Annotated in this window: 160 protein-coding genes (1 of these 160 running past the window's edge); 94 read left to right on the plus strand and 66 right to left on the minus strand. The window is 50.1% G+C overall.

Going from position 1 to position 230686, the window contains the following annotated elements:
* The first annotated feature begins 3 nt into the window (after positions 1-3).
* The 3 genes from DESTI_RS08940 to DESTI_RS08950 all read left to right on the plus strand — a co-directional run bounded on the left by DESTI_RS08940 (position 4) and on the right by DESTI_RS08950 (position 4630).
* On the plus strand, positions 4-1347 hold the full coding sequence (locus tag DESTI_RS08940) for an amidohydrolase family protein (protein WP_014809641.1): 1344 nt from the start codon (positions 4-6) through the stop codon (positions 1345-1347).
* Between the two features lie 588 nt (positions 1348-1935).
* Positions 1936-3156, plus strand: coding sequence for an SGNH/GDSL hydrolase family protein (locus tag DESTI_RS08945; protein ID WP_014809643.1), 1221 nt, complete (start codon positions 1936-1938; stop codon positions 3154-3156).
* Between the two features lie 16 nt (positions 3157-3172).
* A complete protein-coding gene (locus DESTI_RS08950; protein ID WP_014809644.1) occupies positions 3173-4630 on the plus strand; it encodes an MBOAT family O-acyltransferase in 1458 nt (485 codons plus the stop codon).
* A gap of 496 nt (positions 4631-5126) precedes the next feature.
* Here DESTI_RS08950 and DESTI_RS08955 read toward each other — a convergent pair whose 3' ends face one another.
* The 17 genes from DESTI_RS08955 to DESTI_RS09045 form a co-directional block, all read right to left on the minus strand.
* A complete protein-coding gene (locus DESTI_RS08955; protein WP_014809645.1) occupies positions 5127-8552 on the minus strand; it encodes an FG-GAP-like repeat-containing protein in 3426 nt (1141 codons plus the stop codon).
* Between the two features lie 917 nt (positions 8553-9469).
* Positions 9470-10615 (minus strand): DVU_1551 family NTP transferase, encoded by a 1146-nt coding sequence (locus DESTI_RS08960; RefSeq protein ID WP_014809646.1) that lies wholly within the window; start codon positions 10613-10615, stop codon positions 9470-9472.
* Complete coding sequence (locus DESTI_RS08965) at positions 10599-11663, minus strand: DVU_1553 family AMP-dependent CoA ligase (protein WP_014809647.1); 1065 nt, start codon at positions 11661-11663, stop codon at positions 10599-10601. Before DESTI_RS08965 ends, DESTI_RS08960 begins: the two co-directional genes overlap by 17 nt.
* A gap of 3 nt (positions 11664-11666) precedes the next feature.
* Complete coding sequence (gene trsS, locus DESTI_RS08970; RefSeq protein ID WP_014809648.1) at positions 11667-13034, minus strand: radical SAM (seleno)protein TrsS; 1368 nt, start codon at positions 13032-13034, stop codon at positions 11667-11669.
* On the minus strand, positions 13034-13456 hold the full coding sequence (locus DESTI_RS08975) for a DVU_1555 family C-GCAxxG-C-C protein (protein WP_237671469.1): 423 nt from the start codon (positions 13454-13456) through the stop codon (positions 13034-13036). Before DESTI_RS08975 ends, trsS begins: the two co-directional genes overlap by 1 nt.
* 344 nt (positions 13457-13800) lie before the next feature.
* Positions 13801-14532 (minus strand): DVU_1556 family methyltransferase, encoded by a 732-nt coding sequence (trsM, locus tag DESTI_RS08980; RefSeq protein WP_041286943.1) that lies wholly within the window; start codon positions 14530-14532, stop codon positions 13801-13803.
* A 5-nt stretch (positions 14533-14537) separates the two neighbouring features.
* Positions 14538-14750: a DVU_1557 family redox protein gene (locus DESTI_RS08985; RefSeq protein ID WP_014809651.1), complete on the minus strand. Its 213-nt coding sequence runs from the start codon at positions 14748-14750 to the stop codon at positions 14538-14540.
* Complete coding sequence (locus tag DESTI_RS08990; protein ID WP_014809652.1) at positions 14747-17068, minus strand: pyridine nucleotide-disulfide oxidoreductase/dicluster-binding protein; 2322 nt, start codon at positions 17066-17068, stop codon at positions 14747-14749. The genes DESTI_RS08985 and DESTI_RS08990 overlap by 4 nt, the downstream gene beginning before the upstream one ends.
* A 295-nt stretch (positions 17069-17363) precedes the next feature.
* Entirely contained in the window at positions 17364-20078 is a 2715-nt protein-coding gene (locus DESTI_RS08995) for a molybdopterin-dependent aldehyde oxidoreductase (RefSeq protein WP_014809653.1), read from the minus strand.
* 424 nt (positions 20079-20502) lie between these two features.
* Positions 20503-21192: an alpha/beta hydrolase family protein gene (locus DESTI_RS09000; protein ID WP_014809654.1), complete on the minus strand. Its 690-nt coding sequence runs from the start codon at positions 21190-21192 to the stop codon at positions 20503-20505.
* A 177-nt stretch (positions 21193-21369) separates the two neighbouring features.
* Positions 21370-22077 carry a DUF72 domain-containing protein gene (locus DESTI_RS09005; RefSeq protein WP_014809655.1) on the minus strand — a complete coding sequence of 236 codons (708 nt, stop codon included), beginning with the start codon at positions 22075-22077 and terminating at the stop codon, positions 21370-21372.
* 735 nt (positions 22078-22812) lie between these two features.
* On the minus strand, positions 22813-24846 hold the full coding sequence (locus DESTI_RS09010; RefSeq protein ID WP_014809656.1) for a formate dehydrogenase H subunit alpha, selenocysteine-containing: 2034 nt from the start codon (positions 24844-24846) through the stop codon (positions 22813-22815).
* A 331-nt stretch (positions 24847-25177) separates the two neighbouring features.
* The gene (locus DESTI_RS09020; protein WP_157212131.1) at positions 25178-25537 is read right to left on the minus strand and encodes a winged helix-turn-helix domain-containing protein; all 360 of its coding nucleotides are present in this window, start codon (positions 25535-25537) and stop codon (positions 25178-25180) included.
* A 148-nt stretch (positions 25538-25685) separates the two neighbouring features.
* Positions 25686-26333 carry a 4Fe-4S dicluster domain-containing protein gene (locus DESTI_RS09025; RefSeq protein ID WP_014809658.1) on the minus strand — a complete coding sequence of 216 codons (648 nt, stop codon included), beginning with the start codon at positions 26331-26333 and terminating at the stop codon, positions 25686-25688.
* A gap of 13 nt (positions 26334-26346) precedes the next feature.
* On the minus strand, positions 26347-29406 hold the full coding sequence (gene fdnG, locus DESTI_RS09030) for a formate dehydrogenase-N subunit alpha (RefSeq protein WP_014809659.1): 3060 nt from the start codon (positions 29404-29406) through the stop codon (positions 26347-26349).
* A gap of 502 nt (positions 29407-29908) precedes the next feature.
* The gene (locus tag DESTI_RS09040; RefSeq protein ID WP_014809660.1) at positions 29909-30391 is read right to left on the minus strand and encodes a response regulator; all 483 of its coding nucleotides are present in this window, start codon (positions 30389-30391) and stop codon (positions 29909-29911) included.
* A complete protein-coding gene (locus DESTI_RS09045) occupies positions 30391-31176 on the minus strand; it encodes a FadR/GntR family transcriptional regulator (RefSeq protein ID WP_014809661.1) in 786 nt (261 codons plus the stop codon). Before DESTI_RS09045 ends, DESTI_RS09040 begins: the two co-directional genes overlap by 1 nt.
* A 147-nt stretch (positions 31177-31323) precedes the next feature.
* On the opposite strand from DESTI_RS09045, the gene DESTI_RS09050 reads away from it, so the two are divergent.
* The 8 genes from DESTI_RS09050 (at position 31324) to DESTI_RS09085 (ending at position 41058) form a co-directional block, all read left to right on the plus strand.
* Positions 31324-32826: a class I adenylate-forming enzyme family protein gene (locus DESTI_RS09050; RefSeq protein WP_014809662.1), complete on the plus strand. Its 1503-nt coding sequence runs from the start codon at positions 31324-31326 to the stop codon at positions 32824-32826.
* 46 nt (positions 32827-32872) lie between these two features.
* Complete coding sequence (locus DESTI_RS09055; RefSeq protein WP_014809663.1) at positions 32873-33895, plus strand: TRAP transporter substrate-binding protein; 1023 nt, start codon at positions 32873-32875, stop codon at positions 33893-33895.
* A gap of 66 nt (positions 33896-33961) precedes the next feature.
* A complete protein-coding gene (locus tag DESTI_RS09060) occupies positions 33962-34447 on the plus strand; it encodes a TRAP transporter small permease (protein ID WP_014809664.1) in 486 nt (161 codons plus the stop codon).
* The gene (locus DESTI_RS09065; RefSeq protein WP_014809665.1) at positions 34440-35744 is read left to right on the plus strand and encodes a TRAP transporter large permease; all 1305 of its coding nucleotides are present in this window, start codon (positions 34440-34442) and stop codon (positions 35742-35744) included. Before DESTI_RS09060 ends, DESTI_RS09065 begins: the two co-directional genes overlap by 8 nt.
* Positions 35745-36090: 346 nt before the next feature.
* The gene (locus DESTI_RS09070) at positions 36091-37263 is read left to right on the plus strand and encodes an acyl-CoA dehydrogenase family protein (protein WP_014809666.1); all 1173 of its coding nucleotides are present in this window, start codon (positions 36091-36093) and stop codon (positions 37261-37263) included.
* 130 nt (positions 37264-37393) lie between these two features.
* A complete protein-coding gene (locus tag DESTI_RS09075; RefSeq protein ID WP_014809667.1) occupies positions 37394-37891 on the plus strand; it encodes a (2Fe-2S)-binding protein in 498 nt (165 codons plus the stop codon).
* The gene (locus DESTI_RS09080; RefSeq protein WP_014809668.1) at positions 37888-38763 is read left to right on the plus strand and encodes an FAD binding domain-containing protein; all 876 of its coding nucleotides are present in this window, start codon (positions 37888-37890) and stop codon (positions 38761-38763) included. The genes DESTI_RS09075 and DESTI_RS09080 overlap by 4 nt, the downstream gene beginning before the upstream one ends.
* Positions 38764-38784: 21 nt before the next feature.
* Complete coding sequence (locus DESTI_RS09085; RefSeq protein WP_014809669.1) at positions 38785-41058, plus strand: xanthine dehydrogenase family protein molybdopterin-binding subunit; 2274 nt, start codon at positions 38785-38787, stop codon at positions 41056-41058.
* A gap of 234 nt (positions 41059-41292) precedes the next feature.
* On the opposite strand, the gene DESTI_RS09090 is transcribed toward DESTI_RS09085, so the two are convergent.
* Positions 41293-41943, minus strand: coding sequence for a SagB/ThcOx family dehydrogenase (locus DESTI_RS09090; RefSeq protein WP_014809670.1), 651 nt, complete (start codon positions 41941-41943; stop codon positions 41293-41295).
* A gap of 389 nt (positions 41944-42332) precedes the next feature.
* On the opposite strand from DESTI_RS09090, the gene tnpA reads away from it, so the two are divergent.
* Together tnpA and DESTI_RS30685 are read left to right on the plus strand one after the other, a co-directional pair.
* Positions 42333-42791, plus strand: coding sequence for an IS200/IS605 family transposase (gene tnpA, locus DESTI_RS09095; protein ID WP_014809671.1), 459 nt, complete (start codon positions 42333-42335; stop codon positions 42789-42791).
* 330 nt (positions 42792-43121) lie between these two features.
* The gene (locus tag DESTI_RS30685) at positions 43122-43304 is read left to right on the plus strand and encodes a hypothetical protein (RefSeq protein ID WP_014809672.1); all 183 of its coding nucleotides are present in this window, start codon (positions 43122-43124) and stop codon (positions 43302-43304) included.
* Positions 43305-43323: 19 nt separating this feature from the next.
* Here the strand turns inward: DESTI_RS30685 and DESTI_RS09100 are convergent, their stop codons facing one another.
* Positions 43324-44997, minus strand: coding sequence for a glycosyltransferase family 39 protein (locus tag DESTI_RS09100; RefSeq protein ID WP_083846686.1), 1674 nt, complete (start codon positions 44995-44997; stop codon positions 43324-43326).
* 292 nt (positions 44998-45289) lie between these two features.
* On the opposite strand from DESTI_RS09100, the gene DESTI_RS09105 reads away from it, so the two are divergent.
* The 3 genes from DESTI_RS09105 to DESTI_RS30690 are packed head-to-tail and all read left to right on the plus strand — an operon-like array spanning position 45290 to position 50070.
* Positions 45290-45964: a hypothetical protein gene (locus DESTI_RS09105; RefSeq protein ID WP_014809674.1), complete on the plus strand. Its 675-nt coding sequence runs from the start codon at positions 45290-45292 to the stop codon at positions 45962-45964.
* Positions 45961-48030 carry a hypothetical protein gene (locus DESTI_RS09110; protein ID WP_014809675.1) on the plus strand — a complete coding sequence of 690 codons (2070 nt, stop codon included), beginning with the start codon at positions 45961-45963 and terminating at the stop codon, positions 48028-48030. The genes DESTI_RS09105 and DESTI_RS09110 overlap by 4 nt, the downstream gene beginning before the upstream one ends.
* Before the next feature lie 9 nt (positions 48031-48039).
* Positions 48040-50070 (plus strand): type IV secretion system DNA-binding domain-containing protein, encoded by a 2031-nt coding sequence (locus DESTI_RS30690; protein ID WP_014809676.1) that lies wholly within the window; start codon positions 48040-48042, stop codon positions 50068-50070.
* A gap of 268 nt (positions 50071-50338) precedes the next feature.
* On the opposite strand, the gene DESTI_RS28645 is transcribed toward DESTI_RS30690, so the two are convergent.
* The 4 genes from DESTI_RS28645 to DESTI_RS09140 all read right to left on the minus strand — a co-directional run bounded on the left by DESTI_RS28645 (position 50339) and on the right by DESTI_RS09140 (position 58001).
* The gene (locus DESTI_RS28645) at positions 50339-54409 is read right to left on the minus strand and encodes a PAS domain S-box protein (protein ID WP_014809677.1); all 4071 of its coding nucleotides are present in this window, start codon (positions 54407-54409) and stop codon (positions 50339-50341) included.
* Between the two features lie 682 nt (positions 54410-55091).
* Positions 55092-56339, minus strand: a complete 1248-nt coding sequence (locus DESTI_RS09130) for an aspartate aminotransferase family protein (RefSeq protein ID WP_014809678.1) — start codon at positions 56337-56339, stop codon at positions 55092-55094.
* A 20-nt stretch (positions 56340-56359) separates the two neighbouring features.
* Positions 56360-57502 (minus strand): saccharopine dehydrogenase family protein, encoded by a 1143-nt coding sequence (locus tag DESTI_RS09135; RefSeq protein ID WP_014809679.1) that lies wholly within the window; start codon positions 57500-57502, stop codon positions 56360-56362.
* A 73-nt stretch (positions 57503-57575) separates the two neighbouring features.
* On the minus strand, positions 57576-58001 hold the full coding sequence (locus DESTI_RS09140; protein ID WP_014809680.1) for a VOC family protein: 426 nt from the start codon (positions 57999-58001) through the stop codon (positions 57576-57578).
* Positions 58002-58680: 679 nt separating this feature from the next.
* Between DESTI_RS09140 and DESTI_RS09145 the strand changes: the two genes are divergently transcribed.
* From DESTI_RS09145 to yqeB, 21 genes are all read left to right on the plus strand, one after another.
* Positions 58681-59868 carry a CaiB/BaiF CoA transferase family protein gene (locus tag DESTI_RS09145; protein WP_014809681.1) on the plus strand — a complete coding sequence of 396 codons (1188 nt, stop codon included), beginning with the start codon at positions 58681-58683 and terminating at the stop codon, positions 59866-59868.
* A 50-nt stretch (positions 59869-59918) separates the two neighbouring features.
* Complete coding sequence (locus DESTI_RS09150) at positions 59919-60710, plus strand: electron transfer flavoprotein subunit beta/FixA family protein (protein WP_014809682.1); 792 nt, start codon at positions 59919-59921, stop codon at positions 60708-60710.
* A 111-nt stretch (positions 60711-60821) separates the two neighbouring features.
* Positions 60822-62021 carry an electron transfer flavoprotein subunit alpha gene (locus DESTI_RS09155; RefSeq protein WP_014809683.1) on the plus strand — a complete coding sequence of 400 codons (1200 nt, stop codon included), beginning with the start codon at positions 60822-60824 and terminating at the stop codon, positions 62019-62021.
* A gap of 211 nt (positions 62022-62232) precedes the next feature.
* Entirely contained in the window at positions 62233-63366 is a 1134-nt protein-coding gene (locus tag DESTI_RS09160; protein ID WP_014809684.1) for an acyl-CoA dehydrogenase family protein, read from the plus strand.
* 278 nt (positions 63367-63644) lie between these two features.
* Positions 63645-64355, plus strand: a complete 711-nt coding sequence (locus tag DESTI_RS09165; RefSeq protein WP_014809685.1) for a GntR family transcriptional regulator — start codon at positions 63645-63647, stop codon at positions 64353-64355.
* A gap of 202 nt (positions 64356-64557) precedes the next feature.
* On the plus strand, positions 64558-64953 hold the full coding sequence (locus DESTI_RS09170; protein ID WP_014809686.1) for a cobalamin B12-binding domain-containing protein: 396 nt from the start codon (positions 64558-64560) through the stop codon (positions 64951-64953).
* Positions 64954-64964: 11 nt separating this feature from the next.
* The gene (locus DESTI_RS09175; protein WP_014809687.1) at positions 64965-66593 is read left to right on the plus strand and encodes an acyl-CoA mutase large subunit family protein; all 1629 of its coding nucleotides are present in this window, start codon (positions 64965-64967) and stop codon (positions 66591-66593) included.
* 108 nt (positions 66594-66701) lie between these two features.
* A complete protein-coding gene (locus DESTI_RS09180; RefSeq protein ID WP_014809688.1) occupies positions 66702-68786 on the plus strand; it encodes a hydantoinase/oxoprolinase family protein in 2085 nt (694 codons plus the stop codon).
* 184 nt (positions 68787-68970) lie between these two features.
* Positions 68971-70722, plus strand: a complete 1752-nt coding sequence (locus tag DESTI_RS09185) for a hydantoinase B/oxoprolinase family protein (protein WP_014809689.1) — start codon at positions 68971-68973, stop codon at positions 70720-70722.
* Positions 70723-70955: 233 nt separating this feature from the next.
* Positions 70956-72251 carry a phenylacetate--CoA ligase gene (locus DESTI_RS09190; RefSeq protein ID WP_014809690.1) on the plus strand — a complete coding sequence of 432 codons (1296 nt, stop codon included), beginning with the start codon at positions 70956-70958 and terminating at the stop codon, positions 72249-72251.
* A gap of 65 nt (positions 72252-72316) precedes the next feature.
* Positions 72317-73201 carry an FAD binding domain-containing protein gene (locus DESTI_RS09195; RefSeq protein ID WP_014809691.1) on the plus strand — a complete coding sequence of 295 codons (885 nt, stop codon included), beginning with the start codon at positions 72317-72319 and terminating at the stop codon, positions 73199-73201.
* A 362-nt stretch (positions 73202-73563) separates the two neighbouring features.
* On the plus strand, positions 73564-74082 hold the full coding sequence (locus tag DESTI_RS09205) for a (2Fe-2S)-binding protein (protein ID WP_014809693.1): 519 nt from the start codon (positions 73564-73566) through the stop codon (positions 74080-74082).
* A 114-nt stretch (positions 74083-74196) separates the two neighbouring features.
* A complete protein-coding gene (locus DESTI_RS09210) occupies positions 74197-76524 on the plus strand; it encodes a xanthine dehydrogenase family protein molybdopterin-binding subunit (RefSeq protein WP_211213760.1) in 2328 nt (775 codons plus the stop codon).
* A 30-nt stretch (positions 76525-76554) separates the two neighbouring features.
* Positions 76555-77583, plus strand: a complete 1029-nt coding sequence (locus DESTI_RS09215; RefSeq protein ID WP_014809695.1) for an FAD binding domain-containing protein — start codon at positions 76555-76557, stop codon at positions 77581-77583.
* Complete coding sequence (locus DESTI_RS09220; RefSeq protein ID WP_014809696.1) at positions 77580-78059, plus strand: (2Fe-2S)-binding protein; 480 nt, start codon at positions 77580-77582, stop codon at positions 78057-78059. The genes DESTI_RS09215 and DESTI_RS09220 overlap by 4 nt, the downstream gene beginning before the upstream one ends.
* A gap of 5 nt (positions 78060-78064) precedes the next feature.
* Positions 78065-80368: a xanthine dehydrogenase family protein molybdopterin-binding subunit gene (locus DESTI_RS09225; RefSeq protein WP_014809697.1), complete on the plus strand. Its 2304-nt coding sequence runs from the start codon at positions 78065-78067 to the stop codon at positions 80366-80368.
* A 116-nt stretch (positions 80369-80484) separates the two neighbouring features.
* The gene (locus DESTI_RS09230) at positions 80485-81522 is read left to right on the plus strand and encodes a TRAP transporter substrate-binding protein (RefSeq protein WP_014809698.1); all 1038 of its coding nucleotides are present in this window, start codon (positions 80485-80487) and stop codon (positions 81520-81522) included.
* 193 nt (positions 81523-81715) lie between these two features.
* Complete coding sequence (locus DESTI_RS09235) at positions 81716-82207, plus strand: TRAP transporter small permease (protein WP_014809699.1); 492 nt, start codon at positions 81716-81718, stop codon at positions 82205-82207.
* The gene (locus tag DESTI_RS09240; protein ID WP_014809700.1) at positions 82204-83499 is read left to right on the plus strand and encodes a TRAP transporter large permease; all 1296 of its coding nucleotides are present in this window, start codon (positions 82204-82206) and stop codon (positions 83497-83499) included. The genes DESTI_RS09235 and DESTI_RS09240 overlap by 4 nt, the downstream gene beginning before the upstream one ends.
* A 19-nt stretch (positions 83500-83518) precedes the next feature.
* The gene (locus DESTI_RS09245; RefSeq protein ID WP_014809701.1) at positions 83519-84004 is read left to right on the plus strand and encodes a response regulator; all 486 of its coding nucleotides are present in this window, start codon (positions 83519-83521) and stop codon (positions 84002-84004) included.
* A 515-nt stretch (positions 84005-84519) separates the two neighbouring features.
* Positions 84520-85347, plus strand: coding sequence for a selenium-dependent molybdenum cofactor biosynthesis protein YqeB (yqeB, locus tag DESTI_RS09250; RefSeq protein ID WP_014809702.1), 828 nt, complete (start codon positions 84520-84522; stop codon positions 85345-85347).
* Between the two features lie 350 nt (positions 85348-85697).
* Here the strand turns inward: yqeB and DESTI_RS09255 are convergent, their stop codons facing one another.
* Complete coding sequence (locus tag DESTI_RS09255; RefSeq protein WP_014809703.1) at positions 85698-90530, minus strand: tandem-95 repeat protein; 4833 nt, start codon at positions 90528-90530, stop codon at positions 85698-85700.
* Positions 90531-91226: 696 nt separating this feature from the next.
* On the opposite strand from DESTI_RS09255, the gene DESTI_RS09260 reads away from it, so the two are divergent.
* Entirely contained in the window at positions 91227-92666 is a 1440-nt protein-coding gene (locus DESTI_RS09260; RefSeq protein WP_014808019.1) for an IS1182 family transposase, read from the plus strand.
* Between the two features lie 591 nt (positions 92667-93257).
* On the opposite strand, the gene modC is transcribed toward DESTI_RS09260, so the two are convergent.
* From modC to DESTI_RS09280, 4 genes are all read right to left on the minus strand, one after another.
* The gene (gene modC, locus DESTI_RS09265; protein WP_014809704.1) at positions 93258-94358 is read right to left on the minus strand and encodes a molybdenum ABC transporter ATP-binding protein; all 1101 of its coding nucleotides are present in this window, start codon (positions 94356-94358) and stop codon (positions 93258-93260) included.
* A gap of 3 nt (positions 94359-94361) precedes the next feature.
* Positions 94362-95063 (minus strand): molybdate ABC transporter permease subunit, encoded by a 702-nt coding sequence (gene modB / locus DESTI_RS09270; RefSeq protein ID WP_014809705.1) that lies wholly within the window; start codon positions 95061-95063, stop codon positions 94362-94364.
* Positions 95060-95842, minus strand: coding sequence for a molybdate ABC transporter substrate-binding protein (gene modA, locus DESTI_RS09275; RefSeq protein ID WP_014809706.1), 783 nt, complete (start codon positions 95840-95842; stop codon positions 95060-95062). The genes modB and modA (DESTI_RS09275) overlap by 4 nt, the downstream gene beginning before the upstream one ends.
* Positions 95843-96125: 283 nt before the next feature.
* Positions 96126-96665, minus strand: a complete 540-nt coding sequence (locus tag DESTI_RS09280; protein ID WP_014809707.1) for a PadR family transcriptional regulator — start codon at positions 96663-96665, stop codon at positions 96126-96128.
* 602 nt (positions 96666-97267) lie between these two features.
* Between DESTI_RS09280 and DESTI_RS09285 the strand changes: the two genes are divergently transcribed.
* From DESTI_RS09285 to DESTI_RS09300, 4 genes are all read left to right on the plus strand, one after another.
* On the plus strand, positions 97268-98926 hold the full coding sequence (locus DESTI_RS09285; RefSeq protein ID WP_014809708.1) for a hypothetical protein: 1659 nt from the start codon (positions 97268-97270) through the stop codon (positions 98924-98926).
* A 143-nt stretch (positions 98927-99069) separates the two neighbouring features.
* The gene (locus tag DESTI_RS09290; protein WP_014809709.1) at positions 99070-99792 is read left to right on the plus strand and encodes a Rossmann-like domain-containing protein; all 723 of its coding nucleotides are present in this window, start codon (positions 99070-99072) and stop codon (positions 99790-99792) included.
* A 42-nt stretch (positions 99793-99834) separates the two neighbouring features.
* Positions 99835-100560 (plus strand): molybdate ABC transporter substrate-binding protein, encoded by a 726-nt coding sequence (gene modA, locus DESTI_RS09295; protein ID WP_014809710.1) that lies wholly within the window; start codon positions 99835-99837, stop codon positions 100558-100560.
* Between the two features lie 268 nt (positions 100561-100828).
* Positions 100829-101518 carry a molybdate ABC transporter permease subunit gene (locus DESTI_RS09300; RefSeq protein ID WP_014809711.1) on the plus strand — a complete coding sequence of 230 codons (690 nt, stop codon included), beginning with the start codon at positions 100829-100831 and terminating at the stop codon, positions 101516-101518.
* Here DESTI_RS09300 and DESTI_RS09305 read toward each other — a convergent pair.
* From DESTI_RS09305 to phoU, 5 genes are all read right to left on the minus strand, one after another.
* Positions 101515-102294 (minus strand): ABC transporter ATP-binding protein, encoded by a 780-nt coding sequence (locus DESTI_RS09305; protein ID WP_435051214.1) that lies wholly within the window; start codon positions 102292-102294, stop codon positions 101515-101517. The two genes, DESTI_RS09300 and DESTI_RS09305, sit on opposite strands and share 4 nt — an antisense overlap.
* 159 nt (positions 102295-102453) lie before the next feature.
* Positions 102454-102732: a hypothetical protein gene (locus DESTI_RS09310; protein WP_014809714.1), complete on the minus strand. Its 279-nt coding sequence runs from the start codon at positions 102730-102732 to the stop codon at positions 102454-102456.
* Positions 102733-103483: 751 nt separating this feature from the next.
* Positions 103484-103879: a response regulator gene (locus tag DESTI_RS09315; RefSeq protein ID WP_014809715.1), complete on the minus strand. Its 396-nt coding sequence runs from the start codon at positions 103877-103879 to the stop codon at positions 103484-103486.
* A gap of 241 nt (positions 103880-104120) precedes the next feature.
* Positions 104121-104387 carry a hypothetical protein gene (locus tag DESTI_RS09320; RefSeq protein ID WP_014809716.1) on the minus strand — a complete coding sequence of 89 codons (267 nt, stop codon included), beginning with the start codon at positions 104385-104387 and terminating at the stop codon, positions 104121-104123.
* Positions 104388-104876: 489 nt separating this feature from the next.
* Positions 104877-105539, minus strand: a complete 663-nt coding sequence (phoU, locus tag DESTI_RS09325; RefSeq protein ID WP_014809717.1) for a phosphate signaling complex protein PhoU — start codon at positions 105537-105539, stop codon at positions 104877-104879.
* A gap of 555 nt (positions 105540-106094) precedes the next feature.
* Between phoU and DESTI_RS09330 the strand changes: the two genes are divergently transcribed.
* The 7 genes from DESTI_RS09330 to DESTI_RS09355 all read left to right on the plus strand — a co-directional run bounded on the left by DESTI_RS09330 (position 106095) and on the right by DESTI_RS09355 (position 115706).
* Entirely contained in the window at positions 106095-107438 is a 1344-nt protein-coding gene (locus DESTI_RS09330; RefSeq protein ID WP_014809718.1) for a sigma-54-dependent transcriptional regulator, read from the plus strand.
* Between the two features lie 176 nt (positions 107439-107614).
* Positions 107615-109444, plus strand: coding sequence for a HAMP domain-containing sensor histidine kinase (locus DESTI_RS09335; protein ID WP_014809719.1), 1830 nt, complete (start codon positions 107615-107617; stop codon positions 109442-109444).
* Between the two features lie 87 nt (positions 109445-109531).
* The gene (gene kdpF / locus DESTI_RS31725) at positions 109532-109615 is read left to right on the plus strand and encodes a K(+)-transporting ATPase subunit F (RefSeq protein WP_083846690.1); all 84 of its coding nucleotides are present in this window, start codon (positions 109532-109534) and stop codon (positions 109613-109615) included.
* A 13-nt stretch (positions 109616-109628) separates the two neighbouring features.
* Positions 109629-111416: a potassium-transporting ATPase subunit KdpA gene (kdpA, locus tag DESTI_RS09340; protein WP_014809720.1), complete on the plus strand. Its 1788-nt coding sequence runs from the start codon at positions 109629-109631 to the stop codon at positions 111414-111416.
* Positions 111417-111428: 12 nt separating this feature from the next.
* Positions 111429-113453, plus strand: a complete 2025-nt coding sequence (gene kdpB, locus DESTI_RS09345; RefSeq protein ID WP_014809721.1) for a potassium-transporting ATPase subunit KdpB — start codon at positions 111429-111431, stop codon at positions 113451-113453.
* A gap of 16 nt (positions 113454-113469) precedes the next feature.
* Positions 113470-114054: a K(+)-transporting ATPase subunit C gene (gene kdpC, locus DESTI_RS09350; RefSeq protein ID WP_014809722.1), complete on the plus strand. Its 585-nt coding sequence runs from the start codon at positions 113470-113472 to the stop codon at positions 114052-114054.
* Positions 114051-115706 (plus strand): PTS sugar transporter subunit IIA, encoded by a 1656-nt coding sequence (locus tag DESTI_RS09355; RefSeq protein ID WP_014809723.1) that lies wholly within the window; start codon positions 114051-114053, stop codon positions 115704-115706. The genes kdpC and DESTI_RS09355 overlap by 4 nt, the downstream gene beginning before the upstream one ends.
* Positions 115707-115789: 83 nt before the next feature.
* Here DESTI_RS09355 and DESTI_RS09360 read toward each other — a convergent pair whose 3' ends face one another.
* Both DESTI_RS09360 and DESTI_RS09365 read right to left on the minus strand, forming a co-directional pair.
* Positions 115790-116332 (minus strand): HPP family protein, encoded by a 543-nt coding sequence (locus DESTI_RS09360; RefSeq protein WP_041286956.1) that lies wholly within the window; start codon positions 116330-116332, stop codon positions 115790-115792.
* 4 nt (positions 116333-116336) lie between these two features.
* Positions 116337-116933 carry a CBS domain-containing protein gene (locus tag DESTI_RS09365; RefSeq protein WP_014809725.1) on the minus strand — a complete coding sequence of 199 codons (597 nt, stop codon included), beginning with the start codon at positions 116931-116933 and terminating at the stop codon, positions 116337-116339.
* Between the two features lie 440 nt (positions 116934-117373).
* Between DESTI_RS09365 and DESTI_RS09370 the strand changes: the two genes are divergently transcribed.
* Both DESTI_RS09370 and DESTI_RS28650 read left to right on the plus strand, forming a co-directional pair.
* Positions 117374-118516 carry an aldo/keto reductase gene (locus DESTI_RS09370; RefSeq protein WP_014809726.1) on the plus strand — a complete coding sequence of 381 codons (1143 nt, stop codon included), beginning with the start codon at positions 117374-117376 and terminating at the stop codon, positions 118514-118516.
* 29 nt (positions 118517-118545) lie between these two features.
* A complete protein-coding gene (locus tag DESTI_RS28650) occupies positions 118546-119472 on the plus strand; it encodes a DUF6599 family protein (RefSeq protein WP_014809727.1) in 927 nt (308 codons plus the stop codon).
* 4 nt (positions 119473-119476) lie between these two features.
* On the opposite strand, the gene DESTI_RS09380 is transcribed toward DESTI_RS28650, so the two are convergent.
* Both DESTI_RS09380 and DESTI_RS09385 read right to left on the minus strand, forming a co-directional pair.
* Entirely contained in the window at positions 119477-120451 is a 975-nt protein-coding gene (locus DESTI_RS09380) for an STAS-like domain-containing protein (RefSeq protein ID WP_211213762.1), read from the minus strand.
* 589 nt (positions 120452-121040) lie between these two features.
* On the minus strand, positions 121041-121235 hold the full coding sequence (locus DESTI_RS09385) for a hypothetical protein (RefSeq protein WP_014809730.1): 195 nt from the start codon (positions 121233-121235) through the stop codon (positions 121041-121043).
* Positions 121236-121630: 395 nt separating this feature from the next.
* Between DESTI_RS09385 and DESTI_RS09390 the strand changes: the two genes are divergently transcribed.
* From DESTI_RS09390 to DESTI_RS09400, 3 genes are all read left to right on the plus strand, one after another.
* A complete protein-coding gene (locus DESTI_RS09390; RefSeq protein WP_014809731.1) occupies positions 121631-122383 on the plus strand; it encodes a Bax inhibitor-1/YccA family protein in 753 nt (250 codons plus the stop codon).
* Between the two features lie 86 nt (positions 122384-122469).
* Positions 122470-123051 carry a hypothetical protein gene (locus DESTI_RS09395; protein WP_014809732.1) on the plus strand — a complete coding sequence of 194 codons (582 nt, stop codon included), beginning with the start codon at positions 122470-122472 and terminating at the stop codon, positions 123049-123051.
* A 310-nt stretch (positions 123052-123361) separates the two neighbouring features.
* Positions 123362-125179, plus strand: coding sequence for an ATP-binding protein (locus DESTI_RS09400; protein ID WP_014809733.1), 1818 nt, complete (start codon positions 123362-123364; stop codon positions 125177-125179).
* A gap of 273 nt (positions 125180-125452) precedes the next feature.
* Here DESTI_RS09400 and DESTI_RS09405 read toward each other — a convergent pair whose 3' ends face one another.
* Both DESTI_RS09405 and DESTI_RS09415 read right to left on the minus strand, forming a co-directional pair.
* Positions 125453-126445, minus strand: coding sequence for a GNAT family N-acetyltransferase (locus DESTI_RS09405; RefSeq protein ID WP_041286084.1), 993 nt, complete (start codon positions 126443-126445; stop codon positions 125453-125455).
* Positions 126446-126609: 164 nt separating this feature from the next.
* A complete protein-coding gene (locus DESTI_RS09415) occupies positions 126610-127401 on the minus strand; it encodes a tetratricopeptide repeat protein (protein WP_157212133.1) in 792 nt (263 codons plus the stop codon).
* 845 nt (positions 127402-128246) lie between these two features.
* On the opposite strand from DESTI_RS09415, the gene DESTI_RS09420 reads away from it, so the two are divergent.
* Together DESTI_RS09420 and DESTI_RS09425 are read left to right on the plus strand one after the other, a co-directional pair.
* The gene (locus DESTI_RS09420) at positions 128247-129080 is read left to right on the plus strand and encodes an ABC transporter ATP-binding protein (RefSeq protein WP_014809736.1); all 834 of its coding nucleotides are present in this window, start codon (positions 128247-128249) and stop codon (positions 129078-129080) included.
* Positions 129077-129823 (plus strand): ABC transporter permease, encoded by a 747-nt coding sequence (locus DESTI_RS09425; RefSeq protein WP_014809737.1) that lies wholly within the window; start codon positions 129077-129079, stop codon positions 129821-129823. The genes DESTI_RS09420 and DESTI_RS09425 overlap by 4 nt, the downstream gene beginning before the upstream one ends.
* Positions 129824-130209: 386 nt before the next feature.
* Here DESTI_RS09425 and DESTI_RS09430 read toward each other — a convergent pair whose 3' ends face one another.
* Positions 130210-130509 carry a hypothetical protein gene (locus DESTI_RS09430; RefSeq protein WP_014809738.1) on the minus strand — a complete coding sequence of 100 codons (300 nt, stop codon included), beginning with the start codon at positions 130507-130509 and terminating at the stop codon, positions 130210-130212.
* 858 nt (positions 130510-131367) lie between these two features.
* Between DESTI_RS09430 and DESTI_RS09440 the strand changes: the two genes are divergently transcribed.
* The 14 genes from DESTI_RS09440 (at position 131368) to DESTI_RS09515 (ending at position 149459) form a co-directional block, all read left to right on the plus strand.
* A complete protein-coding gene (locus DESTI_RS09440) occupies positions 131368-132897 on the plus strand; it encodes an amino acid permease (RefSeq protein WP_014809739.1) in 1530 nt (509 codons plus the stop codon).
* A gap of 395 nt (positions 132898-133292) precedes the next feature.
* Complete coding sequence (locus DESTI_RS09450) at positions 133293-135017, plus strand: L-aspartate oxidase (protein ID WP_014809740.1); 1725 nt, start codon at positions 133293-133295, stop codon at positions 135015-135017.
* Positions 135018-135102: 85 nt separating this feature from the next.
* Positions 135103-135453, plus strand: coding sequence for a succinate dehydrogenase/fumarate reductase transmembrane subunit (locus DESTI_RS09455; protein WP_014809741.1), 351 nt, complete (start codon positions 135103-135105; stop codon positions 135451-135453).
* A 225-nt stretch (positions 135454-135678) separates the two neighbouring features.
* Positions 135679-136938 (plus strand): succinate dehydrogenase iron-sulfur subunit, encoded by a 1260-nt coding sequence (gene sdhB, locus DESTI_RS09460; RefSeq protein ID WP_014809743.1) that lies wholly within the window; start codon positions 135679-135681, stop codon positions 136936-136938.
* A gap of 1 nt (position 136939) precedes the next feature.
* The gene (locus tag DESTI_RS09465; protein ID WP_014809744.1) at positions 136940-138427 is read left to right on the plus strand and encodes a cytochrome b N-terminal domain-containing protein; all 1488 of its coding nucleotides are present in this window, start codon (positions 136940-136942) and stop codon (positions 138425-138427) included.
* Positions 138424-139305 (plus strand): fumarate hydratase, encoded by an 882-nt coding sequence (locus DESTI_RS09470; RefSeq protein WP_014809745.1) that lies wholly within the window; start codon positions 138424-138426, stop codon positions 139303-139305. Before DESTI_RS09465 ends, DESTI_RS09470 begins: the two co-directional genes overlap by 4 nt.
* Before the next feature lie 21 nt (positions 139306-139326).
* A complete protein-coding gene (locus DESTI_RS09475; protein WP_014809746.1) occupies positions 139327-139914 on the plus strand; it encodes a FumA C-terminus/TtdB family hydratase beta subunit in 588 nt (195 codons plus the stop codon).
* A gap of 204 nt (positions 139915-140118) precedes the next feature.
* Positions 140119-141411: a cation:dicarboxylate symporter family transporter gene (locus DESTI_RS09480; RefSeq protein WP_014809747.1), complete on the plus strand. Its 1293-nt coding sequence runs from the start codon at positions 140119-140121 to the stop codon at positions 141409-141411.
* Positions 141401-141610 (plus strand): hypothetical protein, encoded by a 210-nt coding sequence (locus DESTI_RS09485; protein ID WP_014809748.1) that lies wholly within the window; start codon positions 141401-141403, stop codon positions 141608-141610. Before DESTI_RS09480 ends, DESTI_RS09485 begins: the two co-directional genes overlap by 11 nt.
* A gap of 275 nt (positions 141611-141885) precedes the next feature.
* Positions 141886-142656, plus strand: a complete 771-nt coding sequence (locus DESTI_RS28655) for a sulfite exporter TauE/SafE family protein (RefSeq protein ID WP_014809749.1) — start codon at positions 141886-141888, stop codon at positions 142654-142656.
* A 789-nt stretch (positions 142657-143445) separates the two neighbouring features.
* Positions 143446-145074 (plus strand): sigma-54-dependent Fis family transcriptional regulator, encoded by a 1629-nt coding sequence (locus tag DESTI_RS09495; protein WP_014809751.1) that lies wholly within the window; start codon positions 143446-143448, stop codon positions 145072-145074.
* 1276 nt (positions 145075-146350) lie between these two features.
* Complete coding sequence (locus tag DESTI_RS09505; protein ID WP_014809753.1) at positions 146351-146629, plus strand: UxaA family hydrolase; 279 nt, start codon at positions 146351-146353, stop codon at positions 146627-146629.
* 2 nt (positions 146630-146631) lie between these two features.
* Positions 146632-147795 carry a UxaA family hydrolase gene (locus DESTI_RS09510; RefSeq protein WP_014809754.1) on the plus strand — a complete coding sequence of 388 codons (1164 nt, stop codon included), beginning with the start codon at positions 146632-146634 and terminating at the stop codon, positions 147793-147795.
* Between the two features lie 431 nt (positions 147796-148226).
* On the plus strand, positions 148227-149459 hold the full coding sequence (locus DESTI_RS09515; RefSeq protein WP_014809756.1) for an MFS transporter: 1233 nt from the start codon (positions 148227-148229) through the stop codon (positions 149457-149459).
* Between the two features lie 419 nt (positions 149460-149878).
* Here DESTI_RS09515 and DESTI_RS09520 read toward each other — a convergent pair whose 3' ends face one another.
* Positions 149879-151141 carry an ankyrin repeat domain-containing protein gene (locus tag DESTI_RS09520; protein ID WP_014809757.1) on the minus strand — a complete coding sequence of 421 codons (1263 nt, stop codon included), beginning with the start codon at positions 151139-151141 and terminating at the stop codon, positions 149879-149881.
* 577 nt (positions 151142-151718) lie between these two features.
* Between DESTI_RS09520 and tnpC (DESTI_RS09525) the strand changes: the two genes are divergently transcribed.
* From tnpC (DESTI_RS09525) to DESTI_RS09535, 3 genes are all read left to right on the plus strand, one after another.
* Positions 151719-153095: an IS66 family transposase gene (tnpC, locus tag DESTI_RS09525; RefSeq protein WP_014809758.1), complete on the plus strand. Its 1377-nt coding sequence runs from the start codon at positions 151719-151721 to the stop codon at positions 153093-153095.
* A 296-nt stretch (positions 153096-153391) separates the two neighbouring features.
* Positions 153392-154843 (plus strand): DNA-3-methyladenine glycosylase 2, encoded by a 1452-nt coding sequence (locus DESTI_RS09530; RefSeq protein ID WP_014809759.1) that lies wholly within the window; start codon positions 153392-153394, stop codon positions 154841-154843.
* Positions 154844-154856: 13 nt separating this feature from the next.
* Positions 154857-155345: a methylated-DNA--[protein]-cysteine S-methyltransferase gene (locus tag DESTI_RS09535; RefSeq protein ID WP_014809760.1), complete on the plus strand. Its 489-nt coding sequence runs from the start codon at positions 154857-154859 to the stop codon at positions 155343-155345.
* A gap of 383 nt (positions 155346-155728) precedes the next feature.
* Here DESTI_RS09535 and DESTI_RS28660 read toward each other — a convergent pair whose 3' ends face one another.
* The 4 genes from DESTI_RS28660 to DESTI_RS28670 form a co-directional block, all read right to left on the minus strand.
* The gene (locus tag DESTI_RS28660; protein WP_014809761.1) at positions 155729-159046 is read right to left on the minus strand and encodes a PAS domain S-box protein; all 3318 of its coding nucleotides are present in this window, start codon (positions 159044-159046) and stop codon (positions 155729-155731) included.
* A 67-nt stretch (positions 159047-159113) separates the two neighbouring features.
* On the minus strand, positions 159114-159539 hold the full coding sequence (locus DESTI_RS09545; RefSeq protein WP_014809762.1) for a response regulator: 426 nt from the start codon (positions 159537-159539) through the stop codon (positions 159114-159116).
* Positions 159536-161896, minus strand: coding sequence for an ATP-binding protein (locus DESTI_RS28665; protein WP_052316022.1), 2361 nt, complete (start codon positions 161894-161896; stop codon positions 159536-159538). The genes DESTI_RS09545 and DESTI_RS28665 overlap by 4 nt, the downstream gene beginning before the upstream one ends.
* 456 nt (positions 161897-162352) lie before the next feature.
* A complete protein-coding gene (locus DESTI_RS28670) occupies positions 162353-163609 on the minus strand; it encodes a TetR/AcrR family transcriptional regulator (protein ID WP_014809764.1) in 1257 nt (418 codons plus the stop codon).
* A 215-nt stretch (positions 163610-163824) separates the two neighbouring features.
* Here DESTI_RS28670 and DESTI_RS09560 point away from each other — a divergent pair, with 215 nt between their 5' ends.
* The 9 genes from DESTI_RS09560 to DESTI_RS09605 all read left to right on the plus strand — a co-directional run bounded on the left by DESTI_RS09560 (position 163825) and on the right by DESTI_RS09605 (position 174932).
* Complete coding sequence (locus DESTI_RS09560; protein WP_041286089.1) at positions 163825-164010, plus strand: hypothetical protein; 186 nt, start codon at positions 163825-163827, stop codon at positions 164008-164010.
* A gap of 12 nt (positions 164011-164022) precedes the next feature.
* Positions 164023-166023: an aldehyde ferredoxin oxidoreductase family protein gene (locus tag DESTI_RS09565; RefSeq protein ID WP_014809765.1), complete on the plus strand. Its 2001-nt coding sequence runs from the start codon at positions 164023-164025 to the stop codon at positions 166021-166023.
* A 19-nt stretch (positions 166024-166042) separates the two neighbouring features.
* Positions 166043-166591 carry a 4Fe-4S dicluster domain-containing protein gene (locus DESTI_RS09570; RefSeq protein WP_014809766.1) on the plus strand — a complete coding sequence of 183 codons (549 nt, stop codon included), beginning with the start codon at positions 166043-166045 and terminating at the stop codon, positions 166589-166591.
* A gap of 57 nt (positions 166592-166648) precedes the next feature.
* Positions 166649-167800 carry a (Fe-S)-binding protein gene (locus DESTI_RS09575; RefSeq protein WP_014809767.1) on the plus strand — a complete coding sequence of 384 codons (1152 nt, stop codon included), beginning with the start codon at positions 166649-166651 and terminating at the stop codon, positions 167798-167800.
* Positions 167801-167897: 97 nt separating this feature from the next.
* Positions 167898-171023, plus strand: coding sequence for an FAD-dependent oxidoreductase (locus DESTI_RS09585; RefSeq protein WP_014809768.1), 3126 nt, complete (start codon positions 167898-167900; stop codon positions 171021-171023).
* 49 nt (positions 171024-171072) lie between these two features.
* On the plus strand, positions 171073-171840 hold the full coding sequence (locus DESTI_RS09590; RefSeq protein WP_014809769.1) for a hydrogenase iron-sulfur subunit: 768 nt from the start codon (positions 171073-171075) through the stop codon (positions 171838-171840).
* Positions 171841-171888: 48 nt separating this feature from the next.
* Entirely contained in the window at positions 171889-172341 is a 453-nt protein-coding gene (locus tag DESTI_RS09595; RefSeq protein ID WP_014809770.1) for a complex I 24 kDa subunit family protein, read from the plus strand.
* 9 nt (positions 172342-172350) lie between these two features.
* Positions 172351-174279 (plus strand): NADH-ubiquinone oxidoreductase-F iron-sulfur binding region domain-containing protein, encoded by a 1929-nt coding sequence (locus DESTI_RS09600; protein WP_014809771.1) that lies wholly within the window; start codon positions 172351-172353, stop codon positions 174277-174279.
* A complete protein-coding gene (locus DESTI_RS09605; RefSeq protein WP_014809772.1) occupies positions 174276-174932 on the plus strand; it encodes a 2Fe-2S iron-sulfur cluster-binding protein in 657 nt (218 codons plus the stop codon). The genes DESTI_RS09600 and DESTI_RS09605 overlap by 4 nt, the downstream gene beginning before the upstream one ends.
* Positions 174933-175307: 375 nt before the next feature.
* On the opposite strand, the gene DESTI_RS09610 is transcribed toward DESTI_RS09605, so the two are convergent.
* The 8 genes from DESTI_RS09610 to DESTI_RS09645 all read right to left on the minus strand — a co-directional run bounded on the left by DESTI_RS09610 (position 175308) and on the right by DESTI_RS09645 (position 183623).
* Positions 175308-175664, minus strand: coding sequence for a DUF4870 domain-containing protein (locus tag DESTI_RS09610; protein WP_014809773.1), 357 nt, complete (start codon positions 175662-175664; stop codon positions 175308-175310).
* A 100-nt stretch (positions 175665-175764) separates the two neighbouring features.
* Positions 175765-176463 (minus strand): M15 family metallopeptidase, encoded by a 699-nt coding sequence (locus DESTI_RS09615; RefSeq protein WP_014809774.1) that lies wholly within the window; start codon positions 176461-176463, stop codon positions 175765-175767.
* 108 nt (positions 176464-176571) lie between these two features.
* A complete protein-coding gene (gene cyoE / locus DESTI_RS09620) occupies positions 176572-177471 on the minus strand; it encodes a heme o synthase (RefSeq protein ID WP_041286093.1) in 900 nt (299 codons plus the stop codon).
* 2 nt (positions 177472-177473) lie between these two features.
* The gene (gene cyoD / locus DESTI_RS09625) at positions 177474-177800 is read right to left on the minus strand and encodes a cytochrome o ubiquinol oxidase subunit IV (protein ID WP_014809776.1); all 327 of its coding nucleotides are present in this window, start codon (positions 177798-177800) and stop codon (positions 177474-177476) included.
* Positions 177801-178418 carry a cytochrome o ubiquinol oxidase subunit III gene (cyoC, locus tag DESTI_RS09630; RefSeq protein ID WP_014809777.1) on the minus strand — a complete coding sequence of 206 codons (618 nt, stop codon included), beginning with the start codon at positions 178416-178418 and terminating at the stop codon, positions 177801-177803.
* A gap of 48 nt (positions 178419-178466) precedes the next feature.
* A complete protein-coding gene (gene cyoB / locus DESTI_RS09635; RefSeq protein WP_014809778.1) occupies positions 178467-180446 on the minus strand; it encodes a cytochrome o ubiquinol oxidase subunit I in 1980 nt (659 codons plus the stop codon).
* Position 180447: 1 nt separating this feature from the next.
* A complete protein-coding gene (cyoA, locus tag DESTI_RS09640) occupies positions 180448-181371 on the minus strand; it encodes a ubiquinol oxidase subunit II (protein WP_014809779.1) in 924 nt (307 codons plus the stop codon).
* Positions 181372-181733: 362 nt separating this feature from the next.
* The gene (locus tag DESTI_RS09645) at positions 181734-183623 is read right to left on the minus strand and encodes an Nramp family divalent metal transporter (protein WP_014809780.1); all 1890 of its coding nucleotides are present in this window, start codon (positions 183621-183623) and stop codon (positions 181734-181736) included.
* Between the two features lie 316 nt (positions 183624-183939).
* Between DESTI_RS09645 and DESTI_RS09650 the strand changes: the two genes are divergently transcribed.
* The 6 genes from DESTI_RS09650 to DESTI_RS09675 all read left to right on the plus strand — a co-directional run bounded on the left by DESTI_RS09650 (position 183940) and on the right by DESTI_RS09675 (position 190951).
* Positions 183940-184191 carry a hypothetical protein gene (locus DESTI_RS09650; protein ID WP_014809781.1) on the plus strand — a complete coding sequence of 84 codons (252 nt, stop codon included), beginning with the start codon at positions 183940-183942 and terminating at the stop codon, positions 184189-184191.
* A 149-nt stretch (positions 184192-184340) separates the two neighbouring features.
* Positions 184341-184619, plus strand: coding sequence for an SHOCT domain-containing protein (locus tag DESTI_RS09655; protein WP_014809782.1), 279 nt, complete (start codon positions 184341-184343; stop codon positions 184617-184619).
* Positions 184620-184764: 145 nt separating this feature from the next.
* Positions 184765-185127 carry a SpoIIAA family protein gene (locus DESTI_RS09660; RefSeq protein ID WP_014809783.1) on the plus strand — a complete coding sequence of 121 codons (363 nt, stop codon included), beginning with the start codon at positions 184765-184767 and terminating at the stop codon, positions 185125-185127.
* An 87-nt stretch (positions 185128-185214) separates the two neighbouring features.
* A complete protein-coding gene (locus DESTI_RS09665; protein WP_041286094.1) occupies positions 185215-187686 on the plus strand; it encodes a plasma-membrane proton-efflux P-type ATPase in 2472 nt (823 codons plus the stop codon).
* 475 nt (positions 187687-188161) lie between these two features.
* Entirely contained in the window at positions 188162-189967 is a 1806-nt protein-coding gene (locus tag DESTI_RS09670; RefSeq protein WP_014809785.1) for an ABC transporter ATP-binding protein/permease, read from the plus strand.
* 144 nt (positions 189968-190111) lie between these two features.
* Entirely contained in the window at positions 190112-190951 is an 840-nt protein-coding gene (locus tag DESTI_RS09675) for a sulfite exporter TauE/SafE family protein (RefSeq protein WP_014809786.1), read from the plus strand.
* A 61-nt stretch (positions 190952-191012) separates the two neighbouring features.
* Here the strand turns inward: DESTI_RS09675 and DESTI_RS09680 are convergent, their stop codons facing one another.
* The 9 genes from DESTI_RS09680 to DESTI_RS09720 all read right to left on the minus strand — a co-directional run bounded on the left by DESTI_RS09680 (position 191013) and on the right by DESTI_RS09720 (position 214786).
* A complete protein-coding gene (locus DESTI_RS09680; RefSeq protein WP_014809787.1) occupies positions 191013-191615 on the minus strand; it encodes a DedA family protein in 603 nt (200 codons plus the stop codon).
* A gap of 108 nt (positions 191616-191723) precedes the next feature.
* Positions 191724-193151: a DegQ family serine endoprotease gene (locus tag DESTI_RS09685; protein WP_014809788.1), complete on the minus strand. Its 1428-nt coding sequence runs from the start codon at positions 193149-193151 to the stop codon at positions 191724-191726.
* A 481-nt stretch (positions 193152-193632) separates the two neighbouring features.
* Positions 193633-194193: a YdhW C-terminal domain-containing protein gene (locus tag DESTI_RS28675; RefSeq protein WP_014809789.1), complete on the minus strand. Its 561-nt coding sequence runs from the start codon at positions 194191-194193 to the stop codon at positions 193633-193635.
* A 9-nt stretch (positions 194194-194202) separates the two neighbouring features.
* Positions 194203-196308, minus strand: coding sequence for an aldehyde ferredoxin oxidoreductase (locus DESTI_RS09695; protein ID WP_014809790.1), 2106 nt, complete (start codon positions 196306-196308; stop codon positions 194203-194205).
* 19 nt (positions 196309-196327) lie between these two features.
* Positions 196328-197059 (minus strand): 4Fe-4S dicluster domain-containing protein, encoded by a 732-nt coding sequence (locus tag DESTI_RS09700; RefSeq protein WP_014809791.1) that lies wholly within the window; start codon positions 197057-197059, stop codon positions 196328-196330.
* A gap of 451 nt (positions 197060-197510) precedes the next feature.
* On the minus strand, positions 197511-197705 hold the full coding sequence (locus tag DESTI_RS09705; RefSeq protein ID WP_014809792.1) for a hypothetical protein: 195 nt from the start codon (positions 197703-197705) through the stop codon (positions 197511-197513).
* A gap of 268 nt (positions 197706-197973) precedes the next feature.
* Complete coding sequence (locus DESTI_RS30700; protein WP_014809793.1) at positions 197974-210960, minus strand: VCBS domain-containing protein; 12987 nt, start codon at positions 210958-210960, stop codon at positions 197974-197976.
* 508 nt (positions 210961-211468) lie between these two features.
* Positions 211469-212845: an IS66 family transposase gene (gene tnpC, locus DESTI_RS09715; protein ID WP_014809758.1), complete on the minus strand. Its 1377-nt coding sequence runs from the start codon at positions 212843-212845 to the stop codon at positions 211469-211471.
* An 834-nt stretch (positions 212846-213679) separates the two neighbouring features.
* Positions 213680-214786: an alkene reductase gene (locus DESTI_RS09720; protein WP_014809794.1), complete on the minus strand. Its 1107-nt coding sequence runs from the start codon at positions 214784-214786 to the stop codon at positions 213680-213682.
* A gap of 1222 nt (positions 214787-216008) precedes the next feature.
* On the opposite strand from DESTI_RS09720, the gene DESTI_RS09730 reads away from it, so the two are divergent.
* Complete coding sequence (locus tag DESTI_RS09730; RefSeq protein ID WP_014809795.1) at positions 216009-216479, plus strand: Hsp20/alpha crystallin family protein; 471 nt, start codon at positions 216009-216011, stop codon at positions 216477-216479.
* A 236-nt stretch (positions 216480-216715) separates the two neighbouring features.
* On the opposite strand, the gene DESTI_RS09735 is transcribed toward DESTI_RS09730, so the two are convergent.
* Complete coding sequence (locus DESTI_RS09735; protein ID WP_014809796.1) at positions 216716-217174, minus strand: cyclic nucleotide-binding domain-containing protein; 459 nt, start codon at positions 217172-217174, stop codon at positions 216716-216718.
* Positions 217175-217380: 206 nt separating this feature from the next.
* Positions 217381-217866: a universal stress protein gene (locus tag DESTI_RS09740; protein ID WP_014809797.1), complete on the minus strand. Its 486-nt coding sequence runs from the start codon at positions 217864-217866 to the stop codon at positions 217381-217383.
* Between the two features lie 679 nt (positions 217867-218545).
* Between DESTI_RS09740 and DESTI_RS28680 the strand changes: the two genes are divergently transcribed.
* The 5 genes from DESTI_RS28680 to DESTI_RS09765 all read left to right on the plus strand — a co-directional run bounded on the left by DESTI_RS28680 (position 218546) and on the right by DESTI_RS09765 (position 229397).
* A complete protein-coding gene (locus DESTI_RS28680; protein ID WP_083846695.1) occupies positions 218546-222112 on the plus strand; it encodes a PAS domain S-box protein in 3567 nt (1188 codons plus the stop codon).
* A gap of 185 nt (positions 222113-222297) precedes the next feature.
* On the plus strand, positions 222298-225741 hold the full coding sequence (locus DESTI_RS29920) for a PAS domain S-box protein (protein WP_014809799.1): 3444 nt from the start codon (positions 222298-222300) through the stop codon (positions 225739-225741).
* 787 nt (positions 225742-226528) lie between these two features.
* Positions 226529-227824, plus strand: coding sequence for an IS110 family RNA-guided transposase (locus DESTI_RS09755; RefSeq protein ID WP_014809800.1), 1296 nt, complete (start codon positions 226529-226531; stop codon positions 227822-227824).
* A gap of 355 nt (positions 227825-228179) precedes the next feature.
* Positions 228180-228917 carry a CBS and ACT domain-containing protein gene (locus DESTI_RS09760; RefSeq protein ID WP_014809801.1) on the plus strand — a complete coding sequence of 246 codons (738 nt, stop codon included), beginning with the start codon at positions 228180-228182 and terminating at the stop codon, positions 228915-228917.
* 42 nt (positions 228918-228959) lie between these two features.
* A complete protein-coding gene (locus DESTI_RS09765) occupies positions 228960-229397 on the plus strand; it encodes a universal stress protein (RefSeq protein WP_014809802.1) in 438 nt (145 codons plus the stop codon).
* A 479-nt stretch (positions 229398-229876) separates the two neighbouring features.
* Here DESTI_RS09765 and DESTI_RS09770 read toward each other — a convergent pair whose 3' ends face one another.
* On the minus strand, positions 229877-230395 hold the full coding sequence (locus tag DESTI_RS09770; protein WP_014809803.1) for an endonuclease V: 519 nt from the start codon (positions 230393-230395) through the stop codon (positions 229877-229879).
* Positions 230392-230686, minus strand: partial view of a nucleoside-triphosphatase gene (locus tag DESTI_RS09775; protein WP_083846696.1) — the 3' portion only. The gene runs 71 nt beyond the window's last position; only the last 295 of its 366 coding nucleotides appear in the window; its start codon lies off the right edge, out of view; it ends in the stop codon at positions 230392-230394. The genes DESTI_RS09770 and DESTI_RS09775 overlap by 4 nt, the downstream gene beginning before the upstream one ends.

A 230686-nucleotide genomic window follows, 5' to 3' on the forward strand; every position in this document is an offset into this window, starting at 1 on the left:
TGAATGAGAAGCAAAATTGATGAACTAGATATTTTCCCTATTCCTCTAAAGACAATACCTGCAGACGAATCAGCGAGCCCTCGTCAAAGCTTTTTTCAGATGCAGGTGGAATGCCTTGCCGGCGAATTCGCAGACAAATACGCAAAGATGCTTGGATTGAGCAGACGTGAATTCCTGTCCGGAGCTTGCGGAAGCGCTGTTGTCTTCATGGCCATGAATTCCGTTTTCGGAGATTGCTTCTCGGTGGACGTTGCGGAAGCAGCGGATCCAGCCAAAGCTCAGGACCGACAGAAGGCTTTGACCGGCCAGTTCATCTTCGATATCCAAACACATTTTGTCAGTCCCGAGTTCGACTCAACATGGATGCTGCAACTTAGAGAAAGAGGGAAGAAATGGAATCCGGAGCTACAAGGCGAAAAAGTGGATATGGAGAAAATACGATTTGAAAACTTCTACAGAGAGATCTTCGAAGGCAGCGATACGAAAATGGCTGTCCTGAGTAGCGCTCCGGATGACGATCCCAAGAAATGGTTTCTTCACAATGATGAAATGGCTAAAGCAAGGGAACGGGTGAATCAGCGAGCAGGGCGCAAAGTGTTCCTCACTCACGCGCTTGTTACCCCGGGACATCCCAACTGGTTGGAGGAAATAGATCGCGCCGTTTCAGAATATAAGCCGGATGCCTGGAAGGGCTACACCGTAGGATCTCCGTTCAAGGAATCCAAATATCCCTGGCGACTCGATGATGAAAAGCTCATGTATCCGGCGTACGAGAAAATGGTCAAATCCGGGATAACAAATTTATGTATCCACAAAGGGCTTCTCCCAGGCGGGTACGAATCAAAGATGTCAAAAACCTGGCAATACGCTAAAGTCGATGATCTGAGCAAAGCTGCCAAAGATTGGCCGCAACTGAATTTCCTCATTTATCATTCAGCCCTTAAGTCCGGCGAGGAACCGTCGCAGCAGGATATCCAGGAATTTGAAAAGACAGGCTACATTCCGTGGATAACGGAACTCGCTGCAATGCCGGAAAAGACCGGTGTTACCAACGTATATGCGGAGCTTGGTTCTGTTTTCGCTATTACCGCGGTCAGCGCACCGAAATATTGCGCGGGCATTTTGGGAACTCTGATCAAAGGACTTGGGGCAGATCATGTGCTCTGGGGGACAGACTCCGTCTGGTATGGATCGCCCCAATGGCAGATTGAGGCTTTTCGACGCCTGGAAATACCCGAAGATCTTCAGCAGAAATTCGGCTTTACACCATTGGGACCGGCTGATGGGAAAACGAAGACCATGATTTTCGGTGAAACCTCGGCCAAACTGTACAAGGTCAAAGTGTAAAGAAGAGACTCTCGACACTCGTTTCAAAGATTGGACGCACGCAGACACCGCCTATCTTCAGTAGAACATGTGGAAAGAAAAGCCAGACTTACAGGACTCGGGAGGAACACAGATATAGATTAGGATGTGACAATCAACTTTCAGATCTCAATTAACCGCATCTATTATCCGGCTTTACCATAGCTAGCCTTGAGTAGATCTGTGTCTGGAAATCGCTGAAGAGAGAAAAGCCGCGTCTAAGCCGACGATACGAGAAAAGACGTTGTGCTTTCGCAATATTTCTTGTAACAGACTCATCGGAGGTCATGCGATGGCCGAAAACCGGTCATTGAGGTGGACAATGGGAGAAGATGGGTCTATCGATTTCCCCATCAAGTCCCAGGCTCCAGAAGGAGCGCGTCCGCCTGTGGACGATCGTGTTTGTCTGGAGGGTACTTGCTGAATTCTCAAGACTGGCGATAGGTGGGAGATCTTCTTGCCGAGTCTCTCAACCCGTCCATGTCTTGCTGGCGTCCTAGGCGATTACACAGTCTGTCGTCCTGTCGGTGAACCTTCCTCTGATTCTCTCGATGAGGAACCAAAAGAGTAATGCCTCCCTTCTTTGAACGTCTCAGAGCAGGAGCGTTGTCGTATGCCTTGTTTTCACGTGACAAGACTTCTGCAAAGATGATTAGGAAAGACAGCGGTTACGTTCATTCTCTGTACTTGGCCATCCCGCTCGCAGTCGGGTTCACTCTGGGCGCTATGCTGCTGCTATGGATTTCCGGTCAAACCAAGATCAAGTTTGAGGAATTCGCTCTGCCTGTGGGAACTTCCTCATATTTTGCAGAGTATGATGGACACAAGATTCATGGCACGGGAATTTGTGATGCAGATGATTGCATTGAAGGTTGGCGGAAGCGAGGATCTCGTGAAGCAGCACTGTGGATGGGCAATTCACAAATTCACGCAGTAAATCAGTTAAAACCCGGCCAAGAAAACGCTTCACCTTTGTTGTTTCGAGCCTTGAACAAGAAAGGACTGGATTTTCTGACGTTCAGCTTTCCAAATTCGAATTTTCAAGAGTACTATGTTTTTTTCGAATATCTGAGGCCGAGGCTCAATCTGAAAGTATTGATCCTTCCCGTAGTCTTTATCAGCTTTCGTGAGACAGGGATTCGTGATGACATAGCGAAAGCGCTTAATGACCCGGATGTAAAGAATTCTTTAAAACGCACAAAGATAGGCGAGCGCATTTTGAAAGAATGCGGCTCCAAAGAATCCTCTAAAGAATCCCCGGAAGATGGAGAGTTGGCAGCTCTGCGCGGTACGATCCAGGAGCATTCAGAAAAATTCCTGAATTCATGGCTCAAGAACAATATGTCGCTCTGGGAAGCGAGACCTCAGGTGAGAGGCTGGTTGACAATATCCCTCTACCGTCTGCGTAACACTGTTCTCGGGATCGATCCGCAGACTAAACGCAAGATGATAGGGGGGCGATATGAGGATAATATGGCTGCTCTGAAAGCTGTTGTGGATCACGCAATCACCGAGAAGATTAAGGTTGTGCTCTACACGGCTCCAATACGTCGCGATGTTGAATTGCCATATATACTCGAAGAATACCAAGCCTGTAAGAATCAGGTGAAGGAATTGGCTCAGGAAAGCGGGGCGATATATGCTGACCTGGAATCTATAGTACCTGGTGAATTTTGGGGCCAAAAGGAATCCACTGCATTGAACAGCAAATTGGAACTGGATTTCTTTCATTTCCAGGCAGCCGGACATTCCATTCTGGCAGAAGCACTGACCAAGCTGATACGACAGTGAATGCGACAGGTGCGCAATGATCTTTAATTCCGTCACGTACGTCGTCTTTCTCGTTACAGTAGTCTTACTCTACTGGGTGCTGCCGCAAAAGCCCCGACGTTGGTTGTTGTTGCTGTCGGGATTGACGTTCTATGGATTCTGGCGTTTGGAATATATCCCCGTAATGCTGTTTCAAACAGTGACGGATTATACGTTGGCACGTATGATTTATGGGACGGCTGACCCGCGAAGGAGGAAGCTGCTACTCGTTATCACCTTGATAACCAATCTTGGATTGTTGGCGTATTTCAAATATAGTATGTTTGCTTTAGATAATGCTGTCAATTTATTGAACTTGTTTGGATTAGACTTGCATATCAAACCTTGGAATATTCTCCTTCCGTTAGGTATAAGTTTTTACACATTTCATTCACTCAGTTACACCATCGATGTGTACAGAGGGTTCATAAAACCCGAGCGTGATTTTGTGATTATGGCGACGTTTGTCAGCTTTTTCCCTCAACTTGTCGCAGGACCCATCCTTCGAGCGAGGGAAGTCATACCACAGTTGGAGCATCGACCGCGATTCCAACTGGATTCAGTGTTAATCGGTATTCGCAGAATACTCTTTGGGCTTTTTCTTAAGGTGGTACTGGCTGACAACATTGCTCCTTTGGTGGATTCGGGGTTTGCTCAGGCATCCGGCACTCTGAGTGCACTGGACGTCTGGACTCTGGCTTTCTTGTTCGGTTTCCAGATATATTTCGATTTCTCAGCCTATTCTCATATTGCTATCGGGTCCGCCCTATTGATGGGAATCCGGTTTCCGGAAAACTTCAACTTTCCCTATATGGCACGATCTCCTCGGGATTTTTGGCGACGATGGCACATATCTCTTTCAAGTTGGGTACGAGACTACGTTTATCTGCCTCTGACCGGTTCGAAACTGCAGGACACCTCGAAAGGCGGCTTGGCTCTGGCGGCTGACGCAGAGAACACAAGGAGTAAGACCCTCGCTCTTTTCCTGACCTGGGCAATCATGGGGCTCTGGCATGGAGCTAATTGGACATTTATGATCTGGGGTCTGTACCACGCTTCACTGATTTTTCTGTATCGTTTGTTACATAATTCTGTTGGAATGCTTGACAGTTGGAGATCCAAGATTGCCGGGTGGATGGTCACATTGCCGCTGGTCATGTTGGGCTGGATTTTCTTCAGAGCTGAAACCCTCGATCAGGCCTTCGGCATGATATCTAAGGTCTTCAATCCTCTGGGATATTTAAGTCTTGGGCTGCGGGAATCTACGTATCTCATTGCCGCTGCACTTCTGGTAGCGATAATTGCTGCATACTTCGTCGATTCCTTGCCGGCACCTCGGCGTACGGGCGAGCGAATAGCGTGGGTCGCAGGCGAGAGTATTGCCATTACGGTGGCTGTAGTTCTCGTTTTTGTATACCTCAGGCCGATCAGCCAATTCATCTATTTCCAGTTTTGATGCCGATTCGCTTTCTTTTCATAATCCGGGGGGGGGTGGAGGTGTCCCTCGCTTCGGAGGACGTAGAGCCGTCTAATACGGACTTGCAATCAAGATAGTTCTTACAGAGGCGGAAGCACGGACCTGCAGGGCAGGTCCGTGGCACCCAAGACACAACCTTGGCCTTTTGCTGAATGTCGGCACAAGACGCGAAAACTTTTGAGAACCGTTATATACCGATTCTCGAAAGTAATCACGGATTGTGAAGAGCAGTTCCCAGCAATTGGTAGCGCCGGCCTCCGTGCCGGCGAACAATTCACCAAACAAAGCAATAAGTTATCGCCGGCAGGGACGCCGGCGCTACTGATTCTTCCCATTGCAGGCATTGGATTCCGTCAAGACTTTCGATAACAGCTATAATCACTCCGGTCAGGACCATGGAACAGAAAGGAAGCCGCACAGAGTGCGGCATTCCTTTCTCGTGAGTTGACCTGTTTTTCATCGCAGGGCAGCGAGCTTAGTACCCCAAATAAGTGTAATTATCATAGTCGTAGTTGCCTTCGACTATATCCAGGTAACCGTCACCATTCAAGTTAGCGACTACTAGCGAATGGGTGTTTATCGTTGCACTACTGAGAGGGGTTCCGGTAGTCCCAGAAAAATCTCCGCTACCATTGCCCAGATAATAGTAGTTTATCTGACCGCCGTTTCCTTCAACGATGTCGAGAAAACCGTCTCCATTCAAATCTCCCACGGCTATGGACCATGTGTCGTTTGTTCCGCTACCGATCGCTGTGCCGGTCACTGCAGAAAAATCGCCAGTACCGGTGCCGAGATAAACAAAGTTTTGTTGACCGTAATTTCCTTGAATGACATCAAGGAAAGTGTCCCCGTTCACGTCGGCAAGCGCCAAGGAGTTGGTATTGTATATCCCACTGCCAATCGCTGAACCGGTCACTGCGGAGAAATCGCCACTTCCGGTACCAAGATATACATAATTCGGTTGACCGTCATTTCCTTCAAGAATGTCAAGGAATGTGTCGTTGTTCACGTCCGCAACGATCATGGAGCTCGTGTTATATATCCCATTGCCGATCGCAACTCCGGTGACCGCTGAAAAGTCACCACTACCAGTACCGAGATATACGTAGCTTTGTTGACCGTAATTTCCTTGAATGACATCAAGGTAAGTGTCTCCATTCAGGTCTGCAACAGTTATGGATTGGGTATTGTACGTGCCGCTACCGATGGCTGTACCGGTCACTGCGGAGAAGTCGCCACTACCATTGCCGAGATATACGTAGCTTTGTTGACCGTAATTTCCTTGAATGATATCAAGGTAAGTATCGCCATTCACGTCTGCAACAGTTATGGATCGGGTATTGTAAGTGCCGATTCCAATCTGGAAACTGACACACGTGGAAAAATTCCCGGTTCCGTCACCCAGATACACGTAACTAGCTTGACCGTAGTTGCCCTCAATAAAGTCTAGCTTGCCATCACCGTTAATATCTGCAACCACGAGAGACATGGTATTTCCATTACCGTCCCAGGAATGCGAGGAAAAACCATCGAATACTGGAGTGACATCGACGGTCATGTGATACGTAGCGGTGCTGAAGTCGGTACCATCAGACACTCTGAACTCGAAAGTAGCGTATCCCGTGCCGTTTGCGTTAGCTGCGGGAATGAATGAGAGTTTGCCGTCATTGATATCGGTGATACTAATCAGGTCATTCAGATTTACATCAACCCCATTCAACTGCAACTGCCCTGCGAGAGGCAACGAAGTAATCTGAACTGCCTGCAACTGATCCCCTATGTCGATATCACTGAATCCGAATTCGCCGGCTATAAACGTGTGCGGAGTGTCCTCATCCGTCGTGATGGTGTTATCTGCGCCGCTAGGAGCATCATTCACCGGTGTGACGTCAATTGTCATGGTGTAATTGGTGCTGTATTCAGTCCCGTCAAAGACCTTGAACTCGAAAGTAGCGTATCCCGTACCGTTTGCGTTAACTGCGGGAATGAATGAGAGTTTGCCGTCATTGATATCGGTGATACTAATCAGGTCATTCAGATTTACATCAACCCCATTCAACTGCAACTGCCCTGCCAGAGGCAACGAAGTAATCTGAACTGCCTGCAACTGGTCCCCTGCGTCGACGTCACTGAATCCGAATTCGCCGGCTACAAACGCGTGCGTAGTGTCTTCATCGGTCGTAATGGTGTTATCTGCGCCGGTAGGGGCATCATTGACCGGTGTGACGTTAACTGTCATGGTGTAATTAGTGCTATATTCAGTCCCGTCGAAGACCCTGAACTCGAAAGTAGCGTATCCCGTGCCGTTTGCGTCAGGTGCGGGAATGAATGAGAGCTTGCCGTCATTGATATCGGTGATGCTAATCACGTGATCCAGATTTACATCAACTCCATTCAACTGCAACTGGCCTGCCAGAGGCAACGAAGCAATCTGAACTGCCTGCAACTGGTCCCCTGCGTCGACATCACTGAATCCGAATTCGTCGGCTATAAAGGTGTGCGCAGTGTCCTCTTCGGTCGTGACGGTGTTATCTGTGCCGGTAGGAACATCATTCACCGGAGTCACCGTGAACGTGAATGTTTGAGATGTTGTATTCTGACCGTCACTGGCAATAACCTGGACATCAACCGAACCGTTTGCATTCGGTGCACTTGAGAAACTCACAATTCCGGAACTTGAGATCGACAAGTCTGCAAGGGTGAGCCCGCCGTAATACGTTAGAGATCCGAGACTGTATTCCAGAATGCTATCGATGTCGTGGAAGTATGAGCTGACGTTGTAATCAAAGATCCCGAAGTCCTCAGCAGTAGAGGCACCAGGGATGGGATCCGAAGTCGGCGCCTGGTTCCCTGATGTGACGGTTATCGCTACCGATTCAGAGATCGTCTGATTACCGCCGGAACCGGAATTTCCTAGATCGTCCACAACAATGGACAAGGAGTCAGAACCGCCGAAGTTGCTGTCCGGCCGGTAAACGATATCATGCAGCGCGGTATTGAGCTGGCTCCAGGTTCCCTGAAAAACCATTTGGGTATCTTGCGTGCCGTCTCCTGACACCCAGGAAATTTGGGTTGTATCGGCAAGCGTCAGCGTGCCGTGAGTCACGGAGAGCGTTACCTGAAGGGGATTGTTTCCTGAATCCACGTCGAATACGTAGATTGCGGGAATTGTGAGATCCGTATCTTCATTCACGGTCTGAGCCCCAGGCACTGACGCTACAGGAGCATCGTTCACATATGAAGACGTGTGTTGTTGAATATAATGGAAATCGTTGCCCCAGATGTACTCGCTGGAATGCCAGTCGTTAAACACCTGTATCCCGGAGCCGTCCGTGTACCATGAGAAAGCGGTCTCCCATACGCCATCATTGACAGTATCATACCAATACCATGCTCCGCCGCTATGGTCTTGGTAGAAGTAATTGAGGTCGTCAGTGTAATAGTGGCTCCCGTTACAATCGTTAAGAACCCACATCCACTCTGAATTGACCTGGTCTGCGAACCATGTAAATGCCGGTTCCCATTCCTGATCGTTCATGTCGTCAAACCACAACCAGTCACCTGTAGCAGTATCCTCAGCGAAGAACTGATGGTCGCCGTGATACCACCAGGTGTAACCGTCGGCAGTTGTCACCCACCAGCCGGTGTTTTCATTCCAGAACCAGCCACTGGATTCCTCCCACCACCAGCCGCTGCCATTATCTTCCTGCCACCAGCCATTGTCGACGTACACCCAGCCGAGACTGTCAACCTGACCGCCATCGGCTGCATGGTCTTGAACATCCTGTACGTCAGTCACCGCTCCATCCAGAACAATTCGTTCCTCCAATTGCTCAAGAACGAGCGAGCGGCCGCTTTCCTCTGTCGATCTCCAGTTTTGTAGCTTTGGCATAATTCTCATCAAATGTCCCTCCATGTAGTAATTCGTAAAAGTATTTCCTGAGGAGGTTAATTTACCTCCGGCTTCCCCCGTACATCACTAATACCAATGCGCTTCATGCAAGTAACATCGAGAAGCTTGTTCATTGCCCCTGGCAAATCTCCTCCGCTACGAACGGCGCAGTCTGACTTCGCTTCGGAGACCTGCCAAGGCCGGCTTCATCCAATGTCACTTCTTGGGACGCGCATTGGTATTAGTAGTCTGGCCCCCCCTATCGACAAAACATCCCCCCTTGGTAATTCACAAGAGAATCCCTCGTAACGCTTATGAGCGCTCGGATTTCCTCACTATTGTTCATCTCTACAGCTTAGATGGAATACTCATAGACGAGCTTCTCCATACAATAGAGTAAAAGCTGCACTCTGAGATTGCCTACTGGCATCCCAGATTTCTTTAAACAAACCGATTACTTCTTGAAGTTGGATAATGTATTCATGAACGCCTCTCGGTATCAATTATAGAGAATTGGTATCCCTAAAAAGTGAAATTAGTCGAATGTTCACCACACTAGCAACTTATATAAGCCAAGTAATACGCCGATAAATCGCCTCCAATATCAATTGGACAAACAGCACTTCCGGATAACGGTCATTACAATCCCATCTCCTTAGTAATGAGCATACAAAAAAAGCTATTTCGTTGCAAGAGACAAAATAAAATTTTAGTAATTTTTCATGGTGAGGCAGATATTTCTTGTAAAAGGCCCGTGGCAGAGCCAATACGGCCGGGGACGATGCGATGTCGGCAGCAGGTGAGAGGTGCATTGATATCAATTTGCATTCAAAATCCCCTCATTCCCCCCTTTGATAAAGGGGGGTAGAGGGGATTTTCGTCCAACTTTGAAAGCAAATTGCTGTAACCTGAACGCGAATGACTCCTCATCTAATGAGCTCATTAACCAGAGACGGAGCCGAGGACAGCAGGTTTTCTATGGGAGTTCCCAGAGTTTTTTCGATGCGCCCTTTTATATTCAAGATGTTCAACAATCGTCGGTCCTGGGCAGCCGCCAGATGTGATTTCTCCCAGAGCTTGTCTTTGAATCGTTCTTCCACAGCAACAATTCGGTCGTCCTGAACGATTTTGTCTGCAAGGCAAACGATTTCCTGCGGAGAGATTGGCTCCTCTGGAGTTGGACGAACATCCATATGCAGACTCACAACCCAGCCCAGTGTATCGTACCCGAGTTCTCTCAGGATTTTCGCCGCTTCTTCTGCATGGTTGGGGCGATCTTTCGCAATGTCGTGTAACAATGCGGCGGCTTCAATCAACTTCATGTTCAGGCTGCAATTTCTTTCATTCAGGGCACGAGCCAAAAGGACCGCCACTTGGGCGACTTTCATCGAGTGTGCCAGAGTGTGCGAGTCCACTCGAATTTTCCTGGTGAGCAACACCTTGCACTCGGAATTGGAAGGGAAATCATACTCCGTCAATTTCGCAAGAGCGGCCTTATAGTGTTCCGGTGAATCCATATCAATGAGAATGTGCTCGTCAGCTACTTCCACATCAACGGTCCGAGGGTGTTGTTCTGCAAGGAAAGCTCGTAATCCGCCTTCGCCTCCCCATACGAGGAGAGCGGACCGGAATTTCGTCGAAATGAGAGGAGGATGCCCTCGTCTCCCCATGAAGGTGGGATGCCAGACGTCTCCTTCCTCTGTTCTGAAGGCCTGCAACAGGTCCAGCACCGTGGTCTTCCGAATGAGTGGAATGTCCACAGGAAGCATGAAGAATGCTTTCCTGGAGGACTCAAGATCGTGGGCTCCCGCTTGCACTGAGGAGAACATTCCTTCTTGGAAACGGTTGTTCACAATCCAACGAACACCCAGACGTTCCAGGTGCGGTATCAGATCATCCGCCCTGTGTCCGACTACCACTCTGATGTCGCAGATTCCCGCGTCCCGGAACAGCTTCACGCACCGTTCCACCACTGTAGTCGGCCCCAAAGGGAGCAGTGGTTTGAAACGCTTCATTCGTGAAGAGAGTCCGGCTGCAAGCACAAGCGCTGCTATATCATCGGGCTGTGTCATGAGTTCCGTTCCGACTCAATTTATAATCGGGGCAGGCATGCATTCTTTCCATTCTCGGCAGGACAGTCCCGCATGGGCAGGGTTCCTTGAGAAATCTGCCGAAGTGACCCGTTCGGTAACGAACCAGCGGCATACCTCTTCGCGTCAATGTGGTAAACGTGATTTCGCCCAATTCGCCCTGCGGAACTGTCCGCGCTGAATTCGGATCGATAATTTCAAAATACAGATCTGCTTCCCGAACATGGTATCCGCTGCACGCCCGGCATTCGACTCCTCCGCCGAATCCCATTTCAGTTGTACCATAGTGGCAGAATACGGGACAATCCCAGGTCCTTTGCAGCTCTTCAATAATGGCATCCGGGACATAGGGGGATCTCAGGCATGCGTCGGGTGCGACCAAAAGCCCCTTCATTTGCGCAGAAGGAATGTCCTTTGCAGCATGATGTTTCGCAATGGATAATACCTGACCGGGAAGGCCGACAAGGAACTCGATTTCGGACTGCAAAATTGCATGAACCGCTTTTAATGGATCTTCAACCAGACCGTGTACAATACCTTTCACACCCATGCGACTCAATCCCCTTGCAAGGAGATTGCCTACGGAATCAGGCCTCGGCCCCGGCAAGAGAATGAGTACCTTCTGTCCCGTTTCAACCAGGGCGGACATCCCGTGATGAAAGAAATCAACCGTGAGCTCAAGATCTTGTCGAGTAAAATGCAGACGCCTCGGCTGCTCGGCTGCATCGGGAACCATGAGCGTTACGACTCGCTCGATTTCGCTTTGCGATACACACGGGAATTGCGGACCTTTGTCCCGAATGTCCTGAGGAGTAGTGAAGGGGAACTGCTCCAGATCGTCCAGAGTCCGAAGATCCGTCGCAGAAAAGCCCCGAAGTAATCCACGGTAAAACGGGCTCTTCTCGGCAACGTACTCAATTGTCTCTCGCAGACGTTCAAGCTGGTATTCACGCATATCGCTTTCAGTGAAGTTGCCTGTGCTCAATCCCATCCTATAGGCGATCCAATTTTCCAGGGGCGTTTTCTGCATTTCTCACCGTTCCCTTTCAAACAGGGGACGTCCGGATGAACTGGTGAGGTTGTGGGCGCAGAAAGGAATGATCCTGCCATCTCGGGCAACCACATGAATGCAACAATCTCTCAGTCGCTCCAGATCGATGTTCCAAACGTCTTGAAACGCCATTCCTGAGATGCACAGCTTATGGGTGAGGGCTCGTTCCAGCAGAACGTCCCATTCGCCCATGGAAAACACATCATCCTGGACGCTTGATGCGGTTGCAGTCCCACTCTGAGCCCAGTTTTGAGCTACAAAACGACGTGCTTTTGCCGCACCTTCTGCAGCATTTTCGGAACTACATGTGCATGGAATCTCATGACTTGTCAAAGCTTGCACGCGGTTATCAGGCATGAGGACAAACGTACCGTGAAACGAACACAGTGCATTTTCACATCCAGGTGGCTTGAAATGGTGAGTCTTCAGGCGTCCGTCGGTCTGGATCTCGAGATTCCGGATGATCTCGGGTATGGTGATACGGTCATTATCGGATGGAATCGCCGGATATCTCCCGAAATAGCTCACTGGTTGAAAATGCACACCCCGGACAACGTCAAGATTCTTAAACGCAAATTCGACAATAGCGCCCAATTCCTGATCGTTCACGCCTGGAACTACTGTCGGAACGAGCACCACACCGATTCCCTCCTGACGGCACGATTCGATTGCAGCTAATTTAGATGCGAGAAAAGCTCCACCTCTTAATGTGACGTAAGTGGCTTCGAAAACCCCGTCGAACTGCAGGAATGCAGATGCAAGACCGGCATTTCTAAGTCGCTTGACATAAGCGGGATCGGTTCCGAACCTGAGCCCATTGGTGTTCACCTGAATAAAACCGAATCCCATGGACTGACCAAGCGCGATAATGTCTGGAAGATCGTCACGGAGAGTCGGTTCTCCACCGGAAATCTGGACATTGCAGGGGTGCCCGGTTGCGAGCAGTGCTTCGTACCAACGTTTGATCGTTGCCATATCCGGATCTGAAGCCTGAGATGTGCCCGCTTTCGCGAAACAAAAGGCGCAGCGCATATTGCATCGGTATGTCACCTCCAATAATGCCGTGCACGTCTGCTGGCGATGGTCGGGACAGAGGCCGCAATCGAAGGGGCAGCCTTCGCGAACGCTGGTACCTGGTCGCTCAGGGTAGGTTGGAATCTTCGGTCGTACCCAGCTCTGGTAGGATGGATCGCCGCGCCAGAGGATTACTTGAAATTCTCCGTGATCGGGACATGTCTTTCTCAAATAGACGTCACTTCCATCCACAACTCGGATTGCGGGTATCCGTGCCAGGCATTCGGGGCAGAGGCTTTCCGTCCGGAATGGATGAGGGGCATCCTGAAGGGACATTACCGACCCTCGGAAAGGTCGAAGTCATTCTCAAGCAGGAGCGACTTCACCTTTTCGTACGTTCGAGTGACAAGTTGGGGACAACGCGAAGTCTGGTTCCTCGGATCGTCTGCGAGGATCTCTCGACAATGAATCCCGCCGTAACATTCGGAGAATTCCTGGGTAAACCATGCAAATAATTCGTTGATCATATCGTTGAGTCTCGGGTCTGCTTCATCATCCGGGTTACCTCTTCCCGCGTACAGGGCCAACAAGCAGGCGCCGCCTGTCAAAGCGCCACAGATGTCGCCGCAGAAACCCATTCCGCCAGCGAGCCCTTCCATCGACCGTATAAGGTCAGGATTTGTCTTACCCTGAGCGTCCAATCCGAGCGAAAGCAGAATCTGGCTGCAATGAAAACCCTGTCCTGCCAACTCCAACATGCGAAAGATCTCGTCCATTATTGTGAACCGTGTACAAAAGTTTTCTTTTTGTGCTCATTTGAGAATACATTATCCAATGGAGTCCCCGTTATAGCAGATGACATAATTTCTGACCTTTTGAACACATTGTGCTTTAAATGAACAGTAGGGGCCGGCGTCCTGCCGGCCGGAACCGCTTGATTTGTATTTGAAAAATGTGCCGGCACAGAGGCACGGCACCTACCAAGTGCCGAGAAGTGCTTTTCGCAATTGGACACAGTTTTATACACTTGCTATAACTCGTGGTTCCGTGAATCGTTGCCGCCTCCGCGGCGGTCAATTGGGAATCATAAGCGAACTCAGAATCATGTTGTCTTCTGAGCAATGAGCAGGAAATAGCCTGGTTTTGCTTCTGATATTGTTCGATTCATCTCGTTAAGATCGACCGACTTCAAGCCCATTCTTGACCAAAATTCGTCCATGGAACCATAAGAAAAGACCAGGTGGACAACAAATCGTGTGAGCAGATCGGAATGGTCTTCCCAGAGATCGATTCTGAAATCACGACATGACAATCTCTCCAGAAGATTCGTGCGAGAAACAGCGCCTTTGAGGCAGCATTCCACTGGCATGCAGGATAACTGACCACTGCTTTCCGCATTCCTCGCATACACGTCGGTAATAATCAATTTGCCGCCAATCTTGAGGAGCCGCTGAAATTCGTCCAGTGCCCGTTCCGGGTCATTCATCGTCGAGAGACTACACTCGGCAAAAATGCCGTCTGCGAATGCGTCAGGGAAGGGGAGCCTTTCAGCGATGCTCCGAACGAACAGCAAATCATGGTTCTCAAAACAGGCTTGATGCAAAAGATGGGAAGATGCGTCTACTCCAATTGCCGAGAAACGATGGACGCCGGTCAGATGCCTCAGGGTGACTCCGGTCCCGCAGCCCACGTCGACGATTCTTGACCCCTGCGGGAACCCGCATAGAGCCACAGCTCGTTCCGTGAGTGCAAGGCCGCCCGGCCTGATTCCTTCGGCGGCACATTCGGTTTCAGCCAAGCGTTCGTATACTCTGCAGGAGTTTAGGGAACTCATCTGTATCACTTGTCTTCAAGCAGCTTCTCGACTTCTGCCATCTTGCCCAGGGCCAATTGCTCCGGAACGAACACCAAACCGCAGCGAGGGCATTTGGGCAAGTTCACGGGATACTTGCTTCCCCGGTATGCCACTTCAACTTTTGCCATTTCGAGAGGTATGCTGCATCTGGCGCATATCCACTCTGCAGCTTCCTGAGGATCTGCATACTCGCTCACGGTTTCAATTCCTCCATAATCTCCATGCGGTGGCTGTACGCATTATGGACGACGAAGCCGTCCTCTGCCGGCGAATACTCGACCCAATAGGTGACGGTGGTCGGCGTATGATGAGCGAGAAAATGGCCCGAATGACTGTTCACAAGCTTGAATCCCGTCCTTTCGGCCCATTCGATTATTTCCTGAATGTCTTCCGTCAGGATCATGCGACGTTCCATGAGGTCTCGAACCTGCTCGGAAATCTGCAATTTTACCGGTTGACGACCTTCGGCCACATCTTCACCCCAAAGATCCTTCAATAAGGAATGTTTCAGTCTTGCACGATTCTCACGTCGTTGCGAATAATCAGGTCCCTTTTGCGCTGCATGCTCGAAATCTCCGGGGCCAAAAATGAAATCCAGCAAGTGCCAGGCAGGTTTGCCCTCAAAGCTGAATTGATCCCTGCACATTGCGCAGTATGCCAAGTATTGGAGAGGGCTTTCCGAAATTCTGCGTCTCACCGTTTTTTCCGCCAGCTCCCGGTTCGCAAAATACATAAGACCTCCAAAACCACAGCATTCGGTTGTGTTGCGGCTGAGAGGGAGTTCGTGAATTTCGTACCCGAGGCGACGAAGGATATTTCTGACGCTGTCCTGTATACTGTCATGGTGTCTGGAAGTGCAGGGGTCGTGGACAGCTACGGCAAAAGTTTCCATGCGAGGGACATCAGGTAAACCGAGCGTATCTATCGTTTCCCAGAGAGACTGCACCTTCACATGGGGAAGGTGGGCTTTAAATACGGAATAACAGGTGGAGCATGCCACGATCAATTCGGGTTTGCCCATTTCCAGCCATTGAGCCTCAAATCCGGAAACAACGCGAGCAAACTCCTCCTTACGGCCCGCCCAATCCGCGGGAGCTCCGCAGCATCGCAACATGAGCCCGACTCCGCCCGTTAGCCGTTCAGCAAGGTAAGAATAGGTTCGCTTTACATTGATGGGACTGGAAGCGCAAAGCTGGCAACCCGGAAAGAACAGGAATCTGCTGGAATCCATCCCGGGTTGATGACGATGGAGAGCAAACTTGTCGCTGTTGCTGAACTCCATGTCCCTCAGCGCGAATTCATGAGCGGAGGGAGGCATTTTCCCCTGTTCCACCATGGTTTCCCGGGCAGCTATGCATATTTCTCCCATGTGGAGGTCTTCCGGACAAACCTCTTTGCACAAACCACAATTGCTGCACGAATTAATGAGCTTGTTTCCGTGCCGTTGGCCCATAACGATGGAGAGATTGTTGTAGATCTGTCTGATGTACTTTTTGGGGTAACCTTTGAAGCTCGCCAGAAATTCACACACTTTGACGCATTCCATGCATTCGCATTGGAGACAGCGTTTTGCCTCTTGCACCGCCTCCTCTGCGGAGTATCCTTCGGGAGCATTCGACAGAGGCACTTCGGGAAGAGCTTCAATTCCCTCCAAACTGGTGTACAGCCGTGTCTCGTACGAGCCTTCGTTTTCACGGGAAGCGGTAAGAGAGACTTTTTGCAGGAACCGGTCAATGGAAATCGCCGTGCGCCTGCCATCGGAAATGGAACGAATAGGTGAGCGCTCTTTAGCGCCTCTGACCAGGGTTCCCCCCGCAAATACTCCCGGCTCATTCGTTTCAAAGGTCTCTTGCGTAACAGGAACGAGAGCATCTGCAGTAACGTTCAGTTCGCCTTCGTTCCGGCTCCCGAATCCAGAGCCCAAATAGACCGCATCAAATTCCTTTTGAAGATCCGAAAGGGGTATGTCTTGACCGACACTGGTTTTCAAACGGATTTCGACCGAAAGATCTGCCAGTATATCGAAGTCCCTGAGGATAGCCTCGCGCGGAAGCTCTGTTTCAGGGTAGTCCCACAAGCTTCCTCCCAGCCTGTCGGTGGCTTCGAAAAGAACGATCTGATATCCCTTCTTCGCCAGATCGAGAGAGGCAGTCAGGCCACTCAATCCACCGCCGACGACTGCAACCCGTTTGTCCTTTCGAGGCAGAGGTGTCACTCTGGCTTTTGTCACAGGAGCCTGAGCGAAAGCTGCACGTTCCAGCGCACGAATCGAAATGGTCGATCCGGCATCTCCTCGTTTGCACGAATCCTGACACGGATGGTCGCAAACACGACTGATGATTCCAGGAAAGGGGACTGATTTGGTGAAGATTTTGAGCGCAGCAGCAAAATCTCCCTTGGCGATGGCAGCGTTCATGGCACGAACGTCTACGTGCACCGGGCATGCAGCGCTACACCAGGGGGCACATTCTTGGATACAGCGGCTTTCGAGTTCCCTTAATTCTTGTTGATCCATAGCGTTTCATATCAAGCGAAAAGATTTCGTAAATTATACCACGCACTTCAAAGCGAGCAAAATGGAGGAAACATCGTTCATATTTAATGCGCATTCAAAGCAGCAAGATTCGGGGAAACCCTTCTTGTAAGAAGTGTTTCCCCGAGCCCCTTCCCAAGAATTTCTAGCATTTGTCTAAGTCACAGTTTTTCCGAAGGAAAAACTGTGACTTAGACAAATGTTAAAAGTTTTTTGGAAGGGTTTGGGGAACCTTTTCTACAGAAAAGGTTCCCCAATTTTACTGCCTTGAGTGCGGTTACTTGAGGCCGGCCAGCACCTTTTCGGGTAGTGCGGGCAAGCTTCTGATTCTCACGCCTGTAGCATTGTAGATCGCATTTGCCACCGCGGCGTGCGGGGAGGTGAGGGGCAGTTCGCCCACGCCCGCTGCTCCGAATGGTCCATGCTCCCTCGGGGATTCCACGTAAATAATGTCTATATTGTCGGGTATGTCCTTTGCGAAAGGAAGACCGCAATTGATCAGACTCGTATGTTTCTTCAAGTCCTCGAAGTCTTCCGACAGAGCCAACCCGATACCCTGAGCGATTCCACCGTAGATCTGGCCGTCTACGACCAGCCTGTTGTTGATTTTGCCGATATCCGCCACGATAGTGAACTTCTCCACCTGTGTTTTGCCGGTCTTGGTGTCAACGGCCACTTCAGCCATAAACACGCCGTACATATAGACTGCGAAGGGACTTCCCTGGGCGTTTTCATCGCACGGGGTGCACATGGAAGCGGTCCATTTCCCTGAATACTTCAGGGGGATGTTTTCGGCCACCATTTCGTCGTACGTGCGGTATGATCCGTCTGATTTCCGCATCGCGTTGATGAGCATCTCGCAGCCGTTCTTGATGGCATTGCCTGTCATAACCTGCTGGCGGCTTCCACCGGAAGGTCCGCTATTCGGAGTGATTGCCGTATCGTTCATGACCAGTTGGATCTTGTCGGGAGTGATAGCCAGCGGACGAAGAGCTTCATGGCACGTTCCCAGTGCACCCATGTCGGCTCCTTGACCGTGATCCTCCCACGCGCTGATCAACTTTACTCCGTTGGGGATAAGCTCAACGGTCACCTCGGACGAATCCGGCCCGTCGAGACCGCAACCGTACACGCCGATTGATATTCCGACGCCTTTTTTCTTCTCGGGCGTGGATTCCATTTTCGCCTTTTTCAGGGCTTCCTGATACAGAGGTCGGAGCTTGTCGATCATCTCGGGGAAACTGTAAACTTCCGGCGCTTGTCCGGTCGGTGACGTATCTCCGGGACGATACACGTTCAGGTACCTCAATTCCAATGGGTCTTTGCCCATTTTTTCGGCAAGCTCGTCCATTAGACATTCAGAAGCCAAGAAGCTCTGAGGGGAACCATAGGCACGAAAAGCAGAGCCCCACGCATGGTTGGTGCATACGGTTTGACCGAGACCCCTGATATTGGGGATTCCATAGCCGGCGCCTATGAACTGGGCACCACGAAGGGTGAGCAGATCGCCGAACTCCGAATAGGGACCGTGGTCAACGATCCAATCGCCTTCCATGGCAACGATCTTGCCGTCTTTGTCTGCACCGTATTTGAGCTTAATGAAGAATGGAGAGCGCTTTCCGGTGTACGTTATGTGCTGATAATAATCGTATTTCAGAGCCACCGGCTTTCCTGTCGCAATTGCAGCGACGCCCACAAGTGCCTCCATGGTCGGGCTGAATTTGTATCCGAACGTGCCGCCGGCAGGATTCTGAACAAGCCGAAGTTTCTCGGGCTCCGTTCCCAGTCCTGCGCATATCATGGCATGGTGGAGATGGATACCGATGCTCTTGGAATGGATCGTGAGGCGGCTTTCTTCATCAAAATAGGCAAAACCCACATCCGGCTCCATTGTCAGATGGGGTTGCCTCTGGAGATAATACTCTCCTTCCACCACATATGCAGCGGATTCCATAAGCGGCTTTGTATCCTGACCTTTAGCCCGTTTCTGCTCGTAATAGATGTTCGGTGTTCCTGGGTGAATTTCAATCGCATCATCAGCCATTGCTGCAGGTGCGCTCATGTATGCGGGAAGTTCCTCGAGCAATACATTGACCTTCTCCGCTGCAGCTTTCGCATTGGCTTCAGTGTCGGCGCACACGATGGCTATCGCGTCTCCGAATTGAAAAACTTTCTCATCGCACAGAATCGGCCGATCCCATCCATCCCCTTTGTTTGTAGGGAAGGTGATAAGGCCGGTGATTCGGTTCTTTCCCTTGACATCCTTGTGTGTGACAATTTTGGCCACACCGGGCATTTTCTCTGCCTCGGCGGTATCGATTGAGAGAATCTTCGCATGGGACACTTTAGCTTGAACCAGCGCGAGATGCAGGGTTCCCGGAGGCATCTTGCAGATGAGGTCTGCCCCATAATCCGTGGTACCTGTGACTTTGGCAACAGCGGAGGGGCGCGGGTAATTGGTTCCCCAGATTCTTCCATCCGCGGGTAGCTGAAAAGCCAATTCCGCTGCAGTTATCTCTCCGCGAAGAACTTTCGCTGCATCCATTACGGCGTCAACCAGCGGCTTGTATCCTGTGCATCGGCATGCATTTCTATTTTTCTGGAACCAATCCCTCACCTGTTCCCTTGTAGGATTCAGGTTTTCGTCCAGGAGCGCTTTGGCGGACACTATGAAACCGGGCGAGCAGAATCCGCATTGGGCCCCGCCGTGAACAGTCCAGGACAACTGCAGAGCGTGGAGATTGTCGGGCGTCCCGATACCCTCGATGGTGAGGATATTGGCACCCTCCTGTACTCTTTTCATCTTAGTCATGCAGGACTTTATCAGTTTGCCGTCCATAATGACGGAACACGAGCCACACTGGCCGGTTCCGCATCCTATTTTCGTGCCTGTCAGACCCAATTGGCCTCGTACGACGTCAGCCAACGAAGCCTCAGGGTCTGCAACTACTATTTTGTTTACGCCATTAAGAGTGACATTCCTTTTGATCATTTCTGCCTCCTTTTAGAACCGACAGTCTTTCAAAAAAACTCGCAGGCCGATCCAGCAACTGAAGACGTTTCAAATTGTGGAACGGGAACTCGCACTTCCCATATGGGTGCGAAGCTCCGGTGTCCTCGAATAAATAAATCCCCGACACATTGGCATCTCCTGGATTCCAAAAGATTTTTCGCCATTGTGGTGCCTTCCCTCGGAAACGTACTAAATGAATGCAGTAGTTGCGTTTGTACGAGTCGTATGACTCGTCGTGATATGCCTGGATGAAAGAAGAAACGTACGAGGACACTTAAAGCGTAGCTTTGTACCTCAAGGCTGTCAAGATTTTTTTATGTCGGTCAAGACATATATGTCAATTGTGACGTAATTCGTCCGTGTCAGTTATTAAGACAGTGAATGCTTCGTCGTTTAAAACCGATTATCTGGTGTGCTCCAGTTGGACTGACCAATCGGAAACAACTTTTCCTAGTTCTTCCAAAACATCTTTGTCAGTTCGGCCTGATCTCTTGGGAACGTGAAATCCATGATCTGCACCATCAATGACATGGAGTACCGTTTTGCCTTGTGCCTGCAATCGATCGCAAACAGGACGCAAAAGACTGAGGTCGGCCAGACTGTCGCGCGTCCCCTGGAGAAACAACATAGGTACGCCGACCTTGAATAGATGTTCGCTGCGATGGTTTGACGGCTTTCCCGGAGCATGCAGTGGGAACCCCAGGAAGACAATGCCCTTAACACCGGGCAATGTTGCCTCGGATGCGGCAATTGACGTCATGCGACCGCCGAGCGATTTGCCTCCGGCCAATAAGGGCAAGTTGTCCGAGTGCTCCTGAGCGGCTGAAACCGCAGAACGAACAGTTTCCACGAGAACCGACTGGGGGTTGGGGGCTGTCTTTCTCTGTTCCATGTAAGGAAAATTATACCTGAGACTGGCAATACCGTGGTTCGCCAGACTTAGGGCTATGTCAGTCATGAATTCACTACGGACCCCGGCTCCGGCTCCATGTCCCAGCACCAGAAGCCAGCGTACGTCTTCGGGCCGCATGAGGAGAGCGCTGACTTCGCCTAAATCCCTACCTGCCGCGAAACGAATCTCGTGCTCGATCATCCTGACCACCCATCCGCCGGGAACGCCCGGCACGTTCGCGAATGCGTTTCTTGCGCATCAGACCTTCTAATGCTTTCCCCCAAAATTATCTTTATATTAAACGAATCACGAATCTGTGGCTACCGGTTGATAGTCGCTGCGGAGCGGGCCTCGGTTTAGATGAAATGAGCAAGAAGATCATCTACTGCGTGCCGCAATCTCCAGAAACTGTTTCGCCAATAGTGGAGCAGTCGGTTCATCTTCATGCTTGAAGAAAACATACGCTGTCTGCCAATTCTGGGACTTGATTTTGCGTGCCCACTGGAGAAGCTCTTCTTCCGAATAATTCGCCTTACGCAAACGAAGATAGCCCCAATTAGCGGTAACCACGAATCGGCTGATTTCTTCATTTTCCACATCCGAACAGCAAACTGCATAACCTTTTTTGCGCAACAATTCGTAGAGTTCGTCATCAAACCAGGATGGGTGCCGGAATTCGAATGCAATTCTGGGGCTTGACGGCAGCAGACCTGTAAAATCTGAAAGCAGTTGGATATTCTTCCTCAAGTAGGGCGGCAATTGAAATAAAACCGCCCCAAGCTTTTCGCCAAGCGTGGCAGAGACTTTGAACAGATAATCGACCTCATCGTTTTTCTGTTTGAGTGGACTGCTGTGAGTTATCTTTCGAGGGGCCTTCAGAACAAAACGAAAGTCGGGAGGAACCTGTTGAGCCCATGCTTCCAACGTAGTTGTCCCGGGCATGCGGTAGAATGTATTATTGATCTCCACCCCAGGTAAATTCTCCCCGTAAAATCGTAGCATATCTTTGTCAGGGTGATTTTTCGGATAAAAGGATCCCTTCCATTCCTTATAACTATAACCGCTGGTACCGACATATAATTGCATCGGATGCTCCCGTCCCCGTGTTGTTCAACGGGACAGAACCGCGGCGCCTATACTATTAGATCCGGTCACAAACTAGAGTATTTCAATTGTGCAGGCATAATAGGCGCAGCAGTTTCTCCAAGAAATCGTTACACTTCTGACAAATTATCTCTGTCCGAGTTCTTCAATATCCCACCTCCATGTAACAATTTAAATTAATATTAGTACTGAAGTGATGAAAGGTCCATCTGATTCATCTCATGGGAAAAGTCCACGATGGGCGAAGGTTTCTGCCGTGAGAGAGCATTTTTCGCTGTCATCGTGGTTTATGGTGTTTGCCAAATGTTTTGTCCGATTCAAATCCCCCCAAGCCCCCATAGGCGTTAAAATAAGAGCATCTTGCCCATCTTGATGGGTCTGGCCCCAGGCCTGACCGAAGATGCGTTTACGAATTCACAGGCATAAACCATCAAATAAAACAGATAATTGTCATTGCGAGGAGCGCAGCGACGTGGCAATCGCCTGGGAATATGGCGCTTAATTCCAGGCGATTGCTTCGCTTCGCTCGCAATGACAGTCATTCAGACACCTTGGCAAAAAAGATGCGGTTCGTTTTGGTCATCAATCCTACGCCGGATCCTTATTTTAACGCCTATGCCCCAAGCCCCCCTTTACGAAAGGGGGGGAGGGGGATTTCTCGACCAACATCTGCACCGAGTTTCAGTCATTTATTTGGGCAATGATTATAAGCCGGTCCTAGGCTTTCTCAATCCTCACGGCGCACACCTTGTAATCGGGAGTCTTGGATACCGGATCCAATGACGTCCCCAGAAGCTCGTTCGGATTGGCTTTTGCAAAATGGAAATCCATAAAAATTGCGCCTTCGGGCACAATGTCCCCAGGTCGCACCGGCGTGAATATCTCTCCTCTGCGGGAAGTCACCCGAATCACATCGCCGTCTCGTAATCCGAGGCGCTCGGCATCGAGATGGTTGATCTGAGCAAATGGCTCAGGAAACTCCTTGTGTAGCGAAGAGCATCTGCCTGTCATGGTTCGTGTATGATAATGCGCATACCTCCGTCCTGTCGTGAGCAGGTACGGGTATTCGGCATCAGGTAGTTCTTCCGGAGGTCGGAAATCGATCACGTGAAACTGGCCTCGCCCTCGGGTAAATTTTCCCTGATGAAGGAACTGAGTTCCCGGGTGGTCCGGGGAAGGACAGGGCCACTGGATACCTCCTTTGTCCAGTCGCTCATGGCTCATTCCTGCGAAGGAAGGAGCCAGGCTCGCCAGCTCATCGAAGATTTGCGAAGGCGATTCATAATCCATGGAAAGACCAAGCCGCTTGCCTAATTCGCAGATGATCTTCCAGTCAGCCATGGAACCTTCCGGGTTTTCTACAGCTTTGCGTACCCGCTGAAATTTACGTTCCGTATTACTGAAAGTGCCTTCCTTTTCGGCCCAGCAGGCTCCGGGAAAGACAACATGGGCCAATTGGGCCGTCTCGGTAAGGAAGATGTCCTGAACGATCAAGAATTCCGCTGACTTCAGTGCATGAGTCACGTGATGAGTGTTCGGGTCGCTCAATACCGAATTTTCCCCCAATATGTACAAGCATTTGAGCGAGCCATCAATCAGGCGGTCCATCATGTCCGGAATCGTGTATCCGACCCGATTAGACAGCTTTGCCTGCCAAGCCTGCTCGAATTTTTGCCTTACCGCATCATCCGTGACTACTTGATACCCGTGGTACACATTGGGAAGTCCGCCCATATCACAGGCGCCTTGAACGTTATTCTGGCCCCGCATGGGATTCACGCCGGTGGACACCCTACCGATCTGGCCGGTCAACATCGCGAGATTGGCCAGGGTTTTGACATTATCGACTCCGTGGGAGTGTTCCGTGATTCCCAGGGTATAGCAAATAGAAGACCGCTCCGCCGTGGCGTACATTTCGGCTATACGCATGATATCTTCAGGAGGAACTCCGCAGATTTCAGATGCCTTTTCAGGGGTATATTTTTTCAGATGCTCCTGAAGCTCGGCAAAGCCTTCGGTTCGTTCCTCGACGAAAGATGGGTTGTGCCAATTGTTGGCAAGAATGGCATGCATTACACCATTGAATAAGGCTACATCCGTGCCAAAATTCAGGCGAACATGCATATCCGCCTGGAGCGACATCTGAATTTTGCGCGGATCCACAACGATGAGCTTGGCGCCTTTCAGCTTGGCTCGGTACATGCGATGCGATATCAACGGGTGAGCTTCCGTGGTATTTGAACCCACGACCAGGAGACAGTCCGTGTCTTCGATCTCAGGGATCGAGTTCGTCATTGCTCCACTTCCGAAAGCGGCGGCAAGACCTGCCACCGTGGGAGCGTGTCAGAGACGTGCGCAATGATCGATGTTGTTCGTACCGAATCCAGCCCTGCAGAATTTTTGCAGCACGTAATTGTCTTCATTGGTGCAACGGGCTGAAGCGAAAAAACCTATACTATCGCCACCGTAAGTTTCTTTGATCTCTTTGAGGCGTGATACCGTGAAATCAAAAGCCTCTTCCCACGAGGCCTCTTCCAGCTTCCCATTCTTCCGAATCAATGGCGTTGTCAGCCTGTCCGGGCTGTGGACAAACTGATGCGCATTCCATCCCTTGATGCAAAGCTTGCCCTGATTCATAGGAGCCGTCTTGACAGGTGTGGTCCCGATGAGGCGGCCGTCCATGACCTCCAGAAGCATCTGACAGCCGCAGCCACAATAAGGACACGTGGTTTGTACAAATCGATAATCCATTCTCACATTCTCCAACTCTGACGCTTTAGTGCAGGGTCTTCATTCACTTATGTCTCGTTTGACATAAGTTATCGCAAACGTCTCCCTTCCAGTCAACGAAAAGAAACATCGTTCCGTTATTTTGCCGAACTCAAATTGTAGAACCAAGGCGCAATAACATTCTCTCCTTGGGCAAATCTTACGAAAAACTTATACCGATTCGCTTTTGTTTTTATAATCTGGCAGGCTTGAGGTATCCTTCGCTCCGGACGACGCAAGGCCGTCTAATCACTCCGCTCAGAACACCTCAGCCTTCGCCATCTTATATGCATGATTGCGAAATGGTATTACATCATGCGGGACGCTTCCGCTTCACGTTCCGCCGCCGTGAATACTCGTTCTTGGGAAAAAGTTTCCTGAATTTCGCATTTGCGTAACGATTACACACGCGATGAAGTTCAGCATATCTTCTCAGCAATTTCTCTCCTTCAGAAGTCAGCGTGGTTCCTTTGTTGCTCGTCTCGACGAGTTTGATGCCGGATTGAGTCTCGGCATCTTTCACTCTCGCCCAGACTCGCCTGAATGGCTGGCCCACTTTGAGAGCGGCTTTGCTGATGGAACCTGTTTCACTTATGGCTTTCAGGATTTTGAATCGACCTTCGCCGATCACGGTCTCGCCGATGGTGTTCTCGATCCAAACTTTCGATTTCACCTTGAGATTCATGGTACAATGATCCATGTATTATTTTTTCAACGTGAAAGAGGAAAGGGAAATCCATAGGTGCAATTCTGGATACGAAGCGGCCGTTCATTCCATCAATTCGGACTGAACGGCCGTCTTTCGTAAAAGGCAGCTCGGGTTATTTACCCGCTGCGTACTGGTAGTACTTCTTCGGATCCTCTTTCACAACGTAGATGACCCGAACATCATCTACGTTCAGGGCCTGAGCTTGAGGAAAATCCTTCTTGAGCTCCTGAACCCTCTTTTTTGCCATGTCCACGATCTTGTCGCGTTCTCCGAAAACCATAGTTCCTGTAGGACACGATTTGACGCAGGCCGGTATCTGATTGTTCGAGATCCGGTCAAAGCACATCGTGCACTTGAAGAGCTGCTTGTTTTTGGGATCTTGCCGAGGAATGTTGTAGGGACATCCCTCCAAGGTGGCTTTAAAATCCAGATCTTTGGTATTGGGCGTGAAGATAACAGCCCCTGTTTTTTCGTCCTGAACTATTTCATCTTTTTCCACCGCTGCCATACAGCCCGGAGACAGGCAATGTCGGCACTGGTCCGTAAAGAAATGCCAGTACACTTTGCCATTCCCGTTTACGCCGTCGGCAAACCTCACGACTTTCCAGGTCTCGGCAGAAAGGTCTTTGGGGTTCTGATAGCTACCCCAGTTCGTGGTCTTTGTAGCAGGCAATTGATTCCATTGCTTGCAGGCTACCTGACAGCCTCGGCACGCAGTGCATTTGGAGGTGTCAACGAGTATCGAATATCCATTTGACATAGTTTACACCTCCTCATACTTTCTTCACATTGACCATGAACGCCTTATATTCAGGGCACATGGTGTTGGCATCTCCCACTGCTGGTGTCAGGAGATTGGTCGCATAGTTCTTGTCGGTTTTTGGCATAAGCCACCCGAAACAGTAGGGCATTGCCACCTGATGGATGGTCTTACCGGCGATTTTGAAAGGCCTGATGCGTGGGGTCACCATGGCAACACATTCCACTTCACCTCTGATTGAAGCCACCTTCACTCGATCACCGTTCTTGATTCCGATTTCGCCAGCCAGTTGAGGGCTTATTTCCACGTACAGCTCGGGCTGCATCTCCAGGAGCCAGGGTTGCCATCGAGTAAAGGAACCCGAGCACCAGTGCTCAGTGATACCATTGGTGCTGCACACGTAGGGGAAGTTGGGATCGGCCGAAGCAACCTTATCCATGTCGCTCTTGAAGATCTTGATTGCAGGATTGCTCACCTGCGCAGACATGGGGTTTTTCCCCAGCGGGTTCTCGTACGGTTCATAGTGCTCTGGAAAAGGACCGTCCGCCATACCGGGCCCGAACAAAGAAGAGACTCCATCCGGCTTCATGATGAAGGGGAGTTTGCCCTTTTCTTTGTCGCTCATGGGAGGCCATGGGCCATCAGGAACGTCGCCAACCCATTTGCCGCCTTCCCATTTCACCACGACCCTCTTGGGATTCCACGGTTGGCCGCTGGGGTCGCAGGATGCGCGGTTATAAAGGATTCTGCGGTTCACGGGCCAGCACCATGCCCAATTGGGATAGAGGCCCAGGCCGGTGGGATCTTCCGTTCCTCTGCGGGCCATCATGTTTCCCGCATTGGTGTAGCTTGCGCAATAGAGCCAATTTCCGCATGAAGTGCTGCCGTCGGCCTGCAGTAACCCGAAGGTGGGAACAAGATCGCCCTTCTTGAAGTTGAGGTCTTTCCCCGTGGGATCTTTGAGCGTCACATCCTTCACGAAATAGCCGTTGGTCTCCTTGGCTGTCTTGTGGGGATCGAACCTGCCCTTGTCGTCTCCATAGTCCCAATGCAAGTTCAAAATCGGCTCAGGACACTTGCCCCCTTCCTTCTTGTAAAGCTCTTTCAGTTTCCGGACCAGGCGATATACCATTTCGCCGTCGGGCATTGCTTCGCCCGCAGGCTCAACAGCCTTGTAGCGCCACTGGGCAACTCGTCCGCTGTTGCTGAGGCTCCCCTCTCTCTCTACCGAACAGGCAGCGGGCAAGAGAAACACCTCGGTTTTGATCTTCTTGGGATCCAATCCCGGGCCGTGCCAGAAGGATGCAGTCTCATTGTTGAAGATGTTGGCATGGACGAGCCAGTCGAGGTTGCTCAGGGCTTTTACCACTTTATTGACATTGGGATGGCTCCCTGCAGGGTTTTGGCTCCATATGAACATGCCATTGATCTTACCCGAGTACATCACGTCGCACATGTCAAGCCACGAATACGTCTTGCCGTCGTCTGCTTTGGGCAGCCAGGCATAGCCGAAGTCGTTTTCCTTGGTGGCCTTGTCGCCGAAGAACGTTTTGAGCAAGCTCACCGTGTACTTGGGGGTATTTTGCCACCAGTTCGCGGATTGGGGCTCACCCGTCTTGGGCGTGTACGCTTTCAGATATGCTTCCAGGGTTTGCTGAGACCCTCTGGGAACCTTCAGGTATCCCGGAAGGATATGGAACAACAGACATCCGTCCGTTGACCCCTGAACGTTCGGTTGCCCGCGAAGGGCGTTGATGCCTCCACCCGCTATTCCAATGTTGCCCAGGAGCAACTGGACGATGGCGCTTGTGCGGATGATCTGCGCCCCAATCGTGTGGTGGGTCCAACCCAAAGCGTACAGGACGCTGCCGGCTTTGTCTCGAGTCCCTGTGGAAGAATACATCTCGTATACTTTCAGCAAATCTTCCACGGGAGTACCCGTAATCTCGGATACCTTTTCAGGCGTGTATCTGGAATAGTGCTTTTTAAGAAGTTGAAACACGCACCGCGGATTCTGCAAAGTCGGGTCTTTTTCGGCGACCCCTTTGTCGTCCCGTTTAAGGGCCCAGTTAGAAGCGTCGTATTTCCCGGTCTCTTTGTTGTATCCGGAAAATAGACCATCGTTGAAATCGAACTTGTCCCCAACAATGTGCGATGCGTTCGTGTAGTTTTCGACGTACTCTTTGAAATACTTATTTTTTTCCAGAATGTAGTTGATCATGCCGCCGAGGAAGGCTATGTCGGTTCCGGAACGTAAGGCGGCATAATAGTCGGAAATGGCCGATGTTCTCGTGTACCGGGGATCAACGGATATTACTTTGGCACCGTGCTCTTTGGCCTTCATCACCCATCTCATGCTGATGGGGTGGTTTTCGGCAGCATTGCTGCCCATGATGAGGAGGCAATCACTGTTTTCCAGATCCACCCAGTGATTGGTCATTGCGCCGCGCCCGAACGACTCTCCCAGAGCCGCAACAGTCGGACTGTGTCAGACTCGGGCCTGGTGGTCGATGTAAACCAGGCCCAGTGCCCTGACCATTAAATTGAGAACCGCAACTTCTTCGTTGTCGATGTTCGAGCTGCCCAGGTGCGCTATGTTCTCCACGCGATTCACTACCTGGCCTTTGTCGTTCTTTTCTATGAAACCCGCGTCACGAGTCTTCTTCGCACGCTTGGCGATTTCGGCGATTGCCCAGTCCCAGCTTTTCTCTTGCCATTTGTCGCTGTACGGGGCGCGATAGAGCACCTTGGTAAGGCGGTTGGGATTGGCAGCAGTTGTTTGATACACCGATGCGCCTTTTGCGCAGAGTGAGCCCCCGTTAACGGGATGATCGGGATCACCCTCGATGTTGATGATCTTTCCGGCTTTCGTGTCAGTGCTTACGATCAGACCGCACCCCACAGAGCAGTACGGACAGATCGATGTGGTGCGTTTTGCTGTCTTCATCTTGTCGATCTTGAGCTCTTTCGCATATGCGTTCGTCGCTCCAAGATCGAGCCCCAAAGATGAGAGCGCCGCACCGGCTCCCAACGCGCCGGATATAACAAGGAACTCCCGGCGAGTCACATCCATCATTGGCCTCCTTCCGTCTAATGTCTGTTGCGTCAAATCTCCCGAATCTTCAAAAGCGTAACTTGAAGATCGGAAGCCGTTTCCTCCTCTTCGAATGAAGGTGCACCCTCGCATCGTTTCCCGAATGTGCGTAAACCAGAATACATCTCAACCGGAGAGCAGAAGTGTTGTGTCGGAAATGACATAACTAGCCTATGTCATGAATGACATAGCAGTGCAAATTTGTCAACATATCATTTTTGCTAGAGTTTTATGTTGCTGAAATATAGAATGTTTGTTTGAGAGCAGTGGAGATTTAGCTATGACTGATTTTGCATAGGCTTTATGCAGACTCGCTTTCTTTTTCATAATCTGAGAGGCTGAAGGTATCCTTCGCTCCGGACGACGCAAAGCCGTCTAATCATTCCGCTCAGGACACCCCAGCCTTCGCTATGTTATATGCGAGGGGATGCGTTCACAGGCGACGAGTAAAAAATCTCTGTGCCTGAAGAAAGCCTTACGATCAATACATGTATGGTGGATTTCTGGGCTTACCGATATTCTCCCAGGTAAGTCCGAGTCTATCACGAAAGAAGGGACCCAAGCGCTCGAACAAACGCCTCCAATGGCTCTTTCCCTGAAGGAGCCCCTCAAAAATATCGGTAACATGCTCCGGCAGGTTGGCCAGCTCGTCTTTTGGCAAGAAGGAGATAGCGCCGAGACTCATCGCTTTGTTCACACTCTCGGCAGTAATGGAGTGAGCTGTAAGCATTGCCGCGGGCAATTGTTTTTCCGTGCAGTGTTCCAGTAAATCGAATCCCTTTACCCCCATGATGTCAAGGAGGGCCAAATCAAAGGTTTTCTCGAAGAGTAACTCTTTGGCCTCGTCATAGCCTCCTGCTGTCGTGACTTCACATGTCTCAAGCTGTTCCCGAACCATTTCAAGCACATCGGGCTCGTCGTCCACAGCAAGAATTCTTTTGCCTCTCAATATCTCACTGGTCATTATTTCACTTTCTCGTTCAGTATTGAGGAACTGGATTCTCCGGGAATCTTCACAGTGAAACCGGGCATCATGTTTTGCCGAAATCTTTTTTCCATTTCAATCATTATTTCGCCGAACTCAATTGCATGGAGCCTCATGGCCTCTGCTGCTTCATCCGGTTTTCCTGCGAGCACGGCTTCGACGATTGGCCTGTGCATACCAGCCGGATGCAGTGATTCCGAACTTTGATGCACTGTTGCGACAACCTGGCGAGTAACCCTCATGAGAGACTTCACAAGGGCTTCGATAAAACGGTTACCGCAGATCTCCACCAGAATGGTATGTACCGTGGTTTTGGTCTCTAAATCGTCAAACAGGGTTCTTACAGGCTTTTCCTCGTCTTCCAGAGCAGCGATCAGCATCTTGGAATATTCCGGAGTAATCTTCATCGCTGCAACACGGGCCACTTCCGGTTCTATGATCTGTCGTGCCTGGCATAATTCGGGCATGGAGATTTTGTCCACAAGGAATAAATCGAGAAATGCATCTGCAAGACGTTCGAAGGAAAGCTCGGTAACGTAAGCGCCGCCGGAAGCCCCCTGTCGAGTGGCGAGGAAACCGGCATTCTCTAAATTCCTTATAGCCTCTCGCACGGTAACCCGGCTGACTTGGAACTGCTCCATCAACTCATGCTCTGAAGGCAGTTTGTCACCTGCTTTGAAATCACCGAGAAGAATGGATTGCTTTATCTGTTCGGTAACTTCATCGGAGACTCTCGTCTGTCTGATAGGTTTAAATTTCGGCATAGTTCTCCTCTGTGAACAGATGTACCAAAAAAAAAGGATTTTTCCAAGATTAATCATCATCATGGTGAATTATTGTTGACGTTATTTATTCACAAATGATAAACATCAGACAATTCGTCCTCGATACGCGTTCCCTCCGAGGTACACATGAACATTGCCAAGCATTTGGATCGAGCCGCTTTCTTCTTCCCGCATCGACCGGCGGTAAGTTACGGCCAATTCGAGATTACTTACCGTGACTTGGATCGCATGGCGAATCGCATAGCAGGGGGGCTTACGGGGTTAGGCATGATGCCTGGGGATCTCGTCGGCCTATGCGCTCCCAATTCGGTGGAATGGATTGCGTTCTATTTTGGCGTGCTCAAGGCAGGGGGGATCGCAGTAACGTTCTCCAGTTCCTTACAGAATGAAGAACTGCAGCTTTTGCTCGATCACAGCAGACCGCGTTTCTTCGTGACCGTCGATGCGAAGCTGGATCAAATCGGGAATTTGCAGGACCGGGCCGGCATCGAAAAGATTATTTCCGAAACCGGAGAGACTTCCCTTCGCAGCATTATTGAAAGCGGTAAGGACTCGTTCAGGACTGTTGAGAGAAAGAGAGACGACACTGCCGCAATTCTCTATACCGGCGGCACTACCGGTACACCCAAAGGGGTGATGTTAACGCACGAAAACATCACAGTGTCGAGTCATAACGTAGCATTTTCCGAGCACTCGTCGGAAATCGATCGATCCCTTTGTTTCCTGCCCCTGAACCATGTTTTCGGCCAGATACACATAATGAATGCCACCATTTTCAGTTGCGGGTGTTTGGAGCTTTTTCCCGGGTACGACCTGGAGCAGGTCCTGGCTAAGACCGCTTCAGGAAAAGTCACGAAGCTGTACGCGGTTCCGACAATTTATACTCGCTTACTGACACTCGAGGGATTGAAGGAAAAGTTGGGGAATGTCCGATACTGTTTTTCGGCAGCAGCCAGCATGGCCGCGGAAATCGTGCGGCAGTGGAAGGATCGAACCGACCTGACCATCTTTGAAGGTTACGGCATGACGGAATCTGCGTCAGCCGTTACGTATAATCATTACTACAGGCACGTTATAGGATCGGTGGGAACCACGGTCCCGGGCATAGAGGTGCAAATCCGGGATCAGGAGGGGAATCAGGTCCCGGAAGGACAGGAAGGTGAGATCTGTATTCGCGGGCGCAACATCATGAAAGGATACCTGAACAACCCTACTGACACCAAAAACGCTTTCTGGGAGGAGGGGTGGTTCCGTTCAGGAGACATCGGGCTACTTGACGAAAACGACTACCTGTTCATCGTGGATCGCCTCAAAGACATGATCATTACAGGGGGAGAAAACGTGTACCCCCGCGAGGTAGAAGAAATCATCTATTCCCGATCCGATGTTCAGGAATGCGCCGTAGTAGGGCTCCCCGATCGTGAGTGGGGAGAACGGGTTACCGCTTTTATTGTTCCCAGACCGGGAAACGAAGTCTCTTCAGAGGACCTGAAAACATACCTGAAGCAGCATCTCTCTGCATTTAAGATTCCGAAGAGATATGTCGTGTTGGAAGAAATGCCCAAGAGCCCGGCAGGGAAGATCCTGAAACGGGAACTCAGGAAACAATTCTCGGGCGAAGACCGATAACAATGTGTGGATTTCAAGGGGAACATCCCAAGTAAAGGAGAGTAGAATGAGAAAGATTGTGGCTGTCCATGGTATCTCTATTTTGCTGGTTGTCCTTTTCATCGCCTTGGCAGGATCCGTTCAAGCGGACGAAAAGGTGATAAAGCTCAAGTACTCCAACTTTTTTCCCCCATCCCACAAAAACAGCATTCTTTCGGAACAATGGGGCAAAGAAATCGAAAAAAGGACTAACGGAAGAATCAAAGTCACTTACTTTGCCGGGAACACGCTGACCCCTCCCACTCAGACCTACGACAGTGTGGTCAAGGGAATAGCCGACGTCGGGCAGAGCCTTGTGGGGTACGCTCCCGGCAGATTTCCGCTGACCGAAGTGCTCGCGTTACCTCTGGGATATTCAAGCGGCATCCAGGCGACGAACTTGTGCAACGAATTCTACAAGAAATTCAAGCCAAAAGAGTTCGAGGATTCCCAGGTCATGTACCTTCATGGACACGGCCCCGGTCTTTTCAACACCAAGAAAGTGATATCGGGCATTGATGACGTCAAAGGGCTGAGAATCAAAGCCAACGCAGAAAATGCGGCAATCGTCTCGGCTATGAATGGGGCTCCGGTAAGTCTTCCTATCACTGAAACATACGACGGTCTGCAGAAGGGTTTAATAGATGGAGTTCTGCTGCCCATAGAACCTATCAAAGGATGGAAATTCTTTGAAATGATCAAAACCACGGTGGAAAATTACGCTATGGCGTACACTGCACCGATTTTCGTGGTGATGAACAAAGATAAGTGGAATTCACTTCCCAAGGATATTCAAGAAATTATTACACAGGTAAATCTTGAATGGGTTGAGAAACAAGGGAAACAGTGGACGGAACTGGATGCAGAATCAAAAGAGTTCTGCAGCAAAAAGGGGATTAAATTCGTAAAAGCAAGTCCTGAAGACGAGGCCAAAACTGCCGAAAAGATGAAACCCATTCTCGCCGAATACGTCAAGGCGACTATGGCCAAGGGGTTACCAGGAGACGAGTCGCTGCAGTTCTGTGTGGAATACATCAAGTCGCATCCATAATTCCACCCGGTGAGTGTCTGTCAACCTCCTTGCGGCAGACACTCTTCCCTGAAAGGAACGACGATCGTGAAGAGGTTCAAAGCTGCAGTTCTGAAAGCCGATTTCTCGCTCTTTTCCATTTCGGGAATCGCTCTCGTATGTATGATGGGCATAACCCTGGTAGATGTGACAATGAGGTCCATTGGCAGGCCGATTGTGGGTAGTGTGGAGCTCATTTCCTTTCTGGGTGCCATAGCTATCGGGTTTGCGGTACCTTACACCACCTGGACAAAGGGACATATTCTCGTGGACTTCGTACTTGAGAAGCTTTCACCCAAGTCCCGTAGGATACTTCTGGCACTCACAAGATCTGCCGGTATCATGCTGTTTCTTCTGGCAGGGTACAATTTCATCCTTTATGGAATGGATCTCATGAGATCGAATCAGATAAGCGGAGCCTTCAAGCTGCCACTATATCCAATCGCATTCGGTCTTGCGATTAGCTGTTTCATGCAAGTGGCGACCCTGTTTTGCGACCTGGTGAACGTGGTCTACGGAGAAAAGCATGAGTGAAATTGCCACCGGAATCTTGGCGCTCTTTGTACTGATACTCCTCTTCCTGACAGGATTTGAACTGGCGTTTGCCATGGCTTTTCTCGGTTTTATTGGATTCAGCTATCTCGTTTCATTCAGTGCTGCGTCAAATCTGCTCGTCAAGGATTTCTTTGAAACGTTTTCATCGTACGGATTTACGGTAATCCCGCTCTTTGTACTAATGGGACAGATTGCATCCAATTCGAATATTGCGAAGCGACTGTACGTGGCAACGCATAAATTCGTGGGGCATATCCCTGGTGGAATCGCTATGACTACGGTCGCCGGAGCGACGCTGTTCAAGGCCATGTGCGGCTCCACCCTGGCAACTGCAGCAACTTTCGCTGGAATAGCCATCCCGGAAATGGATCGTTACGGGTATGACAAAAAATTGTCCACCGGCGTGGTTGCCTCGGTAGGCACTCTGGGAATGCTTATTCCGCCCAGCATCGTGCTCATCATCTATTCCATTATCGTAGAGGAATCCATAGGCAAGATGTTCCTGGCGGGGATTATTCCCGGGCTCCTCATTTCCTGCTTCTTCATGATGGTCATCTGCGGTTGGGTGACAATCAATCCTGCTATTGCTCCCCGTGCAGAGAGGGTCCCTTGGGCCCTCAGGTTGAGAGCTTTACCGGAATTTTTCTGGGTCGCCATGATATTCCTGGTCGTGATCGGCGGGCTCATGTGGGGGTGGTTTTCTCCTACCGAGGCAGGCAGCATGGGCACCTTTGCAGTACTGCTGCTAGCGGGTTCAAGAAGAGAGTTGACGCTTAAGGGATTTCTCAAATCCATAGACGAATCGCTCCGTACTGCATGCATGGTGCTACTCTTAATTGCCGGTTCAACGGTGCTCGGCCATTTTCTTACCGTTACGGAGATCCCGCTCGTTGCGGCCGACTGGATAACCGGGCTTCCTCTGCATCCTGCTCTTGTCATGATGCTCATTATCATTGTATATCTTATCGGAGGATCGTTTATCGACGATCTTGCATTCATGATCCTTGCGACTCCCATCTTCTATCCGGCAGTGATAAAGCTGGGGTACGATCCCATGTGGTTCGGCATTATGATCGCGATTACCGTCATGATCGGTGTCATCATTCCGCCGGTGGCGATTTGCGTTTTTGTGGTAAAAAGCATTACGGGTGTTCCAATGAGCGTGATTTACAAGGGCTGTTTACCGTTTCTTCTGAGTCTGTTTGCCTGTGCGGCGATTCTCTTTCTTTTTCCTGATATCGTAACGTTTCTTCCGAACCTGCTGATGGGCGGATAGTGGAGAGTTTGGAGGCAGCGGTTGCGGAGCATAGGCGCCGGTCCAAGACCGGTCAGTACCTGAGTAGACAGAGGTGAGTCAAGATAGCAGCCAATGTCCCCCTTTCATAAAGGGGGATTCAGGGGGATTTTCACTATTTACAGAGGTTTAGCTTAAAATCCCCCCGGCCCCCCTTTAAAAAAGGGGGGTGAGGGACGAGATGGTGAGTAGATGCCGATGCTTTTTTTCACTCTTAATGAAGAGGACACATGCCTTAGCGTCAGTCGCTCATAGAGTGAAGTCAACCTCTCGGTTTATCACAATAACCAGTGATTACGCATATATCAAGAGACGACTGTGAGGACTTATGGAACATATAGAGCGATTCGGTCTGACCGAAGAAGAAAGAATCCTGCAGCAGACGGTCAGACGCCTGGCCAAAGAGAAAGTAGCCCCTGGTGCCGCCCAGAGAGATATAGACGGGGAATTTGCGCCAGACATGGTGGAACTCATGGTGCAAAACGGTCTCATGGGCATCGACTTTCCCTCGGAATACGGGGGCATGGAAGCGGGACTGCTGGCGCTCTGTATGGTTATCGAAGAATTTGCCAAGGTGGACATGGCCACGGCAATGATACCTTCCACCCAGGAATTGGGCAGTCTCCCCATTATTCTTGCCGGAAATCACGAGCAGAAGCAGAAATATCTCGAACCCCTTTCGGTAGGCGAGAAACTGTCGGCTTTTGCCTTGACTGAAGCGAAAGGCGGCTCGGATGTTGCGGCGCTCAAAACGCGAGCTGTGCGAAAAGGAGACTCGTACATTTTGAACGGCACCAAAATGTTCATAACCAATGGCGGTGTGGCAGATATTCTCACGGTGTATGCCGTTACCAATCCGGACGAGAAATCGCATCGGGCCGCAAGTGTCTTTGTCGTGGAAAAAGGTATGCCAGGGTTCACGGTAGGTAAGAAAGAAAGCAAAATGGGAATCCGTTCGTCGGAAACCCGGGAACTCATCTTCGACAATGTGGAAGTTCCTGTCGAGAACCGTCTAGGGGAGGAAGGTGACGGTTTCCATATCATGATGAAAACCCTGGACTTCACTCGACCTGCTGTGGCGGCACAGGCACTCGGAGTCGCACAAGGAGCTTTCGAGTACGCAACGCAATACGCCAAAGAACGCGAGACGTTTGGGAAACCAATCATCAAGCATCAAGCCATAGCTTCCAAACTCGCGGACATGGCAATGAAAATCGCGGCTGCTCGACAACTACTCTACAGAACCTGCGACCTTCTCCAGACGTATGCTCGCAAAGATCTTTCGAGATTGTCGCCGGAAATCATACGATACTCGTCCATGTCCAAGGCGTTTTGCTCGGATGTGGCTATGGAAACTGCAATCGAGGCGGTTCAAATTCTGGGAGGATACGGCTATATGATGGAGTATCCCGTAGAACGCTTCATGCGTGATGCCAAAATCACCCAAATATACGAAGGAACAAACGAAATACAACGCATAGTAATCGCCTCAACCCTATGAAATACCCCTGCGCTCTGAAGGCAGTAGAATTTGGGGAAACACTTCTTACAAGAAGGGTTTCCCCGAATTTACTTCTTCCAGTGCACAAGGGATGGTGATCGTGAGTGTTTGGACAGAGGTGGAAGGAAAAATGAAGCATCGAATCAGATTCAAGGTAAATGGAGACGAGTATTCATTGGCGGTGGACCCGTGGAAGACTCTGAATGAAATGTTGCGGGACGACCTCAATCTTACGGGGACGAAGTTGGGGTGTGGGACAGGTGACTGCGGAGCCTGCACGGTAATCGTGGACGACCGAAGTGTAAGCTCGTGTTTAACTTTGGCCGTTTCGGTCGATGGGAAATCCATTCGAACCGTGGAAGGTCTTGCGCCTTCCGGTGAAGAGCTTCACCCCATCCAGGAAGCCTTTGTCAAGACGGGAGCGATTCAATGCGGCTTTTGCACTTCCGGCATGGAGATGTCGGCTCTTCATCTCTTGAGTCACAATCCCACGCCAACTGAGAAGGAAATTAGAGCGGGTCTTTCAGGAAATCTGTGTAGATGCACGGGGTACAACCAGATTGTGGAAGCGATTTCCGTCGCGGCAGAAAAAATGCGAGCCGATGAATCGGAAGAGGTTGAATCATGAGATTACCCAGATTCGAATACTTTGCTCCGACCACACTGGAATCTGCTCTGAAACTGCTCACGGAACAGGGTGAGGGCGCTTATGTTATGGCAGGAGGAACAGACGTCCTGGTAAAGATGACCCATGGTCGTCTCAAACCCACGGCGATTATCAGCCTCCAAGCGGTTGAAGATTTAAGTACCATACACTTTGACGCCGATCGGGGATTGACCGTCGGCGCGACCGCCCGAATCGCCGAAGTTGTCTCCCATCCCGATATCCTGAAGTACTATCCGGCTCTTGCTCATGCAGGGCAGGTGATGGCCAACGTTCAAGTGCGCAACATGGGCACTGTTGTGGGAAATCTGTGCAACGCGGCTCCGTCTGCGGACAATGCTCCACCTCTCATTGCCTTGAGAGGAGAAGCCATACTTAAGAGTCTGAAGGGAGAAAGACGGCTGCCACTCGATCGGTTTTTCAAGGGGCCTGGAATTACAGCCATCGAACAGGGTGAGATACTGACTTCGATACATGTGCCGCCGCCTCCACAACAGTCCGGGACTTCTTACAAACGCATATCTGCACGCTGTGGAGTGGACATTGCTGCTGTATGCGTTGCCGTCACCGGAATCTTCGACGGCGAAATCTGCAAAGAGGCTCGGGTGGTCCTTGGCGCTGTGGCGCCTATCCCCATGCGAGCACCAAGAACTGAGGATCTTATCCAAGGTCAGGCATGGTCCGAGGAACTTATCCGGAAAGCCGGCGATCAGGCTTCAGAGGAAGCGAAGCCCATCTCGGACGTGAGAGCAAGCGCAGAGTGGCGCAAGAAGATGGTAGCTGTTCTGACTCGACGGGCTATGGAAGAAGCCCTTGATTTTGCCGGGCAGCGCTAGCTCAAACGGAAAGGAAGGACTATGAAAGAGTTCAGCATCATAGGAAAAGATGTCCCCAGAACCGATGGTGAAGCCAAAGCACGAGGGGCTGCCATATATACGGACGATATGAAGCTGCCGGGAATGCTGCACGGAAGAATACTAAGAAGCCCGTTTGCGCACGCACTGATCAAGAGTATCGATGTCAGCCGAGCTGCCTCACTCCCGGGAGTGAAATGCGTACTCACCGCAAACGACACTCCCAAGATCAAATATGGCAACTGGAGACTTTTTCCGGACACTCAGGACGAATACCCCCTGGCTATCGACAAAGTAAGATTCATCGGTGATGAAGTCGCCGCAGTAGCCGCAATTGACAAAGACATTGCGGAAGAAGCCCTGGCGCTTATTACCGTGGAATACGAAGAATTACCCGCAGTTTTCGATGTCGATTCATCCATGCAGACCGGAGCTCCTGTCATCCATGACTACTGCCCCACCAATGTCAGCGTCAATCGAAAGATTCAGTACGGAGACGTGGAAAAGGGGTTTGCTGAATCCGACTACGTGAGGGAAGATGTTTTCAGGGTTCATTCAGTGAGCCATGCGTATCTTGAGCCCTGTTCAGCACTGGCGCAAGTCGACCTGGACGGGCGCATCACCCTGTGGAGTTCCACTCAAGTTCCTTACATCGTGCAATGTCTCTTGGCTTCAACCCTGGGAATGCGGGAAAACGATATCCGAGTAATCAAACCCTATATCGGAGGCGGTTTCGGCGGAAAAATGGAACTGCGCACCTGGGAATTCTGTGCAGCTCTTATGGCGAAGAAAACCGGAAAACCCGTGAAATTCACTCTGAGCAGGGAAGAGGAGTTCCTTGCAGGCAGACGCCGACACGGTATGAAACTCCACTCCAGAGTCGGATTCAAGAAGGACGGAACGCTCGTAGCAAAAGACTTGAGAATCCAGTTAGATGGTGGAGCGTTCAATGCCATGGGGCCCACAGCCACATTCCTGTGTGGAAACTTCGGAGCTATGCTGTATCGCTATCCGAACTACAGGTTCCACGGGGAGCATGTGTACACGAACAAGCCTCCGGCCAGCGCTATGCGTGGTTTCGGTGCTCCTCAATCGCTGTATGCGACGGAAATCCAGATGAACATCGCAGCAGAAGATCTCGGGATCGACCCCGTCGATCTCAGGCTCAAGAATGCCCAGGTAAGCGGAGACAAGATTCCCGACGTTGCAACCATTTCCAGTTGCGGCTTCGTGGAGTCCATACAAGCAGTGGCTGAGATGAGCGGATGGAAAGAGAAACGGAAAAACCTCAAGCCTGGGCAGGGTATGGGCATCGGTTGCTACAGTTTTATCTCCGGTGGAGTGTTCAACTGGTTCAACACGCAATATCCGTTTTCTGCAGCAGAAGTAAGAGCATTTTCCGACGGCACCGTGCATCTGCTCACCATGGCTTCCGACATAGGGCAGGGCTCGGACACGGTCCTGAAGCAGATATTGGCAGAGGAACTCGGATTGACCATGGCTGACATCCGCATGACTTCTGCGGATACCTCCATGACCCCACAAGGCGACCTTGGCACCTGGGGAAGTCGTGTTACCTTAATGGCAGGAAACGCCGTACTCGATGCAGCAAAGAAGATCAAAGAGCAGCTTTTCGGTGCGGTATCGGCAAGATTCAATCTCAATGTGGTTCATGAGATCGAATGCAAAAACGGACGGGTGCAGTCCAAGGCGAGACCCGATTATGGCATGTCATTCGGAGACGCTGTGGCCATGGTCCAGAAGGCCAACAGAGGGGAGCCGTTATTCGCTCGCGGTTCGTACACTCCAAGGGACAAAGGCCTGGTGACTCCAGCATTCGGATTCGGCGCCCAGGTGGCTGAGGTGGAGGTTGACCGAGAAACCGGCCTGGTGGAAGTCAAGCAGATGTGGACAGCTCACGACTGCGGAACGGTAGTGAATCCGAGAAGCGTTGAAGGACAGCTCGCGGGATCCATTCAAATGGGATTGGGATATGCGCTTTCAGAGCAGTTCGTCATGGACAAAGGGACAACCCTGAATCCGAACTTCGTGGATTACAAGATGCCTACTGCAGCAGATATGCCGCCCAGTGAGGTGGTCCATATCGATACGTACGAACCGGAAGGACCGTTTGGTGCCAAAGAGTGTGGAGAAGGCCTTGCATCTCCCACTGCTCCTGCGATCTCGGACGCTGTGTACCATGCGACGGGGTACAGGTGTAAAAACTTACCGATAACGCCCGAGAAAATTCTGCAAGCGCTGGGTGAGAAAAAATAGTCTCTGTAAAACCATTTTGCATTCAAGAAGAATGATTGCACTGACCTGCTCCGCAGGTCAGTGGCACCCCTGTATCCGGACTCCATGTCAATCTTGTGTGCCACGGATCTGCCCTGCGGGTCCGTGTTGCCGCCTCAAAGAGAACTATCTTTGCAGGTCCGTATTACCCCCCTTTCGTAAAGGAGGGCTGGAGGGATTTGAATCGGACAATACTTTTGGCAAACATTACAAATACTATTTGCTCTTCGGGAGTCCTACGCTCTGAGCAGCCATAATTCGTTGATTCGGCTTCAGTTTTAGGGCTGCACCTAATTTCGGTTTGTCGATGGACACCCTGAATCCGGTCGGTAATCCTTCGGATGCGCAATACAGATAAACGTTTTCCGCTATGAAGCCGGTGTCCATTCCTGCCAACACCATCTTGATTCCTTCGTCTCCTTCCATCTTGTCCAAATCCGCGACGAAGACGAGGTGAATGGGTGCATCCTTGAATCTGTCCTGCGTGTACGTCAGAGAACAATTATCACCCGATACTTTCGGCTCCAACGTATTTTTCTTGGCATCATAGAGGTAAATCCCCTGTTTCATCGCAACATACAGATCTGTCTCTTGCCAATTCTTGGCACTGGGAGCAGTGCGACGACCGTCTCCACGATTTATGCCCCATGCAGCCCAAAGCAAATTTGAGAGCACCTGTTCCGAGAGCTCGCCACTGTATTCCCGAGTGGTTTTTCTGTCTTTGAGCGCCTGCACCAAAGACTTGCTCGGATCGAGCCTGGGCTCGGGTAGTTGAATAGGTTTCAACTCTTGAGCAAATGCAGAAAGGCACAGCCCTATGACAAACACCAGACTCATTGAAGTTACAATAAGGAGTCGATATTTCATTGAATCCTCCGTGTGAGACCATGTTTTTGGTGGAGAAAGTCTCACCTCTTTTTTCAGCCCTACCATGAAGTCCCGCTGTTCGCAAGGGACGCCTACAAGCATCTATTGCGATTACTGAAATGGAAGTTCCTGCCGACACGAAACTGGTGCGCGTCCCATAAACGTTAAAGTAAGAGCATCCATTTTCAACTTTCCTGGTGGGGGTCGGCGTCTCTGCCGACCCATGTTGATGGAAAACGCCCGCAAACAGCTAGGATCTACCATTCAGCAACTAACAAAAATAAATAAGCCCCCGGCTTTGCCGGGGTGAACCCTTTAAGGTTTGACCGTGCGAGGCAGTAGAGAGCAACCTCCCAGAACACACCAAGTTTCAATTCTGGGAGGTTATGATGAAAGATTATCAAAGCCTAAACCACACGAAATGGGATTGCAAGTATCATGTGGTTTTCATTCCGAAGCGGCGCCGGAAGCAGATCTATGGGGCACTTCGGAAGCACCTTGGAGAGATGTTTCATGATTTGGCTCGACGGAAAGAGTCGAGGATAATCGAAGGGCACCTGTGTTCGGATCACGTCCACATGTGCGTCAGTATTCCCCCGAAGTTTGCCGTATCCAGTGTGATCGGATACATCAAGGGAAAAAGTGCGATCTCAATCGCAAGGAACTTCACGTCGAGAAAGAGGAATTTCACGGGAGAGAGCTTCTGGGCAAGAGGGTACTATGTCTCGACTGTGGGATTGGACGAAGAGTCCGTCAAAAAGTATATCCGTGAGCAGGAGGCGGAAGATGCCCGGCTGGAGCAACTCAATATGCTCCATGCGGAGACGCCCCCTTCAGGGGGCTCATGAACATGCCCCTTTGAGGGGCTAACAGGAATATGCCCCCGGCTTTGCCGGGGGTCATTTAACTTAATCCTTGTCATTGCGAGGAGCGCAGCGACGTGGCAATCGCCCGGGAGTCAGGTCCTTAATGTCAGGCGATTGCTTCGCTTCGCTCGCAATGACAGTTATTCAGACACCCTGGCAAAAATGATGCGGTTCCCTTTGATCAGCACATCCTGCGCGGGGGATTCTTATTTTAGCGCCTACGGGTGCACGTCTCAATCGAACACCTCTCTTGCTATATTCTCGCATGCAGTGTTATTGTTTTCTCAATAACAGCCAAACGGTGGACGACATATGACACAGCACAATCACAAGCATCCAAGATCGCACGATCACACACAAAATGACGAAGAAGACTCCTGGAAATTTCATAAAGACTGGCGGGTATGGCTGGTGGTAGGTATGATGCTTGCCGCAATGTGTATTTACGTTCTCACGCTTGATGAGTCGGTCGTGCCGGCTATCATGAGACAGTAAGGCCGAATCGATCGGTTGATTATGACGGCGTTCTTCTCCTGAAGAGAGCTAACCAATATTCGGTTTTGGGAGGATAGGTGAGATTTGTTTGTCCAAGATCGTAGACTGTAGGGCTGGGAGGAACGATCTTTACAGTTCCCACCAATTCACAGAAATCTTTCGTGTACTTCTCGAACCACCTCAGTATGAACCTGTCCGACCGGTTAGTCCATCCCCACGATGTGCTCACGTGAACGTAAAGAAGATATTTCGGCTTTGACTCAACAATTTCCCTTGCCATTTCACGCTGCAATTCACTCGCGAACGGATGTCCTTCAGTAAGTGGATAAGTGTAGATGAAGCCGGTAGCCGACTTTCTTTGCGAGTAGAAAAATATCTGGGGCTCCGAACCCAGCACTGCGACGGTATCGTCCGGGGATGTGTTTTGTGCCAGATAGTCAGCTACAATCAGGGATTCAGGGAAGGGATTGGCTCCATGCACCATGCGGGAAGCAGTGGAAGAGTCAGACTGGAATAAGAACTGCCTGCAGGAATAACAAACCCAGGATACCGCCACGATTGTTATGATCCCCACAAGCGCACCAGCAACGGGAACGGAGATCTTCTCCTTGGCGGATTTCCACAGCGCGGACACGGTCACTCCGGCGCAAATGGAAATAGCGGGTACAAGCAGAATGAAATAGTGGGATCTGAAATAGAGTCCCGGGCACACCGATGCCACGGAAAACAAAAGAAAAGCTATTGCCGGTACCGATCTGTTGTCGCTTCTAACACGGACAAGCATGTACAACAGCCCAGTAACGGCCAGCAACCATATGACGAAGGCATTTGCAACAGTCTCCCGGTGATTATAAACAAGAATATCGGGAACCATGCTGAGAGGGATCTGGGAAACGTATTCCCGGGCATAAGTCACGGTCCAAAACCAGAACCTATCGAATACCCCGGCTTTCCACATAATTACGCATAACAACAGATAGGGTAGGGCAGCTCCCACTACGAAGATCAGCACGTGTAGAAGAGATTTACGAAAAGTTGAATTCGATCTTCGCCACTCGGTCACAACAATGGTAAACACGCCAAAGAGAATAAAAAAAACACCATGCTGCTTTATCGTGAACCCGAGTCCCATCAGAATTCCAGCAGCAAGGAAAGCAAGCCGTTTGCCTGAATCCAGGGCGTAGAACAGGAGGAGGATTCCCCCCAGAGCCGGCAGCAGGACAAAATGCTCTGAATTCGCAAAAACCCCGTCAACATCTGGGCTCAAAGACAGAATAGCAAAGAAGATTGCTCCACAGAACCCGGTCATATCGTCCCAGAGCCTGCGACCGAGGAACAGAACCAAAATGCAGGTAGCCACATTGACGATCAGTAAACCAAGATGAATGGCAACATGCGTCTGTCCGAGAAGCGCCATGATCGCAGCATAGGCCATGTAAATGCCGGGAAGTTTCATGTTGTAAGCTCTGGAAAACGGTGCAATGCCTTCCAACATCAGTTGACCGGCATAGGCATATTCTCCTTCATCACGTTCCAACGGAATGTCGCTCAGGTGAATGCGAACTCCAACCACCAGAATCAACACGAGACCAAGCGCGAGAATTCCCCATCGGCTTCCGAGGATTCCTTGAGCAGCGTTTTGCTTGCTATTCGATTCGATTGTCCTCGCGGTTTCTGCAACCATTCTCGTCATCTCATTCTCAGGATTATTCTATTTCAGAAATGCGGCAGTACCGGCATCTCCATCGTTCGACGTCCGTGACCGGTTGTAGGATAGCTCCTGTTTTTGACCGTATCTTACCGTTTGCTTCGTAGTCAACGAAAATTCGTAGGATTCCGCCCAGACCAGCAGTCTCTATCTGGCAAAAATCATTAATCGCTTGTCAATTTGCCGATCTTGATCTATGTGTTAAATGCGACAGAAGCCCTTTTCAGAAGTTGCGTTCACACAGAATTTACCAATGTCGGACGGGGAAAAAGTCACCATGGGCTCGAAAAAAAATGCTTCAGACAAGAATCCAAAATCCGGAACACCTGGGAAAACGACAGGTCGTGCGAAACAGCAGAAAGTACTCTCCGAAGCCGAATTACAGGCCAGACTGCTCCAGGTGCTCGAAAAGCAGGAAGAACGAGGATTCACGTGTGGTGAGCTCTCCAAGAAGTGCGGGTTGGATTGGCGTCGAGGACTCGCTGTAAAACTGGGAGCGAAGAAGCCCGAGGCAGGTTCTCAGGATGTCCAATCATTTGTATACGATCTCTGGAGAAGAGGGCTCGTGTTCTCGGAACCACCGGGAAAAGGCAAGCGATCATGCAGATTCTGGTCCATGATTGGTGCTAGAGCTCACTTTCCCCTGGCATTTCCGTCATCGGCTGCCCAGATGTCGGAGCCAAATGCATTGTCCGTAGATCGTTTGAAAAGCGCTTATGACAAATTCGTGCCTCAGCATTTGGGCGGATTCGTTCCAATATACAAGGTGCGTCGTGAGCTGGAGGCATTCAAGGAAGAGTTTGACACTCTTCTCAGGAACTTGAATGAACGGGACGAGCCTGTACTGGAACTTTTGGGAGGAGACCCGCAAAAATTTACCGACGACCAGAAGAACGATTCTTTTCGGCGTGGAGATCATCTGTTCCTCCGCATGAGGTGGAGGGAAACATGAAACCGAAATCCCCTGACCTGCCTTTCGATCCGTTTGCCGCGCGAGCTGTGGGCGATCCCTGGAGATCTCCCGAACCTGATATAGCGACGGTGAATGCGCAGCCGTTCGAGAGCATCATTAAACTCCTCGGGCAAATTCATAAGACTCCAAACCTTTCCGCATTGGTTTTGGGAGAAGCTGGGAGCGGGAAGAGTCATTTGATCAAACGACTTATGACTGCTCAAGGGAACAAGCTCATTTTTGTTTACGTACACCCGATGAAGAATCCGGTTACCATGTTCAGTAACCTGTTGGAGCGGGTCATGACCAATCTGGATTGCTCGCCCATGGGATTGGATGCTTTCTTCGGATGCACTCAACTGGACCTCATTGTGGCCAATGTGATCATTGCCGCTCTTGAAGAAAACCTGAAGGGTGGTCAGGTCAAGATTCCCCCACACTCTTTGAAAGCTTTGAAAGCCAATCCCGTCAAGATTTTTCAGCAGCAGAAGAACATGGCGAAGTGGGCCAAGATCTTGTCGAAGACCGAGGAGTTTCTTGCCTCGAAGCTTCCGAAAGACCTCATTTCCAAGATGGTCCTTAAGTTGCTCTTTCATTATCTGGACGACTCCAAGAGAACCATAGTGCAATATCTCCTGAGCGGTTATCCTCCCGATGAAGACGATGCGAAAGCGCTTGGCATAAGGTTCCACGAGATCGATCTCACCATAGAGGCGCAGGAGGAAAGGTCCAAGCAGATCTTGAAAGCCATCGGCAGACTGTTGAGATTCTACCGCCCCATGATCCTTTGTTTCGATCAGTTGGAAAACCTCGATACGACGGCGCTGATCAGTTCCTTCGGAAAGTTGATCTCCGAGATAGTGAATGAAGTCGATAATATCTTGCCCATTGCGTTCATGCGTCCCGATACTCTTGAGTCCGGTTTTTCTGAAGAGAACCTTGATAAAGCAGCACGAGACAGACTTACATCCGAAGTGATCCCCCTTCAAGGGTGCAATTTGGAGCAAGCTTTGGATATCATTAAGGCAAGACTTAATTGGGCTTTTGAGGGATCTTCACAGGCACGCCCCAATCCGTTTTATCCATTCCAGGAGGAAGTGCTTCGCACAGAAATTCTGAAAGACGGAAACACTCCGAGAATGGTTTTGACAACTGCCAGCAAACTGATGGGCCACAAGTTTGTTCCCGAAGATCCTGTCGCGATCGTCAAGAAGTGTTTTCATGCCGAGCGGGAGCAGTTATTGGCAGCCCCCAACAAAGAGCCGTTCGCAAAAGATACCATAGTGGAAGCTCTGCATCTTTATTTCGGCAAGCTGAAGAACAACCTGGAATACGAGATAATTCATTTTGGGCAGGACAAGAATGTCGACCTGCGTCTGGAGATCAAGCGGCTCAAGAATAAGGCCGAGAAACGAAAGCTCGATATTGCGGTGGAAACATCCTCCCACGGAAAAACATTGATCAAGAATCTCGGGAACCTTATCACCAGGATCCAAACCGGCAATACGGATGTAGCGGTTTTCCTCCGGGATGCCGACAGCCCCATACCGCCTGCTCCGAACAAAATGCCCAAGACTGTGGAACAACTCAAGATATTTGAGGATTGCGGCGGAACCAAGCTATATGTGGATTACAGTCAGTTGGCCGATCTCTATGCGCTTGTGTACACGAGAAACAAAATTCCTCCCGGCGACTTGTCATATGTGTCCAACGATCGCGGAGATCGCAAGGTCGTGAGCATGGAGGATTTCGCATCATTTTTGACAGCCCACTATAAGTCTTCATTCCTGGCAAATATTGAAAAAAAGTTCTTAACGGGAAAAACCAGCCGATCCAAACCTCCTCCCGGAATTACTCCTGAACAAGGAGGAGAAATCGTTTCCCGCATCATAGAGGTGCTCGATCGTCCTCCGTACAAGTTCAAGCTGGAACAGATAGCATCCCATCTCCAAAAGCAGAAAGGCGCCGGACAGATTACGCTGGATCAACTCGCTGTGGTCATAAGCCAGCACAATAACGTAATCGGATATTACGCAGTTACTCCTCCTATCTATTTCCTCAAGTAAAAGGTGCGCATGATACTGTGGCCCACCCATATCAGGAGAGCGTGTCTTTGCCCCAGGATACTGGTGGATGAATATAAGAGCCGCCGCAAGCATAAGCTGTTTCAAGATGAGCTTGTGCTTCCGGGAGCATTCTTTCATGATTCTGTGGCGGGACCCATGTTCCAGGCTATAGCATCCGGAAAAGATGGCGATCTCACGGAACTCCTGGAATCGAGTGGAAAGGATCGGCAGGACTTCAATGTGCAATTATGGGCCCATCTGGACAGGAAATATCTCACTCCAGCTTTCTTCTCCAGGTCAAAGCCCAAAAATCTCTCCGGAGATCATATCCTGATATTTGCTCGCGGCCTGGGAAAATTGTCCGAATTTCTTGCTGAGGAAATCTTCAGCCAAAGACCTCTTTTCAAAACGTCCGCTGACACACTGAAATCCCTTTTTCTGCCGCCGGAAAAGAAGATGAGCAAGAGATTGATTACGGAATCCGGCGTTTCTCTTACTATCCGCGGAAAATACGATGCATTGCTCTTTGATGCAAAAGATCAAGAATTCGTCGTGTTGGAATTTAAGTGCAAGAGTGATTACGAGCTGATCGGAGATCTTGAGCAGGTGTCAACGTATGCCTGGATGATTCGGGAGACTTCGGGAATTCCTGCACGGGCCGTGATTTTTTATCTGGGACAAGAACCCGAAGTAAAACTCTTCACGAGTCAGATGTTGGAAGAAGCATTCCAAGTAAGCCTAAAGCTCATAAATGAAATGGGGAATTGGCTCAGTGCAGCAAATCTACCGAATGCAGGAATTCCTCCTACCACAGTGGAAGGTCTCTGCGGAATATGCTCACTGAGAAGCGATTGCGATAAGCGGTTTGGTGCCAGAAATCCTCAGCTAACCGAGCGATTGCGGAGCAGGGTAGAGAGAGAAGCTCAAAAAGAGATACGCAGTGAAGGGATCTTAATCGGGAAGACGTTGGAAGATGAAGCGTCTCCGGTCTATTGGAATCCGTTCACCGGCGATCCTCGTCTTGCAAACGGACACATGCTGGTTGTAGGGACCTCCGGGTCCGGCAAGACACAGGTTTTGAAGTCTCTCATTAGTGAAGTCGTTCACAAGAATTTGATTCCCATAGTTTTCGATTTTAACAACGACTACGTTACACCTGAATTCCTGCAACGCCACAACATGGAAGCCCATTATCCGGGAGACGGCTTACCGCTCAATCCTGTGGAACTCGTTCCCGATCCTCTAACAGGGAAGATTCAGCTTGCCAGTGGAGTTTTCTCGACTGCGGGGATACTGAAAAGAGTGTACGGACTGGGAGTTCAGCAGGAAGCAAACCTTCGAGCCGCAATGATCGAATGTTACGCAGATCGTGGGATTACCAAGGAGACAACGGAAAAGCCTCCGTCAGGATACCCTGCGTTTGAGGAGCTCGAATCCAAAATCCTGGAGCTTCCCAATCACACTGCTTTGCTGAACAGACTTTCACCGATTTTCAGTCTCAACCTGTTTTCAGGCTCCAGAGACGATGAAGGTTTTGACGATTTCATCAAATCGCCTAAAGTGATCAGGCTTGCTCCTTTGCCCACGGAAGAAGTCAAGCTCGCAGTTGCGGAATTCGTATTGCTCAAACTCTACAATCATTTTGTCAGCCAACCCCATCGGACTCATCCGGTGATGGCCGTTATCGTAGATGAAGCACACAAATTGAGCGGCTCGGAATCTATCGTAAAGCTTTTTCGTGAAATCCGGAAATTCGGGGTGGCCATGATTCTCTCTTCACAAAAGGCGAAGGATTTTCATTCGGACATTCATGCCAACGCCGCTTCAGGATTATTTTTGAAGAACTCGGAAATAACGGACAGGAAATACATTGCCGATCAACTCAAAGGATCGGATAAGCACAAAGAAGAGATCATAAACATTCTGGGATTGCAGAAGACATTTGAAGGGCTCTTTCGCAACGATCATTACACCCCCTTTGTGAGATTGAGGGTAATTCCCTATTTTGAGAAATTCGAGTCCACGAAATCGGAATCCTGATATTAAGAATTCGTGACGCATTGATTCTTCAGCGCGATTTATACGGATTTGCATTCAGAGAGAGAGCAAATTGGTGCTATAGTCAGTGCCAAAAATTCTGTCGTTTATCCCTCGTGTGAATTACAGGATATTGGTAGGGACCGGCGTCCCTGCAGGTTCATTCTATCGATATCATTGATCATATTTAAGATGTGCCGGCACGGAGGCACGGCACCTACCAATCTTCCTAATCTTCAATCGGTCACTAATTTTGGCAACTGATATAATACTAATGCAAATCAGTATAACTCCGATCCAGAATCTTCCGCACTTCTCGCAACAATTCTCTCAACCTGAAGGGTTTAGCTACGAACCCTCTTGCCCCGAGTTCAAAACACTCTTTTATGGTAGAATCCGCCGAGCTGCCGCTGGCAACGAGAATTCCGGTCTTGTCGTCGATCTTCAAGAGTTCCTTGAGACACCCTTTACCACCCATTTCCGGCATGATCAGATCGAGAATCACCAGAGAAATCCGGGAGCTTTCCTTCTTAAACACGTCTAAAGCTTCCAGCCCATTCTTGGCCGTCAAGACGGTGTACCCGCCTTTTCTCAGAATTCTGGCACCCAGATCCCTGACGAACTCTTCATCATCCACCAGAAGTATTGTTTCTGTTCCTAATGCAAGCACTTTATCGGTTTCTCCGGATGGAGATTCCTCGATTGCCTTGATAGCCGGAAAATAGACGCGAAAAGTGCTTCCGAGACCGATCTCACTCTCACACCTTATGTGACCTCCGTGCTGGTTAACGATACCATACACCATAGAAAGCCCCAATCCGGTGCCTCTTCCCAATTCCTTGGTGGTGTAAAATGGTTCAAAAATACGTTGAAGCGTCTCTCGACCCATGCCGTGTCCGGTATCGGAAACAGAAAGCAGGACATATTGACCCGGTTGTGTATTCGCATAGGTTCGACAATATTCCTCATCCAGGACAATGTTTTCGGTTTTCAATGTGAGAGTGCCTTTTTCTCCCATTGCGTCTCTCGCATTCACTGCGAGGTTCATGATGATCTGCTCGATTTGGCCCGGATCGGCATCCATCCTCATGAGGTCGCCTGCCAAATCGAGTTTAATGCCAATCATCTTTGGAATGGTACGCTGAAGAAGTTTCTTCACGGTTCGCACCTGGTTATTCAAATCCATTGGTATCGGTTTGGTTTCCACTTTTCTACCTAAAGTAAGCAGATTTCGAACAAGATCAGCGCCACTGGAAGCCGCATGATGAATCTTATGGAGATCGCTGTAATCCGAATCTTCTTTGGATTTTGCGGCAAGCATCAGTTCCGAAAAGCCCAGGACAACTTGCAGAATGTTGTTGAAATCGTGTGCCATGCCTCCTGCAAGAGTCCCTATGGCTTCCATTTTCTGAGCCTGCAAGAGCTGTCTCTGTAACGACACTTCTTTGGTAACATCTCTCTTGACTGCTACATAGTTTGTTATCTCGCCTGAATCGGCTTTTACAGGGGAAATCGATACGTCTTCTTCAAACAACGTCCCCTCTTTCCTCCTGTTGATGAGGTGGCCGGTCCAGGTCTTTCCATGAGTTATCGTATCCCACATATGCCTGTAGAATTCGTTGTCATGACGACCGCTCTTAAGAATTCGCGGGTTGTTCCCGACAACCTCTTGCAGCGAATACCCCGTGGTCCTTTCAAACGAGGGATTTACGTACACGATGGTACCCTGAGCATCGGTAATTTCGACAGTCTCTGCAGCTTGCTCGACTGCAGCGGCCAAGCGGCTGCGTGCCTCCTCCAGTATCTTCCGCTGAGTGATATCGCTGATTACGCCCACAGTAGCTCTGTATGTGCCGTCGACGTCTCGCAACGCGGATACGCTCACATCTGCCCAGAGGGTAGAACCATCCTTTCGCAGGAAGCGCTTTTCCAGGCGGTACCCTTCCGTCTTCCCTTGAATCATGGCTTCATGTAACATCTTGGATCTGACAATATCCTCGGGATGTGTCACATCAAATACGGTGAGACATTGAAGTTCTTCCGGAGCGTACCCCAAAAATTCGGACAAGGTGCTATTCACTTCAAGGAAGGTTCCTTGAGGGGCCACCAGGTCAATGCCGACGGAAGCAGTGTTGAACGTGGCACGGTATTTCTGCTCGCTTTCCAGAAGAGCTCTTTCAGCCTTCTTTCTCTGCGTTATGTCCTGAAACACGCAATGGCTGTGCCTGAATTTTCCATCTTCCGTCCAAACGATCCTGCCATCAACAGACACATCGATGATTGACTCGTCTCTGCACACCATTCGATATTCAACTCCGGAGATGTGTCCGGCACGTTTGAACTCGGGGAACATTTCTTCAAAATGGTCCCGTGAACAGGCATTCAGGAAATCGGAAAACCTTTTCCCGATAACTTCACTGCGGGTATATCCGAGTAACTGGAGCCACGTCATGTTGACCTGTAACAGATAGCCATCTTCATCCAGCGATTGGTACGCAACAGGTGCTTCCTCATACAAAAGACGAAATCTATTTTCGCTCTGGATTAGAGCATCTTCGGCCCGCTTGCGGTCAGTGATGTCTACGAATGTCACCACCACCTGCTCCAACTCGTTCTTCTCATTGATCGCAGGATAAGCATTGACCAAACCCCAGGCTCGATCGTTGCTTCCAGGTCGATCCATACCCACCACGCAGTTGGAAATGGGCTCCAATGTTGAAATGACTCGATTTACCGGGTACTCGTCAGGAGGTAAAGGCGACCCATCTTCGCGAACATACATCCAGTCCTCATCTGAAGACGTTTTTCCTATCATTTTCTCACTGGATACACCAAGCATTTCCGAAGCGACCCTATTGCAGAGCAGAATACGCGTATCGGGCGCATGGACCACTACTCCTGCGTCCAGGTTCTCGATGAGAAGACGATGGTTTTTCTCGGACTCAAGGATTATCTCTTCTGCTCGCTTAAGGTCGGTTATGTCTCGAAGGCTGGACCTGCTGATTAATATGGCTCCGTTCTCGTCGCAGACTGCCGACGCATTCAGAATGACATTGATCGTGCTCCCGTCAGCACGTAATAGTTGGAGTTCGATATTGTGAACATTGCCTGCAGCCAGAAAGACTTGGAATGCTTTGCATGCATCCTCGCGACTGTCCGGATGATATATTTCGAGTACGGGGCGTCCGATAATGGCTTCCTTGGAGTATCCTGTCATTCGGCTGAGGGTTTGGTTGCATCCGACAACTCGGCTGGTTGTTGCGTCTACAGAGACATACATGTCAGGAGCGTTTTCGTAGAGATCACGGTAACGCCGTTCACTTTCCAGAAGAGTCGATTCAGCTAGTTCTCGGGCTTCCGCTGTGTGGGCAAGGATTCGGCGAACCGCCTCTATTTCCATGATGGACAATTCTGAGACATCTCTCAGCCGGGTCTCTACCAATGCCCGAACAGAGGCGGCCAACTTACGGCTTGCTCGCCATCCGCCCGAAATGCTGATCAAAGTGACTGCCAGAATAGCGGCAGCCAAAACGAATGTCGCTAGGAAAAGTGGGGCCCGGTAAACATCAGCAGGGATTTCCAGTACCACAGACCATGGAGTGAGAGAGGATTTGGCAACGAAGCGTTTGGAGTCGCTGTAGGAGCTATTGTCAGTGTCAGGCGATGAACGGTGTGCCATAACTTCTTCAGTACCGTCGAGCAGCCTTAACGACCATTCAGAAGGTAATGAGACCTTTTCGAGTCGTTCCTGAAATTGGCTGGTTTGGATGACGCTGATCAAGAGAAGCTTTGTTGCCCCATTGCGTATGACCGGCACAGCTATTGCAACCAGAGGTTCTTTCGCAATGGGTCCGAAGAACACGTCTCCTACCGCCGGATTTCCAGTTTCAAGTGCAACTGGTGCTGCGGCGCGACCTTTGGGTAGGGGCAGTCTCGGCAGTGGGGTTCCTAAAGGTAAGCGGGTGTTCAGTAGCATCTGCATTGACGTATCAGCCAGGACGATATGACTGCCAAAACGTCTGTGGAACGCCTGTGCTACGATGTAAAACTCATTGAACCGTTGAAGATCGTCCAACAGTGGAGAAGAGCTCAATACTTGCATGGCCGCCATCTGTGAACCGATCTTCTGATCGATGGCCATTGCGACGTTCCGAGCTTGATGCTCCGCGTCTTCATTTCTTTGAGTCTGGAGGGTATAGACGTACGTCACAGCGAGGAACATTGCCAGAACTACGAGAGGCAGCACACAAAACCAGATCAGCCTTGTCTGGAACGAAAGGAGTGACAGAGCCCGCGCTTTTTTCCCAGGAGTAGCGACCTGCTTGGGAGATGTATCACTCATGCATCGACTCCAGAGGCAAAGTGCAATCCAACTCCAAACTCTCCAGATCCGGTCGCAAATCAGCCGCCTGAGACTGTGCCGTGTAAACATAGGTTATGACGCAGATCTTACGAGATGGTTGAGCTAGAAAATCGCGCTCAGGATGAAAGCGAAACCGATCCCCTGAACAAAATTGGAGTTGAAGCAAGCCATTGTGTCCCAAAATATCCCCGTGAGCGGAAGGGGTTATGACCTGGTGCCGAAGGATTACTTTCTTCATCCCCACAACAATCGATACGGAAGAACGATTCTATTGCCCCCTCCAGGGTAGGTCGGGTCTGCCGATCCAGTCGGACTGCAAAATGCAGGTAGACCTGTACATCGGCTGAAAACCGGATTCTTAAGTGGATATTCAGTATCTTACACGAAATCGTACGATGAACCAACTAATAATTTCATTCTTTTCACTTGCAGCAGAGATGATTTCTTCCTTGAGTGATTATTACGGCTTAGGGAAAGTGAATCCTTATAGCTGAACTGAATAGCTTTCTGAAGAAACAGCCCTACCTCGGTTGATTTGGAAGACCGCTCTGACGAGAATGTCAAGGGATCGCATAGCGGACATGATTTCCCGGTATGCCGATTTCTTGAAAACCGGAGAATACAGGAAAACCATATCCAGTCTGATGTGAGGAACGAAGAGTTATTTTTGCTTCAGCAGGGCCAGGGATTGATCGATTGCGTCCAAGGTCAATCTCAAGTCCTCCTCGGTGTGCCGATAATTGATATACCCGTGATGGAAAGGCGAGAAAAAGAACCCTCTTCGGATGAGTTGTGCGTAAAAATCCGTTCGTTTGGTTTTGTATGCACCTGTCTCATCCTTCCTAAAGGTGAGGTAGAACATCGGGGCGACTCCGGTCAGTTCGGCTCCCACGTCGTGCTTGTCGATTAACTGCTGGATTTGCCGGATAAATCTCCCGCCTTTCTCCCAGATATTGTCGAGCACATTGTCCCGCTCAAGGATTTCTATCGTCTTGAGCGCTGCTATGAAGGCATCGCTGTTGGGGAAAAACGTCGAAGAGATGAAGAGCTTGTGGGCAGCCGCCATCATAACTTCCTTTTTCCCTGTTACTACCGAAATGGGATAACCGTTGGCGATTGCCTTTCCAAGGACACTCAGATCGGGCGTGACTCCATAGAGTTTCTGAGCTCCGCCCATTGAAAGCCGAAACCCGGTGCGAATTTCATCATAAATCAACACAGTCCCATACCTGTTGGCAATTTCCCTTACACCTTCGAGGAATCCGGGATTCGGGACCTGCATCTTTTGATGATTGGGATGGCCGAAAGGAGTCATGATGATAGCCGCGGTGTCGTTGCCGTGTTTTGTCATCAAATCTTCTAACTGGTCAAGGTTGTTGTACTGAAACTCAAAGACATCCTCGTACATTTTGGCAGGTATTCCGCCTTTCATTTCAACACACCAGTCATGCCATCCGTGATATCCGCAGCGCATTACTCTGAGTTTATTCGTGTACGCCCTCGCGATACGGATACTTGCGCTGGTGGCATCAGAGCCTGTTTTCAAAAAGATACTCAGCTCGGAAGAGGGCACCAATTCCGTAAGCTTCCTGGCGAGCAGATTCTGGTATTTTTGAGTCAGTGTAAAACAAAATCCCTTGTCTCTTATCTGCCTGTAGACTGCTTCGTCCACCTCTTCTTCACGGTACCCCAGGATTATGGGACCATAACCGCAAAGAAAATCGATGAATTCATTGCCATCGACATCGGTAAGACGACAGCCTTTTCCGGTTTCAAGAAAGATTGGATACTCTCCATCAATGAAATCGGCCGGCTTTCTAGCACCCAGAACGCCACCGGGAATCAATGTAGTTGCTTCATCGAACAGCTCACGGCTTTTGGTGATATTCAGTTTTTCCATTTCTTTCATAGAGCGTCTCCTGTTCCGAGCTAGACCTGAAGTAATGACGAAATCGTCTCTGTCTGGTGGATTCTTGCACCTCTCTTCAGAAATTCTGCAAGAAACTTCGCCGGATCGATGCAGCCTTCCGGAGCGACCACGCCTTTTTCCGTCACATCACCTGCATTCATCATGAGCGCTGCAATGGAAGCCGGAAGACCCGTCCCGGGAGCCATCCTTCCCACCATATCGGCTGTGTAGGTTACCTGCTTGCCGTCTCTTTGACCTTTGACAATGACTTTGAGGCCCGATGACTGCGGTCCGTTGTCTCTTCCTTGAGGAATAGTTTCCCAAAGCTTCAACGCAAGGTCATAGGGGGTTATTGTTGTTCCTTTAATATCCCTCGGTTCAGTGCCCAAGAAACCTGTGTCCTTCTGTAATTTTATCAGATCGTCCACCCATTCGGGAATGAGTGCGCCTTTGATTATAACGTTTTTGACGTCTTTTATGTATTTGGGGATAGTCAATGGCTGTGGATGCCCGACATAGCGCATCTTGCAGGTGCCAAGGGGTTCCAGGAAATCTGCTGCAATTTCTCCCGTTCCTCCTTCCACATGGACCAGTTCACCGTCTATGTACTGGGGAACTTTTCCAAGGGTCATGTGGAGGCTGTGATCCCAGGCAGCTCCTGCAAGCTCGGCAATGCTCACCACCCAGTACAGGAAAATTTCGTCTACGCTGTCCAGACGGTCCGCGTACCATTTCACAAGGACATTGTTGGTCCCCGGATCGGAACCCATGCCGGTAAGAACGGTGATTCCAGCGTCTCTCGCGATTTTGTCTATCTCGGAATTGAAGAGAATCTCGGTTCCTTCGTAGTCGTCACAAATGTCAATATAGTTTACCTTGGCTTCGACTGCCGCTTTTGCGACAGGTACCGCGGTCTTGTAAAATGGGCCTGCGCAGTTGATCACGACATCGACTTCCTTGAACGCTTTCACCATGCCGTCGTGATCGTTCACGTCCATTTTGATGAGCTTTGCTTTTTCACTATCGCGCAGCTTGGGAGTCAATCTTGCCGGGTCCGGATACAAATCGCCCAGAAGAACGCTCGCCACCTGTGGTTGTTTTATCAGGTCCCGACCGACGCCCTGGCCCATACCTCCGGCTCCGCCTAATATAAATGCACGCATATTTCATTCCTCCTCAATATTCGGATTGTTCCGCTCCACCGTTCTCGTGGATTTGCGGACTCGATATCGACTTTTACTCAGTAGTGGGGCTTATGAATTCCCCATCCAGTATTTCAGTGAGCACCCCGTGCAATGCGCCCGGAGGGTCTATGAATGCATAACGATTTCCAAAAAGATAACGAGGCTCACGGTCTATGGTGTTCCTGCCGGCACGGTGCAGCTCCTCAAGAGCTTCTTCCACATCGTCGACGCGGTATGATATAAGGAAAAGGCCTTCGCCTCGATGATCCAGGAATCTTGCCACTTCACAAGCGGGATTGGTCGGTTCCATGATTTCTACGGCAACGCCTCCAACCAGATAGCGAATCACTCGTATGGATTCTTCAGGTGCAACATACTCACATATCGGTTCCAGCCCCAAAGTCCCTTCATAGACCTTACGAGCCTCATGAACACTCCTGACAGCAAAACAGATGTGGTCGATTTCTTTTACTTTCACGAATGCCTCTCTCCTCGGGGGCTCTTTCCCATGTTACGCATCCCATATCAGTGGGAAAGCAGTTGCTCGAAGTGGCAAATGACGCGCTGTGTATTGAAGGATGAGGTGAACAAGGCATGTCGGATACACCGGCCTTCGTAAGACCCTGAGCGTCTCCCGGACCGCTGATGACCGTCCTTGTTACCGAAAAGAGAGGCAGAAAACCGTGGTTAATCACTGAAAAATGCCGGTATTTTTCCGCATGTTAAGATTATATCGGGAGCGGACTTCCCGTCAAGCACAATCTTGATCTTGATTTATTTGTAATGTTTCAGTTTCGGGCGGCGGTCTGGAAAGCTTTTTGTCGAGAGGATAGGTTTTAGCTGCTCCTGATCTGGCAATACTCATTTCAAAAAAATAACTTGACAGAACTGCTCTAGTAATGTTACCCGAATGGTGCACTGTATACAGTGCACCGTATACGCGCCGACTGAAGGTTCGCAAGAGAGAGGCAGATACCAACCGTGGCGCACCGACATCACAGGTAACGGCAAGGGGGGTTGACACTCCGGAATCTAAAGACCTATTGGCTCCCGTCCTCGTAAGGCCGCTTACGAACGCTGCCGTTCCCTGGAGGTGCGCATGAGCAAGGGCCAATTATTCATTTTATTGAGCATGAAATTCGAGCGAGGTGGCAAGTATGGAATCCCTCAGAAACTTGAAAGTTCTTTCGTTGGAGCAGGCGACTGTTGTGCCGTACTTGACCTATCGCCTTGCTATGGACGGTATGGAGGTTATCCGCCTGGAACATCCGGTGTACGGTGATCCCAATCGTATGATCGGCGAGAACGTGCTCGATGAAGAACGTATGAATGCTTATTTTCTTTGCATTAATGCCGGGAAGAAGGCTCTTACGCTCAATCTTGCCGAGCCCAAAGGGCAGGAACTCTTGAGAGCCTTGATTCGAGAGCTGAACGTCGACATTTTTGTTACCAATCAGCTCCCCAAAAATTATCGCAAGCTCGGCATTGATTACGACTCCCTCAAAGCTGTAAAGGAAGACATCATATGGCTGGGAGTGACAGGATTCGGACCTGACAGCAATGAAGGCGCATACGACCCCATTCTTCAAGCCCGTTCCGGACTCATGGAAATGACAGGTGAGGCGGATGGCGATCCTCAGGTATTGGGAATTCCATTGCCTGATATGGGAACCAGTGAGCACGCTTATGGTTTGCTGATGAAGGCTCTTTTCAACCGGGCAGTGTCAGGTCAAGGCACCCGAATCGATTTGTCCATGTTCGAATCATCAGTATCCTGGATGACGGTTCCCATAACCATGACGGCTTCCTTTGCGAAAAAGATCACTCGTCGCGGCAATACCCACGAATTTTTTGCTCCCGTTTCGGTTTATCAGACAAACAATGGATTTATCTATCTGGCGGTAGGCAACGATCGCCAATGGAAGGCCATGGTCTCTCAGGACCTTTTCAAGGCTCTTGACAAACCGGAGTACGAGAAGAACATGGGACGCATCAAAGACGTTGTCAATCTGAACGCAGCCCTGAATGCCATTACTCGAGAACATAGTTCCGAAAAGCTTATAGAGTTCTTCACATCCATTACTGTTCCGGTGAGCAAAATCAGTTCCGTGAGTGAGACCATTGCAGATTCGCTCGTTCAGCGGAGGCTGTTGTCATCGAGCGATCCAAAGACCAAAACCAGCATTACTCTTGCGCCTCCACCCAATATGACAACCTTTCTTGAGAGCAGCGAACGTCAAATGACATTTCCTCCTCGCTTTGGGGAACATAATTATGAGTATTACGGTCGATTGGGACTTTCAAACGAGAATATCGCCAATCTCAAGACGGAAGGCATCATTTAGCTCTTGAGCGACTCGACAAAAGACCACAGCCAAGATAGAAAGATCGTATTATGAATATCATCGTTCTCATCAAGCAGGTCCCCAACACTACGGACGTAAAACTCGATCCTAAAACCGGCAATCTCATTCGAGAAGGTATTGAAACCATAATCAATCCCGATGATCTGCACGCGCTTGAGACAGCGGTCACTTTAAAAGAAACGATCGACGCCACGGTAACGGTTCTGACCATGGGACCCCCTCAGGCCATCGACGCCCTGTCGGAGGCAATCGGGATGGGCGCTGATAAGGCAGTTTTACTTTCCGACAAAGCATTTGCCGGTGCAGACACCTGGGCGACTTCGTACACCCTTGGAAAAGCGATCCAACATATTGGAGAATTCGATCTTATCCTGGCGGGCCGTCAGGCCATAGATGGTGATACCGCTCAGGTCGGTCCGCAGGTCGCTGATTTCTTGGGCCTGCCACAAGTGACATATGTTTTCGATATCGAATCGGTCAATAACGACCACATTGTTGTCAAGCGCCGACTCGAAGACGGTTACGAACGGATTCAATGCAACTTGCCTGCTCTCTTGACTCTTATACCTGCTGCGAAGGAGCCCAGATATCCGCTCATTTCCAGGCTGCTCCTGGCCTGTCGTGAAAAGGCTCCCATCAAGATTTGGAACGCAGCGGATATTCGTGTCACTACGGCCGAGATCGGTTTGGACGGTTCTCTCACCCAGGTCATGAAAACCTTTGCTCCCAAATTCGAGCGTCAAGGACAACTCCTGGAGGGAAACACGGTGGATGTGGTGCAAAATCTCGTTGCACAGTTTAAGGAAAACAAGCTGATATGAGCAGCTTAATGAAAGAAGTGAAATCGGGGGACATTCTTTAGAAGAAGGTCCACACAATATTCCTTCTTTGAATGCCGGTGTAACAAGGGCTCATGAATATACGAGGTCATCATGGCAATCTGGGTTGAAGTCGATCTTTGTGACGGGTGCAGGCGTTGTACGCGAGCCTGCCCTTATGACGCCATGGAAATACGGGAAGGTAAGGCATATATCGGGGAGCGCTGCACATCCTGCGGCGCATGCATGGAGGTCTGTCGCAGTAAGGCCATTGTCACCGATGCGCAACCCAGGATCATACCGGATTTCAGCAATTATACCGGCGCTTGGGTGTTTGCCGAACAGCGTAGAGGCCAATTGCAGCGGGTTTCCGTGGAATTACTCGGTAAAGCCCAGGAATTGGCCAAGGTTCTGAACCACAAAGTTTCGGCAGTTCTGATCGGGCACGAGGTGTCCGATCTCGCGAAGACCCTTATTCAGTTCGGAGCGGACACAGTATACCTCGTCGAGCACGAGACGCTGAAAGAGTATCGCACTGAGGCGTATGCTCACGTTTTTAAGGAGCTGGTTACCGAGCACAAACCGAACATTCTCCTCATGGGCGCTACCCATATCGGCCGAGACCTTGCCCCGAGAGTGTCCAGATGCGTGGGGTCGGGATTAACGGCGGATTGCACGGAGCTTTCCATCCATCCCGAGGAAGGCATACTCTTGCAGACCCGACCGGCTTTCGGCGGCAATGTCATGGCGACCATAGCCAATCGATTTTCGCGTCCCCAAATGGCCACGGTAAGGCCCGGAGTCATGGAAGTGATTCCTACTCCGGAAAAAGAAGGTTCCGTTATCACCCATGTCACTCAGCTTACTGAGGAACAGATTGGCACCAGGATTTTGGAGATCGTGAAAGAGCCGAAAACGCATGGTAATCTGACTGAAGCAAAAATCATCGTAGCAGGCGGAAGAGGGGTGAACGATGCCGCAGGATTCGAGTTGCTCGGCAGCTTGGCGGCAGCGTTGGGTGCCGAGCTCGCCGGAACCCGGGTAGCTTTCGAGGAAGGCTGGATACCTGCTTCCAGGCAAGTCGGTCAGACCGGAGTGACGGTTCGCCCGGATCTGTACATAGCGTGCGGCATATCAGGGGCTATTCAGCATCGAGCAGGAATGATGGATTCCAAGTTCATTGTGGCCATAAACAAAGACCCTTACGCTCCCATCTTCAAGGTGGCAGATTGGGGGATTGTCGGGGATTTGTTCGACGTGGTTCCCGAGTTGACCAAGCAGTTGCAGGCTGCCTGTCAGATTATGTGCGACTAGGAAACTTCCACCGGCGCAGTCGATAAAGCGCCCATGTGATGCCAATGGGTGTCCAAAAAAGTGACATTGGATGAAGCCAGCTCTGGCAGGTCTCCGAAGCGAAGTCAGGCTGTGCCGTTCGTAGCGAAGGAGATTTGCCAAGGCTGGCAATGAACAAGCTTCTCGACGTTACTTGCATGAAAGCGCATTAGTGCTGAGAAGGATTTCTGTGATGATAAGGTCAAATCCGGAAGAGTTGATTCGGAAAAATATAGCGCGATTTGTTGATGCGGAAATAATTCCCGTAGCCCAGGAACTGGATAAACGTGGAGAGTTTCCGAGGGAAATATTCAAAAAATTAGCGCAGATGGGTACTTTCGGGATGCGCTATCCTCGAAACAAAGGCGGCGCGGGCGGCAACACCACATTGTACTGTATTATGTGCGAAGAGCTTGCTCGAGGGCTCGTGAGTGTTGCCTCCATCACGGCCATGCAGTGCTTGATGGGCACGAATTTCCTGTTCCATTACGGGACGGAAGAAATGCGTGAACAATTCTTCTTGCCGGCAATGCGAGGCGAAAAGATAGGCTGCTTTTGCATGACGGAACCGGATGCAGGCTCGGATCTGGGTGCGATTACCACGAGAGCCACCCAAGCCGAAGGCGGATACCTGATCAACGGCATGAAAACGTGGGTCACGGACGGCCCGGAAGCCAGTTTCTACACGGTCATGTGCCAGACCGATCCGAAGAAGAAGCTGCGCGGAATCGGATATTTCTTCGTTCCGCGTGATTTGCCGGGCGTTTCGATCAGCCCTCGATTCGATTGTCTGGGAACCCGTACAACCCCAATCTGTGAGGTGGCTTTCAAGGATGTTTTCATTCCGACAGAGTATCGTCTGACTCCGGAAGGTGAGGGGTTGAATGCGTTTCTGAAGATTATCGCGGAAATTCGAGCAATGACTGCCGCTTTGGCTATTGGGTTGCAGCGTGCAGCATTTGACGATTCAGTCAAGTATGCTAACGAACGAATGGCGTCCGGTCAGACTATCGGAAAATTTCAGCTCATTCAGGCAAAAATAGCCAATATGGCGACTAACCTGGAGGCTTCAAAGCTGTTGACGTACAAGGCTACGGCAATGATCGATGCGGGCCGGGATGCACTGAAAGAAGCATCTATGGCAAAATATTTCGCCACTGAAGCGGCCTGCAGCGCTGCAGACGAATGTACCCGCATATTCGCCGGTTATGGATATTCCATGGAATATGCAGCGCAACGGTACTTCCGTGATACACGCTTCCTACTCAGTGGAGGCGGGACGCACGAAGTTCTTCAGAGCAATATCGCCCGATGGGTGGGAGTCTGATAATATTATCCATGAATTCCCTGTGCATGACCTGTTAGAGGGTTATGCGCCAACTTATCGTGTTTTTGGTGGTTTGTTCCGGAGGAACATCAGATAATAGGCCGGCGATTCATCGCCGGTTAAGGAAAAACCTAATGATGCTCGAGTCCCGGAGGGACGGCTGATACACAAATTCCCGGCAATGAACTACCGGGCTATTTTCTTCAGTCCCTATGGGACAGAGGATTACAACAAGTTAGCGCCTATGCCCGTTAGGGGCTTAGGGGAGATAGTTAACAATGATTTCCGGTAAAACAGAGAGCTTCGCGGATGCTTTAAGACCTTTGACTGACAGAAAATCCGCTGGAGAACATATTTTCGAACATTTGAAGCAAGCGATTATTCGCGGTGATATTCCTCCCGGCAGTAGGATGGTGGAAACCCGAATTGCCGAAACCATGGGAGTTAGTCGCACTCCCGTGCGGGAGGCGATTCACAAGCTCGAACGTGAAGGTTTTCTGACCAAACAGGCGCATACCGGTTTTACTGTGGCCGGATTGACCAGGGAGGATGTTGAAGAGTGTTTCGGGATACGTGCAGTGCTGGAGGGATATGCAGCCCGTCTGGCAACGGTGAAGCACACTCCGGAGCAGCTAAGACCTTTGATCCGCAAAAACGACCTGTTCAAAAAACACCTTGAAAAAGACGATCTGAAAGCGCTACCTAAAATCAATACCGACTTGCATAATATGATCTATGCATTGAGCGGGAGTCCTAAACTGATCAAAATGATCAACGATCTCAAGGAGCAAATCCTTCGTTTTCGTGAGGTTATACTCAAGAGCAAATCCTTCGCACGAACCAGCCACAAGCACCATAGCGAAATGCTTTCCATGATGCAGGAACGGCGTGAGGATGAAGTCGAAAGGCTGGTCAGGGAACATATTCAGCTCGGGCAGACGGTTTTCCTTCGTCAATACGACCAGGAGCAGCGCAATCGACTTGCCTGAGTGTCCGTTGCGAACGGACCCATGGCAATACTACAAATACTTAAGAGACAAAGGCAGAGCAGCATGGCGCTCAAGCGGGAATATCGAGAAATTCAGTCTTATGGGAACCTCCCTTCCGACCGGTCGGATTGCATGCAGGTTCACGCCCTTGCTTCGATTTACTGAAACAATCTCGTATTTCGGCTAATTGAAAGGAATGAGCATGCAAGGAACAAAGAGGATTCGCATCCTTATAGCCAAACCGGGTCTGGATGGACATGACCGCGGAGCCAAGGTAGTGGCTTACGCTTTGCGTGACGCGGGGATGGAAGTCCTCTATTCCGGGCTCCACCAGTCCATCGATCAGATAGTTGCTGCAGCGATTCAGGAATCGGTTGATATCATTGGCTTGAGCATAATGACCGGTGCTCATCTCCCTATCTGTTCGAGATTAATGAAACGCTTACAGGAAGATGATTTGACCGACATCCACGTAGTGGTTGGAGGCGTTATCCCCAAAGACGATATTTCTAAACTGGAAGGCATCGGGGTGAAGTGCGTTTTTCCCGGCGGTACCCGATTCGATGCCATCGTTGACGCCATTCGGGCGCTGCCTTAAGGGAGAAATCTATGGGCGTCGCAAAGTACATTAAGAATGAAAAAGATGCTGTCGAAAAGGTAATCTACCAGTCAGGAATCGAAGTAAAGCCCGTGTACGGACCTCAAGACCTTGAGGCGGTCGGGTTCAACTACGAGCAGGACTTGGCTGATCCCGGGCAGTATCCCTTCACGCGGAATATCCATCCTCAGGGCTATCGTTCCCGGGCCTGGACTACTCGCCAGTACACCGGGTTTGGAACTCCCGAGGAGACCAACAAACGTTTCAAATATATGATCGCACATGGGCAAACAGGGCTTAATGTGGCCTTCGATCTTCCTACCCAGATGGGCTATGATTCCGACCATCCTCTGGCGCTCGGTGAAGTGGGGCGAGTTGGTATGGCCGTGGATTCCCTTCAGGATTTCGATATCGCCTTCAAAGATATTCAGTTCGACCGTATCGGCTCAGGACTAACGATCAATGCCGTTGCGAGTATTATGCTGGCAATGTATCAGGCAACCGCTGAGAAGGCCGGTTATCCCAAAGAAAAGATCAGTGCCACTCCGCAAAACGACATCCTCAAAGAGATGATCGGCCGGGGCGCATGGATTTTTCCCGTGGAACCCGGAGTGAGACTGGTTTGCGACGTGATAGAGTATGCGGTCAAGGAGCTTCCCAGGAGCAATCCCGTCAGCATCTGCGGCTATCATATCCGGGAATCGGGAGCTACTCCGACCCAGGAAATCGCTTACGCATTTGAAATAGCACGGGCTTACATTGATAACCTGGTGGACCGCGGGCTTTCTCCCGATCAATTTGTGGGTCGCTTTTCTTTTAACTTGAATGTGTACGGAAACCTGTGGGAACAGGTGGCCAAATTTAGAGCTGCCAGAAAATTGTGGGCAAAAATGCTCAAGGAAGACTACGGCGTTACCGATAAGAAGAACCTGTTTCTGCGGGGATTGTTCGGTGGTGGCGGCAGCGGATTGACCAAAGAACAACCGGAGAACAATATCATCCGCGGCGCCTATTACGCTCTCGCAGCCGCGCTGAGTGGGGCTCAAACCACTGCTCTGTGCTCTTTTGACGAAGCGTTTACGATTCCGACTCCCAGAGCTGCCTTGCTGTCTCTCCGGACGCTCGAAATCATCATGGAAGAAGTGGGATTGCGGGATACGGTCGACCCGTTGGCAGGATCGTACTTCATCGAAACGCTCACGAAAGAGATGGAAAACAGAATTACCGCTGAAATGCAGCGTGTCCGGGATAGAGGCGGCATGATACATGCCGTTTCCAGCGGGTACATTCAAGGTGAAGTTGCCAAGCAGGCCTATGAGTTCGAGAAGAGCCTGCAGAATGGCGAAGTCATTAAAGTCGGTGTCAACAAGTATACCGAAGGCGAACAACCGGATGTCGAGCTGCACGCATACGATGAAGCGTGGGCTGAAACCCAGATCGATAGGCTGAAAGAGTTACGGCGAACCCGCAACAATCGTGAAGTGACGAGTACGCTCAAAACATTGGAATCAACAGCTCGCGGAGGAGGCAATGTCATGCCTGCACTCGTGGATTGCTGCCGAGCTTATGCCACGGTTGGCGAGATGGCCGGTGTTTTCAGGGATGTTTTCGGGGAGTGGCAAGAACCCCGGTTATTCTAGTACGATCCCGATGGCGGTCCAACGATTCACGCTTCTACAAGAATCACGATCCGCTGACACAATGGCATCATTGTCACGCATTTCGTTCAGGTCAACCTCGGAGAGGTCATGAAAAACGGAGCATTTCGCTTAGGTTGTGATATCGGCGGCACGTTCACCGATTTTGTCCTCGTTAACGATGAAACCGGCACGTTTTCAATCTACAAGTGCTTAACAACACCATCGGACCCATCTGATGCCATTGAAACGGGGATACGGGGGTTGGAAAAGCAGACTCCGGGATTCATGCCACATGTCGCGGAGATTATCCACGGCACCACATTGGTGATTAACGCCATAATCGAGCGGAAAGGCGCCCGCACCGGGTTGATTACCACCAGAGGATTCAAGGACATCCTGGAGCTTGGGCGCGAAATCCGCTACGATGCCTACGACATCTTTGCCGAATATCCCAGGCCTCTGGTTCCTCGACCTTTACGGAAAGAAGTGAACGAGCGGATTGCGAGCGACGGCCGTATCCTTAAAGCGCTGGACCTCGATGATGTCAAGCAGGTCGTACAATCGCTTCAAGATGCTAAAGTGGAATCCGTGGCAATCTGTTTGATCAACTCCTACGAGAATCCTGAACACGAGATAAAAATCAAAGCGTTAGTCAACGAGCTGGCTCCCGATTTGTCAATCTCGGTCTCCTGCGAAGTGCTTCCCCAGATACGAGAATATGAGCGAACCAGTACTACCGCGACCAATGCCTATGTGAAACCGATTACCGTCAAGTACCTGCAAAAACTGTCGTCACGCTTGCAGTCGCTCGGGTTCGAGGGTAAGCTTTTTATCATGCTCTCCAGCGGCAGCATTACAACAGTCGCCACTGCATGCGAATTCCCGGTACGCATCATCGAATCCGGCCCTACTGCAGCGGTAATAGCTTCCCAGCATTATGGCCGTATGTTCAACATCAAGGACATCTTTTGCTTCGATATGGGAGGAACCACCGCCAAATCGTGCCTTATTCAGAAAGGCGAAGCGGGGTTGGTGTCAACCTTTGAAGTAGGGCGTGTTCAACGTTTCAAGAAAGGCAGCGGGCTACCCATTCAGGTGCCGGTTGTAGATCTCATGGAAATCGGAGCTGGCGGCGGAAGTATTGCCCGGATCAGCAAAATGGGGCTTCTCCAGGTTGGGCCTGAGAGCGCCGGAGCAGATCCCGGACCTGCAAGTTACGATCTGGGTGGAGTGAACCCTACCGTAACCGATGCAGATTTGATTCTGGGATACCTGGATCCTGACTACTTCCTCGGCGGTACCATGCCCTTGAATTTGGATGCCGCACGAAAAGCAATTGAAGAGAAAATAGCCAAACCACTTAATACGACTATTACCGACGCTGCTTTCGGTATTCACGACCTGATCAACGAGACCATGGCAGCGGCAGCCAAGACCCATATAGCTGAGAAAGGGGGCAACCCCAATACCATCACCGTGGCGGCTTTCGGTGGGGCCGGACCGGTACACGCGTACGGGCTCGCTCGAAAAATCGGTGCTCCGCGATTGATCGTTCCTCCTCTTGCTGGTGTAGGTTCCGCCCTGGGCTTCTTCACTGCACCGGTAGCATTCGATCTGGTCCGAAGTCACAGAGTTGCGTTGGATGATGCGGACTTCAACTCCATAGAAAAGCTCTTTGCGGATCTCGAGAAAGAAGCTTCGGCAATTCTGCGGCAAAGCGGTCAAGTGCAAGATATCAGCTTCGCACGTTCCATCGATATGCGCTTTATGGGACAGGGTGCCGAGACGAATCTGCCTATCCCTAACAAGCCTTTCAACCAGTGGCAAGAGCGAGAAATCCGAGTCCTTTTCGATGAGACCTATGAGCGACTGTACGGTCGTACGTATCCGGATACTCGTTTAGAGTTCATTACCTTCAGGGTTCGGGCCAGTCTTCCGGAACGTCCGTTTCGTATTCCTCCCATGGCAGCAAGCGGTGGAACGCTGGAAAGCTGCATCAAGGGGCAGAGGCAAGCATATTCGCTCATTCAGAAGAAATATGTCCCGTTTACTGTGATAGATCGGATGAAACTGTTTCCCGGTGCCAAAATCCCAGGTCCGGTGATCATCGAAGAAAAAGAATCCACCATAGTTGTGGGTGAAGATGCGCATGCCGCGGTGGACGACTTCGGCTTTGTATGGATAACGTTCTGAACGTGTCTGAAGCCACCAAAAGGGCGGGAGTATGTCGCAATCCTTTCCAAAATGTACGAAGTCGTTTTCGTCGCCATGTCAAATCAATGAGTTATGGTGGCCCGTTTCTTGCCAACAAGCTACTTGTTCGGGAATCTGAAGTAGCTTGTTGCCCTCAATATTCCTGATCGCAAGGAGAGTTTGAATGTCGCAGAAGTTCGATCCGATCACACTTGAGATTCTTTGGCGCCGGCTGATTTCCATCGTGGACGAAGCGGATGCCTCGGTTGCACGTACTGCGTTTTCGAGCTTACTCCGGGACGCCCACGATTACACCTGCATGTTCACTGACGGTCAGGGAAATGAACTCGTTCAGGGCACTTTCTGTACTCCGGGCCAGGCTGGTGCAATGGCGCTTGGCATAAAAAAAGTCATTCGCCATTTTCCCTACGAAGAATATCGTCCGGGTGACGTAATCATCGTCAACGATCCCTGGCTTTTGGCGGGCCACTTGAATGACGTCTGCGTCTTGAGTCCCGTTTTCTACAAAGACCGTGTTGTCGCTTTCACCGCTTGCGTCTTCCATCATTCTGACATTGGAGGCCGTGTTGCATCAGACAACCGTGAGGTGCACGAGGAAGGACTTTTTATCCCTCCGATAAAGCTCTATACAGCCGGGGTACCTAATGAGTCGGTATTAGACCTCATCCGCTGGAATGTGCGAACGCCCGAGGAGGTTATTGGAGATATTCGTTCCCAGGTGGCATCCAATCACGTTTGTGCTGAAAAAGTAGTCGAAATGTTGTCTGACGAGGGGCTTGACTCTTTGGACGATCTCGCGGGCGAAATTATCAGCCGCACCGAAAACAGCATGCGCCAGGCAATTTCAAAAATACCGGACGGAACGTATCCGTATAAAGGAGTCATCGAAGGCGCAGGTAAACGAGACGACATAACAATCGCGCTTACGGTGAACGTCAAAGATAGTGACATTCTGGTAGACTTTGACGGAACCTCTCCGCAGGTCAACTGGGGTGTGAACGTTGTATACAATTTTACCTACACGTATGTATTTATGGCCATAAAGAGCGCTTTCGATCCGGATATTCCCATTAATGAAGGTGCTACTCGGCCCATCAAGATGACTGCTCCCGAAGGCTGTGTGGTAAACTGCAAATTCCCGGCTGCTGTAGCGGCTCGTATGCAAGTGGGACATTTTATGACTGAGATGGTTTTTCGTGCCCTTGCTCCGGCTATTCCCGATCGTATTATTGCCGGCAGTGGCGGCACTCCTGCTCAGACGAATATCATGTACGGGCGAAGGCACAATGGAAAACCCTGGTTCACCATGATTATTCGCGGCGGAGGACTGGGTGCGAGCGGGTCCATGGACGGCCATCACTGTGCTATTTTCCCTGCCAACGGTGCAAACACCCCGGTGGAGATCTTCGAAAGTGACACCCCCTTGCTTGTCGAACAGAGGGGCCTGTTGCTCGATTCAGGAGGGCCCGGAAAAAGACGGGGAGGTTTGGGACGCAAGATGGTGATTCGTGTGCCGGACGACGAATTTGCTCCTCTTCCTCCGGTCACCATTGCTGTGCAAGCAGGTCGTTTTCGTTATCCGCCTGAAGGCCTCTTCGGTGGCGGCAATGCTTCCACTGCGCGGTTTCTCAAGAATGACGAGCCTGCCGATCCGAGCGGTCTCACGTTTGCCGAACCCGGCGACCAGGTAGCCTTCTACAGCGCAGGTGGAGGAGGTTACGGCAATCCGTTCGAGCGGGATCCTGACGAAGTGGCTGCCGACGTTCAAAACGGTTACGTGAGCATCGAAAGTGCCCGCGATGACTACGGCGTGATCGTTGCGCCGGATACTCTTGCTGTGGACGCAGCGGCTACGTCAATCCTTCGTTCCAAAACCCTATGCGCGTGTAATGCCGATGCGCTCTCAAAGCAGTAAGACTTGGGGAACCTTTTTTGTAAAAAAGGTTCCCCAAACCCTCCAAAAAACTTTTAACACTCGCCTAATTCCTGGTTTTTTCGGGAAAAAACCAGAAATTAGGCGAATATTAGAAGTTCTTGGGAAGGGGTTCGGGGAAACACTTCTTACAAGAAGGGTTTCCCTGTATTGCTCCTTTGATTGCTATCGGCATTACACACGCATGGCAACGAATCTGAAGTGAGGAGGCTTGAATGCCTAGAACCTTTCTCCCCTCTTTTGCCAATACGGCCGAACTCCATGCCCACCAGTTAAAGGGGCTCAAGTGGACGGTGAAGCACGCGTATGAAGGGTCCGAGTATTACAGGAGGGCAATGGCGCAGGCAGGAGTGACACCGGACGATATTCAATCCCTTGATGATATCCGTCGGCTGCCTTTGACGACCGCTGACGATTTACGTGCCGGATATCCTTATCCTCTGTTATCGGTGCCGATGTCTGAAGTGGTTCGTATTCATGCATCCTCCGGAACTACAGGGAAACGGAAAATTCTCTCCTACAGTCAAAAAGACGTGGATGACTGGAGCTACTTTTTTGCCCGATGTTATGAAATGGCCGGGCTTACGACTGAGGACCGGGTTCAGATAGCCGTGGGCTACGGTATATGGACTGCAGGGATCGGGTTCCAGTTGGGGTGTGAACGTTTCGGGGCGATGGCTGTTCCGGTAGGACCGGGAAATATAGACTTACATTGTGAGTTCCTGGTGGATCTTCAGTCAACGGTCATGTGTTGTACTGGTTCCATGGGACTTCTCATGGCCGAGGAGGTTAATCGCCGGGGTATTAGAGACAAAATCGCTCTCAAGAAAATGATCTTCGGATCCGAACGTACTAGCGAATCCATGCGTCAACGTATTCGCCAGTTGCTCGGTCTGGAGCAGATGTTTGATATTGTCGGAATGACCGAATTGTACGGCCCGGGCACCGGTCAGGAGTGTACGGCCCATGAGGGAATTCACTATTGGGCCGACTACTACATTCTGGAGATGTTGGATCCCACTACATTGGAGCCTGTTCCTCCAGGTGAGATCGGGGAAATGGTCGTGACCACACTCCAAAAAGAGGCAGCACCACTTATTCGCTATCGGACACGAGATTTGACGAGACTCATTGATCGTCCGTGCTCCTGTGGAAGCATTCTGCCTCTCCACGATCGACTCCTCGGGCGTTCCGACGACATGATCATCTTCCGTGCAGTGAACATCTACCCCGGTCAGATCGACTCCGTCCTGTCAAGAATAGATGACATCGGTTCCGAATATCAGATTAGTCTGGATCGACGAGAAGATGGAAAAGATTATATGAAATTGCGTGTGGAGTGCTGCGAGTCCTCTGACAAGTCTGAATATCCCAGAATTCAAGCCAAGGTGGCGGCTGCCGTAAAAAAGGCAGTGATGGTGAGCTGCGATGTCGAGGTCGGTGAATACGGCTCACTGCCGCGATCTGACAGGAAATCAAAACGTGTGTTCGATAATCGTCCTACAGAGTAAGGTGCTCTGAGAGATGCTGTCATGAACTTCTCTCTCACTCTTGAATCCTTCAAACCGAGGCAAGCATGAAAAAATTCACGTACCTGGTTCCCAAGACACTTGATGAGGCGATTTCATTGCACAGGTCCCATGGAGATGGGGCCATGTACGTGGCCGGGGGAACCGATGTCCTGGTCAAGGTCAAGTCCGGGAAGATGGCTCCCGACTATTTGATTTCTCTGAAACATATTCCCGGGCAGGATCGGCTTCGGTTGAATCCTGATACCGGTGAGTTGCACATCGGCGCCTTCGTAACCCACCGGACTTTGGAGACATCTTCGTTAATAAAGAAGCACTACCCGATAATCCAGGATGCGGTACAGCACATCGGCTCGGTACAGATTCGCAATGTGGCCACTATAGGGGGCAATCTGGTGAACGCTGTTCCGTCTGCTGATGGAGCAGTTCCTCTCATAGCCCTGGACGCCGCGGTGAGCATCTACGGTACTACAGGAGCCCGTAGCGTGGATTTGATCCATTTCTTCGAGGGCCCTGGCAAGACCGTAATGGAACCCGGAGAAATCCTGACGGAAATCGTTGTCCCTAAACAACCTGCACGCACTGGTGGCGCTTACCAGAAATTCGGTCGGAGAGCGGCTATGGAACTTCCGCTTATTGGAGTGGGGGTTCTGCTCAGTCTTGAAGAGGGCTCCAACAGGTGCATCAAGGCGCGGGTATCCCTGGGAGTAGCTGCTCCCACTCCGATTCGCACTCTGAATGCCGAGAGGTACCTTGTAGGGAAGGAAATCACCGAAGAGATACTGGATGAAGCCGGGCAATTGGCAGCAGAGGAATCGCGTGTTCGAGACAGTATTCGAGGATTGGCCTGGTACCGGCGTGAAATGGTTGGTGTGTTCGTGAAGCGCATGGGCATGAAATGCCTGGAGAGAATTGGGGCGTTGGAGGCGTGATATACCAGGAAGAGGACTCATTTTCAGAGAGCTGATAGGTGATCAACCCTTTTTCTAAAGCGGGATTTTGAAGGATTCAGATGTTGGGCAATAATCCCATCGTCCCCATAGACGCAAAAATAAGAAGTATCCTGCATGCCCCAGTAGGGGCCGGCGTCCCTGCCGGCCCAAAGTTTGAAGAGATTTGCGGGAACTTGAAGAACATGAGTGGATTGGCTGTGTTTTTCCTTGTGAGCTATTCATGGGCCGGCAGGGACGCCGGCCGCCACCAGGAGGCCTGAGCGGCAAAGTTTTCAGCTCAGCGCCTATGCTCATTGAGAGTTTCACTACGAATCTCAAGCTCTTAGCCCTGTGGAGGTTGCATGTCCAAAGACATAAAGTTTATCCTGAATGGTAATCGCATGGAAATGTCGATTGAGGAGCACTGGACGGTGCTCCACTTATTGCGGGAAGAATTGGGTTTGACAGGTACCAAAGAAGGCTGCGGCAGTGGTGAATGCGGTGCGTGTACGGTCATCGTAGATGGTCTCGCCGTAAATTCATGCCTTTATCTTGCCGTGGAACTGGAAGGCAAGGATGTCCTGAGCATTGAAGGACTCGCTTCGCCGGATGGCACGCTGCACCCATTACAGAAGTCTTTTATCGAACATGGCGGAATTCAATGCGGATTCTGTAGTCCCGGCATGATTTTGTCCTCCAAGGCACTTCTGGACGAGAATCCTCGACCGACAGATGAAGAAATACAGCACGCGTTGGCCGGAAATCTCTGTCGCTGCACCGGATACGTGCCTATCTTTGAATCCGTGAAAGCCGTTATCCAGAAAGATTCTGAGGATATTGGGGTAGTAGTGCGAGAAGCCGGCTCTTCTTCCGACTCGTAACAAACGGTTCGGATACGGCCTCGTCATCAGATTATACGAGTGAAACTGTCCGGAACTCCAAGGTGCTAGAATCGTTTGCGCTTCTTGCACCGATTCGCGATCAGCAGACAGGATATGGAAACTATGGAAGAGTTTACAGCGGTAGGCAAGAGAGTCCCCAAGGTGGATGCCGTGAGCAAGGCTACGGGTAGAGCTCAATACATCCAGGATGTCAAACTGCCGGGAATGCTTTATGGCAAGATTCTTTACAGCAAGTATCCTCACGCTCGTATCGTGAAAATCGACACTGAAAAGGCGAAAAGCTTGCCGGGTGTACGAGTGGTCCTGACCGGTGAAGATATTCCTGCGATTCGTATGGGTGTCTACAAAGACAATCCACCGCTGAAGGCCGGCAAAGTAAGATCCTATCGCGATGAAGTTGCTGCAGTGGCTGCCACGGACCCGGAAATTGCCGAAAAAGCAATCGATCTCATTGAGGTCACCTACGAAGCTCTTCCTGCAGTGTTCGATCCGGAAGAAGCCATGCGGCCCGATGCCCCTTTAGTCCATGAGGATCATAAGACGAATATTCTGAAAATGCCCTGGAGTCTCCATTATGGAGACGTGGATGCAGCAAAGAGTGATGCAGCCTTCAATGTTGAAGAGCGCTTCACCACCACCTGGGTGACGCATTGCTGCATGGGCACCAGTGGGGCCATTGCGGATTTCGATCATGCGAACAATCTGACTATTCACACAAATACCCAGATTCCGTCTCTTGCCCAAAAGGATTTCCTGGAAACGTTGAAGGCACTGGGTCTCAAAAACAGTCGAGTGCGGGTGATCAAGCCGTACATCGGCGGCGGTTTCGGCAGCAAGCTGGACACCTATGCGTACGAACACGTGGCGATTCTTCTCGCCTGGCATGCACGACGTCCGGTGAAAATAATGTTCGGTCGTGAAGAAGAGTTTGTGGCCACCTCCACGCGACAACCTACCATCATCCACATATCCATGGGGTGCGATAAAGAGGGCAAGTTGCTCTATCGCGATATGTCCATGGTTTTGGACAACGGCGCTTACACTTCCTGGGGTGTAACTACTCCGTCAGTTATGATGATGCCCATCACTTCGCTTTATCGAGTGCCGAATGTACGCTACGTGGCGAAATGTGTGTATACTAACAACACCTATTCCCAAGCCATGCGGGGTTATGGCAATCCTCAGGCGACCTTCGCCATAGAAAGCGCCATAGACATGCTCGCAGAGGCCGCGGGTATAGATCGCATGGAATTCAGACGTATCAACTGTAATCAACCGGGTGAAGTTACACCGCAGGGATTCCGTATCACCACATGCGGACTTCCCGAGTGTATCGAGGCAGTCTTGGAAAAATTGCAGCTTGAGCGTCCAAAGGAGCCGGGGGTCGGGACCGGTGTGGCCTCCCTTATTCACGTCGGCGGTGGAGCGCGGATCTATAAGTCCGACGGCTGCGGAACGATCATCAAAATGGACGATTACGGTAATGCGAACGTGTTCACCGGTGCTTCGGACATGGGACAGGGAGCGGATACCATATTGGCGCAGATTGTCGCGGAGCAACTGGGAATAGGCGTGGACAATGTAAATGTGATTCATCAGGATACTGATGTTTGTCCGTGGGATGTGGGCGCCCACGCGAGCCGGACGACCTTTGTTGCGGGCAACTCTGCTCTGGGCGCGGCTGCAAAGATACGAAAACGTCTTCTGGAACTGGCAGCTCAGGCCCTTGAAGCTCATGTTGATGACGTGGTTCTGAGAGAAGGCTCTGCATTTGTCAAAGGCAGCCCTGCGGTAAAAGTGCCGATCTCCAAGCTGTTGCGGAACGCTCATTTTACTCCCAACGGGGAGATGATGATGGCGGATTATTTTTACGATCCGGCCAACGAAAACATGGGACGCGATTTTCGTGGTAATATGTCTGCAACCTATTCCTTCGGAACCCATGGCGTGCGCGTAAGAGTTGACGAAGCAACCGGTAAGGTGGAAATTCTGGACTATGTGGCCGCTCACGATGTGGGAAGGGCCATCAATCCCTTGCTGCTGGACGGCCAGGTATATGGCGGTGTTCTTATGGGAGTTGGGTATGCCCTCACAGAACAGGTCATTCTGGACAAAGGCCGAAACATGAATCCGGATTTCCGGGACTACAAGATTCTGACCGCAAAAGATTCCATCCCGCTGACACCGGTGGTGATCGAAACCATTGATGAAGCCGGACCTTACGGCGCCAAAGGAATCGGCGAACCCGGATGCGTACCCACTGCGCCAGCCATAGCCAATGCTATCTACGATGCTGTTGGTGTAAGAATAAAAGATCTGCCGATTACCCCCGAAAGGGTTCTTGCCGCCATAAAAAAGAAGAAAGGTATTGACTCGTGTGGGATCGACCCGTTGACCGAAAAAGAACAGCCGTGTGAATGATGTCCGGGCGAGACCACGAGGAGGATACAAGTGCGTTTACCAGCTTTTGAATATGAACGGCCGGGGAATCTTCAGGAAGCCCTGGAACTCCTCCATACCCACGGGGCGAATTGCCGAATTCTCGCGGGAGGCACCGATCTTCTGGTTCGGATGAAACAGCGCCTGACTTCACCGACACACGTGATCAGTATCAGAGCGCTGCCGGAATTGGATTTCATCAAGGAATCGGAAGACGTTTTTCGCATAGGAGCTGCGGTTCGGCTGTCGGATATTCTGGCATACCGGCCTATTCAAGACCGTCTGCCCGGGCTTCATGAGGCTGTGAGATCTGTGGGCGCCCCATCTATCCAGCATTTCGCAGGAACCATAGGCGGAAACTTGTGCCAGGACAATCGCTGTCAATTCTTCAATCAGTCACAATTCTTCCGTGGAGCGAGACAGGCATGCAATAAAGCTGGCGGGAAAACCTGCTTTGCCTGGGAAGGTGGTTCCGACAAGTGCCATTCGGCAAATCAGTCAGACACTGCTCCTGTCCTGGTTGCCATGAACGCTCAGGTTGTCGTTCGATCAAAGGGGAGCGAACGAGTCTTTCCACTTGCGGAGCTTTATTCCGGGGTGGGGGAGCGGCCGTTCACCCTTTCAGACGACGAAATGCTCGTTGAAATTCAAATTCCGACTCCCGGATCGCGCACCGGAACGGCTTTCGAGAAATTGGCTTATCGATCCGCGATCGATTACGCTGTGGTTTCCGCTGGGGCTCTCGTGCGCATCGATCGCGATCGTATAGTTCAATGCAATGTGGTCATCGGAGCGGTATCCCGGGCTCCCCTTGCAATTTCGGCTGTTGAGAAGATCCTCTTCGACAGGACGGTTGGGGACGAACACGCGATGGATGAAGCAGGAATGGCCGCCAGAAGCGCTGCCGAGCCTTTCATAGCAAATAACATGGCCCAGCCGACTGAATATCGGAGCCAGATGGTTTCGGTGATGGCAAAACGGGCTCTGAAAAAGGCATTGAAACGAGCGATTTCCGGGCCCGGCCTGTTGGAGGCACAATGAACCGACTCCCTTTGGAAATAACCATTAATGGGGAACCCTATTCTTTAACCGTAGAACCGAACCGTACACTTCTGGAACTGCTGCGGGACGATCTCGACCTCACGGGTGCCAAGGAAGGCTGCGGCGAGGGAGTCTGCGGATCCTGCACAGTCCTTCTGGATGGAAACCCTGTTCGCTCTTGTCTCACTCTGGCTCTCGAGGCGAATGGATCTCACGTCACGACGGTTGAAGGACTTGCCGGAGACGGAGAATTGGATCCTCTGCAGCAATCGTTTATCGATCACGGTGCTGTTCAGTGCGGCTTCTGCACTTCCGGTATGCTGATGACTTCCAAAGGGCTCTTGTTGAGAAAGACGCATCCGGAGAAGAAGGAAATTCTGGCGGCACTGAGCGGACATACCTGTCGGTGCACGGGATATACCAAGATCATTGAGGCAGTTGAAGCCGTAGTGGACGGACCCAAAAAAGAGAGGTAAAGCGGATGCCGGATTACGCCTATATCGGAAAGAGCATGCCCCGGGTGGACAGCAGGGCGAAGAGCACCGGCGAAGCACTCTTCACAGCGGACCTCAAGTTGCCAAGGATGCTGATCGCAAAGATCCTCCGCAGCCCACACCCGCACGCCCGAATACTCAATATCGACACATCCGAAGCTTTGCGCATTCCGGGTGTCAAAGCTGTCGTAACAGGGGCCGACACTCTTGGAAAAAAATGGGGTGTCTTCGGCTACACGCAGGATCAGCAATTCCTGCCCACCGAGAAGGTGCGGTTCATCGGGGAAGAAGTGGCCGCCGTTGCGGCAGTGAACGAGGACGTTGCACTTGAAGCCATGGGACGTATACGGGTGGAATACGAGGTTCTGGAGCCCGTGTTCGATCCGATGGAAGCGATCGCCCCTGGTGCCCCTCTCCTGCACGACAATTTTCCGCAAAACATAAACATCCATGTGCCCATACACGTCGGAGATGTTGAAGAGGGATTCGCCAAATCATATTACGTTCAGGAAGATACTTTTACCGCTGCGGAAGACTCGTATTTCCAGGCCGAGCCCTATGCTGTGCTGGCACGTTTCGATATGAACGACAACCTGGAAATCTGGATGCCCAATGCCGGACCGCATATGAAGGCAAAACCCCTCTCCAATGCATTGGGGATTCCGCTCAATAAGGTGCGGGTCCGAAAGATCACAATCGGTGGTGCATTCGGCGGACGTAGCGAGATTTCACCGGCTGACTTCATTTGCGCTCTCCTTGCCCGTAAGACTCGCAGACCGGTGAAAATCGTCTATACCCGCGAGGAGAATTCCATTTCCACTCGCCAGGGGCACGCTCTCATCACCACCATCAAAACCGGAGTAAACCGTGAAGGTCGGGTGATCTCACGGGATGTAACCTGCTACATGGATGGCGGCGCGTACAGTTCCACAGGGCCGATTGCCACGAGTGTGCCATTCTTGTGCATGGAACAGGCCTATAAGATGGAGCACGTGCGCTATAACGGCTATCGCATCTATACGAACAAGCCGCCTCGAGGCATGATTCGGATTCACGGCAGAGCGTTCGCTTGCGGGGTGGACACCCAGTTGGACATGATTGGAGAACACCTCGGGATCGATCCGATTCGCATGCGCATGATCAACGCGAGAGAACCTGGCGAATATACGAACACAGGATCCTACGTTGCAAGCTGTGCGATGCAGGAAACCGTTGTCAAGGCGACCGAGCGAGCCAACTGGAAAGAGAAATACGGCAAGCTGCCACCGTTCCAGGGGATCGGCATCGGATGCAATTCCGTGCAGACCGGATTTCCCATGGGAATCCGCGGCGGTTCGGAAGCAATAATCAAGTTCAACGAAGATGGAGGCGCTACGGTCATTTCCGGAGTAGTCGATAACGGTCAGGGCAACGACCACATGCTGGTACAGATCGCAGCGGAGGAACTGGGCATCCGTCCGGAGGACGTGCAACTGGTCACGGCTGATACAGAGGTCACCCCATCCGATCCTGGGGCGTATTCGCAGGTTTCCACGTTCATCGGAGGCCATGCGGTCAAGAATGCAGCCGCGAAGGTTCGCGAACAGCTCTTTGAAACCGCGTCCCATCTTTTGGAAGCAGATCCTGCCGACCTGGTGGCACGGGATCGTCAGATTTACGTAAAGGGTTGTCCCGAAGCAGGCATTCCTCTGAAGAAAGTGATACGAAAAATTCTTGCCAGCGGCAAAGCTGTCAGCGGAGAAGGGGACTACTGGCCGAAAGTGGACCCGAAACGAGAATGGATCAGCAATCCTCACGGTCAGATGTGCGGTGCGTTTTCCTTTGGGACCACGGTTGCTGAAGTGGAGGTCGATCCGGAAACTGGACAGGTCCGGGTGCTTGAAGTGACGGTGGCACAGGATGTCGGATTTGCGTTGAACCCGCTGGTGCTGGAAGGTCAATTCCAAGGGTCCGTCGCAATGGGTGGTCAGGGCGGCATCCTGACAGAGGGTCACACCTGGGACGGAGGATTCACGATGAATCCGACTCAGCTTGAGTACAAAGTTCCTCTGGCCTGCGACATGCCCAAAATCAACTCAATCATAGTGGAATCCAACGATCCGGAAGGCCCGTACGGAGCCAAGGAATCGGGCATGTCCATTGCCATGTCGGCTGCACAGGCGTACGCTGCAGCGATCAGCAATGCAATCGGAGTGTACATGACCGATCTGCCCATCACACCAGACAAGATTCTCAAAGCGATACAGGATAAAAAGAGAAACGAGGAGGCGCCGACTGACGAGGCCCACTGATACATAACGTACATTGATCTTACTGGCGTAATTATGAGCTTTGTAGGCTCATTCACCTTCGAGGATCGAGGCTATTTGGACAAATTCAGTTCGAAACAAGAGCAAGGAGGTTCGTGATGAAGCACAGCAGGTTCTTCTGGATCCTTTCCGTCGCACTATTCTCGGTGATGACGATCGGTGGGTCTTCCCCGGTCACCCCTGCGGCGGCTGATACGGTAGCTTTGACCTACGCCAATTTTCCTCCCGCGACCACATTCCCGTGCATCCAAATGGAACGCTGGGTGAAAGAAGTCGAAAAGCGTACGAATGGAAAGGTGAAGGTAAAGACCTTTCCGGGCGGAACCCTCCTCGAGGCCAAGAGCATGTACGATGGCGTCGTCGCTGGTGGCGCTGACATCGGATGCCTTGCCACTGCGTATCAGCCCGGACGGTTCAAGGAACTGGAAGTAATGGACCTCCCCATCGGGTTTCCCAATGCGAAAGTCGCCAGCTTGGTCATGTGGGACCTGTTCGAGAAATACAATCCTCAATCCTTGAAGGATGTCAAAGTCCTGACGCTGTTCACCTGCGCGACCGCTCAAATACTAGCAAATAAAGCTATTCATAACCTGGAGGAACTGAATGACGTTAAGCTGAGAGCCGCCGGGACCGGAGTTGAATGGATGAAGCTCCTGGGAGCCGCACCGGTAGGTATGCCTCAGTCGGATGTTCCTGAAGCACTTCAGAAGGGAGTGGTTCACGGGAACGTGACGTCCATGGACGTGCTCAAGGATATGAAATACGCTGAATATTGCCCGTTCGTCACTCTCAGCGATTTGTGGGTGGTGCCTTTCGCCGTTGTAATGAACAAGAGAAAGTGGGAATCCCTGCCTGCTGACGTGAAGAAGGTTTTCGACGATTTGAGAAAAGAACAGGCCCTTTGGACCGGAAAGTACGTCGACGATCATGCCAATGAAGCAATGGAGTGGTCCAAGAAAGAATACAAAGTAGAATTCATCCCGCTTTCGGCAGATGAGAGAGCGAAATGGATGGCCAAAGTCGCTCCACTCGTCGACAGCTATATCAAGAAGATGGATGAAGCGAAGCTTCCAGGCAAACAAATCGTTGAGGATGCAAAGGCTTTGACCGAGAAATACAGCAAGGAATACAAGTAATCGGTCGCATAACGATCTCGTCTTAAGCAGCAGCAGAAGATGTTTGCCTTCTTCTTCTGCTGCTATCCGATTTCTCCAGAGATGTTGGTTCGTGGCAGACGTTGATTCAGATTGATATCTGTATAAAGAGAGGTTTGTACGCACGCCACTTTACAGGTGTGGTCTCTGTACCGGCCGTGTTCTTGGAGGATTTATGGGACTCTTGAAGAAAATCAATGAATGGCTCAGTGACGTTTTTGTCTGGATCGGCGGAATCGCACTCGTTGTCATGACAGCCGTTTCCTGCATAAACATGGGACTGCGCATGATGGGATTTCCGATGGCAGGAATTTACGATCTCGTGTGCTACCTGGGTGCTCTCGTTGCCGCGTTGCCTCTTGCCTACACGCAGCTCAAGAAAGGGCATGTTGCCGTTGACATTATCAGCCTTCTTTTGCCTGCAACAGTGAGAAAAATCGGAATTGGCATTAGTTATGTGCTTGGCATGGCGTTTTTTGGCGCTGCTGCATGGAAAGTCGGCAGTTTGGCCGGCATTTTGAGAGCATCGGGTGAGGTTTCTGAAACACTGAAAATGCCTTTCTGGCCTTTTACTTATGCAGTTGCCGCGTCTTGCGCACTCATGGTGTTCTGTCTTCTTCTCGATGTGCTTACAATGTTCGAGTCTTCCCAAGGTGGTGAAAAATGACCATTGGACTCCTCGGGATCGTTATACTCTTATGTCTGATGTTCTTCCTGGAGCTTCCTGTGGGGCTCGCAATGGGCATTGTCGGGCTGGGCGGCCTCTGGTACCTTCTCACCCCGGATGCTGCAGTTGCCATGCTCGGGAACGAAATATGGAATGTATTCAGTAAGTACGGCCTCACCGTTATCCCAATGTTCATCCTTATGGGACAGATCTGCTTTTATTCAGGGGTGAACAAGACCCTGTACGAAACAGCATATACCTGGATGGGCCGAACCAGAGGCGGGTTGTCCATGGCAACGATCATGGCCTGTGCCGGATTTGCGGCAATTTGCGGATCCAATACTGCAACTGCTGCCACCATGACTTCCGTAGCTTTGCCCGAGATGAAGAAATACAAATATCATCCGATCTTGAGCAGTTCCTCTATTGCCGTCGGCTCTACCCTCGGTGTCGTCATCCCTCCCAGTGTGGTCTTGCTGGTGTACGGAATCTACACAGAACAATCCATCGGAAAGTTGTTCTGGGGTAGCACGTTGCCTGGGGTGCTTTTGTCAGGCCTGTTTTGCCTCACAGCATATCTCCTCTGTGTCTTTCGTCCGGAATGGGGTCCGGGGGGTGAGCGGACAACTCTGTGGCAGAAAATTAAAGCCATTCCAGGCGCATTTGAGATGTTCGTCCTCTTTGCTTTAGTGATGCTTGGTCTTTACTCGGGGACGTATACTCCGACTGAGGCAGGTGCGGCCGGAGCTTTTTTTGCTCTCGTCCTCGGTCTGATCCGGCGTAAATTGACCTTCAAAGGGTTTATAGCTTCAGTAGTCGATACTCTCAAGATCACATCGATGATCATCCTGATTGTCACGGGAGCGGTCATCCTCGGCAGATTCCTGACGATCAGCCGCATGCCTTTTGAAGTAGCCGATTACGTAGCCGCTCTTCCAGTTCAGCCATGGCTCATTATTATAGCCATCCTTTTCATCTACATGATTGCCGGAATGGTGATGGACGCCCTGGGATTCCTTCTTGTTTCCATTCCGATTTTCTTCCCTGTTGTTATGAAGATGGGATACGACCCCATATGGTTCGGGTGCATCCTCTGCATGGTGACGACCATGGGAGCCGTAACGCCTCCTGTTGGCATTTGTGCGTATGTGGTGGCTGGAATGGACAAGGAAATTCCTCTGGGAACGGTGCTCAAGGGAGTATGTTGGTATCTCCCCGCCTACTGGATTGTACTGCTCCTTATGCTCTTCTATCCCCAGGTAGCGCTTTTTCTCCCTTCATTCGTAAAATAGGCTTTCATGGAGGTTACACATGGCGGATCAGGATATTCTCAGTGGCAAGAAGATTCTCGCAGTTGACGATGAAGAAGACATACTGGCGGTAATTGAGGAGCAACTTGAAACCTGCAATCTGATCACTGCTAGGGATTACCACAGAGCGAAAGAACTTCTCGAAAAAGATGTGTACGATCTCGCAGTACTGGACATCATGGGGGTCCGAGGGTTTGAACTCCTGGAAATAGCTACCCAAAGGAAGATCCCTTCCGTGATTTTGACTGCTCATTCCATGACCCCTGAAAGCTTCCAGAGAGCCATTGACAAGGGCGCTGTATCATTTCTGCCCAAAGACGAGCTTGCCCGGCTCTCAGAGCTCATTGCCGAGATCCTGGGAGAAGTGAAAGAGGGGCGGACGCACTGGGAAAAACTGAAAGTCCGTCTCGGCCACAGGTTCAAAGAGTTGTGGGGTACCATGTGGGAGGAAATCAAATTTCCGCGAGATCCAAACATCAGTTGGTGATTCCAGAGAAGAGACAGAGGGGTTTTTTTGCGGTAGATTATCCTAAAGAGGGTGAGATATAGTCAGTGCCAAAAATTCTGTCGTTTATTCCGCGTGAGAATTACAGGATATTGGTAGGGACCGGTGTCCCTGCCGGTCCATTTTATCGATATCATTGATCATGTTGAAGACGTGCCGGCACGGAGGCACAGCACCCACCGATTTCTCGAGAAGCGCTTTTCGCAATCGGACAAAAATTCTGACATTTGCTATAAAGTAGTACTTCTTGCATGCAAAATGGTATTATCATCCTCGTGAGCTCCAAGCTTGCGTTTGGAATCTGGTGGAAAGAGTGCTGTGTCAGACAGTTATCCATATAAGATAGCGAAGGCTGGAGTGTCCCGAGCGGACTGATTAGACCTTTTTGCGTCGTCCGGAGCAGAGGATACTCCAGCCCCCCAGATTATGAAAAGAAGAGCGAATCAGTATTACGTACAATCATCAGCGGATACACCGTAAATTCAAAGATCATGCCCATGACCAACATAGCTGCAAGACCCTCGAATCTGAGCGAGTTGAAAATACTCATTCGCGGAGCCGGAGAAATGGCCACAGGCTGTGCTTGTAGGCTGCATCCTTCCGGTTTCTTCAGAATACTCATGACCGAGATTGAAAAACCGCTGGCTGTAAGACGTTCGGTTAGCTTTTGTGAGGTTGTGTACGAGAAAAGCTGGACTGTCGAGAACATCAGAGCAGAGAGAGTCGATCGGGCGGAAGAAGTGGAAGGCCACTGGAGTAGAAGAGTGATTCCTGTGCTTGTTGACCCCGATGCTTTGTGTAAGACAAGCTTTCAACCCGATATCGTGATCGACGCAATACTGGCGAAAAGAAATCTCGGAATTTCCACATCGGATGCTCCTCTGGTCGTCGCTTTAGGACCCGGCTTCAATGCCGGCAGGGACGCGCATTTTGTGATAGAGACGAACAGAGGTCATGACCTTGGTCGATTGATCACCGAGGGATATGCTTCGCCAAATACGGGAGTTCCCGGTTCGATAAACGGACATTCCGCTTTGCGGGTGCTCAGATCCCCGGCAGAGGGGGTCTTTCTGTCGGAATTATCGATAGGGACGCCAGTGACAGAAGGCCAGGCGATCGGGTCCGTATCCGATGAACCGGTGACAGCACAGATAGGCGGAATTTTGAGAGGTTTGATCCGACCGGGAACTTCTGTGACGCGGAATCTCAAGATCGGCGATATCGATCCTCGCGGTGATGCCTCCTATTGCTTCAGAGTCTCAGAAAAAGCCAGAGCCATTGCCGGAGCCGTGCTTGAAGCCATGCTGAGAACGTACAACACGTGATCTATAGCGATTGCCAAAAATTCAGACGTTTATCCCATGCTCCAATACAAGATACTGGTGGGGACCGGCGTCCCTGCCGGTCCATTCTATCGATATCATTGATCATATTGAAGATGTGCCGGCACGGAGGCACGGCACCCACCAATATTCTTAATCTTCAATCGGACACTAATTTTGGCAATTGTTGTAATACCGGTGATGAGCTGCAATCACAATTCAGCGCAACCGGTTCGTAGCCGGACCGGAAATTACCACAAAAAATCGAGAATGCCTGACGTCTGAATGTGTGCGGTTCGGGAGGAACTTCTGAAAAGCTCCTTCCCGATGCGTTCTTTAACTCTGAAATCTTATCAACGACGAACGGTAATGCCCAGCTCGTCAGTATCCAGTTGTTCGCCCGAAGGATTGTTCCCCAGATCGTTTGTCACGATCCGAAAAACTGCGTCTCCACTGTAATCTGTGGTCGGCGTGTAACTCATGCCCTGAAAAGCTTCATTAACAGAGGCTATTTTTCCGGTAAACGTCATGGTGGAATCAGCAGTGCCGTCGCCGGCAGTAAAGCTCAGGCCGGTGGTTCCTCCAAGCGTCAGAGTCCCCTCTGTCACTGTCAACTGAACTTCAATAGCATCGGTTCTGGCATCTACGTCCGAAATAGAAATCGCATTATTGTTCACCGTGCTGAATGTTAATGCGGTATTTACATCTGTGGTCTGAGCAACCGGCAATGAGTTCACGGGAGCATCGTTCACCGCATGCACGGTGACGATAACTGTTCCGGCATCGTCAGGCATTTCTCCCTCCGAACCGGCTGAGTCGATCACTACATACTTGAAGGAATCGTATCCGCTATAGTTCTGGTCACCGATGTACTTCAGTTTGGTTGTTGCATCGGCCCAACTAATTGGGGACAACTCATTATTCAACGCTTCACTGATGGTCGGCGTGGCAATATTGTGGCTCGAAACATAACTTACAATGGTTTCCAGGTCGTTCACATTATACTGATAAACAGAAGCCTCTCCTGTTACGATCCCGTGGAACGAAAGTACCAGCCACTGGTTATTTGCGACTGCGTCATCGATCCATTGTATTACTTCTTGGGGAGTCGTGGTGTGAGTCACCTGTCTGTTGTAAATCTTATAGGGATTGCCGGGAATTTCAGTGATCCCATCATTCCCCCACGCCTCTCGACAACCTTCGTAGTACTGAGCGACAAATTCGGCAACTCTTTGATCAAAAGCACCATAAGGATACGCGAACGTTGTTCCGGTCAGTCCATGTTCAACCAATAAGTTTCTCGATTCCGAGAGTTCGTAAATGAGCTCCGAATCCGTTAATGTAGTGAGGTCCGCATGCGTCATACTGTGGCTACCAATTTCCCATCCGGCAGCTTGCATCTCCAGCAGTTGAGCCCAGCTCATCGTGTCGGACAGCCCTTGTTGCACATTGCCTGTTACTACAAGCGAGACGCCTTCTACACCGTATTGCTCCAGGACAGGGAAAGCATACTGATAATTGTTGAGGTACCCGTCATCGAAGGTGAAAGTTACTCCTCCCTGCCAGGACTGAAGCGCGATGGCTTCTCCTGGATCGACCTGATTATTGTCGTTTGCGTCGATAAATAACGTGCCGTGATCGGGCAGGTCGGTTATCCTGATCGCTTGTGCCTGGTTTCCTTCAGCATCAGTGAAATTCCATCCCGTGATGGTAACAACACTGTCCTCATTTACCGATACACCGAAATTTCCCGCATCAGGAGCCTGATTGTCTGATGTCACCGTAACTGCTGCTACTGCAGAAGCGCTTGTATCGTTCGCGCCATTCGCTGTTCCGCCATCATCCCGGACATGAAACATGAACGAGGTATCCGCGTCATTATTCAATGTCGATCGATACCAGAGTGTTCCGCCGGTAAAGGACGCCCCGGCTGCGAGAGGATTGGTCCCATTCTGAGCATCGAGCTGTGTCAGATAAAGCGCGCCGTTGGCAGGAACTGTCTCAAGAAAGTAAGTCAAAGTCTGGGTTACTTCCGGGTCGCCATCATCTGCAACGAGACTCACCTGAGTCACCGCATTCTCCGTTAACGTAATCGTCTGGAAAGTTGCCGTCGGCGTATCATTCACGGGAGTGACATCGAGTGTCATTGCGTACGCCGAGTTGCTGAATGCGGTACCGTCAGAGACTTTGAACTGGAATGAAGTGTACCCCGTGCCGTTTGCATCAGGAACCGGACTGAAGGTGAGGTGCCCAGCATTGATATCCGCTATGGTTACGATCTGATTCAGGGTTACGTTGGTCCCGTTCAGTTTCAAATTCCCGGCAGTGGGCAGAGAGGTGATCTGAACAGCCTGGAGTTGGTCTCCCGTATCGATGTCACTGAATCCGAATTCGGTCGCCACGAATACATGGGACGTGTCTTCCAGCATACTTACAGTATTATCTGCGCCGGTGGGAGCGTGATTTGAAGAATCGACATCGACGGTCATGATGTACGCAGCAGTGCTGAATGCGGTACCATCAGAGACTTTGAACTGGAATGAAGCATATCCTGTGCCGTTTGCATCGGGAGCGGGACTGAAGGTAAGATTCCCAGCATTGATGTCCGCTATGGAGACGATCTGATTCAGGGTCACATTGATCCCGTTCAGTTTCAAATTCCCAGCGGTGGGCAGAGAGGTGATCTGAACGGCCTGGAGTTGGTCTCCTGTATCGACGTCACTGAACCCGAATTCTGCGGCAGTGAATGCATGAGACGTGTCTTCCAGCATGGAGACGGTATTATCCGCCCCGGTTGGTGCATCATTCACGGGGGTAACATTGAGATTCATTCCGTATGCTGAATTGCTGAATGCGGTACCATCAGAGACTTTGAACTGGAATGAAGCATATCCTGTGCTGTTTGCATCAGGAGCCGGACTGAAGGTAAGATTCCCAGCATTGATGTCCGCTATGGAGACGATCTGATTCAGGGTCACATTGATCCCGTTCAGTTTCAAATTCCCTACGGTGGGCAGAGAGGTGATCTGAACGGCCTGGAGTTGGTCTCCTGTATCGACGTCACTGAACCCGAATTCTGCGGCAGTGAATGCATGAGACGTGTCTTCCAGCATGGAGACAGTATTGTCCGCCCCGGTTGGTGCATCATTCACGGGAGTGACATTCAGCGTCATTGCGTACGCTGAGTTGCTGAATACGATACCGTCAGAGACCTTGAACTGGAACGAAGCATACCCTGTGCCGTTTGCGTCAGGAGCCGGACTGAAGGTAAGATTCCCAGCATTGATGTCCGCTATGGAAATGATTTGATTCAGGATCACGTCGGTCCCGTTCAGTAACAGGTGCCCTGCGGTCGGTAAAGAGGTGATCCGAACCGCCTGAAGTTGGTCTCCTGTATCGACGTCACTGAATCCGAATTCTCCAGCCATAAATGCATGAGATGTGTCTTCCTGCATGACGATTGTATTGTCTGCACCCGTGGGAACATTGTTCACCGAGCTGACATTAATCGTCATGAGGTACGCCGCTGTGCTAAACACGGTTCCATCAGAAACCTTGAATTGAAAATGAGCATAGTCTGCGCCGTTAGCGCCGGTATCAGGCATAAAAGTAAGGTTTCCAGCATTGATATCTGCTATGGAAATGATCTGATTCAGGGCTACGTCACTGCCGTTTAACAGCAGGTGACCTGCAGTGGGTAGAGAAGTAATCTGAACAGCCTGGAGTTGGTCTCTCGCGTCAACGTCGCTGAATCCGAATTCTGCAGTTATGAAGATGTGAGAGGTGTCCTCCTGCGTGGTGACACTATTGTCCACAGCTACCGGCGCGTCGTTTACTGGATTAACCGTAAATGTGAACGTTTGGCTGGTTGTATACTGGCCGTCACTTCCTATGATCTGAATTTCAGCCCATCCATTCGAATTGGGAGTGTTCGTGAAGGTCACAGTGCCGGTGCTTGGATCGACAACCAGATTTCCAAGCGTGAGCCCGTCGTAATACGTTACAGATCCGAGACTGTAACTCAGGACACTGTCAATATCGTGAAAATACGAGCTTATGTTATATTCGAAGATCCCGAAGTCCTCGTCGACTGGCGAAGGATTCGGAATTTGATCCGACCAAGGTGCATCGTTCACCGCGTTGACGGTTATCGGAATTGACTCAGAGACGGACTGTGCTCCACCCGAACCTGAATTTCCCAGATCGTTCACAACAATGGCCAAGGCATCAGAGCTGTAGAAATTGCTGTCCGGCCGGTATACGATATCATGGAGAGCGGCATTGATCTGGCTCGAAGTACCCTGGAAAACCATTAACGCGTCTGCTGTGCCGCCACCGGAGATAAAAACGAGGTCGGTAATGGTAGAGAGAGTCAGGGTACCGTGCTGCACGGAAAGAGTAACCTCGAGAAGACTATTCCCTGAATCCACATCGAACACATAGATCGAAGGAATCGTGAGATTCGTGTCTTCATCGACGGTTTGAGTCCCAGTGACACTTATCAGGGGAGCATCATTCACGTATGAAGACGTATGTTGTTGAATATAATGGAAGTCGTTGCCCCAGATGTACTCGCTGGAATGCCAATCATTGAACACCTGTACCCCGGAGCCATCCACATACCATGTAAAAGCAGGCTTCCATGCAGCGTCATTGACAGCATCAAACCACGACCAGGCACTGTCATTGTGATCTTGATAAAAATATTGCAGGTCGTCGGCGTAAAAGTGGCTGCCATTCCAATCGTTGTAGACCCACATCCACTCTGAATTGACCTGGTCCGCGAACCAGGTGAATGCTGGTTCCCAAATCTGATCGGTAATGTCGTCCCACCAAAACCAGGCGTCTGTGGAAATTTCCTGTGCCCAAAACTGGTGTTCACCGTGATACCAGTAGGAGAAATCACCGGAGTTCAGCACCCACCATCCAGTGAGCTCATTCCAGAACCACCCGGTAGCCTCTTCCCACCACCAGCCGCTTCCATTGTCCTCTTGCCACCAGCCGTTGTCGACGTACACCCAGCCGAGACTGTCAACCTGACCGGTATCCGCAGTGCCGTCGTGCACATCCTGCGCGTCAGTCACAGCTCCATCCAGGACAATCCGTGCTTCCAATTGCTCAAGAATGAGTCTACGACCACATTCCTCTCTGTTTGCCCAATTCTCTAACTTAGGAAAAATTTTCATAAAATTCAGTCCCCCCATAGCAATTACGAAAAAAGACAGAGTTCTTTTCTGCTCTTGACATTGGAGAATGTGATCTTGTTCCCAAAAAATGGCGTCAAATTAAGAAACAGTTCAAAAAGTTTCATTTCTGCATGTCCTAATATCAGATGCCATGGCAATCTATTTCACATTTCACCGGTTAAAATCTGCATTTTATCAGGTTCTACTTTTCGTCAAGAGTTCAACAGGTCACTTAAGCAGTTTCATGAGAGTCAAGTGTAATATTAATACGATGTCCAATGATTCTCGTCAAAAAACGAAAGAAACAAGACTATAAAATACACTTTAACGATCTGCAAAATGCGCGACATATAAGTACGCAAGCGATAAAACTGCTTATCCTAAATAATTCGGCTATCTCGAACACAGACAAGCCGAAGACATCTTGAGACCGCTTGAGCTCGATCAATTCGACATCTCGATCGCAAAATCGTAACTACAATTCATCAAGACAATTATTATAGCTTATACCAATGTGCTTTCATAGAGGAAATATTGAGACACCGTATCCATTTAGTCATAGCCGGGCACGCCCTGGAAGGGCGGCCCCAATAGTAGCCACGGGTGTCAGAAACTGTCTCAAAACTCCATTTTGGGCTCGCGATTTGCCAAGAGATGTACTAGAAAGGAGAGGAATTCAACAACCACGAGGCTGTCATGGGCAAACAGATCCGGGCCGATTACGAACAGATCTTGATGTTTCCGCCGTCAGTGGAAGACTGGGTGGCTAAGGATCACCCGGCGCGCTTTATCCGAGATTTCGTGGATTCCTTGGATCTGTCCGAGTTGGGAATCGAGGTTCCCGACAGCGATACAGGACGTCCTCCGTATGCGCCAGATCTTCTGTTGAAGGTGTGGCTTTTCGGATACTTCAATCGGATCAGGAGTACCCGTAAGCTTGAAAAGGGTTGCCTTGAGAATATGGGGCTGATTTGGCTGACGGGGATGAATGCTCCGGATCATAATTCCTTATGGCGATTCTTCAAGGCGAACAAGAAATCATTGAGGCATCTGTTCAGACAGTCGATTCGTGTTGCTCTGAAGGCCGATCTGATCGGTCTAGCTCTTCATGCCGTGGACGGGACCAAGATCCAAGCCGTCTCATCCAACGACAAGGCTCGGGGTCGTGAGCACCTGGAGAGGTTTCTGGAAAGTGTTTCGGAGAGATTGGACCGCACGATTGCCGATGCGATGACTGAGATAGAGAGAGCCGAGCGGGAAGAGACCGGTGAGTATCGCCTTCCGCAGTCCATGCAAGACGGATTGAAACGGAAACAGCGGATACAAGAGGCTCTGAAGGAGTTGGATGAATCGGACAAGAAGTCAGTTCACCCTTCGGAACCGGAAGCTCGCTTTATGAAGAATCGCCGGACCAAAGACTTGTCGTACAACGCTCAGGCGGTTGCCGACCAAAAGAGCGGCCTTATCGTGGCCGCAGATGTGGTCACGGATGGGGCCGACAACGGGCAATTGGTCCCCATGCTCGACAAGGTGAAAGAGAATCTGGGCGCTGTGGCAGAGGAAAATGTGGCGGACGGGGGATATTTTTCCTCAGGGCAGATAGGTCTGGCCCATGAGCGAGAATACGGCATTCTTATCGGGAAATCGTCAGGGGAAATTGTTTCCGAGAGAGGTGCGGATGAGGATCTCTATCACCGATCCCGGTTCGTCTTTGATCAGGAGCGTGATTGCTTCATATGCCCTGAAGGGCGCTTGTTGCCTTTTCATCAGCGGAAAATTAACGGCAAGAACCACAATGAGGTTCGCAGGTATCACTGCAAGGATTTTCTAACGTGTCCCAATCGCTGGAAATGCTCCAAGAGCAAGAACGGACGCCTCATAGACCTCAGCGTTTACGAGGCGGCCCTAGAACGACACCGCAGCAAGAGGGAAAAACCAGAGAACAAAGAGCGCCTGAAGACTCGAAAGAAGATTATCGAGCCACCGTTTGCCTGGATCAAGAGCGCATTAAGCTTTCGGCGATGGACCGTGGCCGGAATCGACAACGTAAAGGCCCAGTGGGACCTTATTTGCACGACCATAAATCTCAGGAAGCTCTACCACCATTGGGTATCCGGCGAGGTGGCATTCACGTAAGCAGCCGGAGGGAGACCATGACCTTATAACGGACAGTACACTCGGATCGAACCTCGCCTGATCTTCACTTGACGGGACTGCTTTTTTCCCAGAAGCAGGTCCTCCCGTCCGGCTTGCGTGATTCGCCGCAGTGCGCAGGTTTTGAGACGCTTTCGTCAACCCGTGGACCGCCGCACGCCCCTATGCATAGTTGAATGACCCTGAAAGGGTCCACCGATAGGCAATAATTTTCAAATGTCGTGGGTCGACCCCTTCAGGGTCTTGAAAACAAAAGACTTCCCGTATCGCTTCCGTGGGTTTGCACCCACGGCTACTGTTGGGTAGCCCCTATGGGGCTGTAGAAATCTCTACCCCGTGTAACTGAATGGTTACGAGACACCTGTTATTTGCCGGTCCCGGCAAATCTCCTTCGCTACGAACGCCACGCCTTGGCGTGGCTGATTTCGCTTCGGAGGCATGCCGGGACCGGATTTGCTCCCGTCGGTGGCGGGATTACTTATTTGAACGCACATTGCGTATTACTCTTCACGCGGATCTTTTTCAACACGATTGAGAACGAGTGGACGAATCTGTGCGAGCTCGCGCTACATCTCATTCTTTCTCATTTCTGCCGTTTGTGTTTCCGCGAGAAATGGCGACGCTTTTCACAAGCGCATACACGTGCTGGCCGGGAGTGAGTCTGAGATCTGCCTTGGCAGCAGGGGTTATTCTCGCAAAGAGAGGACAACCGATATTCAGATTGACGTCCACAAGGGATTCCGGGGTGTCGATTATCTGCTCCACGGTCGCTGGAAAGATGTTTTGAACACTGATCTTGTCTGGCCGGTTCAATGAGACCGCTACGTCACGCGACCGAATCCGGATTCGCAGATGCTCGCCCACCGGTACATCGAAGAGAGGTATCTTCAGAATCCCGCCTGCGAATTGTAAAGTGGTCAGACCGAGGACTCTATTGTGTTCTTGAACTACCGTGCCAAGAACAACACCCGCATCAAAGTGTCCGGCAAAGTGCTGCAGATCAAGGCGGCTCAACAAGTCTTCCACATTACCCTTTGCGACGATTCTTCCGGACTCCAGGAGCACAACCGTGTCGGCAAGATTTAGGATCTCATCCAGAGAGTGACTCACGTACACAATGGGAATGGAAAACTCTCGGGGAAGGCGAGCTACGAATGGCAGAACCTCTCCCTTCCGGGCAACATCCAGAGAGGCAAGAGGCTCGTCCATGAGCAACAGGCTTGGACTTGTCAATAGAGCCCGACCTATGGCAACCCTTTGCTTTTCTCCTCCCGAAAGCTTCGTAGGTCTGCGACTCAGCAGGTGGCGAATACCGAGGACTTCAATGACTTGCTCATAGCTCACATAACGCTCGGAACGAGGCACCAGCTTCATTCCGTACGTGAGATTGGCTTTTACCGTGAGATGAGGGAATAAGCGGCCGTCCTGGAAGATGTATCCACACCGCCGCTTTTCCGGGGGAAGGTCTATGAGTTGCTCGGAATCGAAGAGTCTCCGGCCGTTGACGGCAATGAGTCCGCTATCTGGCGGAAAAAGCCCGGCAACCATGTTGATTACGGATGTCTTTCCCGCTCCGGAACGTCCGAATAAAGCGGTCACCCCAGCGGTTCCCGTTGAGAAATCCACATCGATAGTGAAGGCACCAAGCTTCTTTTTTACCTTGATTTCAAGCACGGGTCAGCCTTTCATTTTCGAGGCGACCCGTTTGGCCAGCATTTCCGAAGCCATGAGGGCCAGCATGGCCACTATGATAGAAATGACGCAGAGCCTGAGTGCGCCGGCGTCCCCACCGGGTACTTGAGTCAGGGTGTAAAGGGCAAGCGGTAATGTTCTTGTTTCGCCCGGAATGTTGGACACGAACGTTATGGTGGCTCCGAATTCGCTGAGGCTCCTGGCAAAGCCAAGGATTATCCCGGTGATTATCCCGGGAATAACCAGAGGAATGGTGATTGTAAAGAAAACTCTCACTGGACCTGCGCCTAAAGTACGGGCTGCAGCTTCCAGCCCTTGGTCCACAGAATCTATCGAGAGTCGGATCGCGCGGACCAGGAGGGGAAAAGCTACCACAGCCGAGGCGACTGCTGCTCCTTTCCAGTTGAAGGCGAACTCGATACCGAATGTGTTGTAAAGAGCGGCTCCGAGTATTCCTTTCCTCCCCAGGAGTACGAGGAGCAGGTAACCTATCACCACTGGGGGCAGGACCAGAGGCAGATGAATAATACCGTCAAGCACGGCTTTACCGGGAAAGTTGCTTCTCGCTAACACCCAGGCTGCTAAAATCCCGGGAAAGAGACTGCCTGCCATGGCCCAGAAGGATACCCAGAGGCTCAGACGGAGAGCCTCTGCTTCAAGCGGAGTAAGACTGAATAGTTCCGTCATTTCAATGTAGTAAATCCGTATTTCTGAAACACGGCCTTTGACTCGGGCGACTTGAGAAACTCGAAGAATTTCTTTGCTACTACAGAAGATTTACCGGCTATTAATGCTGTGGGGTATACGATCTTGGGGTGAGTATCCTCCGGGAATACTCCGACCACTTTGACCTTGGAAGTAATAGCCGCATCTGTCGAGTACACGATCCCAAAAGCGGCTTCTCCTCGTTCAACCAACGCCAAAGCTCCGCGAACGTCAGCAGCACGCGCAAGTTTGCTTTCCACTTCTGTCCATGCCCCAAGTTTTTGCAGCGCTGCCTTCGCGTACTTGCCGGCTGGCACGTGATCGGGATCGCCTACTGACAATTTGCCGTTGCCGAGCAGTTGAGCGATATCAAATTTTGGAGCGATTTCCACTTTGTTGACTGAGCTGTCCGCAGGAGCTATGAGCACCAGCTTGTTTGCCAGCAGATCGAATCGACTTGCCGGTTCAATCAACTTTCGCTCTTGCAAATAATTCATCCACGGTTCGTCCGCAGAAATGAACACGTTGGCAGGAGCGCCATTTTCGATTTGTTTTGCAAGAGTTGAAGATGACGCGAACGAGAAGACAACTTTACCCAGTCCTTTGTCCGCAAAGATTTTGGAAATGTCGTTCATCGCGTTCGTTGTGGATGCTGCTGCGAAAACGGTAGCAGAATCCGGTTCTGCAGCCTGCGCCAAAGGCACGGCACAAAATAACAGCGTTACGACTATTGTGGCCCAGAATGATTGTCTCTTATTCATTTATTCCTCCTAACCATATGCAACCGGATGCTGCAATTTTAGAATAGATGCTACTGCGTTCCTTCAGTTGCCCACGGAGGTGAGACGCTGGAGGACATGTCATTGCGAGGAGCGCAGCGACGTGGCAATCGCCTAGGATTCAGGCGCTTAATTTCAGCGATTGCTTCGCTTCGCTCGCAATGACAGGCATTCAAACGCTCTGGCATCAACGATGCGGTCCACTTCGCTCACCAACTTGCGGCCGACATAGCGATACCGCAGGAACCAGTTCCTTTTGTCAGAGTTAGCCCGTCTCGGCGAATCGACGAAGATCGGGGGGGAGCAGTTTCACTAACCACGTAACAGTGGCGGATAACATTGCAAGACGAAAATCGAGTGCCGCGCGATCCGTTTCAGTCCTGCACAGTGTCTCTTCTCTCTTCAAGCGCTTCTGAGTGCTGCGGCACACTGACAACTGATTGGTAACGAGATCGGCCACAGCAGTGGGGGAATCGAATCTCGCAAAATGCAGCTTCGTCAAGAATTCCAGCCGGATGTCACGCACATTCATGACAGGTGAGCGCACCCACGCCAGAAAAACAAGTCGGCCTCCATCGGTTATGCTAAACACTTTTTTGGCTGGTCGGGTTTCTTGATCGATGCGGTCGTGTCGGACGAGCCCGTCCTTTTCCAGTCCTGCCAGGAGCGCGTAAATATGGCTGGTTCGAAGCGTCCAGACTTCACCCAATCGCTCGCGAAGTTCACGGCAGAGATCGTATCCGTGAGCAGGCCCGAGATAGAGCACGCCGAGGACCGGATAATCTGCTGGGTTTCGTGTCTTCATATTCTCCAGTCATGAGAACGAATAGTCAATCTGTGAATAATCTCTATCATCCCTTCGAATTCATTGTCAAGCAAAACTGAACACCTTCAAATGTTGGCTGAGCCAGAGAAATTGACTTGACAAGAATTGTCTGGGCATTTAGGCTTATGTCTCACCAAGCAGAACGCCATACGAAATAGTAGTAAAAAACGAGACGAATCGGTACCTTCGCCTGAGAACATCCCGTCTCAAAGCCTGACGTCAAGTGTCCGGGCCCTTTCGGAATACGACGGTCGGGCTTGAGTCATGGAGTCCGGACGGAGTTCCAGGGACGGTTCTTTTGGTTTTATATATTCATAGTGTGAATAATCAAGTGGAGAATGGCAAGCGTCTGACGAGACCACACTGACCGAGCAGAGTGTCCCTCTCCCCGAGCAACACCTGGAATGATGGAACGACGCTGAGAACGTGTCGAAGTCGGTCGATTCGGGCAGCAGCAATACGACAGGAAGGCTTTCTGTCTGGAGCGCATCTGCATCGTGAGGCAGGTCTCGTGTCGAATTCGTTGGTTGAGCCTTGTATCGGGCTCGACTTAGTTCCGATTAATCTGGAGGATTGATGCGATGAGTCGTTATGTGTCATGCGCACTGCTTTGTGTAGGCATATTTTGGTTTACGGGTGATCTTGCGTGCGCCTGGGAATTCAAGATGGGGGGAGCGTTCACTTCCACGTACGAATACTACTCGCAACAAGGTTCAAACGGCTTTTTTGGCAGAGCGAATGTAGACCGCAGTGCCGGCACGGCTGGCACACTGGGGTTGAAACCCGGAGATTTTGCTTCTCTGAACGGTTGGGTCGGCAAGCGAGCGAAAGATCTCGTAACGGGAACCGACTCTTCCCAGCAGTACCCTATCTTGCAGATTTTTCCGGAAATCAGGATAAATCCGGCGATCAGATTTCGTGGCAAGTACAGGCTCGGTAACTACGGCGATCCCAACGCGTCTGACTACTTCACGAACACCCGCCCGGGAGTCGACGTAGCAACTTCTGACGGTCAATGGACACTTTGGTGGATAACCGCTCAGACTCCATGGGGCACAATCGTCTTCGGAAAGCGGCCGGAAGAGTTCGGCACCGGTTTGCAGTATGACGGATCGCACAATGCTACGGGTGAAGGTATGCTCCTGGTGAGCGACAATGGGCCGCTGCGAATCGCCCTGGCGTTCCAGCCCTTTTGGCAGGAAGCTGCCAACCAGCGACTCGGCTTGAGTTCAAGTCCGTATTACAACTTATTGGATAAAAGCGGAGTCAGGCAGCAATCCACCAGAGCCTTCATGACCTACCGATCCGGTGCAATGGATTTCGGGGCAACATATATGGTGTTCAGATGGCACGCGGGACCTGAGTCGCAGAATCTCCAGGCGGCACGTAGCACTTTCGTGCCATACGACGATCTCATTCGCCACGGATGCGTTTACATGAAGTATTTCGACGGAGGAGTTTTTCTAAATACAGAGACGGCGTATTGGAACGAGTCCATCAATCTGATTGGTAGGGCACCTTTTTATAATGAGTCGTGGCGCTGCATGGTGGAAACGGGTGCAGTAATGGGACCTGCCAAAGTGTCTTTCCTGTACGCATTCATGCCTGGGGCGGACCGTCGTAATGGAGCGTTGATCGACAGACAGTCTTATGTCCAGGCAGGACCCAATGCAGCCTTTGGCATCTTTCAACCGTACACCTATCTCTTGGGGTACGCGTATGGTTCCGGTGTAAACGCATTCGATTTAGACAGGCAGGGCTACATCAATGAAGCCTGGGTGGCAGCAGCCCGTTTGGATTACGCTGTCGCAGCCAACCTCAATGTCTTTGGATCTTTTTTATGGGCCGAGCGTAGTTCTCATGGGCACGGGTTCGGGTACATACGACCGGCTCAAAAGTTCACAGTGACGAGGATAGTCAATGCCGCTGGAAATGGAACTGACCAGGTCGCGTGGAGCCCTTATGTCAACTACCGAGACAATGCGAATGCGCCCACCATTCCAGACAACGCACTTGGCTGGGAGGTTACCGCGGGTTTGGATTGGAAGTTGCTTGAAAATCTCCAGCTTACTATTCTCGGTGCTTTCTGGCAGCCGGGGAAATGGTTTAATTATGCCTGCATAGACCGAAGTGTGCAAAACTGGGACACTCCGACCGCCGCGAATCGATGGGGTACAAATCCGGACAGAACAATAGATCCTGTTGTCGGGGTGCAAGTTGAAGTGAACTCACACTTTTGAGAAACACTAATACGGATGTGCGTTCAAAGAAGTAATCCCGCCACCGGCGGGACCGGCCAAAAACAGATCTCTCAATATTCCTTATATAAAAGCATATTGGTTATAAGGAACGTTGGCCGTGAAAGGAGGTACAGGAATACACAATGGACTGCTTCGATCTACTCCGCAATGTCTTTCGGAATCTTATTCAAGAGAACTCCTGGCAAGACAAAACCGTAAGTGTGAGGGTGAAGACGCTCACACCCGAAGAGGCTATCGGCAATCCCGAACACCACGATTATCCGTTAATCAAAGGAAAAGAACGGATGATGGAGGCTGAGTTTCTTGGGAGCAGAGGTCAAGCATTTACTGACATGTACGGAAGCTTTTCCGGCACCTTGGCTGAAGTTGATACCATGGAATTGGACAACAATTATCGCAGGGCCATTTTCCTGTCAACATTGAATGCGATCACCCGGCACCTCGGAATTGTTGCAAAGAGCGTTCATTGCAGAGACGACCAGCCGCCTCAATGTGCCACAGCGCTTGCATCCTACATAGAACGGAACTTCGGGAATCCTCGAGTAGCTTTAGTGGGTCTCCAACCGAGAATGGCCGAGGCACTCGCCCGGAAATTTCAACTGCGGGTGACCGACATGGATCCGAACAACGTGGGCAATACCAAATATGGAATTCGGATAGAAGGCCCTGAGCAAACAGCGAACAACATGGCTTGGTGCGACGTTGTACTTGTGACCGGTACTGTTATGACGAATGACTCTTTTCGTCAATTTGCGGTGGAGAAACCGACTATCTTTTACGGAGTAACCATAGCCGCTGCTGCTCATTTTCTGAAACTGACCCGATTCTGCCCGTGCGGAACTTAATGCCGCATATACTGCAATAGCCATATTATTACGGAGGTAAGAATGATCCGTTTACTGTCGATACTTTTCATACTCTTCCTGTCCCAGTCCGTTGCATTTGCCGAGGCGCTGACATTGGCGGCAGGCGCAGGGTACAAGCGCCCTTTGGCAGAGATGATTCAAGCATATGAGGCATCTGGTGGCGGCAAAATAGATCAAATCTATGGGAACATGGGACAGATCATCATGCAGGCCAAGGCGAGCGGCGATATAGCTTTCATTGTCGGAGAAGAGGCGTTCCTCAAGACATCGTCAGGTTTGAAATTCAGTTCATTCCACCCCATTGGGGAAGGGGTGCTGGTTATCGCTTACGGAAAGAACCTTACTCTGCAAAAGCCTGAAGATCTTACAAAGCCCGAAGTATCTAGAGTAGCCATGCCGGACGAGAAACACGCCATATATGGAAAAGCGGGGAAAGAATTTCTTCAGAACACGAAGTTGATGGAGAAAGTCGAAAAAAAACTGCTCGTGGTAGCAACGGTACCTCAAGTATCCGCGTACCTCATAAGCGGTGAGGTGGAGGCAGGATTCATCAATCTGACGGATGCGCTGTATATCAAGGATAGAATAGGTGGGTATTTGACACCGGACCGCAGCACGTACGGCCCTATCAAGTTGGTTCTCGGAGTTTTAAAGGGATTTGAGGCAAACACTGGTGCCAAGAATTTCCTGAATTTCTTGAAAGTCGATCCTCAGGTCAGGGAAATACTAAAGAAATCAGGATTGTAGCTGAGGTTTGGCCACTTGGGATCGATAGGGCTCGGGGCCTGCCGGCAAAGCGGTGTAATACCAATGCGCTTTCACACAGGGAATATTGAGATGAGCATTCTTGGCTGGTCCTGGCAAGTCTCCTCCGCTGCGAACGCCACGCCTTAGCGTGGCTGACTTCGCTTCGGAGACCTGCCAGGACCGGATTCAACGAAGTCACTTCTTTGATCGCGCATTGGTATAAGGGCTTTCATAGCAGGCGCAATACCATACAAGAAGGATCGGGTTAATGGAAGTGGACTCCGTAACAGGTTCCGATGTATTCACGAATATCGCTTTCCCCATGGTATTCACAGCAAAAGTTGCAGCAATATCTCTGATGCTTCACGCGGTTTTCGGTCTTCTGATCGGTTATTATCTCGGCAGAAAGGGTAGCCCGATTCGGAGCGTAGTGGATACTCTGGTTACTCTGCCACTTGTTTTTCCTCCTGTAGCTCTCGGATTCCTGTTGCTTCTTATTCTTGGCAAAGCCGGACCAATCGGTCGTTTTGTCACAGGTGTCTTTGGCGTGGAAATAATCTTCAACTTGTGGGGAGTAGTCATTGCAGCATTCGTAGCCGGCCTTCCCCTCATCGTGAAGCCGGTCCAGGCTGCAGTGCAGAGTACCACAATAAGTCTTATCGAGGCTTCCTACACCTTGGGCAAGTCCGAAGCTGAGACGTTCGTGTTTGTGGTAATCCCGAGCATTAAGAAGAGCGTTGCCGGAGGGCTATCCCTTGCCTTTGGAAGATCGCTGGGCGAAGTAGGCTTGACGTTGATGCTGGGTGGAAATATTGTGGGCAGGACAAATACACTCTCTCTAGAAATATATAATTCTGTTTTTACGGGAGAATTTGAACGTGCCGGCATCCTGGCAGCCATATTGGGGTGCATCTCGGTTCTCATTCTTCTCTTGTTGAAGCGACTTTCAGCCGTCTAAGTGCTTCTCCTTGCCGGATTTCCGGACCCGGCTGAGATCACTCCCGATCCGTTCTTCTCATCCGGTCGCGTGATTATATGGAATGGGGGACCTTCACAGGTCAATCCACCCTCTTGAAGGACAAGGATGCGATCTCCCATACGAAGAATTTCAGCTCGATCATGTGACACGAGAATGCTCGTGAGTCCCAGTTCTTGGTGCAGACGCAGGATTTCCTCCTGAAGCTTTTCCCTTATGGCCTCATCCAGTGCGGAAAGCGGTTCGTCAAGAAGAAGGATCTTCGGCCGTCGGATCAAGGCTCGTGCCAAAGCTACTCTCTGCTGCTGGCCTCCTGACAGTTCTTCCGGATATCTGTACTGCAGCTCTTCCAGTTCAATCATTGACAGAAACATGTCTACTCGAGGATCTTTTCGGCGGCCTGCAGCAAATTCCAGATTGCGCCTCACGGTCATGGATGGAAAGAGCGCATAATTTTGAAATACAAATCCGATGCTCCTCTTCTGAGGGGGCACGCAAACCCGTTCATTCTTATCGAACCACGTCTCTCCGTCCACCAGGATACGTCCATCATCCGGTGTCTCAAGACCTGCCAACATACGTAGCAAAGTTGTCTTGCCGGTTCCGGAAGTTCCATTCAAAACGACGAACTGTCCTCTGGGGATCGTGAATGCTGGATGCAATACAAAAGGGCCCTGAGCACCTCGCAGACATTTGCATACGTTTAGACTGATCAATAGGCCCTTTCCTTTTGAATGGACGTCCAAGCAAAAAAACAAGGGTGATATTTTGCTTCCGCTTCTTATCGATCTTAGCGAGCGAATAGAATTATGGCTGCCAGACACCCCGTGAAGATCAGAAAGAAAATAAGCTCGAATGTCTTCCGTTCCACGGACAGGCGACCTCCTGGATACTGCTCTTGCTGTGACATGTTGCCCTCAAAATGCTCTGACATGACTAGGCTCGATCTGCCGCAAATCACGGTAACCATCAGAGTGGATCGAACAGAAATATTTCTTTGCATCCTGTAGATTCACAATAAACAAGGCACCATCCCGGTAGAATCCCCGAATGACCTCTCCGTCTGCTGCTTGGGTGGTGGCCAGAGAGATGCCATCGGCTACTTCAGTTCCCAAATAGTCCCACGAGGCACCAAATTCATCCACGATCATCGCGGTTTCGGCATCCGGTGGAGCTGTCTTCAATTTTATCTCCATGAAATGTGTCTGCTCCTTCCACTCATAGCGAGCCGGCGACTTAATGAGTTGATAAGGTATAATTAGACGGCTGCATATTAGACCGGTTTGCTCTCGAACTTTGTTGTCGAATTCGCGTAAAAGTCAACGTTGCCGAGCATAGTTCACACGCAATCGGACTAATGCTTCAAGACTCACTCTTGGTCGCACAGTTACTATTCATATTGTGAATATACATAACACGAAGTGCCTCCTGTTTAAAGAAAATTTTCATCGGCTTCAATCAATTCGGATTGTGCGGATGCTTTCAGAAATGTTGATGGTCAAGAGCCTATAGCAATTGCCAGCGCTAATGTCCGATTGAGGATAGGAGTTTTGGCGGGTGCCGGCCTCTGTGCTGGCACATCTTCAATATGATCAATGATATCGATAGAATGGACCGGTAGAGAGAGACTGCCTCAAAAGTCAAAATTGATCCTTGGCCGTGGCACGAAATGCTCATCGTCCTGCTGGCCTGATTGTAGGGGCGGACCTGCGAGTCCGACCAAGTAAGGGTAGGCACTAGGCCTACCCTTAGGAAGATGGCGAATCGTGGCACGATGTATGTTTTGGATAGTTTTGAGACGGTTTCGGGACGCCGGTCTCCACTAATATCTTGTATTCGAGCAAGGGCTAAACGCCAGAATTCTTGGTAATCGATCTAATTCGCGTCAGAAAGGAATCCGTGGGGGACGGATTCACAGAAGATAGCGGTAAGGTAGAAGAGTGGCTTTCAATCGGTATTCAAGATATCGCGGACCATCTGCAGGAGTTCCGTTCTGGTAAAAGGTTTTTTCACAAAACCCCTGGTCTCCGTTTCAACCAATCGTTTCGTTTCTGCGTCCAATGAACGACCGCTTGCGATCAAAATCTTGAGGTTGGGGTTGATTTTATGGAGCTCTTTAATGCACGTTTCCCCTCCCATTTTCGGCATCATAAGGTCGAGAATCACTAAAGAAATTTTGTCCATTTCTCTCTGGTACAGATTTATAGCTTCTTTTCCATCGGTTGCGGTAATCAAGACGTACCCGGAAGATTCCAGGATTCTTTTGATCAGATTACTAACCATTTCCTGATCTTCGACCAGAAGAATCACTTTTGCTCTGTCTATTCCTGACTGGTTGTCCATTGCTTCTGAACTCCTTTAATCCCGCCTGGAAAAAGACTCGTGATGATATTTGATTGTGAAACAGAGGCTTTGATTTACGGTAGTCATTTACTACGGTGTATGATAACTCACCTCATAGCTATATTGGAAGTAAAAAGAAACTATTAAGATGGATCAGTGCAAGCGGGATGAATCAGACACCGTATGACGCATATGGCAGAATTTCGGAGTGAGCGGCCAAGATGACCGGCATAAGCAGAAGTTAATCCTGATCGTCTATATAACTGTCCTTTGCAGAAGAAACGTTTTGTTCCATCAACAACAAGTACAATTTCAAGGCTTTTTCCACGTGATGTGAGCGTGCGTTTCCCAAATGATCCAATCGTCGTACCACATCGGCAGGGAGGCTACAGCTTATCCTTGCCGTCTCTCTTGTCTGCTGTCGTCCCCGGGCAGTGTACGAACGCGGATCGAGTTGCATCTCTTTAAGCAATATCCATGCCGCTTTCAGGCATTGTTCTCTGGTCATCTGACCCCCTCGTGGTTTCCATGTATGTCTCCATCCAATTTATGTGCCAACTCCATTCTTCATTTGTGCAAAAAATGCAGATATCATGTATTTTCAGAAAAAAGCTTTATTTTCAAGCACTCATGATAGTGGCCGCCCCGTTTGTTGCTTAGCTGATGAAAGGTAACTCTGCATGGGCTCCCGAACTGTGGTGCAATACCTATGGGAATTGTCCAATAAATATACAGCGGTTCGAACGAAAAAACGACCAATTCTGCCTGGATTACGAACTTTTCGAACCGAGCGGAAGCGGGGAACTGCCGAGATATTCTGCCCGTCTATGTGTTTTAGGCTAAATATGGACCGATCCACAAAGGATGTTGATGAGTCATGTCGGAGACTGTGGACGTATTCCTTCAGTTACCCACGCAGATGAGACGCGATAGAATGGCACACAACGATTCGGGATTATCCGGAAACTAATGATGAGTGTTCATCACGAGTCTGCTCTCACCTTCCATGTCGTCTGATGTGTCCGGTCACTATGTAGATCACATCCTCCGCGATATTGGTTGCGTGGTCCGCTATCCGTTCCAGATGACGGGAAATCAGGAAAACATAGGTGAGTGCCCTCACGTTTTCCGGCTGATTGGAAAGTTTTTCCTCGTATTCACGATGGAGCTTGTGCTTTGTTAAATCTATGTTGTCGTCTTCTCGAAGAACTTCATACGCCAGAGAGGTATTAAGATCGATCAATGAATCAAGAGCCTTGTTCAGCATGCGAACGGTCTCGTCGGCCATGAGAAAGTAATCCTGCGGAATCTGAATGGATTTTTCAGCAGCAAGGTCTACGGCAATCCGACCGATATTTGCCGCCATGTCGCCGATGCGTTCGAGGTCGTGATTTGCCTTGAGAATTCCTATAATAAAACGAAGATCGGTAGCTACTGGTTGGTGGAGTGCCAAGATCTCCAGACACTGTTCCTCGAGATCGAGCTCCAGGCGATCGATGCTGAAATCGGCTTCAGTTACGCTCCGTCCCAGTTGGGTGTCCCTCAATTGGATTGCTCTCATGGAGTGCTGGACGTTTTCTACAACCTGTGCTCCAAGTGAGGAAACGAGGCGTTTAATTTGTTCTATCTTGCGTCCGAGACGTATACGGGCTTGGCTCATAGTTTCTCCCATTCGTAAATGTTTTGAAAAAAGGGTATGTAAGTCGGAAGAGAACTGCCATTCGTGGAGTGAAACTGCAGTCGCATAATCGTTGCAACGCCATGATATTATCTCTTGGGTTTCATGTCGGTCAGAGAAAAAGGCCGTGCGCCTTCGATGTGCAGATGGCGCTCTCTTCCCTGGAATTTGATCCATCAATAAGCTTTCAGTGAAGGTTAGCAACCATTTTCTTCAAGGCAAATTCCAAGCCGTCATTCTTTAGACAACTCTTTTGGAGGTTTCTAGAAGATCTGTCAAGCTCTTGGACTGCTTTTTTTAGGTTGACTAAAAAAAACTTTTATCCTTCTTCGCTCCGGACTGAAAGAGATCACTTTTCTTGCTAAAATGTTCAAACTTTAGAGGGTCGTAGCGATCGGGAAAAATGAGAGATTTGACGTCAGCAGATAATGATGTTGCGAGCGGCATGGTGTCCAAGTGAAATCTCACTCGTGTTGAAATTTTGAGTCTGGAATCTCATACTACCGTTTACGAAGACCAGGCACAGGGTCATTGAAAATGTCCGGCAACTCCTTGAACATTATTGTCGTCGATGACGAGATCAACATCCGTAAAGTCTTGTCCATAGGCCTGGAAGCCAAGGGTCACAAAGTTGTGGCAGTGAGTAATTTTCAGGATGCGGTAAATGAGAATCTTCGGCGTTCCTTTGATATTGCATTCCTGGATTTGAGGCTGGGAACCGCTGATGGATTGGACCTTATACCAGTACTCCTGGCGTCCACCCCGTGGCTAAAGATTATTGTTATTACGGCCTATTCTTCTGTGAGCTCGGCAGTGGAAGCTATGCGTCGAGGAGCAATCGACTACATTCCCAAACCGTTTACTCCTGCTCAAATTCATCACGCAGTAGAGAAATTGGGTAGAGTGCGATCGTTGGAACAGCGGCTTACGGAATTGCAGGAAGAAATAGGCAGATCGCTTCCTGATGTGGAGTTCTCGAGCAATAGCCCGTCCATGCAACGGACCATTAATCTGGCGCAAGAGGTGGCGGCATCCGATTCCAGCATTCTCCTGATAGGAGAAAGCGGTACAGGAAAGAGTGCTCTTGCACGAGCCATCCACACCTGGAGCAAACGATCCGGAAAATCCATGGCCACGGTATCTTGTCCTGCAATTTCACCGGAATTGCTGGAAAGCGAGATGTTCGGACATGTGAAGGGAGCGTTCACGGGAGCTGTTCGAGACTATCCAGGGCGAATTGCTGCCTGCGAAGGTGGAACTCTGTTGCTCGATGAAATCGGGGATTTGCCCCTGTCTCTGCAGCCCAAGCTCCTGAGATTTTTACAGGACCGTGAATATGAACGTGTGGGCGACCACGTTCGGAGACAAGCTGATGTCCGCATATTAGCGGCTACGAACATAAACTTGAAACAGGCGGTACAAGAAGGACGATTCAGAGAGGATCTTTTCTACAGATTGAATGTGATTCAAATCGATATTCCTCCTCTGAGACAGCGCTCAGAAGATATCGCCGGATTGGCGGAACGACTGCTCCTGTTTTTCGGACGAAAAAACCACCGTACATTTCTCGGCTTTACAGATGAGGCGCTCGCTGCTTTGGAACGATACGATTGGCCCGGAAATGTACGAGAATTGAGTAACACTGTAGAACGTGCCGCGATTCTTTCCAAGACTCCTCGCATTGGTATAGAGAATCTTTCTCTCACAATTTTGAACCAAAAAACTGAAGTACGGCTTGGAGATCCCGTGACTCTGGCAACAATTGAGGAAGAACATATTCGGAGAGTACTTGCCGTTTCGCCATCTTTACAAGATGCAGCAGATGTTCTTGGAATAGATCAGGCCACATTATGGCGACGTCGTAAACAGTACAATATTTAATTGTGTCTTTTGGTTCTGTTGACCTGAACCTTGCAGAATGCAATGCGAGTTTATGTCCAATCTTGCGAAGTACAATCCCGTGGCACTGAACGCCATGATAAGTAGTTGATATAACGGCACATATATAATTCATGTATGGCATGAGAATTGCCAATTGTTGGCAAGAGGAGACAAACATGCTCGGCATACGTCAAAAGCTCTCTTTGGGATTTGCCGGATTACTGGCAATTATTCTCATTATAGGCGGAGAAAGCATTTCTCTGTTCTCTCGATTGGGGGATTCCATCGATGTAATACTTCGTGAAAATTATCGCAGTGTTGTTGCATGCCTGGAAATGAAGGAAGCACTAGAGAGAATGGACAGTGGACTGTTGTTCCTGTTACTCCGGTACGATGAACAAGGAACAAAGCTCATTGCTGAAAATCGGTCGATTTTCGAAAAAGCTCTTCAAATCGAAGTTAATAATGTGACACTTCCCGGGGAGGGCGAAAAAGCCCGGAAGATACAAAATCTTTACTCTGAGTATAAATCCACAGTGGGGCAAATACTGCAGGAGCCCATGCCGCTTGCCTTGAAGCGTCAGATGTATTTTGAACGGCTATTACCGTTATTCGGAGAAATCAAGAAAAACGCCGGCGACATTCTTGAGATGAATCAACAGAACATGATCGATGCAAACGATCAGGCACGCGGTCTGGCCGCATCCGCTCGTTGGCAAATGTATGGCCTCCTTGCCGTGGGATGCATTCTGGCAATGATTTATATAATTCTTGTGAGAAGATGGATTTTCAGGCCGATAACTCGGCTCATCCAATCGACGAACGAAATTAGCGCCGGAAATTTGGATCTCGTAGTCAAGACTGAGTCTCAAGACGAAATCGGTCAGTTGTCTGAATCGTTCAATGCAATGGCAGAAAGCCTTCGGCGTGTCCGGCGCACACGTGAGGCGAAGCTCGCTCAGATTCAGCAGATGGTTCAAGAAGCATTCAGGGTTCTCCCGGAAGCTGTGGCGATTGTGAACCTTCAGGGTCGAGTGGAAATGGCTACCCAGCTTGCCGGACAAGTATTCGGATTAAGACCGACTGCCAAGATTCAAGATTTGCAATTGGATTGGCTCAACACACTATTTCATAATGCCATTATCGGTCAGGACACCTCCAATGCTGAAAAACAGCACGTAGTTCAGAGTTTTGTCAATGACGAGGAACGATACTTTGCCCCCAAAGCGGTTGTCATCCGTGGAGGAGACAAAGAAGTCTCAGCATTACTCATTGTAATTAACGATATCACGCAACAGCGACAGCAAGATGAGTTGAAACGAGGAGTGCTGTCTACGGTTTCTCACCAACTCAAAACTCCACTGACTTCGATTCGTATGGCGATTCATCTGTTGCTGGAAGGAGACATCGGCTCGCCCAATGAAAAACAGGCGGACGTTCTCATGAGTGCAGAACAAGAAGCTGAACGGCTTCACAGGATTTTAGAAAACTTGCTGGATATAGGACGCATTGAATCCGGAAAGGTCTATCTCAATCTGCAATCGCTATCCCCCTACATGCTGGTATTGGATTCTGTGGAGCCGTTTCGCTCTGCCAGCCAAGATCAGGGCATTCACCTGAACATAGAGTTACCTGAAGGCTTGCCCGAAGTCCTGGCGGACCCTGCCCGAGTGCCTCACGTATTTTCGAATTTACTGGCCAATGCTCTGAAATATACGCATCCTGGCGGCAGGATTACGGTCTCTGCAATTACGGACGAAGAGTTCGTCCGATTTTCCGTGGCTGATACCGGAAGGGGCATACCAGCGCAATATCACGAAAACATTTTTGAACAGTTTTTCAGAGCTCCCATTGATGCCACGAAAACCGGCATCGGATTAGGATTGTCTATTGCAAAAGAGATCGTTGAAGCCCATGGCGGAACTATCAGTGTGAATAGTAGTGAGGGCGAGGGAAGTACCTTCACCTTTTCTCTGAGACGATCGGACTCTTTACCAAAGGAGTGACACATGGATGTCGTTTACATTTTGATTCTCCTGATTTTTTTCGGATTAAGCGTTTTGTACTGTCTGGCGTGGGAAAGGATTTAAGTCATGATCGATACCATCGTCGGCTTAGTCGGCATCGTTCTGCTCATTTATCTATTTGCAGTTATTCTGAGGCCTGAGAAATTTTAGGAAGGTAATTACGATGGAACATTTGGGATACATCCAACTTGCTTTATATATTGTAATTTTGCTTGCACTGACAAAACCCATGGGATTGTACCTTGTACAAGTTCTGGATATTAACGGGAGAACCTTTCTTCATCCAGTCATAGGACCTTTGGAACGATTGCTCTATCGGATCCTCGGGATCGATTCGAACACCGAGCAGGATTGGAAGCAGTATACTTTGTCACTCCTGGCTTTCAGCCTGGTCGGAGTTCTCTTCACATACTGCATCTTGAGATCACAGCACATACTACCGCTGAATCCGGAAGGCTTGCAGGCGGTAAGTGACCAATTGTCGTTTAACACGGCAGTGAGTTTTACAACGAACACCAATTGGCAAAATTACGGTGGTGAATCAACCATGTCCTATTTTTCCCAAATGGTTGGTTTAGTGTTTCACAACTTTGTTTCCGCTGCTGTCGGCATAGCAGTCGCTGCTGCTCTCGTCAGAGGCATTGCCAGACATTCTGCAAAGACCATTGGCAACTTTTGGGTAGATCTGGTCAGGATCAATCTTTATCTGTTGCTGCCGGTTTGTCTGGTCTATGCGGTCTTTCTCGTTTCCCAGGGAATGATACAGAATTTCAAGTCGTACGATACAGCTCAATTGATCGAGCCTTACACAGTGACTGCAAAGTCCTCTGAAGGAGGAGAATCCCCGGACAATTCGGTACCTGAGCAACGAAAAATCGAGACCCAGAGAATTACACAGGGTCCAATGGCTTCTCAAGTCGCCATCAAGATGCTCGGTACAAACGGAGGCGGATTCACGAATGCCAATGCTTCGCATCCATTTGAGAATCCGACGCCGTTGTCAAATTTCCTACAGATGCTCTCAATCTTTCTTATTCCAAGCGGTTTGACCTATTACCTGGGGCGCATAGTGAAGAATCAACGGCATGGTTGGGCAGTCTGGGCTGCCATGGCGATCATTTTCCTGGCTGGTGTCTCGGTCTGTTGGTGGGCTGAATCCGCCGGCAATCCCAGACTCCACGCTCTCGGCGTAGATATCTCTTCCGGAAACATGGAAGGCAAAGAGGTTCGGTTCGGTATCTTCAACTCGGCTTTATTTGCCACTATTACTACCGCTGCTTCGTGCGGAGCTGTCAACTCCATGCACGATTCGTTTACCCCGTTAGGCGGCCTGATTCCACTGCTCAACATAGAGCTTGGAGAAGTGGTGTTCGGCGGAGTAGGAGCAGGCCTGTATGGAATGCTGGTCTTTGTTGTCCTCGCAGTGTTTCTTGCCGGCCTGATGATTGGCAGGACACCGGAATATCTTGGAAAGAAGATAGAATCGTATGACATCAAGGCAGCGGTCCTCTTTGTGATGGCAGCCGTATTCGGCATTCTCGGATTCACCGCCTTGGCATCTGTGAGTAACTGGGGACTTGCCGGCTTGAACAATGCCGGACCTCATGGATTCAGTGAAATGCTCTATGCCTTTTCTTCGGGTACGGGGAACAACGGCAGTGCTTTCGCAGGGCTGAATGGAAACACGGTCCCTTACAACATAACACTGGGATTAGCAATGCTCGTCGGTCGATTCTTCATGATCGTACCAGTTCTTGCATTGGCCGGACATCTGGCTCAAAAAAAGATCGTTCCCCAAAGTTCCGGAAGTTTTCCGGTTACCGGTCCGATTTTCGTTATGCTCCTTGTTGGGACAGTGCTGATCGTTGGAGCGTTGACGTTCTTCCCGGCCTTATCTCTCGGGCCCATAGTCGAGCATTTTCTCATGACGAATTCAAGCGTCTTATTCTAGAGGAACACTGATATGGCTGCAAAAGCTCATTCAATTTTCGATCGTGAAATCCTGGTTCAAGCGGCGATTGAGTCTTTCAAGAAGCTCAATCCTGCTAACATGCTGAAAAATCCGGTCATGTTTGTAACCGAAGTCGGAGCGGCAATTACTACAATCGGATTGCTCCTGTATAGGCAAGGAGAATCGTTCGGTTTTGGTCTTCAAATTGCCGTGTGGCTTTGGTTTACCGTATTATTTGCCAACTTTTCTGAAGCTGTTGCTGAAGGACGCGGCAAGGCTCAGGCTAATGAATTACGAAAAACACGAACTACGACCATAGCGCATCGACTGTTGCAGGATGGCCTTTTCGAGCAAGACATTTCTGCGGAACAGCTCAGGCAGGGTGATGAGGTGGTTGTCTCTGCCGGAGAGCTTATCCCGGGGGACGGTGAAGTAATTGAAGGAATTGCCACGGTAGATGAATCTGCCATCACGGGTGAATCTGCACCTGTTATCAGAGAAGCCGGAGGAGACCGCAGCAGCGTCACCGGGGGAACAAGGGTGTTGTCGGACAGAATTGTTGTCCGAATCACAGCGAATCCTGGAGAGAGTTTCCTGGATCACATGATCGGTCTGATTGAGGGAGCTCAGCGGCAGAAAACTCCGAATGAAATAGCACTCACTATTCTCTTGGCAGCCCTCACGATCATCTTTCTTGTGGTCATTCTAAGCCTGAAGCCCTTTGGAATGTATGCGAACGTGAACTTCTCGATTACCGTGCTTGTCGCATTGCTTGTGTGCCTTATTCCTACCACCATCGGGGGGCTTCTGAACGCAATTGGAATAGCTGGAATCGACAGACTCGTCCGCCGAAATGTGCTCGCAATGAGCGGACGAGCGGTGGAGGCAGCGGGAGATGTCGACGTTTTGCTGTTGGACAAGACCGGCACCATCACCCTTGGCGATCGTCAAGCAACCGAGTTCGTTCCTGCAGATGGAGTTACCAAGGAACAACTTGCCGATGCAGCTCAGTGGGCTTCTCTGGCGGATGAAACTCCGGAAGGCCGCAGTATCATGGTCCTTGCGAAACAGTACGGTCTGCGGGGACGCTCCCTGACCGAGACTGCAAACGCGAAGTTCCTTCCGTTTACAGCTCAGACCCGGATGAGTGGCGTAGACATCGATGGCAGGCAAATACGGAAAGGGGCTCCCGATGCTATTGAGTCTTTTGTTGGAGCCGATTTCTCGTCAGAGGTCCAGCACACCATCGAAGCCATTGCATTGGAGGGGGGGACTCCCATAGCAGTTGCGGACGGAGCCCGAGTACTTGGAGTAGTCCATCTCAAGGATATTGTCAAAGGAGGCTTGAAAGATCGTTTCGAGCGTCTCAGAAGCATGGGAATAAAGGTCGTTATGATTACCGGAGATAATAGCAGGACTGCCTCAGCTATAGCAAAAGAAGCCGGGATCGATTTCTTTTTGGCAGAAGCACGCCCTGAAGACAAGCTGCAACTTATCCGCAAGGAACAGGCGGCCGGTTTGCTCGTTGCGATGACCGGTGACGGCACCAATGATGCGCCGGCTCTGGCTCAGGCCGATGTCGGAGTGGCCATGAATTCCGGAACTCAGGTAGCCAAAGAAGCCGGAAACATGGTGGATCTTGATTCCAATCCGACGAAACTTATTGAAATTGTGGAAATAGGCAAGCAGTTGCTTATGACTCGAGGCGCTCTCACCACGTTCAGCATCTCCAATGATGTGGCGAAGTATTTTGCCATAATTCCGGCAATGCTCATGACGACATTCCCGGTAATCGGTCCTTTGAACATCATGGGCCTCCATTCGCCCCAGAGCGCTATCTTGAGCGCTGTGATCTTCAATGCTCTCATCATTGTGGCCTTGATACCTCTGGCTCTGAAAGGCGTCCATTTCAGACCGCTCAGCGCTGCCGCACTTCTCCGTCGCAATCTGTTCGTCTACGGATTAGGCGGTCTTGCGGCACCTTTTTTCGGGATCAAAATTATCGATGTATGTATTACGGCATTGCACCTCGTATAACGAAAAGGATTAGTCCATGAAAACGTTTATCCGCGAACTTCGAGTATCGATAATTGCAACTATAGCCCTCGGTATAATCCTTTGCGGCATCTACCCTTTAGTAGTCTGGGGAATCGCTCAAGTATTCTTTCCACATCAGGCAAATGGTTCCTTGATTGTTCGGAATGGCAAGATAGTAGGTTCGGAGCTACTCGGCCAGAATTTCGTAGACGCCAAGTATTTTCACCCTCGGCCCTCATCGACCGGCGAAAACGGCTATGACGCTTCCAGTTCGGGCGGCAGCAATCTGGGGCCGACTTCCAAGAAACTCGTGCAAACAGTGAAAGAACGAATCGAGGCATATCGGGCCGAAAATGGCCTGTCGGCTGATGTTCCCATTCCCGCGGATGCGGTCACTGCGTCTGCAAGCGGGTTGGATCCTCATATTACTCTGGAAAATGCCCGCCTGCAGGCTTCACGTGTAGCTCGTGCCAGGGGCATCGACGAATCCGTGATGCTCGAGAAATTGCGTGCCTCTCTCGAAGGTAGAGATCTGAGAATTCTCGGAGAACCTCGAATCAACGTGACGAAGCTCAACCTGTCACTGGATGAGATGAAATGACGACTGCTGAAGACAGAGCAAATTCATTCCTCAGAATGATACGACGCTCCAGGCGAGGGAAGCTCAAGATTTACCTGGGATATTGCGCAGGAGTGGGGAAGACGTATCAGATGCTGCAAGAAGGGTATCGACTGATGAAAGAAGGTGTAGATGTTGCTATCGGTTTGCTCGAAACTCACGGTCGCCAGGACATTGTAGATCTATCTCAAGGGATTGAGGTTCTTCCTCGGATTCGGCAAGAATATCGCGGACACGTGCTGGAGGAAATGGATGTCGATGCAATAATCGCCAGAAGGCCGGAAGTGGCACTCATTGACGAGCTTGCTCATACAAATGTTCCGGGCACCAAAAATGCCAAGCGTTATCAGGATGTTCAACAGATACTCGCGGCGGGAATACACGTCATAACCACGTTGAATGTACAGCACCTGGAGAGTTTGTACGATACTGTCGAAAAGACTGTTCATGTGAAGGTTCGGGAACGCCTGCCGGATTCAGTTGTTGCGGAGGCAGACGAAATAGTGAATGTGGATTTGACCACGAACGACCTCAAGGAACGCTTGCGAGAAGGCAAAATTTACCCCGCGGAACGGATTGAAACGGCTCTTTCCAACTTCTTCCAAACCTCAAATCTTGAAAACTTGCGTGAATTGACGCTGCGAGAACTTGCATCTCAAATCGACTTGCGCATGCGTGAAGGATCGCAAGACGATGCCGAGCCCACACCGGATCAGGTCATGGTTTGCCTCAGTTCACGCGGGCCCAATAGTGAGATGTTGCTCAGGTATGCTTCGCGTTTGGCAGGTAGGTTGAATCGGAATTGGTATGCTGTGTACGTGCAAACTCCTTCGGAAGAACCCACAGTCATCGATGCGTACACACAGAGAATTCTGTCCGGTGCATTGACTCTGGCGAAGCAATTGGGTGCCATGGTGTTCACGTACAAAGGAGAAGACATCCCTGATACCATACTTCGATTTGCTCGAGAATATAGGGTTGGGCATATAGTCATCGGACATCCCGGCGAGATTCCATTCTGGAAAAAACTGTTCGGTAAGAAAACTCTCGTGGAGGAGCTGATCCGAAAAGCCAGAGGAATAACCTTCGTTGTTCTCGATACCCGAGGTGCCGAACCAACGTTCGCTTCTGAAGGAAATGGCCGGAATGAATCCTCCTTGCAATTGCGTAAAGAAAAGGTGAGTTTGTCCGACTTGATATCGAGTCGCCGAATAGTTATCTGGAATCAGCCGGTAGAAAAGGAATACGTTATCAGGACGTTAGTGGAAGTCGCTGCTAAAGATTTTGAAACCTGTGACGCTGAAGATACTATAAAAGCAGTATTGGATCGTGAGAAACTGGGCTCTACCTTTTTCGCGAATGAAGCGGCTGCAATTCCTCATGCCCGAATCAAAGGACTTTCCAGCCCTATAATCAGTCTGGGCCTGACCAAGCAAGGGATCTTGCAAGACGAAGCGATCAGTCCGATCGGACTTGTGTTTCTGATCCTTACCCCCGCTGAAATTCCCAGTTCCCAGGTTGAGATACTCGCTCTCGTCAGTCGAGCAACCAAGGATGGACATTTGTACGATCGCGTTGCAGAATCCGACAATCCTGAAGAATTGCTGTCCATACTCCGTGAATTAAGGGTTTGATAATTCTCTTGCCTGAGACGTGGTGGTTTGAGTGTGGAGCCTTCCTTCATGTGCAAGTTTCCATAGCGCTCTGATAAAAGCATTTATAGCCAAAATTCAGGGTATCGGCGGTGACTGGATATATTATTGAAAATGAGCGCAACCAGGAGCATGGTAAGCGCTCCGGCTCCGGTTGGAACGAGCACGTACATGAACCCCAAAGCATGGATTTGGTCCGATCCGATCACAAATATCAGTGCTGTCGCGCCTCCGGGCGGATGAAGAGTCTTTGTTGCGTGCATTAAAGCAACGGAAGTTGCAACCGCGATTGAGGCAGCCATCCAGGGCTCGGCGTGAAACAACTTGAACGCTATGACTCCGACGAATGCTGAAAGCACATGGCCTCCCACCAGGTTTCTGGGCTGAGCCAAAGGACTCTTGATTGCACCGTAGATGAGGACTGCCGACGCTCCGAAAGAACCGATGATCATTATAAGATCGAATCCGTTCAGGAGCTTGAAATTCAAGAAAGCAACGGAGGCAATGCCAAGAAATGAGCCGACCCATGAGAGAACAATCTCACGAGCGGAAACCATTGGAGGGCTCTGGGTAGTACCTTTCATTTTGGCCAGATAGTTCTTTAACATGAGATCACCATGAGCGATGAATGACATCGGCACGCGACGCAATTCCGATGAGTTTGCCTGATTCGTCCACAACAGGAATCCTGTTAATTCCGTGCCTTATAATCATGTCCCCGACCTCCATGACTGGAACCTCCGGGGTCACTACAACGGCAGGGCTGCTCATGATATCTTCTGCTACCTGTAATCGCATTGGTGCAGCCAGACATCTGCCTCCCTTCAAGCAGTCGGAGACGACATCCATGAAAGTCTGCGGTCCTCCGCCTCCCATTGCCCATAAGAAATCTCTCTCGGAAATTATGCCGGCAACGGTTCCGTCCGCCTCTAAAACCGGCACCCCGGACACTCTTCTCTTTGCCATGAGTTCAGCCACCTCCCGTATGGGAGTAGACCTCACCACGGTCACTACGTCCCTGGTCATGACATCCTTGACTTTCACGGAATGCATGAGCCGTCTCAGAGCGTGCTCGTATGCTTTGAGATATACCTCCCGGAAGTCACCCGGAGTGATATCCACGTATCCGGAGATGTCTCTCATAGCCTCGAGTATGTCGTCATCGGAAATGTCTACAGGAATACATGCTTCAATAGTTGTGTCAGCCATTTTTCGCCTCTTTAGCCGTTGCAGGCCATCCGGATCGATGTTTGTCTCCGCGATTCCATCCTAACTCCTATGTTTATGTCATCCGTACGGATCACGCCTTGACCTAAGTCAAATGTTCCTTTTTTTCTTGAAGCTGTCGGAGAATTTTCCTGCGTTGTATATCCCGCTCAGAATGCCCTTTGGTTGTGAACCGGCTCTTGAAAAAGCCAAATCGGTGCTTACCTCCACAAAAACGTAACCTATTGCCATCATTTAAGGTAATTGACTTGCGTTTTACCACGTGGTATCCGGGAGAATAGGAGCTTTTCGATTTGAAAGAAGGTTCAATCTATTTTCTGAAAAGGATTTCCAGGAGTCCTTGTCGAGGAGCCTCGATAACGGACTACACTGAAAGAAATGAGAAGCTGAAAAACGCTTTGAATTCCGGGAAGGAGAAACCTATGGGTTCAAAAGAAATAGGGCGGCGGCTATTTATCAAGGGAGCTTCATCTGCGGTTTTGGGACTGGCGGTGACTCCTCTGTGCAACATGAATCTTTCCTTTGCAGATGCGCAGAAGGCGAACTCTCTCGAATACCGGATTCTCGGAAGGACCGGATTAAAGGTCACAGCCGTCAGTATGGGAGTCATGAATTGCAGCGACCCATCAGTGCTGCACCGGGCGTTCGATCTCGGCATTAATTTTTACGACACCGCTCACTCCTATATGGGAGGCCGGAATGAGGAAATGATGGGCAAGGCGTTTCGCGGAAAGCGAGACAAAGTATTCATACAGACAAAATTTCGTGTCGGCACGGAAAAGGAGACCAGAAAATCTGTAGAAACGAGCCTCCAGAGGCTACAGACCGATTATGTGGATGTGCTTCTCGCGCATTCTCTCAAGAAACCGGATGAAGTTAATGATCCTGCGCTGATTAGATTTCTTCAGGCCATGAAGAAGGAGGGCAAGGCACGTTTTACCGGTTTTTCTACACATGCCGACATGGCTCCTCTTTTGAGAGAAGCAGCGAAATCCAGTTTTCACGATGTTGCTCTCACTTCCTACAATTTCACCCATTCAAACGATCTGAAAGAGGCTGTGGCATTGGCGAGGAACTCGGGCATAGGGATTGTGGCGATGAAGACCCAGGCGGGAGGTTACAAAGCGAGCGACATGGGTGGACTTAGCCCTCACCAGGCTGCCCTCAAGTACGTGTTGCTGGATCAGCATGTTGCAGTAGCCGTCCCGGGAGTCACCACCATCCAACAGATCGAGGAATTGGCTGCAGTGATGGGAACGGCCCTGTCAAGAAAGGACCTGGATGAGCTACGCCAGTATGAGTCTCACCTTCAAGGAAGGATCTGTACAATGTGCGGCGGGTGTATCGGTGAGTGTCCGCACGGCGTTGCTCACAGCGATTTGCTGAGGGCAGTCATGTATCGCGACGGTTACAAAGATGACAAGCTCGCCCGAGAAGTGCTTCGGACGGAAAGAGCTCTCCAACAAATAAAGCTCTGTTCCGATTGTTCATCCTGCGCTATCACGTGTTCGAGAGGACTTGATATTCACGCTCGATTGAAGGAAGTGCACCGAATGTTCTCGTGAATGCGTATTTCACTGGAGGAACAATCAGAATGATAAGGCGTGAAGCTCTGATTATTATCTCTTTCCTGGGGATTTTGTTTGCTTTTCAGGATCTCCGGGCTGGAACGATGCCCATAGAATCTCTCATTCCGAAAACTGCCCCTGAGGGCTGGATTTTGAGAGATGCCCCTGAAACATTTACGAGAGAAACGTTGTTTGAGCACATTAACGGTCAAGCCGATCTCTTTGTGCAGTATGGATTTGAAAATTCCGTTTTTGCAGTTTATCAGAATACGAGTTCTTCTGAAGATAAAATCGAAGTGGATATCTATGATATGGGCGATTCGCTTCACGCGTATGGAGTTTTCTCACGTTTCAGGCAAGAAGAAAAACCCGCAGGAATTGGCCTAGATTCGTACCTGGGCGATAATTATGCCATTTTCTATAAGGGCAAGTACTTTGTGGTACTCCAAGCCACAGATTCAAATGCCATTTTGAAACGGCTGGCACAGGACATAGAATCTCGCATTTCAGACACATCAGCCCAGCCCAGGGAGCTTGGATATTTCCCAACAAACGGGCTTAAACCTGGTTCCATAGAATACTTTCCCGATGGGCTGCTCGGTCATCAATTTTTGCACAGAGGCTTCAAGGCATCGTACACAGAGCAGGAAGCGAAAACTAGTGGAAAAGCCAGGGGGAACGTCCCGGAATGTCATCTTTTCTTGGCCGTCTTTAAAAACTCAGAAGAAGCTCTGGATGCACTGCAGCTCTATAGAGAGGATTTGCTGAAAAAAGGAAAACTGGACACGGGGACTTTGACTCAATTCGGACCCAACTCGCTGATTGGGACAGACCCGTACCAGGGCAAAACCGTCGTCGTGCAGAAGGGGCCTTATCTCCTGGGCGCAGCCGGTTTTCAACAAGATAGGGAAGGGCAAGAACGGCTGGCTGAGATGATGAGGGAGATCAAATAATCAACTAGTGAGGTCCTCTTGCACGCTCAATCATGCGCTTAACATATTCATTCGCATTCATGTGCAGGATCGTAATGTCCGGATATTCCTCAGAAAATACCCGAAATATTTCGTCTGCGAAGGCTTGTCCGATTGATTCCACTTCCTGGAAATCAAAGACAGCAATCTTGAATTTTTCAATGCGTGCAAGCAGTCGCTTGGCCTGAGAGCGTGAAATCAACATTTCTTCGCCATATTTGGCCAGTTTTACAGGTACGATGGTTTTCGTGAATCCGTAGTCTTCGCCTGAAGTAAAATTATCGAACACTTCTTTTGCGGTTCTTTTAGTAGAGTTGCTTAGCTTCATCACTACTACAGTTCCTTTGGGCAATTGAGGAATTTCCATTATCCAGTCCAACCCGTTCAGGCTGTGGTCAAATTCGGTTTGGTCCGAGCGAATATTGAACCAGTCAAACATTCTCGATGAAAAGAAGATTCCTTCTCCCGTATGACGCTTTGGGTCGGTAGTTAGCTTTCCTTTAGCGAGTTCCAGAACAGCGTGCCGTTCATCATCAAGATTCATCTCACGCTGGATTTTTTTGAAAATACCCTCACCATTGTCTAGCAACCCGATACGTGCGTCTATGGCTGACCTGAATACATACAGCCGAGCAAATGTTCCTGAGGAATGTTCTATAGCATTGTTAAGCATCTCGGTAATACCGTACTGCCAAATCTCCTGCACGTTCCTGGGCAGATCTGCAAATAAGGGAGCAATATCATTTCTCCAGACAACATCTTCCTTCAATGTGCCATCAAGGGAATAAGTGAATTCTTTTTCAACAACTGGTTTTAGCACATAGTGGCGATCACGGGTACTGCCTTGAGCGGACAGGAGATCAGCAGAAACAAGATGTTGAAGATGTTTGTTGATTGCCTGGCGAGAAATACCGAATTGTTCCGCTGTAAAATTAGCAATATCCGAGGGGTGGTCTCTCACGTTCTCGAGGATAAATCGACGGATTTCCTCGCCTCTCGATCGCAAACCAACCATGTATTCATCTCCTTGGAGAAATTGTCAACCTTATGGTAAGGTATTGACAATTAGTCGGTATGTCAACCATTATGTACCGTTCGGTAGTGAGATGATAAGTGCGGAAACGGCCATCAATGTGGCCGTTTCCTGAATGAGGCATAACAGGTTGGGAATGAAGCGGTTAAGGCGGTGGTCGGACGATGCCTACTTACAAACCTGGCAAGAATCCACCACAATGCCGCCCTGCTTTGCACAATAGTATTCGTCTTTGGATTTGGTGCATGCTCCCCAAAGGCAGCAATTAACCTCTTGTCCGATAAATTGTATGAATAATTTCAATGTCATCATAGCAATTCTCCAGTCTCGTAATTATGAACTAATTTTAGTCACTGCCATAAAAAAGACCAGCACCAGGAAGACCCTCCCTTTTTTTCATTCTTCGTTGCTCAGCGGAAATTTGGCTCGCGAAAAACCCCCGAGACTCTTATGAGAACTCAGGGGTTACTGCACCATGCAGCCATCACAGGCATGAAAAAAGTGCATTGTGCCACGATCACGTGCCGGTCTGTATATCGAGTCCGCATGCTGAAGCGCATAGAAACTCACTTTTCATATCCCAGGAATCAAGAACGCAATCATTGAAACAATCGTGTTTTGTCACTCGTACATCCCGCGTATATTGAGATGTCGGAGCCGGCTCGGAAAGAGCGCTCTCGTCGATGTCCGGAATCAATTCCACAGTTTTCATTGTTTTTCTCCGCGGATGCTATAACAACTAATTTGCTCTACTAAAGGATGAAACTGAGAATCCAAATGGCTAAAATGACTATTATAATAGTCCCTATCCAACCATATGGACCGCCATAATAGGCCATTTTGCACCTCCATCGTTTGCTAATTTAGATGCCCGCACAATCTGTTCGATTCATAAAAAAGAGTTCCTGAAGTTCTCCGAGTCGTTTATTTCTCATTATGCTTGGTCAGGTCGGAGTTTTCTTGCTCTGCACTGTTCTCGAATTCAAGCTCTACGAAAGCGGTAATGTGTGGCTTGAGATACACGCAATCGTGTGTTAATTTAAGTTTGCTATAGATAGTTTATGCATATACCGCATTGAGTTGCGAAAACTCTGAGGACGGGTAAGTATGAGAACAGCGAATCCTGCATTAAACGAAGGGGCCTTTGGCGGCCTGGAACGTGTTTGGGACACCGATAAGGCCATGACGCTACAAGGCACCGTAAATAAGGCCGGCGTTCTTCTATTGCTGGTCGCACTCTCTGCCGGGTGGACGTGGCACTTGTTTTTCAGCGGTCCTACTCCTGATCCTGCGTCGGTGATGCCGTGGATGATTATCGGGGCTATCGGGGGATTCATCGTAGCTCTCGTGACCGTCTTCAAACAGTCTTGGGCTCCGGTGACTTCACCGATATATGCATTACTGGAAGGGCTTTTCATTGGAGGAATGTCCTCGTTGGCCGAGTCCCAGTATCCAGGAATCGTGATTCAGGCGGTAGGATTGACATTCGGAACCTGCTTTGCGCTTCTGGTGGCTTATTCTTCCGGATTCATCCGAGCTACGGAGAACTTCAAGCTTGGCGTTGTTGCGGCTACTGGCGGAATCGCAATTGTTTATCTCATTTCGATAATCCTGAGTGTTTTCGGTGTCCAAATGCCTTTTATTCACGATAATGGGTTGATTGGGATCGGGTTCAGCATATTTGTGGTGGTGATTGCAGCACTCAATCTTGTTCTGGATTTCGACTTTATTGAGACTGGTGCTCGCCATGGTCTACCAAAGTACATGGAATGGTATGCAGCCTTTGGGCTCATGGTCACATTAATCTGGCTCTACATCGAAATTCTTCGGCTTCTCATAAAGCTTCGGAGTAGAGATTAGAGCTCGCTATTCCGGAGTGTGCCCGGGAACCGCACGGTATCTCAAACTGTTTGGATTGCTTAGGAACATCTCGCTAAAGAAGAAGAATGGCACGATTACCCTTATATTACTTCAATATCGTCAGCCACGTCGGAAGGACAACCCAAATCACCGAAGCGCAACTACAATCCATATGGAGTGAAATAGATCGTTCCATTGATTCCCTTCAGCCTCCACCCAAGAAGATGTATAACGACGGTCTCTTCACATTCAACAATAAACTGATTGTCATTCCGCCGGGAAGTGTTCCTGATGCCCTAAAAGAAATCTATAAAATGCCTGAAGGCTACAATAAAAGAATACTGCTAAAACTGGCTGATATGGGGACAAGTCTCATACCCTGTGAAGAACATGAATTGTTGACAGCATGGCAAAAAAATGAGGCAGAAATAGTGAGAAAGGAAGAAGCTGGAGAAACCATATCTGCCGAAGAAATCGGAAGACAATCGTTATACCTGTTGACCCGCAACAAAGTCATAGGGCAGGTGATAGCTCAAACGTTATCTGAAGACGAAGCTGGCGTGTTGTTTCTGGGATGTGTTCACAATCTCAAAGGAATGATGGCTAACAATTACTTGACAGATACTCTTGGATTGAATGTCATCGAGATGAACCCGCAGGTCCGTTAAGAATCTCCAATCATATCAATAACAATTTTCGAGTCTCCGGAATTCTGGTGATCTAATATTTTTTATTGTGGGATCAGGCGAATATTCTAATGGATTGCGCATTTCTTCATCACATTTGTTAATAGGAACTGTCTTCTGCCGTCTTGACATTCTGTGATGGCTGAGCTATTGCAGCATATTCAAATCAGTTGGCAGATGAAGATTTCCCATTTCTGGAGGACAACTGTCTCAGAAATCTAGGGCATAATTATTCCGGCGCGTCTCGTATAATTGACCCGCTTCCCAAATTGAGAACAAGGCGCAAAAAGCAATGAGTGGCAGAGAGTTACGTTTTTTCTCATACATTTTGATGTCTATGTGGACGGTTACAGTATTCGGCATGCTGTTATGGAGCATTTCGAGAGTCCATGAAACTACCGGACAGCTTGCTGAACAGGTGGCACGAGCACATTTTGACAAAGATCAAGCATTTCGGTTATGGGCGACGTCTCACGGCGGGGTGTATGTCCCGAAAGATGAGAGGACTCCTTCCAATCCCCACCTGCAGCATGTTCCCGAGCGAGATATACAAACGCCATCCGGCAGAGAACTCACTTTAGTAAATCCTGCATATATGTTGCGTCAATTCCATGAAGATTTCGCTGAATTGTACGGGATTCAGGGCCATATTACGAGCCTGAAACCACTGCGTCCCGAAAACCGCCCGGATCGATGGGAGGAGAAAGCGCTAAAATCGTTTGAGACAGGTACGCAGCAGGTGTCAGAATATACCGAAATGGACGGAAAGCCGTACATCAGGATAATCAAACCGATGGTGGCGACCAAGGATTGTCTGAAATGCCATGACAACTGCAGGGAAGGGGAGGTTCGGGGCGGAGTCGGACTAGCTTTGCCGATGAAAGATTTTCTGGAGGCACAACAAAAGGACATAAAAACCCTGATCGTGTCACATAGCTCGATATTTGTTACAGGATTGCTGGGCATTGGACTCGGAATGAGGAGGCTGAGTCAACGCGAACATGAACGCGATCAGGCACAAGCGGAATTGCGAATCAGTGAAGAAAAATATCGCACATTATTCGATGATTCGAGAGATGGGGTTTTCATCTCATCGCGACAGGGTGAGTTGATCGAGGCAAACAAGTCGCTTCTCGACATGTTCGGGTACACCGCCGAAGAGGTGATAGGGAAGAACTCCCTGCAATTCTATTCAGATCCTGGTGAAAGGGAAAAGCTTCGAGAGGCCATAGAACGAACCGGCTCTGTGAAGGGTTACGAAGTCAGCTTCCGCAAAAAAAACTCAACGCCCATAGATTGCGTTCTTACCGCCAATGTGCGTTTGAATGCAGATGGGGCGGTGGTTGGCTACCAGGGGATCGTGCGAGACATCAGCGATCGAAAAAGAGCCGAGGAGACTTTGAAGCGTCAAGCCAGAGAGTTGGAGCGGTCAAATGCCGATCTTGAACAGTTTGCCTTTATAGCATCCCATGATTTGAGAGAGCCATTACGGAACGTTGCCGGTTGTATGCAACTCTTGGACAAAAAGTGCAAGGGAAGCCTGGATAAGGATGCGGATCAACTCATAAGGTATGCCGTGGAATCGGTCGGCAAAATGAAGTCCCTGGTACAAGACCTGCTGGCCTATTCCCGTGTTAACACCCAGGGGCAATCGTTTAGAGCAGTGGATATGCAGGAAATCCTGGATCTGTCCGTGGAGAATTTAAGAAGTTTGATAGTGCAGAAAGGCACGAAAATGACATACGACCAGATGCCGATGGTCATGGGCGACCCGACTCAGTTGGTTCAACTGCTGCAAAACTTGCTCGGAAATGCCGTCAAATTCAGTGCTGACGAATCATCCGCGGTGCATGTGTCTGCACGAAGGGATGGGCATGAATGGGTCTTCTCCGTGAAAGACAATGGGATTGGAATTCAGGAAAAATACTTTGAGAAGATCTTTGAAATTTTTCAGCAGTTGAGCAGGAAGGGACCTTTTCAGGGAACAGGAATAGGATTGGCAATCGTGAAGAAAATAGTCGAACGTCATCGTGGGCGGGTTTGGGTAGAATCTGAAGTCGGCGTGGGCTCGACCTTTTACTTCACTATCCCGGATAGTATCGAGACCTGATCTGCGGCAAGCCGACATCTTCATCCATCGACGAGAGGTCAAACCAACGCCCTGAATAGTCGGTGCCAAAAATTCTGTCGTCTATCCCGCGTGTGAATTGCAGGATATTGGTAGGGAGCCCGCCCCTGCCGGTCCATTTTGGTGATATCATTGATCATATTGAAAACGTGCCGGTACGGAGGCACAGCACTTACCAATGCCTCTGTCCTCAATCGGACCTTAGTCTTGGCAATTCCTATTAAATGCGCTGAATACTTACCAGAGAAGCTTAATCTAACCGCATAAACGCTGCCAATCGGATTTGACAAGGTCGCGTATCCGCATCGAACGATCCGAATACAGTTTAATTGAGTCAAAATCAGGCGTAAACAACAGCTTCTGCATCAAAAGACCATCATCATCAAACCACTGGGGAAGAATCCCTCCCAGGAAAAAGCTTCTTCTCTGAAGAATCTTGACGACATTGCCAATCCAGGGTTCCGTCAGTTTCAGCCATACCTGGATCACGATATAACCTTTCCCTACTGCTTCCGATTCAAGGCCCGATATGCGGTCGCTGAAATCCGAGCCGGTCTCGTAAAAGGTTATGCGTGCTACCTTTGCGAAATCAAAGAGTTCCATACGTGTCCGGGAATGAGTGCCGGACGGAAGGGGGTCAGTACTCTCGGCGAAAGTACGACCTGATGAAAAACCCTCGTACAGAAAATCTATAGCTTCTTTATAATCGGCCGTAACAAAAATCTTCTGGTGAATGTTCCGATAAACACGAAAACCCATGGTAGTGCTAACTCGTTCTGACTTTACACCCTCACCCTTATACGCTTCCCCTGGCATGAGTCCCACTTCCAGGGCCGTAGGGGGAAATCCAAAACTTTCCGAATGCTTCTGCATCTGCAGATGGTGCGTTACAGGTTCGCCAAAGACAGTGTGCATACTTAATTCCGGCACTACTTCTTCTATCATGTACCGCTCGATGGCCCCCGAGACCCCCATGCCCCGCCATTCCTTCAGAACTAGACCGACTCCCCATTCATACACATCCCGACTTGGAGCCGAACGGAAAAAATTGTGAATTCCAATGACCTCCCCATCCGTAGATTTTGCAACACTAGTATAGTAATCCCCTTCTTTATTAGCTGTTATTAGCCGTTCAGGATCATAGAAGATTTTTATCGGATAACCCTCGCCGTAAATCGACCTGAAAAGGCGACAGACTCCTTCGGCATCTTCAGAACGCAGGAGATGTACTTCGAATGTTCTGTTCATGGTATCTGATGAGCTCTTAAGTCGAGAATCCATATCGTATACCCACTTTCAAACCGGAATTTGGTTCATGTATATCACGAAACCGAATTTAGAGAGAACTCTGTTTCGTTTTCAGATCGAGTTGATAATCATGAATACATCTGCGAAACTGATTTCAGATTACTTCAACGACTCCCTGACTGGGATTTGATTTTTTTTGCACGTTTCTCCAATTGTGAGGCTTCTTCTGCCTTTCCTATCTTTTTATAAAGCATTGCAAGGTCATTCAGAGATCGGCCAACATCCGGGTGCTGCGGACCCAGCACCTTCTCCCTTATCTCCAGCGATCGTCTGTACAGAGGCTCGGCCTCTGAATATTTTCCCTGCGAGTCATACAGCACTGCCAGATAGCTCAGAACTGTAGCTACCTCGGGGTGATCAGGTCCAAGCTTTCTTTCCCTTATCGCCAGTGACCGTTTGTGGAGACGCTCGGCCTCTGAATATTTTCCCTGCAACCGATACGGCATTGCCAGATAGTTCAGAGTCTCAGCCACTTCGGAATCATCAGGTCCAAGCTTCTTTTCATATATCGCCAGTGAGCGCTTCAAAAGAGACTCAGCCTCAATATACTTTCCTTGCCGCATATGCAGAAGTGCTAGACCCTTCAGAGAGGAAGCTACTTCGACGCTGTCCGGTCCAAAGGTCTTCTGGCTTAAATTTAGGGCTTGTTCAGCGACCCTGGTTGCTTCAGCATATTTCCCCTCCCGATAAAGTTTGATCGCCTGCTGGGTTAGCTCGTCCCATTTCTGCTGTTGAGCCAAGACAGCGGACGCAACAACAAGACACAATGTCAGCGCGATGATTAGTTTCCGATGCCACATTTTATTATGATATCCTGAAAATTGTTGATTAACCAAAATTATGGACAGTAGCTTCCCCAATGATGAAAACAGAGGAGCCTCTCCACTAACTCCCAAAACAAAAATTCCATTTTCATGGAACCTGCATTTAGTACCCTTAGCGTAAACATAGTTTTCCCGAACTCGTCAAGCGAAAAAATGTTGATTTGGTAAAGCTTCAGTCTCGAGCGGGCACTAGGGATTCTGCGCCCTGGAAGGGCGGCTCAACAGTAGCCACGGGTGTTAGAAAGTGTCTCAAAATTCTCGAATGTAGAACAAATCGTGCCACTATTTCCCATCTGAGTAGGGGCAGGTCTCGTGCCTGCCCTCCCGCAATGACCGGCACGGAGGCCGATCACTACCGGGCACCCACGAGGGGCGCCCCTACAATCAGGCCGGGAAGATGATGAGAATTTCGTGCCACGATCTGGGATAAATTTCGACTTTTGAGACAGTTTCGTTAACCCGTGGACAGCGCCATGGGCCATAAGCATGGTGCAACGACCCTGAAAGGGTCGACCAAAAGGCAATGATCCCAAATGTCATTGGTGGACTCTTTCAGAGTCCTGAAGACAAAGGATTTGCCGTATCGCTTCCGTGGGTTTGCACCCACGGCTGTTGGGTAGCCCCTTCGGGGCTGAAGAAACCTCTTCTATGCGTAACTGAATGAACACTTTGTTTGAAAAACTCTGTTCGGCAAAATCGGTAAATGCGCACCGATCAAAGAAAAAGCAGTAATTTCATCAAAAATAAGTATACCGAAACGACGGTGCAACAATAATAACAAATACATATCGCCCGAAACCTGAAGAGATGATTTTCTTTGCCTGAAGACTCGTGTGTAATTAAACTATAACTGTTGAGCATAGAAAGCCTGCGTGACAACCATTCACGAAGGTCATCGGGCTGAGGCGCTGCGTATCATGATAGAAGTTACGGGATTGACCAAACAGTATGGCGCAATAAAGGCGCTCGACAACCTCTCTTTCAGGGTGGAACAGGGAAGCGTATTCGGCCTTCTTGGACCCAATGGTGCCGGCAAAACAACCACGATAAAGATACTGACCACGCTTTCGAAACCCGATGGGGGCAGGGCGTTTATAGCCGGGTTTGATGTGGTAGAAGATCCCGTTTCGGTAAAGCGGTTGATGGGGGTAATGCCGCAAGAAAATAACCTCGATCGGGAACTCACTGCGTACGAGAATCTCCTGATCTACAGCATGCTGTACGACGTGCCGGATCGTGAGACAAGAATCCGCTGGTGCCTTGATCTCGTCGATCTTTGGGCTCGACGGAATGAACTACTCATGCGATTCTCGGGTGGTATGCAACGACGCCTTCTCATCGCGAGGGCACTTCTTACCGAGCCATCAGTGCTGTTCCTCGACGAACCGTCCATCGGCCTGGACCCCCAGATCAGACGTCAACTGTGGGACATCATTCGCAAGACTCGCATTGAAGGCCGAACTGTAGTGATCACCACGCACTACATCGAGGAAGCCGAAGCGCTCTGCGATCACGTCGGCATTCTCAACAAAGGTGTGCTCATAGCGCTGGACACTCCGGACAACCTCAAGGCGACCCTCGGTGAGTATATCGTCGAGTTTGTGAATGACGAGGGCAAGCTCATACAACAGATGTGCAAGGATCGTGAGGAGGCTAACAATCTGGTGCTCTGCCAGGACTGCGAGGTCAGAATACGCAGATCGAATCTCGAAGACGTATTCGTCAGACTGACAGGGGAGCGCATCGAATGATCGGGAAGGCCTGGTATCCCATTTTCCTTCGCGAGATGCTCCTCTTCAGAAGACAGCTTCTGAGGATCAGTTATCTGTTTTCCGCTATGCTTATACCCATTATCTATCTCCTCACGTTCGGTCTGGGCCTCGGGCGAATGGTGCAGATAAAAGGCACGGACTATCTGAACTACTTGATTCCCGGGCTTGTTTCGTTGACTTCAATGATGAACTCTTACACGTGGGTGGCAAATGCCCTGAACCTCAATCGATTGTACTTCAAGAATTTTCAGGTCTTCATCCAGGCTCCCATACAGCCTTCGGCCATCATGATCGGAGAAGTGCTGGCCGGAATGGTGAAGGGACTGTTCGCCTCAGGTCTTATTTTGATCGTCGGGTTTATTACCACTCGTAATCTATCGATCACACCGCTGTTTGTACCGATTCTTCTGCTCAATTGCTTTCTGTTCTCCAGTCTTGGAGTGATTACCGGTATGATTACGAAGTCACATGAAGATACGGCCACGTATAACAACTTCTTCATTCTGCCTATGGCATTTTTCAGCGGGACCTTCTTCCCAGTGGAGCGGATACCGCAACCTTTTCAAGCAGTGGTCTGGGCTTTCCCTCTGACTCACGCCAATATCCTGATTCGCGAGAATTCCATCGATCTATATGGCTTACTATCGCTGGTGGTTCTTCTTTTATATGCGATCGTCTTTTTCATCATAGGTTCCCGATTGATCCGGGATTACAGTGAATAGCGCTGGATTCTTGAGAAGCTCGCTCATGGTTCAAGACTATATGCCTCTCTGTTCGAGATCGAGAGAAAGGAATTGAGGGAAGGGCTTATACAGATTCGTTTTTCTTCTCATAATCTGGGAGGCTGGAGTATCCTTCGCTCCGGACGACGCAAAGCCGTCTAATCACTCCGCTCAGAACACCCCAGCCTTCGCTATGTTATACCAATGTGCTTTCATAAGGGGAATATTGTGAGAAACCTGTTATTTGCCGGTCCCGGCAAATCTCCTTCGCTACGAACGGCACCGCCTGACTTTGTTTCGGAGACATGCCGGGACCGGATTGTCCGATGTTCCTTCTTTGAACGCACATTGGTATTACATGCATAACTGCGAAATGGCATTAGAAATTATACGGAATCAAACTTCTTCTGAAGCTCCAGTACCAGCCGCAGAGCATCATTTTGGTTCAGTCGGCCTTCCGCTGCGAGTTTCTTGAATTCCACTTCTACGGCGGAGCCGGGAATAGACAAAAGCGGGAGGATGCGTTGGCACGCGTCCACAATATGCGTTAGTCTGCAATTTTGGTCATTTAACTCTGATACCAATGCATCGAGATCCTCCTTACAGGGTGGGTAATTCGGAAAATACAGAGCCAACAGCTTTCCAAGAATTGCTGCATCAATGTGATGGTAATAAAGGTTTGTCATTATATTGCTATCGCTCTGCGTTTGGCCACTTCATGGCCAAAGTCTAATCGACCGATTCTCTTCCAGCATGAAAACGGTCACCGAAAAAGTAAACCCTGGCTGGCATAGGTCGGATGGACATGCACTGAATCAGATATATGTGAATGAGCTCTTCACATTTTTCAGTACGGCAGCATGGAACCTAACCCTTGTTCAAGCATAAATCTGAATCATTCTTATGAATTCGCAGTGAGGTCAGTTGCAGTAAAGGAAACTTCTCCGCACGGTGTGGACAGCGGAGCCTCTCGAATAACCCAAAAAAAATGTCTCTCTATGGCATGAGACATCAATTTAATGGGCAAGACGAAAACATAATCATCTCTTACTCGTCAAGTGAAAAAGCGATTGGCTGGAAAAAAAGCAGTTTAGCAAGTTTGAGAGCTGATAATCTGTATGTGGCTGAAATAACCATCTATTATGGATGGTTGCTACATGTTAGTCTCCAATTTTCTACTGGCAACAATAGGTTACAGTAAGATGACATTGGGGAAGGATAGGGAGACTTGCGTAAGCGGAAGGGGACCCATACTTAATTCCGCGAACCTTTTTGGAACCTCTTGAGCCAGGTTTCCGGGATCGGACGGATTTATCGAGGGCAAGCTCATGTCTCGAGCGCAAGGATAGGCTTCAGCAAACAGTCTCAAAAGGAAATCAACGACGACACCTTTTTTCTTTGGATCTGTCTGAAACAGTAGACTGTTGCTTTCATGCTTTGACGAAGAAGTCTCGTGCTGATTCAAAGCCGCTGCAGTACCGAATCTCAATCGGCAAGACACTATTCCAGCAAAATCAGAGATGAAATTGGCTGCAAGGAGTTGAATGAATATCTGGCATAAGAAAAGCATACAAGAGCTGCAAGAAGAAGCTGTTTCCGATATCGGTCTAAGAAAAGTGCTTAACGCACAAGACCTGATAATGATGGGTATAGGAGCGATAGTCGGAGCGGGTATATTCGTGCTAACAGGGCAAGCTGCAGCAAAATATGCAGGTCCGGCCATAGTATTGTCATTTGTTTTCGCCGGCGGGGCATCTGCTTTTACTGGGCTTTGTTATGCCGAATTCGCATCTATGATTCCCATATCGGGAAGCGCCTACACATATGCATATGCAACTATGGGGCAGATGTTCGCCTGGTTCATCGGTTGGGACTTGCTCCTTGAATACTCCATCGGTGCTGCAGCAGTCTCAATAGGATGGTCCGGGTATTTTGTGAGCTTGTTGAATCAAATAGGCATTCACATTCCACCCCAATTTACGGCTGCTTTCGGCACAGAACAAATCTATTTGTCCGGAGAGCACCTCGAAAGACTCCAGCTTCCATTTCCGCCGGGATGGTATGAACTCAATAATTATTCTGCTGCATTGAAAACGGCAGGAATTTCTTTGGAAGATTTGCCAAGAATTACAGCCGTGTGCAATTTGCCGGCATTTTTCATCGTCTCGATTCTCACTGCATTGTTGGTCAAGGGAATTCGTGAATCTGCCTTTGTCAATGGAGTCATAGTGGTCTTAAAACTCGCAGTGATTGTAATAGTGATAGTGACAGGAATAGCGTTCGTGAACACTTCCAACTGGACGCCTTTTATTCCTCCTAATTCCGGAAAATTCGGAGAGTTTGGTTGGTCAGGGATTTTGCGAGGGGCAGCAGTTGTTTTCTTTGCTTACGTGGGATTTGATGCAGTTTCGACGGCTGCACAAGAGTCTCGCAATCCCTCACGTGATATGCCGATAGGAATCATTGGGTCACTCATTGTTTGTACCGTTCTCTATGTTCTCATGGGACTTGTGATAACAGGAATTGTACCCTATTCGAAACTTAATGTGGCCGATCCTGTTGCGGTAGCCATGGATGTAATCGGAATCCACTGGTTGGCAATTGTCGTAAAGTTGGGTGCTATTGCAGGTCTCACCTCGGTAATACTGATATTGCTACTCAGTCAGCCAAGAATCGTTTCCAGCATAGCACGAGATAGGCTATTACCTTCATGCTTCGCCAGAATTCATCCTCGCTTCGGAACTCCAGTTATCACAACCATTTTGTCTGGATTCGTGGTGGGGCTCATAGCTGCTCTAGCTCCATTAGATGTCCTGGGTGAACTCGTATCAGTCGGTACACTGGCCGCATTCATTGTAGTCTGTGCAGCCGTTTTGATCCTTCGTCACAAACAACCCAACGCACCGAGACCATTCCGAACGCCTTGGGTTCCCTGGGTACCATTGGCAGGAATATGTTTCTGCCTCTATTTGTTTATTAGCCTCCCATACGACGCATGGCTCCGTCTGGTTTCTTGGCTACTAATAGGATTAGCAATCTATTTCTTCTATGGAGCAAAAAGAGCTGCCCAATAGGCCAATTCGATCACATTCGACTCGCAGTTTGGATGATTTTTCTCTAAGGACCACAAACCTACCCCAAGTATTTCTCTCTCCCAATCCTAATTTAAGCCGGTAGATTTCTCACAGCCCGTGCAGACGTCGAACGAAGCCATTCCCGTCGAGCGGCAGAGAGGTCCGCAGGATGAATGAAAGGCCAAATTTTGGGGATCGGGCCGAAAATTCGGCTTGCGCTGTTAGAGTAAAGAAAATTGACAAGCAAACAAATTTCGTGATCTGGGGCTGTGCGGGCAGGAGATCGTATCTGGCATGTCCGTTGCACTCCCACTCGGCATCTCAGCAGAGGAATCAGTCAGCTCTGAAACAAGAATGGATATAGCGACGCGAAATAACTTCATGAGGATGAATTTATGTTGACCAAGGTTAAAGCCGATTTGCTCATCATCGGCATGGGCGCGGCAGCGCAAATGGCGGCTCTTTATGCCCACGAGATAAACCCCAACCTCAATATTCTTATTGTGACAAAAGCCCTCAAAGGCAAGGGTGGTTGCAGCAGGATGGTCCAAGGGGGTTTTAACGTTGTGCTGAACAATGAGGATTCCCATGAAAAGCATCTCATGGATACCTTGAAAGGCGGGCAGTACGTCAACGATCAAGAACTCGCAAAGACGCTGGTCGAACAGGCTACTCCGACTATCAAGGAGCTTGAGACCAAATTCGGGTGCTTCTTCGATCGAAATCCTAACGGTACCATTCATCAAAAGGCTTTTGCCGGACAGTCTTTCGATCGAACGGTCCACAAGGGAGACCTGACGGGAATCGAAATTATCAGCCGACTCACGGAACAGGTGATCAAGCGTCGAATTCCTGTTCTCGAAGAATGCAGAGCGGTGGAGCTGCTTCTGGACGAGACCGGCCAAATCGTTACAGGAGCCCTACTGCTGAATATGAGAAACGGCGAATTCATGGTTGCCGAGGCTGCAGCTACACTCGTCGCCACGGGTGGAGGACCTACGCATTACCGGTTTCATGCGCCCGGCCCCGAAAAGTCCGTGGATGGCATCGCCATGCTCTATCGAGCGGGCGTTTTGATGAAAGATTTGGAGATGCTCCAGTTCCATCCGACAGGGCTCATTGTCCCGGGAAGTGTCGTTGCAGGAGCTCTTCTGGAGGAAGGGCTTCGGGGATCAGGCGCCCATCTCTTCAACGGAAACGGAGAGCGCTACATGCTCAAGTATGCCCCTGAAGTAGGCGAACGAGCTACTCGGGATGTAGTGAGTCGATCCTCTTATCTCGAGATGGCGGCCGGTCGTGCATGCCCTGAAGGCGGCGTTCATATCGACGCGGCCCATCTTGGTGCGGACTTCGTCCTGAAAAACTTTCCCGGCATGGCCGAGAGATGCAGCCAATTCAACTATGACCTGGCACGGGGTCGGGTTCCGGTTTCTCCGTCAGCCCACTTCTTTATGGGAGGGGCGGTAATAGACACTGGCGGTAAAGCCTCTCTGGAGAAGCTTTTCGTAGCGGGAGAAGATGCCGGTGGTGTTCACGGAGCCAATCGCCTGGGTGGTAATGGCATCTGCGAGTCGTGTGTATATGGCCGACAAGCTGGAAAAGCGTTGGGCAAGTATCTGTCCAACGGCAATCGGACCATCAAAGAAACCAAGAGCGGCATGGCCGAGGAGATGATAGCTCGGCTCCAAACGCCGTTTGAGCGCACCGAAGGTGTAGACCCGTTTGCGTTGCGTAAGGAAATTCAGGAACTGAACTGGAACAAGGTGGGTGTTGCTCGTAACGCTTCCGATCTTGCCGACGCCTTGACGGAGATCGAGGATATAGCCAACGAAGTAAACAAGGTGAGTGTAAGAGGCGGAGCCGCGTACAATATGATGTACAACACCTTTCTGGACATCCGCAGCATGATTGATGCTACCAGAATGATAGCTTTTTCGGCCCAACTGAGAAACGAAACCCGCGGTGCTCACTTCCGAAAGGATTTCCCGGATCAACTGGACAAGTATGGCTTATTCAATATTTTCCTTCGTCGCGGCGACAACGGCTTGCCTATGGCTGAAAAGAAGCCCGTGGTCTTCAGTTACAAGTCACTCCAGGAGTGTCAACAATATAGAAAATAAGGATGAACATCTTAAAGGAACGCCAACACGTTTCACATGAGGCCTCATGTTTTACATACATGTTCCATCATAAAGGAGTCATTTCATGGCGCAGAATGTTTCCATAGATTATCGAAAGCCTCTGCAATGGGGAGAGCAAGATCCTCACCGGAGAGCAAATACCGCTGTCGGAATGTGGGCCTGGCTATTGCAGCGCATCTCTGCTCTGGCCATCGTCGTGTTCATAGGCCTTCACGTTGCCGTCACGTACAGCAGACTTACACAGCTCCTTCTCCTGCTGGCGGTCACCTTCCATGCGGCCCTGGGAATACGAGTGATTCTGCTGGATTTTAACATCGTCAACGTAAAATATCAGCGAGCGCTTGTTTGGAGCCTGATCGGTCTCGGAATAGCCGTTATGGGCATCATCTGGTACTCCACGTATTTCATGGGATGACACCAGTGGTGATCGCTAAGGAAAGACTAATGCTCTGTTTCGTAAATTCCGTCACACATTCTCGTCATTCGGCTCATGGTCAACGCAGCCTTTTATTGGGGGAGCCGGCCTCCGTGTCGGTAACTAACCCGCCGGCAATGGGGCCGGTTCCACCGATCGGTCGTAAAGACGAAAGTGCAAGGCACGTTACCATACTTGCGAAAAGGCGTATTAAGGAGGACAGACGTGCAACCGACGCCCAGTAACACAACACGCCATATCAGAATATTCCGCTACGATCCTCATAAAGGTGGTTCAGGTGATTTCCAAGAGTACACATTGCGTGTCGATGACGAAATCAGAACTACGATCCTGGATGTACTCTTGCGACTTCAACGGGAGCAAGACCCGACTCTGGCATTCCGTTATGCGTGTCGGGTCAACATGTGCGGGTCGTGCGGCATGGTTATTAACGGCAAAGAGCGATTGGCGTGCAAAACCAACGTTTCGGATATACGGTCGGATGAAGAAATAACCATAAGACCCCTTAATCACTTTCCGGTAATTAAGGATCTTGTGGTGGACATGGACCCCTTCTTCAAGAAATACGAAGAAGCTCTCACCTTCTATGAGCCCAAAGAACACTATACAGAACCTCTGCAGATCCGTCCTGATTCGACAGAGCGCTTGGACATAGGCATGGCCACGGAATGCATAGCCTGTGGCTGCTGCGTTTCAAGTTGCACCATGTGCAACTATCATGACGAGTATGCCGGCCCCGCCGCTCTGACCAGAGCTTTCACACTCTTGGCGGACAGTCGTGATGCCTTGTTCCACGAGCGACTCGAACGGACTTTGGCGTCTTGCTACAACTGCCGAACGGAGTTCAACTGCACGGAAGTGTGTCCGAAGGGCATCAGCGGCACCCGGGCAATCAAGTACATTCAGCGGCTGGCTCTAAAACACCTTGCAGATGCACGCAAGGGGGAGGAAATTGCGCCGGCGACTAACATTTTGCCACAGATCGCCAAGAGCGAACCTGACAGAAGGGTGTTCTTTCGTCAGGTTGGTATCGGTGTGCTTGGGCTGGGGGCGGCGCTCATAGTAGGAGGAGTGGCGACCAAGGCAGCAGTCGGACCGGGCATTGCAGCCAATATTACAAAAACCTGGGTTCCAGTAGCGGACTTGGGCAAAATTCCGATCGGGGATATCAGCACGCATACAGTGCATTACGAGCTCAAGAACGGTTTCTACACACAAGAAAAGGCCGTGCCGGTCCTCGTATCACGCACCGGCGACGAGATGACCTGCTTCAATGCGAGTTGCACGCACGCCGGATGTATCGTGAAATGGGACGGACAGTCCGGTCGTTTCCGTTGTGCATGCCATGGTGGAATGTTTGACCGTGAAGGCAACGTGCTGGCCGGTCCGCCGCCTCGGCCGCTTGACAAGTACCCCTTCAAAGTGGATTCCGGTCACCTGCTCATTGAGATGGAGGTGGTCTAACATGAACGGCAACTGGATTCGTGAGAGAATAGGGTGGGAGCCTTATTTGAGGCCTTTTCTGTTCAAGAAGCTTCCCCAGGGAACGGGATGGATGGCGACCTTGGGAAACCTGAGCGTCCTTCTGTTCGTGCTTCTGTTTTTCACGGGCATCGTTTTGGCGATGTACTATAATCCCTCACCCGACAAGGCTTGCCAGTCTATCGATTACATTATGAACGAAGTGCCTATGGGATCGATTCTGCGAGGACTTCATCACTGGGGAGCCGGGGCCATGGTTCTCGTAGTGTTTGTCCACCTTCTGGCGACGTTCTTCTCCGGCAGCTACAAGGCTCCGAGAGAGTTAACCTGGATCGTCGGCGTAGTTCTGTTTCTTGTGACGCTAGGATTGGGGTTCACCGGCTACCTTCTTCCATGGGATATGAAGGCTTATTGGGCTACCGTAGTCAGTTCAAGCATCGTTAAGAGTGCTCCCGGAATCGGTGATTATATGGGAAGAATCATGCTTGGAGGCGAGAGTGTGTCCGGTCTGACCCTCACCAGGTTTTACGCCATCCACATGCTGCTCCTGCCTGCTTTGCTCGTTATCCTTGTCGTCATGCATATATACCTTGTTCGCGTTCACGGCTTGGCCGAACACGCGGAAGCAAAATCCGCGGAGAGTGAAATCGGCCGCCCTGTCCAACGGTTCTTTCCTGAGCATCTCTTCAGAAGTTCCATAGTTTTCTGCGTGGTGCTGGTCATTCTTATCGGCCTGTCGGTTTTCGGCACAGTTCCCAGGGAAGAAATGGCGGGCACCATTATCGATTCTTACCAGCCAAAACCGGAATGGTATTACATGTGGCTGTTCCAACTCCTGACCTATTTTTCCGGCATCTGGGAGACGATTGTGAGCCTCATCGTCCCAGTGGTCGCAATCGCCGTCCTGTTCCTAGTACCGTTCCTCGGCCACCCTAACATCCGTTCATTGGCCGATCGCCCCGCAGCTATGGCCATGGGCGTTACCGGGGTTGTTTGTATCGTTTACTTGAACCTCATGGGATTTGCCAGCGTTCGTCCTTATGGAGAGACCATTCCTGTTCCCGATCGCACGCTTTCTGCACATGAAAAGCGAGGTCTGTTTGTCTATGTCGAGCGTGAATGCGCCTATTGTCACCAAATTAGCGGCAGAGGCGGGAATCGAGTGGGACCGGATCTCGCTAATGTGGCGTCGAAAGGCAGGACCGAGGACTACCTGAACAGATATGTGAAGAATCCCCAGGCGGTCAAATCCACCTCTATCATGCCGAAGTACGATCTCTCCGACAAAGATCTGACAGCTCTCTCTGGAATCATGCTCGCTCTGGACTTCAGCAAGTACCCCATGAAGATCATGAAACGGGAAGAGGTTCTCAAAAGCATTTCAGCATCCCAGTCGTCAACGACTGAAAACGTTCAAGCGCATTTGCCGGGCGGTTCCGCAACCGCTTCGGAGGAGGCAAAAGACAGATGAACAATTTCGACTATCAAATTTTGGAAGAAGCGGCAAAGCAGCTCTATATACGTGCCCTATGCGACCTGCCGCCTGATGTCAGAGCAGCTCTGAAAAAGGCGTACGATCGCGAAACAAAGCCAACTGCACGGTCTGTTTTCGAGGCCATGTTCAAGGCTATCGAGATTGCAGATACGGAAAAAACACTTATTTGCCAGGACACAGGATTACCTATCTACAAAGTCAAGATCGGCTCACAGTTCTCCTGGGACGGTTTTCAGATCAAGAATTGCCTCTACGAAGGAGCCCGGAGAGCTACTCAGGAATTCCCCTTCCGAAGCAGCTCCACACATCCTTTGGCCAGAATCAATCCCCAGACTTCAGTCGGTCCTGGCCTGCCGGTAATTTATTTCGATTTTGTCGGAGACTCCGACTGTCTCGACATTCTTATGGCGCCCAAGGGTTCTGGATCTGAAAACATGAGCAAAATGCACATGTTTTATCCTGAACATGGAGTAAAAGCCCTCAAAAAGTTCATTGTGGACACGGTTGTGGAAACAGGTGCGAACCCGTGTCCTCCCGGAATCATCGGTGTCGGCATCGGGGGCACTGCCGATCTGGTTATGAAACTGGCCAAAGATGCCATCTTGCGCCCTGTCGGTCAGAGAAATCACGATCCGGAGATCGCCAAGATGGAAGAGGAACTGGAAGACGCCATCAACGCCACAGGTCGCGGCCCCATGGGCCTTGGGGGCGACGTATCCACATTGGCTGTGCATATCGAATCCGCTTACACCCATATTACCCAAAACCCGGTTGCCGTAAACACTCAGTGCTGGCCGGCCAGACGGTCGAGAGCTGTCATTCGCCCGAACGGCACCGTCGAATACGGGTACTAAACCGTTAGGAGAAATCGCATCATGACGGAATACCATCTCAAATCGCCTTTTTCAGAACAGGACGTCAGGCAGCTAAAGGCTGGGGACATCGTGTTCTTTGATGGGCTGCTTTTCGGAATTCGGGATCTCACTCAGATCTATATGTTCGACCAGAACCACGAGCCACCAGTCAGCCTGGTGGGTGCCCCATGCATTCACACAGCACCCAGTTTGCGGAAAGTAGGCGACAAATGGGAGAAGATCTGTGTAGGCACTACTACGAGCACGCGTATGGAGCGCTTCACTCCGGATCTCATCCGAAAATACGGGGTGCGGGCCATCATTGGAAAAGGTGGACTGTACCAGGGCAGCCTGGATGCCATGAAAGAATACGGGGCCGTTTACCTTGCCATCGTGGGCGGTGCGGCAGCTCTGGAAACGAAGCAGATTGAAGAGATTGAAGCAGTATACTGGGAGCATCTTCATCCGGAAGCTCTGTACCAATTCAGGGTAAAGGACTTTGGACCCCTGACCGTGGCGATGGATAGTCACGGCAGGCATCTTTACGACGAAGTGAAGAAGGAAGCTCTGGAGCGACTTCCGAAAATTTACAGAGAATTAGGCGTTTAAGCTATAATCAATATCCTCTCCCCACTGATCGATCATTGACATCCAACGGACGTTCGTATCCTCGTGATTGAGGCCTCCCGAGGAACTGCGACGTCAAAGGTTAAAGCGAGACCAGCCGCTTCGCGAGCGAGACATCTCTGTCAAGCAAGCGCGCAGCAGGTCTATATCAGAAGAAACAGCTTTTGGATTAGGTAGGGAAAACGTATGGAAGGAAAAAGCTGGTCAATATTCCGAATTCCGTTACCGATCAGAGTGGTTGGTTTCCTCATAATCGGCCTTGCTCTAGGATTGGCTTTCCCAAAAAACACTTTCATCAACTATGTTTACATAAGCGGTACGTACTTCCCCAAGACTATAGTGACATTTGCCGCGTTCTTGATCTTCAACCTCCTTGCGGCTGCAATGGCCAAAATGATGCTCTGGCACAAGGAAAAGGCCGGAAAACTGTTCGGCCTCATCCTTGGCATGTATGTATTCATGGGGTGCATTTCGCTTGTATATTGCACGGGTTGGATAACCGTCTTGTCGGATGTTCCTTTTACCCTACCCGGTGTTGAAGTCCCAGGCCCGGCTGCTTGGGCGAAACAAATCGGCCACACGTTTGCCAACGTCCTTTCCCAGCAGCCGCTCCTACAGGCCCTTCTGGGAGCCATGTTTGTCGGGTGGCTAACAGCCCGTGTTCCTGCTCTTCATCGCGTGGCTTACGGGTTCATAAAAATGGGGGATTACATTCTGTGGTTTTTTAAGAAACTGCTTTGGTACTACCCCATAATGATCGGTTGCCTCGCAATTGGCATCCCCATGAAATTCGGCATGAAGGGTATGGCGCTCTACGGGCAGGCCGTGCTCTGGGTCATGATTGTAACCTGTGTATGGGTGATGCTCATGATCCTGGTGTGCAGACTCTTTACGAAAAGAACGTTCGGGCAGATCATGTCCTACTATGGAACCGTGTGGCCGACCGGGTTCGGCACGGGAGGTTCCTACGACACTCTTGCCATAAACATCATCTCGGCAGAAAAAGACTTGGGCCTGGACGAAGATATCGCAGAGGTTTCTATCGTCTTCGGAACAGTCCTTAACAAGAACTGCAGCACCATGTCGGTTCTTATTGTCACCATCATTGTATGCAAACTACTCAATATCCCTATTTCCTTGACCGAAATCATCATGTTGATTCCGCCCGTCATGATACTCGGATTGGAATCACCCGGCATACCTGGAGGAGCCGGATACTTTATGTCGCCGATTATAGCGGTTCTACTGTCCGCACCGGATCAAAGCGTGTTTGTGACAAGTTTTGTGACTGTGTTTAGCGGTCTGATTCCCATGTTCAGCACTGCGGGCAACACCACAGATGACGGCGTAGTCGGTTGCTTTCTCCAGGATCGCTTTGGTCATCTGATTAGCAAAGGTGACCTGGAAGGAGCCGGAACGGCGACTGAGCCTGCAATCAGACACCAGGAAGAGCGGAAGGATGCGGTCAATGCTAACTAAAATTCTCGGTTGGATACTCTTTGCCATCGGCGGCTGGATGCTCGTTTCTCCTCAAGCCGTCACTGGTTTGGCGCAGTTGAAGTGGATGTACAAATATGCTTTCCCAGGCGAGGTGCTAATTGGGATTGTGGTGATGGTCGCCGCCTATTATCTGATAGGAATGGCTCCGGCCAAGAAACCGGACAAACCGAGCCATTAGGGCGATCGTATGTTCAATTAGTGAGTGGGTACAGTCTCCAAGAGAATTAAGCGGTGTGACCGGCCTGCAGGAATCGGATTGTGAAACGGAAAATGGCCCGGGGGAGAGTTTCGGTTCCAAAACGAATGCTCTCCCCCACGATCCGATTTACGGAAGAGAGTCACGGGCGGAGAATTTCATGTCTCACAGTTGCGTGATATGTGAACGGAATGATTCGTCATAATCCGCGAGAGTTCCGGAATGGATAAACAAGCAGTCCTCTGAAAGAGCCCAGTATGGAAGTCTACCAGATAGTTGTGCTTTGCGCTGCCGCCGTCGCTTCTTCCTTCATAAAGAACACCGCTGCCTTAGGAGCTGGGGTTTTTCTCACACCGGTCCTTGCAGCAGTGTTTCCCCCAAAGATTGCCCTTGGATTGGGAGCTCCCATTCTGATTGCCACTGACGTTTCCAGCATGAAGAATTACTGGGGAGAGTGGGAGAATCCGAAGGAGGTTCTTCGTATCGGCATATCCGCAATTCCCGGTGTTATATTGGGAGCTTGCATCATCAATGTTGTACCGAATAATATCCTCAAAACAGGCATAGGCACATTTGCCCTTCTGTTTTCAGTCTATCATCTCGTCAAAGAATCGCGGTTATACAGGAGCATTCAGCCTTCCCCCACAACTGCAACGGGTGATGCCCCGCTTTGTTCCGGCACGGTTTCATGTACCTTGGTGGGTGTCTTCGGTGGTCTGGCCTCCATTCTTGCGCATGCCGGCGGACTTGTTTTTTCGCTCTATTACGTGGGAAAGAAACTGGAAAAACGTTGCCTCATGGCATCGCTCATCGCCGTGTTTTGCTTCAGCGATGTAGTCAAATTGATTGCCTACTTGAATATCGGAGTCTTAAGTGCTGACTCGTGCCTTATCATCCTTGCCATGTCTCCGATCATCATCCTTGGAGGTAACCTGGGCAATTTTCTGAATCGCAAGATGCGGACTGAAGTTTTTAGGAAAATCGTCTTGCTGCTGGTATTTGTGAGCGCGATCAATCTGCTCCTCTGAAAGAGCCCTCGAGCCCTGGTGCCGTCTATCGCGGAGGATGTCGATTCGGTCAGGGCAGGGCACACGGCAGCGTAGCCATCGATGCATTCCCGGACCATCTGTCCGGGAATGCTATGACGCACCAAAACGGCTCTCATTTGGGGTACGTACGCTACCGGTCCGGTGTCTTCCGGATCACGATCTGCTAGGATCACTGCTACCTTTTCCGCCACTTTGCGCCACCTCTTGCGATCGAGGAGACGGCAGATGATCGAGTGATAGACTACTCACCCGGCCCGCTCATTTAGGGCTTTTCCTATCATCCGGTCTGCCTCCTCTTCAGGAGTCATGTGAGTGTTTCCTGTTTCCCTACGTCCAACTCTTTCAACTACTGTGCAAGCCCTGTTTCCGCGGTCCAGGCGCATCTCGCGTCTCGGTGGAGTGTGATCCTTCGGGAACTGGGGATTGCTTACCCCGAAAGGACCCGGTCGTCAAACACGCATCAACGTACTACGATTTTTGTAGAAAAACATTGCGTTTCGCAACAGCCTTCCAGACAACTTCATTGACTTCATTGGGGTAGTGCACTACCATGCCGGTACAGAAAGTGTCGAGTCAATTCGAGCACAAGAAACGTGGTTTTCGAATCCGGACCATCTTATGCACGAGGGATTCGCCCACTTCTGGGAACAGCGACTCGGATCAGAGGGTTTCCTCGGCGATCGCAGACAGTATAGCATTCCTGTGCAGTTCTCGATTGCCCAGATGCAGTAAGAAGACCGGGCGCATGGTTCCAGGAGACAATGCCTCGTGAAATCCCTCAGAGGACGCACATTGATGGGAACGCGTATGAGACATGGTTCTCCTGAAGAAAAATCGCCAAGAGGACTGAGCGATTGCAGAAAATCTGTGTGGAATCCCGAAAGCCGTTACAAGGCTCTGCTTGAGATTAATAATGCTATTATTAATCAGACTTCCCGGGAAGACCTGTTTCGGTGCATGGCAAGGGAGATCACCAGGTATATTGATTACGATCGTTTCAGTATCAGCATTTATGAATCCGATTCAAATTCATTGACTGTATTCGCTATGGCGGAGGGGATTCCCATCAGGGAAATTGACGACAGCCGTCGCTCCATGAATGCCGACACAGTGGCCAAAGCGGTCATTACCTCACGCAAGGCGCTCATCATTTCCGATTTGGCGCAATACGCTCATTGGAACACGATCCAGTCAATGATTGCCGCCGGCCTTCAGTCGACTATGGCGTTTCCCCTGATTGCCCGAGGCAAGGTAGTGGGCTCGCTGCATTTCTCTTTCAAGAGCAAGCCTTCAAAGATGGAAGAATTCGCGGGGTTTCTCTCGGATTTGTCAGGTCAAGTCGCGCTCGCTGTCGACAACATGCTGTCTCATACAAAATTGCTTGAACTGAATAGCAATCTGGAACAACAGAAACATTACCTCATGGACCATGTGGACTCCCAATACCGTCCCGATAATTTTCACTATTCAAGTAGAGTCATGAAGGAAATCATGGCTCAGGTGGACATTATTGCCGACAGTGATGCGGGCGTGCTCATCACGGGTGAAACCGGTACTGGCAAGGACTACATTGCACGGTATATTCATCACTTGAGCAGCAGGCGTGATGGGATGTTCGTCAAGGTCACGTGTCCGGCTCTGGCTGAAAGCTTATTCGAAAGTGAGATGTTCGGGCATGCAAAAGGCGCTTTCACCGGCGCCAATTCCAAACGGATCGGTCGCTTCGAAATGGCTTCAGGTGGAACGGTATTCCTTGACGAAATAGGCGAGCTTCCGCTTACACTCCAAGCCAAACTTCTCCATGTGCTCCAGGACATGCGTTTTGAGAGAGTAGGCGACAGCAGACCCATTGCTGTTGATTTCAGGGTAATTGCCGCTACGAACAGAGACCTGGAAAGCGCGATTCAGACGAAAGATTTTCGCTCCGACCTATATTATAGACTCAATACGGTTTCTTTCCATGTTCCTCCACTCCGTGAGCGGGGAGAGGAAATCGAACCGCTGATTCGACAGTTAACTGATTCACAGTCCGAAAACATGCGTCGAATCCCTCCTATCTATTCCGATCAAGCAATGGAGTTGATGAAAGAGCATTCCTGGCCGGGAAACGTTCGAGAGCTCAAGAACATAGTGACACGATTGATTATTGTATTCAGCGGAAAAGTAGTGAATAAGAAAGACATTGAGCCGCTCTTGAATACGAAGCGCAGCGAATCTTCGAGCACACCCATGACACTGCGTGAAGTGGAGCGAGCTCATCTCATAAAAGTGCTTTCCATGACAAAAGGAGTAGTGGGAGGCAAAAATGGAGCAGTAAGCATCTTGAAAATTCCTAAGTCCACCCTTCAGTACAGGCTGTACAAGCACGGAATCGATCCTTTGGATTTCGCGCATTAGCCATCCTCTTACCGATTCGCTTTTCTCTTCATAATGTGGAAGGCTGGAGGCATCCTTCGCTCCGGACAACGCAAAGCCGTCCAATACCAATGCGCTTTCATACGAGTAATATCTGAAAGCCGATCAGTTGCCGGCTCCAGCGGATCTCCTCCGCTACGGACGCCACAGCCTTCGCTATCTTACAGTCAGTGCCAAAAATTTCGTCGTTTATCCCGCGTGTGGAATTACAGGATATTGGTAGAGACTGGCGTCCCGAAACTGTCTCAAAATTCTCGAATGCACAAGAATCGTGCCACGATTCATCATCCCTGTAGGGGCAGGTCTCGTGCCTGCCCTCCCACAATGACCGGCACGGAGGCCGGTCTCTACCGGGCACCCACGAGGGGCGCCCCTACAATCAGGCCGTGAAGATGATGAGAAGTTCGTGCCACGATCCAGGATAGATTACGACTTTTGAGACAGTTTCTCCTTGCCAGTCCATTTTATCGATATCATTGATCGTATTGAAGACGTGCCGGCACGGAGGCATGGCACGTACCATTACCCCTGTCCTCAATCGGACATTAGTTTTGGCAATCCTATATATGCACAAATGCGAAATGGTGTCTCCGTATTCTCCATCGATAGTTTTTCGAGCGTAATCTTCGATACCTGAGCCGAAAAATCGGCTCCGTCGCCGATTTTTCGGCCTGCTCAGGATTGGTGAATTGCTAAAAGGGCATGTTTGCAGCGCCATTTGAACTGGCACAGGAATTGCTCTTCCCATAGCACGCTATGGGAAGGCCAGTAGCCGTGTGGAGCCAAGGAGCTAATACGATACCAATGCACAGTCAAAGAAGTGGCAATGGGTGAAGACGTCCTCGTCGGACATCCTCCTCTACGGACGCCACGTTGCGAGCATGGCTGACTACGCTTCGGAGATCCGGCGGCGACGATCATGAACCAGCCACTCGACGTTACTTGTACGGATGCGCACCGGTATGAATCCGCTTTCAAGAGGTGGCGCAAGTCAACCGGCATCCTTCCCTCGCTCCGAACTGCACGGGCTGGGATAGATTCTGGAGGGATGTTGGTAGCATCACGTGTTTTGATCGCGCATTCATACAAGCCTTCCGGAGAGTACGCGAGAGTTTTTGTCAACTCCCTGCAGGATAGCCTGATGTGGAAACATTAAGGAAGTCCTGCAGTGAAAGGAAGTAGAGCTGCTAAACAGACTCGCTGAAGAGCGGCTTCCTTTTTCCCGCATCTCAAAGAAAATCAGAAAGGAAAAAACAGGATGGTCCAATTTTTGGTGCACGAAAAGGCAGACACCGTTGGCGTTGCAACGGTGGACATAAAATCGGGTGAGGAGGTCCATGGGCTTTACATGGATTCGCAAGAGCCGGTAGTGGTGAAAGCCGTCGCGGACATCCCATTGGGTCATAAGATCGCTTTGATCGATTTCAAAATTGGTGACACTGTTCTGAAATACGGCCAAGATATCGGCAAAATTGTCGCCGCAGTCAATATCGGTGATCACGTTCACATCCAGAATTTGAAGACAAAGAGGTGGTAAGCATGACTATACCCAAATTCCTCGGTTATCGCCGTGAAAACGGAAGAGTTGGTGTTCGGAATCATGTCTTGATTCTGCCATTGGACGATCTGTCAAACGCTGCATGCGAAGCAGTTGCCAATAATGTGAAGGGCACAATGGCAATCCCCCATTCTTATGGCCGCCTGCAATTCGGGGAGGATCTCGAGCTTTTCTTCCGGACAATAATCGGAACAGGCTCCAACCCCAATGTCGCAGCGGTGGTGGTTATCGGAATCGAACCTGAATGGACGGACAGAATCGTCCAAGGCATTGCTGTAACCGGCAAGCCTGTTAGAGGTTTCTCCATCGAGCGCACCGGGGATATTGGCACTATCGCTGCAGCCTCGCGTCAGGCCAAGGAATATGTCCAGTGGGCTACCGAACTCCCGAGAACCGAGTGTACCTTGGACGAACTATACGTATCGGTGAAATGCGGCGAATCGGATACCACCTCCGGTCTGGCTTCAAATCCCACGGTTGGGAATGTAGTGGAAAAGCTGGTGGAAATGGGTGCGACCACCTGTTTCGGGGAAACGTCCGAGATCACCGGAGCAGAGCACGTATGCAAGCAACGAGGGGCCACTCCCGAAATCGGCGAGGAGTTTATGAGGGTTTGGACGGCCTACAACGATACCATCCTGCAATACAAAACCGATGATTTGTCCGGATCACAGCCCACAAAGGGAAATATCAGAGGCGGACTGACAACTATAGAGGAGAAAGCATTCGGGAATCTCCAGAAGATAGGCAAGAAAGTGAGCTATATCGGCGTGTTGAAGCCCGCTGAAGCTCCAAAAGGCAAGGGACTGTGGTACATGGACACATCCTCTGCTGCAGCCGAGGCTGTGACTCTTTGGGCGGCTTCGGGGGCTGTTGTCCATCTTTTTCCTACCGGCCAGGGAAATATCATCGGTAACGCCATTCTGCCAGTGATCAAATTGTCGGCGAACCCTCTGACTTGCAGCACAATGACCGAGCATATTGACTTGGACGTATCGGCTATCCTCAGAGGAGAAATGACGTTGGACCAGGCTGGAGACGCACTGCTAAAGATGATAGAGCGTACCGCAAACGGTCGTCTCACGGCATCAGAAGCCCTGGGGCATCGCGAATTCGTGTTGACGAAGCTGTATGTCAGCGCCTGATGCTTGATGGAGTGCAGTCAACTCCCGCGAAGTCTTGCGGGAAACAAGGCCCGCAAGCGTGCTTGAATCCATTCCACACCTCCAAGAATGGCTGCAATCTCTGTTGACTTGGGCGCAGTCGGCCTCCTGCAAAACGGGAGGCCGACATTCTTGCTGAAAAAGAAGCGTTTTTTCGGTATACCGTATATATTCAAACCTGCTGAACGAGGAGATTATACAAAACGGTCGGCCGGCAATCGACGCAGTTGTTAGTATGCCTTTTCCCAGTTAATTCCGTAAGACCGGAAACACTCCTCCGAAGGGTAGTCAGGGCTTCCCGTCCGAAGCGGAGGAAGGGTCTTCCGGCAGAGTCAAGCCTCGGTTGTTCTTGGCGAAACGGTATTAGAAGGCGATGAGTGTAAGGGTACCGTGCGATCGTGGGATTCCTATCGATGAAGCGAACGAAATTTGATGGTTGGTTGGCCGGGTTCTGTGCGGCGAGGGTATTCAACGGCTTCGTCTTTATGACCTATGCTGCAGCGCTCCCGCTCCTTGAAAAGGAATGGGGCATGTCTGCTCTGCAGGCGGGAGCTATCGCGAGCGGGTTCCAGTTGGGGTACGCGATCTCGCAGGTCGTCTTCTCAAGTATTGCAGATCGAGTCAGCGCTCGCACGGTGTACCTCGGATCTCTTTTTGCGACAGGGATCTGCTCTTTGGCGTTTGCACTGTGGGCCAGGGACTTTGTCTCCGGCTTGATTCTTCACACTATGGTAGGCGTTGCGTTGGGAGGAACGTACACTACCGGCGTAATGATCATCGCAGATCAATACGAGTCTGCCAACAGAGGCATGGCGGTGGGCTTTTTTATCGCAGGCACTTCCTGCGGCTACGCACTGTCTCTGGCCATCAGCGGAATCACGCTTCCCATAGGCGGCTACAAGCTCTCCTTCTTCCTCACGTGCCTGGGCCCGATGCTGGCATGGCTTGTGGCATGGATCACGCTGCGGCACACCGTGGTTCACGTTCGGGAGCGGCAAAGTGGACAGAATTTCACCAGGGAGGTCTTGCGCAACCGTCGGGCCATGCTCCTCATTTGCGGATATAGCTTCCACAATTGGGAACTTCAGGGGATGTGGTCGTGGACGCCCGCGTTTATGGCCGCATGCATGGGCGCAGCAGGAGCCGTCGGTGCGAAGGCTGCCGGCACAGGTGCCAACATTGTGGCTCTGTTTCACGTTACAGGTCTCGTGGCTTCGTTTTCCATGGGGACCTTGTCCGACCGGTTCGGTCGTGCTCGGGTGATGCTCGCGTTGGCGACAGTGAGTATGATGTGCTCCTTTACTTTCGGGTGGAGCCTCGGGATGCCTTCTTTTGTGGTTATCGGGATCGGCGTGGTTTACGCCCTCTCCTCCATTGGTGACTCCCCGGTTCTTTCAGCCGCCCTGACTGAGGTGACTGAGCCATCTTATTTGGGGTCGGCTTTGGGGTTACGATCCTTGGTTGGCTTTGGCGGAGCCGCCATTGCTCCACTGGCCTTCGGTGCGATCCTGGACTGGAGCAACCCACTCCACAACGGACATAGGCTGTATCTGACGTGGGGATGGGCATTCAGTGTGCTGGGCTTGGGAGGGTTAGGGGCTGTCTGGGCAGTCTACCGGTACGGTAAAATGCGGGAGTCACTGTAGCATTCGGATCTCAGCAGTTAAGGTGAAGCCACGCCAAATAGTGTTCACGACGTCTCCGACACCCCCATGGCGAGTGTAGCTGTGATGGGCTTCTCCGGTGCCCCGTGACAATGCTTGAACCGACTTCGGAATAGCAATAAGATGAACGTGATTAGGCATGAGACAATACGCCCATATGTCCAATCCATATACTGAAAACCAGTCGGTCATTAGATCTATACAAACCTGGTAGTCTTCTTGGCAGAAGAAGGTCTGCTACCTGCGATTCCCTCTCTGCGCCACGTGATGTGGATAGCCCGGAACCACTACTCGTGCGATTTGTCCTATATTTCACGTTTTACCTGCCCATATGCCGACTTCATTAATTACGTATGGTGTACCCGGAATTCTGCGGAATTCTGGAATTCTCGGAATTCGGATCATTCCTGAGCCCCATGGGCTTTCAGATATTCCATGATTTCCTTGTGCCCTTTCTCCTGTGCAATCTTCAAAGCAGTCCGTCCAGGCCCCCGCCCCAGGTGGCTAGGATTTCTGTCCTTTAAGGTTCTTACTATAGACCGGAGAAACGCCGACAGCCCGTCATTAGTTTTTTCCTTCGCATTGACGTCAACTCCTTTCTCGATGAGGAGTTTGACTATTTCCAGTCTGCCTTGATCGGTGGCAACCATGAGAGCCGTTTTGCCGCTATCATCTTTGGCATTGGCGTCCGACCCCTTGTCTATGAGCAACTTGGCTACATCCGGGTTGACCCCTTTGGCAGCACACATGAGCACCGTGTGGCCGTACTTGTCTCTGGCCTTTACGTCGAGCCCTTTATCGATCAGGAATTTGACTACATCCAGGTGGCCCCCCCAGGCAGCAGACATGAGAACCGTCCAGCCGCTCTTATCCCTGGCCCTTACGTCGAGCCCTTTATCGATCAGGAACTCGACCACATCCAGCTTGCCTCCCTTGGCAGCAGGCATGAGCACCGTGTGGCCGCTATCATCTTTGGCCTTTACGTCAGCTCCTTTCTCGATGAGGAACTTCACTACATCCAGGTGGCCGCCCCAAGCAGCAGGCCAGAGAACCGTGTGGCCGTCCGTGTCCCTGACCTTTACGTCGAGCCCTTTCTCGATGAGGAACTTGACAACATCCAAGTTGCCTCCCAAGGCAGCATCCATGAGAACCGTGTGGCCGCTATCATCTTTGGCCTTTACGTCAGCTCCTTTCTCGATGAGGAACTTCACTACATCCAGGTGGCCGCCCCAAGCAGCAGGCATGAGAACCGTCTCGCCGTCCTTGTCTGTGGCCTTTACATCGAGCCCTTTCTCGATGAGGAACTTGACCACATCCAGCTTGCCTTCCACGGCAGCATGCATGAGAACCGTGTGGCCGCTATCATCTTTGGCCTTTACGTCAGCTCCTTTCTCGATGAGAAGCTTGACTACATCCAGGTTTTTTCCCCCCTGGGCAGCAGCCATGAGAGCGGTCTGGCCGTCGTGGGTCTTGGCATCAATATCCACACCCTGATTCAAAAGGCGGATTACTTCGTTCAGGTCCCCTTTTCGGGCGGCTCTTACCAACTCAGGATCTTTATCGGCTGCTTGAACAATGCTCGCACTGTATACCAACAGAACGGCAAGTACGAGCACTGCAAATATGATGATACTCTCGGGGACTTTGAATTTATGCTTGGGCATGTCGATCTGTATCCTATTCATTTGTTGGTGTTCACTTTGCTTGCCGTTCGTATAGAGATAAAGGAGAATGCAACAAACACCATAAGCATTTCTCTGTGGTGTCCAGTCTTTTCTTCTCTGAACATTCGCGACTGAAGAAGATGCCGCTCTGATGGATCGAATGCACCAAGCAGCCCCATCTCTCGTGTAGCACGCTCTTCTCTTTAGGTTGGATCTCTTTACAGAGGTCTCAATTCAGAATAAAGATATCCTCTTCTCTTGACTCCCATTGCGACAGCTTGGAAATTGTTTATCAACCAATTATAGACAATAGCTTCCCCCAATGATGAAAAACAGAGGAGCCCCTCGAATAACCCTACGCGAATAACGTCTCTCTTCATGAGACTTAAATACAATGGTCCAAGCGTAGACACAGGACCACGACCTTGTCAAGTGAGAAAAAAACTCTGTTGTAAAGCTTCAGTTTCGAGCGGTAGTTTGAGAAGAATTTTATTTTTGGGGTTAAATGGTTCTCGCGTTCGGGTTTGAGATGGGGTATAGGCTTGGTGGGTGAAACGCTTGTTCAGGTGATGATGGGATGGGCATAAACGGTTGTCCGGTTTGTTTGGAAAAACAGCGTTGCATTGACGAGTTAAAAGAAAAGATCCAGAGCCTGGAGGCTAAACTGCGCTATCAAGAGCGCAAGGCTCAAGAAGGATACTTCGGCTCTTCCACTCCCTCATCCAAAATACCAATCAAGAGGAACAGTGAACAGAAGGAGAAAAAGCCCAAAGGTGCGCGGCAGGGACACAAAGGTTCCGGTCGCAAGAGCCACGAGTGCGAGTTTGATTATGCGGTAGAAGTGGAGGCTCCAGATATCTGTCCCGAATGCGGGGGTATTCTTGAAAAGAAAGGGGTGGAAGAGAGGAGTGTCCTGGATACGCCTTCTCAAAAACCCGAACGAATAGTATTTCGCTTACCCAAAAGGTATTGTTATCGTTGTGAACGCACGTTTACTCCCCAGACTCCCGGGGTGCTTCCCAAGAGTCTTTACGGAAATCAACTCATTGCCAATGCCATGACGATGTATTACTTCTATGGTCTTCCCATGGGACGAATCTGTGAACAGACTGGAGTAAGCGAAGGAAGCCTGATGGAGGTATATCATCGAATGGGGCGACTTTTTGAAAGAGTTCCCCAGAAGCTCATTGAAGAATATCGACAAGCTCCTGTGAAACACGCAGATGAGACGAGCTGGCGCACTGACGGCAAGAACGGATACGTTTGGCTCTTCGCCACTCCCGATTTGAGCATTTTCCAATTTGGCAAGAGTCGCTCGTCCCAAGTAGCTCATGCAGTCCTCGGCAAAGATCGGCTACCGGGCGTTTTGGTTGTGGATCGTTACCGCGGCTACAAGAAAGCTCCATGTGAGATTCAATATTGTTACGCTCACCTTCTGCGAGATGTCCAGGATTTGGAAAAAGAGTTTCCCGAAGAAGCAGAGGTCTCAACTTTTGTGGCTGTTGTGGCTCCTTTACTTGCACTCGCTCAGGGACTTCGCAGCCAACCGATTACGGATAAGCAATTCTATCGTCGAGCGGCTAAGCTTCGGACTGAAATTAAGGCCGCAATGGAACGACCGGCCCGCCATATGGGCATTCGCCGGATCCAAGGTATCTTCCGTGAAAATGAAGAGAGGCTCTATCACTGGGCTCGAGACCGAACGATTCCGGCAGAAAACAATTTAGCCGAAAGAGATCTGAGACCCACTGTTGTGGCAAGGAAGGTCAGCTATGGATCTATTTCTGATAACGGAGCCAAGACGCGCAGTATTCTCACAACCGTCCTCACCACCCTCAAGAAACGAGGTAACGACCCTGCAGAACAGATGAAGAAAACTCTCGATCAATTAGCAACGAATCTTAAGCTGGACCCCTATGAACTCCTCTTTCAAAGAAACGGCCCTCAAGAATAGCTATATCCATCACAATTGCTCCCGCGAATAACTGAAGCTTTACCTTGCCGGCGTTACAGCTCCGAAAATTAGCGTCGGCATAGTCCCTTCACAAAACCCTACTTTATGGGTGCAGTCTCCATTCTCTTTCGAAGTCTCGGAATCACTTTTCACATTCATGTCCGAAAACGTCTTGCCTCATTGCAAAACTATCCTCAACATAGAGAAAGACATCTAAACCTGTGGCCGCTGTTCGACGAGGCGGTGAGAAGGTACTTTCTTCAGATAACGAGAACCATAGACTGGACATGATCGAGATGAATCTTGATACACAAATCTGCGACAGGGCGCGTCTGGCCAGGGATCCTCGGTTTGACGGCTTGTTTTTCATTGGGGTTTTGAGCACCGGCATTTATTGCCGTCCCATATGCCCCGCACGGTCGCCTAAAGCGGAGAACATAGTCTACTTTCCTTCCGCTGCTGCAGCGGCTGAAGCGGGATTTCGACCGTGTCTGAGGTGTCGGCCGGAAGCAGCGCCTGGAAGTCCGGCCTGGAACGGTACATCTGCTACAGTTTCCCGAGCAGTCTTGCTGATCCGCCAGGGCGAGCTCCAAGAACAAAATATGGAGGATCTGGCCTCGAAACTTGGCGTGACCGGTCGTCACCTGCGCAGATTGTTTCAAATCCATATCGGTGCTTCGCCTAAGACTCTGGCTACCACGCAGAAAATTCTATTCGCAAAGAAGCTGCTCAGCGAAACCGATCTGTCCGTAACGCACATAGCTTTTGCTTCAGGTTTCGGTAGCATCCGGCGATTCAATGCAGCATTCAGTAAGATGTACGGCAGGACTCCATCATCCGTTCGCATGAGGAATAATGAAAGCAAGATCACCGGAGACGAGCTGTTCAGATGCACGTTGACTTTGTCTTACCGCCCGCCCTTTGATTGGCAACGTATGCTGGAATTCTTTGAATTGCGAGCCATACCGGGCGTAGAGTGGGTTGCGAATGGTGCGTATCATCGCACTATCAGGATCAACGAAACGACAGGAATGATTTCCGTGGCCCCGTCGCCAAAAGGAAACGCGCTATTACTGACAGTCGCCTTGTCCGACAGTCGAGACCTGATGTCCATTGTCGAGAGGGTGCGACGCATGTTTGACCTGGACGCCAACATGGCGGCTATTCATGAAGTCTTGACTGCAGACGCCGTGCTCGAGAAATCAGTGAGAAAACACCCCGGCCTCAGGTTACCGGGGATCTGGGATCCATTTGAAGCAGCCGTACGGGCGGTCCTGGGCCAACAGGTATCAGTCAAGGGAGCCCGTACCCTCATCGGTCGGATCGTCGCAAAGACAGCACCGAGATTCGAATCCCCCGATTTCCGGAATCTCACACACTTTTTCCCGACAGCGCATGAGCTCAACACTCGCGATCTGGGAGCGATCGGCATGCCTGAATCGCGAGTCCGTTCGCTCCAGGCTCTGGCGGAAGAAGTGGATCGCGAAAACCTCTTTTTCGTCGTGAAGGAGTCGCTTTCGGATTTCATTGAAAAATTGACTCGAATTCCCGGCATCGGTGACTGGACGGCTCAGTACATCGCCATGCGCGCGATGGGCGAACCCGACGCGTTCCCGGCCGGCGATCTGGGCATTGTGAAGGCAATGCGGCAAGCAGATAAACGTCTCACGGTGAAAGAAATTCGACAAAGAGCCGAAACATGGCGTCCATGGCGTGCTTACGCCACCATGTATCTTTGGCACGGCTAAGAGAGGCAGCATCATGTTCTACGATTATTTTGAAACCGGCTCGATTGGAACGTTGACTCTTGTCGGAGACGAACAAGGGCTACGGCAAATCGTTTTTCCGAATGGAAGAAAAACTGTCACTATTTGGCCTGATTGGAAAAAAGACCATGGATTCTTTGCATTGATCGAAGCTCAGCTCCGGGCCTATTTCCAGGGTGAATTGAGACGATTCGAGATCGCAATTGCGCCTGTAGGAACGCCTTTTCAGCTCAAAGTCTGGCAAGTCTTGCGCACGATTCCTTACGGGGAATTGGTCAGCTACAAAACCATCGCTGAGAGCATCGGTAACCCTAAAGCAGTCAGGGCCGTAGGTGGAGCTATCGGAAAAAACCCCATACCCATCATTGTGCCGTGCCATCGGTGTATCGGCAGCGACGGCTCTTTAACCGGTTTCGGCGGAGGCCTGGATATCAAAAAGCGGCTGATTGACCTGGAACAGTCCAATATCATTGAGACTATGTAGAGCGATTGCCCAAAATTCTGGAGCTTATCCCGTGCTCGAAATACAAAGATATTCGTAGGGGCCGACGTCCCGAAACTCTCTCAAAACCAATGAATTTACAAAAAAGCGTGCTACGATTCGACATCTTTGTAGGGGCAGACCTATGTGTCTGCCCCTATTTTGGGCGGACGCTTTGGTCCGCCCCTACAATGAGGCTAGGCGGATGATGAGAAATTCGTGCCACGATCTGAGATAAATTTCGATTTTTGAGACAGTCTCTCCCTGCCGGTCCATTCTATCGATATCATGTAGCATTCTGAACATGTGCCGGCACGGCCGACACCCACCAATACTTATCCTCAATAGGACATTAACTCTGACAATTCCTCAATCGGCTGAAGATTCTAACTTCCTCCGGACTGCTCATCCGCGAGTCCGAGAGTTTGAATGTAATGTTTCAATGAGTATCGGGAGATCCCCAGGGTACGGGCGGCATCCTGCCTGCATCCTCCGGACCTCTTTAATGCTTCGACCACGAAGGCTCGTTTTAGATCACGTGTAACGTCATTCAAGGATCGGTCTCCAAACGTGGTGATGAAGGACCAGTTTTCCGTCGAAGGGTTGTCATGTGACGGCAACTCAAGAACCGAAAGACTCAGTTCTTTGCCGCGGGACACAATCAATGCCCTTTCAATCACATTGCGAAATTCCCTGATATTGCCCGGCCAGGCATATTGTTGTAGCGCACTGACAATGCCGTTACCGATGGATGGAATTCGCGTGAATTGCAGTTCGGTGGCAATCATCGTAACGAACTCCTGAAGAAGTATCGGAATGTCTTCTCGTCTCCGGCGCAACGGCGGAATTTGAATGGAAATTACGTTGAGACGGTAAAAAAGATCTTCTCTGAATGTTCCGTTTTCAACTTCTTTTTTCAAATCCTTATTCGTGGCAGCTATGAGTCTGGCATTGATCGTTATCTTCTTTTCTCCACCGACTCGCGTAAATGTCTTGGTATCCAGGAACGTCAAAAGTTTTGACTGTAGTTCCGGTGTGAGCTCCGCAATTTCATTCAGCAGAAGGGTGCCGCCCTCAGCCAATTCGAGGAGTCCCCGCTTGCGTGCATGTGCTCCGGTAAAGGCACCCCGTTCATGACCGAAGAGTTCCGATTCAGCAAGTCGCGGAGATATGGCTGCGCAATTGACGGAAAAATAGGGGCCGTGAGCCCTCCTGGACAACTTGTGAATACGTTTTGCCAAATAATCCTTTCCGCTACCGCTCTCGCCTAAGAGGAGGACTGTGCTTTCCGCTGATGCGGCAAGAGCAGCTTTGCTCAAAGTAGATTTCATGACAGTGGAGGGGTACTCTCCGATTTGGTCCGCCATCGGAAATTCGCTTTTTGGGAGATGACTTATGTCGCGTGCAATCCCGCATATTCCTGAAACTTGACCGGAAGAATTGTAGAGAGGCACCGCGATGGTATGATAAGTGAAATCCACGCTATTTATGGTCAGTACATGCTCCCATTCCACTACTTGGCCGTCGATCACTCGCTTGGACACATCTGTGATGGCTGCTGCTTGCTCCGGCGGAAAAACCGCTTCAGCAGTCTTCCCGATTAGTTGGGAAACAGGACGTCGGAGAAATTTCTCGGCAGCAGGATTCAAATCGGCATACCTAAACTGAGTGTCTTTGATGAATATGCAGTCTCTCGCTCGTTCAAAGATGGCTCTAAAGCGCTCCTCGCTTTGCCGCAGGGCTTCTTCGGCCCTTTTGCGATTGGTGATGTCCAGAATACTCACCAGAACCATGGGTTGTTCCCTGACATACAGTTTGGTAGTCGAAAGGAGAAAGACTGATTCCATTACCTTACCACCGTGAGAGAACGGCAGGCTCGCTTCCACTTCATGATGACTTATGCCGGTTTTGAATGTATCCAAAACAGTGCGCCGTACCGTGCATTGCCCGCAAGAGGGGCCAAAGCCACAACCCTCAGGTGCATCCATAGAATGGAGACAACCGAGCGCCTCGCCGCCTCGCTTTCCGATCATCTCCGAAGTTGATGTGCCGGCCAACTTAGCTGCGGGAATGTTCGCTTTCCGCACTTTCCTTTCATCGTCCACGAGCACCATGACCAAAGGAGCATTCTCGTAAATGGCGGCTAACTCGTGCTCTCGATCTTTGAGTTCCTGTGCATCCTGCTTGCGACGGGTGATATCCCAGAAAGTGGCCACAGCACCCACTGATTTTCCGCCGGCCATGAGGGGATTCACTATAAGCTCAGCCGAGAAGCCGGTCCCGTCTTTTCGCCACAATACTTGGTCCCCAGCATGTGAAATGCCTGTTGTGAGAGTATCGCGTAAGGGACAGTCTTTCTCGGAATGAGGGCTGTCGTCTACGCCGATGCGATGCCATATTCTATGACTCTTCTTGCCGATGAGTTCTTCAGCTTCGTATCCAAGCATTCTTGCTGCAGCGGGATTTACAAACGTATGTCTTCCCTCCTGGTCCAGACCCAAAATTCCTTCCCATGCCGAATCCAGGATCAGTGAAAGTTGGCGACGAAGGTTTTCAAGCTCTTCTTCTTTTCTCTTTCTTTCGGTTATGTCCGTTATAACGGCACAGCTACCGATAAATTCTCCACGAAAATCGAAGAGCGGTCTGGGAGACATGATAGTAGAGACCTTACGCCCCTTTTTTCCTGTCCAACTGACCTCGTACGAGGTGTCGTTGATCATACTCGGGAGGTGTTCCGCATTCTGCTCGAATCGATCGAGAAACTCTTCAACCGGCCTGCCGACAAGTTCTTGATTTGAACATTGGAGCATTTCACAGAGCTTGACATTGGCATACGTTATGATCCCGCTGGCATCCTGGATCCCAAATCCCTCGTTCATTGATTCTATAAGAGTTCGGTATCGCTCCTCGCTTTCTTTCAGGGCATTTTCTGCGCGTCTCTGGGCGGTGATGTCGCGAACGGTAGATATACTGATCTCTCCCCAAACAGCATCGTAAACCACCGCGGAATCGAGCAGCACATCGATGATCGTTCCGTCCTTTTTCACATATCGATAGTTTACGTTATCGATTTTTCCATCCGCCCAGAATTTTTGAAGAATAGCTGTAAGGCGAACGCTTGATTCCGGCGTCATAACATTCGCAATATTGCGTCCAAGTACTTCCTCCCGTTCGTATCCCATTTCGCTCAGCCATTTTTGATTCACATTGCGGACTATTCCGTCCTTGTCGATGGAATGCATCATCACGGGAACATTTTCGTAAATCTTGCGAAACCTGACTTCACTTCTCTGAAGAGCCTTATCTGCCAACCTGCTCTGACGGCGAATCTCAGTTTCACGTAATTCTCGCTGAACGGCCGGCGGCAGTCTCGTCAAATTGCCTTTCATTATATAATCGTGAGCGCCTGCCTTCATGGCTTCCACGGCGGTATCTTCCCCGATTGCACCGGATACCAGAATGAATGGCACATCCAACCCGTGTTCTTTAACGATTTTGAACGCCTCGATCCCGCTGAAATAAGGCAGTCTATAATCTGAAAGAATAAGATCCCATTGTTCCGTCTCAATAGCGTGGACCATAGCTTGAACAGTTTCCACTCGTCTGGACACAATGGAAAAGCCGGCGAGCTCTAGCTCACTGGTCATCAATAAAGCGTCATCTTCTGAATCTTCAATTATCAAGACTCTTAGACAGTCTGACATGGTCGATGTCTCCTCAACTAACAAATCTTTCGGCCGAAGCACTCCTGAGAATTCTCTATCCCCATAATTATTTCTGCGGAGGTGGTTCGTTCCAGACGAGCCAGTACAATCCCAATTGTTTCACAGCTTCGATAAACTGGCCGAAATCTACCGGCTTTCGAACGTATGAATTTGCACCCAGCGAATATGATTGGATCCTGTCCTCCTCTTCCCTGGAAGAGGTCAGTACAACCACCGGCAGGAACTTGGTTCGTTCATGGTCTCGCAAACGGCGTAACACTTCGAGTCCGCTGATTTTAGGCAACTTCAGATCCAGCAGGACAACCACAGGCAGATTGTGAGGCGTTTCCGTACCAAGAAGATAATCCAATGCCTCCGCTCCATCACGGACCACCACTACAGGATTTCCAATGTTATTCTCCTGGAGCGCAACAATTGTTAATTCTTCATCATCCGGATTATCTTCTACCAAAAGGACATATTTTTCTCTCAAGTTTCACCTCGCCCAGGAAATTTGAAATAAAAAGTCGCTCCACGGCCCACCGCACCTTCAGCCCAAATACTGCCGCCGTGACGATGCATAACTCTCTGTGCTATTGCCAAACCAATCCCGGTACCGGGGAACTCTGTCATCGAGTGCAATCGCTGAAATGCTCCGAACAATTTGTCGGCATATTGCATATCGAATCCCGCCCCATTGTCTCGGACGAGAAACACCGGTTCACCCTGCTGCGTTTCCATCCCGAATTCTATAAACGCATGCTCTTGTTTTCCGGTAAATTTCCATGAATTGCCAAGCAAGTTTTCGAGAGCCGATCGAAGGAGGCGCTCATCGCCAAGTACGACAAGACCCTCCTGTATTTTAAAATCTACGGCACGATGCGGTTGGCTCTCCTGAAGGTGCATTTTCAGCTCGTGTACTATGACGCTCAAATCGACGTTTGTCTGCTGCATCTCGGTACGCGTCAGCCGTGACAACTCCAAGAGATCGTCGATGAGTTCAGCCATTCGTTGGGCAGCAGCGCGGGTTCGTTGGAGATAATCGCTGCCTTTAGCGTCTAGCACACCATTGTATTTCTCCATGAGAATTCGACTAAATCCGTCAATGGCTCTCAAGGGAGTCCTCAAATCATGTGAAACCGAATACGCGAAAGCCTCCAATTCCTTGTTTGCCAATGATAATTGCACTGTGCGGCTTCTTACTCTTTCCTCCAGCTCAGCATTCAGTTGCTGAATAGTACGAACCAAACGGGCATTGGAAATTGAAATGGCAGCACGATCCGCCACATATTGCAGAAACGATTCATCTTCGACCGCTAAAGCAGCATGTGACTGATGCCGAATAAGGGTGAGTGTCCCGACAACCTGCTCGTCCGCTCTCATTGGAACAATGAAAATGTCATGACATGAAAGATCGTCGAGAAGCGCCGGGATGTCCTGAAGGTCTTTTCCATGAATCAACAAAGGATTCCCATTGCTTACAACACGGTGGAGCAAGGATGTTTCACTGTCTGACAGAAACGAGAATGATGGCTGTACGACATTCTCCAGAGTTGTTAGAGGATTATGAGCGGCGGAAGCCTCGGACAAATTCCCTTCGTCTGTCAGAAGATGGATGAAACAATAGTCCCCGAACCATTCGGTGATTCGGTGCACAATACTGGATAAAACCGGAGCATAATCCAGTCCTGCTCTAATGAACTCATCTGAAATATCCGAAAGCAATCGTGACCGGTCTGCATTACGTCTAATCTCCGCCTCGGCTTGTTTACGCTCCTTTTCCCTTTGCTGCAGCGCCGAGGCCATGTCATCGAAAGCCGCTGCCAGTTCGCCAATTTCGCCTTTTGTTGAGGAAATGCTGGTGCGCGCTCCGAGATTACCGTCTGCCAGTTGTTTCGATGTCTCTACGAGTTCCACCACTCCTCGCATTATGAACACGTGGCCGAAAAGAAAAGCGGCCAATAGACCCAGTACGATTACGGCTCCCAGGGCAATTAAATTACGGGTCAAGATTCGGTTTGCCGCCGCATACGCTATTTCCTGTGGAATCCCGACATAAACGAATCCTATGCCATGCTCGTCAGACAATAACGGTCGATAACCATAGAGCCGAGGAACGCCGTCCATCCCCACTGTCTCAGCCACACCTTCTGTTCCGGCCATTGCCATTCTACCGATCTCTGTCTCGGCTGCTGAATGACCAATCCACTTTTCGGGATCGGGCCACCGGGCAAGTGCTCTACCTTTGGAATCTATGATGGTCATTGACGATCCAGTGGGTAGCTCCACTACAGAAGCAATCCTGACGAGCCACGATAAGTCTATTGCAGCGACGACTAATCCCTGGATCTGCTGCCTTCGATCGATTATAGGCTGTGCGAAAGCCAGAGAAGGTTTGCCTGTCAGTCGACCGACAAGGTAATCACTTACCGTGAAACCACGGGTGCTAAGAGCCCGTTGCACATAGTCTCTGTCGGCGAGATTGATACCAACCTGACCTTTGTTACTGGAACACACGAGTTCGCCATTTGAATCCGCGACCGCCAAAGCCGTATAAAATGGATGAATTCGCCGGATACCCTCCAGAAGGAACGAACAATCCTGTAGGTCACGGTTCTTTACTGCCGGGAATTCTGTCAAAGATGAGAGTAACTGACGTGTCATCTGGATTGTTTGTTTTGTTTCCAGAGAAATAAGGCTGCTCAAACGCAAAGCATCTTCTTGAGCGTTGTTTCGGGCATTTTGACGATCTTCGACACCATTGTAAATGATGAGCCCTGCAGCCGGGAGAACGGCAAGAAACACCAGGAGAATAAGTCGAAAGCGCAAGCTATTTAGAAAACCCGACATTTGCCTTTGATTGTTAAAGTGCGATTGTAATATGTGATAAAATTTGTTCAATCATAACCGGCTCCAGGTCAAAAAGCAAGATTGGGTTCTCTCGAGAGTAAGCCGCTAATTGTCGGCTTCCTTATTGGAGAAACATCGAGTCGTGTTCGAGAATAGAATCCGGTTAGTTTCATCAACATCTTACTATTTGTAACAGTGCCAAAAATTCTGTCGTTTGTCCTGCGTATGAACTACGGGATATTCGTAGGGATCGGCGTCCCTGTCGACCCATTTGGTTGATATCATTGATCATGTTGAAGACGTGCCTGCGCGGAGGCACGGCAAAAAATCTGTCCTCAATCGGACATTAGTTTGGCAACTTCTATAAGAACCAGTCAACACCATTCCCAGGGCAAAAACTCTTCAAGCGACCTTCCAAAGGGTAAACTTGTGAGGAATAAGTGAGAGATGCGGCAATCAAACCTTTATGGCCCTGAGCAGAAGATTTATCATTTGTTCTATGCTGACCACAGTCGCTCTGCGTTTGTGGAGCATCATGCGAGACAATGCCTCGTGATCGAAACTCCCCTGAATCAGATGGAGGTAATAATCGATTTGAAAGTTCTGTCTAAAAAGACCCGTCTTCTGGCCTTCATCGACGGTGGACCTGATGAGCTTCCAAAAGCGATGCGTGTTTCTGTACGCCTGCGAATTGTAAAATGCAGGGTTTCTGTAAAGCTCCAGGATCAAGACACGGGTCTCCCATTCCCGCGTCTGAAAGTCCAGAGCCCATCTCCGGAGCAGATTGAGCAGGCGCTCCTCTGCATTAAGAGTCCCGGAGAAGACCCGCTCCACTTCATCGGCGAGTTCGTTGAGCCAGTTTCCTGGAACACGAAGCAACAGATCTTCCTTGCTCTTGAAATACTGGTAAATCGAGGCCTCGGCGATCCCGGCTTTTCCTGCGATCTCCGAGATAGTCGCCCCTCCGTACCCCTTCTGAGCGAAGACTTCGGCCGCTGCTTGCAAAATGGTCCTGCGTCTCAATTCGCCTCGACGCGGTTCATCTCCGTTTTCGCTCCTGGCCTTTTCTTCTCGTTTCCAAATAGCGGCCTTTATCAACGAGAATAGTTGATCTGAGACATCCGTGGGATCGTACTCGTCATCAAAAAAGAGCCATCTCAAAACAACGCTGTCAATGGCTCCAAAAATCATGTCAAGCACCAGCACCGGCTCTATTTCGGGATCCACATCTCCGTCACTGATGCCTTCTCGTATTGCGTCTGCAGCGAAACTGCTGTAGCGCCTCAGCATCTCGTATGCTGAAGATTCGTAAAAAGCGGGCAGAGTTCTGAGGTCTCGCAGCAAAATAGACGTATAATCCTTGTTGATTGAAAGGTCCCTGAGCTGGTGCCAGATCAGCTTTCTGAGTTTCGGCTCGGCACCTTTCATGCCCTGAAGATGCTCGGTGACATTTGCGAGTGTCTCTTTGAGGTGTCTTTCCGGAACAGTAACGATCAGATTTTCTTTCGTTTTAAAATACTGGAAGATAGACGCCTCGTGTACCCCGGAATCATTCGAAATATCAGCGATGGTCGTATCATGAAAACCGCGAGCGGCAAAGATACGCTCGGCAGATCCTATGATCAGTTGGCGTTTCTTATCTGCCGAAGAACTCCTTCGCCCTGTCGGGGACCCCTTTTTGTTAATGTTTTCAGGCGATCCGGTCTGATCCATGCGATAAACTCCGGTGTAGAAAATGCAAAGTTCACTATATATTGGTTGAAAACCGAATACAAGTCTTGACATAAATTTTATATAAGTTATATTCGTATCAACGAGGTTACCAAGTCTTGGTCAGCATAACCGGCAGAGCCCGGACACAGGTCCAATCCATCCCATTCTACTCTTGAGTTGGATCTCCGGCGCGCCATCCAGCAAGGCAGGCCAGCGTGACTAAAAGAGATTCTGATTCGGCCGCTTTTCAGACCAATCCTGGAGAAGAAGAAGCTATCGGCGCCATTGGCAATCGACAGCATGCGCTTCGGAGCGCCTCGACCGGAATTATCGGGAACATGCTGGTTAGGCAGTTTTCGATCGAAGAAACGCAGACGACCATTTTTGCAGGTCGAGTGTAAGGGGAAAATCAAATGAGGTACGCAGAAACAGGGTTCAATTTAGAGATCGATCTAACCCGGGGAAACGTTGAAAGGGTAGAAAGCGATCCGAGAGATACCGAGCTTTATTTGGGGGGCCTCGGCACCAACGCGAAAATACTATGGGACAGGGTGCCTCCTGAAGTCGACCCCTTTTCACCCGATAATCTTCTCATATTCAGCGCAGGTCTCTTATGTGGCACGCCTGCTACCGGCTGCAATCGCACCATTGTTTCCACCGTCTCGCCCCAGACTCAGTTGATGTCTTTTTCCATGATGGGAGGTTTTTTCGCACCCGAACTGAAGTATGCCGGTTATGACAAAGTGATCCTACGCGGCAAGTCCCCCAAGCTGGTCTACATATGGATCAATAATGACAAAGTGGAAATACGCGATGCCGCCCATTTGAAGGGAAAAGGCACTGTCGAAACAGCCGAGCTTATCCGACAGGAATTGAAGGAACCAAATGCCCAGGTAGCTTCCATCGGACTGGCAGGCGAAAACAGAGTCTATTTTGCTTCCATCGAACAGGGCAGGTCCAGCGCCAGTCGAGGCGGTATCGGCGCAGTAATGGGAGACAAAGGTGTAAAAGCCATCGTTGTTCGTGGAACGAAGGACGTCAATGTCGCCCAACCGGCTGAGTTCATGGACCTCTGCAAAGAAGTGCTGAATTACATAAAATTCCGAAATGACAATCCGATTCCAGGTGTTATGCCCATTCTGGCCGGGCTCGGATCGCCCCAGGAAATGAAAGTCCACGATGAAAAGTGGCATACCGAAAATTTTATGTGGGGAAATTCACGTGTCCGCAGAAAAGACTTCTGGAACGATGAAATCGCAAAGCAGTGGGCTGAGACCCTGGACAGTATGCGGACGCGATTGATCAGTTGCTATAACTGTCCGATGACATGCGGAGCAACTATTTCTCCTCCCGGACTTCCCACGTACATGATGAAGTGTTTCTCGAAGCTCACTTATACCATGGCGGCCTTTTCGGACCTGGAATTCGGTCTGGGTATTGCTCAAAGCGCCACGGAGTACGGAGTTGACGGATTCTCGACTCCGCAAGTCATGGCCTTTGCCCTTGAGCTTTACGAGAACGGCATACTGACTGACGATGATTTCCCGGGAATGCCGGCAGATAATGAAGGGAGATTCTACTGGTTACTCGATAGAATTGTCCGGCGCGAAGGGATTGGAGACATCTTGGCCAATGGTACATATTGGGCGGCCAAGCAGATCGGTAAAGGCGCTGAGGCCTACGCTCATAACAATATAAAAAAACATGAGCAACTTCCTCTCAAGCTATCGATGCTGAATCCCATTTATTTCCTCATGTACTGTACCGGCGAGAAGATCAACATCACTCAGATTGAAGGGCAATTCCCTCAGGCTCCCTTCCTCACGATGGAGGAGAGAGAAGCGTTCGTGAAGGATTGGTTCCAGGTTCCCGATGAGAAATTCAAACAGTATTTCCTGGACTGGGAACCACGCGGAGAAAAATCGATGCCTTTCTATCCGACCGTTGAAATGTGTTGTGACATTGTCGACTGGCAGGAAAGAATGCACTACATCGATGATGCTCTGGGAATGTGCGCCGGTTTGTCTTCTTTTCCGCTGAAGCCTCCATATCACATCCACAATTATCCTAAATTCATATCCGCAGGTGCAGGGATTGATATGGATGAAGAGAAGCTGACACAAGCAACCAAGAGATATAGGACTTTGATCCGGGCCTACAATGTCAGAAGGGGCATGAGAAGGAAAGACGACAAGCCCCCTGAGAACCACTGGAAGAAGAGATTTCCCGAACTCGAAAAGCAACTTCTGGACACGTATTACCAGTTCAAAGGGTGGAACCGCCAAGGCATTCCCACCAAGGAATCTCTGCATGAGTTGGATTTGGATTACGTAGCCGAAGAGTTCGAGAAGAGGGGTATCTATTCAGAAGATGATACGACACCCGGTGAGAGTCTGGCGCAAGCGACTGCATAAGGTAAAGGGGTGGTGACTCATGGCTGAGAAAACAAAGAAAAAAGTTAAGACGATAAGAGTTGATGTGGACAAATGCAATGGTTGCCGAGCCTGTGAGGTAGCCTGCTCCGCTTTTCATGCCACACCCAAATATAGCAGCAATAATCCTGCGAGATCTCGTATTCGGGTGATTCGTGAACCTATTAGAGATATCTATGTTCCGGTGTACGCGGGTGAATACACGCCCGCCGAGTGCTCAGGCAGAGACAAGTACATCATAGACGGAAAACAATATGATGAATGCGCCTTCTGCAGAGCTTCCTGTCCATCCAGAGACACTTTCAAAGAACCCGATTCCGGCCTTCCTCTGAAGTGCGATATGTGTGAAAGCGACCCAACACTGGAAAAACCCATCTGTGTTCAATGGTGCGGTGTTGACGCCCTGATTTACGAAGAAAGGGAAGAGGAAGTAGAGGAAACTACGGAGCAGGAAGAGTTGGAGACCGGATTGGAAGCATTGGTAAACAAATTCGGAATGGACAAGATGATGGATACCGTAGCACGAATGTTACAATCAAAGAAGGAATAACGCATAACCGGCTGTAAGAAGGGTCCCAAGCAACTATCCAAGAAGAGGCAAAAAATAATGGAGATTGTAACCCCCTTAAAAGAGATCGTTGACGAAATAAAGGCGAGCGGTGGAGATGCCTTTAAGAGATGCTTTCAATGCGGGTTATGCGATACGGTTTGTCCGTGGAACAGAGTGCGAAGCTTCAGTATGCGCAAGATCGTCCGAGAGGCGACGTTCGGTCTGACTGAGATAGAGAGTGAAGATATCTGGCGTTGCACCACCTGCGGAAGATGCCCTCAGAAGTGCCCCAGGGACGTAAAACAGATAGAATCCGGGGTGGCATTACGCAAAATCGCCACGGCATACCAGGTCTTTCCGCCTTCAGTCAAGCCTGTCCGCACAGCCAGCGCAAGCCTCGTCGGCGAAGGTAACCCTTTGAGTGAAGAGCGTAAGAACAGGGCGAACTGGGCGCAAGGTCTCTCCGTACAACCCTTCACGGAAGAAATGGAGATCTTATATTTTCCGGGCTGCTACCTCAGTTACGACCCGAGATTGAAAAAGGTGGCAAGGGCCACAGCCGAAATCCTCAATAAGGCAGAGGTGAATTTCGGGATTCTGGGTGAAAAAGAGAGCTGCTGCGGAGAAAGTATCCGCAAGACCGGCGAAGAGGAATTGTTCCGACGCCTTGCCAAAGAAAACATCAAGACCTTTATCGAAAACGGGGTGAAGAAAATCCTCGTTTCATCCCCCCATTGTTATCATACCTTCAAGAATGAGTACCCCGAATTTATGGTGCACTTCGAGGTGATTCATCTCTCTCAGTATTTGTTCCAGCTCATTCAAGAGGGAAGGCTTCAGCTCAACAAGTCGTATGAAAAGAAAATTACCTATCATGACCCGTGCTATCTGGGCCGACATAACGGCATTTACGACGAACCGCGCGAAGTCTTGAAGAAGGTGTCCGGCCTGGAGTTGAATGAGATGATCGATTCACGGGTAGACAGCCTCTGTTGCGGCGGTGGCGGAGGCAGAATCTGGATGGAAACACCTAAGGGTGAGAGATTCTGCGATCTGAGATTGGAACAGGCCATGTCAGTGGGAGCAGAAGTGCTGGTAACAGCCTGCCCGTATTGCATCTCCAACTTCGAGGATAGCCGGTTAACCCTGGATGCCGCCGAAAAAATTGAAGTGAAAGATATCACGGAGATAATCCAGGCAGTGATTTAGCCTCTGTTTAGAAACGAAATCTCGACCCAAACGAGATCCGGTTCAGACTGGATACAGACGATTTGGGGAACCGAAAGACCCGATAAGGAATAGCTCAATGGAAAGAGAACAAATCGAACAGATTTGTAAGGGATTCGCAGACAGGAATTTCGGAGATGTCATGGTCGTAGGTGGAGGGGTCAGCGGTATTCAGGCCTCTCTGGACCTTGCCACTGCTGGTTTCAGGGTTTACCTGGTCGAGAAAGCGCCGAGCATCGGCGGCCACATGGCCCAGCTTGACAAGACCTTTCCGACCAATGACTGTTCCATGTGAATTCTCTCACCCAAGCTGGTCGAGGTCGGCCGGCACCCCAACATAGAGGTCCTCACCTATACTGAAGTTAACAGTGTAGAAGGGGAAGCGGGAGACTTCACGGTATCCCTGACGAAGAAGCCCAGATATATTATCGAGGAGAAATGCACAGGCTGTACGACGTGCGTAGAATACTGCCCCATCGAATATCCTGATAAATTCAATCAGGAAATATCGAAGAACAAGGCAGTCCACGTATACTTCTCTCAGGCAATTCCTCTTGTCTCATATATCGATGAGAGTTGCATTTATCTGAAAGAGAAGAAATGCCGTATTTGCGAGGGAGTATGTCAGGCCAAAGCCATAGATTTCCACCAAAAACCTGAGAAGATGGAAATCAAGGTAGGGGCGATCATTCTGTCCCCCGGCATGGAGCCCTTCGATCCTAAAGTGAAGGACGAATATGGCTACGGAAAGTTCCAGAACGTGGTCACCAGTATGGACTACGAACGGCTCTTGTCTTCCACCGGACCGTTCGAGGGCGAGATACTGCGTGCTTCGGACAAGAAGCATCCTCATAAAGTGGCCTGGATTCAATGCGTCGGTTCCAGACGGGTTACACAGGGCGATAACAGTTATTGCTCAGGAGTATGCTGCACGTACACCCAGAAGCAGGTGATTCTGACAAAGGATCATAACGCTGAGGCCGAGTGTACCATATTCCATAATGATATCCGATCCTTCGGTAAAGATTTTGAACGCTACTTCAAGAGGACGGAAGATCTTCCCGGGATCCGTTTTATGAGAAGCTACGCCTCGATCGTGGGGGAGGACCCGGAAACCAAGAACGTAAAGATACGATATGCTACGGCAGAAGATGGCGTAAAAGAAGAAGAATTCGATATGGTGGTATTATCCGTTGGATTGAACCCACCGAACGATGGAAAAGATATTGCGAACAAGTTCGGTATCGAGCTCAGTTCACGCGGATTCTGTAAAATAGCATCCTCCAATCCTATGGAAACCTCCCGGCCCGGGATTTTCATAAGCGGGGCTTTCCAGGGACCTGTAGATATCCCCGAGTCGGTATTCAGCGCCAGCGGAGCAGGTTCCCAGATTGGTGAGTTCCTCGATTACAGACGAGGAAAGCTTGCTAAAGACAGAGTGTATCCTCCCGAGAGGGATGTCTCCCAGGAGGAGCCGAGAGTTGGCGTATTCGTATGTCATTGCGGGGCCAATATCGGAAGAATAGTCAATGTTCCTGAAACTGTAGAGTACTTGAAGACGCTTCCGAATGTGGTGTACGCTCAGGAACAGTTATTTTCCTGCGCCACGAATTCTGCCAAAGAAATAACCGATATGGCAAAGGAAAAGGGGCTCAATCGGGTAGTCATCGCTGCATGCTCCCCGAGGACGCTTGAGCCCTTGTTCCGAGATACGCTGAGAGAAGCTGGAATTAATCAGTATTACTTCGAAATGGCCAATATCCGGGAGCACAATTCCTGGGTACACTCCAAAGAAAAGGAAGAGGCAACACGGAAGGCAAAGGATATTGCCCGGATGTCGGTTGCCCGAGCCTGCCACCTGGAGCCGTTGCAGGAATACGATCTGCCGGTCAACAAAGCCGCACTGGTGATCGGTGGAGGCATTGCCGGCATGAATTGTGCCCTGTCCATAGCCAATCAGGGGCATCAGGTCCACCTGGTGGAAAGGGGCAAGGAGCTTGGAGGAATAGCACGAAGGGTTCACTCCACACTGGATGGAATGGATGTTCAGGAGTACCTGAGCGATCTCATAGCAAAGGTCTATCGACATCACCTGATCCACGTGTACCATGATGCGACAATCACTGACGCTACAGGGTATGTCGGCAATTTCGTGACCTCGGTGAAGTCTGAAAAAGGGTTCACACAGATAAAGCACGGTGCAGCAGTTCTTGCCATAGGTGCCGATCTCTATACGCCGACCGAATACCTCTACGGAGAAGATGAAAGGGTGATGACTCACCTCGAGTTGGAGGAAGGGATCGCCAGGGAAGACGAGAAAATCGTTAACGCTCAAAGTCTCGTGATGATCCAGTGTGTAGGCTGCAGAAACGAAGACAGAAATTACTGTAGCCGGCTATGCTGCAGTGAATCCGTGAAGAATGCACTGAAGCTGAAAGAGAAGAATCCGGAGATGGATATTTATATTCTCTTCCGGGATATGAGAACGTACGGATTCAATGAGGATTATTACCGGGAAGCGTCGAACAAGGATATAAAGTTCATTCGCTATGAGCCGGAAGATAAACCTGAAGTTGGAGTCGGTGAGGCCGAGGATGGACGACCCGTCCTCAAAGTTACGGTAACCGACTTCATTTTGGGGAAGAAGCTTGAACTGGATGCTGATGTTATCGCTTTGGCTGCCGCTATTGTTCCGTCTGCAGCGACCAAGGAAATAGCGGGTCTCTTCAAAGTGACGTTGAATCCGGACGGCTTCTTCAAAGAAGCTCATGTCAAATTGCGACCCGTCGAGTTCGGAACAGACGGCGTTTATCTCTGTGGATTGGCTCATTATCCCAAGTTCATACAGGAAACGATCAATCAGGCTTACGGAGCTGCGGGCCGGGTTCTGACACTTCTCTCCCGTGATGTAGTGGTTGCCTCCGGTTCCGTGTGCGAAGTGGATGAGAACAAATGCGTTTCCTGCGGAGCATGTATCACGGTGTGCAACTACGGCGCCATAGACTTTTATGAAACGCCCCAGGGCCGCAGAGCCAGAGTTAACCCTGTCCTCTGCAAAGGGGACGGCCTGTGCAACACCGTATGCGCAACGTCTGCGATAGTGCTGAAACACTTTACAGACGATGAGATCATGAGTGAAATTGATGTCGCATTTCCCAAGAAGACTGTCGCTCCCCAAGTGGATGAGGCAGTTGGAGATGTCTAGAAATATCCGTTGAGTGAAGCCTGGAATATCAAGTACGAGGTGAGAACGCATGAGTGCAGGACTTAAATTCAAACCGAATATCTTAGGGTTTGTGTGCCACTGGTGAGCATACGGCGCAGCCGACTTAGCTGGAGTTTCCAGAAGTCAATATACAACTGAAATAAGACTCATTCGCGTCATGTGTTCCGGACGAGTCGATTTGTCACATGTGTTCCGGGCTTTCTCAAATGGAGCGGATGGGGTGTTCGTTGGCGCCTGCCACTTGAATGAATGCAACTATATCACCCATGGAAATTACCATGCCTTGACCATGGTCAGTCTGGCCAAGAAACTGCTGGAACGCATCGGGTTGAATCCTGAAAGATTGCATATCGAGTTCATGTCCGGCAGTGAAGCCAACATTTTCGTCGAAGGGGTCAATAGCTTTGTCAAAAGGGTCAAGAACCTTGGTCCGCTTGGCCGAGCCGAAGGCATGAACGATAAGGAATTGCAGTTTCAGTTACAGGCGGTCACCGGGCTTATCCCTTACATCAGACTGGTGGAAAGGGAAAGGCTGAGACTGCCTGCTATGCCGGAAGAGGAATACCGCAAATTTTTCGAGAGTGACGAGCTGAAACGGATATTCGAGGAGACTGTCGGAGAAAAACTGGCAATAGCCCAGATCGTGTCACTTCTGAGGGAGGGACCTCTTTCAACTGCAGATATCGCAAAGACGTTGGGCCTGACTCCGTCCAAGGTATCGAAATACCTTAACACCTCATCGAAGCAAAGATTGGTCCGTTACGATCAAAGTCAGAAGTGCTTCGCTCTCGCTTGAGGTGAAGTAAGCAGGATCGGAAGAAACAAGAAGATTAGGACAGAGCTTATGGACACAGACAAAATCGACCAGATAATTGACAAATACGACTGCGATCCCAGTTATCTCATTCAGGTCTTACTGGACATTCAGGCAGAAAATAACTGGCTTCCCAAAGAGGCATTGGAGCGAGTTGCGAAGAGACTTCAGGTTCCCATGACTCGGATACAGCATATAGCGACTTTCTACAAAGCCTTTAGTCTGGTTCCCAAGGGACGTCATCAAATTCACGTTTGTATGGGAACGGCCTGCCATGTCCGGGGTGCATCGCGTGTGCTCGATACCGTGCAAGGCCTTACGGGAATTGAACCGGGTGAAACAGACCTGGATCTGAAGTTTAGCCTGGAGACCGTTAACTGCCTCGGCTGCTGTGCTTTGGGACCTGTGGTGGAGATCGATGGAAAAACACACGGTAAAATGGCGCCCGCACAGACCGCAGACGTGTTAAAGAACTACGATTAAGGAAAAACTATGTCGCGGATAAATTCTCCCGCTGAATTGGAAGCATTCAGAAGAGACATCCTCTCGGAAAGAGACCCGAATAAAACCTGTATTACGCTCTGTTCCGGATCGGCTTGCCATGCTTCTGAAAGTCGCGCAGTGGCCGTCAGTTTCCAGGAAGAAATCCAGAAACAGGGCTTGAACGGTGAGGTGGAATTCAGAAGGACCGGCTGCCACGGCTTTTGCGAACGGGGCCCCATTGTTGTTATCCGACCTGACGATATCTGTTATTTCCAGATAAAGCCTGAGGATGTTCCGGAAATCATCTCTGAAACGATAAAGGGAAAGAAGATCATAGAGCGTTTGCTCTATACCGACCCTGCCACCAATGAGAAGATAGTTCATGAATCCGAGATTCCTTTTTATAAGAATCAAGGGCGTATAGTTTTCGGTTCCAACGTCAATGTCGATCCCAAGAATATCCAGGACTATCTGGCAATTGGAGGCTATTCCGCTCTTGCCAAGGTTCTTTCCGGAATGACCCCCGATCGGGTATTACAGGAAGTCAAGAAAGCAAACCTGAGAGGGAGGGGCGGCGGTGGCTTTCCTGCAGGGTCCAAGTGGGAAGGATCCCGGAATGCTCCGGGCGACACGAAGTACGTGATAGTCAATGCGGACGAGGGCGATCCCGGAGCTTACATGGACAGGAGCCTTCTCGAAGGAAATCCTCACTCTGTTCTGGAAGGGTTGACGCTTGGCGCCTATGCCATCGGTGCCCAGGAGGGGTATATTTATGTGCGGCAGGAATACCCCTTAGCGGTTGAAAATGTGCATATCGCTATCCGGCAGGCCGAAGAGTATGGCCTTCTTGGAAAAAACATACTTGGCTCGGGCTTCGATTTCGTCGTAAAGGTGCACAAAGGAGCCGGCGCTTTCGTCTGCGGTGAATCGACTGCTCTGATGACAGCGTTGGAGGGTAGGGCAGGCGAGCCCAGACCCAAGTACATCCGCTCCAACGTTGTGGGACTCTGGGGGAAGCCCAGCGTTTTGAACAACGTCGAGACATGGGCCAACGTGCCGCTTATCATCAATAACGGAGCCGACTGGTTCACTCAGTATGGGACCGATACAAGCAAAGGAACGAAGATTTTCTCCCTTGTCGGCAAAATAACCAACACAGGCCTCGTTGAAGTGCCCATGGGCACCACTCTGAGAGATATTATCTACAATATCGGCGGCGGAATCCCCGGAGGCAAGAAGTTTAAGGCTGTGCAGACCGGAGGACCTTCCGGCGGATGTATTCCCGAGGAATTGTTGGATTTGCCGGTTGGTTTTGATGAACTCACCAAAGCCGGATCGATGATGGGCTCTGGTGGGATGATCATCATGGACGAAGACACCTGTATGGTCGATGTCGCGAGATACTTCCTCGAGTTCCTCACTGACGAATCGTGCGGTAAATGTGTCCCGTGCCGTGAGGGCATGAGGCAGATGCTGAAGATTCTGACCAATATCACCAAAGGGAAGGGGAAAGAGGGCGATATCGAGCTCCTGGAGCAGCTAGCGGAAACGGCCATTGAAGCCTCTCTCTGTGCCTTGGGTAAGAGTTCCCCCAACCCATTTTTGAGCACGCTGAAATACTTTAGGGATGAATACGAGGCTCATGTCAAGGAGAAGCGATGTCCGGCTCTCTCGTGCAAGGAGTTGATCTCTTTCTATATAGACCCGGCGAAATGCCAGGCTTGCACGACGTGTTTCAAGAAATGTCCTTCTGACGCAATCATAGGTGGCAAGAACCTGATTCACATCGTTGACCAGGAGAAATGCACAAAGTGCGGAACCTGCTTTGAAGTGTGTCCTTCCCGTTTTCGTGCTGTTACGAAAATTTCAGGCGAACCTGTTCCGCCTCCTGTACCCGAAGAAGCTCGAACCGTAGTGAGGCAGAAGAAACAAAAATGAGCGAAATCCTCTTAAAGATTGACGGAAAAGAAGTCAAAGCGAAGCAGGACATGACTCTTTTGGAGGCAGCCCGGAGTGTTGGAATATCAATCCCCACGCTGTGTCACCACGAGAAACTGGAACCGTTTGGAGGCTGCCGGCTCTGTATAGTGGAAGTAGAAAGTCGCGGCTGGACAAAAATCGTTGTTTCCTGCGTCTACCCCGTGGAGAAGGATATAGTCGTTAGAACCAGATCCGAGAAGATCGACAGAATTCGCAAGATGATCCTGGAACTCCAGATGGCTCATGCTCCTGATTCATTTATCTTGCAAGATCTGGCCAAAGAGTATGGAGCAGACAGGAATCGCTTTGAAAAAGAGCCCTCTTTTTGTATCCATTGCGGTCTCTGTGTAAGATACTGTGCTGAAGTCAAGAAGAAGAACGCTGTGGGGTTTGTAGATAGGGGAATAAGGAAAGAGATAAGCTTCATCCCTGAGATAGCTTCCAAGGAGTGCTGGAACTGCAAGGAGTGTTTTCCTCTTTGCCCGACAGAGGCACTGCAGGCGGCGTACGTTTTCGTTGAAGCTCTCGCGTTTCCCCCGGAATCAACCCATCAGTGTCAGTGCGATAAGGGAAATTCTGCGGGATCAGCCTGCGGGCATTCTCACAAATAATTGCGTCCTCGGTGCACTGGATTTCAGCCACGGCGGGGATGCTCGAATAGACTTGGTGTTCAAGCCTCTACGGGGGGCTTGAATGCGTTCTGTAGGTCAAGAAATCGAATCCGTGTAACGATTGAGGGAAAACCCTTGGATTATGGCTTTCCTTGAAAATTGCCCCTCTCTCGCTTCGGCTCGTTATAGCAATTGAGTTCGATTGAGGATTAGGAATATTGGTGGGTGCCGTGCCTCCCTGTCGGCACATCTTCAATATGATCAATGATATCGATAGAATAGACCGGCAAGGACGCCGGTCCCCACCCTGTAGCTTCTATTGGAGCATGGGATAAAAGACAGAATTATTGACAATCGTTATAGGTGGCTGGAGACTCAACTCATTCTGAAAAACTTGATCACAAACGGATACTCTCGAAAGCCGCCATCTCGTGCCGCCAGCGCTGCCCGGATCGGTCCCCAGATCGCAATGACGGCCAGGACGACCAGAAGCGGAAATCCGATGAGGATAAAACACAAGAGGCCGCTTATGACTCCGTAAATCGTGTAGGAGATCAGTCCGTTGAGAAAAATGAATCCCTGCCGATTAACGAAATCCGAATCTTTGTAAAGCAGCCATATGACAATCGGCACAATGAAGCCGCCGTACGGAATAATGATGCCGGCGAAAGAACACAAATGGAGTAACATTCCCAGGTTCCGGTCACGTTGATCGTAGGGGAATCCGTTCATGGGCGCTCCGTAAGTGAGGTTAATCAGACAGTGGTCAATATAAGTGGTTGACGGCGACTTTTCAATGAAATGATGCAGTTGAAAATGTGTCTTAAACGCCCTACCGGACTGGAAAATTGAAGTACGTATGGGGAAATGGTTCATTCTTCAAGGTAAAATGCCACCACTCTTTCGAATAAGAATCGAATCCATATTTCTTCATAAGCACATTCAGGAGCATTCGATGGGCACGATGAACGGGGGATACCAACGGACTCTCGGGCCATGCTTCAGGACCGAAAAAATCGAAATGGGTTCCCATGTCCAATTCCGTTGATTGTTGGTCCAGATAGACTATGGTCAAATCTACAGTGCTACCTCTGGAGTGACTTGATCTTTCGGCAATATAACCTTCTTTAAATAAATCTCTTTTCTGAACATCCGGGTAATACTTTGCTTGCATTTTCGTATCATTGAGATCCTTTCCCCATTGGACAAAGTGATCCACCGCACACTGCGGACGGTACGCATCAAAGATTTTCAAACCCATGCCGAATTGCTTCAGTTCATCTTGTACCTTCTTAAGTGATTCGGCTGCCTCTTTTGTGAGTATGCATCTTGGTGCGAGATAACCGGATACTCGGCACCCCAGAAAATTCTCATCGCTGAAGTAGCGAAGTTCAGTATGGATGTCAGGTATAATGGTCTCAACATAAACAAACCCTTCAGGCAACGCTTCAGCCAGAATCAATGCCGGAAAAAGCGTTGAATAAAGAGAAATTGAGCACAAAGTCAAGATAACCGCACAGCGCCGTTTCACTTTCTTCTCCTCACGAAGACACGTTGGCGGTTACGCTACTGTATCGATCTCCTTACTGCAAGAGGAATTCAGTACGCTTTTGTATCGTCCCGATTGACAATTCACAGACTACCGGCCATAGCTGAGAAGCATTTCGGTTGGGACAGGTGGTGTAAAATCGATAGATATCATGACGCTCAGAATGAATATGGTCAGAATGGAGAAGACGTAAAGCTTTTTTCCCCAGAGCCGCTCATCGGTCGCCTTGTACCCTGACCGGGCAATATGCAACCAGCACAAGCCCAGCACAGTCGCCACTGCCAAAGTAGAGTAACCCGTGTACCCCCCGAAGGTCAGCAGCATCGTGGCGGCCATAAACGCCAGGATGTAACCGACAATATACTTTCTTGCAGCCGCTGTTCCCTGCTTTACCGGCAGAACCGGAATAGCCGCAGCAGTGTAATCGTCATGCCGAAAAATCGCGATAGCATAGCAGTGAGGCATCTGCCAGAGGCTGAAGATAGCCAACAATATCAATGCACCCATGTCAAAGCGGCCGGTGACTGCACAGTATCCGGCAAGGGGTGGGGCGGCTCCCGCCAGACTGCCGACCAAGGCGCTGTACAGGAAATTTCGCTTCATATAAAGGCTGTATACTCCCACATAAATCACAAGGCCCGCCAGCACGATGAGAACGCTCAGTAGATTTGTTGCCTCACAGAGCATGGCCATGCCGGCAATGCCCAATACTGTTGCGTATAATACGGCGGCCTTGAGTGAGATGAGCCCTCTGGCAAGGGCGCGGTTGCGTGTCCGGATCATCTTTCGGTCTATTTCTCTATCGATGCAGTTGTTGAAAATGCAACCGGAACCGACAACCAGGGATATGCCGATGAGTGTCGCCAGGAGCGTACCGACATCAACCCGGCCTCTGGAGGCAAGAAAGAAGCCGGCCGCCGCGGAGATCAGGTTGCCCAGAACGATCCCCGGTTTAGCAACGAGCACATAGTTTTTGATCCGTTCAGGCATTTTCACATCATTCTGTGATACAAATTGAACATGATCCAGATGCTTCCCCCGACGAAGAGGACCATGATCAGTACGGTAAATATGAGCGCCAACACGTTCCAACTCGCGTCTGATGACCTGTCCAGATGCAGAAAGAAATACAAGTGCACCAGAATCTGCACGATGCCCGCACTGAAGATACCGACTAGAATCGCCGAGGACGACCACGTACCGCTCATCACCAGGGCAAACGGAATGGCCGTGAGAATGAGGGACAGAACAAAACCGGTGACGTACGATGTAAGACTTCCCCTGCTGGCGCCAGTGCTGTCGATATATGCTTGACTCATTTACATAACTCCCATCAGGTACACGATACTGAATATGCCGATCCAAACGATATCTAAGAAATGCCAGAACATACTCAGACGCATCAGCCGTGATTGAACTGGAGATGTCAACCCTTTGACGGCTACCTGACCTATCATGACCGCCATCCAGATCAGCCCGAAAGCCACATGGGTGCCATGAGTTCCTACCAGAGTAAAATAACTCGAAAGAAAGGCGCTCACGTCCGGTCCGTGGCCGTGTGCAATCAGGCTGTGGAACTCGTTGATCTCCATCAAGACAAATCCGAGCCCCAGCAGAAAGGTAACAGCGAGTCCTGTTAGAACCCGCTTCTTCATACCATTGTGCACGGCCAACATGACAAGGCCGTAAGTGAAGCTGCTGAAGAGCAGGAGCAGGGTTTCAGCCAATACGTAAGGCAGCTCGAATAATTCCTTTCCCGTCGGCCCGCCCGCGTAGCTGCGGCCCAGGACGGCAAAGGTGGCGAAGAGTGTCGCAAATATAATGAGGTCGCTCATAAGATAAAGCCAGAAACCGAGTGTCTGCATCTCGATGGTATCGGGATGTTCAACTACTTGGTCATGAGCGATACCGATGGTCGAAGCGTCTGTTGTCGTCATGTACATCTCCGCTACAGGGGGTTGTGACGGTCTGTCCGTCTGGGGACATCATTTCTCTGCAAAAGCCATCTGTCGATAGCGTTCGTTTTCAATACGCTCGACCTCGGTGGCGGGTATGACGTAATGGATGTCATCGTCCATGGAACGGGCAATGACTGTGAAAAGCATACCCAGAGCAGCCAGTGTGGCTAACCACCAGATGTGCCAGATCATGGCAAATCCGAACACGAAAGCCAATCCGCCGAGGATTATGCCGTGCGGGGCATTTTTCGGCATTTCGATATCGGTATATCGATCCGGCCGACGATATGCGATGTCCTTTTCCTTCATGTCCATAAAGGCATCGATTTCGTTTACGACGGGTATTTTCGCGAAGTTGTACACGGGTGGAGGAGAAGATGTCATCCACTCCAACGTACGGCCGTCCCAGGGATCGCCGGTCCGATCGCGGAGGGCAGTGCGCTCTTTAATACTGACGAGCAGTTGGATTCCCTGAAAGAGGATGCCGAGCGAGATCACGGCCACGCCCAACGCAGCTACGAGCAGATAGGGATGCCAGGCCGTTGTGGCATAATACGCCATGCGGCGAGGCATGCCCATGAAGCCCAGCACATACAGGGGAACAAAGGCAAGTAAAAAGCCGATCAGCCAACACCAGAACGCGCGTTTGCCCCAATTCTCATTCAAACGAAAGCCGACGGCCTTTGGAAACCAATAATAATAACCTGCAAAAAGGCCGAACACTGTTCCGGGGATGATCGTATTATGAAAATGACCGATCACGAACAGACTGTTGTGGATCACGTAATTAGCGGATGGTATTGACAACAGCACCCCCGAAGTCCCGCCGATCGCGAAGGTCACGATAGCCCCCAGGGTCCATAACATCGGAGTAGTAAAACGTATGCGGCCACGATACATGGTGAAGAGCCAATTGAAGGTCTTTACCCCGGTGGGGATGCCAATCAGCATGGTGGCAATGCCGAAAAAGAGGTTGACGTTCGCGCTGGCACCCATGGTGAAAAAATGATGCATCCAGACAGAAAAGGACAGAACCGTGATGGCCGCAGTTGCCCAGACCATGGATGTGTAGCCGAATAGCCGTTTTCCTGAGAAAGTGGCTGTGACCTCCGAAAAGACCCCGAAAGCCGGAAAGATCAGGATATAGACTTCGGGATGAGCCCAGGTCCAGAAAAGGTTCACATACATCATCAAGTTTCCGCCGAGATTGTTGGTAAAAAAATGCATACCCAGGTAGCGATCGAGTGTCAGCATGGCGAGAGCGGCAGTCAGAACCGGAAATGCCCAAACCACGAGCACCATAGTGAAGAAACTGGTCCAAACGAACAGCGGCATACGCATGAGCGTCATGCCTGGAGCCCGCATTTTTATGATGGTGACCATAAAATTGATACCGGTCAAAGTCGAGCCGATACCGGCGATCTGAAAGGACCATATCCAATAGTCAACCCCTACGTCGGGGCTGAATTCTATTTCGGTCAGAGGCGTATATCCCGACCACCCGGCTTTGGAAAACTCACCCACACCCAAAGAAACCATGATCAGCAACGCCCCGGCTGCGGTCAGCCAGAGACTGAGCGAATTCAGAAAAGGAAAGGCTACATCGCGAGCTCCAATTTGCTGCGGCACAACGACATTCATCAACCCGACAAGAAACGGCATGGCCATGAAGACGATCATGATCGAACCGTGAGCGCTGAATATCTGATTGAAGTGGTCAGGGCTCAGATAGCCAAGGGCTCCTCCCGCGGCGACGGCCTGCTGGCCGCGCATCAAGATCGCATCGGAGAATCCGCGCAGCAGCATGATCAGTGCGAGAATGATGTACATGATGCCGATCTTTTTATGGTCCAGGCTGGTCAGCCATTCCTTATAAAGATAGGTCCACTTTCTGTAATACGTGATCAATCCCATGATCGCCAATCCCAAGAGAACCGCACCAGCAACGGCACCTATGGTGATTGGTTCGTGATAAGGAATCGCTGAAAGGCTTAATTTTCCAAACATATCAATTTTCCTCTAAAACGTCGGTTCTTGCGTGTGGCGAAACAGAGCCTCCCGTCATGGGGCCGTGATTCTTGTCCGGAGTCGGATGGTATTTGCGCAGGATATGCTCGAACAGATTGCGATTGACTGAAGAGAAATACGTCACGGGATGGTAGCCGTCGCTCGGCTTTGCGAGCTTCTCATATCTGTCGAGATCGAGCTTTTCCGGAGACTGTCTGATTTTCTGCACCCACGATTCAAACTCTTCACGGGAAACCGCATGCGCCTTGAAATGCATGTTAGGGTACCCGCGACCGGTGAATTGCTGATTGTGACCGGCATAAGCGCCCGGTTTATCAGCCAGGAGGTGCAATCGAGTTTGCATGCCTGCCATGGCGTAAATCTGGCTGCCCAACTGCGGAATGAAAAAGGAAGCCATTACGGTGTCAGAGGTGATTTTGAAGCTGAGCGGAACATTCACGGGAAAAGTGATTTCATTCACGATCGCGATATCGTGATCCGGGTAGATGAACAGCCATTTCCAGTCCAGGCATACTGCTTCGATGTTGATGGGCTTGTCGGCTGAAGGAATGGGTCGATAGGGATCCAGAGAATGAGTGCTGTTCCAGGCCAGAATCGCAAGAAGCGTAACAATGACAACGGGACCACCCCACATGAAAAATTCGATTTTTCCGGAATGACTCCATTTCGGCATATAGGTCGATTCTGTATTGGAGGCTCTGTACTTTCGGGGAAACCAAATAGCCATGATGAAGACGGGAATGACGACGATGAGCATGAGCACGATGGCCGCAATGATGACGAACCGCTCCGCCTCTCCAATCGGTCCTTTGGGGTTCAACAAGAGTATTGAGCTGCAACCTCCGAGGAAAGGCGAGGAACATAGGGATAACAAGCCTGCAAAAACGGAAAATTTCTTCTTCATTTAACCCCCAAAAGTCAAAGGTTTCCAATTCACGTAAACAAAATCCTAATTTGCGCAAACACAATTGAATATTCATGGAATATTCATGGTGGAGGCCTCTCGGGGGCGTACGCAAACTACACGCTCCCACATCTTAAATTATCAGGTTTAGACGACCGAGCAAATAATAAGGTTCCCAAATGGTACCCAAACTATATTTCTTCATCAGTTGGATTGCATTTCAAGTCACCGCCCGGTTTGCGAGTTCGTCCCACAGCAAATGTGAGAATTTTTGTCCGATTGAGAAAAGCGCTTCTCGAAAATCGGTGGGTGCGCATTCTCCTTGTCCGTGCCCAGATGCTCTCGCATTCCGGCAACTCGGTCTACCTGACTATGACAATCGGAATATCCAAGCCGTGTCTCACGGGAGAAATGGTGCTACCGAATAGTATGTCGCTTATGCCTCTGTGACCGTGGCCGGCCATGAGAAGAACGTCTATGTGTTGCTCCTGGACCAATCGCACCAATTCGCTCGTCACCACTCCAAATCCTAGAAAGAACTCAACCTCGACCCCACGATAGCCGAGTGACTCAGCCAGTCGCTTGAGGTATTGCTCATCCTGTCGTGCCTCTTTGTCGTACGCATCACTGCCGAATACCACTCCTCCGGCTCCTTCGACTACGTGGAAAAGGCATAGTGTCGCGTCATGTTGGCGAGCAAGCAGAAGGGCATGGCTCAACACCTTCTTGTCATCATCTGTATGAGCAACAGCGACTCCGATTCGCTTATACCTGGGCACTTCCAGATCCAGATCATATTCCGGTGAGCGGATCAGATGACTGAGTTTTTTCCAAGCGGGGATTTCTTCTCTTCCGGGAAAGCGAACAAAAGGTCTCAGTGCCACGTATGCAAGCAATAAAAATATTCCTGCAACGATCGGCAGAACGACTACGTAGATCCACACGGGCTCGGGGCTGCTTGCAATCCATTCGGAGAGTTGATCGATTACCAGTTTCGCGTTCAACCCTACGATAATGGTCGCTACTATCCAAGCAATTGTCTTCACCCAATTGTTGTTGGCAAATTCGCCCATCATACTCTCGTTATTCGTGAAATGAATGAGAGGAATTATTGCGAACGGCAACTGGAGACTCAGAATGACCTGACTCAAGATGAGCAGCTTGTACGTGCCTGCCTCTCCCATGAACAATATTGTCAATGCTGCAGGCACCACAGCGACCATCCTGGTGAGAAGTCTGCGGAGGAACGGCCTGATCTTGAAATGGAGATATCCCTCCATGACAATCTGTCCTGCCAGTGTGCCCGTAATGGTAGAAGCCTGGCCGGCAGCCAAGAGGGCCAAAGCAAAGGCGAATCCGGCCAAAGCGGTTCCCAATAGAGGAGACAAGAGACTGTGTGCTTGCTGCAGTTCGCTGACAACGATGCCATTCCTGTAAAATGTCGCGGCTGAAACGATCAGAATGGCGGCGTTCACGAAAAAAGCGGCATTGAGCGCAAGCGTGGAATCTATCAAATTGAATCTGCACGCCTGCCGCTTGCCTTCGGGCGACGTGTCATACGCACGGGTTTGCACGAGAGCGGAATGAAGATAGAGGTTATGCGGCATGACTGTAGCACCGATGATGCCGATTGCAACATAGAGTGCCCCTTCCGGAATGGACGGTACGAAGCCTTTAGCTACTTCACCCCATGCAGGTCCCGATCTTACGACCTCGAATACGAAACACAGCCCGACTATAGTTATGAGGAAGAGAATGAGGCTCTCAAATTTTCTAACGCCAAATCTCTGAATGGCCAGAAAGAGCAACGTATCGAAACCGGTAATAATGACTCCCCAAAACAAAGGAATACCGAATAGCAGATTGAGACCTATAGTCGTTCCCAGAACCTCTGCAAGGTCACAGGCTGCTATGGCGATCTCAGCCAAAATCCAGAGGCAATAATTGACGGACCGGGGATACGTGTCCCGGCATGCCTGAGCGAGATCTCTGCCTGCAACAATACCCAATCTGGCTGACAGCGTCTGCAACAGCACAGCCATTGCATTGGACATCAGCAAAACCCAGATAAGTGTGTACCCGAATCGGGCACCACCCTCCAGATCCGTGGCCCAGTTTCCCGGATCCATGTACCCCACGCTCACCAGGTACGCAGGCCCGAAGAAGGCGAACATTCGTTTGAATATGCTCGCTCCCTTAGGAATGTCTACTGTGCGATGTACTTCAGATAACGAAACCCCACTTTTGGCCATCTTAGGTGCACCTTACCTTCGCTCAAGCCAATTGGGTGTCATTGCAATCACCATTACAAAGGTTATCAAACGGTCTGAAGATTGACAAGACTCCGAGAACTTCAATGTTGGACATGCACAATGATTGGATAAAGAAAAAGTCAGGTTTCGGACCGGAATCGGCACCATTCAAATAACGGCTCCTGACGACCACAGGAGGAACAAGAACCGTCTAATTTACCCTGAACAAACAGTGCGGAAGGCTGTCTAACTAGCTAGAAAAATTCAATGAGCTCTGTAACAAGAATGAGCTCTGTCAAAAAGGAAGGGACACGTAATGGACCTTAGTCTTGCAGTCATAATCCTGGTACCTGCAATGGCGGTAATTGGATTCCTGTTTCTGGCGCAGACCATATTGGTCGCATGGAAGTCTCCTGTGGACAGGAAAGGAGGTTTTCACGGAGACTTGTTCAAGAGTTTCAGAACCATGCACTCCGATGAGCACAGCGACTGCTACGACGACTGTATGCGTGGATTTCACTGGGAGTCCGGGCGGATACCCGCCTGTCTATCGTCATGTAAGTTGTAGGTTTGATTCTGCTGAGGACCTCGCGTGCACTTGCACGTGAGTCCCGAGGCTTTCAATTTTGCTGATAACCCTCGTGGCAGCGCGAATCGGACACAGGCAAATTAAAGAAAAACTGTAAGAAACTCTGCATCTTCTCAGAGGAGTAACCGGTGCCCATCGGACAGCAATACGGTTGGATGGATCATATGATGGGGTGGGGCATGTGGATGGCACCATGGGGATGGTTATTAACTCTACTTGTCATCGGGCTGCTGATCTATGCGCTTGCCGGCCGAGGAGCCCAGGGATTTTCGGATGCATCAAGAGAATCACGTGTGGGGGAAAGAAAAGATTTCGAGACTCCTCTCGACATCGTGAAGAAAAGGTACGCCAAGGGCGAAATCTCCCGAGAAGATTTTGAACAAATGAAAAAGGACCTCCTGAGCTGAAAAGCCGGGTCCCTGAAAATGCCTGTACATTCCTTTACAACATCGACCTTGATGTCCCGCCAGGGCAATTCAGCAAATCGTCAGTTACGCGAAGTCCCCGGACTTCTTCTCCGCTCACATTGTAATGAGTCCAAGGAGCAGCAACATGATTGAAACAATGCCCCAATCAAACGGTTCCGTAATCGCATTAAAGGCGACCGGCAAACTCACCGATGCCGACTATAAAGACATGTTGATTCCTAAGGTCGAAGAAATTATCAAGCAATCCAGAAAGGCAAAGATGCTTCTCTATCTGCCCGGAGATTTTGCCGGATGGGAAGCTCATGCCGCTTGGGATGACGCCATATTCGGACTCCGGCACAGAAATGATTTCGAGAAATTAGCTGTTGTCGGCGGAGCCAAGTGGATCGAATGGGCCACAAAGATTGCCTCCCACTTCATGAAGGGAGAAGTAAGAACCTTTTCTGAAGCGCAGCTCAAGGAAGCTTTGGAGTGGGTTCGAGCTTAACTCGGGATTCCACCCTGGCTCCAGTGGAGTTGAAACAGCAGGATTGACGTTGAATGGGCTGCCGAATGAAAAATTGGCAGATGTTGCATGAAAAGGACGGCAATGGATCCTGACACTTTAAAGACTGCAGCAATCTCGGATTTCGTTGCAGAGCTTGCCACCAATATCCGAAGTGGCCTGTCCTCGGATGATGTTCGTAACCGACTGGAAAAATACGGTTATAACGAAATTTCGGAACGGCATGTAAATCCGCTCGTTAAGTTTCTCTCGTATTTTTGGGGGCCAATCCCCTGGATGATCGAAATAGCCGCAATCCTTTCGCTCGTGGTTCATCACTGGGCGGACTTCGCGATTATCCTTGTGCTCCTGGTGGCAAACGCTGTTGTAGGTTTCTGGGAGGAATATCAGGCAGGGAATACAATTGCGGTGCTCAAAGAGCAACTAGCCCTGAATGCCCGTGTCAAGCGGGATAACAGATGGACTACGATTCCGGCTCGAGAACTGGTTCCTGGTGACCTCGTTCGGATTCGTCTCGGAGATATTGTTCCTGCTGATGCTCGTCTTTTGGAAGGCGAGCCGGTTCAGGTTGATCAGTCTGCGCTGACGGGAGAGTCTCTGCCAGTTACCCTTGAGTCAGGTGACACAGTCTATTCTGGGGCGGTACTTAAGCAGGGTGAAACAGATGCAATCGTCTATGCAACTGGAGCAAGCACTTATTTTGGCAAGAGTGCCCAGTTGGTGAAAGAGGCTCACACCGTAAGTCACTTTCAGCAAGCAATTCTGAAGATTGGAGATTACCTCATCGTCCTTGCTCTTGCTTTAGTGGCCCTGATCCTGGTGGTGGCCCTGTTTCGCGGCGATAATATGATGACTACTCTGCAGTTCGCTTTGGTTCTTACCGTTGCCGCAATTCCCGTGGCAATGCCCACTGTGCTGTCGGTTACGATGGCTGTGGGGGCTAAAGGGCTGGCAACCAAGAAAGCCATTGTCACGCGGCTTGCTTCAATCGAAGAGCTGGCAGGCGTAGACGTGCTCTGTTCTGACAAGACCGGCACGCTTACGCAAAACAGGCTCACATTGGGGGAACCGTTCGTTATAGAGCCTTTTACGGGAGATCAAGCTATCCTCTATGCGGTCCTGGCCTCCAGAGCTGAAGATCAGGATCCTATCGATCTCGCGATAATATCAGGTTTGAAGGAACAAGAACCTGTGACCGTCTACAACATAACTCATTTTCAGCCATTCGATCCGGTAAATAAAAGGACCGAAGCGTCGATCACTGCTCCGGACGGCGCGACATTCAAGGTCACCAAGGGCGCTCCTCAAGTAATTCTGAAGCTGTGCTCCAATGCTCCCGATATCCGGTCGGAGGTTGAAGAAGCGATCAATGGGTTTGCTCATCGGGGCTTTCGATCTCTTAGTGTGGCTCGAACGGATGGAAGCGATCAGTGGAAGTTTGTTGGAGTACTACCGCTATACGATCCGCCCCGAGAGGATTCCAAAACAACCATCGAGACTGCAAAGTCAATGGGTGTCAAGCTGAAAATGGTTACTGGCGACCAAGTCGCTATTGCCAGGGAAATAGCGAGCCAACTCGGCTTGGGGACTAACATACTTGATGCTCGACTCTTCGAAGATGTGAGTCATCACAAGGCTGGAGAACTAGCTCAAGCTATCGAAGATTCAGATGGATTTGCACAGGTCTTTCCCGAGCACAAATTCCACATTGTGGATGTGCTGCAAAAAGAAGGTCATATTGTGGGAATGACAGGAGACGGCGTGAACGACGCTCCTGCATTGAAAAAAGCGGATGTTGGTGTAGCTGTGTCCGGTGCTACGGACGCTGCACGTTCGGCTGCGGATATCGTCTTAATGGCGCCTGGTTTGTCCGTGATCATCGATGGAATCAAGGAGAGCCGTAAGACATTTCAGCGCATGAACAGCTACGCCATTTATCGCATTGCTGAGACGGTCCGAGTTCTGTTCTTCATGACCCTCTCCATCTTGATTTTCAACTTTTATCCCGTAACCGCGGTCATGATAGTCCTACTCGCGTTGCTTAACGATGGTCCTATCCTGGCCATTGCCTATGATCGAACTCATTACGAGAATCAACCCGAATCCTGGAACATGCCGCTGGTGTTACAGATCTCCACTGTGCTGGGCATAGCCGGGGTCATTTCTTCATTCTTACTGTTTTACCTCGCCGAACGGGTATTTCATATCGGGCCCGAGGCAATCCAGACCTTCATGTTTCTCAAGCTGGCACTGGCGGGACATCTCACGATATTTGTCACTCGAACCCGAGGACCTTTTTGGTCAGTTGCCCCTTCTCCTGTTCTGCTATGGTCTGCGGTGGCTACAAAACTACTCGCTACTGTGGCGGCCATCTACGGAGTTTTCATGGTTCCCATAAGTTGGAAATGGGCTCTGATTATCTGGGTATACGCATTGCTGTGGTTTCTCGTGAACGATCGAGTGAAGCTTGTTGCATACCGAATATTCAATCCAGCCGAACCCGCTTTGCTGGCCGGCAAAGTCTCAGCAACGGAACATTAGAATTTTTAGCTGGCATCTCCCTTTTTTTCGGATGGTCAAATTACGATGCAATGTGCTAGTGAAATTAGCGTCTTAGAGATGTGAAGAATGCCTGTGCCTAAAGCTCACTCAGGGGCATGTCCAGCAAAATTGGATAAATGCGTATCATCAGACCTACTGGGGCAGAGTGAACTGGGCACGCCCATAAATGCCGAGAGGCTTTTCCCACTCGGCCACTTTTCCAAACTATGGAACGAAGAGCCGGAAACATCACGGTGTCCTCACGTGAGGCATGGGGGCGATACATTCTAGTAAAAAGACCCAGTTCATTGACATTTGGAAAAAGGCTTCCATATTAAATTGTAAATGTTAACGAACGAGATTCAAATGAACGAAAGCATTAATAGCGCCAAGAACCCAAAACTGAAAATGACATCGGTGACAATATCGCAAGGTTCTATGTATGTAACATCAGGTCGCGACGTAATGAATACTCATGAGTGATGCACAAACCGTCAATCCGATCATGTTCTCGAAAACAAACTTGAAAAAAGATAAGGTAACCCCTTCCATCTGGTATAAATTCTGGAGTCTGACAGCGCCCTACTGGACATCCGAAGAAAAGTGGAGTGCACTCACGCTGCTGGTCTTGATCATGGCAATGAACCTCGGAAGCGTTTACGTTCAGGTGTTACTCAACGAATGGATCAAAGACTTCTACGATGCCCTCCAGAAAACCGATAAGACAGCCTTCATTACCGACCTTCTGAGGTTTGCCGAACTCGCAGGAGCGTACATCATCCAATCCGTTTACATGCTTTATCTCAGCCAAATGCTCCAGATCCGCTGGCGGCGGTGGCTCACTGCCAAGTATCTCTCCAAGTGGCTTAACCACCAAGCATATTATCGTATGCAATTCCTGGACGATAAGACAGACAACCCCGATCAACGAATCAGTGAAGACATCAATTCATTCATCGGTCAAACGCTATCCCTGACCATTACGCTCTTGAGTTCGGTAGTCACGCTGGTCTCATTCATTGCCATTTTATGGGGATTATCCGGCACCCTCAGCGTTAATCTGGGTTCAATGGGAACGCTGAAAATCCCCGGTTATATGGTCTGGGCAGCCGTCGGTTACTCGGTGGCTGGAACATGGCTCACCTTGCGTATAGGAAAACCTTTGGTACAACTCAATTTCGATCAACAACGGTTCGAGGCCGACTTCAGATATAGTATGGCTCGCCTACGTGAAAACAGCGAAGGCGTTGCCCTGTACAGGGGCGAAAAGGAGGAGCGTGCCGGATTTTTGTCCCGCTTTAATGCTGTAGTCAACAATTACTGGCAAATAATGGTACGACAGAAGAAGCTGAACTGGTTGACAAGCGGCTACAATCAGGTTGCCGTCATCTTTCCGATATTGATGGCCGCTCCTCGTTTTTTTTCCGGTCAGATGCACCTGGGAGGACTGATGCAAACTGCCGCGGCATTCTCCTCAGTGCATGGATCTCTTTCATATCTCATCAACAGTTACACGACAATCGCGAGCTGGAATGCCATTGTGAATCGTTTGTCAGGATTTACAGGTGCCGTTGACAGGACTGCAATACTCAAAACTCGAGAAGAATTGAAGCATCTCAAGTCATCCGATCGTTCGTTCTCCGTAAAATCTCTCAGTGTCTTCTTGCCGGATCAAAAGCTGTTGCTGAGAGATCTTGATCTGCATCTGGAGCCCGGTGAATCCTTGCTCATCATGGGCCCTTCAGGATCCGGGAAAAGCACTCTAATCCGAGCCCTCGCAGGCATCTGGCCGTTTGCTCGCGGGACCGTCCTTTTGCCTGAAAACGGCAAGGTGATGTTTTTGCCCCAGAAGCCCTACCTGCCCCTGGGAACATTGCGGCAAGCTTTGTATTATCCGTATGCTCCAGAGGGCTCAACAGCGAATCTGTCGGAAATCCTTGACCTTTGCTATCTTTCACACCTGTCGACGGTTCTCGATCAACGTGACAATTGGGCTCAGTTGCTTTCGTTAGGAGAGCAGCAGCGTATTGCCTTTGCCAGAATTTTGCTCCAGTGTCCTGATTACGTGTTCCTTGATGAAGCTACTGCGTCGCTTGACGAAGAAATGGAGGAGATGCTTTACAAGCTTGTTAGATCCAGGTTAAAGCAAGCCATAGTAATAAGCGTGGGGCATCGCAGCAGCTTACTCTCCTGGCACCAATCAAGCTTGAGACTAATGGGGGATGGAAAATGGCTTCGATTTGCGGGGAGGACGAAATTCACTGAATCCGTGGGACCCTGAACATGAGGCCCCGAATCGTTTCGTTGCCCGGTCCCGACAAACGGCACAACAGAAGGAGATTCAAAGCCTGAACGTGATTCGGTCCATTTGTAGGAAATGAGGAGATAAATCAACTCCGTACGGCAAGGCAAAACGGGAGCAACCATGACTGAGACAACATTGTTTTCCGCTGAACGATTTGTGGGGTATGTCGCTCTCGGCTTCGGCACGGGACTCTACGGGACCCTGATCGGCGCCGGTGGAGGTTTCGTGTTGATGCCTATCTTACTCCTCCTTTTTCCCAAAGAAAGTCCTGAGCAACTGACATCTATCTCTTTGGCGGTAGTGTTCTTCAACGCCCTTGGCGGCTCGGAGGCATATGCTCTCATGAGACGGATTGACTATAGATCGGGTCTGATGTTCGCCGCAGCGACTATTCCGGGAGCTATCCTGGGTGCCCTGAACACCGGCTATGTCCCCCGAACGCTGTTTGACGCCGTATTCGGGATCTTGTTGGTTGCGGGGGCTGCTTTTCTTCTTATTCGCACAAACAAGAGAGAATCTGTAGAAGTCCGCCATTATCAGTACAAGATTTCCCGCCACCTGGTGGAGGCAAACGGTGTTGTTTTTGACTATTCTTTCAACCCGCTCGTGGGTATCGGTTTGAGCTTTGTCGTGGGCTACGTTTCCAGTTTCCTCGGCATCGGCGGCGGCATCATCCATGTACCCGCGATGACTTATTTTCTCAATTTTCCCGTGCATGTCGCGACGGCTACGTCCCATTTTGTCCTCTCCATCATGGCTTTTACCGGGACCATGACCCACGTCGTTACGGGTACGTTTCCTCATAACGCAAATCTCACTCTTTCTTTGGCCATCGGAGCGCTCCTGGGTGCGCCTTTAGGTGCGCACCTTTCGGGACTGATCCGTGGCAATTGGATTATTCGAGGGCTCGCTCTGGCGCTCATAGTGGTGGGTCTCCGGATATTGGCCATGGCGATCTAAGGTCGGCGGCAGTTCCTGGCGACAACTCATTGAATTCAGATGGTGACGCTTTTCTGAAACTTTAGGTCCGTCGAGACTTTTGCAGCCTGACAAAAAGCAGAATAGCGATAACACCGATTGCCATGAGGGACACCCAAGTCCAGGCAGTTAGATGTTCCGCTACCCACGTCCACTCTTCTCCCAAAATGTAACCGATTGAGATGAAGGTAAGGGACCATATGAAGGCTCCCGTGTAAGCAAAAGCAGCGAATACGGGCAACCGAAGTCTCGAAGTGCCCGCCATGAACGCGGACAGATGCCTGACTCCTGCTATAAAATACCCAAATAGCAGAGCCCATTTGCCGAAACGCTCATACCATGCGGTAAGCGCATCCAGCCTTTCATGTTTGATGTTAACAATATGACCGTATCTATAAATTATCGGGGTACCTATGAAGCGGCCCAAGGCGTAACTGACACTAATCCCGCACAGACTGCCCGTAAAGGCTGACGCTGCGGTGAGTCCAGGCGAAAGATAGCCTTTGAATATCATGTACCCTGCGCATGTCAAAACCAGCTCATCTGGAATAGGGGCTCCCACAATACCGAGCATTAACAAACAAAAAATCCCCAGGTATCCGTAATGGGTAAGCCAGCTCAGAATTTCCGCGGAAAGCATCTCCATCAGGCTTCAGTAAACCCCCGCCATATGCAATGCATGCAACAGGCAAACCGTCGAAGTGCTCTCGGATTGCCTGTTACATGGTTTGTGCCTATTCGTCTCGTCTATGTGTTAGAAAGTTTCCGCCAGAAAGATCGTTGCGGCACCTCGCTGAATCATGAAGCGAATTACCCCGTCTTGCTTGGCCTCCATCACGTCCTTGTCGAATTCACTCAAACTCGTGATAGGTCTGTTGTCGACCTCGAGAATCACGTCGCCGGTCCTGAGTCCCATTGCGGCACCTCGACCGTCAGGGGTCTCGTTTTTGATCACCAGACCTACTCCTTGCTTCAGACCCAATTCTGATGTCAACTGGGGAGGTACCTTGTCAACCGTGATTCCCAGCTCATTGGATGCCTTTGCAGCAGGGACCTCAGCTTGCGCTGTTTTGGTGGTTCGCTCTGCGATGGCAACGCTTACGTCAGCGGTTTTCTTGTCCCTCCATATAGTTAACTTTGCGGTAGAACCCGGCCTTGTCTGTCCCACGAGATTCTTCAGTTGTGAGGCTCCGCTGACCGGCTTGTCGTTATAATCGAGAATGATATCACCCGTTTTGATACCGGCTTTTGCAGCAGGGCTGTCAGGCACCACTTGTGACACAAGTGCTCCGTTGAGGTCGGTGCGCCCAAAGGATTTTGCAAGCGGCTCAGTCAAGTCCTGAATGTTGATCCCCAGGAGACCGTGTTGCACCTTACCGTACTTCAAAAGTTCGTCCATGACGAGCTTGGCGGAGTCAGACGGTATGGTGAACCCCACGCCCATATAGCCACCGCTCTGGGTAGCTATTGCCGTGTTGATCCCAACGACTTCTCCTTTGATGTTTACGAGGGGACCGCCAGAATTCCCGGGATTAATGGGTGCATCAGTCTGGATGAAGTCTTCATAACCGATAATACCCATATTGGTGCGGCCTGTAGCGCTGACGATACCGTTGGTAACCGTACCGCTTAACCCGAAGGGATTGCCTATGGCTACTACGATCTCTCCGACTCGCAACTTTGAAGAATCTCCCCACGTGACTGCCGGTAGATTCTTGGCATCTATCTTGATCAACGCAATGTCGCTTTCCGGGTCGGCTCCGATCAATTTAGCTTTGTAGTCTCGCTTGCCGGGAAGGGTTACTGTAATCTCCTTCATGTCTTTGACAACGTGGTAGTTTGTCATGATCAGCCCATCGGATGACACGATGAATCCCGATCCCATCAACGTTTCAACTGATTGAGGATGACGGGGCTGCTTTGGGAACTGGTCTCCAAAAAAAGGGAACTGTCTCAGAAATGGCTCCAGACCCTCGTCGCTGGCTACCGAAACGTTCTTCGTAGAACTCACTCGCACAACTGACGGCGACACTTTCTGAGCGATTTGCGTATATGCCTGGTCCAGATCCTTGATCACCGATTGCGGATCTGCAGAAGCAGGAACCACCGCTGTCACAACAAACAAAATTGTGGCAAATATCAACAACATTATTAGAGATTCTGTGTAACGTGCCTTGTACATAAACTTTCTCCTCTTTGGACAAGTTTTGACAAACAACTCCCTTGGTCCCCAATTTGATTCTGAAATTAGTCATTCCCTGGATGAGAATCGCGAAGAATTGACAAGTGGAGAAGCAGTTGGCGGGAATCGGTACGAATCCTGTCGTAAGGTTCAAATGCTCTCTTAAATTTTCAAATATTCGAATCATGGGCAACAGATACCCAAATCCGAGTAAGTAGTACTTCGGAAACCACGTCTTGTTCTCAAGCTGTGGTTAGCATAACCGCTTTCCAGGGATTTACTTAGTCGACGCCAGCGCATGTTGTTTGGCGTTTACCATTTTTTCGCCTTGTCGCATAACCGTTTGTCCTCCTGCGACTAATCTCTTGGCCTTGGTTGACAATTATGACCCCACCCGGCAGAGTTTGTTCCACCAAAGAACTGGACAACGTCATTAAAGACAGCAGTGCTCCGAGGATGTCTACTGAATTGTCAGCGCTTCTTAAGGGTTGTCAACCTGACCGACATCGGACCATTCAGCCAACGCGATTGCATGGTCAGAATCCAAGTGGTCCTTTGAGTAGAGAAATTGTGTTCCAGCGGAGGTAACGGTCCGGACGATATCTTGATAGTCTTTGTGATGTGCCATCGTGTTCAGACACTCCACTATCTCTTCTTCGGTCAATCCAAAAGGCGGTTCCTGAAAGCTATCGAGACAGACAGGCCGAGGGTACAACTGAGAATTCTTGCGAACGACTTCCGCTATCATCCGGAGCGGGTCTTCTGATTTCCACACGAGAATTCGTCCGTACGTTTCGCTCAGACTCTCAATCGAATGATAGTAAGGAATTCCATTTCGGTCATAAATCGCTTTGAGATCCGGATTCTCCTCGAGAACCTGTTCAAGCAGGGGGGCCAAAGCTTTCCGGTCTAAATCTTCTGTTTCGGAATCCCGCCTTCTTAGTTCGATCAGGATCTCGTCGACTTTAAGCAGTTGGCCCGTTTCGCTTCTCTCTCGGATGATTTTGACAATATTGGCACAGATTTCTGCTTGATGTTCCATGTACCCTCGTTACGGGAGCAGCCCTTTCTTGCTTAGATATTCTGCTACAAACCCCAAACCCAGTCTCTGATAGGTATCTCCGGTCGGAGATCCAGTCTGTTTGTCCCAACCCATCTCCTCGTAATACATGTCCATTGCGAGCTTGATGTCTTCCTCATCCATTCGGATGGTCCCTTTGCTGAATGCAGCCTTGTCCTTGGGGTCGGTGAACACCCAATGGGGAATCGTGTCGTGCTTGGTCCGCATGTCCTTTGTGCCCATATCACGAATGGTCAGAGCGCGATGGAGCAGGAAGATCCGCTCTGCGACCCGATCGAGTTCCTGACTGGTTTTCTTGTCGCCGGTAGCCAGACTGTAGAGCAACGACTCGATGGAATCATCACCTCGATAATCCCGCTCTCGCAAAGGTGAGGCAACCCATGGTCCCATCCAGTTGCACAGGGAGAGAGAGTCATGCAATTCTTTTCTCAGGAGAGACCATTTCGCCATCTTGGCCTTGTATTTGTTCATAGGGGCGAAAGCGGCAACGGAGTCCACAGCATCCGGAGAGCCCCATATTTCCGCAGCCAATCGCTTCTGAACCTCTATCGGCAAACCATTGCGAGTAAAATTGCTGTGGGAATGACACTGGGCATCACGATTGTACTGCGTGTTGATGATTACTCCGCATTGGCCTGCATCTTCGTTTGAATGATGTTTGGGATGCCCGAGCTTCCAATAGAGGAGGTCACGATTTTCCAGCCACTCCTGCTCCGGGATGCCCCATCGCTCGAGAAGGTACCCGGTGCCCAGACCTAGCGCTGTGGCCAGTTCCCCTTCCTTCCTCGCGATCCTGGGGAGGAGCTCGAAGAGGAATGTTGGATCTCCTTGTTCGTACTTATCCCACGAATAGCCCTTGAATTCCTTTTCAGGCACCTTGCGACTCATTGTGCCGTTATAGTAAAGCATTTGAAAATCACGTTGCAGTTGACCGTAATTCTCCCATAGTCCAAGATCGTCCGCCAAATGCATGCCAACCATACATGCCTCAATTGCCGTCTCGCCCTTGGGACCGTCGGGGAAATTCTTAAAAAAGGCTTTGCCAAACAGCAACCCGACACAGGTATTCTGTCCTGTCTCCAGAATTCCATATTTTGTAGAAACTCCCGGTACTTTGAGCATAGTGTGGCAGCGGATGGGACAGGCAGTGCAACCATTTCCCCTGATCGTATACTTCCAAGCCTTTTCCCCAAGGAAAAAAGCGGCATTGTTCGTCCGGTACGCAATTCTGTTAAGATTGTGAGGCTCGCACGGCCCTGTTTCGATGCCGGGGTAGGCCGCTCCCCATCTGCGCCCCGCCGAAGCAACCCATCGAGATCCCGGGTTATAATGTTCCGACCACGGTTGCGGACTGTTGGGGACCACATGCTGGTTGTTTGCTCCTAACAGAGAAAGATGCAACTTGATGACCTTCTCCCATTCCACTTTGTTACCGGCGATGCGTACACTTCCTGTTCCTCTGACACCTATAGCTTTGAGGTTTTTGGATCCAAGAACTCCGCCGACTCCACCGGCTGAATGAGAATAGGAGTTGATTACCACCGACATGGGGACCAAATTCTCACCTGCTTGTCCAATAGCAGCGACAGAAGCCTCCGGTCCCATCTCATGGCTAATCTCGACTGTGGTCCGTCGTATACCCTGTCCCCAGAGTTGCCGGGCATCCTTAATTTCGGCCTTTCCATCCATTATCGAGAGCCACACCGGTCGGTCGGCTCTGCCTTCAATGATGATGGCGTCATAGCCGGCATACTTGAGCTCCGCTGCAAAGTGGCCGCCCATATGACCGCTTGCAACTAGCGGTCTGGGCCAACAAGTAGGCCACAATGTCGTTATGGCGGTTCTGCCGTTACATGGGGCGCCGGTTCCGGCCAAAGGACCGACTCCGAAGACGATCTTATTATCCGGATCGAAAGGTTTAATTCCGGCGTGAAGCTCATCCCAAATCACCTTGTAGCCTATTCCCGTTCCTCCCAGATAGTCTTTATATTTTTCTACGGTATCTTCAGTTGAGATCTTCCTTCCGGATAAATCGACCCGAAGAACTTTTCCTGCCCAACCTCCGTACTTTGCCATGTTTCTTTGATCCTCTCTGTCACTTTCCGTGACAATCAACACACGTCTGAGCCTTCTCGGGAGAAACAACCGCGGTGGGCACAATTCTCGGTGGAACGTGATTCGTCAAATCACGCCAAGCCACGTAGCTAATGGCTCCGGAGGGACAGGCTTCTACACACTTGGGGTTCCCATCGCAGAGGAAACATTTGGTGGCTTTGTTGGCATCCGAATCGAATGACATCATTTCCCACGGGCAAGCCCTCTGACACATTTTGCATCCGGTACACTTGTCGGAATCCACAACTCGTGCATTTGTAGGCGAACTCATGACAATAGCATCATTCGGACAGGCGTTCGCACAAGGCACAGGGTGAGGGCATTGCTTGCAGAGATCCTGAACAATGAGGCCGTCGCCCCAATTGCCTTGACCACGCTGACCGGCATGCAGGCCTTTTGGCCCAAAGTTGAGGTTCCGCCTAATCTTTATCCTGGCCAAAGTTGGAGAAGCTTTTCCGTCGTTAAACTCGGTGCAAGCCAGTTCGCATCTCCGGCAGCCTACACACTTGGTAGAATCTGCTATGAGGAGCCCGGTGGCATTATCCATAATGATGAGGGGCGTCTCTTTAGCGCCTGTCGCGCCTGAAGAGGAAACGGCAACAATTATTCCACCGGTTGCGAGCAAAAATTCACGCCGTGATAAGAAATGGTTTGAATTCATGAAACTCGATACGCTTTCCAACATTTCACGCTTTCGGTGTTCACTACTCATTTTATTATCCTGTCGCCTTTGTCAGCGAGACCCACAGAAACGAAATAGTCATCCTGATGAAGACTCCTCTATTCCAGTCGTCAACAAAGCGTACTTCAATCAGCTTGCTTCGGTCAAGAGCAATGTCCCTCCACTTGATTCCAGTTCGGGCAAGAAATGTATGATCGTTTGATTGCTTGTGACACGGACTTGCGATCAAGATGATTCTATGGAGCCATCGGCACGGACCTGCCCTGCAGGTCCGTGGCACCCAAGTTCGACGTCAGCCACTGGGTACAGAGGTGCCACTGCCTTGCGGAGCTAGGTCAGTGGCGAAAGCATCCTGAATGAAAAATGGTATGACTCGGGAATGGGCCCTGCAGAGCGACTCGGTGTTGCGCGCTTGTTCAAAGGAGGTATTGGTCACTTCGAAGTTTTCATCGCAATAAGGGAGTTCATCAGAGGCATCCTCCTAGAGCAGCGATAAGCTGGAGTATTCGTTGTCTTCCGACTCGTTGCCCACAATCCTGTCCCAGAGCAGTTGAGATTTTGTCGCTGCGAACGCCAGATTCCTGATCAGTTCACCGATGTCATCCGTCTCAACGGCTCTGTCCAATGCGAGCTTTATTTCAAGCAACATTCGATGATGCTTATCCGGCAGTATCATTTGCGCCTCTTTTCCGTATAGATCTGATACCAATGCGCTTTCATACAAGTAATACCGATTCTCTTTTCTTCTCATAATCTGGGAGGCTGGGGTATCCTTCGCTCCGGACGACGCAAAGCCGTCTAATCACTCCGCTCAGAACACCCCAGCCTTCGCTATGTTATGTGCTTGACTTGAACTAAATCTTTATCAGCATCAAAGCATGAAAGTCCGATTACTGTTCACGTCTCTGAACGCACGAGGCTCAGAAGACTTTCGTGGAAAATGTTCAATCCTCCGTGCCCATGATAGTGATGGTCACTACATACTCCGTTATCACAGTTCCGTCAGTAGCGGTCACCGTGAACGTGTCAATGAGAGGTTCACCTGCAGGGAGAGCTTGGACTACAGGATTGTCGTTGTCCAGGAGATAGGTCCATACACCGCCGGAAAAACTCACGGTTCCGTACCCGTTATGCGAGGTCACGTCAGTGAAGGGGATGAAAAGCGCAGTCCCGTCCACATCCGAGACCGTGAGGGTACCCGTGTCCGTAAGTGTGCCATCCTCGATGACGGAGCCCGAATCATCTCCGTCGATCACAGCAGCATCGTTGATGCCCGTAATCGTGATGGTCACCGTGTGTGTCGTTCCATCAGCGGAGCTGACAGTGACTGAATCTGTGGCGATCTGCCCCTGATGCAGATTTTGGACCCGGTCATTATCCAGCATGTAGGTCCAGGCTCCATTCTCGTTAAGACTGAAGGTTCCATACGTCCGGACGACGTCCGTAATGGCTATGAATTCATCATCACCGTCGACATCTGCGATGGTGAGGGTGCCGATAGCCGGGCCGGTCGCATCCTCAGTGAGGGCCCCTCGATCCTCACCGGCAATAACTGCGGCATCGTTCGTGCCGTTAATCGTGATGGTCACGGTGTGTTCTGTTCCATCGGCAGAGTTTACGGTGAAGGTGTCAGTGGCGACGTCATCCTGGTCCAGGTGTTGGACCTTGTCATTATCCATCGTATAGGTCCAGGCTCCATCGGTGTTGAGACTGAAAGTTCCATATGTCCCGGTCACATTCGTAACGGCAACAAACTGTTCAGCACTATCCACATCCTCAACGGTGAGAGTGCCGATGTCGGTGAGTGAGCTATCCTCAGTGAGAGTGCCCTGATCGTCTCCGGTAATGAGGGCAGCATCGTTCATGCCGGTAATGGTAATGGTGACGCTGTGTGGTGTTCCATCAGCAGAGTTCACGGTGAATGAGTCAGTGACGGTTTCACCCTGGTACAGGTCTTGAACCTTGGCAATATCGAGGGAGTATGCCCAGGAACCATTTTCAGCGAGATTGAAGACTCCATATGTCCCGACCATGTCTGTAATGACAGCAAACCCCGCATCTCCATCCACATCCGAGACGGTGAGGGTGCCGATAGCCGGACTGGTTGCATCCTCGGTGAGGGCGCCCTGGTCTTCTCCATCAATCACAGCAGCGTCGTTAACACCTGTAATGGTGATGGTGACGGTGTGTGGGGTTCCATCGGCAGAGCTTACGTCGAAGGATTCAGTTGCCGGCTGACCCTCGGACAGGCCTTGGACCAGGTCATTGTCCATCGTATAGGTCCAAGTTCCATCTGTGTTAAGACTGAAGGTTCCATATGTTCCGACTACATTCGTAACGGCAACAAATTGTTCAGCACTATCCACATCCGAGACGGTGAGAGCGCCGGTGTCGGTGAGTGAGCCATCCTCAGTGAGGGTTCCCTGATCGTCTCCGGCAATCACCGCAAGATCGTTGGTGCCGTTAATGGTGATGGTCACCGTGTGTGTTGTTCCATCAGCGGAGCTTACGGTGAAGGAATCAGTGGCGGTGTCATCCTGGTCCAGATGTTGAACGGTGGCATTGTTCAGCGTATAGATCCAGTCTCCATCGGTCTCGATACTGAAGGTTCCATATGTTCCTTCCATGTTGGTAGTGGCAACAAACTGCTCAGGGCCGTCCACATCCGAGATGGTAAGAGTACCTGTGTCCTGGCCGATCGTATCTTCTGTGACGGAGCCCTGATTGTCTCCATCAATCACCGCAAGATCGTTGGTGCCGTTAATGGTGATGGTCACCGTGTGTGTTGTTCCATCAGCGGAGCTTACGGTGAAGGAATCAGTGGCGGTGTCATCCTGGTCCAGATGTTGAACGGTGGCATTGTTCAGCGTATAGATCCAGTCTCCATCGGTTTCGACAGTGAAGGTTCCATATGTTCCTTCCATGTTGGTAATGGCAACAAACTGCTCAGGGCCGTCCACATCCGCGACGGTGAGCGTACCCGTGTCTTGGCTGATCTCATCCTCAGTGACGGAGCCCTGATTGTCTCCATCAATCATCGCTGCATCGTTCATGCCGTTAATGGTGATGGTCACCGTGTGTGTTGTTCCATCAGCGGAGCTTACGATGAATGAATCAGTGGCGGTGTCATCCTGGTCCAGATGTTGAACGGTGGCATTGTTCAGCGTATAGATCCAGTCTCCATCGGTCTCGATAGTGAAGGTTCCATATGTTCCCTGCATTTCCGTAATGGCAACAAACTGATCGGCACCGTCCACGTCCGATACCGTGAGTGTGCCTGTGACTTGGCTGGTCGCATCCTCAGTGACGGAGCTCGAATCGTCTCCGCCGATCTCCGCAGGATCGTTGGTGCCGGTAATGGTGACGGTCACGTCGTGCGGTGTTGCGACAGCCCCATCAGTTGAGATTACGGTGAATGTGTCAGTAAGTGTCCGCCCTTCAGCGAGACTCTGGATTGCAGGATTGCCGTTATCCAGAGTATAAGTCCAGACGCCATCCGGGGTGAGACTGACTGTTCCGTAACCGTTATTCGAGATGACATTAGTGAACGGAACAAAGGCAGCACCGTCCACATCCGAGACTGTAAGAGTACCGGTATCGGCAAGAGAGCCATCTTCAATCACTGAGCCCGAATTGTCTCCCCCGAAGACGGCAGGATCGTCGGTACCGATAATCGTAATAGTCACCTGGTGCGGCGTGAGGAGGATTCCATCCGTACCGATCACGGTAAACGTGTCGGTAAGGGTTTCACCTGCGGCGAGACCCTGGACCGCTGGATTGGCATTGTTGAGAGTATAAGTCCACACACCGTTTAAGAAACTCACCGTTCCATAGCCGTTGTCTGAGGTAACATTCATGAAAGGAATGAATGCTGCAGATCCATCCACGTCAGAGACAGTGAGACGGCCGGTGTCTGTGAGTGTGCCATCTTCAGTCACTGAGCCCGAATCGTCTCCGGCAATCACAACAGGGTCATTGGTGCCGGTAATGGTGATGATCACGCTGTGTGGTGTTTCAACAGCCCCATCAGTAGAGATTACGGTGAATGAATCGGTAATTGTCTGACCCCCGGCGAGACTCTGAATTGCAGGATTGCTGCTATTCAGAGTGTACTCCCAGACCCCGTCCGCGGTGATGCGGAACGTTCCGAATCCGTTATTCGAGGTCACATTGGTCAGTGGAACAAAAGTGGCACCGTCCACATCGAAAACGGTGAGAGTGCCGGTATCTGTGAGTGTTCCATCTTCAGTGACGGTGCCCGAATCGTCTCCACCGAAGACAGCAGGATCATTGGTGCCGGCAATCATTATGGTGACGTCGTGTGCCGTCCCGTCAACGGAGCTGACAGTGAATGAGTCAGTAACGATCTGACCCTGATGCAGGTTTTGGACAGCGTCATTGTCCAGCGAATATGTCCATGCTCCATCTTCTGTGAGCGTGAAGGTTCCGTATGTCCCCTCGAAATCAGTAATGGCAGTAAACTGCTCGGCACCGTCCACATCCGAGACGTTAAGAGTGCCGGAGTCTATGAGGGTGACATCCTCACTGAGGGCTCCCTGATCGTCTCCAGCAATCATGGCCGCATCGTTCACGCCTGTAATGGTAATGGTGAGGTTGTGTGGTGTCCCGTCAACAGAGTTTACGGTGAATGAGTCAGTGACGGTTTCACCTCCATACAGGTCTTGAACCTTTGTATTATCAAGTGAATAGGTCCATGCTCCCTCTTCCGTGAGCGTGAAGGTTCCGTATGTCCCTTCCAAATCAGTAATGGCAACAAACTGCCCGAGACTGTCCACATCTTCAACAGCAAGTATGCCTGACTCTGTGAGAGTGTCATCCTCAGTCACGTCGCCTGAATCTTCTCCGGAAATCGTTGCTGCATCATTCAAACCGGTAATGGTAATGGTGACGGTGTGCGGGGTTTCATCAGCGGATTTTACGGTAAACGAGTCAGTGGCGGTCTGGCCCTCATGCAGGTCTTGAACTTTCGTATTGTCGAGCGAATAGGTCCAGATTCCATTTTCCGAAAGGGTGAAAGTTCCAAAATCCCCTTGCATATTAGTGGCAACAAACTGCTCAGGACCGTCTACATCGTCAAGGATGAGAGAACCTGAGTCTGTGAGGGTACCATCCTCAGAGACGGAACCCTGATCGTCACCGGAAATGAGCGCAGCATCATTTGCCCCGGTAATGGTAATAGTGAGGTTGTGTGGTGTTCCGTCAACAGAGTTTACGGTGAATGAGTCAGTGACGGTTTCGCCTTCATACAGGTCTTGAACCTTGGTATTATCAAGTGAATATGTCCATGCTCCCTCTTCTGTGAGCGTGAAGGTTCCGTATATCCCTTCCAAATCAGTAATGGCAATAAACTGCTCGGGACTGTCCACATCTTCAACAGCAAGTATGCCTGAGTCTGTGAGAGTGTCATCCTCAGTCACGTCGCCTGAATCTTCTCCGGAAATCGTTGCTGCATCATTCAAACCGGTAATGGTAATGGTGACGGTGTGCGGGGTTTCATCAGCGGATTTTACGGTAAACGAGTCAGTGACGATTTCACCCTCATACAGGTCTTGAACTTTGCTATTATCAAGTGAGTATGCCCATGCTCCATCTTCGTCGATAGTGAAGGTTCCGTATGTCCCCTCGAAATCAGTAATGGCAATAAACTGCTCAGGACCGTCCACATCTTCAACGGCAAGTGTGCCGGAGTCTGTGAGGGTACCATCCTCGGAGACAGCGCCCTGATCGTCTCCCGTAATTTCCGCAGCATCATTCGCTCCGGTAATCGTAATGGTGACGTTATGTGATGTTCCATCGGCAGAGTTGACGGTGAAGGAATCAGTCGCTGTGTCATCCTGGTCCATGTGTTGGACGGTGGCATTATTCAGCGTGTAGGACCAGGATCCATCGGTGTTGAGACTGAAGGTTCCGTACGTCCCGGCAAAGTCCGTAATGGCAACAAACTGCTCCGGACTGTCGATATCTGCAACGGTGAGAGTGCCTGAGTCTGTGAGAGTGCCATCCTCAGTCACGGTGCCCTGATCGTCTCCATCAATAACAGCAGGATCGTTGGTGCCGGTAATGGTGATGGTCACGCTGTGCGGTGTTTCGGCAACCCCATCAGTTGAGATTACGGTGAATGTATCAGTAAGTGTCTGCCCCTCAGCGAGGCTCTGGATTGCAGGATTGCTGTTATCCAGAGTATAGGTCCAGAGGCCACCCGTAGTGATGCTGACCGTTCCGAAACCGTTATCGGATGTCACATTTGTGAACGGAACAAAAGCGGCACCATCCACATCAGAGTCGATGAGAGTGCCGGAGTCTGTGAGAGCGTTATCTTCAGTGACAGAGCCCGAATCGTCTCCACCGAAGACGGCAGGATCATTGGTGCCGGTGATCGTAATAGTCACCACGTGCGCCGTCACCTGGATTCCATCCGTAACCGTCACGGTAAACGTGTCGGTAAGGGTTTCTCCTGCGGCGAGGCCCTGGACAGCAAGATTGGTGTTATCAAGTGCGTAGGTCCACACGCCGTCGAAGAAGCTCACCGTTCCATAGCCATTATTGGAGATGACATTGGTGAAAGGAACGAAAAGAGCTGTGCCGTCCACATCGGAGACGGTGAAGGTGCCGGTATCTGTGAGAGCGCCATCCTCAGTGACAGAGCCCGAATCGTCCCCGGCAATCACAGCAGGGTCATTCGTCCCGGTAATGGTGACGGTCACGGTGTGTGGTGTTTCGATAACCCCATCCGTAGAGGTTACGATGAATGAGTCAGTAACAGTCTGACCTGCGGCGAGGCTCTGGATTGCAGAATTGCTGTTATCCAGAGTATACGTCCACAAGCCGTCCTCGGTGAGGGTGACCGTTCCGAATCCGTTATTGGAGATCACATTGGCTAGTGGGATGAAAGCAGCCCCGTCCGCATCGGAAACGGTGAGGGTGCCGGAGTCTGTGAGAGCGTTATCCTCAGTGACAGAGCCCGAGTCGTCTCCACCGAAGACAGCCGGATCATTGGTGCCGGTAATGGTGATGGTGACACTGTGTGGTGTTCCATCAACGGAGCTGACGGTGAATGAGTCAGTAACGGTCTCATCCTGGAACAGGTGTTGAACTTTGTCATTGTCCAGGGAATAGGTCCAGTTACCATCGACGGTGAGACTGAAGGTTCCAAATGTTCCTTCTATGTTCGTAAGGCTGTCAAACTCCGGATCTCCATCCACATCGAATACGGTGAGAGTGCCGGTGTCTGTGAGTACGCCATCCTCAGTAACGGAACCCTGATTGTCCCCAGTAATCACCGCGGCGTCGTTCACGCCTGTAATGGTGATGGTGACGCTGTGTAGTGTTCCGTCGGCAGAATTGACCGTGAACGAGTCGATAGCGGTGTCATCCACATCCAAGTGCTGGACCTTAGAATTATCGAGCGAATATGTCCATGCTCCATTTTCATCGAGCGAGAAGGTTCCGTATGTTCCTTCAAATTCCGTAATGGCAACAAACTGCTCGTCACTGTCCACGTCTTCAACGGTGAGGGTGCCGGAGTCAGTGAGCGTGCCATCCTCGGTGACGAAGCCCTGATCGTCTCCGGTAATCACCGCGTCATCGTTCACGCCGGTAATGGTGATGATGACGCTGTGTGATGTTCCATCGGCAGAGCTGATGGTGAAGGAATCGACAGCGGTCACGCCCTGGGCTAGGTCTTGAACCCGAGTATTATCCAGGAAATAGGTCCAGTTTCCACTAGTGTCGAGCGAGAAGGTTCCGTATGTTCCTTCAAATTCCGTAATGGCAACAAACTGCTCGTTACTGTCCACGTCTTCAACGGTGAGGGTGCCGGAGTCAGTGAGCGTGCCATCCTCGGTGACGGAACCCAGATTGTCTCCGGTGATCACCGCGTCATCGTTCACCCCGGTAATGGTAATGGTGACGGTGTGTGTTGCTCCATCAGCAGAGCTGACGGTGAAGGAATCAGTAGCAATATCATTCTGGTACAGGTGTTGGACCCTGGTATTATCGAGCGCATAGGTCCAGTCTCCATTCGTGTTGAGCGAGAAGGTTCCATATGTTCCTTCAAATTCCGTAATAGCAACGAACTGCTCCGGACTGTCCACATCTTCAACGGTGAGGGTGCCGGTGTCTGTGAGAGCACCATCTTCAGTGACGGAGCCCTGATCGTCTCCGGTAATCACCGCGTCATCGTTCACGCCGGTAATGGTGATGGTGACGGTATGTGTCGTCCCATCAGCGGAGTTGACACTGAAGGTGTCAGTAACGGTTTCATCCTGGGCCAAGTCTTGAACCAGCGTATTATCCAGGGAATATGTCCAGACCCCATTTTCTTCGAGCGAGAAGGTTCCATATGTCCCTTCAAATTCCGCAATGGCAACAAACTGCTCTTGATTATCCACATCTTCAACGGTGAGGGTGCCGGTATCTGTGAGACCGCCATCTTCAGTGACAGAGCCCTGATCGTCTCCAGTAATTATGGCAGCATCATTCACCCCGGTAATGGTGATGGTCACGGTATGACCTGCTCCATCAGCAGAGTTGACGATGAAGGAGTCAGTGGCGGTCTGGCCCTCATGCAGGTCTTGAACTTTCGTATTGTCGAGCGAATAGGTCCAGATTCCATTTTCCGAAAGGGTGAAAGTTCCAAAATCCCCTTGCATATTAGTGGCAACAAACTGCTCCGGACTGTCCACATCATCAATAGTGAGAGTGCCTGAGTCTGTGAGAGTGTCATCCTCCGTTACTGCTCCCTGATCGTCCCCACCGATGACTGCAAGATCGTTGGAACCGGTTATTGTGACGGTCACTTCGTGTGGTGTTTCAACAGCCCCATCAGTCGAAATTACGGTAAATGAATCAGTAATTGTTTGACCTTCTGCGAGACTGTGAATTGCAGGATTGCTGTTATCCAGAGTGTAAGTCCAGACGCCATCCGTGGTGATACTGAACGTTCCGAAACCGTTATTCGAGATCGCATTAGTAGACTCAACAAAAGCAGCCCCGTCCACATCCGAGACTGTAAGAGTGCCGGTATCGTCAAGAGTGCCATCTTCAACCACTGAGCCTGAATCGTCTCCCCCGATAACAGCAGGATCATCGGTTCCGGTAATCGTAATAGTCACCACGTGCGTCGTCACCTGAATTCCGTCGGTGCTGGTCACTGTAAAGCTATCGGTAAGAGTTTCGCCTGCAGCGAGACCCTGAACTGCAGGATTGGAATTGTTAAGAACATACGTCCACACACCGTTGAAAAAGCTCACCGTTCCGAAGCCGTTGTGGGATGTCGCGTTTGTGAAAGGAACAAATGCTGCAGATCCATCCACGTCGGAGACTGTGAGCGTGCCGGTGTCTGTAAGCGTGCCATCTTCAGTCACCGAGCCCGAATCGTCGCCGGTAATGACAGCAGAATCGTTGGTGCCGATAATGGTGATGGTCACGTCGTGCGGCGTTTCAACAGCCCCATCAGTAGAGATTACGGTGAATGAATCAGTAATTGTCTCACCTTCAGCGAGACTTTGGATTGCAGGATTGCTGTTGTCCAGAGTATACGTCCAGACGCCTTCCGGGCTTATACTGAACGTTCCGAATCCGTTATTGGAAGTTACATTGGTCAATGGAACAAAAGCAGCCCCGTCCACATCTTCAACGGTGAGGGTGCCGGTGTCTGTGAGAGCGCCATCTTCAGTAACGGAGCCCTGATCGTCTCCGGTAATCACTGCTGCATCGTCCATGCCGGTGATAGTAATGGTAACGCTGTGTGGTGTTCCATCAGCGGAGTTTACGGTGAATGATTCAGTGACGGTTTCACCCTGGTACAGGTGTTGGACCTTGGTATTATCGAGCGAATAGATCCATGCTCCATTTTCGGCGAGAGTGAAGGTTCCGTATGTTCCTTCCAGATCAGTAATGGCAATGAACTGCTCCGGACTGTCCACATCTTCAACGGTAAGGGTGCCGGAGTCTGTGAGCGTGTCATCTTCAATGACAGCGCCCTGATTGTCTCCAGCAATCACCGCGGCATCGTTAATGCTGTTGACCGTGATGGTCACCGTGGCAGTATCGCTGTCCAGATCTCCATCATTGGCTTTATACGTGAAAGAGTCAGTTCCGTTGAAGTTCTCATTCGGAATATAGGTGAAGGACCCGTCAGTATTGAGGGTCAGTGTCCCATTGAGAGGCTGCTCCTGAACAATCGCCATCAACGACTCTGAATCGATATCGGAGTCATTGCCTAGTACCCCTGAAGCAGGAATGCTAAGAGGAGTGTCTTCATCTGTAAAAAATGAGTCATCTGTTGCAGTCGGAGGATCGTTCACCGGCGTGACGTCGATCGTCATAGTGTACGAGTCCAGACTGTATTCCGTGCCATCGGATACCTTGAAAACAAAGTTTGCATATCCGGTTCCATTTTCAGTAGGATCCGGAGTAAAGGTGAGGAGGCCGGCAGCGATATCGACAACGGAAATTTCACTATTGACTTGAACCGGATCGCTTCCGAGGAGAAGGATACCACTGGCAGGTAATTCAACTATCTGGACATACTGTAACGAATCCTGGGGACCGGAATCCGAGAACCCGAAATCATCGATCGTAAAAGAATAAATACTGTCTTCCATCAGACTGATGGTATTATCAGAAGCCATTGGAGGAACGTTTTCGACTGTGACTGTGAAAGTATTGGTGATTCCGAGGCCACCATCTTCATCTCTAGCTCCTGCAACGATCGTGTGCACCCCGCTATCGGAAAATGTGAGGCTGAATTGTGTTGGATCTGGTATCCAAATCGGATCGGAGCCATCTATCCTATAACCATAGAGCAATGAGTCACCGGGAACATCGCCAAACATGGCAGTGAGGTCTAGCGGTACTGTAGATGAACCTTCAGTGATAATCATATCCTCAATATGACCTGTGAACACGGGATTAACATTATTAACGGTGATAATGAAGATATTTGAGGCAACAAAACCTCCGTCGTCATCATGCACTGAGATGGTGACGGCATGTGAGCCGTTATCACCGAAAGTAAGGCTGAATTCGGTAGGATTGTCTATGTGCTGAAGGTCGCCGCCATCGAGAGAATAGAAGTAGTTCAAGGTATCGGCCGGAACATCAGTGAAATAATCGGTCAGATTGATGAAGGGTGTAGAATTTCCCTCATCAATAGTAATGTTATTGATATCTTGTAAGGACACGGGATTGAGGTTATTGACGGCGACAATGAAGATATTTGAGGCAACAAAACCTCCGTCGTCATCATGCACTGAGATGGTGACAGCATGCGGGCCGTTATCACCGAAAGCAAGGCTGAATTCGGTAGGATTGTCTATGTGCTGAAGGTCGCCGCCATCGAGAGAGTAGAAATAGTTCAAGGTATCGGCTTGGACATCGGAGAAGTAGGCGGTGAGATCGATGGGTAGTGTGGATGTGCCCTCATCGATGGTCATGTTATCGATGATTCCTGAGAAGACAGGATTGAGATTTACGACATCGACAGTGAAGGTATTGGAATCAACAGTTCCTCCATCCCCGTCCGAGACAGTGATGACCACATTGTGCGACCCGTTATCGTCGAAAGTGAGGGAGAATTGATCAGGGGTGGTAATCTGCTGTGAGGTGCCTCCATCGATAGAATAGGAGTATATCAGCGTATCTGCCGGGACATCTGAGAAGAGGGCCGTGAGATCGATAGGTAGTGTGGATGTGCCCTCATCGATGGTCATGTTATCGATGATTCCTGAGAAGACAGGATTGAGATTTACGACATCGACAGTGAAGGTATTGGAATCAACAGTTCCTCCATCCCCGTCCGAGACAGTGATGACCACATTGTGCGACCCGTTATCGTCGAAAGTGAGGGAGAATTGATCAGGGGTGGTAATCTGCTGTGAGGTGCCTCCATCGATAGAATAGGAGTGTATCAGCGTATCTGCCGGGACATCTGAGAAGAGGGCCGTGAGATCGATAGGCAGCGTGGATGTGCCCTCGTTGACGGTCATGTTATCGATGATGCCTAAGAAGACAGGATTGAGATTGAGGACTTCAACGGTGAAAGTGTTGGAATCAACGGTTCCTCCATCCCCATCGGAGACTGTAACGATCACACTATGTGAGCCGTTATCGTCGAAAGAGAGAGAAAATTGAGCAGGGTTGGCGATATTCTGTGAGGTGCCACCATCGATTGCATAAGAGTACGTCAGGGTGTCAGCGGGGACATCAGAGAAGTAGGCGGTGAGATCGATAGGCAGCGTGGATGTGCCCTCGTTGACGGTCATGTTATCGATGATTCCTGAGAAGACAGGATTGAGATTTACGACATCGACAGTGAAGGTATTGGAATCAACGGTTCCTCCATCACCATCCGAGACAGTGACTACCACATTGTGTGACCCGTTGTCATCGAAGGTAAGAGAGAACTGGGCGGGATTGGTGATCTGCTGTGAGGTGCCTCCATCGATAGAATAAGAGTACGTCAGGGTGTCGGCCGGGACATCAGAGAAGTAGGCGGTGAGATCGATAGGCAGTGTGGATGTGCCCTCATTGATAGTCATATTGTCGATGGTACCCGAGAAGACGGGATTGAGATTTGTGACATTGACAGTGAAGGACTGTAAAGCTTCGCTTCCAGCTTGCCCATCGGTAGCGCGGATGGTGATGTTGTGAGCGCCATTGTTGCCATACGTTAATGTGAAGTTTGTTGGATCCAGTATGTCAACGTACGCTCCGCCGTCTTCGGAGTAAGAATATGTCAAGACGTCATCGACTATATCCTGAAAGTATGTTGTCAAATCTATGGAGAGAGTTGAATTTCCCTCGTCCATTGTGACATTGTCCATGATACCAACGGGCACCGGGGCCACGTTTTCAACGGTTATCTGAATAGAGTTCGAAGTTGATTGCGATCCACCGCTCCCTGAATTTCCCAGGTCATTCACAACTATGGTTAAGCTGTCGATATAGTCGTTGGTAGGATTGTATACCAGGGTCTGGAGGGCCTCATTGATTTCACTCCATGTTGCCCTGAAAGTCATCATAGAATCGAGTGTTCCGCCACCAGCCTGAAAATCCAGGCTGCCATCGTTCGTTATACTCAACAGTCCATAGTTTACCGAGAGAGTCACCTCTATGTCACTGTTGCCGGAATCAACGTCGTATACATACAAGGAACTGATAGAGAGTTCTGAATTTTCCTGTATCGTCTGTTCAGCAGGCACCATTACAGTGGGAGCGTCGTTTACCAATGATGAAGAGTGTTGTTGGATATAATGGAAATCATTTCCCCAAATATATTCGCTTTGGTTCCAGTCATTGAAAACCTGAACTCCGAAATTGTCAGCAAACCAAGTCCGATAGAGTTCCCATGCATCATCATTGACAGCATCAAACCACCACCATTGTCCACCATAATGGTCTTGATACAGCAGATGGAGATCGTCCACACGGTACTGACTTCCGTTCCAATCGTTGTAGACCCACATCCACTCGGAATCAACCTGGTCCGCGAACCAGGTGAATGCCGGCTCCCAGTTCTCGTCAGTCACGTCATCCCACCAGTACCACGCGCCGGTTGAGGCTTCGGAATACCAGTATTGGTGCTCGCCGTGATACCAGTAAGTAATATCTCCTGAGATTTGAGCCCACCAATCACTGGTCTCGTTCCACCACCAATTCGTGTTTTGGTTATACCACCAGCCTTCTCCATCGTCGTTGTACCACCAGCCGTCATTGACATAAACCCAGCCAAGGCTGTCTACCTGATTTGTGTCCGCTTGATCGGAATATACGTGATCGGTATCTTGGGATGCCTCTAAGTGTTTATCGACAGTTCCATCCAGTACAATTCTTTCCTCAAGCACCTCGAGAACCAGTCCACCGCGACTATGATCGAATGCTTCTGAAACTTCTTTTTGCCGTTTCATGACGGATTCCTTTCACAATAACGAACTCATATGGTCGTTTGTAACGGACAAAAAAAGACCCCCCTCAGCTAAAACTGAATACGGCTGAGAAAACGAAGAAAAACCCCAATAAGAGACATTCCTATCCGTGCTGTCGCTCTCTGTGCGACATCACGAGTAAGAGGACTCCGAGAGTAAGAGAAGTTGGTTAAAGAGGAATATCAAGATAGTAGCCCCCCCCCTGAAACAGAAAACGTTGTTAATGGGCCATTTCACAAGCTTAGAGAGCAAGTAACTTCAGAAATAGGAACTCCGCAACTGTACCTGCCGCAGCGTATGACCCATACAGCGACTTGCTAGCCGAAATTGCCAGACCCCTTGGCTTAAAATCTTTCTTTGATCGGAAGTATAATTCTTAGCTCTATGAAAGCGAGTCGATCCTGCCAAATCAAATCTGGGCTTGTCAAGAAGATTTTTGACGTTAGCGTAAAGCTTCAGTTATTCGCGGGAGCAATTGTGATGGATATAGCTATTCTTGAGGGCCGTTTCTTTGAAAGAGGAGTTCATAGGGGTCCAGCTTAAGATTCGTTGCTAATTGATCGAGAGTTTTCTTCATCTGTTCTGCAGGGTCGTTACCTCGTTTCTTGAGGGTGGTGAGGACGGTTGTGAGAATACTGCGCGTCTTGGCTCCGTTATCAGAAATAGATCCATAGCTGACCTTCCTTGCCACAACAGTGGGTCTCAGATCTCTTTCGGCTAAATTGTTTTCTGCCGGAATCGTTCGGTCTCGAGCCCAGTGATAGAGCCTCTCTTCATTTTCACGGAAGATACCTTGGATCCGGCGAATGCCCATATGGCGGGCCGGTCGTTCCATTGCGGCCTTAATTTCAGTCCGAAGCTTAGCCGCTCGACGATAGAATTGCTTATCCGTAATCGGTTGGCTGCGAAGTCCCTGAGCGAGTGCAAGTAAAGGAGCCACAACAGCCACAAAAGTTGAGACCTCTGCTTCTTCGGGAAACTCTTTTTCCAAATCCTGGACATCTCGCAGAAGGTGAGCGTAACAATATTGAATCTCACATGGAGCTTTCTTGTAGCCGCGGTAACGATCCACAACCAAAACGCCCGGTAGCCGATCTTTGCCGAGGACTGCATGAGCTACTTGGGACGAGCGACTCTTGCCAAATTGGAAAATGCTCAAATCGGGAGTGGCGAAGAGCCAAACGTATCCGTTCTTGCCGTCAGTGCGCCAGCTCGTCTCATCTGCGTGTTTCACAGGAGCTTGTCGATATTCTTCAATGAGCTTCTGGGGAACTCTTTCAAAAAGTCGCCCCATTCGATGATATACCTCCATCAGGCTTCCTTCGCTTACTCCAGTCTGTTCACAGATTCGTCCCATGGGAAGACCATAGAAGTAATACATCGTCATGGCATTGGCAATGAGTTGATTTCCGTAAAGACTCTTGGGAAGCACCCCGGGAGTCTGGGGAGTAAACGTGCGTTCACAACGATAACAATACCTTTTGGGTAAGCGAAATACTATTCGTTCGGGTTTTTGAGAAGGCGTATCCAGGACACTCCTCTCTTCCACCCCTTTCTTTTCAAGAATACCCCCGCATTCGGGACAGATATCTGGAGCCTCCACTTCTACCGCATAATCAAACTCGCACTCGTGGCTCTTGCGACCGGAACCTTTGTGTCCCTGCCGCGCACCTTTGGGCTTTTTCTCCTTCTGTTCACTGTTCCTCTTGATTGGTATTTTGGATGAGGGAGTGGAAGAGCCGAAGTATCCTTCTTGAGCCTTGCGCTCTTGATAGCGCAGTTTAGCCTCCAGGCTCTGGATCTTTTCTTTTAACTCGTCAATGCAACGCTGTTTTTCCAAACAAACCGGACAACCGTTTATGCCCATCCCATCATCACCTGAACAAGCGTTTCACCCACCAAGCCTATACCCCATCTCAAACCCGAACGCGAGAACCATTTAACCCCAAAAATAAAATTCTTCTCAAACTACCGCTCGAAACTGAAGCTTTACACGTTAGCTGAATATTTTTTGGACCGGAAATGCCTGGTTTACCAAGAAACGATTTATGATTGCCCAATTAGTCCCCGGCTTTTATTCAATGTATGAGAGCATCGACGGTAAGTAGTGTGGCTAAAGGACTGAGTGCCTATAAAGTAGCCCTCGGCCGGGTGTGCCTGGTAAGAGAAAGACGCGGGAGAGTTACGGGAAACAAGAAAGAGGAACTAAAGCACATAGGTAGGCAACAAGACGGAAGCAATCTGAGGGAAGTTGTAATAATGACGCTGTAATCGAAACAAAATAGTTTCTTCGCTGACCGGATTACCGCGCATCTTGCATGCACTGCGAAGCACTGATGACAATATGCATGTAGAAAAACGATCTTACTTAGACCGCCAATGCTGATTAATACCACTATGCGTTCAAAGAAGTAATCCCGCCACCGGGTGGAGCAAATCCGGTCCTGGCATGCCTCCGAAGCGAAGTCAGGCGGTGCTGTTCGTAGCGAAGGAGATTTGCCGGGACCGGTAAATAACAGGTTTCTCAATATTCCCTACTATGAAAGCACATTGGTACAAATGTGTTCACGCAGATTTGAAAGACAAGAAACACTGCCACAACTTGCAGTATGAGGACAACAAAATGATGCTCCCTTTCATGGTCGTGCCAACCCGGTGATGCTCAACCCACATCCGGAGCGACTATACTCTGCACAGAGGTTCAAGCGTCCCTGTATCTGGGAAAATCAGTGTAACCAACAGCGTCGAACGAATACCAAACCTTCGTTTCTGCCTGCGGATTTAACGGCCAACCATTCGCGAACCGTTCTACCAGATCAGGATTGCTGAGATATGGTCGGCCGAAAGCGATCAAATCGGCCTGTCCGTTCTGAATCGCAGCCTCCGCTGTTTCCTGAGTGTATCCACAATTTCCCATGATCGGCCCCTTAAACACTTCCCGGAATTCGGCCAGCGTCATGGGCTCTCCCAATGCATGAAACCCAAATGCCAGGCCATCCATTACATGGAGATATGCAAGATTGTACCGATTCAACTCTCTAGCAACATAGAGAAACGTGTCACGATAATCCGGTGAGCCCATATCGTTGAAAATACCGTTCGGTGCCAGATGCACGCCTACTCGGTTAGAGGGCCAGACAGTGAGAACTGCGTTCACGATTTCATCCAGAAACCGATAGCGGTTTTCCAGACTACCGCCATAGCGGTCCGTCCGGTGATTCGTCTTGGATTGCAGGAACTGATCGATCAGGTATCCATTCGCAGCGTGAAATTCAACCCCGTCAAACCCTGCAGCTTTCGCGCGTTCGGAGGCCCGTCGATAGTCCTCCACGATGGCTGGTATCTCACTGGTTTCCAGCGCTCGAGGCGCTTCGTATGGCAGCTTGCCTTTAGGCGTGTGACTATAGTCGCCGTTAATTTTGATGGCAGAAGGTGCTACCGGAAGATCTCCGTTTTCGAAAAAAGCAGCGTGGGAAGCCCTCCCGCAATGCCAAAGCTGGAGAAAAATCGGTGTTCCTGTGCGGTGGACCGCGTCGACAACTTGCTTCCACGCTTCGGCCTGCTCATCAGAATAGATTCCCGGACTGTTCAGCCAGCCAATGCCCTGTTTCGAGACGACAGTAGCCTCACTGACGATCAATCCGGCCGAGCTCCTTTGAGTATAATACTCGGCCATCAGTGCATTTGGCATCCGCTGCTCGCCCGCCCGTGACCGGGTCAATGGCGACATGACGATCCTATTTCTTAATGAGAGCCCGCCTAAATCGTATGAAGTGAATAAAGAGCCATTATTGATTCTTGTGACCATGTTTTTACCTCCAGCAATCGGACGTGTGCGATGACTTGCCGTTTCGTGCGTGCTTCATGCTCGTGAGAAGGGAAGGGCGGTCTGCTGGACGGCCAGAATCGTACATTCCAGCCCAGACATCATGCATGGGCAAAAACATCGCTGCGTTGCTGAAAAAGCCTGTCCTTTCTTATGCGTGAACATAATTCAGGGTATGCCCGCGGTCAAGGGCGATACTGGAGAACAGGAGTGGATCGTGAGCAGGCAGTTCGTCGTGACGATATCAGTGTGCGTTCAAAGAAGTAATCCCGCCACTAGCGGGAGCAAATCCGGACCCGGCATGCCTCCGAAGCGAAGTCAGGCGATGCCGTTCGTAGCGAAGGAGATTTGCCGGGTCCGGCAAATAACAGGTTTCTCACAATATTCCCTCTATGAAAGCACATTGGCATGATTCGATGCGATCGATCTGCCATCGCTTGCCTGCCGGCAATGAAGAGGGTGTCACAAAAATTTCTGAAACCTTATCTTCCAACGGATGTCTAGTAAATCAGGTCCATGTGAAAGACGCACCGTGCGTCTGAACCGCTTGCTGCTTAAAGGACAGTTGACTATTGTAAGACTCTTTTTAGGCGGTCCTTTGAGAGCAAGCCACATGGACTTTCTGCGTTCTACTTCAATTTATCCACAGTTCCTGTTAATAAGTCGTGGTTAAACCTGTGGATAACTTCCTCACGACGGGCAATTTCTTCGGGATTTCGCAAAATGCGCTGGAGATGGGCAATTCGTAAGTATTTGAATTTTGGATGGGTTAGCTAACCTACGGAAGTCATTTAATGGTTTCCTAATACAAACAATGACTGGCTACGAGTTATTAACACCTGTGGATAAGTGATCGCGAACGGAATTTTCAAAAAGTCCGTGATGTCGGTAAATCGTCGCGAGATTCTGGAAATTGTCTTCGAATTTCTGCATAGCTGTTTCGGTTGAATGGAACCTGACCCGAGATTTGTTCTTGCGCGTGTTTGTTTTCCTCTCCACGCAAACAGAGTTTCTCTGTTTGAAATTCGATCTCTGAAATAATACTTCGAAATCATCTTCCATCAGGACTTTGCAGAGTGCCACTTATCTACAGAGAAATTGTCTCGGTATCTTGACAACCGAACCGCGATGACCAAATAAGTGACAGAAGTTAACCATCAAGGTTAATTAAGGCCAAGAATCTTGAACAAGGAGGACAGGCGTTATGTTTGAATTAGCACCTTGGAAACGTAAAGAAGGCGAAACCGGCTCTCTTCCGGCTCCTTGGGTGTTCCGTCGTGAATTTGACGACCTCATTCAAAGATTTTTTGGTGATGAGCCATTTTCGCTCGGAATTACGAGCAAGACGTTCTCACCCGCAGTCAATATCTCCGAAAACGAGAATGAAATCCTCGTCACGGCAGAGATTCCGGGCATAGAAAAAAATGACCTGGATATAAGTCTATCTGGCGATGTGCTGACGATTAAAGGAGAGAAAAAGGCTGAGCATGAAGAGAAGACCGAAAATATGCACCGAATCGAACGGTCCTACGGCAGTTTTTCTCGCTCATTCGCTTTGCCCTGTGAAGTGCAGGAAGACAAGATAAATGCTAGTTACAAAGATGGTGTCTTATCTCTGAAGCTTCCTAAAGCTGAAAACTGCAAAGCAAAATCGATTAAGATTCCTTTACAGTAGTACAGTAATGTATTTCAGAAACTCTACGGCGAGCATTACCGCTCGCCGTAGAGTACGGCCAGGCAAAAGTGCGGTCGTGGAGCGGCTGTTCGTGTGGGGTTGATAATGCGAGGATTATCTCATTCCTGTGGCATCGCCACATAGCACGAGAAACTTCAGTCTTTGGCGTTCAGGGGCTACCCCTGCAGACCCGCAATGGGCTGTCAGAGCCTACCCCGGATTACATCTGCCGGCGATTATCCATAGGATGGGATAACTTCTTTGAGGTCGCCCGCAGATTGAAAGTATTCATAATTGTAGATCAGTCGCTGGACTACAGCTCCTGCCAGTCGCTTGTAAAAAAGCATACCGCTGGCGGTATCCTTCTCGAATATTTTGGCTAGACGTTCTTTTTCTATTTTCAATATCTTACTGGGAAGCACACACTCGGCGGTGGCTATGTATTCAGGTCGATCTACTAAGCCAGTCCATCCGAATGCTTCCCCTGGAATATTGACTGTGTACGAGATCTCAGCTTTTGTTCCGATGTACAGTCGAACTCTTCCCTCTGTCAGAATATAAAAGAACTGCGCCGGACTGCCTGCCTCAAAAATGAGCTTTCCCGGCTCGTAAGATTCTTCGACCATAATTTTGGAGATCTCATTCATAACCTCCGGGCCGAGATCCTTGAATAAATCCGCTCTCTGGATAATCATAGGATTCTCCTTTTTTGAAGGGGCGTGGGAAATCTGGTCAGACCAACGAAATTCCGTCCAATCATTCTTGAAGGGCTCAGAAAACTCCTTGACGATGATTCTCCTCCTTTTTCTCCTTGGAACGGGGTGCCTTATGCTCCGGCGGAGAACTGCCGAAGAAGCCGCTGTGGCACTCAAGTACGTGGCTGAATTTACGAATCGAAGTTTCAAGGAACAGGAAACTCATATGGTCTTTCAGACGATTCCCCTTTCTCCGTTGGAGCCTCCACAATTAACACCGGGCGATGGGCAGACCTCAAGACGCTTCTGGCTATGCTCCCCATGACCAGATGCTTCACTCCTGTGCGCCCATGGGTTCCCATCACAATAAGATCCACTGATTCTCTTGCAGCCAATTCCACTATCTCCTTGGGCGCGGAACCGATCGTGCAATACGGCTTGACCGGTATCAGGGAGCCGTATTCTTCTGCCAATTCTTCGAGGCGAGCGGCTGCCGCATTCTGAGTACGTTCCAGGATCTGGTCAAGCTCTTTCCCGACCCAGTCCACATAGCTCGGGAATCCGGTTGCATCAATTACGTGGATGATGAGAAGCTCAGCCCCAAAAGCCTTGGCATAGTCTACTGCGAGCTGGCGAGCAGGGAGGCTGTTTACTGAGAAGTCAGCGCAGAAGAGGATTTTCTTGGGCAGCATGACACGGACCTCCTTGTGGTGTGAGACGGTTCGTGAGACACTATAAACCCCAATGACTGACTGGCTTATCTGTTGCCCTTACTATCATAATTGTAAGATTGAGCTATTTTTGTCAAGTGACGGATTCTCGTTGGAATTGACGGCCGCTTTCCCTTAGTTAGCCGCTTTTTGAGCTTGATGCGAACCTTACTGACGGCGGAATCCGGACTGGTCAAAATAAACGTGGAGAAATCCAATATGATGAAACTTCACCACGGTACTATGGGATCCACACCATAGGCAATGAGCCATCTTTTCTTCCGTTTTCCGGTCGGATGCCGAGTGCAATGAATGACGAATTAGGCAGATATTGCTATGGAATCCTGTTCTTAGGGATTTGGCACGACTCCTGCTTACTTCTTGAAGTGACCGGTAGCGATTGGATCGGATTATCTTAGAGACTCGTCCTAAAGACCTTCTGAAACCAGAGAAATCACCCAGTGGCCGAAGTCGGCCTGAACAAGCTTGAAAGGGGATCGTCGGAATACGAGAAACCAAATCTTGTCCAAGATGAGATGTGGCGGAACACGCTCCGATGATACGGAATTCGAGGGGTGATTTGAGTGGAAAAGTGGCGGAAACGCAGCAACGCCTCGAACTGGCTCCTCAGGCAAGCCGGATGATGTAGTCAAGATAGAAGATGAGTATCTCAACGTCAATCTGTTTGCGAAAGGGTCAAGGAGTGACTCCTCACGATCATCCAAGTCGATATGCTACCCTAAAACGTCATGGGTTGTTCCTGGGTATATTCGGAACCGCTCTCGTCGCAGTCTCATTTGGATGGAATTTGTCCGAGCTGCAAAAAAGTGCCGGCGATCATGCCCGGATCAGCGCAAGGATGGCATTCGAGAAAAATGTTAGTTATCGACTCTGGAATGCCCAACATGGCGGAGTTTATGTTCGGACAGATCAACGGACCAAACCGAATCCGTACCTTGAAGTGAATGAGCGGGACATCTCTACTCCCTCGGGGATTCCTCTCACACTCGTAAATCCCGCATACATGACACGCATGGTGCACGAGATCCAGGCAGTACGCAGCGGAATGCGAGAACATATTACCAGCTTGAATCCCATTCGACCTGAAAATGTGGCGGATTCATGGGAGAAGAATGCGCTGAGGTCTTTCGAAGAGGGTGAAACAGAAGTTAGTTCCATTGAGAATATCGATGGTAGGCCCTACATGCGGTTGATGCGCCCATTGTTGACCGATCGGAGTTGCTTGAAATGCCATGCAAAGCAGGGTTACAGGATGGGTGACATCCGTGGAGGGATCAGCGTGTCCGTCCCTATGGAGAGGTTGTGGGTTGAATCTCGTGACAACATTCTCGCATTGGCAGTCAGCCACAGCATCATTTGGCTTATCGGCATGCTTGTATTGTTTGCGGGCACCCGCAGGATGAGCGATCGTATTGTTGAAGAGGAGCAAAAGGAAAAGGCTCTTGCCAAGAGCGAAGAAAAGTACCATTCGCTTTTTTCAAGCGTTATGGATGCCATCATAATTTTTGACGCAGAGACCCTCGCTATTCTCGATGTCAACGATGCAGCCATCAATCTTTATGGTTACAGCAAGGACCAATTCCTGAGCCTGAAGTCTCTCGATCTCTCCGCGGACAAGGAGGCTGTTGTTGAAAACCACACAAAAGTCTTCATGGGAGATGCTGGGGCAACTTCGATTCGCAACCACAGAAAGAAAGACGGAATCCTGTTTCCTGTCGAAATATCGCGATCGGTGATGGAAATTGGTGGGAGACAGGCTCTCTGCACAGTCATTCGAGATATCACGGAACGAAGAAATGCGGAAGAAGGCATTAATAACGCCTACAATGAACTCGAAAGAAGGGTGGAAGAACGTACCGCCGAACTACACAATAGAAATGAACAACTCGCCCTGGAAATCTTAGACCGCAAAAGAGCTGAAGAGGAGCTTCGTCTTGAGAGGGAACAGCGTCTCTCGATTTTTGAGAGTATAAACGAGATGGTTCTCGTAATTGACCCGCAACCGTACCAAATCTTGTATGCCAACAAATTTGCTGAAGACCTGTACGGAAAAAGCCTCATAGGAAAAAGGTGTTACGAGGAGTTGTGCGGCCTGGATTCCCCCTGTGAGTGTTGTCCTAACCAGATGCTCTTGGAGTCACCCGAAAAACACTACCAACATGAGTATCACAATCCTAAGTTGAATAGAGATTTCCTTGGAATGGACAGATTGATGAAGTGGCCTGACGGTCGGATTGTGAAATTTCGGTTAGCCATAGACATCACTGAATACAAAAGAACGGATGCAGCACTCAAGGAGATCCAGCGACAACAGAAGGTTCTACTTGATCACATCCCGGCCATTGCCTGGCTCAAGGACAAAGAAAGCCGTTTCATTGTCGTGAACCGGCCCTTCGGCGAGGCCTGCGGAGTTGCTCCGGAAGATCTACGGGGAAAAACTGACTACGACATCTGGCCCCCCGAACTTGCAAAGCTATACAGGGACGATGACCGTGAAGTTATGGAATCGGGCACCAGGAAACGAGTCGAGGAACCTCTCCAGGACAAAGACGGAAACAGAATCTGGATAGAGACCATTAAAACCCCCACATACAATGATGCAGGAGAAGTTGTCGGAACTATCGGGATCGCTCAAGACGTAACAAAGAGGAGGACGGCGGAAGAGGCCCTGCGTCTCAGCGAAGAACGGTACCGTAGGTTGTTTGAAGATGCACCCATAATGTACGTCATAACGAGGAATGAAGAAGGAGTTCCTATCATCAGCGACTGCAATCAGTTCTTTCTACGCTCCGTGGACTGCACACGGGATGAAGCTGTGGGGCACCCACTGGCCGATTTCTACACTCCCGAATCGCGTATCGAACTGCTTGACCGCGGAGGCTACGCTCGAGCACTGGCAGGGGAGTTTCTAATAGGGGAGCGAGAACTTGTCAAACGCGATGGCAGTATCATCTCGACGCTTCTTTACACAACGACTGAATTGGGTCCTTCCGGACTCGTGATCGGGACACGGGCAATGTTTGTGGACATCACGGAACGCAAGAGCGCGGAGAGGGAGAAAGAAAGCCTCAGTTCCCAACTTCTCCAGTCTCAAAAGATGGAATCCGTTGGCACTCTCGCTGGAGGAATTGCTCACGATTTCAACAACCTTCTTACGGTTATCCTGGGTTTCTCGGAACTCATCATTTCTGAAAAAAAAGAAGGAGACAGTGACTACGAAGATCTCGCGAAGATAATTCATGCCGCTCGAACTGCCGGAGATATGGTTCAACGAATCCTTGCCTTTAGCCGCAAGACCGAAACCAAGCTCCGGCCAATCGACCTGAACAAGCAAGTTACTCAGTTGAAGAAAATGCTTACCAGACTGATTCCCAAAATAATTGAAGTTGAAATCAACCTTGATCCCCGTCTCACGAAAGTGAATGCCGATTCGGTTCAGATTGAACAAATTCTGATGAATCTGGCGGTGAATGCAAGGGACGCAATGCCGAATGGCGGTAGGTTGCTCATCGAGACTCAATCCGTCTTTTTGGACGAGAATTATTGCCGCGGGCATCTTGAAGCGTCCGAAGGACGGCATGCTCTTCTCGCGGTCAAAGATACGGGTGTCGGCATTGACAGGGCTACAATGGCCCGCATATTCGACCCTTTCTTCACGACCAAGAAACCGGGTCAAGGAACCGGATTGGGACTCGCAATGGTGTACGGAATAGTGAAAAGCCACGGCGGACATATTACATGCGAGAGCGAGCCGGGTGTGGGGACCACATTTAAGATATACCTTCCCGCTCACCAGGCTGAAGGGGAGGCAGACCTGAGTTTTTCCGGAGAATTTTCAGCGCTCTGCACGGGGACAATTCTTCTCGTGGATGACGAGGAATTCGTGAGGTCACTTGGCCAAAGAATCCTGGAGAAGGCAGGTTACACCGTCATCACCGCAACCAACGGTCAGGAAGCAGTGGAGATCTATAACGAGAAGAGGAACCGGATTTCACTGGTAATCCTTGATCTCATCATGCCGGTGATGGACGGGAATCAATGCCTCAAAGAAATCCTCCGGCTCGATCCGAGCGCGCGAGTGTTAATCGGAAGCGGATATACTCCTGAAGGGGCCAACGCGGAAACACTGGACGCAGCCAAAGGATTCGTTGGGAAGCCATATAATGTGAAGGAGCTTCTCAAGACAATTCGCGAAGTCTTAAAATGAGAAGTAATCAACCACGATCCAGTATGGCACGTTTATCACCGGCCGTCGTTCCTCGGGATGTTCGCGGCAACGTGCAGATGTCGGTTCGACTCGTTTCTTGGGACTGGATCGGAGCCTGATTTTCCTCCGTATTTCGCAACAACGGCACAGAAGATCTATTCGATCTTTGAGCAAGGAGACAACCCATGGCGGAACACAGAATCGTAGCGCTTTCGATTGTCTTTTTCATCCTGGTATGCTTTAGCGATGCCGTGTTTGAGTCTTTGGTCTTTCGTGAGAGGCATTTTTGGGATTCGCTTGTATTGGATGTCCACGGACATGCAATTTTTCTCAGATCGCTGGTGACCTTATCTTTTCTGGCATTCGGCTTGATTGTTTTCCGGACCGTTAAACGGCAAAAGCGTGCCGAACAAGCTCTTGCAGACCGTTCAGCCAAGCTGGCAGAGTCCAATGGCCTCCTGCAGGTCGAAATTCAGGAGCGCAGGCAACTTGAACGGGATCTGAGAGCAAGCGAGGAGCGTTACCGGACCATCGCGGATTTCACATATGATTGGGAGTCCTGGATTGGTCCGGATGGGAAATTTATCTGGGTTTCTCCTTCATGCCTTCGTGTCACCGGATATGCTGCAGAGGAGTTCCTTGAGGACTCCGCGCTTTTCCAACGAATCATCTATCAAGACGATCTTGAATTGGTGCTGAACCATATTAGTAGACACTTAAACGTCGATCAGTTGAATTCACATTCCTTGGATTTCCGCATCGTACGAAGAGACGGTGAAGTCCGCTGGATAAACCATGTTTGCCAAGCGGTTATTGGCGAGGGGCAAAGGTTGCTTGGCAGAAGAGCCTCTAACAGGGATATCACTGACCGTGTAAATGCCCAAGCATTGCTCAAGGCCAGTGAGGACCGATTTCGGTACATTTACGAAAACTCCCCTGCGCTGATGCACTCGACTGACGAGACCGGGATTGTGCGTGATGTTAACCAAAAGTGGCTGGAGGTGCTCGGTTATTCCAGGGAAGAAGTTGAGGGGCGTAGCATCAGCTCTGTAATGACTACTCAGTCGTCAAACAAAGCTATGTCCACAGATCTCCCTCAGTTTTGGCGAGACGGCAGCGCCAGGGATGTGCCGTATCAATACATCACCAAGGATGGCAACATTCTGGACGTTCTTCTTGACTCCGTTGTCATGGAGGACCCGATATGGGGCAGATCCAGTTTGTCCGTAGTCCGTGACATCACCCTCCGTAAGAAAGCTGAGGAGGAGACTAAGCGGACCAAGGCTCTCCTCGATTCGATCGTTCAAAATCTTCCCACACCGGTTTTTCTTAAAGATGCCCGAGATCTGAAATACATTCTCTGGAATAGAGCCAGCACTGAGATATATGGTTATTCCGGCGATGAGCTGCTAGGTAAGACTGCCCATGACTTTTTCCCAAAGGAACAGGCGGATCGTTTCGTCGAACAGGATCGAGAGGCTTTGACATCAGGTAAAATGTTGTGCGTGTCGGAGCAGTTGGTGGATAACAGAAACAAGGGCACGAGAATAATGCATACCAAAAAGCTTCCGATACTCGACGAGGATGGGAGCTCACGATATCTGCTCGTTATTTCAGAGGATATAACCGAACGGAAAGAAGCTGAACAGGCTTTGATCAGGGCTCGTGAAGCAGCGGAGCAAGCGAGCCGTGCGAAAAGCGAATTCCTTGCCAACATGAGCCATGAAATTCGTACTCCCATTAACGGAATTGTGGGTATGACCCAACTAGCGCTCAACACTCAGTTGACTCCGGAACAGGTCGAGTATTTAGAGGCTGTTGAGACATCTGCTGAAGCTTTGCTGAGGCTCATCAATGATATCCTGGACTTCTCCAAGATGGAAGCAGGAAAATTGGAGCTTGTAGCTGTTGACTTCAGTCTGAGAGATTCCATTGCCGAGACGATGACAACTCTGGCGGTACAGGCCCACGCAAAAGGATTGGAATTGCTCTATCAAGTTGCAGAATCCATACCTGATACGCTGACTGGAGATCCTGGACGCCTTCGCCAAATTCTCATCAACTTGATTGCGAATGCGTTGAAGTTCACTGAACGAGGAGAAGTGGTTGTCAAGGTCGATCCGGACTCCGAAACAAAGCGCGAGATCCGTCTCCATTTTTCCGTTGCTGACACAGGCATCGGCATCCCTGCTGAGAAGCAACAGAGGATATTCAATGCGTTTGAGCAGGCCGACGGATCGACCAGCAGAAAATATGGCGGGACCGGTTTAGGCTTGGCCATTTCTTCTGAACTGGTTCGAATGATGGATGGCAGCATCTGGTTAGAAAGTGAACCGGGAAGGGGGAGCATTTTTCATTTTACCTCAACCTTTCGCGTTGCGAAGGAACCCATTCATACGCCTGCTCCCGCCGATGTGTCGGCATTAGAAAACCTGCCGGTACTCGTAGTTGACGACAATGCAACGAACCGGCGGATTTTGGAGAACACTCTTCTCCAATGGCAGACGAAGCCGACGATCGTGGACGGTGGTGAAGCGGCGCTACATGCCATGAAGTCTGCCCATGAGGAAGGAAGACCATTCAAATTGGTGATCACGGATTGCATGATGCCGGAAATGGATGGTTTCGAGCTGGTACGACGGATAAATGAGCACCCGAGTTGGGCGACTCCGACGATCATCATGCTCACTTCTGCCGGTGAACGGGGAGATGCTGCCAGATGCATGAAACTGGGAATCAGCGCTTATCTGTTGAAACCCATCAAGCAATCCGACTTGTTTTTCACCATTTCCAGAGTGTTGAAAGAACCTCAAGATCATCCTGCTCAACCTTCTCTCATAACCCGACATTCCATTCGAGAGAGCACGAAGCGGCTTCACATACTCCTGGCCGAAGACAATGCCGTCAATCAGAAGTTGGCGGTCAAAATGCTGGAAAGAATGGGGCACACGGTATCGGTCTCAGCAAACGGTCAGGAAGCACTCGATTGCCTGAAAATTCAGAAATTCGATCTCGTATTGATGGATGTTCAAATGCCCATAATGGACGGGCTCGAAGCAACGAGAATCGTGAGGGAGCATGAGAAGACCTCGAATGAGCACGTCCCTATTGTCGCTATGACGGCCTACGCTATGAAGGGTGACAAGGAGAAGTGTTTGGATGCAGGTATGGACGGGTACATATCCAAGCCTATCAATGCCCAGGAATTGTTTGAAACCCTCGAAGACCTTTTTCACAATGAAACCCCGGAGAAAACCGTAGAGCCCCGGTCGGAGCCCGAGAACTCCGTGGTGAACAGGACCCAAATCCTTGATCGGGTCGGAGGCGATGAAACTCTTCTTAAGGAAATTGTGGATCTTTTTATCCGTGACTACCCTAGGCTCGTTTCTGAGATCCGTACAGCCATTCGTGAAGGTGACGCCCTGAAGTTGGAAAAAGGAGCCCACGCCCTGAAAGGATCTGTTGGGAATTTTACCTCTGACTCTCCTTTTGAAACAGCGTTACAGCTCGAAGTGATGGGAAGAACCCGAGACCTCTCCCAGGCTCAGGAAACTATGAAGGACCTGGAAGAGCGAATCCGGCATCTTGTGGAACAGCTTCTTTCGATGAGCCAGGAGATGGGCTTGTGATACCATTTTGCAGTGTGTACATAAGATAGCGAAGGACACCTCCAGCTCCCTGAATATAGCAGTTCCTATAAAAGACCATATGCTGCATCTGGTCTTTTATCGTTCGTTGTGGCGTTTTGCGCCATGGGAGTTGACATAATTTCTGACCTTTTGACCACGTTGTTCTTTGAAAGGACAGTAGGGCCGGCGTCCCTGCCGGCCAGAAGTGGTTGATTTGTATTTGTAAAACGTGCCGGCACGGAGGCACGGCACCCACCAATTGTCGAGCAGTGCTTTTCGCAATCGGACGCTATTTTATACACTTGCTATATGAAAAGAAAATCGAATCGGTATTACTAGCACCTCACAAGTTGAAGGATTGGGCCTTACTATGGACTATCAGATCAACTACAGATGATTGGGAGACAAGCTACGCGTGTCAGCTTTCTTTACTTACTGTCAAAGTGGAGGACATGCCGAGCTAACTCATATGACTGAAGTAAGAACCTGTAATGATTCCTGGAAGGACACACGATCAGCGGTGGAACTTCTTTTGAGCCCCAGATTTCTTTTATGGGCACTTCTTACAAGACCTGCTGTCTGTGCCCTTTTTACCATCCGGTTCAATTGGTACAAAACATGCATATTGGTACCTTTGGTGCACGTTACTTTGCTTTCTTGGGGTAAGTCATACCAACTCCCATGGCGAAGAGCGCCACAACGAAGGATGAAAGTCCCTTGAACTGAGATGAGAGCATGGCTACCTGCCTAGTATGAGATGAAATCAAACAACACTAGGAGGCGTGTCATGCCCTCAAGAAACCAGAATAACACTACCATATCAGTCGTGCACGAGATATCGTGCGGATTGGACGTCCACAAAAATTCCGTGTCAGCGTGTCTGTTGTATTCAGACAGTTCCGGTACAGAGCAATCCGAAATGCGTGAGTTCCAAACATTCACAGATGACCTTATCAAACTCAAGGAATGGCTCCTGGAACGAGAGTGTCCTGTAATTGCGATGGAGAGTACAGGACCATATTGGACTCCTGTTCATAACGTCCTTGAAGATTCCGTCAAGGTTATCTTGGTGAATGCCCGACACATGAGAAATGTTCCAGGCCATAAGACCGACATCAGCGACAGCAGATGGCTAGCCGGACTCTTGCGTCACGGCCTGCTCAAGGCCGCCTTTATTCCTCCGAAACATCAAAGACAGTGGCGTGATTTGACCCGAATGAGAAGAAACTACAAAGAAGACCTCGGGGATTTCCAACGCCGCGTTCACAAGCTCTTTCAACAGTCAAACATTAAAATCGATTCCGTGGTATCCGACCTGTTCGGCGCAACGGGCCGCAACCTCATGAAACTCTTAATCTCAGGCAACAATTCCCCTACGATTTCCGAGGTTGAAAATTGTCTGAGAGGATCGCTGCAAGACAAGGCAGCGGAGCTCCATCGCTCTGTCCAAGGCTTCTTCGAGGCCCATCACCGGTTCCTGTTGTCTCTTTTGCTCAACACGATCGAAAACCTAGAGACCCAAATCTCTATCCTTGAATCCCGTATCAAGGAAGTAATGAGAGACGCTCAGGAAGCGATCCGGCGGCTCGAAGAGATTCCCGGTGTAGGCGCGGTTTCCTCCCATGCCATATTGGCCGAGATAGGCCCAACCCTGACTGAGTTCCCCACCGCCCATGCCCTCGCTTCCTGGTGTGGCCTCTCTCCCGGAAACAACCAAAGCGGTGGCAAGCGATTCAGTGGCAAGAGCCCTGTCAAAAAGAACCACCTAAAAACCATCATGGTTGAAGTAGCCTGGCCGGCAATCAAGGCACGAGGATCCTACTACCGGGCCAAATATTACGCCCTGAAAGCGCGCTTGGGGGCCAAAAAGGCCATAATCGCAGTAGCCCACAAAATCCTTAAAACCATTTACCATGTACTCAAATACGGAGTACATTTCAAAGATCTCGGAGAGACTTACCTGCTCGAAAGAAACCGAGAGGCCAAGATAAAATACCTTACCTGGCAAGCGTCTCTCATTGGGTACGAACTCGTACCCCTGGATCAACCGGCAGCAACAGCCCAAGCACCTATATTCACTTAGAAGCGCATCAAAGTCGAAACGCAAACTGAAGCCGTGAGCTCGAATACCAACATGACCAATCGCCGGCTGGCACAACAAACTGTCGGCTCCTTTCGGAGACCACGCATGGGAATCTTCTTAAACTTGCCGGCTTTCTCGAATGGAGATCAACCATGAACATAAGAAAACCTCAAACCCTTGCTGTGTAGCTCGGGACTTTCATGGGAATGTGCGTTCATAGAGGGAATATTGAGACACCTGTTATTTGCCTGGACCGGATTTGCTCCCACCGGTGGCGGGATTACTTATTTGAACGCACATCGCGTATCACAGGTGCCGGTCCAAAAAGATACAACGGCTTCAAGGAGTAGGGGACATGTTAGTAAAAGATTGGATGAGCAAAGACGTGACCTCCCTCAACATCACCGATACTCTACAGCATGCCATAAATTTGTCTTCTGAGAAGAACATAAGCATTATGCCGGTGCTGGAGAGTGGAAAACTCGTGGGGATAGTGACAGATCGGGACCTGAAACGGGTATCACCTTCAGATGCAACCCGTCTGAATGTAGAAGAGATTAAATACCGACTTTCCAGGGTCGAAGTCGGAACGATAATGACCCCCCATCCCATAATTGTCCCGCCGGATTACACAATCGAAGAGACTGCTGAAATTCTCCTAACGAACAAAATTTCGGGCGTTCCGGTGGTGGACGACAAAGGTACCATTCTTGGTGTTATTACCAAGAATGACCTGTTCAAGGCTATGATGTCTCTCACTGGTTTATTGAAACGAGGACTGCAATTTGGTTTTCTGCTGGAAGACAGGCCCGGCTCGATAAAAGAAGTTACTGATATTATACGCCATTATGACGGAAGATTAGCAAGTATTTTGAGCTCTTATGAAAGAGCTCCGCAAGGGTACAGGCACGTTTACATCCGTGCATTTAACATAGATAGGAGCACGATGACCCAGCTTTTGGAAGAGCTCAAGGCAAATGCGAATGTGCTCTATATGGTCGATCATCGCGAGAATAAAAGAGAGATTTACGCAGATTCATTGCAGGATCTTGCACTGAAGACTCTCGAAGTCACGTCCGGCAGCATCTCCTAAACCAGGCTGTCTTGATCGTCCGATCGAGAGGAGGTATCAGCCATGGTCCCCAGAAAAATTCTCTTCTGTACAGACTTTTCGGAGAATAGCCAGCCGGCCTGGAAGCTGGCGGTGGAATACGCACAGGCCTTCCATGCAGAACTTCTCATTCTCCACGTAATCGATTACAATGATTTTCCGGGCTATGTCGATTGGGCCGAAAAACTGCGAGAAATCCTTGGGAATGTGGAACGCACTGCCAACGAGCGCCTTGAGTCGATGATGCGGGAAAGCGGTCAGTCCACGAAAACTGTGAAGACCTATTGCCGAACTGGTACGACCTACCAGGAAGTCGTTCGTCTGGCACAAGAAGAATCGGCAGATTTGATCATTCTGGGAACGCATGGACGAAGTGGTGTTAAGCATCTTGTCATGGGAAGCGTTGCCAGAAGCGTTCTAAGAACTGCGCACCGACCTGTGCTTATCGTGGAAGGCTCATAATGAAAGGGCGGGATGGAAGATTCCAAGTAACAGTTTCTGTTCGCCATGTATTATAGCAGATGACTGGTAGTGGCCGGCGTCCCTGCCGGCCCGAACCTGTTGATTTTTATTTGAAAAATGAGCCGGCACGGAGGCACGGCACCTACCAAATATTCCTAATCTTCAATCGGACACTAATTTTGACCGAGAAATGCTTTTCGCAATTGGGCACTGTTTTATACGCTTGCTATAGAATTCCATGAACTTGATCATGTCGGACGGATGCTCCTTCAGGATTCATTCGCCTTCTAATTGGAAGTAAGAATCATAATCTGCTGCTGTTGCAAGTGTTGGTAAAGAACAATAAAAATTGGAGACTTGGGTTGCTGGAGTGGTGCCATCTTCTTGAAAGAAGGCTGAGAGCGTGAATTAGCTATTCTTGCTTAATGGAGAAGCGAACCGAAAGTCTTTTTCCTTCAATAATTTTCACGAACTCGCCATCAGATGCCGGGAAAATCACGAAGCGATCTGCACAATCGATCGACTCGCTTGAGCATGGTTGGTATGCGATAGCGTCCTTGCATTGATGCAACGTGCTTCGCTGCCAACGCCGGATCGATGCCAACAGCAGAGACGTATAACGGTTTACGGCTGCGACCGCGAATCACTGGGAGGGCATTACTCGACTCTCTATAGGGATCCTTCGCCACGCCTATCACAGCGATTCCAGAACCCAGAGCCCGGTAGAGATGCGCTCCCAGACCAGGTCGATTATCCGGAGCAAGCCACACGTAGCCATCTACAATTACCGCTTCCAATGTGTGTTGCACTTTTTGGAGCACCGGGAGCAGACATGGTAATTCACGTTTGTAGAAGTTGCCTGGTACATATGGTTCCACTTGTGCGATGTTTTCCAGGAATTCAGCCTCGGCTCTGTCTTCCCGCCAGTCTCGGAACACTATAACAGCGGCTGTTGCGCCGCCTGCAGAGTGATAGTGAACGTCAACTGCGGCGATCATCGGTTTTCCATGAGAGCTTGAGTCAAAATATCAGGCAATTCGTCCCTATTGTTCTCCAAGACCGAGTACACTTTCAGATCCGGGCGGTTCTTTATGTCCTGAATGAATTTTCCCCCTTTCAAACTGATGGAACCAATAACCAAATTTGGAGAATCCAGTGCCCGAACCAGGGTATTCCGGAATAAGGAAGAGAAGCATTCCATCTTGCCTATCTCATCGATTACTATTATCTGATCTGTGTTAGAGGCAATAATTGATGGAACGGCAATGTGTTCAAGCTCATAAAGATTC

The organism is Desulfomonile tiedjei DSM 6799, from assembly GCF_000266945.1.
In the GTDB taxonomy this organism is placed as follows: Bacteria; Desulfobacterota; Desulfomonilia; order Desulfomonilales; family Desulfomonilaceae; genus Desulfomonile; species Desulfomonile tiedjei.

Bases quoted from the DNA above. Each gene is read 5' to 3' on its own strand.
- DESTI_RS09570 (WP_014809766.1), top strand. From the start codon at position 166,043: ATGGCTGAGAAAACAAAGAAAAAAGTTAAGACGATAAGAGTTGATGTG.
- DESTI_RS09225 (WP_014809697.1), top strand. From the start codon at position 78,065: ATGCCGGATTACGCCTATATCGGAAAGAGCATGCCCCGGGTGGACAGC.
- DESTI_RS09660 (WP_014809783.1), top strand. From the start codon at position 184,765: ATGATTGAAACAATGCCCCAATCAAACGGTTCCGTAATCGCATTAAAG.
- DESTI_RS09175 (WP_014809687.1), top strand. From the start codon at position 64,965: ATGGGCGTCGCAAAGTACATTAAGAATGAAAAAGATGCTGTCGAAAAG.
- DESTI_RS09255 (WP_014809703.1), bottom strand. From the start codon at position 90,530: ATGAAAATTTTTCCTAAGTTAGAGAATTGGGCAAACAGAGAGGAATGT.
- DESTI_RS09335 (WP_014809719.1), top strand. From the start codon at position 107,615: ATGCTCGGCATACGTCAAAAGCTCTCTTTGGGATTTGCCGGATTACTG.
- DESTI_RS08965 (WP_014809647.1), bottom strand. From the start codon at position 11,663: ATGCAGAAAACGCCCCTGGAAAATTGGATCGCCTATAGGATGGGATTG.
- DESTI_RS30700 (WP_014809793.1), bottom strand. From the start codon at position 210,960: ATGAAACGGCAAAAAGAAGTTTCAGAAGCATTCGATCATAGTCGCGGT.
- DESTI_RS09070 (WP_014809666.1), top strand. From the start codon at position 36,091: ATGGAACATATAGAGCGATTCGGTCTGACCGAAGAAGAAAGAATCCTG.
- DESTI_RS09670 (WP_014809785.1), top strand. From the start codon at position 188,162: ATGAGTGATGCACAAACCGTCAATCCGATCATGTTCTCGAAAACAAAC.
- DESTI_RS09760 (WP_014809801.1), top strand. From the start codon at position 228,180: ATGTTAGTAAAAGATTGGATGAGCAAAGACGTGACCTCCCTCAACATC.
- DESTI_RS09520 (WP_014809757.1), bottom strand. From the start codon at position 151,141: ATGCCCAAGCATAAATTCAAAGTCCCCGAGAGTATCATCATATTTGCA.
- DESTI_RS09330 (WP_014809718.1), top strand. From the start codon at position 106,095: ATGTCCGGCAACTCCTTGAACATTATTGTCGTCGATGACGAGATCAAC.
- DESTI_RS08960 (WP_014809646.1), bottom strand. From the start codon at position 10,615: ATGACACAGCCCGATGATATAGCAGCGCTTGTGCTTGCAGCCGGACTC.
- DESTI_RS09465 (WP_014809744.1), top strand. From the start codon at position 136,940: ATGAACGGCAACTGGATTCGTGAGAGAATAGGGTGGGAGCCTTATTTG.
- DESTI_RS28660 (WP_014809761.1), bottom strand. From the start codon at position 159,046: ATGTCAGACTGTCTAAGAGTCTTGATAATTGAAGATTCAGAAGATGAC.
- cyoE (WP_041286093.1), bottom strand. From the start codon at position 177,471: ATGCCTGAACGGATCAAAAACTATGTGCTCGTTGCTAAACCGGGGATC.
- DESTI_RS28670 (WP_014809764.1), bottom strand. From the start codon at position 163,609: ATGGATCAGACCGGATCGCCTGAAAACATTAACAAAAAGGGGTCCCCG.
- DESTI_RS09110 (WP_014809675.1), top strand. From the start codon at position 45,961: ATGAAACCGAAATCCCCTGACCTGCCTTTCGATCCGTTTGCCGCGCGA.
- DESTI_RS09195 (WP_014809691.1), top strand. From the start codon at position 72,317: ATGAAAAAATTCACGTACCTGGTTCCCAAGACACTTGATGAGGCGATT.
- DESTI_RS09050 (WP_014809662.1), top strand. From the start codon at position 31,324: ATGAACATTGCCAAGCATTTGGATCGAGCCGCTTTCTTCTTCCCGCAT.
- DESTI_RS09315 (WP_014809715.1), bottom strand. From the start codon at position 103,879: ATGGACAACCAGTCAGGAATAGACAGAGCAAAAGTGATTCTTCTGGTC.
- kdpC (WP_014809722.1), top strand. From the start codon at position 113,470: ATGAAAACGTTTATCCGCGAACTTCGAGTATCGATAATTGCAACTATA.
- DESTI_RS09705 (WP_014809792.1), bottom strand. From the start codon at position 197,705: ATGATACTGCCGGATAAGCATCATCGAATGTTGCTTGAAATAAAGCTC.
- DESTI_RS09395 (WP_014809732.1), top strand. From the start codon at position 122,470: ATGGCACGATTACCCTTATATTACTTCAATATCGTCAGCCACGTCGGA.
- DESTI_RS09310 (WP_014809714.1), bottom strand. From the start codon at position 102,732: ATGGAGATAAAATTGAAGACAGCTCCACCGGATGCCGAAACCGCGATG.
- DESTI_RS09450 (WP_014809740.1), top strand. From the start codon at position 133,293: ATGTTGACCAAGGTTAAAGCCGATTTGCTCATCATCGGCATGGGCGCG.
- DESTI_RS09230 (WP_014809698.1), top strand. From the start codon at position 80,485: ATGAAGCACAGCAGGTTCTTCTGGATCCTTTCCGTCGCACTATTCTCG.
- DESTI_RS09505 (WP_014809753.1), top strand. From the start codon at position 146,351: ATGGTCCAATTTTTGGTGCACGAAAAGGCAGACACCGTTGGCGTTGCA.
- phoU (WP_014809717.1), bottom strand. From the start codon at position 105,539: ATGAGCCAAGCCCGTATACGTCTCGGACGCAAGATAGAACAAATTAAA.
- modB (WP_014809705.1), bottom strand. From the start codon at position 95,063: ATGACGGAACTATTCAGTCTTACTCCGCTTGAAGCAGAGGCTCTCCGT.
- DESTI_RS09320 (WP_014809716.1), bottom strand. From the start codon at position 104,387: ATGACCAGAGAACAATGCCTGAAAGCGGCATGGATATTGCTTAAAGAG.
- DESTI_RS09290 (WP_014809709.1), top strand. From the start codon at position 99,070: ATGGACTGCTTCGATCTACTCCGCAATGTCTTTCGGAATCTTATTCAA.
- DESTI_RS09090 (WP_014809670.1), bottom strand. From the start codon at position 41,943: ATGAAATATCGACTCCTTATTGTAACTTCAATGAGTCTGGTGTTTGTC.
- DESTI_RS09045 (WP_014809661.1), bottom strand. From the start codon at position 31,176: ATGCCGAAATTTAAACCTATCAGACAGACGAGAGTCTCCGATGAAGTT.
- DESTI_RS08950 (WP_014809644.1), top strand. From the start codon at position 3,173: ATGATCTTTAATTCCGTCACGTACGTCGTCTTTCTCGTTACAGTAGTC.
- DESTI_RS09145 (WP_014809681.1), top strand. From the start codon at position 58,681: ATGGAATCCCTCAGAAACTTGAAAGTTCTTTCGTTGGAGCAGGCGACT.
- DESTI_RS28680 (WP_083846695.1), top strand. From the start codon at position 218,546: ATGAGTATCTCAACGTCAATCTGTTTGCGAAAGGGTCAAGGAGTGACT.
- DESTI_RS28650 (WP_014809727.1), top strand. From the start codon at position 118,546: ATGATAAGGCGTGAAGCTCTGATTATTATCTCTTTCCTGGGGATTTTG.
- DESTI_RS09530 (WP_014809759.1), top strand. From the start codon at position 153,392: ATGAATCTTGATACACAAATCTGCGACAGGGCGCGTCTGGCCAGGGAT.
- DESTI_RS08975 (WP_237671469.1), bottom strand. From the start codon at position 13,456: ATGTTGGAGTTGGCAGGACAGGGTTTTCATTGCAGCCAGATTCTGCTT.
- cyoB (WP_014809778.1), bottom strand. From the start codon at position 180,446: ATGTTTGGAAAATTAAGCCTTTCAGCGATTCCTTATCACGAACCAATC.
- trsM (WP_041286943.1), bottom strand. From the start codon at position 14,532: ATGAGTTCCCTAAACTCCTGCAGAGTATACGAACGCTTGGCTGAAACC.
- DESTI_RS09645 (WP_014809780.1), bottom strand. From the start codon at position 183,623: ATGGCCAAAAGTGGGGTTTCGTTATCTGAAGTACATCGCACAGTAGAC.
- DESTI_RS09085 (WP_014809669.1), top strand. From the start codon at position 38,785: ATGAAAGAGTTCAGCATCATAGGAAAAGATGTCCCCAGAACCGATGGT.
- DESTI_RS09220 (WP_014809696.1), top strand. From the start codon at position 77,580: ATGAACCGACTCCCTTTGGAAATAACCATTAATGGGGAACCCTATTCT.
- DESTI_RS28665 (WP_052316022.1), bottom strand. From the start codon at position 161,896: ATGTCGGGTTTTCTAAATAGCTTGCGCTTTCGACTTATTCTCCTGGTG.
- DESTI_RS28675 (WP_014809789.1), bottom strand. From the start codon at position 194,193: ATGGAACATCAAGCAGAAATCTGTGCCAATATTGTCAAAATCATCCGA.
- DESTI_RS09390 (WP_014809731.1), top strand. From the start codon at position 121,631: ATGAGAACAGCGAATCCTGCATTAAACGAAGGGGCCTTTGGCGGCCTG.
- tnpC (WP_014809758.1), bottom strand. From the start codon at position 212,845: ATGGGCATAAACGGTTGTCCGGTTTGTTTGGAAAAACAGCGTTGCATT.
- DESTI_RS09735 (WP_014809796.1), bottom strand. From the start codon at position 217,174: ATGATTATCCAGAGAGCGGATTTATTCAAGGATCTCGGCCCGGAGGTT.
- DESTI_RS09025 (WP_014809658.1), bottom strand. From the start codon at position 26,333: ATGTCAAATGGATATTCGATACTCGTTGACACCTCCAAATGCACTGCG.
- cyoA (WP_014809779.1), bottom strand. From the start codon at position 181,371: ATGAAGAAGAAATTTTCCGTTTTTGCAGGCTTGTTATCCCTATGTTCC.
- DESTI_RS09455 (WP_014809741.1), top strand. From the start codon at position 135,103: ATGGCGCAGAATGTTTCCATAGATTATCGAAAGCCTCTGCAATGGGGA.
- DESTI_RS09720 (WP_014809794.1), bottom strand. From the start codon at position 214,786: ATGGTCACAAGAATCAATAATGGCTCTTTATTCACTTCATACGATTTA.
- DESTI_RS09730 (WP_014809795.1), top strand. From the start codon at position 216,009: ATGTTTGAATTAGCACCTTGGAAACGTAAAGAAGGCGAAACCGGCTCT.
- DESTI_RS29920 (WP_014809799.1), top strand. From the start codon at position 222,298: ATGGCGGAACACAGAATCGTAGCGCTTTCGATTGTCTTTTTCATCCTG.
- DESTI_RS28645 (WP_014809677.1), bottom strand. From the start codon at position 54,409: ATGAGTGATACATCTCCCAAGCAGGTCGCTACTCCTGGGAAAAAAGCG.
- kdpF (WP_083846690.1), top strand. From the start codon at position 109,532: ATGATCGATACCATCGTCGGCTTAGTCGGCATCGTTCTGCTCATTTAT.
- DESTI_RS09360 (WP_041286956.1), bottom strand. From the start codon at position 116,332: ATGTTAAAGAACTATCTGGCCAAAATGAAAGGTACTACCCAGAGCCCT.
- DESTI_RS30685 (WP_014809672.1), top strand. From the start codon at position 43,122: ATGACACAGCACAATCACAAGCATCCAAGATCGCACGATCACACACAA.
- DESTI_RS09605 (WP_014809772.1), top strand. From the start codon at position 174,276: ATGAGCGAAATCCTCTTAAAGATTGACGGAAAAGAAGTCAAAGCGAAG.
- DESTI_RS09600 (WP_014809771.1), top strand. From the start codon at position 172,351: ATGTCGCGGATAAATTCTCCCGCTGAATTGGAAGCATTCAGAAGAGAC.
- DESTI_RS09770 (WP_014809803.1), bottom strand. From the start codon at position 230,395: ATGATCGCCGCAGTTGACGTTCACTATCACTCTGCAGGCGGCGCAACA.
- DESTI_RS09355 (WP_014809723.1), top strand. From the start codon at position 114,051: ATGACGACTGCTGAAGACAGAGCAAATTCATTCCTCAGAATGATACGA.
- DESTI_RS09695 (WP_014809790.1), bottom strand. From the start codon at position 196,308: ATGGCAAAGTACGGAGGTTGGGCAGGAAAAGTTCTTCGGGTCGATTTA.
- DESTI_RS09155 (WP_014809683.1), top strand. From the start codon at position 60,822: ATGGCAATCTGGGTTGAAGTCGATCTTTGTGACGGGTGCAGGCGTTGT.
- modA (WP_014809710.1), top strand. From the start codon at position 99,835: ATGATCCGTTTACTGTCGATACTTTTCATACTCTTCCTGTCCCAGTCC.
- DESTI_RS09515 (WP_014809756.1), top strand. From the start codon at position 148,227: ATGAAGCGAACGAAATTTGATGGTTGGTTGGCCGGGTTCTGTGCGGCG.
- DESTI_RS09180 (WP_014809688.1), top strand. From the start codon at position 66,702: ATGAAAAACGGAGCATTTCGCTTAGGTTGTGATATCGGCGGCACGTTC.
- DESTI_RS09510 (WP_014809754.1), top strand. From the start codon at position 146,632: ATGACTATACCCAAATTCCTCGGTTATCGCCGTGAAAACGGAAGAGTT.
- DESTI_RS09430 (WP_014809738.1), bottom strand. From the start codon at position 130,509: ATGACAAACCTTTATTACCATCACATTGATGCAGCAATTCTTGGAAAG.
- DESTI_RS09755 (WP_014809800.1), top strand. From the start codon at position 226,529: ATGCCCTCAAGAAACCAGAATAACACTACCATATCAGTCGTGCACGAG.
- DESTI_RS09565 (WP_014809765.1), top strand. From the start codon at position 164,023: ATGAGGTACGCAGAAACAGGGTTCAATTTAGAGATCGATCTAACCCGG.
- DESTI_RS09480 (WP_014809747.1), top strand. From the start codon at position 140,119: ATGGAAGGAAAAAGCTGGTCAATATTCCGAATTCCGTTACCGATCAGA.
- DESTI_RS09400 (WP_014809733.1), top strand. From the start codon at position 123,362: ATGAGTGGCAGAGAGTTACGTTTTTTCTCATACATTTTGATGTCTATG.
- DESTI_RS09405 (WP_041286084.1), bottom strand. From the start codon at position 126,445: ATGAACAGAACATTCGAAGTACATCTCCTGCGTTCTGAAGATGCCGAA.
- DESTI_RS09040 (WP_014809660.1), bottom strand. From the start codon at position 30,391: ATGACCAGTGAGATATTGAGAGGCAAAAGAATTCTTGCTGTGGACGAC.
- DESTI_RS09385 (WP_014809730.1), bottom strand. From the start codon at position 121,235: ATGAAAACTGTGGAATTGATTCCGGACATCGACGAGAGCGCTCTTTCC.
- DESTI_RS09650 (WP_014809781.1), top strand. From the start codon at position 183,940: ATGGACCTTAGTCTTGCAGTCATAATCCTGGTACCTGCAATGGCGGTA.
- cyoD (WP_014809776.1), bottom strand. From the start codon at position 177,800: ATGAGTCAAGCATATATCGACAGCACTGGCGCCAGCAGGGGAAGTCTT.
- DESTI_RS09210 (WP_211213760.1), top strand. From the start codon at position 74,197: ATGGAAACTATGGAAGAGTTTACAGCGGTAGGCAAGAGAGTCCCCAAG.
- DESTI_RS09240 (WP_014809700.1), top strand. From the start codon at position 82,204: ATGACCATTGGACTCCTCGGGATCGTTATACTCTTATGTCTGATGTTC.
- kdpB (WP_014809721.1), top strand. From the start codon at position 111,429: ATGGCTGCAAAAGCTCATTCAATTTTCGATCGTGAAATCCTGGTTCAA.
- DESTI_RS08955 (WP_014809645.1), bottom strand. From the start codon at position 8,552: ATGAGAATTATGCCAAAGCTACAAAACTGGAGATCGACAGAGGAAAGC.
- kdpA (WP_014809720.1), top strand. From the start codon at position 109,629: ATGGAACATTTGGGATACATCCAACTTGCTTTATATATTGTAATTTTG.
- DESTI_RS09485 (WP_014809748.1), top strand. From the start codon at position 141,401: ATGCTAACTAAAATTCTCGGTTGGATACTCTTTGCCATCGGCGGCTGG.
- DESTI_RS09205 (WP_014809693.1), top strand. From the start codon at position 73,564: ATGTCCAAAGACATAAAGTTTATCCTGAATGGTAATCGCATGGAAATG.
- DESTI_RS09365 (WP_014809725.1), bottom strand. From the start codon at position 116,933: ATGGCTGACACAACTATTGAAGCATGTATTCCTGTAGACATTTCCGAT.
- DESTI_RS09420 (WP_014809736.1), top strand. From the start codon at position 128,247: ATGATAGAAGTTACGGGATTGACCAAACAGTATGGCGCAATAAAGGCG.
- DESTI_RS09740 (WP_014809797.1), bottom strand. From the start codon at position 217,866: ATGCTGCCCAAGAAAATCCTCTTCTGCGCTGACTTCTCAGTAAACAGC.
- DESTI_RS09260 (WP_014808019.1), top strand. From the start codon at position 91,227: ATGGGCAAACAGATCCGGGCCGATTACGAACAGATCTTGATGTTTCCG.
- DESTI_RS09280 (WP_014809707.1), bottom strand. From the start codon at position 96,665: ATGAAGACACGAAACCCAGCAGATTATCCGGTCCTCGGCGTGCTCTAT.
- DESTI_RS09000 (WP_014809654.1), bottom strand. From the start codon at position 21,192: ATGATCGAGCACGAGATTCGTTTCGCGGCAGGTAGGGATTTAGGCGAA.
- DESTI_RS09700 (WP_014809791.1), bottom strand. From the start codon at position 197,059: ATGAGTAGTGAACACCGAAAGCGTGAAATGTTGGAAAGCGTATCGAGT.
- DESTI_RS09170 (WP_014809686.1), top strand. From the start codon at position 64,558: ATGCAAGGAACAAAGAGGATTCGCATCCTTATAGCCAAACCGGGTCTG.
- DESTI_RS09135 (WP_014809679.1), bottom strand. From the start codon at position 57,502: ATGCGTGCATTTATATTAGGCGGAGCCGGAGGTATGGGCCAGGGCGTC.
- DESTI_RS09765 (WP_014809802.1), top strand. From the start codon at position 228,960: ATGGTCCCCAGAAAAATTCTCTTCTGTACAGACTTTTCGGAGAATAGC.
- DESTI_RS28655 (WP_014809749.1), top strand. From the start codon at position 141,886: ATGGAAGTCTACCAGATAGTTGTGCTTTGCGCTGCCGCCGTCGCTTCT.
- DESTI_RS09235 (WP_014809699.1), top strand. From the start codon at position 81,716: ATGGGACTCTTGAAGAAAATCAATGAATGGCTCAGTGACGTTTTTGTC.
- DESTI_RS09535 (WP_014809760.1), top strand. From the start codon at position 154,857: ATGTTCTACGATTATTTTGAAACCGGCTCGATTGGAACGTTGACTCTT.
- DESTI_RS09680 (WP_014809787.1), bottom strand. From the start codon at position 191,615: ATGGAGATGCTTTCCGCGGAAATTCTGAGCTGGCTTACCCATTACGGA.
- DESTI_RS09685 (WP_014809788.1), bottom strand. From the start codon at position 193,151: ATGTACAAGGCACGTTACACAGAATCTCTAATAATGTTGTTGATATTT.
- DESTI_RS09005 (WP_014809655.1), bottom strand. From the start codon at position 22,077: ATGCAATTATATGTCGGTACCAGCGGTTATAGTTATAAGGAATGGAAG.
- DESTI_RS30690 (WP_014809676.1), top strand. From the start codon at position 48,040: ATGATACTGTGGCCCACCCATATCAGGAGAGCGTGTCTTTGCCCCAGG.
- DESTI_RS09160 (WP_014809684.1), top strand. From the start codon at position 62,233: ATGATAAGGTCAAATCCGGAAGAGTTGATTCGGAAAAATATAGCGCGA.
- DESTI_RS09440 (WP_014809739.1), top strand. From the start codon at position 131,368: ATGAATATCTGGCATAAGAAAAGCATACAAGAGCTGCAAGAAGAAGCT.
- DESTI_RS09065 (WP_014809665.1), top strand. From the start codon at position 34,440: ATGAGTGAAATTGCCACCGGAATCTTGGCGCTCTTTGTACTGATACTC.
- DESTI_RS09610 (WP_014809773.1), bottom strand. From the start codon at position 175,664: ATGAACGGATTCCCCTACGATCAACGTGACCGGAACCTGGGAATGTTA.
- DESTI_RS09080 (WP_014809668.1), top strand. From the start codon at position 37,888: ATGAGATTACCCAGATTCGAATACTTTGCTCCGACCACACTGGAATCT.
- DESTI_RS09130 (WP_014809678.1), bottom strand. From the start codon at position 56,339: ATGAAAGAAATGGAAAAACTGAATATCACCAAAAGCCGTGAGCTGTTC.
- DESTI_RS09675 (WP_014809786.1), top strand. From the start codon at position 190,112: ATGACTGAGACAACATTGTTTTCCGCTGAACGATTTGTGGGGTATGTC.
- modA (WP_014809706.1), bottom strand. From the start codon at position 95,842: ATGAATAAGAGACAATCATTCTGGGCCACAATAGTCGTAACGCTGTTA.
- DESTI_RS09165 (WP_014809685.1), top strand. From the start codon at position 63,645: ATGATTTCCGGTAAAACAGAGAGCTTCGCGGATGCTTTAAGACCTTTG.
- DESTI_RS09100 (WP_083846686.1), bottom strand. From the start codon at position 44,997: ATGACGAGAATGGTTGCAGAAACCGCGAGGACAATCGAATCGAATAGC.
- DESTI_RS09245 (WP_014809701.1), top strand. From the start codon at position 83,519: ATGGCGGATCAGGATATTCTCAGTGGCAAGAAGATTCTCGCAGTTGAC.
- DESTI_RS09370 (WP_014809726.1), top strand. From the start codon at position 117,374: ATGGGTTCAAAAGAAATAGGGCGGCGGCTATTTATCAAGGGAGCTTCA.
- DESTI_RS08940 (WP_014809641.1), top strand. From the start codon at position 4: ATGAGAAGCAAAATTGATGAACTAGATATTTTCCCTATTCCTCTAAAG.
- DESTI_RS09665 (WP_041286094.1), top strand. From the start codon at position 185,215: ATGAAAAGGACGGCAATGGATCCTGACACTTTAAAGACTGCAGCAATC.
- DESTI_RS09185 (WP_014809689.1), top strand. From the start codon at position 68,971: ATGTCGCAGAAGTTCGATCCGATCACACTTGAGATTCTTTGGCGCCGG.
- DESTI_RS09285 (WP_014809708.1), top strand. From the start codon at position 97,268: ATGAGTCGTTATGTGTCATGCGCACTGCTTTGTGTAGGCATATTTTGG.
- DESTI_RS09475 (WP_014809746.1), top strand. From the start codon at position 139,327: ATGACGGAATACCATCTCAAATCGCCTTTTTCAGAACAGGACGTCAGG.
- cyoC (WP_014809777.1), bottom strand. From the start codon at position 178,418: ATGACGACAACAGACGCTTCGACCATCGGTATCGCTCATGACCAAGTA.
- tnpA (WP_014809671.1), top strand. From the start codon at position 42,333: ATGAAAGATTATCAAAGCCTAAACCACACGAAATGGGATTGCAAGTAT.
- DESTI_RS08945 (WP_014809643.1), top strand. From the start codon at position 1,936: ATGCCTCCCTTCTTTGAACGTCTCAGAGCAGGAGCGTTGTCGTATGCC.
- DESTI_RS09300 (WP_014809711.1), top strand. From the start codon at position 100,829: ATGGAAGTGGACTCCGTAACAGGTTCCGATGTATTCACGAATATCGCT.
- DESTI_RS09470 (WP_014809745.1), top strand. From the start codon at position 138,424: ATGAACAATTTCGACTATCAAATTTTGGAAGAAGCGGCAAAGCAGCTC.
- DESTI_RS09105 (WP_014809674.1), top strand. From the start codon at position 45,290: ATGGGCTCGAAAAAAAATGCTTCAGACAAGAATCCAAAATCCGGAACA.
- DESTI_RS09595 (WP_014809770.1), top strand. From the start codon at position 171,889: ATGGACACAGACAAAATCGACCAGATAATTGACAAATACGACTGCGAT.
- DESTI_RS09150 (WP_014809682.1), top strand. From the start codon at position 59,919: ATGAATATCATCGTTCTCATCAAGCAGGTCCCCAACACTACGGACGTA.
- tnpC (WP_014809758.1), top strand. From the start codon at position 151,719: ATGGGCATAAACGGTTGTCCGGTTTGTTTGGAAAAACAGCGTTGCATT.
- DESTI_RS08990 (WP_014809652.1), bottom strand. From the start codon at position 17,068: ATGGATCAACAAGAATTAAGGGAACTCGAAAGCCGCTGTATCCAAGAA.
- DESTI_RS09075 (WP_014809667.1), top strand. From the start codon at position 37,394: ATGAAGCATCGAATCAGATTCAAGGTAAATGGAGACGAGTATTCATTG.
- DESTI_RS09575 (WP_014809767.1), top strand. From the start codon at position 166,649: ATGGAGATTGTAACCCCCTTAAAAGAGATCGTTGACGAAATAAAGGCG.
- DESTI_RS09190 (WP_014809690.1), top strand. From the start codon at position 70,956: ATGCCTAGAACCTTTCTCCCCTCTTTTGCCAATACGGCCGAACTCCAT.
- trsS (WP_014809648.1), bottom strand. From the start codon at position 13,034: ATGTCCCTTCAGGATGCCCCTCATCCATTCCGGACGGAAAGCCTCTGC.
- DESTI_RS09425 (WP_014809737.1), top strand. From the start codon at position 129,077: ATGATCGGGAAGGCCTGGTATCCCATTTTCCTTCGCGAGATGCTCCTC.
- yqeB (WP_014809702.1), top strand. From the start codon at position 84,520: ATGACCAACATAGCTGCAAGACCCTCGAATCTGAGCGAGTTGAAAATA.
- DESTI_RS09055 (WP_014809663.1), top strand. From the start codon at position 32,873: ATGAGAAAGATTGTGGCTGTCCATGGTATCTCTATTTTGCTGGTTGTC.
- DESTI_RS08995 (WP_014809653.1), bottom strand. From the start codon at position 20,078: ATGATCAAAAGGAATGTCACTCTTAATGGCGTAAACAAAATAGTAGTT.